Source organism: Ruegeria sp. CF1 (assembly GCF_056537445.1).
This window is the reverse complement of record NZ_JBQFRN010000001.1, coordinates 1-225,521: the sequence shown is the minus strand read 5'-3', so window position 1 is coordinate 225,521 and position 225,521 is coordinate 1. Positions and strand designations below refer to the sequence as shown.

At 57.2% G+C, this 225,521-nt stretch carries 217 protein-coding genes, 3 tRNA genes and 2 pseudogenes (1 of these 222 running past the window's edge); 88 read left to right on the top strand and 134 right to left on the bottom strand.

Features of this window, described 5'->3' with window-relative positions; translation table 11 throughout:
• Nucleotides 1-1,323, top strand: the 3' portion of a protein-coding gene (locus tag ACRZ96_RS01110) for a dicarboxylate/amino acid:cation symporter (RefSeq protein WP_480585317.1). 36 nt of this gene lie to the left of the window's left edge; 1,323 of the gene's 1,359 nt are visible here — the last part of the coding sequence; its start codon lies beyond the left edge, outside the window; its stop codon occupies nt 1,321-1,323.
• A 53-nt stretch (nt 1,324-1,376) separates the two neighbouring features.
• Here the strand turns inward: ACRZ96_RS01110 and ACRZ96_RS01105 are convergent, their stop codons facing one another.
• The 3 genes from ACRZ96_RS01105 to ACRZ96_RS01095 all read right to left on the bottom strand — a co-directional run bounded on the left by ACRZ96_RS01105 (nt 1,377) and on the right by ACRZ96_RS01095 (nt 5,875).
• A complete protein-coding gene (locus ACRZ96_RS01105; RefSeq protein ID WP_170396596.1) occupies nt 1,377-3,731 on the bottom strand; it encodes a TRAP transporter large permease subunit in 2,355 nt (784 codons plus the stop codon).
• 17 nt (nt 3,732-3,748) lie between these two features.
• Nucleotides 3,749-4,675: a TRAP transporter small permease subunit gene (locus ACRZ96_RS01100; protein ID WP_170396594.1), complete on the bottom strand. Its 927-nt coding sequence runs from the start codon at nt 4,673-4,675 to the stop codon at nt 3,749-3,751.
• Between the two features lie 117 nt (nt 4,676-4,792).
• The gene (locus tag ACRZ96_RS01095; RefSeq protein ID WP_170396967.1) at nt 4,793-5,875 is read right to left on the bottom strand and encodes a TRAP transporter substrate-binding protein; all 1,083 of its coding nucleotides are present in this window, start codon (nt 5,873-5,875) and stop codon (nt 4,793-4,795) included.
• A 246-nt stretch (nt 5,876-6,121) separates the two neighbouring features.
• Between ACRZ96_RS01095 and ACRZ96_RS01090 the strand changes: the two genes are divergently transcribed.
• Nucleotides 6,122-7,555 carry a cache domain-containing protein gene (locus tag ACRZ96_RS01090; protein WP_170646315.1) on the top strand — a complete coding sequence of 478 codons (1,434 nt, stop codon included), beginning with the start codon at nt 6,122-6,124 and terminating at the stop codon, nt 7,553-7,555.
• Nucleotides 7,555-8,202, top strand: coding sequence for a response regulator transcription factor (locus ACRZ96_RS01085; protein ID WP_480814155.1), 648 nt, complete (start codon nt 7,555-7,557; stop codon nt 8,200-8,202). Before ACRZ96_RS01090 ends, ACRZ96_RS01085 begins: the two co-directional genes overlap by 1 nt.
• 74 nt (nt 8,203-8,276) lie before the next feature.
• On the opposite strand, the gene ACRZ96_RS01080 is transcribed toward ACRZ96_RS01085, so the two are convergent.
• The gene (locus ACRZ96_RS01080) at nt 8,277-8,663 is read right to left on the bottom strand and encodes a bleomycin resistance protein (protein ID WP_480814154.1); all 387 of its coding nucleotides are present in this window, start codon (nt 8,661-8,663) and stop codon (nt 8,277-8,279) included.
• 43 nt (nt 8,664-8,706) lie between these two features.
• Entirely contained in the window at nt 8,707-9,552 is an 846-nt protein-coding gene (locus ACRZ96_RS01075) for a HalD/BesD family halogenase (RefSeq protein WP_480814153.1), read from the bottom strand.
• Nucleotides 9,553-9,977: 425 nt separating this feature from the next.
• On the opposite strand from ACRZ96_RS01075, the gene ACRZ96_RS01070 reads away from it, so the two are divergent.
• From ACRZ96_RS01070 to ACRZ96_RS01055, 4 genes are all read left to right on the top strand, one after another.
• The gene (locus ACRZ96_RS01070) at nt 9,978-11,729 is read left to right on the top strand and encodes an acetolactate synthase 3 large subunit (RefSeq protein WP_170396584.1); all 1,752 of its coding nucleotides are present in this window, start codon (nt 9,978-9,980) and stop codon (nt 11,727-11,729) included.
• 73 nt (nt 11,730-11,802) lie between these two features.
• Nucleotides 11,803-13,074 (top strand): glycosyltransferase family 87 protein, encoded by a 1,272-nt coding sequence (locus ACRZ96_RS01065; RefSeq protein ID WP_480705089.1) that lies wholly within the window; start codon nt 11,803-11,805, stop codon nt 13,072-13,074.
• Nucleotides 13,071-13,631 carry an acetolactate synthase small subunit gene (gene ilvN / locus ACRZ96_RS01060; protein ID WP_170396580.1) on the top strand — a complete coding sequence of 187 codons (561 nt, stop codon included), beginning with the start codon at nt 13,071-13,073 and terminating at the stop codon, nt 13,629-13,631. Before ACRZ96_RS01065 ends, ilvN begins: the two co-directional genes overlap by 4 nt.
• Nucleotides 13,632-13,972: 341 nt before the next feature.
• On the top strand, nt 13,973-14,668 hold the full coding sequence (locus tag ACRZ96_RS01055) for a helix-turn-helix domain-containing protein (RefSeq protein WP_480705738.1): 696 nt from the start codon (nt 13,973-13,975) through the stop codon (nt 14,666-14,668).
• Here ACRZ96_RS01055 and ACRZ96_RS01050 read toward each other — a convergent pair.
• The 7 genes from ACRZ96_RS01050 to ACRZ96_RS01020 all read right to left on the bottom strand — a co-directional run bounded on the left by ACRZ96_RS01050 (nt 14,665) and on the right by ACRZ96_RS01020 (nt 23,964).
• Complete coding sequence (locus ACRZ96_RS01050) at nt 14,665-15,462, bottom strand: DUF2189 domain-containing protein (protein ID WP_480705091.1); 798 nt, start codon at nt 15,460-15,462, stop codon at nt 14,665-14,667. The genes ACRZ96_RS01055 and ACRZ96_RS01050 overlap by 4 nt on opposite strands.
• 28 nt (nt 15,463-15,490) lie before the next feature.
• Nucleotides 15,491-16,888: an amidase gene (locus tag ACRZ96_RS01045; RefSeq protein ID WP_480705093.1), complete on the bottom strand. Its 1,398-nt coding sequence runs from the start codon at nt 16,886-16,888 to the stop codon at nt 15,491-15,493.
• 118 nt (nt 16,889-17,006) lie between these two features.
• Nucleotides 17,007-17,714, bottom strand: coding sequence for a M50 family metallopeptidase (locus ACRZ96_RS01040; RefSeq protein ID WP_480705095.1), 708 nt, complete (start codon nt 17,712-17,714; stop codon nt 17,007-17,009).
• Nucleotides 17,715-18,842 carry a peptide chain release factor 2 gene (gene prfB, locus ACRZ96_RS01035; RefSeq protein ID WP_170403025.1) on the bottom strand — a complete coding sequence of 376 codons (1,128 nt, stop codon included), beginning with the start codon at nt 18,840-18,842 and terminating at the stop codon, nt 17,715-17,717.
• A gap of 89 nt (nt 18,843-18,931) precedes the next feature.
• Nucleotides 18,932-21,418: a PBP1A family penicillin-binding protein gene (locus ACRZ96_RS01030; RefSeq protein ID WP_170396564.1), complete on the bottom strand. Its 2,487-nt coding sequence runs from the start codon at nt 21,416-21,418 to the stop codon at nt 18,932-18,934.
• Nucleotides 21,419-21,513: 95 nt separating this feature from the next.
• On the bottom strand, nt 21,514-22,734 hold the full coding sequence (locus ACRZ96_RS01025; RefSeq protein WP_170512067.1) for an N-acetylmuramoyl-L-alanine amidase: 1,221 nt from the start codon (nt 22,732-22,734) through the stop codon (nt 21,514-21,516).
• Nucleotides 22,735-22,800: 66 nt separating this feature from the next.
• On the bottom strand, nt 22,801-23,964 hold the full coding sequence (locus tag ACRZ96_RS01020; protein WP_480814152.1) for a pyridoxal phosphate-dependent aminotransferase: 1,164 nt from the start codon (nt 23,962-23,964) through the stop codon (nt 22,801-22,803).
• Between ACRZ96_RS01020 and ACRZ96_RS01015 the strand changes: the two genes are divergently transcribed.
• The 3 genes from ACRZ96_RS01015 (at nt 23,963) to ACRZ96_RS01005 (ending at nt 27,196) form a co-directional block, all read left to right on the top strand.
• Nucleotides 23,963-25,348: a M48 family metalloprotease gene (locus ACRZ96_RS01015; protein WP_480814289.1), complete on the top strand. Its 1,386-nt coding sequence runs from the start codon at nt 23,963-23,965 to the stop codon at nt 25,346-25,348. The genes ACRZ96_RS01020 and ACRZ96_RS01015 overlap by 2 nt on opposite strands.
• Complete coding sequence (locus tag ACRZ96_RS01010) at nt 25,345-26,103, top strand: DsbA family protein (protein WP_480814151.1); 759 nt, start codon at nt 25,345-25,347, stop codon at nt 26,101-26,103. Before ACRZ96_RS01015 ends, ACRZ96_RS01010 begins: the two co-directional genes overlap by 4 nt.
• A gap of 67 nt (nt 26,104-26,170) precedes the next feature.
• On the top strand, nt 26,171-27,196 hold the full coding sequence (locus ACRZ96_RS01005; protein ID WP_480814150.1) for an agmatine deiminase family protein: 1,026 nt from the start codon (nt 26,171-26,173) through the stop codon (nt 27,194-27,196).
• A 6-nt stretch (nt 27,197-27,202) separates the two neighbouring features.
• On the opposite strand, the gene ispG is transcribed toward ACRZ96_RS01005, so the two are convergent.
• From ispG to hemA, 3 genes are all read right to left on the bottom strand, one after another.
• Entirely contained in the window at nt 27,203-28,324 is a 1,122-nt protein-coding gene (gene ispG, locus ACRZ96_RS01000; protein WP_170396552.1) for a flavodoxin-dependent (E)-4-hydroxy-3-methylbut-2-enyl-diphosphate synthase, read from the bottom strand.
• Between the two features lie 70 nt (nt 28,325-28,394).
• A complete protein-coding gene (locus ACRZ96_RS00995) occupies nt 28,395-29,609 on the bottom strand; it encodes a helix-turn-helix domain-containing protein (RefSeq protein WP_480561364.1) in 1,215 nt (404 codons plus the stop codon).
• Between the two features lie 130 nt (nt 29,610-29,739).
• Nucleotides 29,740-30,963 carry a 5-aminolevulinate synthase gene (hemA, locus tag ACRZ96_RS00990; RefSeq protein WP_480705104.1) on the bottom strand — a complete coding sequence of 408 codons (1,224 nt, stop codon included), beginning with the start codon at nt 30,961-30,963 and terminating at the stop codon, nt 29,740-29,742.
• A 302-nt stretch (nt 30,964-31,265) separates the two neighbouring features.
• Between hemA and ACRZ96_RS00985 the strand changes: the two genes are divergently transcribed.
• Complete coding sequence (locus ACRZ96_RS00985; protein WP_480705106.1) at nt 31,266-32,651, top strand: dipeptidase; 1,386 nt, start codon at nt 31,266-31,268, stop codon at nt 32,649-32,651.
• A gap of 134 nt (nt 32,652-32,785) precedes the next feature.
• Here the strand turns inward: ACRZ96_RS00985 and lpdA are convergent, their stop codons facing one another.
• On the bottom strand, nt 32,786-34,180 hold the full coding sequence (lpdA, locus tag ACRZ96_RS00980) for a dihydrolipoyl dehydrogenase (protein WP_480771520.1): 1,395 nt from the start codon (nt 34,178-34,180) through the stop codon (nt 32,786-32,788).
• 212 nt (nt 34,181-34,392) lie between these two features.
• Between lpdA and ACRZ96_RS00975 the strand changes: the two genes are divergently transcribed.
• The gene (locus ACRZ96_RS00975; RefSeq protein WP_480814149.1) at nt 34,393-34,827 is read left to right on the top strand and encodes a hypothetical protein; all 435 of its coding nucleotides are present in this window, start codon (nt 34,393-34,395) and stop codon (nt 34,825-34,827) included.
• Here the strand turns inward: ACRZ96_RS00975 and ACRZ96_RS00970 are convergent.
• From ACRZ96_RS00970 to ACRZ96_RS00955, 4 genes are all read right to left on the bottom strand, one after another.
• Nucleotides 34,824-35,402 (bottom strand): DUF924 family protein, encoded by a 579-nt coding sequence (locus ACRZ96_RS00970; protein ID WP_170396541.1) that lies wholly within the window; start codon nt 35,400-35,402, stop codon nt 34,824-34,826. The genes ACRZ96_RS00975 and ACRZ96_RS00970 overlap by 4 nt on opposite strands.
• A gap of 107 nt (nt 35,403-35,509) precedes the next feature.
• Nucleotides 35,510-36,781: an MFS transporter gene (locus ACRZ96_RS00965; RefSeq protein ID WP_170422201.1), complete on the bottom strand. Its 1,272-nt coding sequence runs from the start codon at nt 36,779-36,781 to the stop codon at nt 35,510-35,512.
• A gap of 106 nt (nt 36,782-36,887) precedes the next feature.
• Complete coding sequence (gene queA / locus ACRZ96_RS00960; protein ID WP_480814288.1) at nt 36,888-37,934, bottom strand: tRNA preQ1(34) S-adenosylmethionine ribosyltransferase-isomerase QueA; 1,047 nt, start codon at nt 37,932-37,934, stop codon at nt 36,888-36,890.
• 44 nt (nt 37,935-37,978) lie between these two features.
• Nucleotides 37,979-41,362, bottom strand: a complete 3,384-nt coding sequence (locus tag ACRZ96_RS00955; protein ID WP_480814148.1) for a YhdP family protein — start codon at nt 41,360-41,362, stop codon at nt 37,979-37,981.
• Nucleotides 41,363-41,430: 68 nt separating this feature from the next.
• Here ACRZ96_RS00955 and ACRZ96_RS00950 point away from each other — a divergent pair, with 68 nt between their 5' ends.
• The 4 genes from ACRZ96_RS00950 (at nt 41,431) to ACRZ96_RS00935 (ending at nt 44,790) form a co-directional block, all read left to right on the top strand.
• Nucleotides 41,431-41,892 carry a peroxiredoxin gene (locus ACRZ96_RS00950; RefSeq protein ID WP_480814147.1) on the top strand — a complete coding sequence of 154 codons (462 nt, stop codon included), beginning with the start codon at nt 41,431-41,433 and terminating at the stop codon, nt 41,890-41,892.
• Nucleotides 41,893-41,977: 85 nt separating this feature from the next.
• Nucleotides 41,978-42,796: a ferritin-like domain-containing protein gene (locus tag ACRZ96_RS00945; RefSeq protein ID WP_480814287.1), complete on the top strand. Its 819-nt coding sequence runs from the start codon at nt 41,978-41,980 to the stop codon at nt 42,794-42,796.
• Between the two features lie 178 nt (nt 42,797-42,974).
• A complete protein-coding gene (locus tag ACRZ96_RS00940) occupies nt 42,975-44,300 on the top strand; it encodes a DUF5930 domain-containing protein (RefSeq protein ID WP_170403063.1) in 1,326 nt (441 codons plus the stop codon).
• On the top strand, nt 44,290-44,790 hold the full coding sequence (locus tag ACRZ96_RS00935) for a bactofilin family protein (RefSeq protein ID WP_170396528.1): 501 nt from the start codon (nt 44,290-44,292) through the stop codon (nt 44,788-44,790). Before ACRZ96_RS00940 ends, ACRZ96_RS00935 begins: the two co-directional genes overlap by 11 nt.
• Before the next feature lie 176 nt (nt 44,791-44,966).
• Here the strand turns inward: ACRZ96_RS00935 and ACRZ96_RS00930 are convergent, their stop codons facing one another.
• Nucleotides 44,967-45,332: a cupin domain-containing protein gene (locus ACRZ96_RS00930; protein ID WP_008758336.1), complete on the bottom strand. Its 366-nt coding sequence runs from the start codon at nt 45,330-45,332 to the stop codon at nt 44,967-44,969.
• Nucleotides 45,333-45,571: 239 nt separating this feature from the next.
• On the opposite strand from ACRZ96_RS00930, the gene aqpZ reads away from it, so the two are divergent.
• On the top strand, nt 45,572-46,261 hold the full coding sequence (aqpZ, locus tag ACRZ96_RS00925) for an aquaporin Z (RefSeq protein ID WP_170396526.1): 690 nt from the start codon (nt 45,572-45,574) through the stop codon (nt 46,259-46,261).
• 51 nt (nt 46,262-46,312) lie between these two features.
• Here aqpZ and ACRZ96_RS00920 read toward each other — a convergent pair whose 3' ends face one another.
• Together ACRZ96_RS00920 and ACRZ96_RS00915 are read right to left on the bottom strand one after the other, a co-directional pair.
• Nucleotides 46,313-46,861, bottom strand: a complete 549-nt coding sequence (locus ACRZ96_RS00920; protein WP_170565963.1) for a peptidylprolyl isomerase — start codon at nt 46,859-46,861, stop codon at nt 46,313-46,315.
• On the bottom strand, nt 46,854-47,360 hold the full coding sequence (locus tag ACRZ96_RS00915) for a peptidylprolyl isomerase (RefSeq protein ID WP_170396522.1): 507 nt from the start codon (nt 47,358-47,360) through the stop codon (nt 46,854-46,856). The genes ACRZ96_RS00920 and ACRZ96_RS00915 overlap by 8 nt, the downstream gene beginning before the upstream one ends.
• Before the next feature lie 135 nt (nt 47,361-47,495).
• Here ACRZ96_RS00915 and ACRZ96_RS00910 point away from each other — a divergent pair, with 135 nt between their 5' ends.
• The 6 genes from ACRZ96_RS00910 to ACRZ96_RS00885 all read left to right on the top strand — a co-directional run bounded on the left by ACRZ96_RS00910 (nt 47,496) and on the right by ACRZ96_RS00885 (nt 53,230).
• Nucleotides 47,496-48,686, top strand: coding sequence for a phosphoglycerate kinase (locus ACRZ96_RS00910; protein WP_480705115.1), 1,191 nt, complete (start codon nt 47,496-47,498; stop codon nt 48,684-48,686).
• Nucleotides 48,687-48,816: 130 nt separating this feature from the next.
• On the top strand, nt 48,817-49,116 hold the full coding sequence (locus tag ACRZ96_RS00905; RefSeq protein WP_170626672.1) for an FtsB family cell division protein: 300 nt from the start codon (nt 48,817-48,819) through the stop codon (nt 49,114-49,116).
• 172 nt (nt 49,117-49,288) lie between these two features.
• Nucleotides 49,289-50,278 (top strand): pyruvate dehydrogenase (acetyl-transferring) E1 component subunit alpha, encoded by a 990-nt coding sequence (gene pdhA, locus ACRZ96_RS00900; RefSeq protein ID WP_170396516.1) that lies wholly within the window; start codon nt 49,289-49,291, stop codon nt 50,276-50,278.
• Between the two features lie 15 nt (nt 50,279-50,293).
• Nucleotides 50,294-51,667: a pyruvate dehydrogenase complex E1 component subunit beta gene (locus ACRZ96_RS00895; protein WP_480705117.1), complete on the top strand. Its 1,374-nt coding sequence runs from the start codon at nt 50,294-50,296 to the stop codon at nt 51,665-51,667.
• A complete protein-coding gene (locus ACRZ96_RS00890) occupies nt 51,667-51,927 on the top strand; it encodes a hypothetical protein (RefSeq protein ID WP_480705119.1) in 261 nt (86 codons plus the stop codon). Before ACRZ96_RS00895 ends, ACRZ96_RS00890 begins: the two co-directional genes overlap by 1 nt.
• Before the next feature lies 1 nt (nt 51,928).
• Nucleotides 51,929-53,230 (top strand): pyruvate dehydrogenase complex dihydrolipoamide acetyltransferase, encoded by a 1,302-nt coding sequence (locus ACRZ96_RS00885; RefSeq protein WP_480705121.1) that lies wholly within the window; start codon nt 51,929-51,931, stop codon nt 53,228-53,230.
• Nucleotides 53,231-53,301: 71 nt separating this feature from the next.
• Here ACRZ96_RS00885 and cysE read toward each other — a convergent pair whose 3' ends face one another.
• A complete protein-coding gene (gene cysE / locus ACRZ96_RS00880) occupies nt 53,302-54,111 on the bottom strand; it encodes a serine O-acetyltransferase (protein WP_170396508.1) in 810 nt (269 codons plus the stop codon).
• Nucleotides 54,112-54,197: 86 nt separating this feature from the next.
• Here cysE and ACRZ96_RS00875 point away from each other — a divergent pair, with 86 nt between their 5' ends.
• Nucleotides 54,198-54,536 carry a TraR/DksA C4-type zinc finger protein gene (locus ACRZ96_RS00875; RefSeq protein ID WP_170396506.1) on the top strand — a complete coding sequence of 113 codons (339 nt, stop codon included), beginning with the start codon at nt 54,198-54,200 and terminating at the stop codon, nt 54,534-54,536.
• Here ACRZ96_RS00875 and ACRZ96_RS00870 read toward each other — a convergent pair.
• From ACRZ96_RS00870 to ACRZ96_RS00795, 16 genes are all read right to left on the bottom strand, one after another.
• Complete coding sequence (locus ACRZ96_RS00870) at nt 54,517-54,813, bottom strand: DUF7742 family protein (protein ID WP_170403088.1); 297 nt, start codon at nt 54,811-54,813, stop codon at nt 54,517-54,519. The genes ACRZ96_RS00875 and ACRZ96_RS00870 overlap by 20 nt on opposite strands.
• 2 nt (nt 54,814-54,815) lie before the next feature.
• The gene (locus ACRZ96_RS00865) at nt 54,816-58,796 is read right to left on the bottom strand and encodes a baseplate multidomain protein megatron (protein ID WP_480814146.1); all 3,981 of its coding nucleotides are present in this window, start codon (nt 58,794-58,796) and stop codon (nt 54,816-54,818) included.
• The gene (locus ACRZ96_RS00860; RefSeq protein ID WP_170396502.1) at nt 58,796-59,236 is read right to left on the bottom strand and encodes an NlpC/P60 family protein; all 441 of its coding nucleotides are present in this window, start codon (nt 59,234-59,236) and stop codon (nt 58,796-58,798) included. The genes ACRZ96_RS00865 and ACRZ96_RS00860 overlap by 1 nt, the downstream gene beginning before the upstream one ends.
• Nucleotides 59,236-60,120 carry a DUF2163 domain-containing protein gene (locus ACRZ96_RS00855; protein ID WP_480814145.1) on the bottom strand — a complete coding sequence of 295 codons (885 nt, stop codon included), beginning with the start codon at nt 60,118-60,120 and terminating at the stop codon, nt 59,236-59,238. Before ACRZ96_RS00855 ends, ACRZ96_RS00860 begins: the two co-directional genes overlap by 1 nt.
• Nucleotides 60,120-60,752: a phage distal tail protein, Rcc01695 family gene (locus tag ACRZ96_RS00850; protein ID WP_480759195.1), complete on the bottom strand. Its 633-nt coding sequence runs from the start codon at nt 60,750-60,752 to the stop codon at nt 60,120-60,122. Before ACRZ96_RS00850 ends, ACRZ96_RS00855 begins: the two co-directional genes overlap by 1 nt.
• 12 nt (nt 60,753-60,764) lie before the next feature.
• Nucleotides 60,765-61,427 carry a phage tail tape measure protein gene (locus tag ACRZ96_RS00845; RefSeq protein ID WP_480762595.1) on the bottom strand — a complete coding sequence of 221 codons (663 nt, stop codon included), beginning with the start codon at nt 61,425-61,427 and terminating at the stop codon, nt 60,765-60,767.
• Nucleotides 61,414-61,623 carry a rcc01693 family protein gene (locus ACRZ96_RS00840; protein ID WP_480814144.1) on the bottom strand — a complete coding sequence of 70 codons (210 nt, stop codon included), beginning with the start codon at nt 61,621-61,623 and terminating at the stop codon, nt 61,414-61,416. The genes ACRZ96_RS00845 and ACRZ96_RS00840 overlap by 14 nt, the downstream gene beginning before the upstream one ends.
• Entirely contained in the window at nt 61,620-61,934 is a 315-nt protein-coding gene (locus ACRZ96_RS00835; protein WP_480762597.1) for a gene transfer agent family protein, read from the bottom strand. Before ACRZ96_RS00835 ends, ACRZ96_RS00840 begins: the two co-directional genes overlap by 4 nt.
• Nucleotides 61,934-62,347, bottom strand: coding sequence for a phage major tail protein, TP901-1 family (locus tag ACRZ96_RS00830; RefSeq protein ID WP_170396490.1), 414 nt, complete (start codon nt 62,345-62,347; stop codon nt 61,934-61,936). Before ACRZ96_RS00830 ends, ACRZ96_RS00835 begins: the two co-directional genes overlap by 1 nt.
• A 20-nt stretch (nt 62,348-62,367) precedes the next feature.
• Nucleotides 62,368-62,781 (bottom strand): DUF3168 domain-containing protein, encoded by a 414-nt coding sequence (locus ACRZ96_RS00825; protein WP_480705131.1) that lies wholly within the window; start codon nt 62,779-62,781, stop codon nt 62,368-62,370.
• Entirely contained in the window at nt 62,778-63,116 is a 339-nt protein-coding gene (locus ACRZ96_RS00820) for a phage head closure protein (RefSeq protein ID WP_480705133.1), read from the bottom strand. Before ACRZ96_RS00820 ends, ACRZ96_RS00825 begins: the two co-directional genes overlap by 4 nt.
• The gene (locus ACRZ96_RS00815; protein WP_480561352.1) at nt 63,113-63,712 is read right to left on the bottom strand and encodes a head-tail connector protein; all 600 of its coding nucleotides are present in this window, start codon (nt 63,710-63,712) and stop codon (nt 63,113-63,115) included. Before ACRZ96_RS00815 ends, ACRZ96_RS00820 begins: the two co-directional genes overlap by 4 nt.
• A gap of 171 nt (nt 63,713-63,883) precedes the next feature.
• The gene (locus ACRZ96_RS00810; RefSeq protein WP_480705135.1) at nt 63,884-65,062 is read right to left on the bottom strand and encodes a phage major capsid protein; all 1,179 of its coding nucleotides are present in this window, start codon (nt 65,060-65,062) and stop codon (nt 63,884-63,886) included.
• A gap of 30 nt (nt 65,063-65,092) precedes the next feature.
• Nucleotides 65,093-65,638, bottom strand: coding sequence for an HK97 family phage prohead protease (locus ACRZ96_RS00805; RefSeq protein WP_480705137.1), 546 nt, complete (start codon nt 65,636-65,638; stop codon nt 65,093-65,095).
• A gap of 26 nt (nt 65,639-65,664) precedes the next feature.
• Nucleotides 65,665-65,883, bottom strand: coding sequence for a GTA head formation protein, RCAP_rcc01685 family (locus ACRZ96_RS00800; RefSeq protein ID WP_010442100.1), 219 nt, complete (start codon nt 65,881-65,883; stop codon nt 65,665-65,667).
• Nucleotides 65,876-67,036: a phage portal protein gene (locus tag ACRZ96_RS00795; protein ID WP_480814143.1), complete on the bottom strand. Its 1,161-nt coding sequence runs from the start codon at nt 67,034-67,036 to the stop codon at nt 65,876-65,878. Before ACRZ96_RS00795 ends, ACRZ96_RS00800 begins: the two co-directional genes overlap by 8 nt.
• A gap of 888 nt (nt 67,037-67,924) precedes the next feature.
• On the opposite strand from ACRZ96_RS00795, the gene ACRZ96_RS00790 reads away from it, so the two are divergent.
• On the top strand, nt 67,925-68,179 hold the full coding sequence (locus ACRZ96_RS00790) for a hypothetical protein (protein WP_480705141.1): 255 nt from the start codon (nt 67,925-67,927) through the stop codon (nt 68,177-68,179).
• Between the two features lie 73 nt (nt 68,180-68,252).
• On the opposite strand, the pseudogene ACRZ96_RS00785 reads toward ACRZ96_RS00790, so the two are convergent.
• From ACRZ96_RS00785 to ACRZ96_RS00775, 3 genes and pseudogenes are all read right to left on the bottom strand, one after another.
• Nucleotides 68,253-69,625: pseudogene (locus ACRZ96_RS00785) on the bottom strand (DNA-packaging protein).
• Nucleotides 69,534-69,878: a hypothetical protein gene (locus ACRZ96_RS00780; protein ID WP_039536221.1), complete on the bottom strand. Its 345-nt coding sequence runs from the start codon at nt 69,876-69,878 to the stop codon at nt 69,534-69,536. The pseudogene ACRZ96_RS00785 and the gene ACRZ96_RS00780 overlap by 92 nt, the downstream one beginning before the upstream one ends.
• A gap of 180 nt (nt 69,879-70,058) precedes the next feature.
• On the bottom strand, nt 70,059-70,946 hold the full coding sequence (locus ACRZ96_RS00775; protein WP_170565911.1) for a DMT family transporter: 888 nt from the start codon (nt 70,944-70,946) through the stop codon (nt 70,059-70,061).
• 325 nt (nt 70,947-71,271) lie between these two features.
• Between ACRZ96_RS00775 and ACRZ96_RS00770 the strand changes: the two genes are divergently transcribed.
• Nucleotides 71,272-72,531: a DEAD/DEAH box helicase gene (locus ACRZ96_RS00770; RefSeq protein ID WP_480814142.1), complete on the top strand. Its 1,260-nt coding sequence runs from the start codon at nt 71,272-71,274 to the stop codon at nt 72,529-72,531.
• 113 nt (nt 72,532-72,644) lie between these two features.
• On the opposite strand, the gene mltG is transcribed toward ACRZ96_RS00770, so the two are convergent.
• The 7 genes from mltG to fabD form a co-directional block, all read right to left on the bottom strand.
• The gene (gene mltG, locus ACRZ96_RS00765; protein WP_170817924.1) at nt 72,645-73,802 is read right to left on the bottom strand and encodes an endolytic transglycosylase MltG; all 1,158 of its coding nucleotides are present in this window, start codon (nt 73,800-73,802) and stop codon (nt 72,645-72,647) included.
• Entirely contained in the window at nt 73,803-75,068 is a 1,266-nt protein-coding gene (fabF, locus tag ACRZ96_RS00760) for a beta-ketoacyl-ACP synthase II (protein WP_170396465.1), read from the bottom strand.
• Between the two features lie 203 nt (nt 75,069-75,271).
• A complete protein-coding gene (locus ACRZ96_RS00755; RefSeq protein WP_480705151.1) occupies nt 75,272-76,015 on the bottom strand; it encodes a 1-(5-phosphoribosyl)-5-[(5-phosphoribosylamino)methylideneamino]imidazole-4-carboxamide isomerase in 744 nt (247 codons plus the stop codon).
• A 123-nt stretch (nt 76,016-76,138) separates the two neighbouring features.
• Nucleotides 76,139-76,678, bottom strand: a complete 540-nt coding sequence (locus ACRZ96_RS00750) for a GNAT family N-acetyltransferase (protein ID WP_170403143.1) — start codon at nt 76,676-76,678, stop codon at nt 76,139-76,141.
• 141 nt (nt 76,679-76,819) lie between these two features.
• A complete protein-coding gene (locus ACRZ96_RS00745; RefSeq protein WP_008756330.1) occupies nt 76,820-77,053 on the bottom strand; it encodes an acyl carrier protein in 234 nt (77 codons plus the stop codon).
• A gap of 209 nt (nt 77,054-77,262) precedes the next feature.
• On the bottom strand, nt 77,263-78,000 hold the full coding sequence (gene fabG / locus ACRZ96_RS00740) for a 3-oxoacyl-[acyl-carrier-protein] reductase (protein ID WP_480814141.1): 738 nt from the start codon (nt 77,998-78,000) through the stop codon (nt 77,263-77,265).
• A 44-nt stretch (nt 78,001-78,044) separates the two neighbouring features.
• Nucleotides 78,045-78,983 carry an ACP S-malonyltransferase gene (fabD, locus tag ACRZ96_RS00735; protein WP_170403147.1) on the bottom strand — a complete coding sequence of 313 codons (939 nt, stop codon included), beginning with the start codon at nt 78,981-78,983 and terminating at the stop codon, nt 78,045-78,047.
• A 172-nt stretch (nt 78,984-79,155) separates the two neighbouring features.
• Between fabD and ACRZ96_RS00730 the strand changes: the two genes are divergently transcribed.
• Nucleotides 79,156-80,385: a cytochrome b/b6 domain-containing protein gene (locus tag ACRZ96_RS00730; protein WP_480814140.1), complete on the top strand. Its 1,230-nt coding sequence runs from the start codon at nt 79,156-79,158 to the stop codon at nt 80,383-80,385.
• Nucleotides 80,386-80,440: 55 nt separating this feature from the next.
• Here the strand turns inward: ACRZ96_RS00730 and ACRZ96_RS00725 are convergent, their stop codons facing one another.
• Both ACRZ96_RS00725 and ACRZ96_RS00720 read right to left on the bottom strand, forming a co-directional pair.
• A complete protein-coding gene (locus ACRZ96_RS00725) occupies nt 80,441-81,013 on the bottom strand; it encodes a YceI family protein (RefSeq protein ID WP_170646377.1) in 573 nt (190 codons plus the stop codon).
• Nucleotides 81,014-81,139: 126 nt separating this feature from the next.
• Nucleotides 81,140-81,649, bottom strand: coding sequence for a hypothetical protein (locus ACRZ96_RS00720; RefSeq protein WP_255612061.1), 510 nt, complete (start codon nt 81,647-81,649; stop codon nt 81,140-81,142).
• A gap of 278 nt (nt 81,650-81,927) precedes the next feature.
• Here ACRZ96_RS00720 and rpsF point away from each other — a divergent pair, with 278 nt between their 5' ends.
• From rpsF to ACRZ96_RS00690, 6 genes are all read left to right on the top strand, one after another.
• Nucleotides 81,928-82,281, top strand: a complete 354-nt coding sequence (rpsF, locus tag ACRZ96_RS00715; RefSeq protein ID WP_068332653.1) for a 30S ribosomal protein S6 — start codon at nt 81,928-81,930, stop codon at nt 82,279-82,281.
• A 27-nt stretch (nt 82,282-82,308) separates the two neighbouring features.
• Nucleotides 82,309-82,536: a 30S ribosomal protein S18 gene (gene rpsR, locus ACRZ96_RS00710; protein ID WP_005608650.1), complete on the top strand. Its 228-nt coding sequence runs from the start codon at nt 82,309-82,311 to the stop codon at nt 82,534-82,536.
• Between the two features lie 12 nt (nt 82,537-82,548).
• A complete protein-coding gene (rplI, locus tag ACRZ96_RS00705) occupies nt 82,549-83,169 on the top strand; it encodes a 50S ribosomal protein L9 (RefSeq protein WP_170396450.1) in 621 nt (206 codons plus the stop codon).
• A 153-nt stretch (nt 83,170-83,322) separates the two neighbouring features.
• Nucleotides 83,323-83,808 (top strand): lytic transglycosylase domain-containing protein, encoded by a 486-nt coding sequence (locus tag ACRZ96_RS00700; protein ID WP_170396448.1) that lies wholly within the window; start codon nt 83,323-83,325, stop codon nt 83,806-83,808.
• 278 nt (nt 83,809-84,086) lie between these two features.
• Complete coding sequence (locus ACRZ96_RS00695) at nt 84,087-84,788, top strand: autoinducer binding domain-containing protein (protein WP_170396446.1); 702 nt, start codon at nt 84,087-84,089, stop codon at nt 84,786-84,788.
• Between the two features lie 119 nt (nt 84,789-84,907).
• Nucleotides 84,908-85,762, top strand: a complete 855-nt coding sequence (locus tag ACRZ96_RS00690) for an acyl-homoserine-lactone synthase (RefSeq protein WP_170396444.1) — start codon at nt 84,908-84,910, stop codon at nt 85,760-85,762.
• Between the two features lie 95 nt (nt 85,763-85,857).
• Here ACRZ96_RS00690 and tig read toward each other — a convergent pair whose 3' ends face one another.
• The 3 genes from tig to ACRZ96_RS00675 form a co-directional block, all read right to left on the bottom strand.
• The gene (gene tig / locus ACRZ96_RS00685; RefSeq protein ID WP_170396960.1) at nt 85,858-87,189 is read right to left on the bottom strand and encodes a trigger factor; all 1,332 of its coding nucleotides are present in this window, start codon (nt 87,187-87,189) and stop codon (nt 85,858-85,860) included.
• Between the two features lie 184 nt (nt 87,190-87,373).
• A complete protein-coding gene (locus tag ACRZ96_RS00680) occupies nt 87,374-88,498 on the bottom strand; it encodes a porin (RefSeq protein WP_170422244.1) in 1,125 nt (374 codons plus the stop codon).
• Between the two features lie 300 nt (nt 88,499-88,798).
• On the bottom strand, nt 88,799-90,382 hold the full coding sequence (locus ACRZ96_RS00675; RefSeq protein WP_480814139.1) for an NAD(P)H-hydrate dehydratase: 1,584 nt from the start codon (nt 90,380-90,382) through the stop codon (nt 88,799-88,801).
• A 169-nt stretch (nt 90,383-90,551) separates the two neighbouring features.
• On the opposite strand from ACRZ96_RS00675, the gene ACRZ96_RS00670 reads away from it, so the two are divergent.
• The 5 genes from ACRZ96_RS00670 to ACRZ96_RS00650 all read left to right on the top strand — a co-directional run bounded on the left by ACRZ96_RS00670 (nt 90,552) and on the right by ACRZ96_RS00650 (nt 95,075).
• Nucleotides 90,552-90,890: a P-II family nitrogen regulator gene (locus tag ACRZ96_RS00670; protein ID WP_170396438.1), complete on the top strand. Its 339-nt coding sequence runs from the start codon at nt 90,552-90,554 to the stop codon at nt 90,888-90,890.
• A 33-nt stretch (nt 90,891-90,923) separates the two neighbouring features.
• Complete coding sequence (gene glnA / locus ACRZ96_RS00665; RefSeq protein WP_480814138.1) at nt 90,924-92,330, top strand: type I glutamate--ammonia ligase; 1,407 nt, start codon at nt 90,924-90,926, stop codon at nt 92,328-92,330.
• Between the two features lie 128 nt (nt 92,331-92,458).
• Entirely contained in the window at nt 92,459-93,106 is a 648-nt protein-coding gene (locus tag ACRZ96_RS00660) for an MSMEG_1061 family FMN-dependent PPOX-type flavoprotein (protein WP_480814137.1), read from the top strand.
• Between the two features lie 68 nt (nt 93,107-93,174).
• Nucleotides 93,175-93,969 (top strand): lytic murein transglycosylase, encoded by a 795-nt coding sequence (locus ACRZ96_RS00655; protein WP_170396432.1) that lies wholly within the window; start codon nt 93,175-93,177, stop codon nt 93,967-93,969.
• Between the two features lie 176 nt (nt 93,970-94,145).
• Nucleotides 94,146-95,075: a hypothetical protein gene (locus tag ACRZ96_RS00650; RefSeq protein WP_480705163.1), complete on the top strand. Its 930-nt coding sequence runs from the start codon at nt 94,146-94,148 to the stop codon at nt 95,073-95,075.
• A 36-nt stretch (nt 95,076-95,111) separates the two neighbouring features.
• Here ACRZ96_RS00650 and ACRZ96_RS00645 read toward each other — a convergent pair whose 3' ends face one another.
• The gene (locus ACRZ96_RS00645) at nt 95,112-95,855 is read right to left on the bottom strand and encodes a heme-dependent oxidative N-demethylase family protein (RefSeq protein WP_480705165.1); all 744 of its coding nucleotides are present in this window, start codon (nt 95,853-95,855) and stop codon (nt 95,112-95,114) included.
• A gap of 124 nt (nt 95,856-95,979) precedes the next feature.
• Between ACRZ96_RS00645 and dddP the strand changes: the two genes are divergently transcribed.
• Complete coding sequence (gene dddP / locus ACRZ96_RS00640) at nt 95,980-97,323, top strand: dimethylsulfonioproprionate lyase DddP (protein WP_170817930.1); 1,344 nt, start codon at nt 95,980-95,982, stop codon at nt 97,321-97,323.
• Nucleotides 97,324-97,333: 10 nt separating this feature from the next.
• Here the strand turns inward: dddP and ACRZ96_RS00635 are convergent, their stop codons facing one another.
• Nucleotides 97,334-97,528, bottom strand: coding sequence for a hypothetical protein (locus ACRZ96_RS00635; protein WP_170396424.1), 195 nt, complete (start codon nt 97,526-97,528; stop codon nt 97,334-97,336).
• A 255-nt stretch (nt 97,529-97,783) separates the two neighbouring features.
• Between ACRZ96_RS00635 and ACRZ96_RS00630 the strand changes: the two genes are divergently transcribed.
• Nucleotides 97,784-98,998, top strand: coding sequence for a bifunctional alpha/beta hydrolase/OsmC family protein (locus ACRZ96_RS00630; protein WP_480771537.1), 1,215 nt, complete (start codon nt 97,784-97,786; stop codon nt 98,996-98,998).
• 55 nt (nt 98,999-99,053) lie between these two features.
• Here ACRZ96_RS00630 and ACRZ96_RS00625 read toward each other — a convergent pair whose 3' ends face one another.
• The 5 genes from ACRZ96_RS00625 to ACRZ96_RS00605 form a co-directional block, all read right to left on the bottom strand.
• On the bottom strand, nt 99,054-99,404 hold the full coding sequence (locus ACRZ96_RS00625; protein WP_170403183.1) for a hypothetical protein: 351 nt from the start codon (nt 99,402-99,404) through the stop codon (nt 99,054-99,056).
• Nucleotides 99,405-99,414: 10 nt separating this feature from the next.
• The gene (locus ACRZ96_RS00620) at nt 99,415-99,972 is read right to left on the bottom strand and encodes a hypothetical protein (RefSeq protein WP_170512898.1); all 558 of its coding nucleotides are present in this window, start codon (nt 99,970-99,972) and stop codon (nt 99,415-99,417) included.
• Between the two features lie 139 nt (nt 99,973-100,111).
• On the bottom strand, nt 100,112-100,699 hold the full coding sequence (locus tag ACRZ96_RS00615) for a biotin transporter BioY (RefSeq protein ID WP_010442062.1): 588 nt from the start codon (nt 100,697-100,699) through the stop codon (nt 100,112-100,114).
• Nucleotides 100,700-100,774: 75 nt separating this feature from the next.
• A complete protein-coding gene (locus tag ACRZ96_RS00610) occupies nt 100,775-101,197 on the bottom strand; it encodes a DUF6314 family protein (RefSeq protein WP_170422260.1) in 423 nt (140 codons plus the stop codon).
• Nucleotides 101,194-101,526 (bottom strand): hypothetical protein, encoded by a 333-nt coding sequence (locus ACRZ96_RS00605; protein WP_170396412.1) that lies wholly within the window; start codon nt 101,524-101,526, stop codon nt 101,194-101,196. Before ACRZ96_RS00605 ends, ACRZ96_RS00610 begins: the two co-directional genes overlap by 4 nt.
• Nucleotides 101,527-101,614: 88 nt before the next feature.
• On the opposite strand from ACRZ96_RS00605, the gene purB reads away from it, so the two are divergent.
• The 4 genes from purB to ACRZ96_RS00585 all read left to right on the top strand — a co-directional run bounded on the left by purB (nt 101,615) and on the right by ACRZ96_RS00585 (nt 106,012).
• Nucleotides 101,615-102,919 (top strand): adenylosuccinate lyase, encoded by a 1,305-nt coding sequence (purB, locus tag ACRZ96_RS00600; RefSeq protein ID WP_170396410.1) that lies wholly within the window; start codon nt 101,615-101,617, stop codon nt 102,917-102,919.
• A gap of 380 nt (nt 102,920-103,299) precedes the next feature.
• Nucleotides 103,300-103,842 (top strand): tetratricopeptide repeat protein, encoded by a 543-nt coding sequence (locus ACRZ96_RS00595; protein ID WP_170396408.1) that lies wholly within the window; start codon nt 103,300-103,302, stop codon nt 103,840-103,842.
• An 84-nt stretch (nt 103,843-103,926) separates the two neighbouring features.
• Entirely contained in the window at nt 103,927-105,003 is a 1,077-nt protein-coding gene (locus ACRZ96_RS00590) for a flagellar motor switch protein FliG (protein ID WP_480814286.1), read from the top strand.
• 85 nt (nt 105,004-105,088) lie between these two features.
• Entirely contained in the window at nt 105,089-106,012 is a 924-nt protein-coding gene (locus ACRZ96_RS00585) for a lysophospholipid acyltransferase family protein (RefSeq protein ID WP_170396406.1), read from the top strand.
• Here ACRZ96_RS00585 and ACRZ96_RS00580 read toward each other — a convergent pair whose 3' ends face one another.
• On the bottom strand, nt 106,013-106,714 hold the full coding sequence (locus ACRZ96_RS00580) for a DUF1223 domain-containing protein (RefSeq protein ID WP_170663707.1): 702 nt from the start codon (nt 106,712-106,714) through the stop codon (nt 106,013-106,015). It abuts the gene before it with no gap.
• A 226-nt stretch (nt 106,715-106,940) separates the two neighbouring features.
• Between ACRZ96_RS00580 and acnA the strand changes: the two genes are divergently transcribed.
• The 3 genes from acnA to ACRZ96_RS00565 all read left to right on the top strand — a co-directional run bounded on the left by acnA (nt 106,941) and on the right by ACRZ96_RS00565 (nt 112,068).
• Nucleotides 106,941-109,631: an aconitate hydratase AcnA gene (acnA, locus tag ACRZ96_RS00575; RefSeq protein WP_170396402.1), complete on the top strand. Its 2,691-nt coding sequence runs from the start codon at nt 106,941-106,943 to the stop codon at nt 109,629-109,631.
• A gap of 117 nt (nt 109,632-109,748) precedes the next feature.
• Complete coding sequence (locus ACRZ96_RS00570) at nt 109,749-111,251, top strand: BCCT family transporter (RefSeq protein ID WP_480814136.1); 1,503 nt, start codon at nt 109,749-109,751, stop codon at nt 111,249-111,251.
• 115 nt (nt 111,252-111,366) lie between these two features.
• A complete protein-coding gene (locus ACRZ96_RS00565; RefSeq protein WP_480705177.1) occupies nt 111,367-112,068 on the top strand; it encodes an SDR family NAD(P)-dependent oxidoreductase in 702 nt (233 codons plus the stop codon).
• Here the strand turns inward: ACRZ96_RS00565 and ACRZ96_RS00560 are convergent.
• The 10 genes from ACRZ96_RS00560 to yajC all read right to left on the bottom strand — a co-directional run bounded on the left by ACRZ96_RS00560 (nt 112,063) and on the right by yajC (nt 119,041).
• Nucleotides 112,063-112,605, bottom strand: a complete 543-nt coding sequence (locus ACRZ96_RS00560) for a DsbE family thiol:disulfide interchange protein (protein ID WP_170396396.1) — start codon at nt 112,603-112,605, stop codon at nt 112,063-112,065. The two genes, ACRZ96_RS00565 and ACRZ96_RS00560, sit on opposite strands and share 6 nt — an antisense overlap.
• Nucleotides 112,598-112,756 (bottom strand): heme exporter protein CcmD, encoded by a 159-nt coding sequence (gene ccmD, locus ACRZ96_RS00555; RefSeq protein WP_010442050.1) that lies wholly within the window; start codon nt 112,754-112,756, stop codon nt 112,598-112,600. Before ccmD ends, ACRZ96_RS00560 begins: the two co-directional genes overlap by 8 nt.
• Complete coding sequence (locus tag ACRZ96_RS00550) at nt 112,753-113,526, bottom strand: heme ABC transporter permease (RefSeq protein WP_170396395.1); 774 nt, start codon at nt 113,524-113,526, stop codon at nt 112,753-112,755. Before ACRZ96_RS00550 ends, ccmD begins: the two co-directional genes overlap by 4 nt.
• A gap of 61 nt (nt 113,527-113,587) precedes the next feature.
• Entirely contained in the window at nt 113,588-114,244 is a 657-nt protein-coding gene (gene ccmB, locus ACRZ96_RS00545) for a heme exporter protein CcmB (protein ID WP_170396393.1), read from the bottom strand.
• On the bottom strand, nt 114,241-114,855 hold the full coding sequence (gene ccmA / locus ACRZ96_RS00540; RefSeq protein WP_480705179.1) for a heme ABC exporter ATP-binding protein CcmA: 615 nt from the start codon (nt 114,853-114,855) through the stop codon (nt 114,241-114,243). Before ccmA ends, ccmB begins: the two co-directional genes overlap by 4 nt.
• Before the next feature lie 130 nt (nt 114,856-114,985).
• Nucleotides 114,986-115,339, bottom strand: coding sequence for an Mth938-like domain-containing protein (locus ACRZ96_RS00535; RefSeq protein ID WP_480705181.1), 354 nt, complete (start codon nt 115,337-115,339; stop codon nt 114,986-114,988).
• A 10-nt stretch (nt 115,340-115,349) separates the two neighbouring features.
• On the bottom strand, nt 115,350-116,096 hold the full coding sequence (locus ACRZ96_RS00530) for a TSUP family transporter (RefSeq protein ID WP_480705183.1): 747 nt from the start codon (nt 116,094-116,096) through the stop codon (nt 115,350-115,352).
• Entirely contained in the window at nt 116,089-117,057 is a 969-nt protein-coding gene (secF, locus tag ACRZ96_RS00525; RefSeq protein ID WP_170396385.1) for a protein translocase subunit SecF, read from the bottom strand. Before secF ends, ACRZ96_RS00530 begins: the two co-directional genes overlap by 8 nt.
• Before the next feature lies 1 nt (nt 117,058).
• The gene (secD, locus tag ACRZ96_RS00520; protein WP_170403231.1) at nt 117,059-118,720 is read right to left on the bottom strand and encodes a protein translocase subunit SecD; all 1,662 of its coding nucleotides are present in this window, start codon (nt 118,718-118,720) and stop codon (nt 117,059-117,061) included.
• A gap of 33 nt (nt 118,721-118,753) precedes the next feature.
• Nucleotides 118,754-119,041 carry a preprotein translocase subunit YajC gene (yajC, locus tag ACRZ96_RS00515; RefSeq protein ID WP_155151194.1) on the bottom strand — a complete coding sequence of 96 codons (288 nt, stop codon included), beginning with the start codon at nt 119,039-119,041 and terminating at the stop codon, nt 118,754-118,756.
• Nucleotides 119,042-119,233: 192 nt separating this feature from the next.
• On the opposite strand from yajC, the gene ACRZ96_RS00510 reads away from it, so the two are divergent.
• Nucleotides 119,234-120,898, top strand: a complete 1,665-nt coding sequence (locus tag ACRZ96_RS00510; protein ID WP_170512878.1) for a mechanosensitive ion channel domain-containing protein — start codon at nt 119,234-119,236, stop codon at nt 120,896-120,898.
• A gap of 72 nt (nt 120,899-120,970) precedes the next feature.
• Nucleotides 120,971-122,263 (top strand): serine--tRNA ligase, encoded by a 1,293-nt coding sequence (gene serS, locus ACRZ96_RS00505; protein WP_170422274.1) that lies wholly within the window; start codon nt 120,971-120,973, stop codon nt 122,261-122,263.
• A 52-nt stretch (nt 122,264-122,315) separates the two neighbouring features.
• Here serS and ACRZ96_RS00500 read toward each other — a convergent pair whose 3' ends face one another.
• The 5 genes from ACRZ96_RS00500 to ACRZ96_RS00480 form a co-directional block, all read right to left on the bottom strand.
• A complete protein-coding gene (locus tag ACRZ96_RS00500) occupies nt 122,316-122,900 on the bottom strand; it encodes a helix-hairpin-helix domain-containing protein (protein WP_480705185.1) in 585 nt (194 codons plus the stop codon).
• An 88-nt stretch (nt 122,901-122,988) separates the two neighbouring features.
• Nucleotides 122,989-123,975, bottom strand: a complete 987-nt coding sequence (locus tag ACRZ96_RS00495; RefSeq protein WP_170396376.1) for a fatty acid desaturase — start codon at nt 123,973-123,975, stop codon at nt 122,989-122,991.
• Nucleotides 123,976-124,138: 163 nt separating this feature from the next.
• Nucleotides 124,139-125,602 carry a ribosome biogenesis GTPase Der gene (gene der, locus ACRZ96_RS00490; RefSeq protein ID WP_480814135.1) on the bottom strand — a complete coding sequence of 488 codons (1,464 nt, stop codon included), beginning with the start codon at nt 125,600-125,602 and terminating at the stop codon, nt 124,139-124,141.
• Between the two features lie 49 nt (nt 125,603-125,651).
• Nucleotides 125,652-126,974 carry a PQQ-like beta-propeller repeat protein gene (locus ACRZ96_RS00485; protein WP_480814134.1) on the bottom strand — a complete coding sequence of 441 codons (1,323 nt, stop codon included), beginning with the start codon at nt 126,972-126,974 and terminating at the stop codon, nt 125,652-125,654.
• Between the two features lie 40 nt (nt 126,975-127,014).
• Complete coding sequence (locus ACRZ96_RS00480; protein WP_170396370.1) at nt 127,015-127,686, bottom strand: hypothetical protein; 672 nt, start codon at nt 127,684-127,686, stop codon at nt 127,015-127,017.
• 226 nt (nt 127,687-127,912) lie between these two features.
• Here ACRZ96_RS00480 and ACRZ96_RS00475 point away from each other — a divergent pair, with 226 nt between their 5' ends.
• Both ACRZ96_RS00475 and ACRZ96_RS00470 read left to right on the top strand, forming a co-directional pair.
• A complete protein-coding gene (locus ACRZ96_RS00475) occupies nt 127,913-129,136 on the top strand; it encodes an efflux RND transporter periplasmic adaptor subunit (RefSeq protein WP_170403249.1) in 1,224 nt (407 codons plus the stop codon).
• A complete protein-coding gene (locus tag ACRZ96_RS00470) occupies nt 129,133-132,948 on the top strand; it encodes an efflux RND transporter permease subunit (RefSeq protein WP_480814133.1) in 3,816 nt (1,271 codons plus the stop codon). Before ACRZ96_RS00475 ends, ACRZ96_RS00470 begins: the two co-directional genes overlap by 4 nt.
• A 46-nt stretch (nt 132,949-132,994) precedes the next feature.
• Here ACRZ96_RS00470 and ACRZ96_RS00465 read toward each other — a convergent pair whose 3' ends face one another.
• From ACRZ96_RS00465 to ACRZ96_RS00455, 3 genes are all read right to left on the bottom strand, one after another.
• Nucleotides 132,995-133,318 (bottom strand): hypothetical protein, encoded by a 324-nt coding sequence (locus tag ACRZ96_RS00465; RefSeq protein WP_480705189.1) that lies wholly within the window; start codon nt 133,316-133,318, stop codon nt 132,995-132,997.
• A gap of 136 nt (nt 133,319-133,454) precedes the next feature.
• On the bottom strand, nt 133,455-135,266 hold the full coding sequence (locus tag ACRZ96_RS00460; protein ID WP_170565844.1) for an ABCB family ABC transporter ATP-binding protein/permease: 1,812 nt from the start codon (nt 135,264-135,266) through the stop codon (nt 133,455-133,457).
• A gap of 58 nt (nt 135,267-135,324) precedes the next feature.
• The gene (locus ACRZ96_RS00455) at nt 135,325-136,665 is read right to left on the bottom strand and encodes a LysM peptidoglycan-binding domain-containing protein (protein ID WP_480814132.1); all 1,341 of its coding nucleotides are present in this window, start codon (nt 136,663-136,665) and stop codon (nt 135,325-135,327) included.
• Nucleotides 136,666-136,791: 126 nt separating this feature from the next.
• Here ACRZ96_RS00455 and ACRZ96_RS00450 point away from each other — a divergent pair, with 126 nt between their 5' ends.
• Nucleotides 136,792-137,343: an LOG family protein gene (locus ACRZ96_RS00450; RefSeq protein WP_480705195.1), complete on the top strand. Its 552-nt coding sequence runs from the start codon at nt 136,792-136,794 to the stop codon at nt 137,341-137,343.
• A gap of 47 nt (nt 137,344-137,390) precedes the next feature.
• Here the strand turns inward: ACRZ96_RS00450 and ACRZ96_RS00445 are convergent, their stop codons facing one another.
• Together ACRZ96_RS00445 and ACRZ96_RS00440 are read right to left on the bottom strand one after the other, a co-directional pair.
• The gene (locus ACRZ96_RS00445; protein WP_170396355.1) at nt 137,391-137,843 is read right to left on the bottom strand and encodes a baeRF12 domain-containing protein; all 453 of its coding nucleotides are present in this window, start codon (nt 137,841-137,843) and stop codon (nt 137,391-137,393) included.
• Nucleotides 137,844-138,127: 284 nt separating this feature from the next.
• Nucleotides 138,128-138,727: a superoxide dismutase gene (locus tag ACRZ96_RS00440; protein WP_480814131.1), complete on the bottom strand. Its 600-nt coding sequence runs from the start codon at nt 138,725-138,727 to the stop codon at nt 138,128-138,130.
• A 101-nt stretch (nt 138,728-138,828) separates the two neighbouring features.
• Here ACRZ96_RS00440 and ACRZ96_RS00435 point away from each other — a divergent pair, with 101 nt between their 5' ends.
• Nucleotides 138,829-139,596, top strand: a complete 768-nt coding sequence (locus tag ACRZ96_RS00435; RefSeq protein WP_480814130.1) for an FkbM family methyltransferase — start codon at nt 138,829-138,831, stop codon at nt 139,594-139,596.
• A 109-nt stretch (nt 139,597-139,705) separates the two neighbouring features.
• Here ACRZ96_RS00435 and ACRZ96_RS00430 read toward each other — a convergent pair whose 3' ends face one another.
• The 4 genes from ACRZ96_RS00430 to ACRZ96_RS00415 form a co-directional block, all read right to left on the bottom strand.
• Nucleotides 139,706-140,272, bottom strand: coding sequence for a sarcosine oxidase subunit gamma family protein (locus ACRZ96_RS00430; protein ID WP_170422292.1), 567 nt, complete (start codon nt 140,270-140,272; stop codon nt 139,706-139,708).
• Nucleotides 140,265-143,279: a sarcosine oxidase subunit alpha family protein gene (locus ACRZ96_RS00425; RefSeq protein ID WP_480814129.1), complete on the bottom strand. Its 3,015-nt coding sequence runs from the start codon at nt 143,277-143,279 to the stop codon at nt 140,265-140,267. The genes ACRZ96_RS00430 and ACRZ96_RS00425 overlap by 8 nt, the downstream gene beginning before the upstream one ends.
• Before the next feature lie 43 nt (nt 143,280-143,322).
• Nucleotides 143,323-143,652 carry a sarcosine oxidase subunit delta gene (locus ACRZ96_RS00420; RefSeq protein ID WP_170396347.1) on the bottom strand — a complete coding sequence of 110 codons (330 nt, stop codon included), beginning with the start codon at nt 143,650-143,652 and terminating at the stop codon, nt 143,323-143,325.
• Between the two features lie 88 nt (nt 143,653-143,740).
• Complete coding sequence (locus ACRZ96_RS00415; protein ID WP_170512850.1) at nt 143,741-144,985, bottom strand: sarcosine oxidase subunit beta family protein; 1,245 nt, start codon at nt 144,983-144,985, stop codon at nt 143,741-143,743.
• Nucleotides 144,986-145,163: 178 nt separating this feature from the next.
• Between ACRZ96_RS00415 and ccmI the strand changes: the two genes are divergently transcribed.
• Genes ccmI through ACRZ96_RS00400 form a run of 3 tightly spaced genes read left to right on the top strand, consistent with a single transcriptional unit; the run spans nt 145,164 to nt 147,096 of the window.
• Nucleotides 145,164-146,384, top strand: a complete 1,221-nt coding sequence (gene ccmI / locus ACRZ96_RS00410; RefSeq protein ID WP_170512848.1) for a c-type cytochrome biogenesis protein CcmI — start codon at nt 145,164-145,166, stop codon at nt 146,382-146,384.
• Nucleotides 146,381-146,845: a Holliday junction resolvase RuvX gene (gene ruvX / locus ACRZ96_RS00405; RefSeq protein ID WP_170403288.1), complete on the top strand. Its 465-nt coding sequence runs from the start codon at nt 146,381-146,383 to the stop codon at nt 146,843-146,845. The genes ccmI and ruvX overlap by 4 nt, the downstream gene beginning before the upstream one ends.
• Before the next feature lie 17 nt (nt 146,846-146,862).
• Entirely contained in the window at nt 146,863-147,096 is a 234-nt protein-coding gene (locus ACRZ96_RS00400) for a DUF1289 domain-containing protein (RefSeq protein ID WP_170396339.1), read from the top strand.
• Between the two features lie 491 nt (nt 147,097-147,587).
• Here ACRZ96_RS00400 and ACRZ96_RS00395 read toward each other — a convergent pair whose 3' ends face one another.
• From ACRZ96_RS00395 to ACRZ96_RS00370, 6 genes are all read right to left on the bottom strand, one after another.
• Nucleotides 147,588-148,316, bottom strand: coding sequence for a SpoIIAA family protein (locus ACRZ96_RS00395; protein ID WP_170466341.1), 729 nt, complete (start codon nt 148,314-148,316; stop codon nt 147,588-147,590).
• Between the two features lie 36 nt (nt 148,317-148,352).
• Nucleotides 148,353-149,138, bottom strand: coding sequence for a hypothetical protein (locus tag ACRZ96_RS00390; protein ID WP_170612435.1), 786 nt, complete (start codon nt 149,136-149,138; stop codon nt 148,353-148,355).
• The gene (locus ACRZ96_RS00385; protein WP_480814128.1) at nt 149,132-149,956 is read right to left on the bottom strand and encodes a sulfite exporter TauE/SafE family protein; all 825 of its coding nucleotides are present in this window, start codon (nt 149,954-149,956) and stop codon (nt 149,132-149,134) included. The genes ACRZ96_RS00390 and ACRZ96_RS00385 overlap by 7 nt, the downstream gene beginning before the upstream one ends.
• A 28-nt stretch (nt 149,957-149,984) precedes the next feature.
• On the bottom strand, nt 149,985-151,004 hold the full coding sequence (gene dusA / locus ACRZ96_RS00380; RefSeq protein WP_480814127.1) for a tRNA dihydrouridine(20/20a) synthase DusA: 1,020 nt from the start codon (nt 151,002-151,004) through the stop codon (nt 149,985-149,987).
• A 92-nt stretch (nt 151,005-151,096) separates the two neighbouring features.
• Nucleotides 151,097-151,173 (bottom strand) — tRNA-His (locus ACRZ96_RS00375).
• Nucleotides 151,174-151,220: 47 nt separating this feature from the next.
• Complete coding sequence (locus ACRZ96_RS00370) at nt 151,221-151,703, bottom strand: N-acetyltransferase family protein (protein ID WP_480570329.1); 483 nt, start codon at nt 151,701-151,703, stop codon at nt 151,221-151,223.
• Nucleotides 151,704-151,781: 78 nt separating this feature from the next.
• Here ACRZ96_RS00370 and ACRZ96_RS00365 point away from each other — a divergent pair, with 78 nt between their 5' ends.
• Nucleotides 151,782-151,970 (top strand): DUF6324 family protein, encoded by a 189-nt coding sequence (locus tag ACRZ96_RS00365; protein WP_170396325.1) that lies wholly within the window; start codon nt 151,782-151,784, stop codon nt 151,968-151,970.
• Here ACRZ96_RS00365 and ACRZ96_RS00360 read toward each other — a convergent pair.
• On the bottom strand, nt 151,967-152,398 hold the full coding sequence (locus tag ACRZ96_RS00360) for an MmcB family DNA repair protein (protein ID WP_480752738.1): 432 nt from the start codon (nt 152,396-152,398) through the stop codon (nt 151,967-151,969). The two genes, ACRZ96_RS00365 and ACRZ96_RS00360, sit on opposite strands and share 4 nt — an antisense overlap.
• A gap of 105 nt (nt 152,399-152,503) precedes the next feature.
• Between ACRZ96_RS00360 and ACRZ96_RS00355 the strand changes: the two genes are divergently transcribed.
• Nucleotides 152,504-152,824 (top strand): metalloregulator ArsR/SmtB family transcription factor, encoded by a 321-nt coding sequence (locus tag ACRZ96_RS00355; protein WP_170396321.1) that lies wholly within the window; start codon nt 152,504-152,506, stop codon nt 152,822-152,824.
• Complete coding sequence (locus ACRZ96_RS00350; protein WP_170396319.1) at nt 152,821-153,246, top strand: SRPBCC family protein; 426 nt, start codon at nt 152,821-152,823, stop codon at nt 153,244-153,246. The genes ACRZ96_RS00355 and ACRZ96_RS00350 overlap by 4 nt, the downstream gene beginning before the upstream one ends.
• A gap of 215 nt (nt 153,247-153,461) precedes the next feature.
• On the opposite strand, the gene ACRZ96_RS00345 is transcribed toward ACRZ96_RS00350, so the two are convergent.
• The 4 genes from ACRZ96_RS00345 to ribB are packed head-to-tail and all read right to left on the bottom strand — an operon-like array spanning nt 153,462 to nt 155,981.
• On the bottom strand, nt 153,462-153,767 hold the full coding sequence (locus ACRZ96_RS00345) for a hypothetical protein (RefSeq protein WP_480771546.1): 306 nt from the start codon (nt 153,765-153,767) through the stop codon (nt 153,462-153,464).
• 59 nt (nt 153,768-153,826) lie between these two features.
• Nucleotides 153,827-154,309: a transcription antitermination factor NusB gene (gene nusB, locus ACRZ96_RS00340; protein ID WP_170396315.1), complete on the bottom strand. Its 483-nt coding sequence runs from the start codon at nt 154,307-154,309 to the stop codon at nt 153,827-153,829.
• Nucleotides 154,306-154,857 (bottom strand): 6,7-dimethyl-8-ribityllumazine synthase, encoded by a 552-nt coding sequence (locus ACRZ96_RS00335; protein WP_170396313.1) that lies wholly within the window; start codon nt 154,855-154,857, stop codon nt 154,306-154,308. Before ACRZ96_RS00335 ends, nusB begins: the two co-directional genes overlap by 4 nt.
• A gap of 2 nt (nt 154,858-154,859) precedes the next feature.
• Nucleotides 154,860-155,981, bottom strand: a complete 1,122-nt coding sequence (gene ribB / locus ACRZ96_RS00330) for a 3,4-dihydroxy-2-butanone-4-phosphate synthase (protein WP_170800266.1) — start codon at nt 155,979-155,981, stop codon at nt 154,860-154,862.
• Nucleotides 155,982-156,300: 319 nt separating this feature from the next.
• On the opposite strand from ribB, the gene ACRZ96_RS00325 reads away from it, so the two are divergent.
• The gene (locus tag ACRZ96_RS00325; RefSeq protein WP_480814126.1) at nt 156,301-157,356 is read left to right on the top strand and encodes a phosphatase PAP2 family protein; all 1,056 of its coding nucleotides are present in this window, start codon (nt 156,301-156,303) and stop codon (nt 157,354-157,356) included.
• 3 nt (nt 157,357-157,359) lie between these two features.
• Here the strand turns inward: ACRZ96_RS00325 and ACRZ96_RS00320 are convergent, their stop codons facing one another.
• Nucleotides 157,360-157,947: a riboflavin synthase gene (locus ACRZ96_RS00320; RefSeq protein WP_170396310.1), complete on the bottom strand. Its 588-nt coding sequence runs from the start codon at nt 157,945-157,947 to the stop codon at nt 157,360-157,362.
• Nucleotides 157,948-158,088: 141 nt separating this feature from the next.
• Here ACRZ96_RS00320 and ACRZ96_RS00315 point away from each other — a divergent pair, with 141 nt between their 5' ends.
• From ACRZ96_RS00315 to ACRZ96_RS00305, 3 genes are all read left to right on the top strand, one after another.
• Nucleotides 158,089-159,387 (top strand): capsule biosynthesis protein, encoded by a 1,299-nt coding sequence (locus ACRZ96_RS00315; RefSeq protein WP_480814125.1) that lies wholly within the window; start codon nt 158,089-158,091, stop codon nt 159,385-159,387.
• A gap of 80 nt (nt 159,388-159,467) precedes the next feature.
• Complete coding sequence (locus tag ACRZ96_RS00310; RefSeq protein WP_480814124.1) at nt 159,468-160,601, top strand: polysaccharide biosynthesis/export family protein; 1,134 nt, start codon at nt 159,468-159,470, stop codon at nt 160,599-160,601.
• A gap of 3 nt (nt 160,602-160,604) precedes the next feature.
• Complete coding sequence (locus tag ACRZ96_RS00305) at nt 160,605-162,602, top strand: capsular polysaccharide biosynthesis protein (RefSeq protein WP_480814123.1); 1,998 nt, start codon at nt 160,605-160,607, stop codon at nt 162,600-162,602.
• A 3-nt stretch (nt 162,603-162,605) separates the two neighbouring features.
• On the opposite strand, the gene ribD is transcribed toward ACRZ96_RS00305, so the two are convergent.
• From ribD to ACRZ96_RS00275, 6 genes are all read right to left on the bottom strand, one after another.
• Nucleotides 162,606-163,706 (bottom strand): bifunctional diaminohydroxyphosphoribosylaminopyrimidine deaminase/5-amino-6-(5-phosphoribosylamino)uracil reductase RibD, encoded by a 1,101-nt coding sequence (ribD, locus tag ACRZ96_RS00300; RefSeq protein WP_480771550.1) that lies wholly within the window; start codon nt 163,704-163,706, stop codon nt 162,606-162,608.
• The gene (gene nrdR / locus ACRZ96_RS00295) at nt 163,703-164,173 is read right to left on the bottom strand and encodes a transcriptional regulator NrdR (protein ID WP_039534475.1); all 471 of its coding nucleotides are present in this window, start codon (nt 164,171-164,173) and stop codon (nt 163,703-163,705) included. The genes ribD and nrdR overlap by 4 nt, the downstream gene beginning before the upstream one ends.
• 119 nt (nt 164,174-164,292) lie before the next feature.
• The gene (locus ACRZ96_RS00290; protein ID WP_170466332.1) at nt 164,293-164,703 is read right to left on the bottom strand and encodes a secondary thiamine-phosphate synthase enzyme YjbQ; all 411 of its coding nucleotides are present in this window, start codon (nt 164,701-164,703) and stop codon (nt 164,293-164,295) included.
• 6 nt (nt 164,704-164,709) lie between these two features.
• Nucleotides 164,710-165,111, bottom strand: a complete 402-nt coding sequence (locus tag ACRZ96_RS00285; RefSeq protein ID WP_255612048.1) for a hypothetical protein — start codon at nt 165,109-165,111, stop codon at nt 164,710-164,712.
• A 77-nt stretch (nt 165,112-165,188) separates the two neighbouring features.
• Complete coding sequence (locus ACRZ96_RS00280; protein ID WP_223117855.1) at nt 165,189-165,743, bottom strand: DUF4166 domain-containing protein; 555 nt, start codon at nt 165,741-165,743, stop codon at nt 165,189-165,191.
• Complete coding sequence (locus tag ACRZ96_RS00275; protein ID WP_223117854.1) at nt 165,733-166,158, bottom strand: thiol-disulfide oxidoreductase DCC family protein; 426 nt, start codon at nt 166,156-166,158, stop codon at nt 165,733-165,735. Before ACRZ96_RS00275 ends, ACRZ96_RS00280 begins: the two co-directional genes overlap by 11 nt.
• Nucleotides 166,159-166,226: 68 nt before the next feature.
• On the opposite strand from ACRZ96_RS00275, the gene ACRZ96_RS00270 reads away from it, so the two are divergent.
• On the top strand, nt 166,227-166,349 hold the full coding sequence (locus ACRZ96_RS00270) for a hypothetical protein (RefSeq protein WP_255612047.1): 123 nt from the start codon (nt 166,227-166,229) through the stop codon (nt 166,347-166,349).
• Nucleotides 166,350-166,497: 148 nt separating this feature from the next.
• Nucleotides 166,498-167,511: a helix-turn-helix domain-containing protein gene (locus ACRZ96_RS00265; protein WP_170396293.1), complete on the top strand. Its 1,014-nt coding sequence runs from the start codon at nt 166,498-166,500 to the stop codon at nt 167,509-167,511.
• A 183-nt stretch (nt 167,512-167,694) separates the two neighbouring features.
• Here ACRZ96_RS00265 and rpoD read toward each other — a convergent pair whose 3' ends face one another.
• From rpoD to ACRZ96_RS00220, 9 genes are all read right to left on the bottom strand, one after another.
• Nucleotides 167,695-169,683, bottom strand: a complete 1,989-nt coding sequence (rpoD, locus tag ACRZ96_RS00260; RefSeq protein WP_170396291.1) for an RNA polymerase sigma factor RpoD — start codon at nt 169,681-169,683, stop codon at nt 167,695-167,697.
• Nucleotides 169,684-169,797: 114 nt separating this feature from the next.
• Nucleotides 169,798-171,750, bottom strand: coding sequence for a DNA primase (dnaG, locus tag ACRZ96_RS00255; protein ID WP_480589934.1), 1,953 nt, complete (start codon nt 171,748-171,750; stop codon nt 169,798-169,800).
• Nucleotides 171,751-171,830: 80 nt separating this feature from the next.
• Complete coding sequence (locus ACRZ96_RS00250; RefSeq protein WP_170396287.1) at nt 171,831-172,127, bottom strand: hypothetical protein; 297 nt, start codon at nt 172,125-172,127, stop codon at nt 171,831-171,833.
• Nucleotides 172,128-172,162: 35 nt separating this feature from the next.
• On the bottom strand, nt 172,163-172,708 hold the full coding sequence (locus ACRZ96_RS00245) for a sarcosine oxidase subunit gamma family protein (RefSeq protein WP_170800246.1): 546 nt from the start codon (nt 172,706-172,708) through the stop codon (nt 172,163-172,165).
• A complete protein-coding gene (locus ACRZ96_RS00240; protein WP_480814122.1) occupies nt 172,701-175,634 on the bottom strand; it encodes a sarcosine oxidase subunit alpha family protein in 2,934 nt (977 codons plus the stop codon). Before ACRZ96_RS00240 ends, ACRZ96_RS00245 begins: the two co-directional genes overlap by 8 nt.
• The gene (locus ACRZ96_RS00235) at nt 175,631-175,894 is read right to left on the bottom strand and encodes a sarcosine oxidase subunit delta (protein ID WP_480705233.1); all 264 of its coding nucleotides are present in this window, start codon (nt 175,892-175,894) and stop codon (nt 175,631-175,633) included. The genes ACRZ96_RS00240 and ACRZ96_RS00235 overlap by 4 nt, the downstream gene beginning before the upstream one ends.
• Nucleotides 175,895-175,949: 55 nt before the next feature.
• Nucleotides 175,950-177,203, bottom strand: a complete 1,254-nt coding sequence (locus tag ACRZ96_RS00230; protein ID WP_480561317.1) for a sarcosine oxidase subunit beta family protein — start codon at nt 177,201-177,203, stop codon at nt 175,950-175,952.
• Nucleotides 177,204-177,399: 196 nt separating this feature from the next.
• Nucleotides 177,400-178,830, bottom strand: a complete 1,431-nt coding sequence (locus ACRZ96_RS00225) for a Glu/Leu/Phe/Val family dehydrogenase (protein WP_170396277.1) — start codon at nt 178,828-178,830, stop codon at nt 177,400-177,402.
• On the bottom strand, nt 178,817-179,125 hold the full coding sequence (locus ACRZ96_RS00220) for a hypothetical protein (RefSeq protein ID WP_170396276.1): 309 nt from the start codon (nt 179,123-179,125) through the stop codon (nt 178,817-178,819). The genes ACRZ96_RS00225 and ACRZ96_RS00220 overlap by 14 nt, the downstream gene beginning before the upstream one ends.
• A 129-nt stretch (nt 179,126-179,254) precedes the next feature.
• Here ACRZ96_RS00220 and ACRZ96_RS00215 point away from each other — a divergent pair, with 129 nt between their 5' ends.
• From ACRZ96_RS00215 to ACRZ96_RS00205, 3 genes are read left to right on the top strand one after another with little or no spacing between them, the layout of a single operon-like run.
• A complete protein-coding gene (locus ACRZ96_RS00215) occupies nt 179,255-180,982 on the top strand; it encodes a pilus assembly protein TadG-related protein (RefSeq protein WP_255612046.1) in 1,728 nt (575 codons plus the stop codon).
• On the top strand, nt 180,979-181,596 hold the full coding sequence (locus tag ACRZ96_RS00210; protein ID WP_170396272.1) for a TadE/TadG family type IV pilus assembly protein: 618 nt from the start codon (nt 180,979-180,981) through the stop codon (nt 181,594-181,596). The genes ACRZ96_RS00215 and ACRZ96_RS00210 overlap by 4 nt, the downstream gene beginning before the upstream one ends.
• The gene (locus ACRZ96_RS00205; RefSeq protein WP_170396270.1) at nt 181,583-182,179 is read left to right on the top strand and encodes a hypothetical protein; all 597 of its coding nucleotides are present in this window, start codon (nt 181,583-181,585) and stop codon (nt 182,177-182,179) included. The genes ACRZ96_RS00210 and ACRZ96_RS00205 overlap by 14 nt, the downstream gene beginning before the upstream one ends.
• Here ACRZ96_RS00205 and ACRZ96_RS00200 read toward each other — a convergent pair.
• Complete coding sequence (locus ACRZ96_RS00200) at nt 182,176-182,646, bottom strand: hypothetical protein (protein ID WP_170565779.1); 471 nt, start codon at nt 182,644-182,646, stop codon at nt 182,176-182,178. The two genes, ACRZ96_RS00205 and ACRZ96_RS00200, sit on opposite strands and share 4 nt — an antisense overlap.
• A 159-nt stretch (nt 182,647-182,805) precedes the next feature.
• Here ACRZ96_RS00200 and ACRZ96_RS00195 point away from each other — a divergent pair, with 159 nt between their 5' ends.
• Nucleotides 182,806-183,717 carry a pirin family protein gene (locus ACRZ96_RS00195; RefSeq protein WP_170734763.1) on the top strand — a complete coding sequence of 304 codons (912 nt, stop codon included), beginning with the start codon at nt 182,806-182,808 and terminating at the stop codon, nt 183,715-183,717.
• A 7-nt stretch (nt 183,718-183,724) separates the two neighbouring features.
• On the opposite strand, the gene ACRZ96_RS00190 is transcribed toward ACRZ96_RS00195, so the two are convergent.
• Nucleotides 183,725-184,312, bottom strand: a complete 588-nt coding sequence (locus tag ACRZ96_RS00190) for a TetR/AcrR family transcriptional regulator (protein WP_170512799.1) — start codon at nt 184,310-184,312, stop codon at nt 183,725-183,727.
• Nucleotides 184,313-184,412: 100 nt separating this feature from the next.
• On the opposite strand from ACRZ96_RS00190, the gene ACRZ96_RS00185 reads away from it, so the two are divergent.
• The 7 genes from ACRZ96_RS00185 to ACRZ96_RS00155 all read left to right on the top strand — a co-directional run bounded on the left by ACRZ96_RS00185 (nt 184,413) and on the right by ACRZ96_RS00155 (nt 190,251).
• Nucleotides 184,413-184,661, top strand: a complete 249-nt coding sequence (locus tag ACRZ96_RS00185; RefSeq protein WP_170422347.1) for a hypothetical protein — start codon at nt 184,413-184,415, stop codon at nt 184,659-184,661.
• Nucleotides 184,662-184,789: 128 nt separating this feature from the next.
• Nucleotides 184,790-186,076, top strand: coding sequence for a homoserine dehydrogenase (locus tag ACRZ96_RS00180; protein ID WP_170734741.1), 1,287 nt, complete (start codon nt 184,790-184,792; stop codon nt 186,074-186,076).
• A 71-nt stretch (nt 186,077-186,147) separates the two neighbouring features.
• Nucleotides 186,148-187,131 (top strand): class II fructose-bisphosphatase, encoded by a 984-nt coding sequence (glpX, locus tag ACRZ96_RS00175; protein WP_170422349.1) that lies wholly within the window; start codon nt 186,148-186,150, stop codon nt 187,129-187,131.
• 90 nt (nt 187,132-187,221) lie between these two features.
• Nucleotides 187,222-188,964, top strand: coding sequence for a single-stranded-DNA-specific exonuclease RecJ (recJ, locus tag ACRZ96_RS00170; protein WP_480814121.1), 1,743 nt, complete (start codon nt 187,222-187,224; stop codon nt 188,962-188,964).
• A gap of 109 nt (nt 188,965-189,073) precedes the next feature.
• Nucleotides 189,074-189,148 (top strand) — tRNA-Glu (locus ACRZ96_RS00165).
• Nucleotides 189,149-189,170: 22 nt separating this feature from the next.
• Nucleotides 189,171-189,245: transfer RNA gene (locus tag ACRZ96_RS00160), tRNA-Glu, on the top strand.
• 214 nt (nt 189,246-189,459) lie between these two features.
• The gene (locus ACRZ96_RS00155) at nt 189,460-190,251 is read left to right on the top strand and encodes an inositol monophosphatase family protein (RefSeq protein ID WP_480705239.1); all 792 of its coding nucleotides are present in this window, start codon (nt 189,460-189,462) and stop codon (nt 190,249-190,251) included.
• 4 nt (nt 190,252-190,255) lie between these two features.
• Here the strand turns inward: ACRZ96_RS00155 and ACRZ96_RS00150 are convergent, their stop codons facing one another.
• Genes ACRZ96_RS00150 through ACRZ96_RS00130 form a run of 5 tightly spaced genes read right to left on the bottom strand, consistent with a single transcriptional unit; the run spans nt 190,256 to nt 195,659 of the window.
• Complete coding sequence (locus tag ACRZ96_RS00150) at nt 190,256-190,822, bottom strand: histidine phosphatase family protein (RefSeq protein WP_170612483.1); 567 nt, start codon at nt 190,820-190,822, stop codon at nt 190,256-190,258.
• On the bottom strand, nt 190,823-191,884 hold the full coding sequence (locus ACRZ96_RS00145; protein ID WP_480762627.1) for an ABC transporter ATP-binding protein: 1,062 nt from the start codon (nt 191,882-191,884) through the stop codon (nt 190,823-190,825).
• An 11-nt stretch (nt 191,885-191,895) separates the two neighbouring features.
• Nucleotides 191,896-194,109, bottom strand: coding sequence for an ABC transporter permease (locus ACRZ96_RS00140; protein ID WP_480705243.1), 2,214 nt, complete (start codon nt 194,107-194,109; stop codon nt 191,896-191,898).
• Complete coding sequence (locus tag ACRZ96_RS00135; RefSeq protein ID WP_170422361.1) at nt 194,110-195,135, bottom strand: ABC transporter substrate-binding protein; 1,026 nt, start codon at nt 195,133-195,135, stop codon at nt 194,110-194,112.
• Nucleotides 195,136-195,194: 59 nt separating this feature from the next.
• On the bottom strand, nt 195,195-195,659 hold the full coding sequence (locus ACRZ96_RS00130; RefSeq protein ID WP_170396245.1) for an NUDIX hydrolase: 465 nt from the start codon (nt 195,657-195,659) through the stop codon (nt 195,195-195,197).
• 224 nt (nt 195,660-195,883) lie between these two features.
• Between ACRZ96_RS00130 and ACRZ96_RS00125 the strand changes: the two genes are divergently transcribed.
• The 6 genes from ACRZ96_RS00125 to ACRZ96_RS00100 are packed head-to-tail and all read left to right on the top strand — an operon-like array spanning nt 195,884 to nt 201,108.
• Nucleotides 195,884-196,738, top strand: a complete 855-nt coding sequence (locus ACRZ96_RS00125) for a DeoR/GlpR family DNA-binding transcription regulator (RefSeq protein ID WP_170422365.1) — start codon at nt 195,884-195,886, stop codon at nt 196,736-196,738.
• 13 nt (nt 196,739-196,751) lie between these two features.
• Nucleotides 196,752-197,726 carry a phosphate/phosphite/phosphonate ABC transporter substrate-binding protein gene (phnD, locus tag ACRZ96_RS00120; RefSeq protein ID WP_170396240.1) on the top strand — a complete coding sequence of 325 codons (975 nt, stop codon included), beginning with the start codon at nt 196,752-196,754 and terminating at the stop codon, nt 197,724-197,726.
• 58 nt (nt 197,727-197,784) lie between these two features.
• Nucleotides 197,785-198,579 carry a phosphonate ABC transporter ATP-binding protein gene (gene phnC / locus ACRZ96_RS00115; protein ID WP_480705245.1) on the top strand — a complete coding sequence of 265 codons (795 nt, stop codon included), beginning with the start codon at nt 197,785-197,787 and terminating at the stop codon, nt 198,577-198,579.
• Nucleotides 198,576-199,391, top strand: a complete 816-nt coding sequence (gene phnE, locus ACRZ96_RS00110) for a phosphonate ABC transporter, permease protein PhnE (protein WP_170403405.1) — start codon at nt 198,576-198,578, stop codon at nt 199,389-199,391. The genes phnC and phnE (ACRZ96_RS00110) overlap by 4 nt, the downstream gene beginning before the upstream one ends.
• Entirely contained in the window at nt 199,391-200,206 is an 816-nt protein-coding gene (gene phnE, locus ACRZ96_RS00105; RefSeq protein WP_170396234.1) for a phosphonate ABC transporter, permease protein PhnE, read from the top strand. Before phnE (ACRZ96_RS00110) ends, phnE (ACRZ96_RS00105) begins: the two co-directional genes overlap by 1 nt.
• Nucleotides 200,170-201,108 (top strand): HAD-IIA family hydrolase, encoded by a 939-nt coding sequence (locus ACRZ96_RS00100; RefSeq protein WP_480814120.1) that lies wholly within the window; start codon nt 200,170-200,172, stop codon nt 201,106-201,108. The genes phnE (ACRZ96_RS00105) and ACRZ96_RS00100 overlap by 37 nt, the downstream gene beginning before the upstream one ends.
• Before the next feature lie 71 nt (nt 201,109-201,179).
• Here the strand turns inward: ACRZ96_RS00100 and ACRZ96_RS00095 are convergent, their stop codons facing one another.
• The 5 genes from ACRZ96_RS00095 to ACRZ96_RS00075 form a co-directional block, all read right to left on the bottom strand.
• Nucleotides 201,180-205,598, bottom strand: a complete 4,419-nt coding sequence (locus ACRZ96_RS00095; RefSeq protein ID WP_480814119.1) for a WD40 repeat domain-containing serine/threonine protein kinase — start codon at nt 205,596-205,598, stop codon at nt 201,180-201,182.
• A gap of 15 nt (nt 205,599-205,613) precedes the next feature.
• A complete protein-coding gene (locus ACRZ96_RS00090; RefSeq protein WP_170396227.1) occupies nt 205,614-206,078 on the bottom strand; it encodes a hypothetical protein in 465 nt (154 codons plus the stop codon).
• 113 nt (nt 206,079-206,191) lie between these two features.
• Nucleotides 206,192-207,082 (bottom strand): adenylate/guanylate cyclase domain-containing protein, encoded by an 891-nt coding sequence (locus ACRZ96_RS00085; RefSeq protein ID WP_170403417.1) that lies wholly within the window; start codon nt 207,080-207,082, stop codon nt 206,192-206,194.
• Nucleotides 207,083-207,120: 38 nt separating this feature from the next.
• Nucleotides 207,121-207,834 (bottom strand): response regulator, encoded by a 714-nt coding sequence (locus ACRZ96_RS00080; RefSeq protein ID WP_170396223.1) that lies wholly within the window; start codon nt 207,832-207,834, stop codon nt 207,121-207,123.
• The gene (locus tag ACRZ96_RS00075; protein WP_480771555.1) at nt 207,827-210,058 is read right to left on the bottom strand and encodes an ATP-binding protein; all 2,232 of its coding nucleotides are present in this window, start codon (nt 210,056-210,058) and stop codon (nt 207,827-207,829) included. Before ACRZ96_RS00075 ends, ACRZ96_RS00080 begins: the two co-directional genes overlap by 8 nt.
• Before the next feature lie 287 nt (nt 210,059-210,345).
• On the opposite strand from ACRZ96_RS00075, the gene ACRZ96_RS00070 reads away from it, so the two are divergent.
• The 4 genes from ACRZ96_RS00070 (at nt 210,346) to ACRZ96_RS00055 (ending at nt 213,556) form a co-directional block, all read left to right on the top strand.
• Entirely contained in the window at nt 210,346-211,158 is an 813-nt protein-coding gene (locus tag ACRZ96_RS00070; protein WP_480814118.1) for an alpha/beta fold hydrolase, read from the top strand.
• A 64-nt stretch (nt 211,159-211,222) separates the two neighbouring features.
• Nucleotides 211,223-212,053: a class I SAM-dependent methyltransferase gene (locus ACRZ96_RS00065; RefSeq protein ID WP_480771557.1), complete on the top strand. Its 831-nt coding sequence runs from the start codon at nt 211,223-211,225 to the stop codon at nt 212,051-212,053.
• A gap of 117 nt (nt 212,054-212,170) precedes the next feature.
• Complete coding sequence (locus ACRZ96_RS00060) at nt 212,171-212,530, top strand: group I truncated hemoglobin (protein ID WP_170396214.1); 360 nt, start codon at nt 212,171-212,173, stop codon at nt 212,528-212,530.
• A 3-nt stretch (nt 212,531-212,533) separates the two neighbouring features.
• A complete protein-coding gene (locus ACRZ96_RS00055) occupies nt 212,534-213,556 on the top strand; it encodes an adenylate/guanylate cyclase domain-containing protein (protein WP_170396212.1) in 1,023 nt (340 codons plus the stop codon).
• A gap of 123 nt (nt 213,557-213,679) precedes the next feature.
• Here the strand turns inward: ACRZ96_RS00055 and ACRZ96_RS00050 are convergent.
• From ACRZ96_RS00050 to xylF, 5 genes and pseudogenes are all read right to left on the bottom strand, one after another.
• A pseudogene (locus ACRZ96_RS00050) lies at nt 213,680-214,020 on the bottom strand (DDE-type integrase/transposase/recombinase); the annotation flags it as partial.
• Between the two features lie 101 nt (nt 214,021-214,121).
• On the bottom strand, nt 214,122-215,429 hold the full coding sequence (gene xylA, locus ACRZ96_RS00045; protein ID WP_480771558.1) for a xylose isomerase: 1,308 nt from the start codon (nt 215,427-215,429) through the stop codon (nt 214,122-214,124).
• Nucleotides 215,430-215,438: 9 nt separating this feature from the next.
• A complete protein-coding gene (locus ACRZ96_RS00040) occupies nt 215,439-216,242 on the bottom strand; it encodes an ATP-binding cassette domain-containing protein (RefSeq protein ID WP_480814117.1) in 804 nt (267 codons plus the stop codon).
• The gene (locus ACRZ96_RS00035; RefSeq protein WP_170396208.1) at nt 216,242-217,540 is read right to left on the bottom strand and encodes a sugar ABC transporter permease; all 1,299 of its coding nucleotides are present in this window, start codon (nt 217,538-217,540) and stop codon (nt 216,242-216,244) included. Before ACRZ96_RS00035 ends, ACRZ96_RS00040 begins: the two co-directional genes overlap by 1 nt.
• A 60-nt stretch (nt 217,541-217,600) precedes the next feature.
• Nucleotides 217,601-218,620 carry a D-xylose ABC transporter substrate-binding protein gene (xylF, locus tag ACRZ96_RS00030; protein WP_170512769.1) on the bottom strand — a complete coding sequence of 340 codons (1,020 nt, stop codon included), beginning with the start codon at nt 218,618-218,620 and terminating at the stop codon, nt 217,601-217,603.
• Between the two features lie 151 nt (nt 218,621-218,771).
• Here xylF and ACRZ96_RS00025 point away from each other — a divergent pair, with 151 nt between their 5' ends.
• Complete coding sequence (locus ACRZ96_RS00025; protein ID WP_480705261.1) at nt 218,772-219,989, top strand: ROK family protein; 1,218 nt, start codon at nt 218,772-218,774, stop codon at nt 219,987-219,989.
• The gene (locus ACRZ96_RS00020) at nt 219,979-221,487 is read left to right on the top strand and encodes a CRTAC1 family protein (protein ID WP_480771559.1); all 1,509 of its coding nucleotides are present in this window, start codon (nt 219,979-219,981) and stop codon (nt 221,485-221,487) included. Before ACRZ96_RS00025 ends, ACRZ96_RS00020 begins: the two co-directional genes overlap by 11 nt.
• Here ACRZ96_RS00020 and ACRZ96_RS00015 read toward each other — a convergent pair whose 3' ends face one another.
• Genes ACRZ96_RS00015 through xylB form a run of 3 tightly spaced genes read right to left on the bottom strand, consistent with a single transcriptional unit; the run spans nt 221,488 to nt 225,189 of the window.
• Entirely contained in the window at nt 221,488-222,786 is a 1,299-nt protein-coding gene (locus tag ACRZ96_RS00015) for a cytochrome-c peroxidase (protein WP_480771560.1), read from the bottom strand.
• Entirely contained in the window at nt 222,776-223,723 is a 948-nt protein-coding gene (locus ACRZ96_RS00010) for an aldose epimerase family protein (protein ID WP_170511823.1), read from the bottom strand. The genes ACRZ96_RS00015 and ACRZ96_RS00010 overlap by 11 nt, the downstream gene beginning before the upstream one ends.
• Before the next feature lie 8 nt (nt 223,724-223,731).
• Nucleotides 223,732-225,189: a xylulokinase gene (gene xylB / locus ACRZ96_RS00005; RefSeq protein WP_480771561.1), complete on the bottom strand. Its 1,458-nt coding sequence runs from the start codon at nt 225,187-225,189 to the stop codon at nt 223,732-223,734.
• Nucleotides 225,190-225,521: the final 332 nt, after the last annotated feature.

Here is a 225,521-nt window from a genome sequence, read left to right as displayed (position 1 = left end):
CTGACGACCCAGATTCTGGTCGCGCTCGCCTTGGGCTCGATCTTTGGTCTGGTCTTGAACTATCTCGATATCGCTGCGCTCAACGCAACACTTGTGCAGGGTGTGCTGTCCATGTTTGGGCAAATGTTCCTTAATGCACTTCAAATGCTTGTTGTGCCGCTGGTTGTGTTCTCATTGCTGTGCGGCGTTGTCGGCATTGGCGATGTCAAATTGCTGGGCCGTGTCGGAGGGCTGACCTTCGTCACCTATCTGGCCACCACGGCCTTGGCCGTGACAACTGCCTTGATCTTTGCGGGCCTCATTGGGCCGGGCACCGGATTCACGAGCCTGCATCTGGCCGGTGATAGCGTAAGCGTCGCCGACCCGCAGACCACTTGGGAAATACTGGCGAACATCATCCCAAAGAACCCGATCAACGCTCTGGCCAATGGTGAGATGCTGCAGATCATCTTCTACGTGATGGTCGTTGGTATTGCAGTGCTAATGATGGGCAGCCGCGCCAAGGCCTTTGTGGAAGGCTGCGAGTTCATGAATGAACTGGCGATGAAGATCGTCAATATCGTCATGGCCTTCGCCCCCATCGGCGTCTTCAGCCTGATTGCCAAAACCTTTGCGATGGAGGGCTTTGGCCTGTTCGGACCGGTGATCGGCTATCTGACCACGATCAGCCTGACGCTGGTATTCCATCTGTGTGTCACGTTGATGGCGCTGCTGTATTTTACGACCGGGCTGAGCCCTCGGGTATTCCTGCGCAAGATGCGCTCGGCGCAGGTGTTTGCGTTCTCGACCTCAAGCTCGAACGCGACAATTCCGGCCAGCTTACAATGCGTGACTCAGAGAGTCGGCGTTGACCGTTCCGTGGCGTCATTCGGTATTCCCCTAGGGGCGACGATTAACATGGATGGCACCGCAATCATGCATGGAGTGGCGACCGTTTTTCTGGCTAATGCCTATGGCATTGATCTGGGGCTAAGCGGTTATCTGACCGTGATTTCAATCTCGGTTCTGGCCTCAATCGGCACGGCAGGTGTGCCCGGTGTGGGGATAGTGATGCTGGCGATGGTTCTGAACCAGTTGGGTATGCCGCTGGAAGGCATCGGCATCATTCTGGCCGTCGACCGGATCCTCGATATGATGCGGACGGTTGTGAATGTCACTGGCGATGCGGTGGTGACCACCATTGTCGGGCAAAAGGTCGGCAAGCTGGACAAGGCCACGTTCGACAATCCCAATGCCGGACTTGTCGAGACCACAGACCTTGCAATCGATCATGCCACTGAAGCGGAGTTCGAAAGGCTGACACACCCACAGCCGAATTCCTGAAAAACAAACGGAGGCCCTAATGGGCCTCCGTATTCGTCAGTCTAAGCGACAGATCAGTTCGGGATCAGGTCAGGAACGATGGTTACAATCGACGGGAAGAACCACAGGATTGCGATGCCCACAACCTGAATGATCACGAACGGTATGATGCCGCGATAGATGTGGCCAGTGGTGACCTCTTTCGGTGCAACGCCCCTGAGGTAGAACAGCGCAAACCCGAACGGCGGCGTCAGGAACGAGGTCTGCAGGTTCACCGCCACCATGATCGTCACCCATTTCGGATCAAACGATCCGCCATAGATCACCGGCCCAACGATCGGGATCACGATGTAGATGATCTCAAGGAAATCCAGCACAAAGCCAAGAATGAACAGCACCAGCATCACGATCAGGAAGACCGTGAATTCATTATCAAAGCTGCGCAGGAACTGCTGTATATAGTGCTCTCCACCAAAGGAAATCACCACCAGGTTCAGCAGTTGCGATCCGATCAGGATGGTGAAGACCATCGACGTCACCTTCGCTGTCTCACGCACCACCGGTGTCAGAACCCCGCTTGAGAACAGCACCCAGCAGCCGTAGATCAAGCCGAACAGCGCATAGAGGTAGGCCGAATAGGCGATGATGAACGCGATCCAGCTTTCAACCGAAACATTGCCCTGATTGATGCGCAGATCAAAGTTCACTCCCATCACCAGTGCGATGATCACTGCGAAGGTTGACCAGATGATCACTTTGCCCGACCGGTTCTGATCCTGAAGTTTCCGATAGGCCGCTAGCATGATCGCTCCACCCGCCCCCAGTGCCGCAGCCGGCGTAGGGTTGGTGACACCGCCAAGGATCGAACCCAACACCGCGATGATCAGCACCAGCGGTGGGAAGACCACACGGATCAGATCATTGGTCGCGCAACGGGCGGCAGCTTCTTTGCACCCATGCATTGCGAGCGCAAAAGGTATGGCGAGTATCAGGAACGTAGCCCCGGACGAAGTCGTTGGCGCGATCAGCAACACGTCGACCAACAGCATCAGCAACAGGCCAATCGCTCCGACGATCAGAGGCTGCGGCGCTTGCGACGGTGCGATTCCGCGACCCAGTACCAGTGTCAGACCCAGCAGTACCACAATCACGGCGACACCGTTGCCAATTGGCGCTGCAGCGGCGATCTTGGCCTCTTGCGCAGCAGCCAGTTCCTCTTCGCTCAGACGCTGCGCTTCGGACGAACCACCTGCTTCGTCAATCGCTTCCTGCTCGGCCACGGCCTGATCCCAGGCTGATTGCCCATGCAGTTCGATCATCGAAGCCTTACATTCTTCGGACACGTTCGTGCGCAGCGAGGCGCCCTGCCCGATATCCGTAAATGCCGAGACCGAGATGTTCTGGCTGCCAATCACTCCCGCGCTTCCCAGAAGCACCGCGCCAACAATCAGAGCAACCGGAGCGCCCAGCAGCCAGGTCAGCCCTTCCGAGCGCGTGATGGTTTCACCCGAGCCTCCCGACAATTCAACAGCCGGGGCCTTTTCCGGGTTCAACAGCGCATAGCCAAAGGCATAGAGCGCATAGAGCAGCGCCAACATGATCCCTGGCAGCAGCGCCGCCTGGAACAGTGTACCCACCGAAACAACTGCAGGCTCGCCCAGATAGGTCAGCGCGTCGGTGCACCCGGCCTCAACCGCGCGCGTTTCCTGCGCGGTCGAATAGAGGTCACCAGCCAGTGTACCTAGCAGAACGATCACGATGGAGGGTGGAATGATCTGCCCCAACGTACCCGAGGCCGCGATCACACCTGTCGCCAATTCCGGCGAATAGTTGTTCCGCAGCATGGTCGGCAGGGCCAACAGTCCCATGGTAACAACGGTCGCGCCGACGATTCCGGTCGAGGCAGCAAGGAACGCGCCCACGACCACAATCGAGACCGCAAGGCCACCGGGCAGCGGGCCAAAGACGCGCGCCATCGTGGTCAGCAGGTCGTTTGCAATTTTTGAACGCTCCAGCGTGATGCCCATCAGAACGAACATCAGCACCGCCAGCAGCGTCTCGATCGACTGCCCGGCCAGAACACGTTCGTTCATGCGGTTCACGATGAAGGAAACATTCCGGTCCAGCGCGGTTTCCCAGCCTTGTACAAAGACCGGCTCGGCGATCCTTGGCAAATCCGGGTATCGGAACACGGATATCACATCAGGTTTGACGCCAGAATTCACCACGTCGCGGTAGGCTTGCGAGCCGGTGTCGATCGCCTGGTGGATCAACAGTCCGGCACTATCCAATGCAGCGATAATCCCGAACGAAATCACCCCGGCCCCACCGATGGCAAAGGCCACGGGGAAACCCGAAAGAATGCCTCCGAAGAGGCAGAAAAATACGATAATGAGGCCTATCTCGACGCCATCAAGTCCGAATAGCATTGTCTGGTTCTCCGTCCCTAATGCGCGCCTTCGTAGGCTTCTTCACCCTCGCCAAGGCTGTCCTTGTCGAGGTATTTTCCTTCACTTTCCGGCCCTTCCACGTATTCCAGATACGAGCGATACAGGAACGCAATCGCGTGCAGGAACACCATGGCGGCAAAGGCCACCAGCAGGATTTTGAACAGGAAGTAGGCGTTGAACCCGTTAGGACTAAACCCGATGGTTTCCACGTTCCAACGCAGCGCTCGGGACTTGGCCACAAGCCTATCCAGCGTGTCACTGGCCGAGGGTTTCGGCACGATCAGGTGCCGCCACATGAAGTACCATCCATACATCCAGGTCAGAACGGCCATGGGCATCATGAACAGAACCGCCCCGCACATATCAACGACGCGTTTGGCCTTGTGACTGATGCCCGCATAAATCAGGTCAACGCGCACATGGCCGCCCTGCACGAATGTGTAGGTGCAGCAAAGGCACACAACCATGGCGTTGTAGAGTTTAAGTTCTTCGGCGAACCAACTGATATCCATTTGAAAAGGGATACCCAGCCCAAAGGACATATCCGGCCGTGTGAACACCCGCTGCATGAATACGATAACGATCTGCTGAATTACCATCAGCAATCCCGCCCACGCAAAGAAGCGGCCAGTGGTATTGGCGAAGCCTTCGAGCCCGCGCACCATTCCCCACATGAAGTTCCGATAGTAAAGACCAATGGCCGTCAGCACCAGAAACAGCGCGAAGATCACGAAGAAGAACTCGACAGACCCGCCATAATAAACAAAGCGCATGATTGCTTCTTTGTTCGACCAGTCCAGCCAGAGCTGCGGATGCGTGATGGCGTATCCGAAATTATAGAAGGCTTCGGCAATGTTCTGAATGAACCAGACCAGTCCATTCCACAGGGCGCCGAAGAACGAGATACCGTTTTCGTCCTGCATGTTGTCCCCAGGTCGCATCGGTTGCACGTTTGGTTATGACGGCATGTCCGGGCCGCTTATGTGCAACAGGAAAGGCTCCCCCGCTGACGGGGGAACCGATTGCATTGAGCGGATTGCTTAGCCGCGTACGCGGTCACGCTGCGAGGTGTAGACACCCGACGACAGGTTGTTCCATGCCGACGATGCTGCCATCGACTCCATGGCACTGTCGTGAATGCGCTTGAACAGCTCATCACCCATGTTTTCATCCAGAACTTCTTGGCTTGCTGCACCAAACGCATCCCAAACGCTGTCCGGGAATTCCATGACCTTGACACCACCGGCCTGCAGACGCTGCAGCGCTGCACCGTTATTGGCCAGGAATTGTGCCAGGTTCCACTGGTGGCACTCGGCCGCTGCGATCTCGATGATCTTCTGCTGCGCGGCGGACAGGCTGTCATAAACCTCGCGGTTGGTAGCCAGCGACAGACCCGCACCCGGCTCGTGGAAGCCCGCAGTGTAGTAGGTCTTGGTGATTTCCTGGAAGCCTGCTTTTTCGTCAGCCCAGGGACCGATCCACTCGGTTCCGTCAATCGCACCGGACGAAAGCGCCTGATACACCTCTGAGCCCGGAATGTTTTGAACGGATGCGCCTAGTTTACCCAGCGCCTTGCCACCCAGACCCGGCATACGGAACTTCAGGCCGTTAAAGTCTTCGGGGCTGTTGATCTCTTTCGAGTACCAGCCACCCGCCTGCGCGCCAGTGTTACCGGCCAGGAAGGATTTCAGGCCGAAGATTTCGCCCAGCTCATCATGCAGCTCCATCCCGCCGGCATGGTAGTACCAGTTCACCAATTCCTGCGCGGTCATGCCGAACGGAACAGCGGTGAAGAACGCATAGCCCGGGTGCTGACCCACAAAGTAGTAGTCTGCCGCGTGGTACATATCGGCCTGACCGGACGATACCGCGTCAAACACTTCGAACGCACCAACCAGTTCACCGGCTGCTTTGATTTCAACGTTCAGGTCGCCATCCGACATGGTGGTGATGCTGTCGGCGCAGCGCTGCGCGCTGTCGAACACACCCGCAAGGCCACGGCCCCACGAGGTGACCATAGTCAGCGTGCGCTTGCCTTGCGCATAGGCGGGCGCTGCCAGCGTGGTGGCTGCAGCGGCCGAGCCGCCCAGTGCTGATGTTTTCAGAAACTTACGACGATCCATATGAGTGATCCTCCCCTTCATATTCATTCCCCGGGTGATGCCGGGTCGATCGTTTCTAGTGCGCGTTAGCCTAGTTCCACACACATGAATGTGAATACCTACTACTACGTAGCCAGTCGGGTTTTTCCACATTCAAAAGCACAAATCCGGTTGATTTTACCCGCTCACGCCCAAATCGCTGTGGCCGAACGCTGTGTTCTTCCAAATTTTTTGCAATTTCCCGGCAGCTTGCGTATCGATTCGAACATGGGAGGAATCCGGAACCTAATCTCGCTAACCTATGCGCAAAAACTGTCGCTGGTTGCCGCAATCCCGCTGATCGCAGCGGTTGCGGCCATTGCAATGGTGGTCGCTTATGAATCGCGCGCGACCGCCGAGAGTGAGATACAGGCCCTCGAGCGCCGCCTGATCGAAGCCAAAAAAGAAGAGCTGCGTAATTACGTGACCCAGGCGCGGAACGGGTTTGCCTATATTTACGGTCGCGCCTCCCCGGATGACGAAATCGCAAAAAACCTCGTGACCCAGATTCTGTCGGCGATGATTTACGGCAAGGACGGGTTCTTCTTTGTCTATGACTATGACGGCAACAACCTCGTCAGCCCGCGCCAGACCGAATTCATCAATCGCAACTGGGCCGATCTGACCGACAGCGATGGCACCCCGATTGTGGATGAGTTTATCACGCTCGCCCGACAGGGTGCAGGCTGGCACAGCTTTATGTGGCAAAAACCATCGACCGGTGAAGAGGCTCAGATGATCGCCTATGTTGTTGGCCTGCAGGACTGGCGCTGGGTGGTGGGCACGGGTGTGTTCATCGATGACATCGTCGCCACCGTCGCCAATGCCCGGGCTGAGGTTGAGGCGCGCGTGCAGCGAACCTTCCTTTATATCGGAGGCATTGTTCTGGCCGCTGTTCTGATCGTCTTTGCCTCGGGCATGTTGCTGAACTTCCGCGAACGGCGGCTGGCTGATGCCAAGCTTAAGGAACTGACACAGCGGGTACTGGACGCTCAGGAAGAAGAGCGCGGGCGCGTCGCCCGCGAATTGCATGACGGCATCAGCCAGATTCTGGTTGGCGTACGCTATGCACTGGACAACGCCCGACGACGTCTGATCCGCGGGGACGACGTGTCGGCGCAGGAACCATTGCAAACAGGTATCGACAATCTGGCAACCGCCATCACCGAGGTTCGCCGCATCAGCCGCGACCTGCGTCCGGGTGTTCTGGATGATCTGGGGCTTGGGCCAGCGCTCAAGGCTTTGACCGACGATTTCAGTGAACGCACGGGTATTGAAACCGATTTCTCAACCGTGGTGTTCCGAAACCGATTGGATCAAGACAGCAAGATTGCCCTCTACCGTATTGCGCAGGAAGCCCTGACCAATATCGAGCGCCACTCGGGAGCAACCCGTGTTACCATTGACCTGCGGGGTCATAAGAAAGGCGCCACGATGCGGATTACAGACAATGGTCGCGGGTTGCGAAATGAACCGGGCCATGTCAGCACCGGGATCGGGCTACGCAACATGCAAGAACGGATCGAACAGCTTGACGGTACTCTGCGCATCCTTTCATCGCGTGGCGGGCGCAGCGGCACCGTGATTGAGGTCAGCCTGCCGCTCAGTCATATGCTGCCACCACAGGAAGACCCAACGCCAAAACGAAAGGCCGGTATCTGATGTCCGACACAATCATCCGGGTCCTTATTGTCGACGATCACCCCATGGTCGCCGAAGGCATTCAGTCTCTGCTGGAAAGCTATGATGAGATCGAAGTTGTCGGCACACTTTCCAACGGACAAGAAGCTGTCGATCGAGCAACCCACCTGCAGCCGGACGTGATCCTGATGGATCTCAATATGCCCGGCCTGAGCGGGTTGAACGCCACCGAGATCATTTTAGAGCGCCTGCCCAAAACCCGCGTTCTGATCCTGTCGATGCATGACAGTCCCGAATACATCTCAACCGCGCTCAGCCACGGCGCCAAAGGCTATATCCTCAAGGACGTTCCCACCGAAGAGATCAAGCAAGCCATCGATGCCGTGATGCGGGGCGAGCGGTATCTATGTACCGGGGCCAGCGGCTCGCTGGAGCCCAAGGACGGCAACACGCGCGAGGCGCTGACCGGCCGGGAACAGACAATCCTGCTCGAATTGGCGCAGGGTAAATCCAACAAAGAGGTGGCACTGGCGCTGGATATTTCGGTGCGCACGGTTGAGACGCATCGCAAGAACATCAAGCGCAAACTCGGCATCTCCTCCACCGCCGGCTTGACCCGCTATGCCCTGGAGCATGGCGTCCTGCAGGGCACCAGCCCCGGGCTATGACCGCAGCGCGAAACGCGCTGCCCGGCCCAACCGAAGGAGATGTGCCAACGGCACATTGAAGTCGGGCGGGAGCACTACCCGCTGCCGCGTTCACTGATATCTTCACCAAAGAACACCAAAGTCCCGTCTTCATCGAGGACATGAAATTCGCGCTGCTGATAGGGCTGATCGAATGGCGGGCGCACCCGCCCTTCAGGCAGCTCCTCCAACCCGGGGCGCAGGCTTTCGAACAGGCTGTCGATTCCTTTGACGTCAACATAAAACGACTGCTCATCCCCCAATGCGCGCCCATCCTGACGCGGTGGACATTCCAATAATCGGATCGCCACAGGATCACGGCGCAAAAAGGCATAATTGTCCTGCCTGAATGTGCAGGAAAACCCAAGCCGCTGAATGTAGAACTCAATCTGCGCGTCCAAAGAGGAACAAAGGACAAATGGTGTAAGTTGTAATATCTGCATCAAAACAGCCCTCTTCCAACCTCGGGTCCGAGACTAGCACATATCAGTCAAGCAGTTGATCACCCCGCAACCCTTCACGCTCATAATGATGCGGCAGCACACGGCCATAGAGTTGACGGGTCCGCTCCACCCCACCACACATGCCTTCGGTTTCGACAAACGAAAAGATACCAACATAGCGTTTCTGTTGTCCTTCAACCGGCGCTACCCGGTGCAAGGCATAGCGCCCCTTGAAAATCTGCAGGTCGCCCGGTTGCAGTTCCAGTTGGTGTACGCCCCTCCTGCTGCCATCCAAAATCGCAGCGACGCCCTTGAAATTCTCGTCTTCACTGGTCCGCAGATTGGGTGCGTATTCGAATGCACCGCCCTCCTCGCCATTCTGGATTGCCAGCGTCACGGTGTAATTATTGGTGTCAAAATGCCACGGAAAGCCGCCTCCCTTCTCGACCACATTGATGATCACATCCGCCAACGGGTCATCATATCGGAAGAACCGATCCTCCGGCTCGTTCAAAGCCATGCGGATGAAAGGCATGAAACCTTCATACTGATAAATACGCCGCAGCGGGCTTGTGACAGGGAAGTTGTCAGCCGGAACAAAGGCGTTTGATCGGTCATAAAAACGTCGGATTGGATGACCGACCCCGTAACTGGGATCATCCTGCGTAAAATAGGCATTCGTGCGATTGAACGATCGATGGGCTTTGGGAGCGACGTGATCGGCCTCAGCGATCAGTTTCCCAAGGCCATCTTCGTGCACAAAGCCGGGGAGGACCGCGCATCCATCAGCTTCCAGGTCCCGCCTCAGGTCCGCGATCAGCTGCCTGTACCCGTATGAATCAGGCCGATCGATCGGATAGCGCCCCAGATCCACAAGATCGTGCAGCATGTCTGACCTCCCGATTTAGCGCTGTTTTCACCAGCCTGCCTCAGCATCGGGCGCTGCTCTGGTCTGTTTCAGACATGGGCCTGACGCAATCAGACCACTGTTGATCACCCGATCGCCCACCAATTTGCGGCGAATTTTCGCGGATATTTCTCGACCTGCGTCATTTTGCGCAACAAAATATCAAATCCCACAAGCCCAGACTTACAATATTTTTGTATTTGCCTGTTGACGCCCCTTCCCCTCAACCATAATGTCCCTGCACGCAAAGAAGGAGCCTCTGGCGATGAAAGCGCTAGTCGTAATCGTAGGAAACACGCGCATGGGCCGGTAACGGTAAACCATAATCGAACCCATGCGCCTCCGAAAATCTCGGGGGCTTTTTTTTGGCAACACGCAAGACACATGTCGCGAACGGAGCAAAGCAGATGACACGTGAGATGACCGGCGCAAAGATGGTTGTTCAGGCCCTCAAGGATCAGGGCGTGGACACGGTATTCGGATACCCAGGTGGCGCCGTCCTACCGATCTATGACGAGATCTTTCTGCAAAATGACATCCGTCACATTCTGGTACGGCATGAGCAAGGTGCGGTACATGCTGCCGAAGGCTATGCCCGCTCGACCGGCAAGCCGGGCGTTGCTTTGGTCACATCCGGTCCTGGCGCGACCAATGCCGTGACCGGCTTGACCGATGCGTTGTTGGACTCGATCCCGATTGTCGTTCTGACCGGGCAGGTTCCGACCTTCATGATTGGATCTGACGCCTTTCAGGAAGCCGACACCGTAGGCATCACCCGCCCCTGCACCAAGCACAACTGGCTGGTGAAGGATACGGACTCGTTGGCCGCAACGATGCACGAAGCCTTCCACGTGGCCACTTCCGGCCGCCCCGGCCCCGTGCTGGTCGACATTCCGAAGGACGTTCAGTTCGCTTCGGGTGAGTATACGACGCCAAAACCGTCGACCTCTCACTATCAGCCGGTATTGAAGGGCGATCTGGAAGAAATCACGGAACTCGTCGCGGCAATCGAGACCGCGAAAAAGCCAGTGTTCTACACCGGCGGCGGCGTCATCAACTCCGGCCCAGCTGCCAGCCAGCTGTTGCGCGAGCTTGTGGACGCAACCGGCTTCCCGATCACCTCGACCCTGATGGGGCTTGGGGCTTATCCGGCCTCGGGTGAAAACTGGATCGGTATGCTGGGGATGCATGGACTCTACGAGGCCAACATGGCGATGCATGATTGCGACCTGATGATCAACATCGGCGCGCGATTTGACGACCGTATCACCGGCCGTATCGATGCGTTCTCGCCAAATTCGATCAAGGCCCATGTGGATATCGACCCGTCGTCGATCAACAAGGTCATCCGCGTAGATATCCCTATCGTTGGCGACGTTGCCCATGTGCTTGAGGATATTCTGAAAGTCTGGAAAGCCCGTGGCCGCAAGACCGACGCAGCTAACATCAAACAGTGGCAGGACCAGATCAATGAATGGCGTAAGGTCAACTGCCTTGCCTTCACAAACAGCGAGAAGACCATCAAGCCGCAATACGCGCTGCAACGGCTTGAAGAGCTGACGAAGAAATACGACCGCTATGTCACAACCGAGGTTGGACAGCACCAGATGTGGGCGGCGCAATACCTGGGTTTTGAAGACCCCAACCGCTGGATGACCTCGGGCGGTCTGGGCACCATGGGCTATGGTTTCCCCGCCTCGATCGGTGTGCAAATGGCACATCCCGATGCGCTGGTCATCAACGTGGCCGGTGAGGCCTCGTGGCTGATGAACATGCAGGAAATGGGCACGGCCGCGCAGTACCGCCTGCCCGTGAAGCAGTTCATCCTAAATAACGAGCGGCTGGGAATGGTGCGCCAATGGCAAGAGCTGCTGCACGGCGAACGCTATTCGCATTCGTGGTCAGAGGCCCTGCCCGATTTCGTTAAACTCGCAGAAGCTTTCGGCGCAAAGGGTATTCTTTGTTCCGACCCAGCTGATCTGGACGACGCGATCATGGAGATGATCAATTACGACGGTCCGGTCATCTTCGACTGCGTGGTCGAAAAGCACGAGAATTGCTTCCCGATGATCCCATCGGGCAAGGCCCACAATGAGATGCTGCTGGGCGAAGCCGAAACGCAAGGTGTTATCCAAGCTGGTGGAGCTGTGCTTGTTTGAGCACCGCTTTGCCACATCTAGGTCAAATGCCGGAGCTAAGGTCACCGCACGTGACATGAAAAAGGGTTAGATCATGCGTGATCTCAGCAGTCAGTTCTCAGCCAGAGCTTCGAGCCCGGAAGAGAATTTGTCGATATTCGCCGGCCGTCGCGGTTGGCAAGTGGGGCTCATGGTTCCACTCTTCGTTCTAGCGTTGATATTGTTCTGGGTCGGCACAGGCTGGTATGCCGTTGTTGATCAAGGAAAAATGGCGTTATCCGTTGATTTCAAGGTGTTCTGGGCTGCAGGTCACCTCGCGCATTTAGGCGAACCGCTTGCGGCATTTGATATCGACAGATTGTCGGAAATACACGAAGCGTCCAAGGAAGACGATTGGATGCCTTGGTCTTATCCTCCCTCGTTCCTTGTCGCACTCCAACCACTCGGGGCATTGTCGTTTTCTCCGGCTTGGGCAATTTTCACGGCGATCTCAATTGTCGCAATGCTTCTTGCTGTGCGACCGTTTTCCTGCGGAATTGTACCGGTTTGGTTTGCTTTTGCACTCTCCCCCGCCATGTTGCCAAACTTGTATATGGGGCAGACCACAACCCTTTGGGCAGCAGGCCTTCTGGCCGCACTAGCGGCGCTAAAGAACGACCGCTTCGTGCTGGCAGGGTTCTTTATTGGATTGCTGACGCTTAAACCCCAACTCGGCCTGCTCATACCGCTTGCGCTTTTGGCAAGCGGTGCGTGGAAAACGATCATATCAGCAACGGTCACGACGGTGGTCTTGTCCGTTCTGGCCACCCTGGTCGTTGGCGTCGAATATTGGACCGAAATGCGCAACATGATGGGCGTCCACTTTGAAGAGATACGAGAATCCATCCATCTCAATACGCTGATGCTTAGCCCTTATTCCTTGTTGGCCAGCATCGGTGTGCCAGAAACGCTCGCGCTTGCGATGCAATGGACTCTGACAGTGTTGTCTGGAATTGCAGTCTTCGTTGCATGGCGCAGCCCAAGAGTAGGTTTTGACTTGCGGGTAGCGGTGCTCTTTCTAGGTATTTCCATGTCTACACCGTACTTCTGGTTCTATGAATCTGGGCTGCTTGCAATCGTTGCACTGTTCCTGCTTCGAGCTGGCGTCCTGACAACTTCTCCATGGCGTCTGGTACTGGCCGCCGCAATGTGGATCGGTATCGGACCAGCAACACATATGGTGCTTTTCAAGATGACCGAGATATTGTCTTTGCGCCTCGTGTTTGCCCCGATCCTAATACTGGCTTGCGTAGTTTGCCTCCAAGCGCTGATCTCTGCGCTACGAAAGCCCGAAGAAACTTATGTCCAAGATGAGGTCTATCAATGACTCCGCTAAACATCGTCAAAGGCTCCACCCGCCATTCTGCATATAACCTACGCCCGACATTCTCGGACGTGCAGGAACAACACACGATCGCGGTGCTGGTTGAAAACGAACCGGGGGTTCTGGCGCGCGTAATTGGTCTGTTCTCGGGTCGTGGCTATAATATTGAAAGTCTAACGGTTGCTGAGGTTGACCATACCGGGCATCTCAGCCGAATTACCATCGTCACCACCGGCACCCCGCAAGTGATCGAGCAGATCAAGGCGCAGCTTGGACGCATCGTGTCAGTCCGTGACGTGCATGATCTGACCGTCGAAGGTGCTTCGGTCGAGCGCGAGCTGGCGATCATAAAGGTTGTGGGTGAAGGCGATAAACGGGTCGAAGCCCTGCGACTGGCCGACATTTTCCGGGCCAATGTCGTCGATAGTACGCTGAATTCGTTCATCTTCGAGATCACCGGTGCACCGGACAAGATCGATGCCTTTGCCGATCTGATGCGCCCTCTTGGCTTGATTGAAATCGCCCGTACCGGAGTTGCAGCCCTGTTGCGCGGTGACTAAGCCCCCATTTCCGCCCCGGGACTGAATTCATTCTCGGGGCGGCGGCCTGCTTGGCCATGGTGCCCTGCTAACCTCAAAAAGGCTTTATGCGTTCATCAAATATGAGCAACAGCATGAAAAAGATCATGCAAATAGGCTGAAAGCCTATTGATTTTGCTTATCATCAGACTAGCCTGTGACGCGTAGCGAGGCGCTTTGCAGCGCCCGTTGGGGTCAACTTTACGATTTCTGAATACTGCGCGGCCGCTGTGCCGCCGCAAACCTGTTTTTGCTGAAGATACAAACGGAAATCTGGGACAGAAGTGACCGACATCAATCGCAGCCCCGCAGAATTGCGCAGCATGTTCGGAGCCAACCTCAGGCAGCTCGCAAACAGTTATCGGTCGGTTTCAGAGCTTTGCCGCCAATTGGGTATCAATCGAACTCAGTTTAATCGCTATCTGTCAGGTGAAAGTTTTCCCAGGCCGGATGTGCTGGACCGGATGTGTCGATTCTTCGATATCGACGCGCGTATCCTGCTGAAACCTTTGGATGAAATAGAACCGGTCGCCGCTCATCCCGCATCAGAAATCATCGATCGATTTCTCGTCACCGGGTCAGAAAAAACTATGGCGACCGGATTTTATCACGCCGCTGAGGCCCCGCCAAACCGACGCGAACCAACACTGCACCGGCTGCTGTTTATCCGCCGCATTCGGCATTGCACCTTGTTACGCAGCTATGAGCCCTTGTCGCAGATGCCCGGATGCTCCGCCCCCACGCGTGAGGTTCAGGGCATCGTTTCTCACATCGGCAGACAAGTCTGCGCATTGATGTCCCGGCCCGGCGCACAGGATTGCAGAATGATGGTTCTAAACGTTCCGCCTGAATGGGCACCTCAGGAATGGTCGGGTTATGTGTATCGGTTGGCCGTTGGCAGTGGATCCGATATAAGACGGCTTACGCTGCATCACCTTGGGCATGATTTGTCCGCAGCACTTCAATCGGCCCGAAAGGCGCACAATTCATCAGGGCCTGACTTAAACGGACAGATTTAAGAGGGTTTCGGCTGAGCAGCCCCGGACGCATCGTTTTCCAAGATCAAGCGATAAAGATGCCAGCTGGCATGCCCCAGCAAAGGCAGGACGATAAACAGGCCCAGGAACCAAGGGATCATCGCCAAAAAAGTGATGATCGCGATGAAGGCCCCCCACGCCAGCATCACACCCATGTTCGCTTTTACATAGGCAAAGCTGGTGATCATCGCGGTCACAAAATCCAGCTCACGATCCAGCAGCATAGGAATCGACAGCACGGTGATCATGTACAGAATGATTGCAAATACGGCCCCGACCAGTGTGCCCAGTACCAACATGCTCAGCCCATTGGGAGTCAGGAACACCTCAAATGATGTTGAAATATTGGTCATCGTCGACAGCCCCATGAACAGCGCAAAGATCATGTGGCCCAGAAAGAACCAGAACAGAAAGATCACCACGATAATGGCGCAGATCGACGGCAGTTGCCTTCGGCTTTGCTGTATGACCACGCCGAATATCGCACCGGGATTCAACGGCTCGCCCTGTTCCAGCCGGTGCGAGACCTCATACAATCCCACGGCAGCAAACGGCCCGATCAGGGGAAAGCCGATCGCGGCCAAAACCAGCCAGAACGACGTTCCCGTCTGCAGCGTGACCCACGCCATCAGCCACCCGGCCAGCACGTAGAAGCCCGCAAACAGAAGCCCAAAAAGCGGCGCGCGGCGATAATCCTGCCACGCTCGGCGCAGTGCCTCTTTCAGTATCGCGGAATCGACGGGTTTCAGCGTCGGCACACCAAAGGGTTTATCCATTCTTGTTTTCTCCTCCCGGGCGGTTGTTCTAAATGGCGGGTCGTTTCTGAGGCCAAAGCGTTGCAGAATGATATGCCGCCCCAATCGACAAGATCCGCGCATCTGCACCACGCGGACCGAACAGCTGCATTCCCATCGGCAGCCCTTGTGGTCCGAAACCGACAGGCGCACCCAGACAGGGCAACCCTAAAAGGCTGACGGGTGTCACGACCTGCATCCAGCGATGGTAGGTATCCATCCCCTGCCCCTTGATTTCGGTTGGGTACGGCGTTTCAAGCTCGAACGGCCAGACCTGCGCTGCGGGCAACACCAAAGCGTCATAGTCTTCGAAAAGCTCCACCGCCCGCTTGTGCCAGTCAGACCGGTTCACACTGGCCCGGTGCACATCCATCGCGCTGAGCGCCAGGCCTCGCTCCAATTCCCATTGAGCGGTGTCTTTGAGTGATGATTTCTTCTTCGCCAAAGGCTCCAACCCTGCGGCCACTGACCAGGAGCGCAGAGTAATCCAACTGTCCCAGATCAGGTCCGCGTCAAACGGGGGTGCAAGCGCCTCAACTCGCGCACCGCGTTCTTCGAAAACGTGCAACGCATCGCGGCATAGCGCGAGGATACCCTCTTCGCATGGAAACGCCCCGCCCCAGTCGCCCAACCAGCCTATGCGCATCCCTGTCAGATCAGCCGCTTGAACGGGCGACACGCGCTCGACCTCTGTGCTTAATGGCATCCTTGGATCGGGGCCGGATATGACGTCAAGCAATAGCCCGATGTCTTCGGGGCTGCGCGCCATGGGCCCCAGTGTTGAAAGCTGATGCAGATAACTGTCCCCAACTGGCTCAGACGGAACGCGCCCCCAACTTGGCCTGAACCCGTAGACGTTGTTCCATGCGGCCGGGTTGCGCAGGCTGCCCATCATGTCCGAGCCGTCTGCCAGCGCCAGCATTCCAGTCGCCAACGCCACTGCTGCACCGCCCGACGAACCTCCACAGGTTTTCGTGGGATCATAAGGGTTGCGGGTTGCACCATAGACAGGATTGAACGTATGCGAACCCAGTCCGAATTCCGGCGTGTTGGTCTTACCGATCAGAATTGCCCCAGCAGCCCTTAGCCGGGCGGCCAGCAGATCGTCAGTTTGCGGCACATGATCCTTGAACAATGGCGAACCCTGTGTCGAAGTGATCCCTGCCACATTTACCAGATCTTTCACCGCTATCGGCAACCCGTGCAGCGCGCCGCGAGATGACGCGGCATCCGCCGCCCGCGCCTCGGCCATCAAAGCGTCTTCATCCCGCAGCGCGACAATCGCGTTTACCTCACCGTTCACCTGGGCGATCCGATCCAGCGTCGCGCGCATCAGTTCTGCAGCTGAAAGCTGTCGGCGGGACAAGGCGTCAAGGATGTCCGTCGCGGATGCTCTGGTCAAATCCATGCGGGTTGGTCCTTTGGCTGCTCGTCATCAGCCTAGCGACGTGCTCGGACCATTTAAAGCCACTGTTTAAATGTATCTTTTTAGAATTTCGCGAAGAAGAGCGGCGCAAGAGCGCGCATCATCTGATACTGAGGTCGATCCGCACATTGCTATCGCGGCCCAGCACATTCTTCAGACCAAAGACGATCATCACCAGACTAAGCACCAGCCACAACCCGCCCCACATCATGGTGGTTCCGCCGAATTCTTCAGCCAGCATATATGCATCTGATCGCAATCCCGCGCGTCGGATCGTGTCATCGAAAATGTCAAACGGAACGTAGATCATGCTGGTCAGCCCGATGACCCGTAGAATCAGATCACACAGGTTGCGGTTCAGGAACCACGCGGTGGCCAGCATCACCGCTCCACAGCCCGCGCTGAACGCCATGGCAAACGGTTCCCGGATATACAGGAGCGCAATAATCAGCATGACTCCCCCAAAGAGACCAAGCGCAGCCCGATCGGCATTGGTGCGCAGGGCGATCATCAGCAGGCCCATCCCAAGCATCAAGGACCCAAGATATCCCGCTGACAGACTGACAAACCGATTGCCTCCTCGGCCAATAACCAGACCACCTTGTTGTGGAGAGACCGAGAAACTTTCAACCGAACCACCGGTCAGGATAATGGCACCGGCATGTGAAAGCTCATGCAGGAACACAACCAGGATTTTCAACGGAAGCACCAGCATCGTGTTCCAGAACACAAACACCAACGCGACAATTGCGATCAATTGCCAGTGGCCCTTGATCAGGTTCACAGCCGAGGTCAGGGACTGCCGCAATTAGCCCTCGCCCTGCGCCTCGGACCGGCTTTTGCCCGAGACATTCAGGGCCAGTGTCGCCGCCATGAAACCATCCAGATCGCCATCCAGCACACCTTTGGTGTCGGATGTTTCATGATTGGTCCGCAAGTCTTTGACCATCTGATAGGGCTGCAGCACGTAAGACCGGATCTGGTTGCCCCAACCCGCATCGCCCTTGGCTTCGTGGGCGGCGTTGATCTCGGCGTTTCTGCGATCCAGCTCTTGCTGGTACAGCCGGGACTTGAGCGCCTTCATGGCAATATCTCGGTTCTGGTGCTGCGATTTCTCGGAACTGGTCACCACAATTCCGGTTGGAATATGCGTAATCCGAACCGCCGAGTCGGTGGTGTTCACGTGCTGACCACCGGCACCGGACGACCGATAGGTATCTACGCGGATATCGGCCGGGTTCACCTCAATCTCAATATTGTCATCCACCACAGGATAAACCCAGACCGAACTGAACGAGGTATGACGCTTGGCCGCCGAGTCGAACGGAGAGATACGCACCAGACGGTGCACGCCACTTTCCGATTTCAACCAGCCATAGGCGTTGTGGCCAGTGATCTTGTAGGCGGCGGACTTGATCCCCGCCTCTTCCCCCGCTGTCTCGGATTGCAGTTCGACCGTATAGCCCTTTTTCTCGGCCCAGCGGACATACATCCGCGCCAGCATCGAGGCCCAGTCGCAGCTTTCCGTACCGCCCGCGCCCGAGTTGATCTCAAGGAAGGTATCATTGCCGTCCGCTTCGCCATCAAGCAGCGCCTCAAGCTCTTTCTTTGCGGCCTTGGTCTGCAGCTTTTTGATCGCTTCTTCGGCGTCGGTTACGACCTCTTCGTCCTCTTCCATCTCGCCCAGTTCGATCAGCTCGATATTGTCGCTGAGATCGGTCTTGATGGATTCGTAGGTCTCGATGGCGTCGACCAGCAACTGCCGTTCGCGCATCAATTTCTGCGCGTTCTCAGGATTGTCCCACAGGTTCGGATCTTCAACACGCGCGTTGAATTCCTCCAACCGGTGCGGCGCTGTTTCATAGTCCATGCGCTGCGCCAGCAGCTCTAGCGACTTTTCGATTTCCGCCACAATATTCTGGGTTTCGGCGCGCATGGTCAGGTCCCAACTTGCTCAATCAGGTGTGCGTGATAGCAAGAGGTGCGAGGCACCACAAGACGACTGAGCCGGGAAACTTGGGCGGATCAGTAAAGCCCGCCGCCCTGCAGATCGCCCTGGCTGGCATTGGGGCCAACCGTGATCGTATCCCCGGTTGAGGTGGTCACCTGACGGCCCGAACTTGCCTCTTCAAACAACGGCAGGTCAGATCCCATCGCGAAGCCACCGTCATAGACGCGATCGATAAAACCATCCACGCCATCACGGAAATACTCGGCGACCACATATTCTCCACTCGCGTCTTCTGGCAGGCGCGCGCCGCTGAACCGGTCAATCTTGATGAAATGGCCACCCGGAGGCACCTCGAACGGGCCACCGCCGTATTTCTCGACTGCTTTTTCCATAAAGCTTTGGAACACAGGACCGCACAAGGTGCCGCCGTAGGCTCCTCGGCCCATAGGGCGCGGGCGGTCATAACCGATGTAGCAACCGGCCACGATATTTGAGGTGAAACCGATGAACCACGCATCCTTGGATTCGTTCGTGGTGCCGGTCTTGCCCGCTGTGGGCACGGGCAGGTTCACAACACGTGATGCAGTGCCGCGATCAACCACGCCCTTCATCATCGACGTCAATTGGTAGGCGGTGATGGCATCCATGACCTGGCTGCGATCGGTGAGGATCGTGGGCGATTCATCAGGCTCAAGCCAGCTAGAGTTACAATCGACGCACTGGCGATCGTCATGGCGATAGATGGTCTTGCCAAACCGGTCCTGAATACGGTCGACCAGTGTGGGTTCAACCCGCTCGCCACCATTGGCGAACATCGCATAGGCAGCGACCATTTTGTACAGCGTAGTCTCTTCAGACCCTAGCGAGTTCGCAAGGAACGCACCCATCCGGTCATAAACGCCAAACCGCTCGGCATAGCCTGCGACCACGGGCATTGTGACTTCTTGCGCCAGACGGATGGTCATCAGGTTCCGCGACTGTTCGATCCCGGTACGCAAGGGCGTTGGACCGTAAAACTTGTTCGTCGAGTTCTTGGGTCGCCACAGTCCCTGCGGTGTATTCACTTCAATCGGCGCATCCACAACGATCGTTGCGGGGCTGTATCCGCTGTCTAGCGCCGCTGCATAAACGAACGGTTTGAAGCTCGACCCGGGTTGGCGCTGTGCCTGAGTGGCGCGGTTAAACACGGTATCCTGATACGAGAACCCGCCCTGCATCGCCAGAACACGGCCCGAATTCACGTCCATCGCGACAAAGCCGCCCTGCACTTCTGGCACCTGACGGGCAGACCACTGCCCCTCTTCGCCAGCCATTACCAGAATGACATCGCCGCGTTTGAAATTGTCCTGGAAATTGCCCTGCATCCACTTGATGTCTTCGCGCGGGACGGTGCCATCTGCTGGGCCATCTTCGATCCCGACGGTCAGGGATTGGTCGGCCACGTTCAGAACAACGGCAGGATACCACTGCGTCGGCAGCACCACGTCGCGGGGGATTTCCATGATCGCCAGCGCCTCGCGCCACTGTGCTTCATCCGCCAGCTTCTCCTCGGCGATGACCTCGCCTGTGCCGCGCCACCGCCCACGAGAGCGGTCGTATTTCTGCAGCGCCGTGCGCAGGGCTTTCGCCGCTTCGACCTGCATTTCCTCATCCACCGAGGCGCGTACGGTGAAACCGCCAGTGAAAAACTCACCCTCGCCAAAATCCTCGCTCAACTGGCGACGGATTTCGTCGGTGAAATAGTCACGCGGCGGCAGTGCAGTGCGGAAGCTCTCAAAATCGCCGTTCTGAACCGAACGCAAAGGCATCTCGACTTCGGTCTCATAGGTGGCCTGATCGATATAGCCGTTCTGTTGCATCTCGCGCAGCACATAGTTGCGGCGGTTCAGCAAACGTTCTTTCTGCCGCACAGGATGGTAGTCCGATGGTGCCTTGGGCATCGCCGCCAGCATCGCGGCCTCATGCGGGGCCAGTTCCTGCAGAGTTTTGTTGAAATAGGTCTGCGCAGCAGCGGTCACACCATAAGAGTTCTGACCCAGAAAGATCTCGTTCATATACAGCTCGAGGATCTGTTCCTTGTCCAAGGTATCCTCAAGCCGGGTGGCGAGGATAATTTCCTTGATCTTGCGCTCGGCCCGGCGGTCGCCGGACAGCAGGAAGTTCTTCATCACCTGCTGTGTAATCGTTGATGCACCACGTACGGTTTCGCCCTTGGTGCGCACGGCCTCGACCCCGGCAGCAATGATACCCCGCGGGTCATAGCCCTGATGGGTATAGAAATTCTTGTCTTCCGCCGAGATAAACGCTTGTTTTACCAGATCGGGAATTTCCTCGGACGGCGTGAACAGGCGGCGCTCCTGTGCAAATTCGTCGATCAGCTGGCCCTCACCCGAGTAAATCCGGCTGATCGTCGGTGGTTTGTATTGCGCCAATGACTCGTGGCTGGGCAGGTCTCGGCCATACATCCAGAACACCGCGCCAACGACCAGCGCGGCCATAAAAATACCTAAGGTCACGAGACTGAAAATTGCCCCGAAGAACGAAAGAATGAACCGGATCACGTTACTGCCTTTTACTCGCGATGACGCCTATATAGTGTCGCCCCCGCGCAGGGTCAAAACACGAAAGGCTACAATGGCTGTTTTGCGCCGCTGCGTCATTGTCCGATCAGAGATCGCTTCACCAGATCGTCCCGACGCCAGTTCTCAAGCCCCTGCACAAGCCCATGCGCCATGGATGCGCGCCAGTTCGGATCAGAGATGTTCTTGAAATCGCGCGGGCTGGACAAAAAACCCAACTCAACCAGAACCGATGGGATATCTGCTGCCTTCAACACCGAAAACGACGAAGAACGTAGCGGACGACGATTCATCGGGCCTCCCTGCTGCGTCATTCCATCCACCAGCGAGCGCGCCAGTGCGCTACTGCGTGGCACGGTCTCTTGCCGAGCCAGATCCAGCAACACATCAGCGACCTGATCGTCCGCACCGCTGAGATCAATGCCTGCGATCAAATCACTCCGGTCATGCCGTTCGGCCAGCTTTTGACTGGCAACGTCTGAAGCTTCCTCTGAAAGAGTGTAGACGACCGACCCATGCGCCAGCCCTTCGGAAAGCGAATCCGCGTGCAGTGAGATAAACACGTCGGCCCCGGCCTGATGTGCCAGCGAGATACGGCGTTCGAGCGAGACGAATTGATCGTCAACACGCGTCATCACCACTTCGAAACCGCCGGTACGCAGCAGCGCCTCTCGCAGCTCTCGCGCGAACGTTAGCATCAGTGTTTTCTCATTTGTATCAGCGAATTCTGCCCCGGGATCAATGCCGCCATGCCCGGGATCCAGCATGACCCGTACCGCCCGCACACCGTCGCGCCGTGGCAGTGCCGGTGTCACTGCGGGTTCCGGCAAATCCCAGCCGGGCTGACGGGGGGCACCTGCGCTGGCTGCAAAACTGTCAAAATCAGTGCCTTTTAGGTGCAGCGATAGTTGAGCAGTGCCCGTCGCCTGATCAACCCGCAGATCAGCTGTTTCCACCGCCAGCGGAGCGCCCAGCTCCAACACCAGACGCGACCAACCGGGCACGTATGCGCCGAATTGAACACCGCTGATCCGGCTGGTTTGCAGAAAGGTCTCGCGGTTCAGGCCAGACCAGTCGACCTCTTGGAAATCCAGCACCACGCGGTATGGATCGCGCAGTGTGAACACGCGGTATGGCACGCCTTGAGTCAACCCAAGTTCGACCCTTACGCCGGTATTGCCATCATCGACGATTCCGCTCTGGTCCGGAAGGACGCGTGCAAGCGCGCTAAAGTCCTGCGCGACAGCAGCACCAGTCAGCGCCCATATCAGGGCGATTGCGTAGAAAATCCTGCTCATGGCCTCAAGTTATCCCGAGATCGTTTGAGGCAGAGCCTATCGCATGACGCCGCCTTTGTGAACGCTTTAGGCCGATTGCGGGATCGCACCCCGCTTGGCCATAAAACGTTGCAGCCGATCCAGCCCATCCTGAATGTCTTCGGTCGATCGCGCATAGGAAAATCGCAGCGTCGTGTGCCCGCGTACTGGGTCGAAATCCAGCCCCGGCGTCACGGCAACCCCGGCTTTGTCGAGAATCTCGGCTGCAAATGCCCGGCTGTCATCGGTCAAGTCTGAGACATCCGCGTAAACATAAAACGCCCCATCCGGCGGTGCGATATTGGTAAAACCGGCCTTGGGCAACCCGTCCAGCATCAACAGACGATTGCGGCGGTATACATCCAGATTTGCCTGCAATTCGTCGTTACAATCCATAGCTGCCAATGCGGCCACCTGACTGGCGTGAGGCGCGCAGATGAACATGTTCTGGGCAATCCGCTCAACCACCCGTACCTGATCTTCGGGCACAACCATCCAGCCAACGCGCCAACCGGTCATCGAGAAATATTTGGAGAATGAGTTGATCACATAGCACTCATCCGTCAGCTCCAGCGCAGTGACGGCTTTGGCCTCGTATTCCAGCCCGTGATAAATCTCATCACTGATGAATGATGCGCCCTGCCCCTGTGCGCCTTCGATCAGCGCCTGCATCGCCGCATGATCCAGCATTGTCCCAGTCGGGTTGGCAGGCGAGGCAACCATCAATCCCTGCAAATCAAGCCCCGTGAAATCGGCGGGCACCGGCTGCAGCCGGTTTTCCGGTGCTGTCGGCAAGTCTACCGGCACCAAACCCAATGCTTTCAGGATTTGCCTATATGAGGGATATCCCGGGGCACCAATCCCCACCCGATCACCGCTGTCGAACAGAGCGGTAAAGGCGAGCAAAAACCCGCCCGATGATCCCGGTGTGATGACCACCCGTTCTGGATTGAGATCAACGCCATACCATTCACCATACATCTGCGCGATCCGCTGACGAAGAGCGGGCAAACCCAAAGCCACCGTATACCCAAGCGGCCCTTGTTCCATGGCCATCGCCAATGCTTCGGTTGCCCCTTTGGGTGCGCCGGTCCCCGGTTGACCTACTTCCATGTGAACGACATGCCGCCCGGCTTCTTCCGCCTTGCGCGCGGCCTCCATCACGTCCATCACGATGAAGGGATCGACCCCGGAACGGGTTGAGTTTCTCATGGCCATCTCCCATGTTGCAGCCATGGCTTTTGAACGCTTATCCCGGCTGGCGTCAATCCCGGCCGTGTTGCTGCTGGCAGTGACATGGTCGATCAGCGCCATGCAGGCCAGCGCGCAAAGCCTTATCCGCGATCCCGACATTGAACACGGGCTGCAAGAGCTCGCCTTTCCGATCCTGCGGGCCGCTGGCCTGAACACCAACCGGGTGCGCGTACTGATCGTCAATGATGGTACGTTCAATGCCTTCGTGATCGATTACAACACGATCTATATCAACTATGGCTTGATCCTAAGCGTCGATACGCCCGAGATGCTGCAAGCGGTGATCGCACACGAGGCCGCGCACATCGCCAACGGCCACCTGGCCAGACGCTCAGAGAACCTGCGCGCGGCGCAACGTAACGCGCAGCTTGGGACGCTTTTAGCGCTTGCAGCCGCGGCCGCAGGTGGCGGAGAAGCTGCAGCAGGAATTGCAGCGGGCACACAAGCCTCGGCGCTGCGAAGCTTTCTGGGCCATACGCGGGCCGAAGAAGCCTCGGCGGATCGAAGTGCTGCCAGCTATTTGCGTTGGGCGGGAGTATCTCCGCACGGGATGGTCAACCTGCACCGTAAGTTCGCGGGGCAAGAGCTGTTGAACCCCGTCAATCAAGACCCCTACATGCGCTCACACCCTACCAGCCGCGAACGTTTGCGCGCCGCCGAGGTCTTTCTGAACGAATTCGGCGACAAGGCAGAGCAAAACGCAAATGCCGATTACTGGTTCGCGCGGATCAAAGGTAAGTTGTCAGCCTTTCTTCGATCCCCGACCTGGACCATGCGTCGCGCGGGCGAAGAAAAAGATCGTGACATACGCCTGATGCGCGAGGCATCGGCCCATCATCAAAATCGCGATCTCGCCCGTGCCCGCGCCGCAATCGATGGTGCGCTGGAGATTCGCCCTGACGATCCGTTTTTTTATGAATTGAAGGGCCAGATTCTATTGGAGAACCGGCGCGTGCCCGAAGCTGTGGATGCCTACGGTGCAGCCGTTGATATGGCGCCCAACAATGCCCTGATCCTCGCCGGTTACGGACGTGCTTTGCTGGCGGATGGCAAGACGAAGAAAGCCCTGCAAGTGCTTGAAAAGGCGCGCGCACGCGACTACCGCAATGCCCGGCTGATGCGGGATCTGGGTTCTGCCTATTCGCAGGTGGGCAACAACGGAATGGCGTCTGCGGTGACTGCAGAACGCTATGCGCTGCAGGGCCGACTTGATGATGCGGGCATACATGCTAAACGGGCTGTTGCACAGCTCCCCGAAGGCTCTCCGGGTTGGCAAAGGGCACAGGATGTGTTGATTGCCTCGGAGCGCGCAAAGAAGAAGAAAAAGAGGAAACGGAAATGATCCTGAGACATGCTGCACCGGCCCTATTGGGTCTTTCCCTGATCACTGGTCCTGCGCAGGCGCTGGAACTGAACGCGATGAGCGACGCCGAGAAGGCCGAGTTTGGCGCACAAGTGCGCGAATACCTTCTGGAAAACCCCGAAGTGATCTTCGAGGCGATCAACATCCTTGAGGAACGCAATGCCGTTGCCGAGGCTCAGGCTGACAAGGAGCTTGTCGCGGCCAACGCTGACGAGCTTTTTAATGACGGTTACAGCTGGGTCGGTGGCAATCCGGACGGCGATATTACTCTGGTCGAGTTCATGGACTACCGTTGCGGTTACTGCCGGCGCGCCGTGCCCGAAGTGGCCACCCTGCTGGCCGAGGACGGCAATATCCGTCTTGTGATTAAGGAATTGCCGATCCTGGGCGATGCCTCTGTCGCGTCATCCCGCTTTGCCATCGCAACAAAACAGGTGGCGGGAGACGATGCCTATAAGCAGGTCCATGACGCTCTGCTGGAATTCAGCGGCGAGCCCTCCGAGGTGACCCTGCGCCGGATTTCAGATGGGCTGGGTCTGGACAGCGACGCGATCATCGCAGCAATGAACAGCGATGAGGTCACCGAAGAAATCGCAAAAACCCGCGATCTGGCGCAAAAGCTGCGGATTTCAGGCACACCGTCCTTTGTTCTGGGCACCGAAATGATGCGCGGGTACCTGCCCGCAGACCAAATGCTCCAGATCGCAAATGGTGTTCGGGCAGAACAGGGTTAAGTCATCACTGTGGGTTTCCAGCATGGATCGACGGAACCTCTTACTCACTGGAGGTGCGCTGAGTTTTATGGGCCTGTCTAAGCAAACCCTCGCTCAGCGCACCTCAAACTTCTTTGTACCGGCGGAAGAAGCGCCCCACGAACGCACATTTATGCAATGGCCGGTCAGCCGCAAAGTTTACCGTGACCAGATCTTTCTGGATATGGTGCAACAAACCATCGCGGAAATCGCGAACGCCATTTCCGCCTTTGAACCCGTGACGATGCTTGCGGCGGGAAAGCACCATGCGGATGCGCGTCAAAAACTCTCCTCATCAGTCGAGCTCTGGGATGTTCCAACCGAAGATTTGTGGTGCCGCGACGCAGGTCCAATCTTCGTGATCGACAATCGAGGCGGGATTGCGGTCAGTCATATCCAGTTCAACGGCTGGGGCCGGAAACAGGTGCACAAACACGATGCGCAAATCGCCAGTAAGGTTGCCGATCACCTCGGCCTACCCCTGCTTCCGTCCGGCTTGAGGGGCGAGGCCGGTGGTGTAGAACAAGACGGGCATGGGTTGATCATGGCCCATGAAAGCTCGTGGGTGAATGAGAACCGCAATCCAGACCTGTCACGCAACGAAATTGAATCCCGATTACTGGCAGCCTATGGGGCTGACCGCATGGTCTGGTCTGATGGGGTCTGGGGCGAGGATATCACCGATTACCACATCGACAGTCTGGCGCGCTTCACCGGCCCTGGGCGCGTTTTGATCAACCTGCCAGACGAGCCGGATATGGATGATCCGTTTCATGTCGCGGCCCTTGATACTCATGACCGTCTCGTCGCCGAAGGATTGCAGGTTGTGGTGATCTCTGAACCCAATAGGCGCCGAGTTAACGATCCCGAATTCGTGGCGTCTTATGCGAATTACTATGTTTGTAATGGCGGCATCGTGATGGCCCAGTTCGGAGACCGCGAAACCGATGAGATTGCACAGATGGCCCTAGCTCGTCACTACCCCGGGCGCGAGATCATTGCATTGAATGTCGACGTATTGGGCGAGCTGGGCGGCGGCATTCACTGCGCAACACAGCAAATGCCTGTTGCATAGGCCTTGTTACTCAGCAGCTTCAGCTGCCGCATCCAGCTCTGCTGCCTTCTTTTCGACCTCTTCAACGATGTGATCAATCATCTGGTCGTTTGACATCTTGTGGCTGGCTTTGCCTGCCAGATAGACCATGCCCGAGCCTGCCCCGCCACCGGTGAAACCGACATCGGTCATCAGCGCCTCACCCGGACCGTTCACGACACAGCCGATGATCGACAGGCTCATGGGTGTCTTGATGTGTTCCAAGCGATGCTCCAACGCCTCAACCGTTTTGATTACGTCAAAACCCTGTCGCGCGCAGGAGGGGCATGAGATGATGTTCACGCCGCGATGGCGCAGGCCCAGTGATTTCAGGATCTCATAGCCGACCTTGACCTCTTCCACCGGATCAGCAGACAGGCTGACGCGGATCGTGTCGCCAATGCCCATCCACAGCAGATTGCCCAGACCGATGGCCGATTTGATGGTGCCGCTGACCAGCCCTCCGGCCTCGGTGATGCCCAGATGGATGGGCGCATCCGTCGCCTCGGCAATGCCCTGATAAGCCGCCGCTGACAGGAATACGTCGCTGGCCTTCACACTGATCTTGAAATTGTGAAAGTCGTTGTCTTCGAGAATACGGATATGCTCCAACCCGCTCTCGACCATCGCTTCGGGGCACGGCTCGCCGTATTTCTCAAGCAGGTGCTTTTCCAGGCTCCCTGCGTTCACCCCGATCCGGATCGAGCAATTGTGGTCTCGCGCGGCTTTGATGACCTCTTTCACCCGTTTTTCATCGCCGATATTGCCCGGATTGATCCGTAGACAGGCCGCACCGGCCTCGGCGGATTCGATTCCGCGACGGTAGTGGAAATGAATATCAGCCACGATAGGAACAGGGCTTTCGCGCACGATCTCTTTCAGCGCTTTTGACGAGGCCTCATCCGGGACCGAGACCCGCACGATATCCGCCCCCGCCTCTGCTGCCGCCTGCACCTGTGCCACGGTCGCAGCCACGTCGGTGGTCAGCGTGTTGGTCATGGTCTGCACGGCAATCGGTGCGTCACCTCCGACGGGCACATTGCCAACCATGATCTGGCGGGATTTGCGGCGATAGATATTGCGCCAGGGGCGCACGTGATTGAGCGACATGAGGATCGATCCGGATCAGCCTGAATTGACCCTTAGATAGTTCGCCATCCCTTGGGGAGCAATGCCAAGATCACTCGGCGGGCGCTTCTGCCGCCTCGGTCTGCAACTCGGCCACCAGTTGCTTGAGTGCGCTGTTCTGATCGGCCTCAAGATCGGCAACTGCGAAGGTTTCTGCAACGGCATCTTTTGACAGAACAACACCTTTGGCCACCGTACCCGGCGCGCCCACAGGACCAAAATGTTCGCCATTCATCGAGAAATAGACCGACCCCGCAGCTCCTGCTCGCAGTTGCGGGGGTTCCTCGGTGAGCGGCACTTCAAACGTGCTGCCCTGCTCAACGGTGCCCAGAGTTCCTTCGAAAATCACGCTGCCATCGGCTGCCGTGACACGCATCCAAGCAGGGTTCACGGCCACGATCTTCAGCGTCGTTTCCAGCTTTTCAACCACTTGAGGCAAGGCCGGGCGTTCAACCGTATGAACTTCGGTCACTTTGATTTGCGGAGGTTCAGGCGCGCGGAACGTTCCGACATTGCGCGGATCAAGGGTGGAAATCGGCGCATCCCGCGCCACCAGCACCGGCACATCAAGCGCCTGCGGACGATACAGACGATCCAGCGCTTCAGAGCTTGGCACCTCGGCGCTGGCCAGTTCGGTTCCCTCGGGCCGGGCCTGTGCGGCATCCAGCGGGTCAAGGTCTGTAAGCACAACGGGGGCCTGCTCAACCGGGCTGACCTGCACCTGCTGAATGCGGTTCAAAACCGACCAGCCCCCATAACCGATGCCGCCAATGACGGCCAACAGCACCAGCGTCGATCCAATAGCACGCGGTTCAATCTGGCTGACTACGGATTCGCGGCCCGGTATATAAGGCGTACTGGGCGAGACAAACGGATCACGTCCCATCGGCCCGCGTGAGGGCACTCCACCTTGCGCCTTTTTGACCACCGACGCCTCAGCCGACATGCCATGCGCAACCTCGAAACCGCTTTCCTGACAGAAGGTCGCAAAAGTCTCATCGGGGTTCATGCCCAGATAGCGGGCATATGAACGCACATACCCGGCGATGAAGCCGGGTGTGTCAAAGGCATCGGGATCTGCATTTTCGATGGCGGCGATGTAGTTGGCTTTGATTCGCAGTTCACGCTGCACATCCAGAAGCGACTTGCCCATCGTTGCACGTTCGCCGCGCATGACATCGCCAAGCCGTACCTCATAGTCATCAAAACCCTTGGGTCTGACGTCCATGTCTTCTTCGGAATCGCGCTGTGATCTGCGCCCAATCATTCCTGCTGCCCCATCTATGCCTGTCGCGTGTTACGCGCAAACGTCGAATCGCCCCTATAACGATTCGTCCGCTTCTTTTGTTAGCGTAAGCTTAACACGCAGCAAACTCGTTGCACACTTTAGCGTGAGGTTATCCAGCAAGTTCGGCGCGATTTAGCGCACAATGTGACCAAAGTTCGTCCATCGCCTGCACCAGACGGTTCATTTCGTCGGGTCCATGCACCGGAGATGGCGTAAACCGCAGACGTTCGGTGCCGCGCGGAACGGTCGGGAAATTGATTGGCTGCACATAGATACCATAGTCATCCAGCAGCATATCGCTCAACTTCTTGGTGTGGACTGGGTTGCCAACGATCACCGGCACAATGTGGCTGCCGTGATCAATCAGAGGCATGCCAAGCCCTTTCAGCCTCAGCTTAAGAATGCTGGCCTGGGTCTGGTGCTGCTCGCGCAGTTCAGGCGCGCGCTTGAGATAGGCCACCGAGGCTGCCGCCCCTGCCGCAACCGCAGGTGGCAGCGAGGTAGTGAAGATGAAGCCCGGCGCATAGGACCGGATGGCGTCACACATCTTGGCACTAGCCGCGATGTAGCCGCCCATGACACCATAGGCTTTGGCAAGCGTTCCGTTGATGATGTCAATGCGATGCGCCAACCGATCACGCTCGGTTACACCCCCGCCGCGGGGGCCGTACATGCCAACCGCGTGAACCTCATCAATATAGGTCAAAGCACCGAATTCATCGGCCAGATCGCAAATCTCTTCAATGGGTCCGAAATCGCCATCCATCGAATAGACCGACTCAAACGCGATCAGCTTGGGGGCTGCAGGGTCATCAGCCTCCAGCAACTCACGCAGATGTGCCACGTCATTGTGGCGGAAGATGCGTTTGGCACCCCCGTTGCGGCGCACGCCTTCGATCATCGACGCATGGTTCAGTGCATCGGAATATATAATCAGGCCGGGGAACAGTTTTGGCAGAGTGCTGAGTGTCGCGTCATTGGCGATATAGGCACTCGTGAATAGCAGTGCGGCTTCTTTGCCGTGCAAGTCCGCCAATTCAGCTTCCAGCCGTTTGTGATAGACTGTCGTGCCTGAAATGTTGCGCGTCCCGCCCGAGCCTGCGCCTGCGGCCTCCACCGCCTCGTGCATGGCCTCCAAAACAACAGGATTCTGACCCATGCCCAAATAATCATTGCCACACCACACGGTGATGTTCTGCTGCGAACCATCGGGACAAGTCCGTACCGCATACGGAAAATGACCGTTCCGACGTTCAATATCGATAAAGGTTCGATAACGTCCTTCGTCATGCAGCCTGGCAATCGCTGTATCGAGCTGAGCAGTATAGTCCAACGGACCCTCCTTGGATGCCCGGTTATTGTAGCCCCGGGCGACTTTTTTCGCCCCTTCACAAGCCGGGCTGGAAGTATGGCGTCGCGTTCATCTGTCCAACTGGCCTACAGCCGAACAGCCGAACCCAACTTTGATTTGCATCAAATAACGCCAAACGCCTAAACCGACAAGCAAAGTTACGACCACAAGACGCGAGGAAACGCCGCAGGCCTTTCCCCCAGATCCAGCACAGAAACCTGCTGGACGGTACCGCCCATGCTGATAGGCTCTGCCCAATTTCAAGACCTTCCCAGGAGACCCCTATGTCGCTTGACGCTGTACTGAGCCGGATCGACGCCGATCTGACCACCTCCATCGACCGCCTGATGGAGTTTCTGCGCATTCCCTCCATCTCGACTGACCCGGCCTTCAAGGACCAAGTCGACCTGGCTGCCGATTGGCTGGTGGCGGATCTGAAAAGTATCGGTATTGCAGCCGAAAAGCGCGAAACTCCGGGACATCCCATGGTCGTTGGCCATGTCGGTGAGGACAGCGGTGGGCCGCATGTTCTGTTCTATGGGCACTATGATGTGCAACCTGTCGATCCGCTGGAGCTGTGGACACGCGATCCTTTCGATCCGGCTTTGGAAGACACTCCACACGGACAGGTGATACGCGGGCGCGGCGCTTCTGACGACAAAGGCCAACTGATGACCTTCGTCGAGGCCTGCCGCGCCTGGAAAGCAGTGCATGGCACCCTGCCCTGCCGCATCACGTTTTTCTTCGAAGGTGAGGAAGAATCCGGGTCGCCCTCGCTCGTGCCATTTCTCAAAGCAAACAAATCCGAGCTTCAGGCGGATCTCGCGCTGGTCTGTGATACTTCGATGGTGTCGCGGGGGGTGCCTTCGATAGCGTCGCAATTGCGCGGCATGCTCAAGGATGAATTCACAATCATCGGTCCCCGCATCGACCTGCATTCGGGCCACTATGGCGGGCCGGGTCTGAACCCGCTGCGGGAACTGTCGCGCATCGTCGCATCCTTCTATGATGAAGAAACCGGCCGCGTCGCAGTCGAAGGTTTTTACGAAGGCGTACACGAAGTCCCGGCCGAGCAGTTGCGCCAATGGGAGAATTGCGGGTTCGATGAAGCGGAATACCTGAATTCGGTTGGCTATACCGAGCCGCACGGTGAAACAGGCTATTCCACGCTGGAACAACAATGGGCGCGACCCACGCTCGAAGTGAATGGCCTTTGGGGAGGTTACAACGGCGCGGGATCCAAAACCGTTATCCCGTCCGAGGCACATTGCAAGATCACCTGCCGCCTGGTCGGCGACATGGACCCGGACGCGCTCCGCAAAAGGATCCGCAAACATGTCGAAGAGCGCCTGTCTACGGATGCAAAAGTGGTCTGGGACAGTGATCTCGAAGGCTCTCCTGCTTCGGTGATGAACCTTAGCCGCCCAGAATTCGAAGCGGCCCGCAGAGCACTTTCGGACGAGTGGAATCGCGAGGCCGTTTTCACCGGGATGGGCGGATCAATCCCGGTGGTTGGATATTTCAATACAGTGTTGGGGCTGGATTCGATGCTGGTTGGGTATGCCAATGACGATGATGCCATCCACTCGCCGAACGAGAAATACGACGTCAAAAGCTTCCACAAAGGCATCCGCTCGTGGGCCCGTATATTGGAAGCAATAAATAAATGAGGATCCTTTGCGAGGCTCTGCCTCGCGCTCCGAGGTATTTTCGGCCAGATGAAGTACGGATCCCCTGCTTCATCTGGCTATAAATATCTCGGGGGAGTCGCGGCTTGCCGCGGCGGGGGCAGAGCCCCCTGTCCTTACATGTGGATCACGCGTCCATAGGCATCCAGCACGCTTTCATGCATCATTTCAGACAGCGTCGGATGCGGGAAGACGGTGTTCATCAGGTCTTCTTCAGTGGTTTCCAACTGGCGACCGACCACATAGCCCTGAATAAGCTCTGTGACTTCGGCACCGATCATGTGTGCACCTAGCAGTTCCCCAGTCTTGGCATCGAAGACGGTCTTGATCAGTCCCTCGGGCTCACCAAGCGCGATGGCCTTGCCGTTGCCGATGAACGGGAAGCGTCCGACCTTGATCTCATAGCCCAGCTCTTTGGCCTTGGCTTCGCTATACCCAACCGAAGCGACCTGAGGCTGGCAATAAGTGCAGCCCGCGATGCTTTCAGGCTTGACCGGATGTGCGTGTTTGCCCGCGATCAGCTCAGCTACCATCACGCCTTCGTGGCTGGCTTTGTGTGCCAGCCAGGGCGCCCCGGCGATATCACCTATTGCGTAAAGCCCGTCTACCCCAGTGCGGCAGTATTCATCGGTGACCACGTGCGTGCGGTCGATCTTCACACCCAAGGCTTCAAGCCCGAGGTTTTCCACATTGCCGACGATGCCCACGGCCGAGATCACCGTGTCAAAATCGTGTTTCTCAACCTTGCCTTTCAGCTCGATATGCGCAGTCACCTTGCCCTTGGCGCGGTCCAATTGTTTAACCATCGCCTTTTCCATGATGGTCATGCCCTGCTTGGTGAAAGCTTTCTTGGCAAATGCACTGATCTCGGCATCTTCTACAGGCAGCACTCGATCCATCACCTCGACCACGGTCGTGTCCGCGCCCAACGTGTTATAGAAGCTGGCGAATTCGATCCCGATCGCACCCGAGCCGATGACCAGCAGTTTCTTGGGCATCCGCGGCGGTTGCAGCGCGTGTTTGTACGTCCAGACCAGATCGCCATCCGCTTCAAGGCCCGGCAGTTCGCGCGCCCGGGCACCGGTGGCCAGAACGATATTCTTCGCGGTTAGGTCTTCCGTGCCTTTGTCTGTTTTGACGCTGACCTTGCCCTTGGCGGGGATCGATGCCTCGCCCATGACAACAGCGACTTTGTTCTTTTTCAGCAGATGACCTATACCGCCGGACAACTGCGCGGCAACACCGCGCGAGCGCTTCACAACCGCATCCAGATCGTAGCCGACCTTGTCGGCTTTCAAGCCAAAATCCTTGGCACGCTCCATCAGGTGAAACACTTCCGATGACCGCAGTAGTGCCTTTGTCGGGATACAACCCCAGTTCAGGCAGATACCACCCAGATGCTCGCGCTCGACAACAGCGGTCTTCAGGCCCAGTTGCGCCGCGCGAATAGCGGCTACATAGCCACCGGGGCCAGCCCCGATTACGATCAGATCATAAGATTGTGCAGCCATGTTTCCCTCTCGGCACAGGTCAGTTCAAAAACTAGTTTACCGTTAAACTATTTTTTACAACGCATCAACATCAGAGCCCGCGACATATGTGACGCGGGGTCAAATCAGGTATTTGGGGCTGAATTCAGCCTATACCCACGTTACCGCAAAGGCTAGAACTGACGAATATGCACTACCAGTTTTTGACCTTCCCGATTTTCGAAAGGCGTATCATGGCTAAAACGCTCAAAGATTTACTGCTCGCTCTTTTGAACGCGACATTGATATTGTTGGCTTTATGCCTGTTTCTGGGGTGGAAACTTGCGCAGTCTGTCGATCAGATCCGGGTCGGGTTTGCTGAGAACCTGCAGGTCGTGGCGCCGCTACGAGATCAGGCGCAGGGAATTCGTGGGGAACTGGCCGCGTTGCGCAGAGATCTTGCAACCCTTAGCAGTCAGGGCACGCAACTCGATGCGGTCACGCGCCAACAGCTGAATGCGGCATTGCGACGTTTGGGTGATCTGGAGGGGAAGCTGGAAGACACTCAGACCCGATTGGCGGGCCTGGTCGAAAAACCAGAAGACTTGATCGACTATGCCATCACGACATCCGCCGACACTGTCACCGACCGCCTTCTGATCCTAAAAGGCTGTGAGCCCACGACCTAGGTCGCGGCCTGCAACTCGCGCACAGTCGAACCATATCCGCCATTACTGACATATGCGGCTTCGTGTTCAGTGGTCGCGCGTTCCAGCGCATCGTTTCGATACGGGAAACGACCGAACTTGCGGATCACTTCACGATGAGCGCGCGCATGAAGCAGATTGCTCTCGCCGCCTTCCGGCATCCGTTCGATCATAAGGCGCACACAGCGCTCCTGATCGCACAGATTTTCCGAATGCATCATCGGCAAATAAAAGAACTGCCGCGCCGGTTCGTCGATCTTAAGATCCCAGCCTTTGTCGACCGCGCATTTCGCTGCAGCCAGTGCTGCCCGATCCGATGCAAAGGCCTGTTTGCTTCCTCGGAACATGTTGCGAGGCAACTGATCCATAAGAATAATATAGGCCAGCGAACCGCTAGGATAGGTCAGCCAAAGCGAGAATTTACCCTCACACGCGGCTTCCCATGTTGAAAGAAATTTATCCCGGATCCGCGCATCCAGCGCTTCATCCTGCAGGTACCACCCCTCGGGGCCAACCTCATCTAACCAAAAACTCAATACTTCTTCAGGACCTACCATTGCCCTAGACTCCGTAATTGCCCTCCCCAGGACGTAACGTCATTAAAATCACTTTTACAGATTTGTGACAGTAACATATTGCAACACAAAAGTCACATTTCCGGCGCTCAGGCGGGTTCTTGCGTATCCTGCTCGTCCTGGGCTGCCTCAATGGCGACCTCTTGCGCAACTTCCAGAGCAACGGGCGAAGATGTCGGGTAAATCGGGGCAATCGATCCGGTTTCATCCACGGGTTTGTAGACGCGCTGGGTCATACGATAGGCCGCATAGGCGGCCATGATGAACATCAGCGCCGCGATGAACAGGAAAAAGCCTTGTGGGCCGAGCACGCCAGCCCCCATTAGCCAACCGGTGATAATTGGACCTGCGATAGCGCCCAAGCCGTTAATAAAAACCAGGCCGCCCGAAGCCGCCGACATATCGTCATACTCCAAGTAGTCATTGGTATACGCGATCAACAGAGAATAGAGCGGGCTTGTCATGCCGCCGATGATAAAGGCAGCTACGAGAAGCATGGTGAAAGTGACGCCCAGTATCATGCCTATCACGGCGCCTACCCCACCAACAGCGGCCACCAGCATGATCAGCAGACGGCGGTCCATTCTGTCGGACATCCAGCCCAACGGATATTGCAGGACTACGGCGCCGATATAAAACACCGCTACGAAGGTCGAAATCTCGACCAGACTCAATCCAACCTGGGCGCCATAAACGGCGCTCATCCCGAATTGCGCTGAAAATATCCCGCCAAGCAAGAACATGCCGACGCAGCCCAGCGGCGATGTTTCCATCAGCTGGCGCAATGTCATCGGTTTGGTGGTATCGAACGCCGGGGTCGGAGAAATGGACAGCAGGATAGGCGCAAATGAGATCGAAACCAGTATAGAAGCGATGACAAAGGTCTCATATCCTGCCGGGTCGCCGACCAGCAACAAGGCCTGGGCACTCACCACACCTGTCATCTGCACCATCATATAAAGCGACAGCGCCTGCCCTCGGTTCTCGTTGTTTGCGGCATTGTTCAGCCAGCTTTCCGCGGTCACATACACGCCCGAAAAACAGAACCCGATAATCACGCGGCCAATCGACCATGCAATTGGATCGGTCAGCATCGGATACATGATCATGACCGCCGAGATAAACGAGGCCAGCGCCGCAAACACGCGCACGTGCCCGACGCGGCGGATCATTTCAGGTGCCAGACGCGAGCCGCCAAGGAACCCAAGGAAATAGGCCGACATCACAAAGGACATCTCTAGAGTCGAGAATCCCTCGATTTCTCCACGCACCCCCAGCAACGTGCCCTGCAGGCCGTTGCCGACCATCAGCAACCCCATTCCCAGAAGAAGCGCCCAAGCGCTGGAAAGAACCTGAAGCATTCTGCCTATCCAAAATTGCCGGTGTGTTTTGTCCGCTTTGCCGTCAATGACGAAGCACGTCGCGCTTGTCTACGACATTGTAAGGGCGCAGATGGCCAAGATACGACTATGGTATCAGCAGAGACGCGTCGCCGTATGAGAAAAAGCGATATTCTTCTGCGATAGCGTGGTCATAGACCGACTTGATCCGATCCTGCCCAATCAACGCCGAAACCAGCATCAGCAATGTGGATTTCGGCAGGTGGAAGTTGGTCATCAGCGCATCAGTGACGTGAAATTCAAAACCTGGGTATATGAAGATATCGGTCTCGCCTTCCCACGGCGCGATCCGGCCGCAGCGTGCCGCGCTTTCGATCAGTCGAAGGGCGGTTGTGCCCACCGGGATAACGCGCCCGCCCGCTTCTTTGGTCGCCGCAATCTCGGCAGCGGCCTGCGCGCTGACCCGTCCCCATTCGGCGTGCATCTTGTGGGAGGTCACGTCTTCCACTTTGACCGGCAGAAATGTGCCTGCCCCCACATGCAGCGTGACATGCGTGAACTCGACACCGCGCTCCGATAGCGCCTGCAAAAGCGCATCATCAAAATGCAAGGACGCGGTTGGGGCCGCTACGGCTCCGGAGTTTCGCGCCCACACAGTTTGGTAGTCGGTCTTGTCCTGTTCATCCGCTGCACGTTTCGCTGCGATGTAGGGAGGCAACGGCATCGCGCCGGCCTGCTCCAACGCTTGATCGAAATCCTCTCCGGTCAGGTTAAAGCGCAGATAGGCTTGGCCATCGGCAACTCGGTCCAGGGTTGCGCTCAGATCGTCTGAGAATACGATCTCTTCGCCCGGTTTGATCTTCTTAAGCGGCTTGATCAGCGCGGCCCAACAACCATCAGATTGTGGGTCCAGCAACGTTGCCTCAATCGCGGCAGATACCGGCCCTTGCGCGCTGTCACGGTGGCGGCGACCGCTGAGGCGAGCGGGAATGACGCGGGTGTCGTTCAGCACCAGACGGTCCCCGGGCTGCAATATGTCCGGCAGATCGAACACGTGCCGGTCCTGAACAGCATCACCCTGCGCAAGCAGCAGTCGCGCGGACGAGCGCGGGCTGACGGGACGCGTGGCAATCAGGTGTTCGGGCAGGTGGAAGTCAAAGTCGCTGAGTTTCATGGCCGCGCCATACATCGGCCCGACAGATTCGGCCACAGCTCAGATCAGCGATCCTCACCACGTGTCTGGAAGGCGGGATTGGGTTCGCCAGATCGATCCGGTGTGGCATTCGGGCCATCCGAGACCGTTGGCGCAGGCTCGCGCAACAGGTTGCGCAGAAACAGAGGTGCGAGACCAGACAGAGGATTGACCGAAACTTGCGGGTCGGACAGCGGTCCGGACAGAGTGTAGTTGAAGGCAAAGATACCTTCCCCCTTTTTGGTCAGAACGCTGCCAATAGCATTGACCAGATAGATCGGTGAAATCGCGCCGCGCAGGTTCAGCATCCCGGCTACAGTGTCGACCGTACCATCAAAGGACAGCCCTATTGATGGACCTACGGCACTACCGCTCAGCACTTTCACCTCGGTCGGAGTGATACGCATTTTGCTGTCGATGGCTGCGAAGAAAATACCTTGCCCCGCCATTTCATCCAGCAACCCCACCAGACTGATCGCGTTCAATATCGCTGCCATGGCCGGGGCGTCCGTGATCCGCGTATTTTTGATTTTCAGGTCGACGTCATAATTTCCAGGCTCTGCGATCGGATCCAGTTGCAATTGCATTGTTCCACCGCGTGCCTGCGTCAGAACCCCCGCTGATCTCAGAACCGCCCCAGCATCGTTCGAGGTTAGACCAACCGCAGATCGGGACGCGCGCGGGGTGACCTGACCGCGGATCGCTGCACCGCCATTGACTTGCGACGCAAAGCTGCCGGTCAATCCGCCAGTGGTTTGAAACGAGCCAGTCAACCCGGTCAACGCAACGGATTCAGTGACTTGTAGTCGGTCCAGCTTCACATCCAGCTTTGGCCCGGGCCCGGCAGCACCACCGCTGCTACCTCCCTCACCGATGGTGGATTTTCCCAGATCAAGCACGCCGCCCAACACACGGATATCTGGCAGCGCGGCACCACGCCCAATCAATTCAGCCGGAACTGCAAGCCAGTCGCCCAGTTCGAACGTGCTGAACCGTACCCTTTCGAACCCGCCATCCCGGAACGAGATCGCTGCAGTTGTCCGCAAACCAGCAGCGTTGATCCGAAGGGAATCGACACTTAGCTGAGCGCCCAGCGTGGCCTCGGCAGTCAGAGAGCCGCCAGTGCTGGCTGATTTGCGCCATCCAAGCTCAGGGATCGCCAACGCCACGCCAACCAAATCGGACTGTGCCGACAAGCGCGGGGGCTCACCCGCACCAAGACTCAGGCTGAAATCGGCGATCCCCTCTCCGGTCAACATGCCACGCGGCAGTCCGGCATTGATTTGTTCCATCAAACGCGGGGAGAGTTCGATTTGACCTGTCAGTTCGCTTTGCTGCGGGGTTTCGCCTCCGATCGGCTGCCGCCAAAGCGCTTCAACCGGTACAACACCAAACAGCCCCTCGCCCTGGATGGCCACTTGCGTCTGGTCGCCGCTCAGGTCCAATCGGTCTGCGCTGACTTCAAATCCGGGTACCAGCTTGCTGCTGTCCAAATTCGACAACTCGCCAACAAAATGGAACCTGGTATCTTCCAGCTTCAGGCCCTTAATCAACGGCAAGGAAAGCGTTCCACTCAGACTGACCTGACCGTCGGCCAGATCCACCGGCAGATTGGCCTTGGTCAGCAGTTGCAGCGGCGGCCGGTCCAGCAATGACATGGCTGCGGTTACACTGCCGCTGGCCTTAATCCGCGCAATGGCCGGGGTGGTTTTTTTGATGCCGGTATCGGGGATGATGAACGAGGTGCCCGAGGTATCAACGGTACCTCCTTCATCCGCGATCACAATCCCCTTTTGCGCCGAGACGGTAAAGCGCCGGTTGAGCAGGCTGGCCTGCCCCTGCGCGTCTTGGATAGTTGGCAACGTCTTGGCGAACCGAATCTCGGTCTCGTCAAATTCGAAATCCGCATAGATGTCCGGCTTTTCGCCGGGCCGTAGACGCAGGGCGAAATCCAGATCGGACATTTCTCCGTGATAGAGGTTATCGGTGACCCAAAGGCGCGGTTTCGGGGCAAGTCGTTCGGGCCAGTAGTTCAACAGCTGATCAGAGCTCATCCGATCAATCTGCGCGTCAATGGCTGCGACCCAGCCGTCGGTCAAACCAGCCAGAGACCCGCTGAGCCGTGCGCGATGTGCACCGTCTTCAACCGTCATTTGCCCCAGCTGTATACGGAACGGCGCAAGTTTCATCTGGAAATCAACATCGGCCCGCGTCAGATTCAGTGCTTCGGGGAACAGATTGGCCGGGTTGATCTCAATCCCGCTGAGGCGGAACTGCCCCGACATACTGTCCAACCCGCCAGCTTTGACCCCATGTAGAAAGGCCTTGCCATCTGCCTGCACCGTACCCCAGGCAGACTGGATCGAGACTTCATTGAAATCCAGCGCCTGTTGTTTCGGGTCGTAGGTAAAATACGTCCGCGCCGCGTCGAATTTGATCGGTGTTGTTTCAGGCGTGGGCTGCACGGCGCCTGCACCCAGATTCAACGTGGCAAAGACCGGCCCCAGCGCGCCCTCAGTATCAATGCCCCCCCTCAAAGCACCTGAGATCGGTGTGCGAAGTACCTGCATCCATGCCAGCGCCGGGCTGTGGCCTGCGATATCCTCGGCGGGAAGATCGGTGATCGAGATGCCGAACTGCGCAGCGGGACTGCCCAGCAAACTGGTATAGTTGGCCTCGATCGTGCTGACATAATCGCGACCGGCCAGCACCGAGAAATTGGTGGCCAGACGAACCTCACCCGCGCTGCGGTTGGCCTGAATACGCCCGCCGTCCAGCACCCAGGACCGGCCCAACCGCAGGTCCTGATAGTCCAGCGTAATTGCATCCAGTTCGACCGAGGTCAGGGCTGACAAAATAGGCGCCTGGAACACCTCGTCCGATGATTCAATCAGCTGCGCCAGGTTCCGGGCCTGACCGACCGGCGCACTTCCGGCACCGACGGTCAGCGACAGCGCTCCATCGACACCCCGTGTCAGTGCAATCTGCGCGCCTTGCAATATGATCCGCTTCGGGCGCACATGCCCGCGCAGCAGCGGGCGCATCGACAGGCTGGCCCGCAGGTCGGACACTTCGGCAATCTGCCGTCCGTCCGCATCGCTGATACGAACATCAGTCAGTCGCAGTCGCGGACGCCAGCCTTCATGAATGATGAAACTGACATCGCCGAACCGAACTTTGACGCCACCCAATGTCTGATCAAGGCGCGCCTCGACCCGGTCGCGCAACCAATCCGGCGCGTGCATGCGCTGGCCGACAACCATAAAGCCGGTGACCAGTGCCAGAAATCCAAGGATGAAGACACCGCGCAATGTCCACAGCCCGGCGGTCCGACGCCGCGACCGACGGCGGGGTTTCTTATCCGCCTTCGTGTCATCCTGCTGTTCTTGCTGGACCAATTTGCGTCTCACGCCTTTCAACCTGTCAACGGAGCCCTATGATATGCGGCAACCGTTAATTTCTCAGCCGGAGTTTGAATATGCCCGAAGTCTCAGACATCGCACCCGACTTTACACTGCCTCGCGACGGCGGCGGCGAGGTGACCCTGTCGGAACAGCGTGGCCGCGCGGTCGTTCTGTTTTTCTATCCCCGCGATGATACGCCGGGCTGCACCAAGGAATCCATCGGTTTCTCGGAACAACTACAAGCCTTTGCGGATGCGGGTGCTAACGTTTTCGGCATCTCGCGCGATACCGTGGCAAAGCATGACAAATTTGTCGCCAAGCACGGCCTTACGACGCCGCTTTTGTCCGATGAGGGTCAGAGCGTGTGCGAAGATTATGGCGTCTGGGTCGAAAAGAACATGTACGGACGCAAATCCATGGGGATCGAACGCTCGACCTTTCTGATTGATGCGGATGGAAAAATCGCCCGTGTCTGGCGCAATGTGAAAGTGCCGGGTCATGTGGACGAAGTGTTGGAGGCCGCACGCGCGCTCTAGCCCTCTCGACCCGCGCGGGCATCAAGGGTATGACCCGCGCGGAGTGCAGCGTAAGGGGGCAAGCGTGTCAAAAACACTGACCGAAATGGCGACCGAGGTTTTGACCACATCAGTCGGTCGCGAGAAAACCGCCCTGTCCAAACGATACGCCGCTGCCTGGTTCGCAGCCCGGCAAGGCGACGCGCCCAAGATCGAAGTGGGCACCGCAAAGCCACCGCTATACCCTGCGCGACCTGAAAAGCCCGAACTGTTGTCGCCTCGTGATGTACCGCGCCGAAGGGCGGGGTCCGAGGCCGGCCGCATCGCACTGTTGCACGCTGTCGCTCATATAGAGTTGAACGCCGTGGATCTGCATTGGGATATCATTGCCCGGTTTGGCCATGTGCCCATGCCCATCGGCTTCTATGACGATTGGGTGAAATGCGCCGAAGAAGAATCGCGCCATTTTGAGATGGTCTGCGACTGCCTCGAACAGATGGGGAGCCACTATGGCGCCCTGCCCGCCCATGCAGGCATGTGGCGCGCCGCCGAGGACACCGCACAGGATCTTATGGGTCGTCTTGCCGTCGTCCCAATGGTGCTTGAGGCACGTGGGCTGGACGTGACCCCCGGAATGATCGACATTTTCCGCAAGGCCAAGGCTGGCGACGCAGTCGCTGCACTGGAAGTGATTTATGCCGAGGAAGTTGGTCACGTCGCCTATGGCTCGAAATGGTTCCACTTCTTGTGCGGGCGCGAGAATGCCGACCCCAAGGATGTATTCCACGCCCTCGTCCGCCGCTATTTCCACGGCGCGCTGAAACCACCATTTAACGAAGAGAAACGGGCCGAGGCCGGACTGCCGCCAGATTTCTATTGGCCCCTGACCGAAGACCTGCCACCACCCGGAGTTGTGTCGGACTGACAGCAAATGCTCGCTATCGGCAAGTTCTCGCCGATCACGTGCGGTAAATCTCCGTTCATAGCTCTTGATTGGTTAACAAACTTGCCCGAATGCCTCGACCGCTTTATGCAATCGCGTCAAGGAGCGGCTACTCACTCACGACCGGCTCCGAGATATGGGGACAATTGAGGTAGGACGCGTGCGGACACGTCTGGCAATTAAACTACACTCACTGCTCGAGCGGCACTTTCCAGAGCGCCGTGTTTTTCTGAAATCTGACAACGACACGCGGTTCATCCGACTGAGTTCTGAAACTCAGATCGCTGCAGTCGCCGGTGTGTCGGTGATGGTCGCCTGGACCGCGATTGCCACGTCAGTTCTGTTGATGGACAGCATCGGATCGGGCAATTTCCGGGAACAGGCCAAGCGCGATCAGGCTACGTATCAAGAACGTCTGAACATTCTGTCGGAAGAGCGCGATGCGCGTGCGGCCGAAGCGCTGGCTGCACATGACAGGTTCAACGCAGCTCTGGAACAGATTTCGGTCATGCAGTCCGAATTGCTGGAATCCGAGAACCGCCGGCGCGAGTTGGAAACCGGCATCGAGGTGATCCAAACCACGCTGCGTGCCACTATGAAGCAACGCGAAGACGCGCGGACAAAACTGGCCGAACTGCAACCCAGCAATGATGCGGACGCGGCTTATGCGATGGCATCGGCAAACCCGGAACAGATGGCATTTATGACCGATGCCCTGGCCCGGACCGCGGCGCAGCGCGACCAGATCGCTGCCGATGCGCAAGGCGCGTTGGACCAGCGTGACGAGCTCGAGCTTGAAATCCGCCTGATGCAGGAGCGCAGCGACGAGATTTTCCGCCAGTTGGAAGAGGCGATGCTGATCTCGGTCGAACCTCTCGACAAGATGTTCCGCAGCGCGGGCATGCCAACAGATCGTATCCTCGACGAAGTTCGGCGCGGATATAGCGGTATGGGCGGTCCGCTGACCCCTTTATCCTTCAGCACCCGCGGTGAGGAACTGAGCCCCGACCAGATCCGCGCCAATATCCTGCTGGAACAGATGGACCAGCTGAACCTCTATCGCATCGCTGCGGAAAAGGCCCCCTTCGCCAGCCCGGTGCGTGCAGCGGTTCGTTTCACCAGCGGCTACGGTACGCGGCGCGACCCAAAGACCGGCGGTCGCCGCATGCATAATGGCGCTGATTTCGCCGGCCCCTCGGGCACCGATATCTTCGCGACTGCTGATGGTGTTGTCACTCATGCAGGCTGGCAATCGGGTTTCGGACGGCTGGTAAAGATCAAGCACGCCTTTGGGATTGAGACACTTTACGCTCATAACACCAAGGTACGCGTAAAGGTTGGTCAAAGGGTCTCGCGCGGGGATCATATTGCTGATATGGGTAGCACCGGACGGTCGACCGGCACACACCTGCACTACGAGGTCCGTGTGAACGGAAAACCTGTTAACCCAATGACTTACATCAAGGCTGCGAGAAATGTTTTCTAAGAGCAAAATCAACGAACCCGGATCGAAAGAGACTGAGGCAGCAAAACCAGCCGCTCCGGCCACTCCGGCAACACCTGCACCGGCTGAAACAAAGGCCAGCACCCCTCCCAAGCCCAAGCCACCCGCATCGGTGCTGTCCTCGGATTTGCACATCACCGGTAACATCAAGACCTCGGGCGATATCCAGGTCGAGGGCACCGTCGAAGGAGACATCCGCGCTCATCTGCTGACCATCGGCGAGACTGCCACCATCAAGGGCGAAGTCACTGCAGATGACGTAGTGGTCAACGGCCGTATCGTGGGCCGCGTCCGTGGCCTGAAGGTCCGCCTGACCTCGACCGCCCGCGTCGAAGGCGACATCATTCACAAGACCATCGCCATTGAAAGCGGCGCGCATTTCGAAGGTTCGGTGCAGCGTCAGGACGACCCGCTGAACCCGGGCCGCAGCGGCAAATCGGGTGCCAACCCGGCGGCGGAAGTGAAGCAGTAAACACTTATCGGCAAGACCAATCAGCAACGCCGCAGGATACCCTGCGGCGTTTTTTTCATTTTGGAGTGTTCGTATAAATCTGACAATGACCTCAATGCGGGACGAAGCGGCCTTACACCGCGCAAGTGCCGCAATGCGCTTGGTTGATCAGGAGGGCTTGGTCTGCGCTTCCCCCGCTACTCGTACTGCACGATCATCGAAAGAAAATCATCATCGCTTGTTACAACTGTGTGGTGGCCTTTGCCGTGTTTGTCTTCCATATGCCAGACGTCACCCGGACCAATATCTCTGAATTCCCCGTCGCTCGCGGTCACGCGCACTGAGCCAGAAAGACAAATGAGCTTTTGAGCGACAGGTGTGGGATGAATTGGCTCATCCCAACCCTTCTTGAGTCTCAAGAACATGGTTTGCTTGACAGCTTCTGGCTTTGAAATCTCGATTGCTTTCGCAGGTGGTGCAAAGCTTTGCTCTTCAAGTTCGACTTCGATGTCTTTCCAATGGCTTTCGCCTTGAGCATCCGAATACAGTTTTTTGAACTTCACTTTGATACCCCCGCCACATCACAAGCCCAAAACCGATACCGGACATTGGGGCGCAAAGGAGAAAAACGCAAGTTGGGCCGAGTGTGTCGTTCTTAATCGCCAACACACCGGAATAAGCATATTCCCTAACAGCCCCCCTATCTGACGTGTCTTGAAGGAAAATTCCCCGCATTCTCACAGTTTCACAAAAAGCGTTTTTTGAATTAACCTTAAAGTCATTGATTTCTGGAGGGCTTTTCATGTCATCAAAACTCATGGCCGAATTCTTCGGTACATTCTGGCTGGTACTCGGCGGCTGCGGCAGCGCGGTACTGGCTGCAGGTGTGGCCGATGTGGGTATCGGCTGGCTGGGCGTTTCGTTCGCTTTCGGCCTAACGGTGCTGACCATGGCCTACGCGGTCGGTCATATCTCGGGCGGGCATTTCAACCCGGCGGTCAGCCTTGGGCTGATGATCGGCGGGCGGTTCGATGCCAAGGATCTGATCCCCTACTGGATCGCGCAGGTGATCGGAGCGATCGCCGCAGCAGCGGTGCTGTACCTGATCGTCAGTGGCGCGCCCGGATTCGAAGGTGTCGGAGGATTTGCTTCGAACGGGTATGGCGAGGCGTCACCCGAAGGCTATTCGATGATGTCGGCCTTGGTGATCGAAATCGTCATGACGGCGTTCTTCATCGTGATCATTCTCGGTGCGACCTCCAGCGGCGCGCCTGCCGGGTTCGCCCCGATCGCGATTGGTTTGGGATTGACGCTGATCCACCTGATTTCGATCCCGGTGACGAACACCTCCGTAAATCCTGCCCGGTCAACCGGCGTGGCGTTGTTTGCTGATGGTCCGGCACTGGCGCAGCTGTGGCTGTTCTGGGTGGCACCTTTGATCGGCGGTGCGATTGGCGCACTGATCTGGCGGGCGATGTCGGACGACGATTGACCCGGCCGCATCAAGAACCCCCGGCCCGCAGAAGCGCGCCGGGGCTTTCTTTTATTCGGTCACAGTGACCTTTTTCATCGCATCCGGTTGTCCGATCACTGCGCCATTAGGGCCATCGCCCCGCTTGATCGCATCGACCACGTCCATCCCTTCTGTCACCTGACCGACAACCGTGTACTGACCATTCAGGAACGGGCCGGGCTCGAACATAATGAAGAATTGCGAGTTCGCGCTGTCTGGGTCCTGCGCCCGCGCCATACCCACGACGCCCCGGTCATAATTGAAATCCGAGAATTCAGCAGGCAGATCAGGGCGATCCGATCCACCCGTACCCGCACGACGCATGTCGCCACCGACACGGCCAAACTCAACATCGCCGGTCTGCGCCATGAACCCATCGATCACACGATGGAACACAACCCCATCGTACTGACCAGCAGCGGCCAGAGCGGTGATCTGCTCCACATGCTTGGGCGCAATATCTTCGAACAGGTCGACGGTGACGGTGCCATTGGCGCCCTCGCCCTCGATCTCAATCTCAAGCCCGGTTGCCAGCGCAGGGCTGGCCAGCAAGGTAAAAACTGCGGCCAGCTTATGCATCAGCAGCCACCTTAACGCTGATCATGCGGTCGGGGCTCGCTGGCGGCTCACCACGCACAATCGCGTCTACATGCTCCATCCCGTCGATGACGCGGCCATACACGGTGTACTGGCCGTTCAGGAAATGGTTGTCCTTGAAGTTGATGAAGAACTGAGAGTTGGCCGAATCCGGGTTGGCCGAGCGTGCCGCACCCAATGTTCCGCGATCATGGGGCAGTTTCGAAAACTCTGCCGGAACGTTCGGCAGCGACGATCCACCGGTGCCCGCCATACGAATGTTGAACCCGTCTTCCATGTCGCCATGCTGCACATCGCCGGTTTGCGCCATGAACCCGTCGATCACACGGTGGAAGGCGACGTTGTCATATTCACCACCACGCGCCAGCTCTTTCATGCGGGCCGAGTGCTGAGGGGCCACGTCGGGCAGCAGTTCGATAACGACATTGCCGTCTTTCAGCTCAATGATGATCGTGTTTTCGGGGTCTTTGATCTCGGCCATCTGGCCCTCCTGTCTTTGAAACTTGCGCAAATACCTATGACGCGGGCGCGCGAATGCCAAGTGACGCATTGACCTGAACGCAAAATGCAGGAAAAGAACCGCTGAAACTGGATGCAATGGGCAAGGATGAGCGCGATGGGCTGGAAATCTCTGGACGATATGGATCTTGGCGGTAAGCGGGTTCTGGTGCGCGTGGATATCAACGTACCGGTCGCGGATGGCGTGGTGACCGACGACACCCGCATTCAACGGATCGTGCCAACCGTGCGCGATATCCTCGCCGCAGGCGGTAAACCCATCCTGCTGGCCCATTTCGGACGCCCCGGTGGTCAGCATGTACCCGAGCTGTCATTGAAGCAGCTTGTGCCAGCACTTGAATCCGCTTTTGGGGCTCCCGTGCGCTTTGCCGATGATTGCGTGGGCTATGAGGCTGAAACCGCCGCCTCCGCCCTGACGGAAGGTGAGGTTCTGCTGCTGGAAAACACCCGCTTCCATGCCGAGGAGACCAAGAACAGCGTCCCACTTGCCCAAGGCATGGCAAAGCTGGGCGACATCTATTGCAACGATGCCTTCTCGGCAGCGCACCGCGCCCACAGCTCGACCGAGGCGCTGGCCCGTCTGCTGCCCGCCTGTGCCGGACGCCTGATGCAGCAGGAACTGAGCGCACTTGAGGCCGCCCTGGGCGCGCCCAAGCGGCCTGTCACAGCGGTTGTCGGGGGCGCCAAAGTGTCGACCAAGCTGGACCTGCTGGGCAACCTGATCGAGAAGGTTGACTATCTGGTCATCGGTGGCGGCATGGCGAATACATTCCTACTGGCGCAGGGGATCGATGTCGGCAAATCACTGGCCGAGCACGCCATGACCGATACCGCCGCCGAAATCCTCGGCAAGGCCGAAGCCGCTGGCTGTACGATCGTCCTGCCGCGCGACATCGTCGTGGCCGAAGTGTTCGAGGCCAACGCGCCGCATCAGGTGCTGCCCGCTGATCAGTGCCCTTCTGACTCGATGATCCTAGACGCCGGTCCCGAAAGCGTCGCAGCCGTGTCCGAAGTGCTGGAAAAAAGCCAGACCCTGATTTGGAACGGCCCACTGGGGGCGTTTGAGCTGACCCCGTTCGATGCCGCAACCAATGCGGCGGCGCTGAAGGCCGCAGCACTAACCCGCGATGGCAAGCTGACCTCGGTCGCGGGCGGGGGCGACACGGTGGCCGCGCTGAACGCCTCGGGCGCGGCAACGGATTTCTCATATATCTCTACTGCTGGTGGTGCCTTCCTTGAATGGATGGAAGGCAAGACCTTGCCGGGTGTGGCCGCGCTGGACCCGTAAGCGCTCAAACCTCAGGTCTCAGCTTTTTCTACTCAGGGGATTCACAAGCCGAATCACCTGTGACATAGTGCGTCGAGACATCCAAAAAGGGTGCGTTTCTGAGGCAGTATTTCACACGGCGGTTAACACAGTGTCCCGTTCCAATCGGCCCGGTTTAGGGGCCTTCATTTTCTTCACGATCGCCTTCATGCTGGGGGTGTATTTCACCTTTGCCGCCGTTCAAGGGGATTACGGTCTGTTTCGCCGGGTCGAGATTGCCGCCGAGCGCGATGTTTTGTCTCGCGATCTGGCGCAGCTGAACGCCGAGATCGAGCAGATGGAGAACCTGACTCGCCGACTGTCAGACACCTATCTGGATCTCGATCTGCTGGATCAACAGGCCCGCTCAGTGCTCGGCATGATCCGCGCGGATGAGATCGTCATCCGCTAACGAAATTTTTGACTAAGAATCTCTGCACCTTAACGCCCGGAAGATAAGCTGTGGCAGGCCGCAACTCGCGTATCCTGCCCTCGCGTAACATTAGTACTCGCCAGAACGTGTGAAATGCTCTATGAGATAGTTTAACGCTAAACTATCTTGCCGAAAGGGGGAGATCGCCACTATGGCTGCGCGAAAAACCACAAAGAAACCAAATGTTTCTGCGGAAGAACTGACCACATATTACCGCGAGATGCTGCTGATCCGCCGATTCGAGGAAAAGGCAGGTCAACTCTACGGCATGGGTCTGATCGGGGGTTTCTGCCACCTCTACATCGGTCAGGAAGCGGTTGTTGTCGGCCTTGAGGCCGCGGCCAAGGAAGGCGACAAGCGCATCACGTCCTATCGCGATCACGGCCACATGCTGGCCTGTGGTATGGACCCGGGCGGCGTAATGGCTGAATTGACCGGTCGCGAAGGCGGGCTGTCCAAAGGCAAAGGCGGCTCGATGCACATGTTCTCGAAAGAGAAGAATTTCTATGGCGGCCATGGCATCGTTGGCGCACAGGTTCCGCTGGGTGCGGGTCTGGCCTTTGCTGACAAGTACAAAGAAAACGGCGGCGTCACCTTCACCTATTTCGGTGATGGCGCGGCCAATCAGGGTCAGGTCTACGAGACCTTCAATATGGCTGCTCTTTGGGAGCTTCCGGTGGTATTCGTGATCGAAAACAACCAGTATGCCATGGGCACCGCGCAAGCACGCTCGACCTCTTCGGCCGACATCTACCACCGCGGTCAAGCCTTCGGAATACCGGGCGAAATGGTGAACGGCATGGACGTTCTGGCCGTCAAAGCCGCAGGTGAAAAAGCGGTCGCCCACTGCCGTGCGGGCAAAGGTCCCTACATCCTCGAGGTAAAAACCTACCGCTATCGCGGCCACTCGATGTCTGACCCGGCCAAGTACCGTACACGCGAAGAGGTTCAAAAGGTCCGCGAACAAAGCGACCCGATCGAGCACGTGCGCGAGCTGCTGCTGACCGGCAAACACGCGACCGAGGATGACCTGAAGGCGATCGACAAAGAGATCAAAGAGGTCGTCAATCAGGCCGCCGAATTCTCGAAAGAAAGCCCCGAGCCGTCGCTGGACGAGCTCTGGACTGATATCTACGCCTGAGAGGACGAATAAGACATGGCAACCGAAATTCTCATGCCCGCCCTTTCGCCCACGATGGAAGAGGGCACATTGGCCAAGTGGCTGGTCAAGGAAGGCGACACCGTATCCTCGGGCGACATCATGGCCGAGATCGAAACCGACAAGGCGACGATGGAGTTCGAAGCCGTCGATGAAGGCATCGTCGGTAAGATTCTGATCAGCGAGGGCACCGAAGGGGTCAAAGTAAACACCCCTATCGCGATCCTGGTCGAAGATGGTGAAGACGCCTCCGCCCTGCCCGTGGCTGCGCCCGCAGCCGCAGCGGAGGCCGAAGCCGCCCCTGCGGCGGTTGAGGCCCCCGCTCCTGCCGCAGCAGCCCCCGCTGCTCCGGTTGTGGACCTGTCGCCCGATTGGCCTGCCGACGCCGAGATGGCGCAGCAAACCGTCCGCGAAGCCTTGCGCGACGCGATGGCCGAAGAAATGCGCGGCGACGAAGATGTCTATCTGATGGGCGAAGAAGTCGCTGAATATCAGGGCGCCTATAAAATCTCTCAAGGCCTGCTCGATGAATTCGGTGCCAAACGTGTCATCGACACCCCGATCACTGAACACGGCTTCACCGGCATTGCCGTCGGCTCGGCCTTTGGCGGGCTGAAACCGATTGTCGAGTTCATGACCTTCAACTTCGCCATGCAGGCGATTGACCAGATCATCAACTCTGCCGCCAAAACGCTTTATATGTCTGGCGGTCAGATGGGCTGTCCGATCGTATTCCGTGGCCCTAACGGTGCCGCTGCCCGCGTGGCCGCGCAACACTCGCAGGACTACGCCGCATGGTACATGCAGGTGCCCGGTCTCAAAGTGGTGATGCCCTATTCCGCAGCCGATGCCAAAGGTCTGCTGAAATCAGCCATCCGCGACCCGAACCCGGTGGTCTTCCTGGAAAACGAAATCCTCTACGGCCGGTCCTTCGACGTGCCGCAAGTGGATGACCTGACCATCCCGCTGGGCAAGGCCCGCATCTGGCGCGAAGGCTCGGATGTGACCGTCGTCAGCTTCGGCATCGGCATGCAATATGCGCTGGAAGCCGCAGACAAACTGGCCGAAGACGGCATCAGCGCCGAAGTGATCGACCTGCGTACTATCCGTCCGATGGATACTGGCGCGATCATCAACTCGGTGATGAAAACCAACCGTCTTGTGACCGTCGAAGAAGGCTGGCCGCAAGGTTCCGTTGGTAGCTACATCAGCTCGGTCGTCATGCAGGAAGCGTTCGATTATCTCGACGCCCCGGTCATCACCCTCACCGGCAAAGATGTTCCGATGCCATATGCGGCGAACCTCGAAAAGCTGGCGCTGATCACCACTGATGAGGTGATCGCTGCGGTGAAACAGGTGACCTACCGGTAATGGAGATCAGGGGCCGCGATCCAGCAACCGAATGCTACCGTGTCGAGATTGACATCGACAACCGCATCGTGCGGGCGCTTGTACCCGAGCGATTGGCGGCGGATATGCGGTTGATCGGCGCGCGCCCCTCACACCAGACCGCCTATCTCTGGATGGCGGAGAACAAAGACAAAATCGAGGCTGCGATTGCGACACTCGCACGCGGCACCGGGCGCCCCAAGGCGCCCTTTGACCAAATTACTCTGATTGAGGAGCGCTGAAATGCCCACCGAAATCCTGATGCCTGCCCTGTCCCCGACGATGGAGGAAGGCACACTTGCAAAATGGCTCGTCAAGGAAGGCGACACCGTCTCCTCGGGCGATCTGCTGGCCGAAATTGAAACCGACAAGGCAACAATGGAGTTCGAGGCCGTTGACGAAGGCACCGTCGGCAAGATCCTTATTGCTGAGGGAACCGAAGGCGTTAAAGTCAACACCGCCATCGCAGTCCTGCTGGAAGATGGGGAAAGCGCTGATGATATCGGTGCAACGCCAACCGCTGCTCCCGCGGCTGCGCCAGCTGCCGCAGCGGGCAACGAGGCTGCCGCACCGGCGGCACCCGAGGCGCCCGCCCCTGCCCCAGCGGCACCGGCCAAAGCGGATGGCGGTCGTATTTTTGCCTCCCCCCTTGCTCGTCGGATTGCCGCGCAAAAGGGTCTAGATCTGGCTCAAATCTCAGGTTCTGGCCCTCATGGCCGTATCGTCAAAGCCGATGTGGAAAGCGCCACAGCCACACCTGCAGCGGCACCTGCGCCTGCTGCTGCAGCCGCCCCAACCGCCGCCGCTCCCGCAGGTCCATCGGCGGACGCCGTGGCCAAGATGTACGGAGGCCGCGAATACGAAGAGATCAAACTCGATGGCATGCGCAAGACCATCGCCGCGCGTCTGTCTGAGGCCAAACAGACCATCCCGCATTTCTACCTGCGTCGCGACATTAAGCTGGATGCGCTACTCAAGTTCCGCAGCCAGTTGAACAAGCAGCTCGAAGGCCGGGGTGTGAAGCTCAGCGTCAACGACTTCATCATCAAGGCCGTCGCCAACGCGCTGCAGCAGGTGCCCGAGTGCAATGCAGTCTGGGCGGGTGACCGGGTTCTGCAACTGAAACCTTCGGATGTAGCTGTTGCCGTCGCCATCGAGGGCGGTCTGTTCACTCCGGTCCTGCAAGATGCCGACACCAAATCGCTGTCGGCGCTGTCGACCGAGATGAAAGACCTCGCCGGACGCGCCCGCGAGCGCAAGCTGGCCCCGCACGAGTACCAAGGCGGTACTTTCGCAGTCTCGAACCTCGGCATGTTCGGCATCGACAATTTCGATGCCATCGTGAACCCGCCGCATGCAGGTATCCTCGCAGTTGGTACCGGCCTCAAGAAACCCATCGTGGGCGATGACGGAGAACTGACGGTCGCAACCGTCATGTCCGTCACCATGTCGGTCGATCACCGGGTCATCGACGGCGCGCTTGGCGCTCAGCTGCTGCAAGCCATCGTCGACAACCTGGAAAATCCGATGGTCATGTTGGCCTAAGCCCAGAAGATCATGCACAAAAAAGGCCGCCTCGAACCCCGAGGCGGCCTTTTTCGTCTATTCACTCCGAATTACTGGTCTTTCCCCAGCATATGATCCATCGAGATTGACGGCTGATCGCACCCGGCCTCGCCCACGATCTTGGCGGGTATGCCAGCGACCGTCGTGCACGGTGGCACTTCCTGCAGCACCACTGATCCGGCGGCGATACGGCTGCAATGGCCAACCTCAATATTGCCCAGAACCTTGGCACCCGCGCCGATCAGAACGCCGTCACCGATGGTTGGATGGCGCTGTTCTTCTTCCTTACCGGTTCCGCCCAGCGTCACCGAATGCAGCATCGAAACATTGTCCCCAACCACAGCGGTTTCACCGATCACGATAGAATGGGCATGGTCGATCATGATGCCTTTACCGATGCGGGCAGCTGGATGGATATCAATGCCGAATATCTCGGAAGATCGCATCTGGAAGAAATACGCCAGATCATGGCGCCCCTTGTTCCAAAGCCAGTGGGCTACGCGATAAGCCTGCATCGCCTGATACCCCTTGAAATAAAGGATCGGTTGCAGCAGGCGGTGGCAGGCCGGATCGCGTTCATAAACAGCCATCAGGTCCGCGCGCGCGGCTTCAATCAACGCTTTGTCGTCAGCATAGGCCTCATCCACGATCTCACGCAGTACCATCATCGACATCTCATTCGAGCATAGCTTGGCCGAGATGCGATAGGACAATGCCCTCTCAAGACTGCGGTGATGTAAGATACAGGCGTGTACCAACCCGCCCATCAGCGGCTCTTTCTCGACGGCTGCATGGGCTTCCGAGGTGATGCGGTCCCAAACCGGGTCCACGGGTGTCACTTGGCTGCGCGTTTCGAACATGGCTTTTCATCCTTTGCTGCGCTTAGAATAGCCATCTAGTCGTAAAATTACCAAACGCAAACCCTTGATATGCACTACAACAAAAAATGAACTCAGCCGATCTGGACCATTTTCGGAAGCTTATTCACCAGCGCCTTCGCGATCTCGCCGCGCAATCCGCCGCCGGTCAGGATGCGCAATCAGTTGTGGAGCTGGATCAACAGGCAGTGGGTCGGCTCAGCCGGATGGATGCGTTGCAAAATCAAGCAATGGCCAAGGCGCAACAGGCCCGGCGCGACACCGAAACGCATCGGCTTCGGGCCGCGCTGAACCGGATGGACGAAGACGAATTCGGCTATTGCGAAGATTGCGGCGAGGAAATAGCGCACGGAAGGCTAGAGCTGGACCTTGCCGCCTCAAAATGTGTCAGCTGCGCATCTGGCTGATTTGGAACCGGATCAGTTTTCGCAGAACCATCTCGAAACATTGGCAATATTGCAGATCGTCGAAATTTGGCTCGTCTGCCAAGGGCCGGCAGCGCGCGGCTGCCATCAACGAGCCATTTCCATAAACAGGATGCAACCGCCCTGTTCTGGCGACATGTCGATCCGCCAGTTCGGCCTCAGCAATCAGGAGGGTGCTTATCCTATCGCGGTCGGTTCGCGGCGCGGCCAGCAAAGCCCGCGCCGCCGCGCTGAGATCTCCGTGCAGGACTGGCCGCACGGCTAGCCGACCGAAAGGCGCGCAAACGCCCCGGGTCCGTAGGTAGCCGAAACCTGCGCGACTGCGATATCGTAGGGTCCGGCCAGCCCGTCATCGGCTTTCATCGCGGCAGAATACTGCCAAACCGGATCACTGGTGACAGTTTCGCGCAACAAAGCACCCTCAATGAAGACGCGGATCAGATAGGATTCGCTTTCTTCGCCCAGAGGCACATCCAATGCGCTCCAGTCATCGCCATCAATCCGGGTGCGGCGCACCCACGAGATCTTGTCCCCGGTAGCCGACGCAGAAGCCTGCAAATGCACTGGCGCATAAGGTCTCAGCCCATTGCCATCGAACGCTTCAACCAGATGCACATATGCCGGGTCCTCGTAGCCGCGCGTTGCAGGGCCGATACGGTAATGCTTGGCCACGCGGCGTTCGGTGCGCAGCAACCCGGTCTGATAAACACGTTCATCCAGTAGGACAAAGGTAGACGCTTCAGGCCATACATCCGGCATCAGGGCATCCGTACCCAACTGACCACGCAAGCGGCCTGACAAATTGTAAACGCCAGTCTCCTGCAAGACCGCATCCGAGAACTGAAACACTTCCCAATTGCCCGGTGTTCCGTCACCGATGGCAGCCAGATTGGCACCACTCAGCAACGCCGAGCGTGGACGCGACTCCAAAACGCCATCGATCAGGTTGACACGCAACGCGGCCCCTTCGTCCCAGATCCCAGCGCCTGCGCGTCGCAGGGGTGTTTCGGTGAAGCCAATCACCGCCTGCCCCGCGATCACTTGATGCAAGGTATAGTCCTCATCCTGTGCAGCCGAATAGACAGCCACGTTACCGGGCCAGGGCTCGGCCGATATCGCCAGATACGGCGCATGGGGCGCTTCGGATCCAGTGATCAGCGGCAGATCCATGAACACCGGCAGAACTGGCACCGGAGCAATGAATGGCTTGGCTGTCGCTACATCATCCAAAACATCGGACGGGGTATAAACTCCGGGTTCAATCCGCACTGCATCCGCCAATTGCATCTCGGCCTGTTCCAGCCGGTCGATCCGATATAGCGTTCCGTCCCCGCCATCCGGCAAACGCACCACATCGCCGGCTCCGACATGCAGCAGCGAGGGCGGCAGAGCAAATCGTACAGTCTCGCGCGAGATGCGGGATTCGCTTAGCCAGCGCTCGACCGTCTGACGCCCTTCGGCGCGAGTCATCGACAATGGCATTTCGTTGACGGCGACCGAATGGGTTCTGTCATCAGGCAAGACGGCCTCTTCCGCGACAACATCATAGTCCGCATCCGATTGGACAAACCGCAGACGCACACGCCCGGTCATCTCGGCGTCTGCCTCGCGGCGATGTTCCACTGGCCCGTCGATATCCGCGCTGATGGCGATCTGCTCGGGGTCAATGTCAACGGCCCGACGCCCGTCGCGGGTTCTGAACTTCAGCACCCCGTCCCGCTCGATCGCGTCGAACCCATAGCGCAGCATCAGCGGCTGCAAGGCCTGCCGAGCATTCATTACGTCCTCAACCGCGTAACCGCGTACCACGCCGTAGAGCTCGGACACATCAATCGCCGTCACCCCTGCCTCAAGGCAGATTTCTGTCACGACCGAGGCCAGAGTCCGCGACCCGGATCGCCCGTTCAGCCAATGCCCACGTGCATAGTTATCGCCGTCCGACCACTGCGACCGCAGGTTCGGGAAAGTCGGGAACGGACGCGCATCCCAAGCCCAGACAAAGGCGTTCGACAGGTCCACCATCGGACCGTCATAGATATCTGAAACCGGGTTGATCTCAGCATCACCCCAATAGCCAAGGACGGCCCGAAGGTACTGAACCATGATAAAATCATCCCGTACCCCGTTGGAATACCGCGGCAAATTTGATTCAGACGACTTTGGGTCCAAGAATTTGTTCGGCTGGTTCGTGCCCTTGTCGATGGCCGCGCAGCCCAGTTCGGTGAACCAGATTGGCTTGGACCCCGGCACCCAACCCGTTGGCGTTTCCTGCCGCACACCCCCGATCCGCTCATGATGTCGGTTTGCCCACCAGTTGCGCAGGTCCTTGTACCGCCAGACCCACGGCTCGCCATGATCGTCATCAGTGATCGGGCTTCGGATCTGCGCCTCAGCTTCCTCCGGTGAGGCATAGTACCAATCATACCCCTCGCCACCTTCGATATTGCCGCGCAGATAGTCCAGATCGTAGATCGACCCATTCGACACCTCAGCGTCCAGATGCGAGCCCCCATCCCGCCAGTCGGACAGCGGCATATAGTTGTCGATGCCGACAAAATCTATGTTCTCATCGGCCCAAAGCGGGTCGAGGTGGAAATACCGGTCTCCGGTGCCGTCTTGCGGCTGATACCCGAAATACTCGGTCCAGTCTGCGGCATAGCCGATCTTAGTTTCCGGCCCCAATATCGCGCGCACTTCCGCGGCCAGAGACCGCAGCCCCGCAACTGCAGCGAAGCCAGACGCGCCGCGGATTTGCGTTAGCCCGCGCATCTCGGACCCGATGCAGAAGGACTCCACGCCGCCCGCCGCCTTGCAAAGGGCCGCATAGTGCAGAATGAACCGCCGTAATCCCCATTCGCTAGGGCCGCGATAGGTCACTTTGCTGCCGCTGGCCGAGAAATGTGACGCGCGCGCCGTACCAAAGAACGCCGCCACCTGCGCATCCGCATCGGCAGTTTGATCCGGCGAGCCTGGCCGCCCCGGAGCAACATCCAAAGTGATCCGCCCACGCCAGGGTAAATGTGGCTGATCCGGCGCATCGGACCACGGATCAGGCAGGCCGTTGCCCTCTGATTGCTCCATCAAAATAAACGGATAAAACATAACCCGTTTGCCCGAGTTCTTCAGGTGCCGGATCGCCTGCACTACGGCCGCATCAGCCGGTGTGCCGCCATAAACCGGACGCCCATCCTGCCATTTCACCTGCCCCGCCGCAGTTCGGGACAGACCTGAAACACTCCAGGGCATGTTTGCGCCCTCGATATTCTTGCGTTCAACCTTGGGGCGGATCTGGCATTCTCCGCAGCGCAAATCATCGCCGAACCACGACACGATCAACGAAGCCACCTCGCAGCCCGGCAATTCCTGGCCGAGCGCCCGCGTCGAGGTCACCAGATCGGACTTGCCCGATGGTGAATTGACATTCGCCGCCCAACTGCGCCCACGGCCCTTGGTGTAATTAACCTGAGATGAAGCCAGCGCGTATTCCCCCGTACCCGGCATCAAGGCCACCCCCTTGATGATCCGAGTCAGCGCGTCCTCGGCATCCGGCATCTCGTCTTGTTCCTGCCGCACCACCTCGAACGAAAACTGCGGCACTCGGTTGCCAAAGGGGCCCAGCGCCAGATCTTCGATCACGACATAAGCCGTGCCGCGATAGGCGGGCACCGTGCCTGCCCCTTCGACCGCTTCAATGAGCGGGTCGGGCAATTGCTCGTGATCGCCGCGATATATCCGCATGTTCAGCGTTCGGCGCTCGACCTCTTCACCATCGGCCCAGACACGCGTGATATCCGCAACCTGTCCCGCGCCCATCGCAATCGCCAGAGACACCGAATAGCTGTAGCTATGCGTGGTTGTTGTTGTCGTCACTTCAACGGGCTTGGGTTTCCCCTTGCCTCCACCGCCACCGCCTGATGTTTGCGTCGTCGTCGAGGTCGATCGGGTTTCCAGAAAGTCCGAGGCCCAGATGACCTGTCCTCCAACTCGCATCCGGCCGTAGACCGTCGCGACGGTCGCACCCTCACCGGTTTCGGTGAGACGGAAACGATCCAGACGCCCGGTCTCGACCACCTCGCTGCCGCCGCCCATTACGGATTGGCTGGCCATCAACCGGTTGTCGATCACCCGCCCCAGCGTCGCCCCGACCGCGCGGCCAATCACCGCCGTTGACAGGCCCGCAACCGAGCCCCCGATCGAACCACCTATTGCCGCACCTGCAGCAGACAGAACTATTGTGGCCATCAGAAATCCTCCAGCGGGAATTCGAAACAAGCGACCACGCGGCGACGCCAAGGCTCGCTCAGCGTGTTTTCAACAACACCATGCCCGGTATAGGCGTGGATGAATCGCATCGGGTCTTGGGCGCTGACGATGCCCAGATGCTTTGCCACTGCCGCATCCCGCATCCGAAACAGCAATACATCCCCCGGGGCCAAATCATCGGGCGATTTCTCGACTAGATGGCGACGGGCTGCGGCCCACATGCGTTCCTCACCCTGCGGCTCGGACCAATCCATGCTGTAGACCGGCACCGCCTCGGGCTCATGCCCCATCACCGCGCGCCAAACGCCCCGCAGTAAGCCGAGACAATCGGCGCCTGCACCCCGAACAGAGGCCTGATGAACATAAGGTGTGCCCAGCCATCCGCGCGCTTCGTCCACGATATCTTGTTTTGTCCGCATCACCGCCTGCTTCCCCCTTTGTGTTGACTACTGCGCTTGGGTACGGCCATGACCCAATCCTCGTGCGGCAGGTCAGGGAAGCCCTGAAAATTCAGCATGTTGTTGAACTTCAGTCGGCAAGTGGTCATACGCTTGTCACACCCGGCGGTCAGCTGGACCCGATCCCCAACCGCCAGCCCGCCGCCAATCGCCGACCACAGCGTGACATCGCGGCCATCTCTGACCTGTTCATCCAGCTTGATCGAGGCCCACAGGCCCTGCGTAGCCCCGTCCAGCACATCCAGCCTGCCGCGTTCAAACCAACCCGCATCAGAACTCTCCGCGCCCTGCAAACGCAAAGCCGCGCCGTCCAGCGCGACAATTTCAGCCTCAGCGCGATAACCCGACGTCTCCAGGGCAAAGCGGCACGCCTTATCCCCCAACACTGCCATACAGGGCTTCTGATAAATCCGCCCTAAAGGCCGGTTCAGCAGATCGGTCAACCCGCGCAATTCCGCATGAAACGCCCCGCCAGCGCGACGCAACTCACCAATCGAACCACGAAACTGCAGCATCCGCTGCTCAGGATCGGCCCAATTGACCAGCCAGGCCCGCACCTCGGCCCCATCAAAGCGCCCCGCCTCGATATCCTCTTCCCGGACCGAGGCATCAGACAGCGCGCCCATCGCCTCGGTATTATCGATCGACAGGCCGGTTGCCTGCTCGATCGCCGCAGCGGTCAGACCGGTGCTGGCTTTGAACACCAGCCCGTCAAAGCGCAACTCCATATCGTGATCCGTGAAACCATAGACCTGTGCGTCGCTGCGCGTGATCGCCCAGCAACGACAGGTGGTGGTCAGCCCGCTTTGCAAATGCGCCTGCAGCGCCTGCTTGTCCCCGCTCATCAGACCCGCACCTCGACCACCGGTACGTTCGGGACGTCACCGGCCTGAAAGCTGGCCACGCTGGTCTGGATCTTGTCGGTGTCGAACCGTACCGGAACGTCGAACTCAAACCCGGCCGTAATCTCGACCTGCTCAGGCGGCGGGGCCGAGAACATCACGCGTCCGGTCGCCAGATCGACTTCAAAGTCCACGCCTTCGCGTTGCGCGTCCTGATCCAGCCCCAGCGTCACGGTCCCCAGTACCGGCTTCAAAATCGGCCTTACATAACTGAATCCACCCGAGCTGTAGCTCTTGATCAGCTGAAAATCGGTCGTCTCGCCATCCCCGCGCGCAATCACCTGATCGCCCTTGTCGACCTCAGCCGTCGCCGCGCCCGATTTGAAATCCGACCAGTCCTTCCAGCGGAATCCAAACATCTGGCCTTGCCGCGCCTCGAAGAAGGAAATCAATGTCTCGATATCGTCTAGCGACCGCATCCCCAACCCGGCATCATAGCGCCTGCGCGAATGCGCCCAGGGCGTGTTGCGTTCTTCGAACCCGTTGGCCAGCGTCACGATATCCGTGCGCCGTTCCGGCCCACCGACCGAGCCAAAGCTCAGGCTGGCGGGAAATCTCACCTCGTGGAAATTCATCGCCTGCTCCCCTTATCTGTTGCGATTGCCGCGGCCCAATGCGCGGCTCATCTGCGCCGCAATCTGCCCCTGAGAGCGGCGGAACCCCTGCACGTCCGGTGTTGAGATATTCATCACCACGTTGACCGCTCGCCCGCCGCCCTGTGACCGCACACCCAGCTTGCCATCGGCCCCGCGCGCCAGTGGCATGATCGCCTCGGGACCCGCCTCACCCATCAACCCGGTGCCGCCTCGCATCGGAAACATCGTCGGGCTGCTAACGACCCCACCATTGGCAAACGGCATCACACGGCCCTGAGAAAAACTGCCTCCATCCGCAAAGGGCAGTATCCCCTGCACCAAGCCACCAACCCCGTTGGCCAGCATGCCGCCAAAATGATCCGTCACAGGTTTGATGGCCGCCGAATAGGCCGTGCGGATCATCGAGTTCTTCAGCACATCCAGCGCTCCCGACAGGTTCATCCCATCCAGCACCACGCCATCAAAAGCCTTGCGCAACCCGCCCGACATGCCACGCTCCAGCGTGGCCACATCTTTTCCAGTCTCTTCAAACGCAGCCCTGATCCGCCGCATCTGACCATCAAACGCTGATGCCATTGTCGCGGCGTCGCCCAACGCATCGCCCAGCGCCTCTCCCCGCTCCTGCAGGTCGTCAAAACCATCACGATCCGTCATCACGCTCTCCTTGTGTCTTGTCCGGATAGGCCGCCAGCAAGGCATCCAGGCCCGCCCGCTTCATCGAAGGCATTCCCGCGCCTTGCCCCAGCATCAGCCGCAGCTCGGCGGGGGTCAGATGCCAGAACTGATCCGGCATCAGACGCAGGCCGAGGAACCCGGCCCGCATCAATACGGGCCAGTCGAACCCGCTCACTCGGGCACCATGAAGGCCCGCGCCAGCAACTCAGCCGCTGCCTTGGCCCCCGCCATCGGCCCGCCCGCAATCTCGGCATGCATCAGATCCTCGCGTGAGACCTGCGCACCGCCGCCCCGCAACCCGGCGACAAGCAGCGCCAGCACATCCCCGCTGGAATAAGCCCCGCCTTCAAACCGCTGCACCAGCTCGACCAGAGACCCGGCCTGCAGCTCCTGTTCCAGTTCCGCCAAAGCACCCAATGTCAGCTTGAGCACCCGCTGCTCCCCATCGATGGCCAGCGCCACCTCGCCCGTCCACGGATTGGCCATCAGAGCGCCGTAAAGCTCAGCGCACCGGCGCTTGCCATGCTCATCTCATAGGTCGCCTCACCGTTGTGCGAGCCCGCATATTCGATGCTGCTGACCTGAAACGGGCCTTCGACAATACCGAAATCGGGGATGATCACCTGAAAGCCGGGCGTCTCACCGTCAAAGAACAGCTGGCGCGCACGCTCATCTGTGCCCGCATCCTTGAACACGCCCGAGCCCGAGATCGCGGCCGATTTGACCCCGGCCCCCGACAGCAGCTCGCGCCACCCGCCTTGGCTTTCCAGACTGGTCACATCCACACTTTCCGCGTTGAAACTGATCCGCGTGGCGCGCAGCCCCGCGATGGTCTCGAACAGGCCGGTGCCGTTCATATCCACTTTGACCAACAGGTCTTTTCCGTTCTGGGCAGCCATATGCTCACTCCGTTGATTGCTTAGTCGTCTTCCACGCGGGCGCGGAATCTCAGATCGATCTGGCGGATCGCGCCGCCAGTTCCCGTGCGTCGGGCGCTAGCGCGTTCGAACCACAGCCCCACCAGATGGCCCCGGTCGAATGTCAACGCCGCGCCTTCCAGTGCGTCACACACTGCGCCCGCCAATGTCTTGGCCGCGCCAAAGCCCGCCGCTTCGGACACCACTGAGACCGTGAACCGATGCACCGCGCCTGCGCCCGTCCGGTCCGACGCGTCGCGCACCTCTTCCGGGCCAAGTGTCACGTAAGTTTGCGGCAACACTCCCGACGGCACCGCGTCATAGATCGCACCACCCGAAAGGGTGCTGACCTGCGCATCCCCCGCCAATTGTTGAAACACCGCCGCCTGCAAAGCGGCTGCAACGCCATAGCTCATGCGGCCACCTCTTCATCCGCGAAACAAGTCAGGTACTGGCCGCGTGGATCGCGCTCGGCCACTGCACGAATGACAAACCGGCGCGCCCCCTCAACAAATCGCTGATCAGGCGTAGGCCGCATCGAGGACCCCTCAGGTGCGCCCCGGACTACGATCCGATAGCCAACCCGCGACACCGAGGCGCCACCGACCGCGCGTTCCGCCCCGCTACGTGCCGTCACCTCGGCCCAAAGCGAACCCAGCGCAGTCCAGGTCTCGGTATACCCCCCCGCGCCGTCCGCGCTGCGCACCGGAGCCTCCAGCACCAGCTTGCGGTTCAATCGCGGCGCGCTCATTGAGTCACCCCTGCACTGAAGCGCACCGTGCGATAGCGCTGGATCAAACTTGTCACGCCAAAGGGCATGCACCCCGCGCCCAGCGCCGTCTCATCGCGGTATTCGTAGTAATGCGCCGCCAGCAGCAGCACCGCCTGCCCAAGGTCAGCGGGCAGCCCGCCCCAATCCGTGGCCATCCCGACAGTGAAGGCAATCTTCACCGAGCCGCCGGTCTGCACCCTTGGCAAGCAAGTGCCAACCGGACGCAACCGAGGGCGCTGCATGTCGCGCTCCAAACGGTAAGCTTCGGCATCCACAACCATGTCGGTCCCCGCCGCATCCGTCAGCGTGATCGCAGCAACCGAGACCACCGGGGCCACCGGCAGCACTTCACCTGCTGGATCGCGCCAACCGTTCAGGCTCCACGAGAAATCCCGTTCGATCAGCACCTTACCGGTGCGCGCCTCAATCGCCGCAATGGCCGCACGCAGAAAGCCATTCAACACCTCGTCCTGCACATTGCCCTCGGCAAACCCCGTGCCCAGCCGCAGATGCGCCTTGAACTGATCCACCGGCAGCGCCGCATCCGCGATGGCGGTTTCTTCGATCAACATCATCCATTTACTCCGCAATCTCGGACCCCTCCGGGGCCGTATCCTTGGAAAATGACGGGCACGCGCCGCCCCACGTTGCTCGGACGGAGGGGAGCAGCTAGACAACGCGGGGGATCTCACCCCGGCCCGCGCCCGCCGCCCGAGGGGCTTGCAGCCCCCCGGATCCGCCACCGCTTAGGCGATGCCGAATTTCAGCAGTTTGATTGCAGCAAAATCGCTTATGTCGCCGCCCACGCGCTTGGTCGCGTAGAACAGGACATGCGGCTTAGCGCTGAACGGGTCGCGCAGCACGCGCAGATCGGGACGTTCGGCTATGGTGTAGCCCGACTGGAAGTCACCAAAGGCGATCGAGTAGCTGTCTGTCGCCGCATCCGGCATGTCCTCGGCAATCAGCACCGGATAGCCCATCAGACGCGCAGGCTCACCCGCCGCCAGACCATCCGACCACAGGAAGCGGCCATCGCTGTCCTTCAGCTTGCGGATCAGACCCGCGGTTTTCGAGTTCATCACGAATGTGCCGTTCACCCGGTACTGCGCGCCCAGCGCGTAGACCACGTCCACAATGGCATCCGCATCAACGCCGCCATCAATGCCCGACGCGACATAACCCAGGCTGTCCCAGCCCCAGCTGCCGTTTTCCATCGTGCGGTGGGTCAGGATACCCTTGGGCTTATCCACACCATCACCATTGATGAACGCCGCCGCCTCGGCCCGTGCAAACTTGTCGGCGATGCGACCGGCCAGCCAGCCTTCGACATCAAACGCACTGTCATCCAACAGACGCTGCGACGCTTTGGGCAGCGCGCTCAGCTCGTGCAGCGGGATCGAAATCCGATCAATCGATGGGGTCGAGGTCTCAGCCGTAGCCGAGTTTTCATCCGCCCAACCCGCGCCCACATCGGTGTGGTCGATCAGCACGTCGAACGAGTTCGCCTCGACATTCACAACTGACGCAATCGAACGGATCGAAGCGGTTGAATTCAACACCGACTTGATCATCTCAGCCGTCTGCGGATCGACCAGATAGCCACCGTCGCTGTTCACCGCCGTCGAAAGCGACTTGGCCTCAATCTCCAGCCCGCGCAGCCCGTCATCCTCGCCCGAACGCACATAGGCGTCAAAAGCCTTCTGATGCGGGGCGCCTTCTTCGATCGATGCCGCAAGGTGCGGACGCGCCGCGATGGTTGATTTACGATCCAGCATGGTCAGTCGCTCTTCTGTCTGTTGCAGTTGGGTTTTAACTTCGGCCTTGAGGCCGTTGAATTCATTCACGAAGCCAGCCATCGCCTGCTTCACCTCCTGAACCAGGGGCGCACCCTCTCCGGTCAAGGCCGGGGTCTCGGTCTTGCTCATCAGCACTTCCTTATTGGGGGGTTAGAGGCGCTAGATTCGCGCCAGCTCCTGCCGGGCGTCGTTGAACACCTCAGCAATACTGCGCCAGGTGTTTTCAACGTCAGGCTCCACGCCTTTCGCCGCCACCCGCGCACTGGGCAGCATCGGGAACGTCACCAAAGACACCTCCCACAGCTCCAGTTCGGTCAGGACCCGCTGGCCCTTGTCATTTTTCACGGCCCGTTTAGTGCGATAGCCAATCGACAGGCCGTCCATTGCCCCCGCCCGGATCAATTCGGCCGCCTCACGGCCCTTTTGTGTGGACTCCAGCAGACGTCCCTTGACCCACAGGCCCTTGTCATCCTCGCGTACCTCATCCCAGACACCGATAGGCTGCGCGGGATCGTGTTGCCACAGCATCTTGACCCGCTGACCCGCCTTGGACAGCCCGTCAAGCGAGCCCCTATACGCCCCGCGCTGCACCACATCGCTGCCCTGATCGACCTGCCCAAACAGGCTGGCATACCCTTCGATCACCGCATCGTCGGTCACCGACAAGCTGTCTCCGAACTGTGCGAATTTATGCTCCAAATCCATGAACTTCTCCATGTAACCCACTGACATTATGGCGTTACCACAAGGAATGACTGAAACGCCTGCGCCAAAATCACCGCCGCCACGCCGTAAACCGTCAGCCACAACCGCTTCTCCAGCCGCTCCATCATCTCTTCGATCTGATCCAACCGCCGACACAGGTGGGCGTGCTGGATCTCGGCCACCCGTTCATGCGCGGCCAGGCGCAGGCCCGGCGCGCAGTCGAACGGAGGATACCCATCACCCATCCCCACGCTCCGGCAGCCCCAGCAACGCGCGTTTCTCGGAATCGCTCAGGAATTCGGCCCCGCTAACCCGCGCCCATTGCGCATCGCGTTCCGCAGACAGCGCGGGCACCTGATCCAGATCCGGCTTCAGCACCAAATCCTCACCCGAGATCCCCGCCAGCCACTCCGACACCGCCGCCGCCACCCGCGTCACCAGGGGCAGCACGGTCAGGCGATAAAACGCCCGGTTGGCCTCCTGATAGTTCGAATAGGTCGCATCGCCTTGGATCCCCAGCAGCATCGGCGGGACCCCAAAGGCCAGCGCGATCTCACGGGCGGCGGCTTCCTTGGTCTTTTGAAACTCCATGTCCGAGGGCGAGAAGCCCATCGGCTTCCAATCCAGCCCCCCTTCCAGAACCATCGGACGCCCAGCATTCCGCGCCCCGCGATAGTTCTGCTCGATCTCGTCCGACAGACGCCGAAACTGATCTTCGGCCATCACCCCGTGGCCATCACCCTTCCACACCAGCGCCCCCGAAGGCCGCGCCGCATTATCCAGCAGCGATTTCGACCACCGAGACGCGCTGTTATGCACATCTATCGCCATCGCGGCCGCCTGCATCGGCGAGAACCCGTAATGATCATCCTGCGGATGGAATGACTTGATATGACAGATGTTTTCCGCCGCAAACCGGTGCTTCTTGCCGCCCACAGCGTAGTCATACGCCTTGGGCCACCCATCCGCCCCCGGCACCACGCTCATCCGGTCCGAGCGCAAGACATGCAGCTCTATCGGCAAACCTTCATCGGCCTGAACCGCCTCAACATAAGCATTGCCCGACAGCAGCAACTGTCCAAACAGCGCTTCCATCAATTCCGCCCGCCCCTGCGCCGCATTCGGACGGCGCATGAGGCTCAGGATCGGATGCACATCAAACCGCTGCGCCTGATCCTGCAGCACCAGAGGCAAAGCCGCCGCCGCCTCGGCAATCAGCTTTACCGAGCGAAACCCCACCGGGTTCCCCGAAAACCCCGTCCGCGTCAGCGACACCGCGTCCCGAGGGCTCCACGCCACGCGCCCGCCCGTCTGCCACGCCACCACAGGCCCCGCTGCGCTCGCCTTCGCCTCGGGCGCTTCCCCAGCCGATCCACGACGCAAGAAATCGAATACCATCTGTGCTCCTTTCTGCCGCCGCTCTGCCCGGCTTGTTGAAAGGAGTTATGACGGAAAGAAGTTTAAGTCTCGGGAATGGGGCGTACGGGGGTTGGGCAACGGATACATGACGTGAAATAGAACTAGAGCGAATTCAGAGAGTTCACCGTAAAACCACTGCTCGCACGCATTCAATCTAGACGCGAAGATTCTGTTCGAATACTCCTGAAATATAACTTTATGGTTTTCAAGAATGTAGTGAGGTTTCATGAATTTAACCAAAGCAATCGTACCGGTCTTGCTTTTAGCAGTGTCGGGATGTTTCGGACCAAATTTGGATTACAGCGCAGAACCAACGACCTTCAAGTATACCGAAGCCGGAACCTCAGGCTTAAATCCAGTCAGACCCTACCCGACACCCGAAGACGTTTGCCAAATCATCAGTGAAAATCGAGAGATCCGCGAACCCGTCAACGATGGATCTTTTTTGATTGCTTGCCCAAAGCACGAACGCGGCGCAATCAGCGACAGGCAAAGCGAAGGCGCGCAAGTGATAGCTCACGCGCGACACTGGACAATACTGTCTGTACCTGCTCGCTAGTGCCACATTTTGCTACTTAACAGCACTTAAACTGGGCAGTGAAACTGCTATAGCGCCCGCACCCAAGGCCGCCGATAGACCCCCGCAGGCTCCACAACCAACTCATGCAACGCAGAGACTAACGGGTCGACCGGGTCGGGCGAGCCCTGACCCAGACTCTAGCTTGGCTGATTGCAAGATTCAGAAGTTTGTTCAACCGATAGCCTAAATCCTTTGCAATCACCGCCAAGTTTTTGTGATTTCATGCCACGGCAATTGTCTGCGTTTCACATGCCCCCACGTGTGCTTCAAATTGAAGAGGCCACCCGATGACTGAAAACGAACCTGTGCCGTCTGGACACTCCGATACGCACAAATACTGGACCAATGAACCTACTGCTGCCGACAAACACGTCTATGAGGTGTTTGCCTCCAACGTAGTCGTTCTTGTGCAGCTACTTGATGACTACAAAACAATGATGTCGCCGGATGTCCACGCAAGGCTGTTTTCTTCGCTGCTGACGTTGTCCCGGTTGCTCGGCGAATACGAGGACAGTTGGAATCAAGAATACCCAACGCCCTGAACCTGAATGCGCCCAGCGAAAGATCAGCCCTTTAGGAGAAATATGATTGTTTGTAGAGCACCCCTCAGAGTGCTCACAAACTCCGCACCCTCGGCCTTCTAAACGCCCCCGCAGGCCCCACAACTAACTCATGCAGCGCCCAGACCAGCGCGTCGACCCGGTCGGGTGAGCCCCGCCCTTCGAACCCGCGCGCGGTCATCTGGCACATCTGCTCCTCCAGCGAGTCCAACCCGGCCAAATGGGCCACACGCCCCTGATCGTATAGCGCCGCTACAGGCTCGGCCCGCGCGACCTTGCCGCGTGACGCCCGCACCGCGCGATAAGGCACCAGAGGGTCCACCTGCCGCACGACCTCTTCCACCAGTTGCCCGCCCTGATTGACCTCGGCCACCAGCCGTTCGGCCCCGAACTCATCCATCGCGTCAATCGCCGCCTGCGCCCAGCCAGCCGGGCCAACGCCCTGCACCGTCCGGTCAGCCAGTACATAGGCCCGCCAGTCCTCGGGTGGCCCCTGTAGCTGAGCACCAACGACCACGATCCCGCAGGCATCCGCATCCGACCCCGCCGTCACCGCCGGGTCCAGCGCCACGACAACCCGGTCCAATGCGGGCACCTGCGCACAGCGCGCCGCCTCCAGCATCGAACCCGTCCACAACGCGCCCTCGGCATCCGACAGCAACACCCCGTCTAATTCTTGCCGCCCCAGCCGCGTGCCGGCATAGCGCGCGCGTACCTCTTCCAAAAAGGAACCCGCCAGATTGGCCCGGTTCGCCTCGGTCGGCGCGTGGGTCTGTACCGTGGACGGAGACGCCAGCAACTCCTTCAAAACCTTCACATTGCGCGGCGTCGTGGTCACACAGACCCGCGGCCGTTCCCCCCCAGCCGCAGCGCAAATTGCAACATATCCAAGGTCTCGCCCGCCTTCTTCCACTTGGCCAGCTCATCCACCCAGGCCGCATCGAATTGCGGCCCGCGCAACCCCTCGGGATCATGTGCCGAAAACGCCTGCGCCTCGGCCCCGTTAGGCCAAACCAGCTTGCGTTCGGACGCCTTCCAAACAGGCCGCCGATCCGGCGGTGAACACTGCAAGATCCCACTATCACCAAAGATCATCACATCGCGCACCTGATCGAAGGTCTCACCGACCAGAGCCACGCGACTGGCCTCACCCTTCTCCAACGGCAAAGACCCCTCGACCACCGACCGCACCCATTCGGCCCCCGCCCGCGTCTTACCGGCCCCACGCCCGCCCATGATCACCCATGACCGCCAGTCCCCCTCAGGCGGCAGCTGATGCGGCAGCGCCCAGAACTCGAACAGGAAAGGGAGGGCACACAGCCCCCCCTCCCCGATCTCACTCAGAAATCTGTCCTGCACCGCAGCAGGCGCGGAGGCGAGCCAGCCTGCACCCGATCTCAGATCGTGCCCGATCAAGGTCGAGCGCATAGCCCCCTTGGGCAATTCCGGCTTGTCTGTGATGTTGTTCGACAAAGCTTGTCTCCACTTTCTGGCAACTGCGGATCAGCCCCTCTAGCTGACCCAGTTGCTTGCCTGTTCCGGCAAGGTCTGCATCCTCCCCGGCACCGATCTGTTTTCGCAGTTCTTCCGCTGCTTGGCGCAGATCGCGAATGGATCGTTCAAGCGACTGCAACAAATCAGCCGTCTGAGAAATCCGCTCTTCCGGGGTAATCAAAGTCATGTTTGCCTGTGACCTCATGCGTGAGTTTTTCCGCACGAGAGAAACGAAAAACGACCGCCGGGTCGCCCCGGGGCCGTTGCCCACCTCTTCTAGCCTGACATAATTTCTACCAAGAAAAGTGCGCAAAGTCAATGCGTTACGCAACGCAGATGCAACACCCGGCGTCCGATCGGTTAACGATCAGCCCCGCATGACCTCAAGAAACGCAGCGCTTACGATCAACGCCGCACCCAATGCTTCTCTCATCCCAAACGGCTCGCCCGAGAAGACCGCCGCCGAGATCAGGCCCACCACAACTTCGCTCATCAGCAGTAGACCAACGCGTGCCGGGGTCAGCTTGGTTGCGGGCCAAATCGTCAGAAAAAACATCGGCAAGGTGTACAGGACCGACAGCAACGCGACCGGGCCGATACGTATAACCATCTCGCCGACTGCCTCTGATGACGCCAAACCGCCGCCGAATGGAACGCTCAGCAGAGACAACACCAAAGCGCCTGAAACAAAGGCAAAAACCTGCCCCGGAACAGAGATACCGGACGTCCGATAAAGCCCCAGCGATCCCATCGCCCAAGTGATCCCCGAGATCAGGGCCAGCCAGTCTCCAGTATTGCGCGGCCAGGGAAACCCCTGTTCTCCGCCAAGCACGATGAACATGCCACCCAGACCGCAGAGCAAGCCCAGCACGCGCGCCGGGCCAAGACGTTCACCCAGAAACACCATTCCAAGGATCGTTCCCCAGACCGGTGTCAGATAGAACAGCAGGATTGACCGGACGACATCTGTGTAAACCAGACTGATGGTAAACAAGCTGAACGCAGCACCGGTAAACATCCCGCTCAAGATCAGCCCGCGCCAGTCTTTCAAAAGCGCTTGCCGCTCGCGCATCAGGAAAGGCGTCAGTACGATCAACGCCGAGGTGTACATCACAATACCGGGCCATGGGCCATCCAGTCCTTGGTCGACAAAGTAGCGAACCGGAATCCAGTACAGCCCCCACATCATCCCGCCGATGACAAGGGCGACGCTGGCGGTCCTCAAATCCGCTCCGTGTAAAGCTCTGAATGTCATGACCCGCCTCATAAAACCTTCCGAACCGTATCTGGCAAACGCGCAACCCGCGCAAGCTTATGGCCGACACGGCGCTTGACAATCGCGACCGCAAGGCGCATGTGCCCCTCAAACAGCGCTACCGCGTGAGCACGTGGGCGACACCGCCCCCAACAGCGCCCGATTCACCCATAGTTCCCCATCACGCAGGGTTCTTGACGCGACAACCAGATGCTGCAGGGAACGCCTGCACGTCCTGAGGTTTCGCACAACCCCTGCCGGTCGCGGATGCGGCCCATCACGACTTGCCCGTGGACCTTTGCCTCGGGCTGTAAAGGATAGATATTTGTTCGACTTCGATATGCTGGGCCTTGCGCCCGCTCTAAATGATGCGCTCAAACGCGCCAACTTCACTCAACCGACCCCGATCCAGAACCAGGCGATCCCGCTGGCCCTGAATGGTCACGATATCCTTGGCCTCGCCCAGACCGGTACAGGTAAGACATTGGCCTTTGGCCTGCCGCTGATCGACCATCTGCTGGCCCAGCCCGGCAAGCCCGATCCCAAAACCGCCAAAGCGCTGATCCTCGCGCCCACCCGCGAGTTGGTCAACCAGATCGCCGACAGCCTTCGCAACTTGACCAAGAAAACCAAGATCCGCGTCGCGACCGTGGTTGGCGGTCAGTCGATCAACAAGCAGATCATGTTTCTGGCGCGCGGCACCGACATTCTTGTCGCCACCCCCGGTCGCCTGATCGACCTGATGGATCGCGGTGCGGTTAATCTGGGTTCAGTCAAGCACCTCGTACTGGACGAGGCTGACCAGATGCTCGATATGGGCTTCATCCATGCCCTGCGTCGGATCGCGCCGGAACTGGGCACGCCGCGCCAAACCATGCTGTTCTCAGCCACCATGCCGAAGCAAATGGAAGAGCTCAGCCGCGCTTACCTGACCAACCCGCAACGGGTGCAGGTCTCGCCCCCCGGCAAAGCAGCCGACAAGATCACGCAGTCGATCCACTTTGTTGAAAAGCCTGCAAAACCCGCCAAACTGCGCGAGATCCTCTCGGCTGACATGGACGCGCTGACGTTGGTCTTCTCCCGCACCAAACACGGGGCCGAAAAGCTGATGAAGGGGCTTGTCGCCGATGGCTACAATGCAGCCTCGATCCACGGCAACAAAAGTCAGGGCCAACGCGACCGCGCCATCAAGGCGTTCCGCGCCGGTGAGGTCAATGTTCTGGTCGCTACCGACGTCGCCGCGCGCGGCATCGATATTCCGGGCGTGGCCTATGTGATCAACTACGACCTGCCCGAGGTACCGGACAACTATGTCCACCGCATCGGCCGCACCGCTCGTGCAGGCCGCGAGGGCGAGGCCATTGCCTTCTGCTCGGCGGAAGAGGTCGACCTGCTGCGTCAGATTCAGAAACTGATGAAGATCGAAATCCCGGTCGCCAGCGGTGAGATGCCTGAAGCAATCTCACCAAAGAAAACCCCGCGCCGCCCAAGCAACCGCCGTCGCAGCCCGAAACCTCAGCACTCTGGTGCGCCCAAACCGGGCGGTCAGAAACGCCGCCGAACGCGTCGCGCGAAAGCGGCCTGAATAAGAAACGGCCCGGTCGATTGACCGAGCCGTTGCTTTATCGGGGTAAGAGATTCGTGTTGTACAAGTCGGACAAAGTGCCGTTTCAAACCTGTACAACACGGACGATTGAATCAGTTCCCGGAATTCCGCTCAGCCTCGATCTCACGCCACTTTGCGACGTTGCGATTGTGCTCTTGCAGGGTCTCGGCAAAGGCATGACCACCGGTTCCGTCCGCAACAAAGAAGATGAAATCCGTGTTGTCAGGTGCCACCGCAGCCTCAAGGCTCGCAAGACCCGGATTGGCAATCGGGGTGGGTGGCAGCCCTTCGATGACATAGGTGTTCCAAGGCGTCGCACGGCGCAGTTCGCTTTGCCGCAAACCGCGACCCAAAGTACCCTGCCCTTTGGTTACACCATAGATCACCGTCGGGTCTGTCTGCAGCCTCATACCTTGGTTCAGACGGTTAACGAAAACGCTGGCTACCTGGCCACGCTCTTCCGGCTGACCTGTTTCTTTTTCGATGATCGAAGCCAAAATCAGCATCTCTTCGGGGCTGTTCAGAGGTAAATCATCCTGACGCCCCTCCCACGCCGCGTTGATTCTAAGCTGCTGTTTTTCCTGCATTTCAGCAAGAATTGCATTCCGATCTTCACCGGGTCTGACCTCATAACTGTCAGGGGCCAACATCCCTTCAGCGGGCAATTCGGCTACTTCGCCGGTTAGCAAATCCATCGCCTTCAGCGACTCGACAATCTGCCAACTGGTGACGCCTTCAGCTAACGAGATGCGATAACGCGTATCCGCCTCACCGCGTTTTTCTGCATAAACTTCCGGGGCGTCCTCTTCGCCGATCACAAAGGAAGCCACCTCATCAAAATCCAGAGTCGCCGGGTTCAGTTCCCGCACGCGGGTCTGCATACGGGTCACGCCAATGCGGTATTCGATCTCGGTACCGCAAGTGCTGGCGCCGCTATGAGTTATGTCGTCGACGATTTGCTCCATCGACGCGCCTTCGCGAACCAGAAAGCTACCCGCTTTCAGCTGCTGAGATTTGTCTGTGTAATCAGCAGCTAAGCGGAAAATCAACCCGCTGCTGATCGCACCTTGGTCCTCGAGGTCACGGCTGACCCGTGTCATGTTGGAGCCTGGCTTTACCTGCAGGCAGATCGCGGTTTCCAGCGGTCCTTCGGACTTGTATTGCGACTGCCCCCACAGGACGACACCGCCCATCAGGAACAGCCCAACGATCAGTATTGTCAACGCGTTCGAAGCGAGCGCTCGCCACATTTAGCTGACCTTTCCGAAGATCACACTTGCATTGGTGCCGCCAAACCCGAACGAGTTCGACAAAGCCACGTTGATCTCACGCTCTCGTTTTGCATTCGGTGCCAAGTCGATCGGAGTCTCCACCGCAGGGTTGTCCAGGTTGATGGTCGGCGGTGCAACCTGATCGCGGATCGCAAGGATCGAAAAGATCGCCTCAATCGCGCCAGCGGCGCCCAGCAGGTGACCAGTGGCTGATTTGGTCGAAGTCATCGTCGCGTTGCTGGCGTGATCCCCCAGCAGGCGTTCTACCGCGCCCAGCTCAATCGTATCCGCCATGGTCGAGGTCCCATGCGCGTTAATATAATCCAGATCCTTCGGCTCAAGCCCCGCACTACGCAGCGCTGCTTTCATCGAGCGTTCGGCCCCGTCGCCATCCTCGGACGGCGCGGTTATGTGATAAGCGTCACCCGACATCCCATAGCCCAGAACCTCGGCATAAATCTTGGCACCGCGCGCTTTGGCGTGTTCGTAATCCTCAAGAACTACAATGCCTGCACCTTCGCCCATGACGAAACCGTCGCGGTCGATGTCATAGGGGCGGCTCGCTTTCTTTGGATCATCGGCGTATTTGGTCGACAGCGCCTTGCAGGCGTTGAAGCCGGCGATACCGATTTCGCAAATACAGCCCTCGCCTCCACCTGCGATCATCACGTCTGCATCCCCGGCGCGGATGATGCGGCTGGCATCACCGATCGCATGAGCACCGGTCGAGCAAGCAGTCACGACCGAGTGGTTCGGCCCCTTGAACCCATGACGGATCGAAACCTGCCCCGAGGCCAGATTGATCAGCGCGCCCGGGATAAAGAACGGAGAAACCCTGCGCGGACCTTTGTCGCGGATCAGGTTGGCCGTGTTGGCAATTGATCCCAGCCCACCGATACCGGACCCAATCAGAACGCCCGTGCGCAGGCGGTCTTCTTCGTCTTCGGGCAGCCAATTGGCATCCTTGCAAGCCATCTCGGCTGCAGCGATGGAATATAGGATGAAATCTTCAATCTTGCGCTGTTCTTTCGGCGGCATCCAATCGTCAGGATTAAACGTCCCGTTGGTGCCATCTCCGCGCGGCACTTCGCAGGCATAGGTCGTGGTGACCCCGCTTGCCTCGGCATCAAACTGCGTGATTGGTCCTGCGCCGGATTCTCCATCCAGCAGCCGTGACCATGTTTCCTCAACCCCACTGGCCAAAGGAGTGACCAATCCAAGACCGGTTACAACGACTCTGCGCATGAAGTGCCTCTTGCCTGCTTCCTGTTATGAGAACCGCTCATACCCCGGCCCGGGGTGCGGGGGCAAGAGCAACGGCATATTCTGAACCGGCATCCTTGTGCCGTAACCTGTTCAAATCCTCTGTCAATTGAGTTGAACGATGCCTGAAAAGCAAAAACCCGCCCTTCCTTCAACGGGAAAGGCGGGTCGTCTGGTACTGAAGTTTACTGGAACTCGGCGACTGGCTCGTGTGCCGATTGGGCGACTTCCAGTGCTTCGGACAGATCGACGGACTTGCGGAACAGTGCCCGGCCAACGATCGCACCCGAAATATTCGAGATATAGGCGAGACGAGAGATATCGTCGCTGGTACGCACGACACCGCTGGCTATGATCGGTGTACGCGATTTTTCGGCCAGTCCTGAAATCAGACCCAGCTGCGCCTCGACATCTTCCATATCACTATCGATATCGGTCACCAAAATTGCTGCAAGAGGCGTATCCGCGAAAGCTTCGATGAAGGCTTCCGGGGTAAACGCACTTTGGCTACGCCAACCTTCGGTCATCACTTGCCCTTGCCAAACATCGACCGCCAACACGATCTGATCGGGATAAAGCTTAGCCAATTCCTTAACCAACTGTGGGTCCCAAGCCGCAAGTGTGCCAATCACGATTCGGCCAGCCCCTTTGTTGATCCAATGTTCAACATGCTCGCGGGTCCGCATCCCCCCTGCCAACTGCACTGACATTTCAGAGGAGCGAATAATTTCTTCGATCAGTACTGAATTGGTATCCCGGCCTTCGATCGCGTCAAAATCCGTAAGCTGCATCCATTCCGCTCCAGCCGCAGACCAGCCGCGCGCGGTCTCGACCGGATCGACATGCCAGATCATCGCTTCATTCAGACGCCCCTTGTCCAGCGTAACGCACCGACCGTTCTGCAACTCCATCGTGGGGTAAATCATCATGATTCATATCCTCCGCTGAATCATTCCGTAATTCCACGATAGCATAGAGTCTCAGTTTGCCGCTTTGTTTCACAAGATCGGCAAAGCTCGTCCATTTTGCGGCATCGCACTGCCTAATGCGTTTCACACCCGTGTAGGAGGTCCGTCACGGCGAAACAGATGAACGGGGGTGTCGCGGTATTCAGCTTCGCGCAACAGCTTGTAGCCCAGCTTTTCAGCCAATCGCTGTGAGGCTGCATGGTCCGCGTCGATCAGCGCAACCAACGGGCCCGGAATGATCCGGTCGAACCAGTCGTGCGCCGCCTGCGCGGCCTCACACCCGTATCCTTGCCCCTGCATGTCCGGGGCCAGAACCCAGCCGGCTTCGGGAAAACCATCGAAATCATCGCCCAGAGACCGGTTGCCATAGAAGAACCCGGCTTGCCCGATCAGAGTACGATTCGACTGCAGCATCACACCCCATTGACCGAACCCGGTCATCTGCCAATGTCCAGCGTTGCGCAGGAAAGAATCCCACGCCTCGCCGCGCGTTTTCGGGGTGCCTCCGATATGGCGTACAACTTCGGGGTCGCGCCAGATTTCGGCGAACCGGTTGAAATCCTCGGGGCGCATAGCACACAAGGTCAGACGCGCCGTATTGATCATCGGGGTGGATCTTATCATGCCCTTGCCCGCTCAGAAACTTGCCTCAGGTGTCAGAGTGCGGAGCCTCAACGCCTCAAAGCAAGCGCGAAATGTGGCAGAGCATAAAAAAACGGCGCTTCCGTTGCCCGGAAGCGCCGTTTTTGTCTCAGTCAGGTCAGCTTAGGAAGCTTCGCTGATGAACTTGACCGCGTCGCCAAACGTCTGGATGGTTTCGGCGGCGTCGTCCGGGATCTCTATGCCGAACTCTTCTTCGAATGCCATTACCAGCTCAACGGTGTCCAGGCTGTCTGCGCCCAGATCGTCGATGAACGAGGCGTTTTCAGCAACCTTGTCCTCTTCAACACCCAGGTGCTCAACAACGATCTTCTTTACGCGATCTGCGACGTCGCTCATGTCTATTCCTCATTTCATTTCAGGGCTGTCCGCCCGGTTCTGCCCTTGCCCGTTCGGGATGGACTTGTTTTGCCCTTTCCGGGCGGTTTGGGTCCCGGGTCCCCGGGAAATCAGAGAACCGGCCCTTGGACCGGTTCCTGCGCATATGCGCCGCCTATAACACAGACAACGCACAAGGCAAACGCTTTCGCATCCGCCCCGAATTGCGATTACAACATGGCCATACCGCCATTCACATGCAAGGTGCTTCCGGTCACATAACCCGCCTCGGGGCTGGCAAGGTACAGAACGGCTGCGGCGATTTCATGCGGATCGCCCATGCGACCGGCCGGAACCTTGAGCAACAGACCCTTCTTTTGCTCATCCGTCAGCTTTTCGGTCATGGCGGTGGTGATGAAACCCGGTGCCACCGCGTTGACCGTAATTCCACGGGTTGCAACCTCATGCGCCAGCGCCTTGGAAAAGCCGATCATACCCGCTTTGGAAGCAGCATAGTTCGCCTGCCCTGGGTTTCCGATCGCAGCCACAACGGACGAGACATTGACGATCCGACCCCAGCGCGCCTTCATCATGCCCCGGATCACGCCTTTGCACAGCTTCATCGTTGCGGTCATGTTCACGTCGATCACGCTCTGCCATTCTTCATCCGACATGCGCATGAACAGGTTGTCGCGTGTGATGCCTGCGTTGTTCACCAGAATATCAACCGAGCCCATCGCCTCAGCCGCTTGTTTCGGCAGGGCCTCGACGGCTTCGGGATCGCTCAGGTTACACGGCAAGACATGCGCACGATCGCCAAGGCTGTCGGCCAGAGCTTGCAGAGGCTCCACGCGCGTTCCGGAAAGGCCAACAGTTGCACCAGCGTCGTAAAGCGCGCGGGCGATATCGCCGCCAATACCACCCGAAGCACCGGTGATTAGCGCATTCTTACCTGTCAAATCAAACATCTATGTTTCCTCTCTGGCCGCCGAATCCGGCGGCTGTCCCTTGTTCATGCGCCGGGGTTAACGGCTTTTTGTACATCTTCAGGCGTCCCGACCGCTGTGCACGCCAATGCTCGATCGATCTTGCGGATCATGCCCGACAAAGCTTTGCCCGCGCCGATCTCCCACGCTTCGGTCACACCCTGCGCGACCATGTACTGTACGCTCTCTCGCCACCGAACCGAGCCGGTGACCTGTTCCACCAGCAACTGACGGATCATATCTGGATCAGCCACAGCTTCGGCGCGAACATTCGCAACCAAAGGCACGGCAGGCGCTTTGATTTCAACCGAGGCCAAAGCCTCTGCCATTACATCTGCCGCAGGCTGCATCAGCGCACAGTGAAATGGAGCACTTACCGGCAACATAATTGCACGCTTGGCACCTTTTTCCTTGGCGATCTCGGCTGCGCGCTCAACAGCGGCTTTTGAACCAGAAACGACTACCTGGGTTGGGTCATTGTCATTGGCAGCCTGACAGACCTCATCTTGCGCGGCCTCTTCCGCAACGGCGCGCACCGCTTCAAGATCGAGCCCCAGAATGGCGGCCATTGCGCCCTCGCCCACCGGCACTGCACTTTGCATCGCCTGCCCGCGCGTCCGCAGCAGGCGGGCAGTATCGGCAACCGTCAAGGCTCCGGCCGCAGCCAGCGCCGAGTATTCACCCAGCGAGTGACCCGCCACATAAGATGCCATTGAAATCGAAACGCCTTCGGCCTCAAGTGCGCGCATTGCGGCCATCGAGGTTGCCATCAGCGCGGGCTGTGCATTCTGAGTCAGGGTCAGCTCTGCGATATCGCCGTCCCAGATCAGATCGCTCAGTTTTTCGCCCAAGGCCTCATCGACCTCATCGAAAACGGCGCGGGCGGCTGGATATGCCTCAGCCAAGGCCTTGCCCATTCCGATGGTCTGGGCGCCCTGCCCGGGGAAAACAAACGCGCGTGTCATTGGTGCCTCTTGCGTGACGTCAGATTTCGGCGGGGTTTAAACTGACAATCGGCGCGGCACAAGCATTGCCTGCGTTCTGCATCAGGACACCTTTACTGTGCATTTCTCTGTCTTGTGTCCACACGGCATCCATTTAACTTACCCTCAATTCAGAAACTCGGAGAGCCAATCGATGCCCCTTACCAACACCCGGTCCAGCTATGGTGGTGTAACCAAAGCATTTCACTGGCTGACCGCGCTACTGATCCTGACGGCTCTGCCGCTGGGCTGGTTCGCGAACCAATTGGCCCATGCGATTTACGATCCGAGCATTCCCACGACCGAGGATGACATCGCCCGCGCCGCCCTGCTGTTTTCACTGCACAAAACCATTGGTGTTACCGTGTTCTTCGTCGCATTGGCCCGAATCCTTTGGGCTGTTACCCAGACGAAGCCGGGCTTGCTGAACGCTGAAAACAAACCCGAGGCCTTCGCCGCCGAAACTGTGCACTGGCTGCTGTACGGCTCGCTTGTACTGGCTCCACTCAGCGGCTGGATCCACCACGCCGCCACCGACGGCTTCGCGCCGATCCTATGGCCCCTTGGTCAGAACCTGCCGCTTATTCCGAAGTCAGCTTTCCTTGCCGACATCGGCGCCAGCCTGCATTGGCTTTTCGTCTGGGCCCTGGGTGTGGCACTCGTGCTGCACATAGCGGGCGCGCTGAAACACCATGTCGTGGACAAAGACAGCACCCTGCGCCGTATGCTGCCCGGCCAATCGGACGCGCCGGAACCCCCGGCACAGCACCATTCCATTGTTCCCGCCTTCGCCGCCTTGGCAATCTGGGGCGCGGTGCTGGTTGGAGGTTGGTCCAACGGTGTCTTTGACGACCAGTCCAAAGCATCCGAAGACACGGCCGAACTTGCGCAAGTTCAATCGGAATGGGAGGTCGAAGACGGATCCCTGTCGATTACTATCTCGCAACTGGGCAGTCCCGTAAGCGGCGAGTTTGCAGACTGGACTGCAGCGATAGCGTTTGAGGATCCCGCCGAGCCGGGGTTGGCCGGTTCCGTCGATGTAACGATTGCCATTGGTTCACTCAGCATCGGCACAGTCACCGACCAAGCGATGGGTGCGGATTTTTTTGACAGTGCGCAGTTTCCTACGGCTCAATTTAAGGCCGACCTGTTCAAAACGGATGCGGGTTATGAGGCGCGAGGACCTCTGACAATCCGGGACAAATCTATCGATGTCGTCCTGCCATTTACGCTGGAACTGGCCGACGATGCAGCGACGATGTCGGGGAATCTGGAACTCAACCGAATGGATTTCGACGTTGGAACATCGCAACCCACCGAAGATTCGTTGGGGTTCACGGTTATCGTTGCAGTTGAATTGACGGCAGAACGCGACGACAAATGAAAAACCGCCGGGGCGCATAACCCCGACGGTTTCTTTTTTTGGGATCATGAAGGGATTAGTCGGCCTTCTGCGCCTCGATCGAAATATTGACCTCGACCTCGTCACCCACGAATGGAGCGAATTGGCCCAAATCAAAATCGCTGCGCACCAGCGTTGTGGTGGCGTCAAATCCGGCCCATGGCTTGCCCGCCATCGGGTGCTCACCCACCTGGTTAAGCTTGGCATCCAGAACCACGGATTTGGTGACACCATTCATGGTCAGATCACCGGTGATGTTGGCTGTGTTTTCGCCAGTGACCTCAATACCAGTTGAAGTGAAGGTCACCAGATCACCTTCGGCTGCGCCAAAGAAATCTTCGGTCATGAAGTGATCTTCGCGCGGTTTCCAACCGGTGATCATCTCAACGACCGGCATCGAAACAGTCACGCTCGATGCTGCCGGGTCTTCCTGATCAAACATGATTTCGCCCTCAAAGCCCGAAAACATGCCCGTGGTGGTCGAAAAGCCAAGGTGGTTATAGCTGAAGATGACCTGGCTGTGGCTGGGGTCCAGAACGTATTTCTCGGCGCTGGCAAACGCCGAGGTCGCTGATACGGCCAAAGCAGCAGCAAGAAGGGTGGATTTCATGACAATCTCCGCAAATTTGTGAATGCAAACCGAATGGGTTGCTCGATAACAAAAATGTGCTGCCCAAGGGCAGCACACAAGTTTTTTTGATTCACAACTTCTGTTCCTTTTTGAACAGAATAAAAGTCAGGCGAAAATTGTTACGTTTTGGCTGAGTTGACCTTTGAGCGCTGAGCCAACATCCGCCGATTCCAGTGGCAGCTTCATCAGCAGGCTTCCGTCTACATCGTACAGTTCGACCTGGTCGTCAGCGAAACGCGCGCCACCCAGCGAGTCGTAGCTGCGGCGCAATACCGTTTGCGGCCGACCGTTTTCGTTTTTCTGAAGAATGCGAACCTCGCGGCGGATTGGGTCAAAGTAGGCGTCTGGGCGCGCATCCATCACCTCGATGGTCAGCAGGCTGACGCCAACAATCAAGAACATCAGCGAAGCGACTAACTTGATAGGCCAAACCTCGGCCCCCATAACCGAACCCGGCATCAACCACATCGAAAAGGCCGACACAATCAGAAAGACACCAACGGCACGCAGAAGAAACATCCGAGCCCGCCAATTCGGCGCAAACGTAATCAGCACGGGGACGGATTTATCAAATACCGCGGCAGGTGCCGATTGTTCAAAAGTGTTTGTGTTCATGACGGCCATTGTCTTGCCCTGTCTATGTTTTCCAATCTACCGGGTTCTCCCGGCTTCATGAACAACCTCGGGGCGAAAAGCGTCAGGAATTGGGCGCACCAGTGGAAATAGGGCGACTTCACAAAGGCATATGTGGCAGGGCTTGCCCCGCCCGCTCAAACGTGTATACGGGGCCATCCTTCGCAGGAGTTATGAATCGCGCAGCCTCTCGTGGCAGGGTCGCGAAGGACCATATGGCCCCGCCTTTGAAATGCGCCTTGATATAAACAGGAGTGCACATGCCACTGTATGAGCATGTAATGATCGCGCGTCAGGATTTGTCCAACGCGCAGGCAGAAAGCCTTGTCGAACATTTCGGCACCGTTCTGGCTGACAACGGCGGCAACGTCGTCGAAAGCGAGTACTGGGGCGTCAAGACGATGGCTTACAAGATCAACAAGAACCGCAAAGGCCACTATGCCTTCCTGAAAACCGATGCCCCTTCGGGTGCGGTTCAGGAAATGGAACGCCTGATGCGCCTGCATGATGACGTGATGCGAGTTCTGACCATCAAGGTCGACGAGCATGCCGAGGGCCCTTCGGTCCAGATGCAGAAGCGCGATGAGCGCGAAGGCCGCCGCGAGCGCCGCTGATCAACGCCTGACGAAAGGACATAAACCATGGCCGCAAAACCATTTTTCCGCCGCCGCAAGGTCTGCCCGTTCTCGGGTGAGAACGCGCCGAAAATCGACTATAAAGACACCCGTCTGCTGCAGCGCTACATCTCTGAGCGTGGCAAGATCGTACCTTCGCGCATCACCGCCGTTTCGGCGAAAAAGCAGCGTGAACTGGCCCGTGCTATCAAGCGCGCCCGCTTCCTCGCCCTGCTGCCCTACGCCGTGAAGTAAGGAGAGACTGACATGCAAGTTATCCTTCTGGAACGCGTTGCGAAACTGGGTCAGATGGGCGACGTCGTTGACGTCAAGCCCGGCTACGCCCGCAACTTCCTGCTGCCCCAAGGCAAAGCGCTGAGCGCATCGAACGCCAACATCGCGTCGTTCGAAGCCCAGAAAGCCCAGCTTGAGGCACGCAACCTGGAAACCAAGAAAGAAGCTGAAGCGCTGGCTGAAAAGCTGGACGGTCAGCAGTTCATCGTGATTCGTTCGGCATCGGATGCCGGCGCACTGTACGGTTCGGTCACCCCGCGTGATGCCGCAGACGCCGCAACCGAAGCTGGCTTCACCGTCGACAAGAAACAGATTGCCCTGATCGCTCCGATTAAGGAACTGGGTCTGCACTCGGTCGCAGTCAACCTGCACCCCGAGGTAGAAGTCGAGATCAAGATGAACGTCGCACGTTCGGAAGAAGAAGCCGAACTGCAGGCATCGGGCAAATCGATCCAGGAACTGGCTGCTGAAGAAGAAGCCGCTGCCGAATTCGAAATCGCCGAACTTTTCGACGACATAGGCTCTGCCGCTTCGGAAGACGAAGATCTGGTTGCCGAAGAAGCTCCGGTCGAAGAAGACGAAGCAAAAGCCTGATCTGGCTGCATATCCAATTTCAAAGGGCCGCGCTTTTACGCGGCCCTTTTTCTTTTTGTTACATCGCAAGCAAAATTCAGCCCGATTGTTCGCCTGGCCTTGCAGACCGGCGAAGGTTTCATATCATCGCCATTCGCAATCAGGAGTATTTTGATGACCCCCCTCCTTCGTCGCCGCGTCTTAACCTTGTTGCTTATGGCGCCGCTTGCAGCTTGTGGCAGTCCTGGCAGCTCGGGTTCCGGCGATACCTTCGATCCCCCCCTCTACCCCAATGAAACACCCGAGCTTCGCGCCTCGATCAATAAATGGGCTGACCACTACGAGCTCCCGCGGGAGCTGGTGCACAAGCTGGCCATCCGTGAAAGCACACATCGACCGTGGGCGGTGAACCGGCCCTATTATGGGCTTCTGCAAATCCTCCCGGCCACTGCGCGATCAATGGGTTACACTGGAAATGCCAAAGGCCTGCTGGACGCCGATACCAATCTGGAGTTTGCCGGAAAATACCTGCGAGGCGCCTGGCTTTTGTCTGATGGAGATCAACAACGTGCCATCTTTCTTTATGCCAAAGGATATTGGCCCGAAGCAAAGGCCAGGGGCATGCTCGTCGAGACGGGTCTGGTTTCTGCCACAGAATAGGCATGTTTTATTCGCATTTCGATTGTAATGCACATACATAACCTTCGAAATGCCACGGCGAATCCCATGACCTACTGCACAACTCTGACGTTAAATCTTTTAAAGGTGCGTAATTGTGTGCCCGAAAGGCACATTTACCTATAAAAGGCAGACATTTCCCACATCTTCTTGTCTTGACAAGCGAAATGTGGTGTCCTGCTTGACGTCAGGGAAGACAGTATCATTTTCCTGGCCAAGGGGATCCGCCCGCTCACTCGGGTCTAACTGGTCGTTACCGTATGGATATTGTTGATCTCAGCACTCTTCCCGAACAGGATACTCGGTATGACGAGTTCCTGCGTCAGGTCTGTGACAAATATGAAATGGACCACGCAGCCTATGCGGGTATGAATCCTGCTGCAGGTACGATTCACGGCCATGTGACTTATGGGGACGACTGGAAAACCCACTATCAAGAGCAAGGCCTGCACCTGATCGATCCGACGCTGCACATGAGCCAGCGCAGTATCGCTCCGGTCGACTGGAGCCGTCTGGAACGCGGTAAAGATTTCCAGCGCGTTTTTCGCGATGCACATGATTTTGGCATTCCAGATCAAGGCATTACGATTCCGGTTCGCGGGCCGTACGGAGATATCGGCTTGCTTAGCGCAGTGCGCGAGTGCAGCCGGGATGAGTGGAAGAAACTGGTGCCCAACGTGATAAGTGACCTGCAATCATTGGCCGTACACATCCATGACAATGTCATGACATCGGATACGATCAGCCGGATGCTGTACCACCCGACCCTCTCCAGCCGAGAATTGGAGATTTTGCAATGGGCCGCAGCGGGTAAATCGCAACAAGATATCGGCGATATCCTGTCGATTTCGCACCGCACGGTTGAGGTGCACTTGCGCTCTTCTCGCGAAAAGCTTAATGCACTGACGACTCCGCAGGCTGTCGGTCGGGCCATCGGAATCGGCTTAATCTACCCAGGATAAAGCCAAATTTTGCCGAAATTGGGCTAAAAAAAGCCAATATTACGGGAAACCCCCAATAGATTCGCTGTGGAAACCGGGTAACGTCTTATCCACAGACAGATCACTCGAAGGGGGTTAACATGATTTTGGTAGTTGATGGGCTGAACAGACATCTGTTCACCGAAGTTCTTGACGATATGTTCGAACTGCGCGCTCGGGTTTTTGGTGGACGACTTGGATGGGATGTCCACATCGAAGACGGCAAAGAAATCGATCAGTTCGATCACCTGGATCCTGCATACGTAATTGGTCTCGACGATGAGGGGAACGTCGTAGCCGCAGTACGTGCACTCCAGACAACCGGCCCGCACATGCTTTCAGATGTGTTCTCGGATATCTTATGCGGCGAAGCGCCAATGCGCAGCGCGACCATGTGGGAATCCACCCGCTTCTGCGTCGACACGCAGCGACTGACCCGAGGAAAAGAGAAGAACTCGGTTTCTTACGCGACCTGTGAGCTGATGATCGGATCTCTGGAATACTGCCGTAGTGCGGGTATCCAGGACATCATCACCGTGATTGACCCGGTTATGAACCGCGTTCTCAAACGCTCGAACTGTGCGCCTTACGACTATGTGGGCGAAACCGTTCCGATGGGCAAGGTACCGGCAATGGCGGCGTTGCTGGATTGCACAGAAGAAAGGATTTCGGGTCTTCGCGAATTCGCAGACATTCACCACGATGTCTTTATCGAAGAAGAAAAGGCGTTGGAGTTCTTCGAGGCCAAAAAGGCCGCCAAACTCAGCCCGGCAAATCGTGACCACAAGCCGCTCACCGATCTTGAGAAGTACTTTGTCGAACAGATGAGTGCGGCCAAGACGGAAGAAGAAAGGCAGGCAGTGCTGAAACTGATCGAAGCGCTGTCCGACACATTCACCCCAGAGCAGAAGACCGCTCTGTTACAGACCCCCCGTGCTTTTGCTCATGAGGCCTGACCCCCTCACCTCATAGTACAAAGCCACCCATGCGGAGCCGTCTAATTCGAGACGGCTCCGCTTTTTTTTGACCCCTAATGGGGGAAGGAAGAGGATTATTCCTCTTCCAGTGCCTCAACGGCTTTTTGCAGATCGTCCTTGCTGACTTCTTTGTCCGCAACCTGAGCCAGTTCGAAGACGTAGTCGACAACCTTGTCTTCAAAGATAGGCGCACGCAGCTGCTGCTGCATTTGGGCGTTCTGCTGCACAAATTCAAAGAACTGGCGCTCCTGGCCCGGGTACTGACGCGCCTGGTTCATGATCGCTTGTGTCATTTCCGAGTCGGTCACTTCAACCTCGGCCTTCTGGCCCAGTTCGGCAAGCAGCAGGCCCAGACGCACTCGGCGTTCGGCAAGCTTGTTATGCTCGTCGGTTGGTTCGATCGGATCGTGATCGTGACCTTCAACGTCAGGGTTTTCCTCGTGCCACAGCTGATGCGCGATCTGCTTGGCTTCGGCTTCTACCAGTGACGGCGGCAGGTCGAACGAGACTTTCTCGTCCAGCACGTCCAACAAAGCGCGCTTCATTACTGCACGGGACGCACCAGCATATTCGGCTTCCAGACGCTCGGCGATCTGTGCCTTCAACCCAGCCAGATCTTCGGCACCAAATTTCTTGGCCAACTCGTCGTCGACCTCAGCCGCGACCGGCTCTTTCACCTCTTTGATGGTGCAGGTGAAAACGGCGTCTTTGCCGGCCAGATGCTCAGCACCGTATTCTTCGGGGAAGGTGACGTTGACGTCTTTTTCTTCCTCGGCCTTCACACCGACCAACTGCTCTTCAAAGCCGGGGATGAAGCTGTTCGAGCCCAGAACCAGCGGGTAATCTTCAGCCGAACCGCCTTCGAACTCTTCGCCGTCAACTTTACCAACAAAGTCGAACACGATCTGGTCACCGTCCTTGGCTTTCGAACCCTTACGACGCGCTTTGAAGTTCTGCGCGGTCTCGGCCAGGTTGTTCAGCGCTTCTTCCACGGCTGCGTCGTCCGCTTTGACAACCAGCTTCTCCAGTTCAACCGATTTCAGGTCAACTTCTGGAATCTCGGGCAGCGCTTCGTAGGACATCGCAACTTCTACGTCGTCGCCTTCTTTCCAGTCCTCGTTGGTCATCTTGACCTCGGGCTGCAAAGCAGGACGTTCGCCGCTGTCCTCAAAGTGCTTGTTCATCGCACCGTCGATGGTTTCTTGCATCGCTTCGCCAAGCAGGCGCTGGCCGAACTGCTTTTTCAGCAGAGCCATCGGCACCTTGCCTTTGCGGAAACCCTTCATTTCAACCTCGGGCTGCGCTTCGGTCAGTTTCTCGTTGACCTTGTCGTCCAGCTCGGCTGCGGTCACAACGATGTTGTAGCCGCGCTTCAGACCTTCGTTCAGCGTCTCGGTAACCTGCATTTTGGTAGTCCCCATAGGATTCGGGGCGCGCAAAACGGGCGCGCCGGGCAAATTTGACGCCTTCTATTTGCACAGCCGCCTGCGTGCAAGAGGCAAAGGCCCTTTCAGGCTGGTTTTACCCCTATTACAGACGAAAAAACGCCCCGGCACAGGCCGGAGCGTTCGATCATCGAAAGCTGAGAAATCAGAACCTCCAGCGGGCCCCCAGCACCCACGCCTCGTTGTTGTCGAACGAAGCGCCATCTTCGAAATCGTGATTGCGGTATTTCAGATATGCATCTGTATTGATGCTGTCGATACGCTGAACAACAGCGATGCCCCAAGCATCAGTGCTGGAGCCGTCATTTACGAAGTCCGAACCCGAGTAATAGTCGATCCCGATACCGGTTTTACCCCAGGATACCCACTGATCCTCATAGGCAATCTTGCCGTAGAAGTAGTTCGGGTCAGACGCACCATCCGCGTCATTGTCCCGCGTACCGGCGGCTACGGTGAAACTCAGGCCGTTTTGCAGCATAACCGAGGCCGACCCGATCGTATCCTTGCGGTCCCCCGATCCATCGTCAGCCGAACGCACCGAGTATGCAACCGCCGCTGCAAATTCAACCCCGCCGCCGAAGGTGTTGTTATAGCGAAGGCCGATATCGTAATAGTCATCGTCATCGCTGCTGGACAGAATGTTCTGACCATAGGCGATGCCGGCCTTAAAACCGCTGAACTCCGGCGTGTCATACCGAACGCGGCCACGGCGCGCACCGTCAAAGTTGCTGCTGGAATCGCCAACGGTGATGTCGCTCAGCAAACCGTCAGTACCGCGATAGAAGAACCCGCCATTTTCATCGTTGGTAAAGGAATACAGCGCAGTTCCAACGTAAGACAGATCCACTTCGGCAGCGCCATCGGCCACCATGCTGCCCTGACCGGCCGAGAATTTACCCCAGTCACCGGCAAGTGCGAAATCCACGTGACGGATATCTTCACGGGTCCAGCCGCTGAAATCTGTGCCCAGCTGGTTCCACTCGCTCGAGCTCGGCAGACCAAGCCCGGTTTCAAAACGGAAGGTGAAATCGTTGTTGCCGAAGGGCTGCAACAGTTCCAAACCGACGCGGCTGTTTGACAGGTCATTGTCCAGAACGCGCGTTTCGGTCTCTTCACCGTCGTCAACCGAGATTAAGGCCGGGTGCAACTGACCATAAAGCAGGACATAACCGCCCGTGTTGTTTTCGTATTTCAGTTCGGCGGCGGCGGGGATTGCCGTTGTTGCGACAAGCGCCGCGGCTATCGAAGTCAGCTTAAAATTCACTGTCATGTCATTCACCATAGATGGGTCAGTTTTTTAGATATTGCCGATATGCGCACCTGGATTAACGGTTCCAATGATTGCTAAAGCTTATTAGCCCGGCATTGCATTTCTGCCACAGGCGGAAGCGGGGACCTTCAGGGAAAGCGTTTTATAATCAATATTTTGACCTAGTTCGAAAGCAGCACCCAGCTAACCTGCAAGACAATTCTTGCGCTGCGTGTTGCAGCTTGCAAACACCCGTTATGCGCACAGGTAAATCATAAGGCGAAACATTGCCGCTTTGACCCGCGATCGGCCAATATTTGCCTATGACCCATTGATTTCAAGCCGTGCGAATACCGCTGGCAATTGTTCCGGCAGATCTTCAGCAATCAACCCCGGCCCAAATTGCCTGGCGCATTCCACATGTAACCAAGCTGCGGTCTTGGCTGCAGCCATCGGGTTGAAGCTCCGCGCCAGTAGTCCCGTTATGAACCCGGCAAGCACATCGCCCGACCCTGCTGTCGCCAGCCAGGGCGCCGCCCGGTCAAACAGCGCCGCATTGATCGCACATTGCCCATCCGGTGCAGCAATCACCGTGTCAGGGCCCTTGTATAGTACCACACAGCCAGCCTGCTTGGCCGCCTCACGCACGGCATCCACTTTGGAATAAGCCGGCCCTCTGCCCGGCTTGATCGAGAGCTTTTCGGAGATCTCCGGGAACAATCGCGCAAACTCGCCCCCGTGCGGTGTCAGAACACATCTGTCATGGAGCATGTCCAACAGCACCTCTGGCGCATCAGCAAAAGCCGTCAAAGCATCCGCGTCCAGCAACGCGGGACGCCCCGAGGCCAGCGCCACAGGAACCAGCTCCTGCGCACGCGCCAGCCCCAAACCAGGACCGAGGCATAGTGCATTCAACCGCGCATCCATCAGGACTTCCAACAGATCATCGCCGCTCTGGACCCGCTGCAGCATCAGCGCAGTGATGTGACTGGCAACCTCCATCTGAGCCGAGGGTGGAACACCCAGCGTCACCAATCCGGCCCCGATGCGTAATGCACCACGTGCCGCCAGCCTTGCTGCGCCGGTTGCCCCCGCGCCTCCGCTAATAATCAAGGCATGCCCATACGCATATTTGTGTAAGGCAGTTGCCTTCGAAAAATCAGCATCCGGGGCGGTCACCAGTTTGACCGCACCCTGAACTCCCTCCTCCAAACCAATGTCCTTGACGACCAATCGGCCACTTCTGACCGGCCCCAGCCCCAGATAATGCCCCAGCTTTGCAGTATGAAACGATACCGTGAGCCTGGCCTGAACCGTCGCGGTCCCCGGGGCCAGCTCACGCCCACTATCGGAACACAGGCCAGACGGCATATCAACGGATACTGTCTTTTCGGCGATGGCTGGATCCGAGGCAGTCATTTCTGCCCATTTTAGAACATCACCCTCAAGCGGTCGCTGTAAGCCCGTCCCGAATAACGCATCGACATAAAGGTCAGCCCCTTGATGCGCGGCAAACACTTCGGAAAATGGGTGAACCTCCCCCAATTCGCCCCACCTGTCATGATTCACACGCGCATCTGGTGGCAGCTTCGCCGGATCACCAAGAAGAAATGCCGCCACCTCCCAGCCGCGCTCCCGCAGCAAGCGTGCAACAACAAATCCATCCCCCCCGTTATTTCCTGGCCCGCAAAGAATTACCGCACGCAGCGGATCCTTTTCACCTGGCCCCAAATACCTCGGGGGTGCGGGGGCTGGCCCCCGCTGCAGCTCTGGCCATTCTTCGAATACGGCTTGAAGAACACCGCGCCCCGCCCGCTCCATCAGCTCCAGCCCGCTCACGTCATCAGACTCAATCGCGGACTTTTCAATCGTCCGCATCTGTGCCGCTGTCAGCAACTCTGCCATATTGCGCCCTCACGCGATTCAATTCCGATTACATTTTGTGCATATCGATCAAAATTTAACCCGTTGCACGATTTCGCAGCACCACAAGGCGACCAAATTCGCGGTTCCATTGCCGCCCGATCTTAGACGTGATCATTGCCATCAAGACAACCATACAAGGTGAACCGGAATGAAAAAGATCGAAGCGATCATCAAGCCGTTCAAACTGGACGAAGTGAAAGAGGCGCTGCAGGACGTGGGAGTCCAGGGCCTCAGCGTGGTCGAGGTGAAAGGCTTTGGTCGCCAGAAAGGTCACACCGAACTTTATCGCGGCGCAGAATATGTTGTCGACTTTCTACCCAAGGTAAAGGTCGAGGTCGTCCTGGATGATGATCAGGTTGACGCAGCGATCGAAGCCATCGTTAGCGCTGCAAAGACCGACAAGATCGGGGACGGAAAAATCTTTGTCTCACCTATCGAACAAGCCATTCGTATCCGCACCGGCGAAACCGGTTCGGAAGCCCTGTAACACAGCAATCTTCAAATCAGAGGAACAAATAGTATGAGCAAGGACGCAGTTCTTCAGCTGATCCGTGATGAAGACGCCGAATACGTCGACATCCGCTTTACCGACCCGCGCGGCAAACTTCAGCACGTCACCATCATGTCCGATCAGGTCGATGAGGACTTCCTGGAAGAGGGCTTTATGTTCGACGGTTCGTCCATCGCGGGCTGGAAGTCGATTGAAGCTTCCGACATGAAACTGATGCCCGACACCTACAGCGCCTATGTCGATCCGTTCTATGCGGAAAAGACCATCTGCCTGCACTGCTCGGTTGTGGAGCCTGACACTGGTGAAGCCTATGAACGTGACCCGCGAGGCACCGCTCAGAAAGCCGAAGCGTACCTGAAGGCTTCCGGTATTGGTGATGTGGCCTACATGGGTCCTGAGGCCGAATTTTTCCTCTTTGATGATGTTCGTTTCTCGAACAGTATCAACAAGGTATCCTACGAAGTTGATGCGACTGATGCATCGTGGAACACCGACACCGAATACGAGATGGGCAACATGGGCCATCGTCCGGGCGTCAAAGGTGGTTACTTCCCCGTAAACCCCGTTGACGAAGCGCAGGACCTGCGCTCGGAAATGCTGTCGACCATGAAGCGTCTGGGCATGAAGGTCGACAAGCACCACCATGAGGTTGCATCGTGTCAGCACGAACTGGGCCTGATCTTCGACAGCCTGACCAAGCAGGCCGACGAGCTTCAGAAATACAAGTACGTGATCCACAACGTTGCACATGCCTATGGCAAATCGGCGACCTTTATGCCGAAGCCAATCGCAGGTGACAACGGCACCGGCATGCACGTGAACATGTCGATCTGGAAAGACGGCAAGCCGCTGTTCGCGGGCGACAAATACGCCGACCTGTCTGATGAGGCGCTGTACTTCATCGGCGGCATCCTGAAGCACGCCAAAACGCTGAACGCCTTCACCAACCCGGCGACCAACAGCTACAAGCGTCTGATCCCAGGTTTCGAAGCCCCCGTCTTGCGCGCCTATTCGGCCCGCAACCGTTCAGGCTGCGTGCGTATTCCGTGGACCGAAAGCCCGAAAGCCAAGCGCGTCGAGGCCCGCTTCCCCGATCCGGCCGCAAACCCCTATCTGGCGTTCGCCGCGCTGCTGATGGCCGGTCTGGACGGCATCAAGAACAAGATCGATCCGGGCGAAGCCATGGACAAGAACCTGTACGATCTTCCTGCCGAAGAACTGGCCGACATCCCGACCGTATGCGGCTCGCTGCGCGAAGCTCTGGAAGCGCTGGCATCTGATCACGACTTCCTGCTGCAAGGCGATGTGTTCACCAAAGACCAGATCGACGGCTACATCGCGCTGAAGATGGAAGAGGTAGAAACCTACGAGCACACACCTCACCCGGTTGAGTACGGCATGTACTACAGCTGCTGATTAAGAATTTTCGACGAAAATTCTCAGGGGGCGCCCATCGGGCGCCCCTTTTTCTGTATCTCCGCGAGATTTGACGGATCGATGATGATCTTTCAAAATTTAAGCTCAACATCAGGCAGAGAGAGCACATGCCCGCAAGCGACAAACCCTTTTCTGAGTATTCAGGACTTGTAACCTCGGAAAAAGATCTGGAACGCATTTGCGGGCAACCCTTGCCGCAGATCATTGCAAAGGAATTGCCTGCACTTGATGAGATGTGTCGAGACTTCATTGGCATGTCCTCGTTCTGCCTGATCGCTTCGGCCAATCCCGATGGGCATCTCGATATTTCGCCTCGTGGCGATCCTGCGGGGTTTGTGCAGGTGCTCTCGAACTCGATGATTGCGATCCCGGACCGGCCTGGGAACAAGCGCGTGGATACGTTTCATAATGTGCTGAAAGATCAGCGCGTCAGCGTGATATTCTTTGTCCCCGGAAAATTGGAAACTCTGCGCCTGCGGGGATCCGCGAGAATTAGCGCAGATCCCGAACTTCTTTCAAACATGGCCGTTGGTGGACGCGTGCCCAAGGTGGCCCTGTTGATCCATGTCGAAACCGTCTTTGCGCACTGTCCCAAATGCATCATTCGATCAAACCTGTGGCAACCCGATGAATGGCCGGACTCATCCAGTCTGCCAAATATGAACGCGATGATGGTCAAACATGCCAAGATCGACAAAACCCCGGATGAATGGTTCGAATCCCTGAAAGGCACAGACGAGCTTGATCTCTATTAAACCACTTTGCGGTAGGTCGAACTCGGCTTAGGCTGAGCATGGTTTTTTTTTGCACTCGGATTTCCTCTATGCCTCGTCTTCGCCTTTACGCTGCACTCGCGTTCCTTCTGCCCTCAGTGGCACTGTCCGCCCCTTGTGGGAATACCAGCAGCGGGTTTGAGGCCTGGAAAGCCGACTTTGCCAAAACCGCCAAACGGGCGGGTGTGAAAAAGAAGGGTCTGCAAGCGCTCGCACAAACGCAATATGCAACACGTACGATTGCCGCGGATCGCAATCAGAAGAGCTTTAAATACTCATTAGACAAATTCATGCAGGTGCGCGGGGCAAACACCATCGTTGCGCAAGGGCGCAAGCGCAAAGCTCGCAATCCGCAGTTTTACGCCGCGCTCGAGCGTCAATATGGCGTACCGGCGGGTGTGCTAATTGCCATTCACGGCATGGAAACCGGCTTTGGAGGTTTCATGGGAGATAGTCAGGTTGTTTCCGCAATCACGACATTAGCCTATGATTGTCGCCGATCCGAATTCTTCATCCCGCACGCTATCGGCGCCTTAAAACTGGTTGACCAAGGTACCCTTACGATGGCGACAAAAGGGGCAAAACATGGCGAGCTGGGGCATACACAGTTCCTGCCCGGCAACGCCCTGACCTATGGTGTGGACGCCACCGGTGACGGTCGGGTCGATTTTTATAACATGACCGACGCGCTCGCCTCGACCGCGAATTTTCTACGTAAGAAAGGGTGGAAGCCCGGTCGCGGCTATCAACCCGGAGAGCCGAATTTTGCGGTCATACAGCAATGGAATGCGGCCTCGGTCTACCAGCAATCCATTGCAATCATGGCGGCGCGAATCGACAACTAGGGCGGTCATAGGCTTGACGTCAGAGCACCTGAATTCGGCCACATTGTTGCCACATAGATTTAAGGAAACCCCGATTTTCTTGGTTTCCAAAGCGTAATCAATCTTGGAATATTTCGACTTTTTTCCATTTTGGTCAAAATTTGCGCCATTTCGCCTGTTAATTTGTTGTGAAGATTATGACAGCAAAGGAACATGCTGTGACTGCAAAGCATAGTTACCACGGTGGCCTCCAGTTTGACGGGTCGGCAGATGGCGCGCTTGAGCGTCTGTGCGAGGTCGTCTCGACGACGCTGGGTGACTATGGCCATCTGGTCGAGCGCAAGACGCTTCTTAGCGCATCAGAGGCCAGTATCGTCAGCAGCCAATATCTCGTGCGTCTGACATTGGACTCGGAACCAACCCAAGTAGATCACAACCACCATGAGCGGATGGATCGAACCGCTGGTCTCAAAACTATGCCGCGTGCTGCGGTAACCCTGCCGGGAAACCGGCTGACGATCTCGATTTGTCCGGTGTCAAAACTGCTCGATGACAGTGAAATATCCGAGTTGATGCTTGTGGTGATCCTGTACCGAATGGTCGACATCTGCACGACCCGTCGTGTCGAATGGTTGTCGCCCAAAACCGTTCTGACCATCGAACAATTCATGAGTGCCTTTGATTCAATTGCGCCGCGCAACGCCCGGAACCGAAAGCAGATATTCGAAGCAGTCAGCGGCCCATTTGCGGGGCTCGATCTGCCTGATCCTGATGCGGAAGATGCACAGACCAAACACGCCAAGCCGCGTCCGATCAAGCTAAGTGACGACCAACTGCTCAGTATCGCCTTCCGGACCGAGGCTGATGCTCCCCTGCCCGCCGGCAACATTCACCAGTCCGAGGACGAAACGGAACGCCCAAGCGATATTCTGCGACTGACCAGCTGGGGCATGACTGGTGCTGTGGCAAGCATATCGACACCGATTGCCATATCCCTGGCAGCAGTCAATCTGATCCGGGGTGAGGATTTCCGCCTCAACACTCAGGTTCTGGCTTTTACCACAGCGATTTTTGGCCTGAACGCTACGAATGCTTTTGCCGAGGTCGCCAGCGCGATTGGCATGTAATCAAATTACCCAAGACCCTCCTTGGAGGCCCCGCCGTCAGGCGGGGTTTTCCATTTTAAGGACCTGATCAGCGGCCATTACATAAGTGTGGATCGCGAACACCACTGCGTTTGTCTCAGGTAAACGCAAGAGAGTCTGACGTTCACTACGCAGATATCGGGCCGAATTTTCGTCCTGCGGCGTGCGTCGCTGCATGAGACTACGCGGTTGGAACAATTCGGCATCATTGTACCAAAGCGCATTGAACCGCCAAAGTGGCCGGTTGGGCTGAATGCCGTCAAACAAACGTTGAACTCTGCGGGCAATATTGGCGTCGTAGGCATCAACCGGTTCATGGATCCCAATCAAAGGGCGCATGAACTTTTCTGACAGCATCCAGCTTGCGGGAAAGCACAGGATCGCGCCAGTCAAAACATGCTCGTCATCGTGTTTCTGCAGAATGCAGAAATCCTCTTGCACCAAATGGCATAGCGTTTCCAACGGGCGTTCCCGGTCAACCTCAACCCGTACACCGTCGGGCCGCACAACGTTATCGGAGACATTCGGATAAACTTGCTGAATGACCAGTTCCAGCAACTCCTGCGCAGGTGCCAACGCCTCGGGGCTTTGCGCCAAGACGTCCGGTTTTTGCTGCGCCAACAGCGCGGCGCGTCGTTGCATCTGGGCAGAAAACGCATCGTCGCGATGCAACCAGGCCCTGGGGTCCGCAGGCTTAATGCCAGGCAGCGGGTTTTGGGCGAGTGGATCATAGGGAATGGCTTGCTGTAATATCACGGTCATAGTCGAGGCATAGCACCCTGCTCTGGTGCTGTCGGTCAAAAAGCGACCAGAAGACGGTCGCAAACCTAGAAGACGCAGCGCATCTGGATTTGCAGGTTGGGCAGGCAAGCAGAAAGGTCCAACCGTGAACACACCATATCGTGACACCCGTAAGATTGACCCGACCCGGGGCGCCACCCTCGGGGACGGGACACCGAACGACAATGACAGGATCGAGATCGGACCGACACAGCTTGCCTTCGACGAATGGGCCGCTGCCGGGCTTAGCCTGCCCAATCTAGAACAGATGCGTAAATACCGCTGGAAACGCCTCACTCAGGCCATCGTGCAGCGCGATTGGGGCGGGATCCTGCTGTTTGACCCCCTGAATATCCGCTATGCGACTGACAGCACCAACATGCAGCTCTGGAATACCCATAACCCGTTCCGGGCCGTTCTAGTTTGCGCTGACGGATATATGGTGATCTGGGACTACAAGAACTCTCCGTTCTTGTCGAAATTCAACCCGCTGGTGCGCGAGCAGCGCTCGGGCGCCGATCTGTTCTATTTCGACCGGGGCGACAAGATTGACGTTGCCGCAGATGTGTTTTCAAACGAGGTGCGCGCCCTGATCGAAGAACACGGCGGCGGCAACATGCGGCTGGGTGTCGACAAGATCATGCTGCACGGCCTGCGCGCGCTTGAGGCTCAGGGGTTCGAGGTGATGGAGGGCGAAGAGCTTACCGAGAAAACCCGTGCTATCAAAGGCCCAGACGAAATCCTCGCCATGCGCTGCGCCAGCCACGCCTGCGAGACCGCTGTGGCCGAAATGGAGCGCTTCGCACGTGTCAATGTCGGAGACGGGAAGACATCCGAGGATGACATTTGGGCAGTGCTACATGCTGAAAACATCCGGCGCGGTGGTGAATGGATCGAGACCCGCTTGCTTGCCTCGGGCCAGCGCACCAATCCCTGGTTTCAGGAATGCGGCCCGCGCATCACGCGGCAAAATGAAATCATCGCGTTCGATACCGACCTGATCGGGTCTTACGGCATTTGCGTCGACATCTCACGAACCTGGTGGATCGGCGATCAAAAGCCACGTGCGGATATGATTTATGCCATGCAGCACGCGCATGAGCACATCATGACCAACATGGAAATGCTGAAACCAGGCGTCATGATCCCGGAACTAACCGCGAATGCCCATCGGCTGGATGACAAGTTTCAGGCACAGAAATACGGCTGCCTGATGCATGGAGTTGGATTGTGCGATGAATGGCCCTTGGTGGCCTATCCCGACAAGGCGGTCGAGGGATCCTATGATTATCCACTTGAACCCGGAATGGTGTTGTGCGTCGAAGCGGCAGTTGGCGAGGTTGGCGGCGATTTCTCGATCAAGCTGGAAGATCAGGTACTGATCACCGAAGACGGCTATGAAAACCTCACGAAGTATCCGTTCGACGCACAGTTGATGGGGTCTGGCTAAGCGCTATGGCCTAGTTCGACCAGTGGGACCGTCTGACATTACCGTGCCAATCTTCAGGCGCGGTGAGAGTTGGCGTGTCCTCAGACGTATTGGTCAGCGGCCAGCTTTGTCCCAGTGCAAAACCAATTGCGCCAGTCACGAGAATTGCCAACAGAACTCCGGCGTGGAGTGTCGGGCTTAGCGGTGCAGATGTTGTATGTGCCATTTTGACCTCTGCTTTGGATAAGAAGGATGATTGCAAGTTGGGGTCCAAGTATAAATAAGTAAAATGAATGTTTATCCGAATTATCATCACATTTTTTGATTGTTCAAATACCAACCCCAACAATGCATTGATGCGACGCGCCAAGGGCTACGTGGTCCCACCCCCTCACCTTCCTGTTACGCCACTGACACAGGGGTTGAGAGAACCGCACACAGCACACAGTATTGTCGAAACCTGGACCACCAAGGATTCATCATGCCCACCGAACGCATTACTTTCGCCGGTCACGACGGCAGCCAATTGGCCGCGCGCCTTGATCTGCCGGACGGGCCGGTACTGGCAACGGCTTTGTTTGCGCATTGCTTTACCTGCTCTAAGGACATACCTGCCGCACGGCGCATTTCGGCGCGTTTGGCGGCGATGGGCATCGCCGTGCTCAGGTTTGATTTTACAGGCCTTGGCCACTCGGATGGAGAGTTTGCGAATACGACATTCACCTCAAATGTCGAAGATCTGATCGCTGCAGCGCACTACCTGTCCGGCCGCAACATGGCCCCCGCCCTGCTGATTGGCCATTCACTTGGCGGCGCTGCGGTACTGCGCGCACGCGCTGGCATACCGTCGGTTAAGGCGGTCGTCACATTGGGTGCGCCTGCTGACCCGGGCCACGTATCACACCATTTCGAGGCCGCCCTGCCCGAGATTCAGGCGCAAGGCAGCGCAGAGGTTTCGCTTGGCGGTCGCCCGTTTCGCATTGGCAGAGCTTTTGTCGATGACATTTCAGAGGCCGCGCTTAGCCCTGCCGTTTCAGATTTGAAAGCAGCGCTTCTGATCCTGCACGCACCGCGCGATGACACGGTCAGCATTGACAACGCCAGCACCATCTTTCTGGCTGCGAAGCATCCAAAAAGTTTTGTCACGCTGGACGATGCCGACCATCTGATCACACGCGCCGCTGATGCGGATTACGCGGCGGATGTCATTGCGGCTTGGGTGTCGCGATACGTCAAACTGTGCCCGCCCGCCCCACCACCCGGCGCCCCGGAAGGTGTTGTTCGCGTGACCGAGGCAGACCCGGCAGGGTTCCTGCAAGACATCCAGTCCGGCCCGCGCCACCATGCGGTCGCTGACGAGCCCGCTTCGTACGGAGGAACGGACCGAGGCATGTCCCCTTATGGATTTGTGTCCTCGGGATTGGGCGCCTGTACCTCGATGACCATTCGCATGTATGCGCGGCGCAAGAAATGGCCGCTGACAGGTATCACCGTCGATGTCTGCCACGACAAGGTACACGCGCAGGACGCCGGACTGGCCAGCGATGGCAAGGTCGATCAGTTCCGCCGCAAGATACGGCTACAAGGGCCGCTGGATGCCGCGCAACGTGCTAAGCTATTGGAGATCGCAGATAAATGTCCCGTGCACCGAACCCTTGAAGGCTCGGCCCATATCACGACTGAGCTGCTGGACTGAAAACCACCTTTGTCAGCTTATGATAATGATTGAAGGGGGCTTTTGCCCCCTTTTTCTAACGGCGCCTCGGTGAGGGTCGGTGAATTGGTGGCCGTGCCGTCGGAGGACGCGCCACCGGGGGATGCGGGCGCGACGGCGGTTTGGCGATCGGTGGCTTTGGCCGCGGTGGAGGGTTCGGACGAACCGGTCGATCGGGGCGGTCGGGCCGGTCTGGGCGGTTTATGTCAACATCTACATTCACGTTACGGTCGTGGTAGTAATCATTCCACAGCATCGAGTCGTAGAACGGGTCATACCCAACGCCATACCCTACCCCGACGGACACGCCATCGCAGGCGGACAGTGTAAACGTTGCAGTACCCAACCCCAGCGCCAGAACAGACCGTTTTAACAGTTTGCGAGTCATCCGAGCCTCCTTACTGCAAAGACCGGAACGACGCGAAAACGGCGTTCAAGGCATCAACATAAGACGGGTCGGCCCCGTCACGCAGGATCGCAACCCCTATCGCAACACGGTCACGCGGCAGGTCAATCACGGTGGCGGTAAAGTTTACGCCTCGCCCATCCCGATTGCCGGTGCCTCGAATAACGTGGGCTGGCCGCCCACCAATCCTTGTATTGCTGGTGCTGGTCACGGTCGGGTCTTTGACGAGGAATTTGTCGATATCCTCAAGATAGCTCAGCCCGCCCTGAATGCTGGAAACCCGTGATGGTGAGACGAAGCCCATCCAGACATTATCGTCGGTCACCGGTCTGATCCCCATGACGCGCGAAACCGCACGGGCATCGCCCAGATTGGTATCCTCGATTTCACGCGGGCCACCGGTACGCAATGCCCAAAAGTCGGGAACCTCAAAGCGGAACAGGGCGCGCCCTTCATCGGTGTAGGTCACCGGTGTGTCAGCTTGCACAGGCGTTACAGCCAACCAAGTCACGGCACTTGCAGCAAGCGCCAAGCTTAACAAAATACGCATATCTCAATAACCTGATCAATTTTCTGATGTCAGGTTGCCCATGCAGTTTGACTTTGTCCAGTATCCTGTTCTGCAGACAATAAAAAACCCGCGTCCGGAAAGCTCCGAACGCGGGTGTGTCTTGCGCAAGAGCGCGCTATCAGGTGCGTGCGTCGCCCAGCAGCTTCCACAGGCCAGGGATCAGCAGAGCGGCCAGCGCCAGCTTGATTGCGTCACCCAGCAGGAACGGTGTCAGACCCCATTCCAGGATCGGCTTGTCCCAGCCATACAGCTGACCCAGCCACAGCAGGCCCGGCACATAGATCAGGACATTGGCCAGCACCAGCGCCAGCGCCAGCTTGCCGACCGAACGATCCCAGCCGCGCGCGGCTAGTGCGCCCAGCAGAATGGTCGCCATCAGGTAACCGACCAGATAGCCACCGGTGCCACCCATCATGTAGGTCAGGCCGAATTTTTCGGCCGAGGAACCCGCAAACACGTCAAAGCCCAGAGCACCAACCAGCAGGTAACCCAGCATCGTGATCAGGCCAAGGCGCGCGCCATAGGCGGTGCCGATGGTCAGAACGGCGAATGTGCCCATGGTGATCGGAACCGGCCACATCGGCACTTTGATTTTGGCTGCAACAGCCAGAGCAACGATACCCAGGGCAACCAGAGCCACCTGCTTGACGCGCAGCGCCGTCCCCTCACGCGGGCCAAAAGCATTGGCCAGTACGTTTGCGTTCATCTCATTTCTCCACATTCGGACTTATTTGCACATGCAGCAATGCCCGTTCCGGGCCGTTGCTGCAAGATGATTACGCTATCGCAGCGCGTATTTGGTCTCCATTTCATAGGATTTTCGCGGTCCTGATACAGTCCAGCGGACTGTCCAGCGCGGCCATCCCGAGAAATCATAGTCTGCATCATAGCTGTCCGGCGGGCAATCGTGATGATCCTTGACGCGGGTTTGGCCAAGTTTAAGTGCGTGAAAAAACCGATCATCATCAAAGTGAATGGCGATCCGATCACCGGCGTCGCGCCAAAGGTATCGACGCGTTCCCGTCATTGCAGGCTGCCCCGGAACACGCAGCGTGACCGTCTCATCATAGACCAACCCTTGGGTATCTTGCCGTAGCTCTGCCTTACCCTCGGCCTGAATGATCTGGCCTGCACGCTCGTCCCGGATGAGGCGGCTCAGGTCCCAAACCCCCTGGAAATCATAAATATTTCTGGGCAGGCTCACTTCAAATAGATTCCGTCAGTTGTATTACCTGAATCATCCACAAACCGGATGGTTTCACCGCTTTGCTCAACATCATAACAAGCCCAGAAATCCGAAGGCGGCCAGACCGAGCAATAGCGATCATCACGAACGGCCCATCGTCCCGAACTTGGGCGGCCTGAAAAGTACTGCGTTTGCATATTGCTATCGAAGGTCTGGGTGATCCCCTCGCCATAGTCGAGCTTCTTGCCAGCAAGCGCCATCAGAATCTCATCACCCGTCAGTTGCTGAAACTCGTCGGCGGCCACAAATCCGGGCCAAAGCAATAAAATCAGGGCAAACCGTCTCATCCCAGCACTCGCGCCTTGTTCCTTGGTCAATGCGCGGCTAAACCCCGCGCCAACGCCTCATCCCAATCATAAAAAGGTGCTGCCGCCAATGATTCCCCGCTATTCACGCCCCGACATGGTCGCCATCTGGTCACCCGAGAGCAAGTTCCGCATTTGGTACGAGATCGAGGCGCACGCCTGCGACGCCATGGCCGATCTAGGCGTGATCCCGCGTGAAAACGCCGAGGCCGTGTGGAAAGCCAAGGATGTGGAGTTTGATGTCGCCCGTATCGACGAGATCGAAGCCGTCACCAAACACGACGTCATCGCCTTCCTGACCCATCTGGCCGAACATGTGGGTAGCGAGGAAGCCCGCTTCGTGCATCAGGGCATGACCTCCTCGGACGTGCTGGACACTTGCTTCAATGTGCAACTGACCCGCGCCGCCGACCTGCTGATTGCAGACCTCGAAGGTCTGTTGGCTGCCCTGAAACGCCGCGCGATCGAGCACAAAGACACCGTTCGCATCGGTCGCAGCCACGGTATCCATGCCGAACCCACCACGATGGGCCTGACCTTTGCCCGCTTCTATGCCGAGATGGACCGCAACTTGTCCCGGATGCGCGATGCCCGCGCGGAAATCGCCACCGGAGCGATCAGCGGCGCGGTCGGGACGTTTGCGAATATCGACCCGCAGGTTGAAGAGCATGTCTGCGACAAGCTGGGTCTGGTGCCTGAACCGATCAGCACACAGGTCATTCCCCGCGACCGTCACGCAGCATTCTTCGCCACACTGGGTGTTATCGCCAGCAGCATCGAAAACATCGCTATCGAAATCCGCCACATGCAGCGTACCGAAGTGCTGGAGGGGGCCGAGTTCTTCTCGATGGGGCAGAAAGGCTCATCCGCGATGCCGCACAAGAAGAACCCGGTGCTGACCGAGAACCTGACCGGTCTTGCGCGCATGGTGCGTGCTGCCGTGATCCCGGCGATGGAGAACGTGGCGCTGTGGCACGAGCGCGATATCTCGCATTCCTCGGTCGAACGCATGATCGGGCCGGATGCCACTATCACGCTGGACTTTGCACTCGCGCGATTGACCGGTGTAATCGACAAGATGCTGATCTTCCCCGAGAACATGATCGAGAACATGAACAAGTTCCCTGGTCTTGTCATGAGCCAACGAGTGCTGTTGGCGTTGACCCAAGCCGGTGTAAGCCGCGAGGATGCCTATGCCATGGTTCAGCGCAACGCGCTGAAAGTCTGGGAGCATCGCACCGACTTCAAAGAGGAACTGTTGGCCGACGCCGATGTCACCGCCGCGCTGAGCCCGAAAGAAATCGAAGAGAAATTCGATCTCGGCTACCATACCAAACATGTAGATACGATTTTCGCCCGCGTATTCGGCGAATAATTCAAACTCAAACAGTGCTAAAAACTTGGCCCGGCTTGCTCAATGCAGCCGGGCCTTGTGTCTTTGCCAGATTGGCAAAAATCGGTTAATCTGTTGGCACAGTTTCCGCGAAAGGAAAACTCGATGCTACGAACTGCTCTATGCGCAATTGCTCTTATCTGTGCGGGCACCGCCGGATTTGCCTGTAACGGTAACACCAAGCAAACCCAATCCTGTGCTGAAGGCACAATTTGGGACAGCGAAAGCCAAAGCTGCATGAAAATCGTCAATAGCTGACATTTTTATTTCCTGCTTGTGAATAAAAGCGATCAGTCAATCGTTAGCTTTTTTGAAGATCAAGCTATGATTGTAACAAGTCTCTTTGACAACGGAGTAGGAAAATGCGTCTTGTACTAGCCTCGGCCATCGCTCTTCAGGCCTTTACCTTCGCGCCCATGGCCATTGCTGCGGGTGGTGGGGACAGCAGCCCGCCCAAGCCCACCAACACCACCAAGAAATGCCTGTTTGGCCGCGTTTATGACGAGGCAGCCGGGCGCTGCGTCAAACCCAACAAGACAAATTTCACCGAAGACCAACTGTATGATGCCGTGCGCGAGTTGGCTTACAACGGGCAGTACGAAAATGCTCAGGGCATTCTGCGTATCATGGATCAAGATGATGATCGGGTGCAGACCTATTGGGGGTTCACCTATCGCAAGATGGGTGAGCTGAAACTGGCTGACGCATTTTACCAGAAAGCAATTGAATCCAACCCCGACAACATCCTCGCCCGCAGCTACATGGGTCAGGGATTTGTTACCCAGGGCAAGACCGAGTTGGCCATCGCACAATGGCGCGAGATCAAGGCGCGTGGTGGCGAAGGCACATGGGCTGAGACATCGCTGCGCGAAGCGATCAGAACAGGGCTGACATATAGCTACTGAGTTTCAGGGTTTCTTTACCCGACTCTCTATATTCTGCCTGCAACGCGAATGAGGCATTGCAGGCAGATGCAGGACACGAACCTAATGGTGCAGATGACGCCGGGCACGCAAACCCCGGTCGTTGAACAAGACGATGATGCGCCACGTGTTGTGCCGCGCGCCCTCAGCAACCGAGAGAAAGCCGCGGTTGTGGTTCGGCTGCTGCTGAACGAGGGGGCGGATATCCCGTTGGAAGAGCTTCCCGATTCACTGCAGGAACAACTTACCCACCAACTTGGACAGATGGGGTTGGTTGACCGGGTAACGTTGGCCGCCGTCGCACAGGAATTTGCCGATGCGCTGGATGGCGTAGGGCTTGCATTTCCCCATGGGCTAGCCGGTGCTCTGGACGCGGTGAACGGCAAGATCGCCCCAGCCACCGCCGCCCGGCTGCGCAAGGTAGCTGGCGTGAGGCAGATCGGTGACCCATGGCAGCGTTTGCGCGAAGTACCCTCAGAAGATCTGGCCGAAATGGCCAAAGCTGAAAGCACAGAAGTCGCCGCCGTTATGCTTTCGAAACTCGAAACCGCCAAGGCTGCCCAGTTGTTGGGCCACCTGCCCGGCCCCACAGCGCGACGGATAACTTATGCAGTCTCGAAAACGGCCAACGTGACGCCCGAGGCGGTTGAGCGGATCGGATGGTCCTTGGCCGCTCAGCTGGATCAACGCCCCAAGCCCGCCTTTCGGGATGGGCCGGGTGAGCGTGTGGGCGCGATCCTCAACCAGTCAGCCGCGGCGACGCGTAATGGTTTGCTGACTGCGTTGGACGAAGAAGACGCCGATTTTGCGGATACCGTCCGGCAATCGATCTTCATCTTTTCGCATGTGCCCTCGCGCATCCAACCCCGCGATGTTCCAGCGATTCTGCGCGGTGTGGATCAACCCGTTCTCATCACGGCGTTGGCCGGAGCCAATAGCGACGAAGACCTTGCCACGGTCGAGTTCTTCCTAGCCAACATGTCCTCTCGCATGGCGGACAACTTACGGGAAGAAATGGCCGAACGTGGCAAGGTCAAACAATCCGACAGTGAAGAAGCGATGTCGCAGATCGTTGCAGCCATCCGCGCGCTTTTGGACGAGGGCGCGATCGCACTGGTCGAGGCTGAGGAGAATGCAGAATAGTCCGGCAAGGCGCGACCACTTGTGATCGCACGATGGGGCCTGTATGTCTCGTCGCGCAGTTCACAACGCTCAGGTGTCTCTCCCCATGCCCGTCGAAAAGTCGGAACTAAGCCGATTTGAGCTTGGAAAATACTACGTCGCCAACCTGTTTCTGACCGGCGTAATCCGCGGCATGCGCCTGCTGCCATATGAGCGCCGCATCGGAGCGATGGGCGCGATTGTGCGCTGGCTTGCCCCCATTGTCGGCTTTCGAACCCGCGTGCGCCGCAACCTGAAACTCACCTGCCCAGACCTGCCCGAGGCCGAGGTCAAACGCATCTGCCGCGCCGTGCCTGACAATGCCGGGCGCGCGATCATGGAGCATTTTTCAGCCGACGGTTTCATCGAGCGACAAAGCAAGGCCAAAGTATCGGGCTCGGGTGTCGAAGCATTTGATGCCGCCGTGGCGGAAGGGCGTCCAGTGATGATGATCACTGCGCATTTCGGGCACTATCTGGCCGCGCGGGTCGCGCTGCAGGCGCGTAGCGGTAAACCCATCGGCAGCCTCTATCGCCGCATGGCAAATCCATATTTCAACGACATGTATGTCGAGGCATTCTATCAGACCGGGTCGCCCATGTTCGAACAGGGCCGCCGAGGTATGGTCGAAATGGTCCGTTCACTGAAAAGCGGAGGCATCATTGCCATTGTATCCGACCTGCATGCGCATGGTGGTGAGGAGCTGACCTTTTTCGGCAAACCCGCCGTCACCTCGGTGCTGAACGCGGAACTTGCGATCAAATACAAGGCTGTGCTGATCCCCTGCTATGCAGTGCGCCAACCCAACGGGATCGATTTTGAGATCGTCCTGCACGACCCGGTCCCGCATACTGATGCCAAAACCATGACCCAGTTCACCAATGACGACCTGGAAGCGATGGTGCGTCAGCACATGGGACAATGGTTCTGGATTCATCGGCGCTGGAAGTCCTGGAGGGGACTGGGGGTCCAGCCAAAGGATATGCCCTGATCACTTAACCCGCGCTGCGGCCACGATCGGACCATGGCCACTGCGCTGGATCAGAACAACGGCAGGCAATTCCGATGACAATGTTGCGGTGAAACTCTGCGGTGTTTGGCCATCCCAGCGACCGGCAATCTGCCAATTCTCGACCACGTTTGCATAATCCAGATCATGTCCGGCCAATTCGCCACGCCGGATCGAGGTGCGACGCATCGGCGAATACTGCACAATCCGAACATCATAGGTTTCGTCGTCTGGTAACTCGATCGGAACGACATTCATGGATACTTCGTTCGCGGTACGCGTGGCACTGACCTCGGCCTCCGGCGGCGCAGTCAGGTGTGCATCGACTAGCCGGTTCAGTTCAATTGACTTGGCCCCAACCACATCCTGCTGCCCATTCACAACCATCTGCGGCGTGTAGATCATCGTCCTCCCGCCTTCACGTGCATAGGCGCGCTGACGATCGGTGTGGTCGGGATTGGCGTATTCATCTTTCCAGCCAATGTAGTCCCAATAATCCACATGCAACGCCAGACCGATTACATCATCCCGCTTGGCCAATTCATGCATGATCCGGTCTGCTGGCGGGCAGGACGAGCACCCCTGCGAGGTGAACAGTTCGACCACCACCGGGTCATCCTGCGCCTGAGCCGGGGCAGCAAGAAAGAGTGAAACAAACGCGGTCGCAGCGACTGATCTGAGCATGTTTTCTCTCGATAGAGGATGATTGCCTGAAAGGTTTAAGTCGGAACCGAATAAACTGCCAATCAAGGTTTCTTGAGACCTCAGACACAAGCTTTCGACAAAATGTGTGCAATGGTATACAAAAAACCACCCAAACTGCCCGTTGCACCTTGAAACAACTGGTGTGGTAATGCAGATAACCCTTAGCGAAGCCCGTATTCCAAGTCATTTGAGAGGGAGGCCACAGATGCCCATCAAGGTCGGACAGGACACCGCCAAGACACGCCGCAGCCTGAACGTGAATGGCAAATCCATTTCCTATTATTCGATTCCAGCCGCGCAAGAAGCAGGCTTAGGCGATTTTTCGAATCTGCCTGCCGCGTTGAAAGTGGTTCTGGAAAACATGCTGCGGTTCGAAGATGACGGGTTCTCGGTTTCCGTCGATGACATCAAAGCCTTTGCCGAATGGGGTGCCAACGGTGGCAAGAACCCACGTGAGATCGCCTATCGCCCTGCCCGGGTTCTGATGCAAGACTTTACCGGAGTTCCGGCCGTGGTGGATCTGGCAGCGATGCGCGACGGCATCAAGGGCCTTGGTGGGGACGCGCAAAAGATCAACCCGCTGAACCCGGTCGATCTGGTCATCGACCACTCGGTCATGATTGATGAGTTCGGCAACCCACGCGCGTTTCAGATGAACGTGGACCGCGAATATGAGCGCAACATGGAACGCTATCAGTTCCTGAAATGGGGTCAGAACGCGTTCAACAATTTCCGCGTCGTGCCTCCCGGCACCGGTATCTGCCACCAAGTAAACCTGGAATATCTGGCGCAGACCGTCTGGACAGACACGGACCAAAGCGGCGAAGAAGTCGCTTATCCCGATACACTTGTTGGTACTGACAGCCACACCACCATGGTCAACGGCATGGCCGTCCTGGGTTGGGGCGTTGGCGGAATCGAGGCCGAAGCCGCGATGCTGGGTCAACCGATCTCGATGCTGATCCCCGAGGTTGTGGGTTTTGAACTGACCGGTTCGATGGTCGAAGGCACAACGGGAACCGACCTTGTCCTGAAAGTCGTCGAGATGCTGCGCGAGAAAGGCGTGGTTGGTAAATTCGTTGAGTTCTTCGGCGAAGGTCTGGACCGCTTGCCCTTGGCCGATCGCGCAACCATCGCCAACATGGCCCCCGAATACGGCGCGACCTGTGGTTTCTTCCCGATTGACGGCGAGACCTTGCGCTATATGCGCAATACTGGACGCGACGAAGACCGCATCGCATTGGTCGAGGCCTACGCCAAGGAAAACGGCTTCTGGCGCGATGCCGATTACGCGCCGATCTACACCGACACTCTGTCGCTGGATATGGGCACAATTGTTCCTGCGATCTCGGGCCCGAAACGGCCGCAGGATTATGTCGCACTAACCGACGCCAAGGCCGCATTCACCAAGGAAATGGCCGAGACCTTCAAACGCCCGATGGGCAAACAAATAGAGGTCAAAGGCGAAAACTACGGCATGGAATCGGGCAAAGTCGTGATCGCCTCGATCACCTCCTGCACCAACACGTCGAACCCGTATGTGATGATCGGCGCGGGCCTCGTCGCACGTAAAGCCGCCGCGCTGGGATTGGATCGCAAACCGTGGGTAAAGACCTCATTGGCGCCCGGCTCGCAGGTTGTGTCCGCCTACTTGGAGGCTGCGGGTCTGCAGGAAGATCTGGACAAGATCGGCTTCAACCTAGTTGGCTATGGCTGCACCACCTGTATTGGCAACTCGGGTCCGATCCAAAGGGAAATCAGCGAAGCGATTGCCGAAGGCGATCTTGTTGCCACTTCGGTGCTGTCAGGCAACCGCAACTTTGAAGGCCGCATCTCGCCCGACGTGCGCGCCAACTATCTGGCTTCACCGCCGCTGGTGGTGGTTTATGCTTTGGCTGGTACGTTGGACATCGACCTGACCTCGGAACCGATTGGACAGGATCAGGCCGGCAACGATGTCTACATGAAAGACATCTGGCCGACCCAAAGCGAAATCGCCGAATTGGTTGAGGCAACCGTGACCCGCGAGGCGTTCCAGTCGAAATATGCCGATGTCTTCAAAGGCGACGAGAAATGGCAGGAGGTCGAGGTTCCACAACAGGAAACCTATGATTGGCCACCGACGTCAACCTACATTCAAAACCCTCCCTATTTCCAAGGCATGGGGCCTGAGCCGGGCACAATCTCGAATATCGATGGTGCAAAGGTTCTGCTGATCCTGGGTGACATGATCACCACCGACCATATCTCGCCCGCCGGTTCGTTTGCGACAACGACACCTGCCGGGAAGTATCTGACCGATCGTCAGGTTCAGCCGCGCGAATTCAACTCGTATGGCTCACGCCGTGGCAACCACGAGATCATGATGCGCGGCACCTTCGCCAATATCCGCGTCAAGAACGAGATGCTGGATGGCGTCGAAGGCGGTTATACAAAAGGCCCGGATGGTGAACAAACCTCGGTCTACGAAGCATCGATGGCCTATCAGGAGCAAGGCACCCCGCTGGTCGTCTTTGGCGGCGAACAGTACGGTGCAGGTTCGTCACGTGACTGGGCGGCCAAGGGCACAGCTCTGCTTGGCGTCAAGGCAGTGATCGCCGAGAGTTTTGAGCGCATCCACCGTTCAAACTTGGTGGGCATGGGCGTCATACCGTTCGAATTCACCGATGGTGATACCCGCAAGACACTGGGTCTGAAAGGTGATGAGACCGTATCGATCCACGGGTTGGATTCAGTTGAGCCCTTGCAGGAAGTGCCCTGCACCATCATTTACGGAGATGGTACCGAAAAGACGATCACCCTGAAGTGCCGCATCGATACCGCGCCCGAGATCGAATACATCGAAAACGGCGGTGTGCTGCAATACGTGCTGCGCAATCTCGCAAAAGCGTCATAAATCAGCAGGTTGATATCCAACCTCAGCCCCCGGCCCTGCGCCGGGGGTTTTGTTTTCTGGCCATTTATTCAAAAATCTGAAACTGTTGAGCAAGACAGTCTTCGGAATTTCATCACCATGAAAAAGCCCAACGCCCTATTGGTTTGCTCGCTTAGCGTCATCGCCGTGATCGGGATCTGGGGCGTCGTCGATATCAAAAGCTTGGTGACTTGGGCCAATATCATCGTGCAACAAACCTTCCACAGTCGCGGTTGGTTCGTGATGCTCGCGGCCTCAGGCATGTTGATCGGGTGTTTAGTTCTGGCCTTTTCGCCATATGGCAAAATCCGTCTGGGCCGGGATGATGAAGAGCCCGAGTTCTCGACCGCCACCTGGATCTCAATGCTGTTCTCCGCAGGAATGGGCGTTGGACTGCTGTTCTGGGCGGTCGCCGAGCCCTTGACCCATTTCAACTTCATCTCGGGCATGGCACCCGACTATGTCGCCGCGCAGCAGGCCATGCTGGCAACAAACTTCCATTGGGGCCTGCACGCATGGGCGATTTACGGTTCGACCGCGCTGACCATTGCTTATTTCAGCTTTCGGCGCGGGACAGGCATGATGGTCAGTGCACCGATCAAAAGCCTATTCCCAGGAGAACGCTGGGCCGAGCGGGTCGGGTGGCTGTCGGATTTCATGGCCATTGTTGCAATCTCTATCGGTGTTGGCGGTTCAATGGCCATGGGCGTGTTCCAGGTTGCGGACGGGATTGCGGTTCTGGGTGGCCGGGAAACGGTTGGTGCCCTTCTGATCGGCGTTGTTTTCCTGGCGATGGTCGCAGCCTACATCCCTGCTCTGTTGATCGACCTTGGCCAAGGCATGGCGCGCTTGTCAAATGCGGCAATGCTGATCGCGATCTGCCTTGTGGCCTATACAGTGGTCCTCGGCCCCACCGAGTATCTATTGAATACCGTGGTTCAAGGGTTCGGCGATTACGTCACCAATGTCATCCCTCGGGGCTTTCAGACCTTCACCTTCTTCGGCGATGACGTCACCAAATGGTTCAGCGACTGGACCCTCACCTATATGGTCTGGTGGATCGCCTGGGGACCTTTTGTTGGTGTGTTTGTCGCGCGTATCTCTCGCGGTCGCACGATCCGGGAATTCGTGATCGGAGTACTCTTTGCGCCCACACTGTTCTCGATCCTTTGGTTCGGTGCCTTCGGCGGCATCGGTCTGTTCGAGGCGCTCAACGGTGCCGGAGAACTGCTGGCCTATACGCAAACAAACATCGAGCGTGTGACCTTCGCCCTGCTCGACCGTTTGCCCTTATCGCAGATCACAATACTTGCAACCGTAGCGGCGGCGTTTCTGTTCATCGTAACCAGCGTTGTAAGCGCGGCCTTTGTGCTGGGTACATTCTCGTCCCAGGGGGATGAAAACCCGCCCCCGCGCGTGCGGCTGATCTGGGGTGCATTGCTGGGCTTGTTGAGTGTCGCGATGATCCTGTCGGGTTCGGTGGAATCGGTCAAAGTCCTGATCTCACTCGGGGCGCTGCCCTTTGTGTTCATCTCGGTTCTGCTGATGGTCTGCCTGTTCCGAGGGCTACGAGAAGAGGGGCTGAGCCATGCTGATCGGTGATCTGACGGATACGCTTATGAATCTGACCACTTTTGCATTCATCGGCGCGCTGATCTGGATTTTGGTCCGTAAGTAACGGCTTGAATCCCAGCCGTTTTACCGATTTCCTACGATTATGGACAAAGTCGCATTGATAACCGGCGGTGCACGCGGAATTGGGCGTGCAATCGTCGAAGACCTCAGCCGTGATCACCGCGTCGCGTTTACTTGGTTGTCGAGTAAACCCACGCCCGAGCTACTGGGTGGGGATGTTCTGGCCATACGCTCTGATCTATCTGCGCCCGACCAGCCGGCTAGCGTGATTTCGCAGGTGATCGAGAGGTTTGGACGGCTGGATGTGATCGTCAACAATGCCGGCCTTGTGAAATCTACCCCCAAAGAGGAATTTCGGGCCGAGGACCACCGCGCCATTCTGGATTTGAACCTGCTGGCCCCCGCCGCATTGTTGGCTGCTGCGCTACCACATCTGAAACGCGACGCCTCAATCGTCAGTATCTCATCCATGAACGCGGTCTTACCGCCTCGAGATGCGGTGACCTATGGGGCAAGCAAGGCCGCCCTGAATCTATGGACCCATGCCATGGCAAAGGAGCTTGGGCCAAAGGGGATACGCGTTAATGCAGTCGCGCCGGGTGCGATCAACATCCCCGAAGCGCCCCGGTCTGAGGAGTTGACCGCGCTGTTTATCAAAGAAACCGCTTTAGGTCGCGCGGGAAAGCCCGAGGATATCGCCAAAGTCGTCAGGTTTCTGGCGTCCGATGCCGCATCCTTCATCACTGGTGAGGTTCTGGGCGTCACCGGTGGCTATCGCTTATGAGCCACCTGCGGCTTTCTCAAGCGCTGGGCGGATCGTGCTTTCGATCACCCGCTGAGTGACCGGACCAGCCCAGCGCAGGATGATCGTGCCCTCACCGTCGATCACATAGGTTTCGGGCACACCGTAGACGCCCCAGTCCAGCCCCATTCGGCCCTGTTCATCCCGACCGATACCGGCATAGGGATCGCCCAGTTCAGCAAGAAATCCTTCGGCGTTGTCCAGTTGATCTTTGTAGTTGATACCATAGACGGGGATACCCTCGTCAGACAGAGCCTGCAGATTGGGGTGTTCGACGCGGCATGGTGCACACCAACTGGCCCAGTAGTTGACCAGCTTGACCTCGCCATCACGCAATGTGGCATCATCGAAGCCCGGTTTGCCCGCGAACTCGGTCAGTACAACCGGCGGCGCTGGCTGACCCTCGCGCGCTGAGGGCAAGGCGTTGGGGTCGTCACGGAACATGCCGATGCCCGCGAGCACAGCGAAGGCGCCGAAAATCAGCGGAGGCGCGATCATCAGGGGCGAAATCTTAGCCATTGCGTGACATCCTTTGTTCAACCTTCTCCATCTCGGCCCGTACCTTACGGCCCCGGATCACGCTGAAACCCACCAATGCGATCAGAAGTCCGATTGATACGACATAGGACCACAAGACGGTATCGGCATATTTTCCAAGATCAGGGATCATCCGCTCACCCTTTCACGCGCCATAAGCGCCTTGGTCCGGCGGGCGCGAATTTCTGTGCCCGTACGATAGAAGACCAGCGCAATGAACAGCAGTACAAAGCCGATGATGCAGAGCAGCAGTGGATAGAAGTAGATATTGCTTACCTTCTCCTCAGTATCCGTGCCTGTGATCGCCCCGGCGCGCATCACCGAAGCCCCCTGATGCAGCCCCTGATTCCAGAAGTTCACCGCATACCGGCTGAGGAACGCAAAGACAGAACCCACAAGGCAAAGGACCGAGGTCAGGTCCGCCGCTGTATCCGGATCTTCGATCGCTTCCCAAAGCGCGACATAACCTAGATAGAACAGGAACAGGATCAGGAACGATGTCAGGCGCGGGTCCCAGGCCCACCATGTCCCCCACATGGGCTGCCCCCAGATCGCTCCGGTGGCCAATGCGATCAGCGTCATCACGATGCCAATGGGCGCAGCGGCACGGGCAGCCAGCGCACTGACATGGTGGCGACGCACCAACCAGACCAGCGAAGTTGCCAGCATCATCAGCCAGCAATTGATCGCCATCAACGCGGCGGGCACATGCAAATAGATGATCTTTACGGTCGAGCCTTGCTTGTAGTCATCCGGGGTGAAGAAAAAGCCCCAGATCAATCCGACGACCAGACAAAGACCTGAGCTGATCCAGAAGAACGGAAGGACCCGTTCGCTGGTCGCGAGGAACTTACGCGGGTTGGCGTATTCCCAAAGGGCATTGGCTTTGGCTGCGATTGTCATGGGCTCTATCTAGTCCGAGTCGGCGTGGTTCTCAATTGACCTCAGTCAAGCTTTGTGGCCATCACCTAAGATTGATGCGCAGTACCGCTGCGCTGGCAAAGGGTAAAAGTGCGACCGTTGCGGCGGTAATCCCTGCCAGCATTAGCAGGGGCGTTTGCGTCTCCATGCCTGTCGCACCGCGTCGGGCGACCTCGGCTCCGAAGATCAAAGTCGGCACGTAGAGCGGCAAAACCAGAAGCGACAGTAGCAGACCGCCCCGTTTTAGACCAACAGTAAGGGCCGCGCCAAAGGTGCCGATAACGCTCATCGCCGGAGTACCGAGGAGCAGTGAGATCACTAGCCACGAAAACCCGGGTACAGGCAGGTTTAGCAACACGCCTAGGAACGGCGCGGCCAGAACCAGCGGCAATCCGGTGGTTAGCCAATGGGCTAGCGCTTTGACGGTAACAACCGATTCCAACGGAAGCGGCGCGGTCGCGAGCAGATCAAGCGAGCCGTCTTCCCAATCCAGCGCCAGAAGGCGATCAAGTGACAGCAGACACGCCAAAAGCGCGCCAAGCCAAAGAACGCCCGGAGCGATGGTCGAAAGCAGCGAAGATTGCGGGCCAACCGAGAATGGCACCAGAACGGTGACGATCAGGAAGAAAGCAAGACCGAGACCAAAGCCACCCCCCGCACGGAAGGCCAATTTCAGATCACGCAGCAATAAGGCGATCACAAGAAACCTCCGTCGAAATCGTCGATGGGCTTGGGCTTGGCCTTGTTGGGGCCAACGTCCAGAACCTCTCCGTCCAAGCCAAGATCAATATGGGTCGCGATCAGGGCCGAACCACCCTGCCCCAGATGCGCGCGCACCGCATCCGCAAACATCTGCACGGCGTGACGATCCAGCGAGACCGTCGGCTCGTCCAGCATCCAGATCGGGCGGCCAGTAACCAACATACGCGCCAATCCCAGACGCCGTTTCTGCCCCGCCGAAAGGTTGCCCGCATGGCGGTCAGCCAACTCGTTCAGCTCAAACGCATCAAGGGCGTGCTGGATATCACGGGTGCCAAAGACCGACGCCCAGAAGTTGAGGTTTTCGACAACGGTCAGGGTCGGTTTTAACCCGTCGGAATGGGACGCGTATGCGATCTGTTCTTCTGCCCCGTCGATTTGCCCTGCCAGCGGCGGTTGCAGGCCCGCAAGCGTACGCAGTAATGTTGTCTTTCCGATTCCATTCGGCCCCCGCAGGATCAGCGCCCTTCCTGCCTCAAGCGAGAAGCTCAGCCCTTCGAGCACGGGAACTCCGCCGCGTGCGATGGCCAGATCGGTTACCTTTAAAGTCATGAAGCCCGCTTAGCGGATTGTGCGTGTGGGCAAAAGGTCGGAATTGCCGCAGAGCGGCTGGTCGGGTCGCAGTGAGGGGCCAGCCCCTCACACTCCCCAGGATATTTTTAGCCAGAGCAAGAACAGATCCTCAGACCGGGATCAGCGCAAGCGCAACGCGGCGGCCTTCGGAAAGCAGCACGTTGTAGGTGCGGCAGGCCGCCGGAGAGTTCATGATTTCGACACCCAGACCTGCCTCTTCCAATGTGGTGCGCAAGTCGGCTGGGATGTGGGTCAGTTCTTTGCCCGTACCGATGAACAGAACATCGACATGTTCGGACAAGGCCAGCAGGGTCTGGGCGTCGGGGTAACCCGCCCAAGCCGATGTACCGGTGGGGCCGGTCAGGACTGCCCCATCATGAACCTCCCCGCCTATCCGAAAGAACCCGGGGCCATAGCCATCAACCGGCTGAGCATTTGTATATGTGATCTCGTTCAGGCGCATGTGCAGGGTTCTAGCCCCAAAGCGGCAGGCCGGACAAGGCCGCTGTTGCAATCACCAGATAGGCTGCGGCGCGGTAGAGGTTCTCGTACTCGGGTCGGAACATCCAGCCCCCCAGCCAGTTGCCCGCGATGTTGGGAACCGCAAGCGCAAGGCCCAATCCGATGCTCGCGATCGAAAGACGCCCCATCCCACCGAGATATCCAAGGATCAGCAAATCGAAAGCAAACAGGAACAGTAGGATCGTCGCGCGGATGATCTCAACCGGTAAGGGCCGTGACATATAAAACAGGATGACAGCAGGCCCCGGTATCCCGGCTACCCCGCCCAGTAGCCCTGCAGCCCCGCCGATCGCAGCAACCATGCCACGCGATACCGCTCCCCGGTAGCGCAGACCAAAAACCAGAACGGCCAGCATCGACAATGAAATCAGGCTGACGATATAGCGAAACACTTCGGGATCGGTCCGGGTTAGCAGCCATAAGCCAACCGGTAGAAGTAGCGCGCACCCGACCAAAAGGCGCATCAGATCTGCCTTGTCAACAACCGTCCCTGCGCGGCGCAGGTTCGGGATCGGGCCAAATATGTCCATGACCGTCAGCGCGATGATGGCACCGAAGGGGCCAAGATACGGGCTGGCGATGGGCAGGAAGATCAGGGCAGTCCCAAAGCCGGAGAACCCGCGCACGATGCCCCCAACAAAGGCGGCGAAAATAATAACGGCCAGACCGGTTGGGGTCTGGCCGAAATACTCAGGCATCAATGTTGGCAAACTGGTTGCCCGCCGTATTCGACGGCTTCGACCAGTCGCGCTTGACCCCCAGCCACAGCAGGATGGTCGAGGCCACGAAGACCGACGAATAGGTCCCGACGATCACGCCCCAGATCATCGCGAAGACAAAGCCTCGGATCACGTCTCCGCCCAGTACATAGAGCGAGATCAGCGCCAGCAGCGTGGTCACAGAGGTCATCACCGTCCGGCTGAGCGTTTCGTTGATCGAGATGTTCAGCACCTCTTTGAGGTCTTTCTTCTTGTACTTCCGCAGGTTTTCGCGAACCCGGTCGAAGACGACCACGGTGTCGTTCAGCGAATAGCCGACGATAGTCAGTAGAGCGGCGATGATCGCCAGGTCAAAACGGATTTGTAGTTCCGAGAAGATGCCGATTGTCAGGATCACGTCATGCACCAACGCGGCGACCGCCCCGAGTGCGAACTGCCATTCGAACCTGAGCCAGATATAGACAAGCACTGCGCCAATCGCCAAGGCGACCGCAATGACCGCGGTCTGGATCAACTCACCCGAAACCTTGGGGCCAACCGATTCTACCGAGACGAACTGGATATCCGGCGCGGCAACGGTCAGCGCTTCTTCGACGGCTGTGACGGTTGCGGCCGCCACCGCTTCGGCCCCGTCCTGTGCCTGAATGCGGATCATCGCGACGTTTTCATCCTCGCCAAAGGTGGGATCAAAAATCTCGGTGATAGTCACATCGCCAAGCTCTAGCGGCGCGATGGCGTCGCGATAGGCGCCGACGTCGATCTCTTGCGCGCTTTGGGTCCGGATCGTGGTGCCGCCGCGAAAGTCGATGCCGAAGTTCAGCCCTTGCAGCAGGAATGACGTGAATGCGATCACCATCATCAAACCCGAGATGCCCAGCCAGACCTTCCAACGGCTAAAGAAATCGAACGAGGTGTTTTGGGGTACGAGTTTCAGTCTCATGTCAAACCTCGATCGTTTTCGGACGGCGGCGTTCGAACCACATCACGATCATCAGACGCGTCACAAAGATCGCGGTGAAGACCGAGGTCAGAATACCCAGACCAAGCGTAATGGAGAAGCCGCGCACGGGACCACTGCCCATGGCAAACAGGATGGTTGCGGTAATGAATGTGGTCACGTTTGCGTCCAGAATGGCCGAAAGCGCTTTTTCGTATCCCAGCTCGATGGCACGCGCCGGACCTTTGGCAGATTTCAGTTCCTCGCGGATACGCTCGAAGATCAGCACGTTGGCGTCAACTGCCATGCCGACGGTCAGCACGATACCCGCGATCCCGGGCAAGGTCAGCGTGGCGCCGATCAGTGAGAGCAGGCCAAACAAAAGCCCCACGTTCAGGATCAGCGCAATATTGGCGAAGATGCCGAACAGGCCGTAGCTTAGAGCCATGAATACCAACACGGCGACAAAGGCCACGATTGTCGCGACTTTGCCTGCGTCGATACTGTCCTGACCCAGCTCAGGGCCGATGGTGCGCTCTTCGAGGAAGTCCAGACCTGCAGGCAAGGCACCTGCGCGCAGCAGAACGGCCAAATTGGTGCTTTCTTCAACTGTGAAGTTGCCAGTGATGATGCCCGAACCACCTGGGATATGGCTTTGGATTACAGGGGCCGAGATCACCTCGTCATCCAGGACGATAGCAAAGGGTGCGCCAATGTTTTCTAGCGTGTAATCGCCGAATTTGCGCGCGCCAGAGGTGTTGAACCGGAAGCTGACCGCAGGGCGGCCGTTCTGGTCGAAGGATGGCTGCGCGTCGACCAATTCTTCACCGGTCACGACGGGTGCGGCGTCCAGAGTGTAGTACACACCATCTTCATCGATCGATGGCACAAGCTTCTCACCAACGCCCGGAATGGCATCCGGGTCAGTCCCGCGCCCAACGACAGGATTGAACGTCAACTGTGCCGTCGTGCCGATAATCTCTTTGAGCTCCCCGGCGCTGCCGATGCCGGGCACCTGTATCAGGATACGATCAGCGCCCTGACGCTGGATCGTTGGTTCGCGTGTGCCAACCTCGTCGATCCGACGGCGGATGATCTCAAGGGACTGGCGCACGGTGCGGTCATCCGAAGCAAGCTTTTCGGCCTCGGACAGTTGGACAACGATAGTGTCCCCCTCAGCGCGGGCCTCTATATCTGTTGCCCCTGCCCCGGTCAGCGTCTGCACCTGTCGGGCTAGACCGCGCACAACCTCTAATGCGCGGGACATGCCCTCGGGTTGGCTGATGCGCACGCGAATCTCGTCAGGCGCCGAATCCTGACGGCGGATCGTGCCGACCGTCGCGCGTTCATCACGCAGCGCGTCGCGGATTTCGGGCCACATCGCCTCCATCCGGGATTCGTAGACATCATCAACCTTGACCTCGGCAAGCAAATGCGCGCCGCCGCGCAAGTCGAGCCCGAGATTGACCAGAGACGACGGCAGCCAGTTCGGCCATTGCGCGGCCTCGGCCTGCATTTCAGGTGTATCAATGCCCAGCTCAATCGCAGCCTTGGCATCGTTAGATTGTTCTACGCGCGTATAAAACGCATTCGGCAGGGCAAGGAACAGACCGATCACACAGACCGACCAGATCAGAACCCGCTTCCAGGAATCAATTTGCAGCATTACCCTGCCTTTTCAAGGAATTGTCGCGCGAAGTTACTTCGCAGGTTCGGTCTTGTTCAGAACCTGAGCGATGGTCGATTTCACCACGCGAACCTTAACGCCCTCGGCGATCTCGACTTCGATCTCGTTATCGCCTTCCTTGACCTTCGACACCTTGCCGATCAGCCCGCCTTGGGTGACAACCTGATCGCCCCGGCGCACGGCTTCGACCATGGCCTGATGTTCCTTCATCTTTTTCTGCTGCGGACGGATCAGCAGAAAATACATAATCGCGAAGATCAGGATCAGCGGGAGAAACTGGGCGATTGCGCCACCTTCCATGGGATATTCCTTTGTTCTGATGATGCAGAGAGCTCTCTGCAAAGTTTGCGGGAACCTATGCTTTGAAACATGGGTTTGCAAGCAAACCTGGCCCCATTTCGACCATCGGGTTCAAAGGTTTGCTGCCGGACGTTGCAGATATGTTCTAGGCAGACCCTTCCAGTCAGATATAGTCCTGTGGCAGGAGGCCTAATGATTCAATCAATCCAGACCCTTGGCGCGTTTGTTCGCCTGATGCTCGTGACAGCCTGTTTAGGTCTTCTGGCGTCGCCCGTATGGGCACAGAACGCCACTAGCGAAGAGCCTGCTATAGAAGACACTGAGTCAGAGATTTTTCAGGCTCCGGTTATCGTTGACGGCGACACCTTGTTTCACCTGCGCGGCTCCAGCGCACTGCCCGCACCGGAACGGGCCGCGGGTGTACAGAACAAGATAATCGAAATCGCCGAGGCCTCAGACGCCGAGCAGGTCTCTATAACCTTCGAGGACTCAGAGTTCGGCATTCGAATCTTTGCCGATGGTGTTCAAGTTTCGATCGTGACCGATGCCGATTCCGAGCTTGAGCAGATGGACTTGAACGTTCTCAGTTTGTTGCACGGCGACGCTATTAAACAATCCATTGAAAGCTATCGCGCAAACCGCACCGAACAGGCGCGTGTTTCGGGTGCCATCGAAGCCTTAGCATGGACAGCTGGATTCGCGCTTTTTGTCGTCGTTATCCTGTGGCTGCACCGGCGCATTCGCCGCCGTACGCTGAAACTGGTCAAGCGTTACCTCAAGGATGTCGAAACCGCGACCGCCAAAAGTGTTCAGGCCGAGGCCATCGCCGCGTTGATCCGGTATGCTCTGAATTTTGTCCTGCTGGTGATCTTTTTCCTCGGCTTCTACTACTACCTCTCCTTCGTTCTGCTTGCCTTTGCCGAGACGCGCTATTTCGCGCAACTCCTGCTGACCTACTTGACCGAGCCGGTCCTGCTGATCTTCAAAGGAATCCTCAGCTACATCCCAAACCTGATCATGTTGATACTGATCGCATGGATAACGCTGTATATTATCCGGGGCATGCGTGTGTTCTTTGACGCCGTCGAGGCGGGAACCTTTGACATGGGCGATTTTGAAAGCCACTGGGTGAACCCGACCTTCAACATCGCCCGCGTCGTCGTTATCCTGATCGCTCTGGTCTTTGCTGTCCCTTACATCCCCGGATCAGATTCGGCGGCGTTTCAGGGGCTGACGATTCTGGTTGGTGCCATGCTGTCGCTGGGCGCAAACTCGGTCGTGTCGAACATGCTGGCGGGGCTCTTCGTGATCTATCGCCGCTCAACCTCGATTGGGGATCGGATCCAGATCGGGGACCATATTGGCGATGTGGTGCAGATCAAGTTGATGGAGACGCATCTGAAGTCCATCAAGAATGAACTGATCTCGATCCCGAACGCCCAATTGATGAATTCGGACGTGGTGAATTTCTCAAAAAGAACAGACGGTAGCGGGTTGCTGCTGCATACGACCGTCGGGATTGGCTATGAAGAGCCGCCCGAAAAGATCGAAGCGATGCTGATCGAGGCAGCCCATCGCACCAAGGGAATCAAGGCCAAGCCCGAACCCTTTGTTTTATGGACCGCATTGGCCGATTACGCGATCAACTATCAGATCAATGGTTATACCACTCGGGGCAGTATCATCCCGAAAATCCGCTCGGACTTACATCGCAACATCGTGGCCGTGTTCAATGAGAATAACGTGCAGATCATGACACCTTCGTACATGGCCGACCCGCCCGAGCCGAAGATCCCAGCCGAAGAGTGGGATGGCCATCTGGCACATGAAACACATGAGGACGCGGATAAGTCGTAACCGGTGCTACACCCTGCCATTCAGATGGTGCATAAGCGGATTCAGTGATTCACGCAGTTAAGGATCTGAACCATGCACGACATCCGCGCCATACGCGAAAACCCAGCCGCCTTCGACGCCGCCCTTGCGCGCCGTGGGGACGCGCCGGTGTCGTCAGACTTGCTGAGGCTGGACGAAAGCCGCCGCGCCAAGATTCTGGCTGCTGAGACAGCGCAGGCCGAGCAGAACAAGGCCTCCAAAGAGGTTGGCGCTGCCAAAGGGCGCGGGGATGAAGCTGAATTCGAACGCCTGCGCGCTCTGGTCGCCGAGAAAAAGGCCGAAGTGGCCCGGATGCAGACCGAGGCCAAGGATCTGGACGCTCTGCTGGCCGACCAGCTGATCCGCATCGCGAACCTGCCCGCCGAGGATGTGCCCGAAGGCGCGGATGAGAACGACAATGTCGAAATCAACCGCTGGGGCACACCACGCGAATTGGATTTCGCGCCGAAAGAGCATTTTGAAATCGATGCCGTTCAGAATGGCATGGATTTTGAGACGGCTGCCAAACTCTCCGGCTCGCGCTTTGTGCTGCTGTCGGGCGGCGTCGCTCGCATCCACCGCGCTTTGGCGCAGTTCATGCTGGACACGCATATCAATGAGAACGGGCTGACCGAGGTCAACGGCCCGGTTCTGGTTCTCTCGGAAATGATGCAGGGCACCGGCCAGTTGCCGAAGTTTGGCGAGGACAGCTATCAAACCCGCGAAGGCTGGTGGCTGATCCCGACTTCCGAGGTTTCACTGACCAACATCGTCAACGACACGATGATCGAGGAAAGCTATCTTCCCCGCCGCTATACCGCCCATTCCCTGTGCTTCCGGTCCGAGGCTGGATCGGCGGGCAAGGACACACGCGGGATGCTGCGGCAGCACCAGTTCGAAAAGGTCGAGATGGTCTCGGTCACCCATCCGGACAAGTCGGATGATGAACAGAAACGTATGCTGCGCTGCGCCGAAGGCATTCTCGAAAAGCTGGGCATCCCCTATCGCACCGTGATCTTGTGCACCGGCGACATGGGCTTTGGTGCACGACGCACTTACGACATCGAGGCGTGGCTGCCGGGCCAGAACACTTATCGCGAGATCAGCTCGGTCTCGACATGCGGGGATTTTCAGGCGCGCCGCATGAATGCGCGCTTCCGGCCCGAGGCCGGGGGAAAGCCAGAATATGTCCATACCCTGAATGGTTCGGGCCTGGCCGTGGGGCGCTGCCTGATAGCTGTGTTGGAAAATGGTCAGAACACGGATGGGACGGTCACCCTGCCCGAGGTTCTGGCACCCTATCTGGGCGGCAAGCTAACCCTTCAAACCAACGGCACGCTGACTTAAAAAAACCGGCGCATTCAGGCGCCGGTTCCCGATCGGATAAGGCGGAGAAGTATCACTTCTTCGCCTTTTTCTTATCTTTCTTCTTTCCGGGCTTCTTGTCGGACTTCTTCTTATCGTCCTTCTTTTTGGCGTCCTTTTTCTTAACGTCTTTTTTGGGCTTCTTGTTTTTCTTACCCTTCTTGGCCTTTTCCTTGACCTTTTCCTTGGCTTTGGAAAACACCGCCTCCATTTCAGACTTCTTCTTGGCCGCCTTTTCAGCCTTGGCCTTGGCTTTCGCCTTTTTCTTTGCCTTGGCCTCGGCAGCGGCCTGTTCTGCCGCCGCGCGCTCCTTTGCCGCCTTACGCTCGGCCTCGGCCTTGTTCGCAGCCGCATTGCTTTTGGCTGTCGCGCGCTGCACAGCCGATTTCCGCTCTGCAGGCTTGCGGGTAGCAGCGCGACGCGCGGGCTTGGGCTTGGCACCGACGACTTCTTTCGCAGCCGCGATCAGCTTAGCTGCGCGGGTGGAACCGACGCGCGGGGTGCCGGACAGATCTTCCGGTTTGGCCTTGGCAATGGCTTCTGCTGTTTTGTAGCCCTTTGCATTCAATGCCTTAGCAAGCGCTGGCCCTACGCCACGCACCTCAGTAACTGCGGTCATTTCGTTTCCTTTCGTTAACTCCCCCAGATTGTAAATGCACAGCACATACGTTCCTGAGAGAGCGCCAATTCAAGAATTAGATAGGAGGTTACCCGCTTTCGGCCAGGCGATGGCCTGCAGTTCGGCTGGGAAATGGGACAAGTCTTTTGGCGTCTTCATCCCATAGTTTCAGATTCAGCGCTGCCACTGCCTCGGGAAACTTGATCCGTCGCGGTGTATATTCTGGCGGCAGGTTATAGTGGCACGCGCGCAGCCGGTAAGATGGGATGCGGGCATTGAAATGGTGGATGTCATGCAATGTGATGCAGGCCACCGCATTATCGAACCACCAGCCGAAATCCAGCGCCGAGGACCCCTCCAACGCAGCCAGCTTTGGATCCAGCTCGGGGCGGCGATCCCAGTAGGTATCTTCGAAATTGTGCTGCAAATACACCAGGAACACCCCAAGCATCCCGCCCAGCAGCGAAAACACCAGCCAGACCAGAATGCCGGTGGCACCGGCGATCAAATACAGCAGTCCCAAAAACACAACAATCGAGAGGTTGTGCAGCACCACGCCCATCACACCGAACCGCACGGTGTTCTTTGGCCAGCGATAGCGGATGAAGTATGTGAACAGCGCGCCAACCGGCACTAGAATGAAGGGATTCCGATACAGTCGGTAAAACAAACGCTTTTTCCAATCCGCCTCGTTCCATTCGCGCAGCGTCATGGTGTGGATTTCACCGGTCTCGCGATGCTCGAGGTTGCCGATTCCGGCGTGATGCAGATTGTGGTTCTGCTTCATCACCTCGAACGGGGCAAATGTGAAGGGCGATAACCCATGGCCAGCCCATTCGTTCTGCTCGCGCGTCTCGAACAACGAATGGTGCCCGCAATCATGCTGCAGGACATAGAGACGCACGGCAGAGAAGGCAAAAACGATCCCCGCCGGGATCATGATGTACCAGCGGTCGACATAGGTGATCGCCAATGTAAGCGATGCGAAATACACCGCGAATGTTCCGAAATAACTGAGCGCGGCAAGCTTGTTGTCCTGCACCGCGTATTGTCTTGTATATTCTCTCAGATCCATCACGCCCGCTCCCCACGGAGGTCGACCAATCACAAATTCGAAATTAAGTGCGGAAATCCCGCAAACAAGCAGCACGTGCAAAACAAATGCACGCGCTTGAATGCTAGCGCGCAGAAACGGGGCTGTCACGCCCCCTCTCTGAAAATGCTGGAAATTAGCGCAGTTACGCCCGTCCCTTGAGATGCTTGGCCAGTGCGCCTGCGTTTTTCTTGCGCCGCCCTTTGTAGGGGTTCTTGTCCCCTTGCCCGCGCAAAGTCAGGCGGATAGGGGTGCCCGGCATATCAAAATCCTCGCGCAGGCCGTTGACCAGATAACGCGAATAGCTGTCAGGCATCTTGTCAGGGTGCGAGCACATGACCACAAACCCGGGCGGGCGGGTCTTGGCCTGCGTCATATACCGCAGCTTGATCCGGCGCCCCTGCGGGGCTGGCGGCGGGTGCTGTTCCAGCATGGCGGTCAGCCAACGGTTCAGCGCAGCGGTCGGCACGCGGCGGTTCCACACGTCATGGGCACGCAATATCGCGGCGCGCAAACGTTCCAAACCGCGGCCTGTTTTAGCGGAGACTGTGATCAGCGGCGCTCCACGCAACTGCGGCAGCAGACGTTCGAAGGATTCTTTCAGATCGCGCAGCTTTTCCTGTTTGTCTTCTTCGATGTCCCATTTGTTGACGGCGACGACCACAGCACGACCCTCACGTTCGGCCAGATCGGCAATGCGCAGATCCTGTTGCTCGAATGGGATAGCCGCATCCAGCAACACGACGACGACCTCGGCAAACTTGACTGCGCGCAGCCCGTCGGAAACCGAGAGTTTCTCAAGCTTCTCCTGCACCTTGGCCTTTTTGCGCATACCGGCGGTATCAAATATCCGCATCGGGGTGCTGCTGCCATCCGGGTCGGCCCAATCGATCTGCAAGCTAATCGCATCGCGGGTGATCCCTGCCTCGGGGCCGGTCAGCAGACGATCTTCGCCGATGATCTTGTTGATCAGCGTAGATTTCCCGGCATTCGGACGGCCAACTACAGCGACTTGCAGGGGTTTGTCAGCGGTGATGAGCGGGGCTTCGCCTTCCCCGTCTTCGTCCAGCTCGATATCGGTTTGCGGTGTCTCTTCTACGCGCGCCTCTTCAGCTGCGTCAGCCAGTGGCATCAACTGCGCATAGAGGTCCGTCATCCCCTCGCCATGTTCGCCCGACAGACGCACCGGCTCGCCAAGGCCTAGGTTGTATGCTTCAAGCACGCCCGCATCAGCCGCGTTCCCTTCGGCCTTGTTCGCTGCCAGGATCACGTGTTTGGAGCGCTTACGCAGAATCTCGGCGAACATTTCGTCCGTGGGCGTCAAGCCCACCCGCGCGTCAATCATGAACAGGCAGACATCGGCCATGTCCACTGCACGCTCGGTCAGGCGGCGCATCCGACCTTGCAAGCTGTCATCGGTTGCGTCCTCAAGACCCGCCGTGTCGATCACGGTAAAACGCAGATCGCCCAGCCGCCCTTCACCTTCGCGCAGGTCACGCGTCACGCCGGGCTGGTCGTCGACCAAAGCCAGGCGTTTGCCCACAAGGCGATTGAACAGAGTGGATTTGCCCACATTCGGGCGCCCCACGATGGCGAGGGTCAGCGACATGATACTCAACTTTCAAGACTCAAGATGCGCCCTTTAACGCATCTTGTCGTCAACGGAAAGCGTGCAGTTCGCCCTTGGTCGACACAACATACAGCGTCTGACCCGCCACAACCGGTGCCGTGGTCGCGCCACCCGGCACTTCGACCTGATGCACCAGCGCTCCGTCGACGGGATTGAAGAAGCGCAGATAGCCGTCGTTCGAAGCCACTACAAGGCGTCCACCGGCCATGATCGGGCCGTAATGGGCAAAGATCGGACCCCGGCGGCCCGGCTTGTTCTTGACGAAGCCCGGCAGATCGATGGCCCAGACAGTCGAGCCATCGGCTGCATCCAACCGTACTAATTGACTGCGATCACTGATCAGAAAAACACTGTTCCCCGCCGGCCAGACTGTATCAACCGCCCCCTCCGGTGCAGTCCAGTTCCGCTCACCCGAATTCCCGTCGAAGGAAACCGTGCGCCCCGAGTGGTTGCCGATTATGACCGAACCACCCGACACCATGGGCCCGGCGGTCACATCCACGATCTGAGCTGCCGCTCGGCCCCGACGCCCGCCTGCAACGGACGCGTTCCAGCGTAAAATACCGCCCCGGCGGAATGTTGCCGCGACATCACCCGATCCAAAGGCAAAGACTGACAGGTCCGAGGCAATCACGGGAGCAGGTGCACCCAGAACGTTGCCGACGCTCGGCGTGCCTTCGATTTGCCAGATGATCCGCCCATCCTTGGTATTCACCGCCCAACCGGTTTCGTCCCCGGCCACCAGATAGAGTATGCCGCCGCTAACCAAAGGAGCACCGCTGCCAGTTGCATTCAGACGTTTCTGCCACCTTTGCGCCCCGGATTTCGCATCGAGCGCGGTCAACCTACCGAAACCCGACGAGACATAAAGCACACCGTCGGCATAGGCGAGCCCTCCGCCTGTGGCATCCCCGTCCTTTTCATTCGGCGGGATAAGGTTTGTGCTCCAGGCGACCTGCCCTTGGGGCGTAACAGCCGAGACAATTGCCCCGGAATCGAGCGTATATATCAGGCCACCAGCAACAACAGGGTCTGCGGTGATCCGCTGTTTTCGGCTATCGCCGGACCCAATGTTAGCAGACCAAATACGCTGCGGTGTGGCACTCAGCGCTGCGTTTGTAGTGCGGAAGGCGGGTGTTCCCGCGCTTTGCGACCAGTTGGCGTTGCGGCTTTGAGCCGGAATACTGATCGGTTTGGCGCCACGGGTTTCAACGGTTTCGTTGTCGATGGAGGCACGAATATCCTCACGCTCACCCGGCAGAATGACTTCGGGTTCCTGACAGGCGCTGAGAACGGTGAGCGCGGCTGCCGCAACCGGCAATCCGAAGCCTGAGAAATAACGTGATAGCATAATCTACAAACTCGCCTGTGATGTTCCGTTTCGCTGCCGGTTAACCCTGCTGGTTCGCCACGGGCTCGGGTTCGCCCCCAAGCGCGACGATCAGTTGAGCCGCGCGCTGTTGCAGATCGACGCTGGCCTCGGCGTCCTGGCGCAACGCCTGCAAACGGTCCAAAGCGGCTTGCGTATTGCCCTCGGCCACATCGATCAGGGCCAATTGTTCTTCGGCGAGCAGACGCAAAGGAGCACCAGGTATGGCCAGCGCTTCGAACTGTTGACGACGATCCGCCACTGGCATCGTGTCAGTTTGCAGTAGCAATGCCTTGAAACTTGCAATCGCGCGATAGATTTCAGGCAAATCCCCCTGCGTGGCGATCGCGTTCAGACTGTTCACCGCATCTTGCGCCGATCCGGCCTCGGCCTGAGAGGCGGACAGCAACATGTTCAAAACCGCGTCACCGCCGACAGACGCAGCATCGATCGCCTGCAGGCTTTGTGCCCGTTCGGCCGATCCGTTTTCAGCCAGCGCCGACAGAATCGCATCACCCAGAGCCTCGGCCTGGTTGGTATCACGTGCTTTTCGGTATTCGTTGAACGCAGCGCCCCCGACAATGGCCACGACAGCCAGCACACCGACCCAGCCCCAACGGCGCAAAAGAAGGTACATGCGATCGCGGCGCACCTCTTCGGTGACCTCTTCAATAAAACTGTCGGCGTCGCTCATCCCTGCCCCCAGGCTTAAGTGTCCGGTTTTCTAGCGCCATGTCATACCCCGGCGATCAGGCCAAGCCAAGTGCCCGAATTCATACATTTGCCACCATGTGGGTGACCCTTGCGTAAAAAACTAAACCGAACTATTCAGTTCAGTATGGAAAAGACATGGCCACAGCCCCATTTTAAGGGATAGCGGCTAAAGCCGACCGCGCGAACAGATCTGGAGATTCTACCGCATGCGATTGATTTCATTCGTTAACGCCATTTTGGTTATTGTTGCGTTGTATTTTCTTGTTTTCGAGCGCGACGCGCTGTTTGCGTTTGCAGGTCGCGGAGACGAGCCATCCGAGACCGCGACCGAGGCCTCGGAATCGGTGCAATCACCGGACTCGATCGGCGTTGTCGTGCTGCGCTCGACTGCGCGCGAGATCGGCAGCGCCGTTCAATTACGGGGTCAGACCAAGGCAAACCGCCAGGTCGAGGTCCTTGCCGAAACCATTTCGACAGTCCTGTCCGAGCCCAAGCGCAAAGGAGCTTTTGTCGAAGCAGGAGATCTGCTGTGCGAGCTTGACCCCGGAACCCGGCCCGCGAGCCTGGCCGAAGCCATGGCAGCCAAGCTTGAGGCCGAAAGCCGCGTTCCCGAGGCCGAAGCGCGCCTGGAAGAAGCTCACGCCCGTTTGGCTGAAGCCGAAATCAATCTGAAAGCAGCCCGCAAGCTGTCGGAAACCGGGTTTGGATCAGAAACGCGCCGTATCTCAAGCGAAGCCGAAATGAGCACTGCCGAGGCCGGAATCAAATCCGCCGAGGCCGGTCTGGAAGCTACGCAAGCCGGGATTGAAGCCGCCACCGCAGCAGTAGCAGCCGCCCAGCGCGAGATTGATCGCCTGACCATCAGCGCACCGTTCAAGGGTCTGCTTGAAAGTGATACTGCGGAATTGGGCAGCCTGATGCAGCCCGGCTCGCTCTGCGCAACCGTCATCCAGCTCGACCCGATCAAGCTGGTGGGTTTTGTGCCTGAATCAGAAGTGAATCGGATCATTGTCGGATCGATGGCAACTGCGCAGTTGGTTACGGGTCTGCAGGTCGAGGGGCGCGTGACCTTCCTCAGCCGTTCGGCCGATGAAACCACGCGGACATTCGAGGTCGAGATCACAGTGCCAAACCCGGAACTGCTGATCCGTGACGGCCAAACCGCCAACATTCAGATCGCGGCCGAAGGGGTCAAGGCACATCTGCTGCCCCAATCCGCACTGACCTTGAACAATGAAGGTGAGCTTGGTGTTCGCACCGTGGTAGCCGACAATGTCGTTGATTTTGTTCCGATCCGCCTTCTGCGTGACACCGCTGATGGTGTATGGGTTGGTGGCCTGCCGGAAACAGCTGATATCATCGTGATCGGGCAGGAATTCGTCACACGTGGTGTGACGGTCGCGCCGACATACAGGGAAGTATCGCAATGACGGGTATCGTCAGTTGGGCCGCAAGCCGTGCCAGAATGGTGCTGGCTTTCATCGCGATTTCGCTGGTTATCGGCGGGTATGCTTATGTCGGGCTCCCAAAAGAGGGTGAACCCGACATCGATATCCCGATGCTCTTCGTGTCGGTGCAGTTTCCAGGGATTTCAGCCGAGGACAGCGAAAGCCTGCTGATCAGGCCGATGGAAACCGAGATGGCCGATCTCGACGGGTTGGACACGATGACGGCCACCGCCGCCGAGGGCTACGCAGGTATTCTGCTGGAGTTCGAGTTCGGTTGGGACAAATCCGCCACCATCGCGGATGTTCGCGATGCCATGAACACCGCGCAAGCTGATTTCCCTGATGGGGCTGAGCAATACACGATTACCGAGGTCAACTTCTCTGAGTTTCCCATCGTCATCGTTAACCTGACCGGCCCGGTACCAGAGCGTACAATGGCGCGCGTTGCCAAAGATCTGCAGGACGAACTTGAGGCGTTGGACGCAGTGCTGGAAGCTGGCATTGCCGGAAACCGCGATGAAATGCTTGAGGTCGTGATCGACCCGCTGCGGCTTGAGGCCTACAACGTCACGGCCGCCGAACTGATCAACGTTGTGCAAAACAACAACCAACTGATCGCTGCAGGTGAGGTCAAGACCGAACAGGGCACGTTCTCGGTCAAGATCCCGTCGTCATTTAAGACTGCTCAGGACGTCTATGGCCTGCCCGTAAAGGTCAACGGAGACCGCGTAGTCACCTTAGGCGAACTGGCCGAAATCAACTATACGTTTGAAGACCGCGCGGGCACGGCCCGGTTCAACGGCGAACCCACCGTCGCGCTGCAGGTGGTCAAGCGCAAAGGCTTCAATCTGATCGACACCGTTGCGCTGATCAAAGCCACTGTCGCCGAAGAACAGATCAAGTGGCCAGCCGAGCTGCAGGCCGCTGTTGATGTGGGCACCTCGAACGACCAAAGCCGCATCGTCGATTCAATGGTGCGCCAGCTTGAAGGATCGGTTCTGACCGCCGTCGCGCTCGTGATGATCGTGGTGCTGGCTTCGTTGGGAACACGCGCCGCGTTGTTGGTGGGTTTTGCCATTCCAACCTCGTTTCTGTTGTGCTTCGCCTTCCTCGCGATGATCGGGGTCACCATCTCGAATATGGTGATGTTTGGCCTGATCCTTGCCGTGGGCATGCTGGTCGATGGCGCCATCGTTGTTGTGGAATATGCCGACAAGCGCATTAAAGAAGGCGTTGGTCCGATGCACGCCTATGTCGAGGCGGCGCAACGGATGTTCTGGCCGATTGTTTCATCGACGGCCACTACACTGTGTGCATTTCTTCCGATGTTGTTCTGGCCCGGTATCCCCGGCGAGTTCATGAAGATGCTGCCCATCACGCTGATCTTCGTTCTGTCGGCCTCGCTGATTGTGGCACTGATCTACCTGCCGGTCGTGGGCGGTGTCTCGGGCCGTATGAGCCGCAGTTTCGAGCGCAGCTCGAACTGGCTGCGAGCCCGCACGCCTTGGTGGCTGCGAGTGCTTCTGGTACCGCCTTCACTATATATGATCTTCCTCGGCGCGATGCAGGTTTTGAACCCCAACTATCTGCTGCCCGGCGGTTCAATTGCTGGCGTGCTGCTGTTTCTGTTCGGCGCCTTTGCTGGGTCGGTCACGCTGAGTGCTGCCAAGATCGAACGCGCCCCGGATGAACATGTTCATACCGCTAAAGAGCACACGCCCTTCGGTTATGTGATCAAGTTCTTGGTCGGCAATCCGGTCATGCCGGTGGTGTCCATCGCAGTCGTCTTTGCGGCGGTGTTCTGGGTCGCATTCATCATATTCCCGCAAAACTCTCGCGGTGTTGAATTCTTCGTGGAAAGCGAACCGGAACAGGCCACGGCCTATGTCCGGGCACGCGGCAACCTGTCTCTGGCTGAAAAGGACGAAATGGTTCTTGAGGCCGAGCGCGTGATCAGCGAACACCCGGCGGTGATCAACGTATTTGCCTTTGCGGGCGAAGGCGGGCTCAATCAGAACAATGGCGGTGCAGAAGCCCCCGCCGACACAATTGGTCGCGTCCAGTTCGAGCTCATTCCTTGGGAAGATCGCCCAATCAGCTCTGAACAGATTACCGGTTGGTTCTGGGGACCGATTGCAGGTCTACTTGGCTTTGCAAAGGAAGAAGTCGCGGCGGAATATGACGGCAATTTTGTTCTGGACGAACTAACCGCAGAGCTGGCAACCCTTCCTGGCTTTATCGTTGATCTTCAGGCGCTGGAACAAGGTCCCGCTTCCGCCAAGCCCGTTCATCTGCGCATAAAAGGCGATAGCTGGGAGGATCTGACGGCCGCGACCGTCACAGCACGAGAAGCCTTTGACACCACACCCGGCTTGATCAAGATCGAGGACACCCTGCCCCTGCCCGGCATCGACTGGCAGATCGACGTGGACGTGGCCAAGGCGGGTCGATTCGGCGCGGACGTCGCAACCGTTGGCGCGATGGTACAGCTTGTGACGCGTGGCATCTTGCTGGGTGAAATGCGACCGGATTCAACCGATGAAGAGGTAGAAATCCGCGTCCGCCTACCTGATCAGGATCGCGTCCTGTCAACGCTGGATACGCTGAAAGTTCGCACACCGGACGGGTTGGTCCCCCTGTCGAACTTCGTCACCCGCAAACCCGTGGCTAAGCTCGCCGAGATCAATCGCGCGGATCAACAGCGCTACTATGACGTTAAAGCGGATGTCGAGCCTGGGCTGAGCAAGATCGTGACCACCGGTCCTGACGGTGCAGAGCTGCGTTTGGCAACCGTGCGCGCGATTGGTGAAGGTGCCACACCAACTGGCAGCACGATTACCAGCGCGGACGGGGCAGAGTTCGAACTCGTTCAACTAACGGGTGCCGAGAACGTGGGTGAAGTGCGGTCCGCCATCGAAAGCGGTGACGCTCGGTTTGCCCTGATCAATCCGAACGAACGAATTGCCGTGCTGACCGAGTGGCTGGAAACCGATCCTTTTGGTCGCACCATCACTTGGGAATGGACCGGCGATCAGGAGGATCAGGCTGAAAGCCAGGCGTTCCTGTCCAGCGCATTCCTGGCAGCACTGGGTCTGATGTTTGTGATCCTGCTGGCGCAGTTCAACTCGTTCTACAATTCGGTGCTGGTGCTGCTGGCCGTGGTTCTGTCTACGACCGGCGTGTTGCTGGGCATGATGGTAATGCAACAACCGTTCTCAATCATCATGACCGGGACCGGGATCGTGGCGTTGGCCGGTATCGTGGTGAACAACAACATTGTTCTGATCGACACCTATCAGGAATATAGCGGCTACATGTCTCGCATTGATGCAATTGTCCGCACGGCTGAGGCGCGCATCCGTCCGGTTCTGCTGACTACGCTGACAACAATGGCGGGTCTGACCCCGATGATGTTCGGCCTGTCGCTGGATTTCATCGGCGGAGGGTATTCGATCGACAGCCCCACGGCACTGTGGTGGAAACAGCTGGCCACGGCGGTGGTCTTTGGCTTGGGTACCGCCACGGTGTTGACGCTGATCGTCACGCCTTCATTCCTGGCGCTACGGGTGTGGGTCACAACTTACGCGGTATGGCTGGGTAAGGCGCTGGCACGCGCCACGGCGGGCCGATCCAGCCAAATCGCGCAGGACATGGCAATCGGCCAAAGCGCGAGAGATGTGCAAGCAGCCGAAATGATCTGGACCGATGAACAGGACAAAGCTGCCCCTGATCAGAGCGCTCAGGACGACCGCCCTGATCATCCTCCAACAACACCGTTGAAGGCGGCGGAATAAAAAAAGGCGAGCCTTCGGGCTCGCCTTTTCGTTTCTGGCATGGCCGTTACTCGACGAACGCGTATTCGCCCAGATCGCACAGGTTCAGACCATAATCTTCAATCGATTCTCCGTCGCTGAAAATACCACGGATGTCATAGACACAGGTGGTCAGCCCGTCCGCAATAAGGACGTCTACTTCGTAATCCGCGCCCAGATAACCACTCTCAAGCAGGTTGCCTTCCCAGCTACCGGACGAGGCCGGAGACACGTTGAACTCAACCAGGTCATAGCTGGTTTCGTTGATAATCAAGAATTCCAGATCCTCGGCTGCCGCCGAAGTGGCCATCAACAGTGTTGCAGTCAACGCTGCTGCTGCTCGCATTTTCATGAAGTTTTTCCTTGTCTGTGTTTCGGTCTGCAAAGTGTCGCGGTGGCGGGTCCGCGTCAAACGGAAACCGTACCACAGCAGCCGATTTTCTTTTCAAACCGATCCGCACAAACATTGGCAGTCAAGGCTGTCGGGCCTAGGCCGCTTCGCTGTCGGCCTGTTGACGGTTCCATAGCTGGGCATATCGCCCTTCGCGGCTGAGCAGCTCATCATGCGTGCCCTGCTCGATGATCTCACCACGTTCCAGAACGACGATCCGATCGGCCTCTGCAATGGTGCTAAGGCGGTGTGCAATGGTGATCACCGTCCGCCCCTCACCCGCCCGGGCCAAAGCATCTTTGATGTCTTGCTCGGTATCCGTGTCCAAAGCCGAGGTCGCCTCGTCCAGCAACAGGATCGGCGGGTTCTTCAGCAAGGTTCGCGCGATACCGACACGTTGTTTCTCACCACCCGACAGCTTCAAGCCCCGTTCACCGACCTTGGTATCGTATCCTTCTGGAAGGCTGACGATGAAATCATGAATCTGCGCGGATTTAGCGGCGGTCTCTACATCCTGCTGGGTCGCGCCTTCGCGTCCATAAGCGATATTGTATCGAATCGTGTCATTGAACAGGACCGTATCCTGCGGAACGACACCGATCGAGGCATGCAGGCTTGACTGGCTAACATCGCGCACATCCTGCCCGTCGATTTTCAGCGACCCGCCGGTGACATCGTAAAACCGAAACAGCAGCCGTCCGATTGTGGATTTCCCAGACCCGGTGGCGCCGACAATCGCAACGGTCTGACCGGCTGGTACGGCCAAGGAAACGCCCTTGAGGATTTCGCGATCAGGCTCGTATCCAAAGCGGACATCTTCAAGCGTGACCTCCCCACCATTTACCTTCAGGTTCGGGGCGCAGGGTTTGTCCATCACTTCTGCTGGCTGTTCCAACAGATCAAACATCTGCCCCATATCCACAAGTGATTGACGAATTTCGCGGTACACCGTGCCAAGAAAATTCAGCGGTACGGTTATCTGGATCATGTAAGCATTAACCATCACGAAATCGCCGACGGTCAGCGCCCCCTTCTGCACGCCCATTGCAGCCAGAACCATCACGCCAATCAGGCCACATGTGATCAGGAACGACTGACCAAAATTCAGGAATGCCAGCGAATAGGCCGTCTTCAGCGCGGCCTTCGCGTAACCTTTCATCGAAACATCATACCGTTCGGCTTCGCGGGTTTCGGCATTGAAATACTTGACTGTTTCGAAGTTCAGCAGGCTGTCGATGGCGCGCTGGTTGGCCTCGGTATCCTGATCGTTCATCTCGCGCCGCAGCTTCACGCGCCACTCGGTCACCGCAAAGGTGAACCATATGTAAAGCGCAATCGTCACCGCAACGACGACCAGATACCAGACGTCGAATAACCATAGCAGGATGATCGACACCAGAAGCAATTCCAGGATCAGCGGCCCGATTGAAAACAGCAGAAACCGCAACAGAAACTCTACGCCTTTCACGCCCCGCTCGATTATCCGGCTGAGACCACCCGTGCGCCGGGTCACGTGATAGCGCATCGAGAGCTGGTGAATGTGCTGGAACGTCTCAAGCGCCAGCGCTCGCAGCGCGCGTTGCCCAACCGGTGCAAAGAACGCATCCCGCAATTGCTGAAAGCCAACAGTCATCATGCGGGCCACACCATAGGCAACGGTCAATCCGATCGCACCCAACGCAAGCGGCGGCACACCTTCGCCCGCCAAACCATCCACGGCACCTTTGTACAAGATTGGAGTATACACAGCGATGAGCTTGGCCAGCACCAGCATCGCCATCGCCAAAATGACACGCCGTTTCACCCATGGCTCGTCCTCGGGCCAAAGGTAGGGCGAAACCTTGCGGATGGTTCGCCAGCCCGAACGATGCTCGTCCGTATCGGTTTTGATCGCGGATGGTTGTCTCATCACGTACCTTAACTGCGGTCAGAGAATTGCCCTGGCCCAGTTGGGCCAGTGGTCATGTTTATTCAGGAATGGTGAAAATCTGCCCTGGATAGATCAGGTCAGGATCACGGATCGAATCTTTGTTAGCCTCGAAAAGTTTGACATACAGCACACCGTCACCAAACCGGTCGCGCGAGATCGCCCAAAGCGTATCACCCTTTTGAACCGTGACCGAGCGGATCGCCGGAGCGTCGGTTGAGGCCTCACCCGGATTGGTGGTTTCGGTCGCGCGCAGGACCTCGACGGGTTCGCGTTTGAACGGCGTCTCAAGCCTGCTGACCACAGTGCCATCTGGGGCAACCTCATCCACCCTCAGAGTGTAAACTCCGGGGTCAATGCCCTCGACCTCGCCGCGCCATTGCCCGTCAGTCGCTGGTGCAATGTCGGCCACAAGCTGGTTGTCCAGATACAAGCGTACGGCCGATCCATCCTGTGCCCGCCCGGTCAATTCCACATCACCCGCGTCCGAATAGCCAATCGTGTCCAGGGCAATCTGCTCTGGCGGCGTATCCTGAACAGTGGGTGCTTGCAAAAGTTCAACCCCTTCTTCGCCCGAGCGCAGGATCGCAACCTGCTGGTCAGGCGCGTCGCCTGATTCCGGCTGAGTTTCAGTCGCGGGCGCGGTCTCATTCACAGGTGGCGTTGCGGCACCTGCAACTTCTGGTTCATTCTCTTCGGTTTCAGCTTGGTTGGCTGCTTGCTGATCGGTTGTTTCCGTATCCGTCGTCTGTGCCTCGGCAACCTCTTCGACCGGCTCATCGGCAGCGGGCTCTGACACGGTCGGCAGGACCGGTTCAGGCAGCGCCGCGATCAGATAATCATCTGAACGGCTGGTGTCTTCGCCTTTCCGGGTCTCAAGAACAAGCCCGCGAGCGTCGTCTGCAAACGGGATCGATACAAATTCGGCGAACTGGCCGCTGTCATCGACGGTAAAGCTGTGAACGGTCTCACCGTCCAGCAGAACACTGACCTCGGACCCCGGTTCGGCATTGCCGGACAGTACCGCGTTTCCATCGGACTCAACGAATATCTGATCCAGAACCGGCGCGGCCACAACCGGAACATCCGCTTCTTCGCTATCCGGAGTTTGATCGGAAATCTCGGGCGGTGTGTCTTCAGCAACAGATTCGCCGGCTTCCGCCGCCTGGCTTTCGGGCTGCGCCTCCGCTGGCTGGGTTTCCGGCTCGGCGACCTCCGCAATCGGCTCGGATGTTTCGGTCGCTTCCTGCTCAGCCTGCTGTTCCGGCCCGCCGAACAGACCGGACAGGTACAACCCGCCCGCAACGAGCACCACAACGATCCCGGCAACCAGCCCCCATATGAAGGTACCAGAACCTCCGCTTCCCGATTTGGCGTTCATTCTTTTCCTTTCACTCCGCCCAGGAAATGCTCAGTTTGGCGCGCATTTCATGGAGCGGTTGAGCCAACCTATCAATCCCGCTATCAGGGGTCAAAACCCCTAACACAAGAGCAGAAAGCCCTACCTATGTCCCAGAAATCCGTCTGTGTGTATTGCGGGTCACGCAATGGTATGAATCCTGCCTACTCCGCCGCTGCCCACAGCTTTGGAACTTTGTTGGCCAACGAAGGCTGGCGGCTGGTCTACGGGGCCGGAGATGTGGGTCTTATGGGCGAGGTCGCGCGTGCAGCGCAATCGTCCGGCGGCGATACATTTGGGGTGATCCCGGTGCACTTGCTTCAGCGCGAGGTCGGCAAGACCGACCTTACCCGGTTCATCGTGACCGAGACGATGCACGAGCGTAAAAAAGTGATGATCATGAACGCGGATGCCGTAGTTGTCCTGCCCGGCGGCCCCGGATCATTGGACGAACTTTTCGAAGCACTGACATGGCGGCAACTGGGGCTTCATGACAAACCCATTCTGGTGATGAATGTTGACGGGTACTGGGACACGCTGCACACGCTGCTGGATCAACTGATCGGTCAGGGGTTTGCAGATGGTTCTCTGGCAGAATTCATCACCTGGGTCGACACACCGGATGCGACCATGTCCGCGCTTCGCAAATTACTGAACTAAAAAACTGGCAATCGGGCGGCGCAAGCCGCCCGATTGTCGGCATTCGTTTAGGCAGGTTTTGCCAATCGGGTCTTCAGTATCCGTTCGACCTTGTGCAAAGGGTGGTTTGTGAGTGTTTTGTCAACCTCGGCCACCACCTTTGCCAACACTTCACTGTGCAGCCGACGGCGCAACAGGCCCAGAACATGCGGACTGGCAACCAACACCAATCGTTTATAGGCCCCTTTCAGCCCCTTGCGATTCAGAAGGTTCGCCACATCCTGAACGAACAGAGATTTTGCGTGGGACTTCCATGTCTCCTCTTCAACTGCAGATTTCTGGTTCGGTCCCGTATCGGGTCGCCGCCCTGCCCTGTCACTTGGCTTTGTCGGTGCTGCGTCCTGTTCTTCGACCGACACGACGACCAAGTTGGGGTCCTGTGCGTCCGTGATATTCTCCATCACCAGCGCTTTTTCCCCATCGGCGATGATAACCCATGTTCCCTGTTCAAGTGCAGCCATTCGTGATCTCCTGTATCGCTTAGGTTGGCCTTCGCCTGTCCCTTAGACACACCTGTTTAACGATGCGGCGTTGGTGTTTCGCTCGCATTTTGATAGGTTTATGGTTGATTGGCGGTACTCTCCCTCCGCCTACTTTACGTAGGTGCTGAAAGGCCGTGCACAATAGGTGGGATAATGAAAGTTGACGTACCGGCAGGTTTTTACCGGCCACCCATCAATTCATAACAAAAAGCCCGCCAGCATCACTGCCAGCGGGCCATTCATTAAGTTCTACCAAGTGGAAATCACATCCGCGAGGCAACGTTTTCCCAGTTCACCAGGTTGTCGAGGAAGTTCGACAGGTAGGCCGGACGCTTGTTGCGGAAATCGATGTAATACGAGTGCTCCCACACATCACAACCAAGCAGTGCGGTTTGACCGAAGCACAGCGGGTTCACGCCGTTTTCAGTTTTCGTCACTGCCAACGAACCGTCGGCATTCTTGACCAGCCACGCCCAGCCGGAACCAAACTGACCGGCACCGGCAGCGCTGAACTGCGACTTGAATTCGTCAACCGAACCAAAGCTCTCGGTCAGAGCCTTCTCCAGCTCACCGGGCATCGCGTTGCCACCGGGGCCCATCATCTCCCAGAACTGGTTGTGGTTCCACAGCTGGCTGATGTTGTTGAAGATACCGTTCTGCGCGACAGCATTTGCGTCGTATGTGCCAGCGATGATCTCTTCCAGTGACTTGCCGTCCCACTCGGTGCCGGCGATCAGCTTGTTGCCGTTGTCGACATAGGCCTTGTGGTGCAGGTCATGGTGATATTCCAGCGTTTCCGCGGACATACCCTTGGCTGCCAGCGCGTCATGTGCATAAGGAAGATCAGGAAGTTCAAAAGCCATCTCGGCCCCCTGTTGAAAATGAATGTTGCGGTTCCAAAGGTTAAATGCTTTGACAGCCGCCGCAGGTCAAGGGCCGCAACACAAAAACCCGGAGGTCCGCGATGCTGACACAGGCGCACAAAATGTTCTATCGCGCCCGCGGATACTATGCGGGCAACTTGAACGGTGAACCCTTTCGCCTGGACCCCTACCACTCGAAATTCTGGCGCAAGGTATCAGCCGGGGAGTGGGAACCCGAGACATTTTCGGTGCTGGACCAATATCTGTCGCCCGAACAGGACTATCTTGATATCGGTGCATGGATCGGCCCCACGGTCCTCTATGCCGCGCGCCGCGCTCGCCATGTGTGGTGTTTTGAGCCTGACCCAGTGGCTTACCGCCATCTGGTCTGGAACCTAGAGCTGAACGACATCCGAAACGTATCAGCCTTCAGCATCGCCTTGTCAGATGGGTTTGGAGTGACACGAATGGCTTCAGCGCACGGAGAGGCAGGCGATTCAACGTCATCATTGCTCCACGAAGGAAGCCATGGCACCGACGCACTTACCATCGGTTGGGATCAATTTTCTGAATCCGTCGACCTGACTGATGTTTCTTTGGTCAAAATGGATATCGAAGGCGCTGAATTTTCGGTCCTGCCTTCTATGCTGCCTTGGTTAGAAAAAGATAACCCTGCGCTGTTTCTCTCAACGCACGCACCTTATCTGAGCGCAGACAACCGCAGCGCGGCCATGAAAAAACTATCAGAAGACCTGGCTTTCTATCGCCAATGCCACGACCCACACACACGCGAAACCGGCAAGTCAGCCCTCACGGGCCAGCGTGCACTCACTCAGTTCCCGACATTCCTGTTCAGCACGACCCCCTGAGACCCCAACCAGAGATCCGACCTTCATCTAAACAGAAATATCCTGGGAGTGAGGCCGCAGGCCGAGGGGGCAAAGCCCCCTCACCCGCATATCATCAAGCGATCAGGGCTTAATAAACCCCGACCTCGCTGCCGGGCTGCGCCGCAACCTTCAGCAATTTGAACGCATAGTCCGCCGCAGAGCGGAAGCAGACGATGCGGAAAGTCTCAGCGTCGTCCATCCAGAAGGCACCTGCCACCTGCGCCAAACGCGAACGGCGGATCTGGCCGGGTTGGAATGCCTCGGCCGACAGCTCAACCGGAGCCAGCTTGCCCAATACCTCGCGCGCGTTCGCGCCCGAAACGCGGAATACGGCCCGCGCGTCGGAGACGTTGACCGCCAGCGCGTGCGTACCGCTTAGCGCGTTGGTCATCGCGGCCAGTTTGGCCTCGACCTCGGCATAAGGCACAAGCACCAGCAATTCGTCGGTGGACATCCAGCAAACACCGGTGTCGCCATTCACAAACGCTTCACGCTGACCGGGCACTTTCTGCCCGGTGGCGTCTTTGACAGCCTTAGCCAGTACCTTATCCGACAGATCACCGCGCAGTGTGATCATGCCCTGCAGGCCACATTCCTCGATCTTGGCGATGCCATCATATGAGGCGTGGTTCAGTGCGCTGATGGGTTCAGACATTCTGCTTCTCCCCGTCCTTGTCATAGAAGATCGGGTCCACGATCTTGGCCTTGTAGGTTTTGCCGTCAGTGCCCGGGAACTCGACCACTTCGCCCATCCGGTCGGGGCCGTGTTTGATCAGACCCATGGCGATGCCTTTGCCCAGATTGGCCGAGTAGTATGTCGAGGTCACGCGCCCGATCATGTTGCGCTGACCGTTGGCATTGACGCCTTCGCCCACCGCATAGGCACCGTCCGGCAGAACCGAACCATCCACAGTCTCAAGACCGACCAGTTTCCAGCGGTCCGGATCAGCCATATGGGTCCGCGAATGGGCGCGTTTTCCAAGGTAGTCCTCTTTCTTTTTGGACAACGCCCAGTGCAGCCCCAAATCCTGTGGGATCACGGTGCCGTCGGTCTCATCGCCGATCATGATAAAGCCCTTCTCGGCACGCAGAATGTGCAGACATTCGGTGCCGTAAGGCATCACCCCGAACTCCTGCCCTGCCTCGATCAGAGCGTCCCAGAACGCCTGACCTTGGCTTGCAGGGACCGCGATCTCATAGGACAGCTCACCCGAGAACGAGATACGGTAGGCCCGCGCGTCGAATGCGCCGATCTTGCCATCGCGCCATTCCATGAAGGGCAGCGCCTCTTTCGACAGATCCATGCCGCCCAGCTTCTCAAGTACCTTGCGGGCGTTCGGACCTACCACGGCGACCTGCGCATATTGCTCGGTGACGTTCGCGACGTAGACTTTCCAGTCCCACCACTCGGTCTGCAGCCATTCTTCCATGTGGCCATGGATACGCTCGGCCCCGCCGGTGGTGGTGTGGCACAGCCACGTGTCCTCATCGATGCGGGCAACAACGCCGTCGTCGATCAGGAAGCCATTCTCGGAACACATCAGGCCATAGCGGCATTTGCCGACCTTCAGCGTGGACATCATGTTGGTGTACATCATGTCCAGGAACTTGCCTGCGTCGGGGCCTTTGACGATCAGCTTGCCGAGCGTCGAAGCGTCCAACAGCCCGAGGTTATCGCGGGTGTTTTTAACCTCGCGATTCACCGCATCATGCACGGATTCGCCGGGTCGGACATAGGCATAGGTTCGGCGCCAATGGCCGACCGGCTCCCAATCGGCTCCGTTTTTATCGTGCCAGTTGTGCATCGGCGTTTGACGGATCGGCTGGAACACCTCACCACGCGCTTCACCACCAATCGAAGCCATCGAGATTGGAGTATAAGGCGGGCGGAAGGTGGTGGTACCGACCTTCGGGATCTCTGAATCCAGCGCGTCAGCAAGGATCGCCAAACCATTGATATTACTCAACTTACCCTGATCCGTTGCCATGCCCAGCGTGGTGTAACGCTTGGTATGCTCGACACTTTCATAGCCCTCGCGCGCAGCCAGTTGCACGTCCGAGACCTTGACGTCGTTCTGGAAGTCCAGCCACGATTTCATGCGCAGATCAATCTCGGCATTAGAAGGCATCAGCCAGACAGCGGCCATTGGGGCCTCGGCCGTAGTCTCACCAACTGGCGCTTTGGTGCGCTTCGCGGCGAACCCGACCGCCTTCGCTGCCGCTTTGCCGGCAGTATCTGCATCCTTCAGGACATCTCCCAGGGCCAGCGGGCCGTTCGAAGCCCCTGCCGCCAGAACAAAACCTGCACCGTCGGCCCCCAGCGGAGGACGCGAAGGATCGGGGCGGAAATGCGCGTTCGCCTCGTCCCAGATCAGCTTGCCGCCGCAATGCGACCACATATGCACGACCGGAGACCAGCCACCTGACATGGCAATCGCATCGCATTCGACCTCTTCCCGGGCGCCTCCGATACCCTCTTGATTGCAGATCGCAACTTTCTTGACCCGCTTGCCGCCTTTGACCTTTGCGATCGCCTTGCCCGGATCGACGCGGATACCCAGCTGACGCGCCTCTTCGGCCAGAGGTCCGGCGGTGTCGCGCGCATCAACCACGCGCAGGACATCGACACCGGCCTGCTTCAAGGTAATTGCAGTCCGGTAGGCGTCATCATTGTTGGTGGCGACAATCACACGCTCACCCGGCGTCACACCCCAGTTGACCACATAGTCGCGCATGGCCGAGGCCAGCATGACACCAGGCACATCATTGCCTGCGAACGACAACGGACGCTCAATCGCACCGGTCGCGGTCACGACCTGTTTCGCACGAATGCGCCACAGGCGGTGACGCGGGCCCTGAACACCCGGCTTGTGGTCTGTCAGGCGCTCATAACCCAGCACATAACCGTGGTCATAGACACCAGCGCCCATGCAGCGATTGCGCATGGTGACGTTGTCCATTGTTTCGAGTTCGGAAACCAATTGTTCCACGAACTTATCCACAGGCTCACCATTGATGGTACCGCCATCAACCGGAGCGCGACCGCCCCAATGTGCGGTTTGTTCAATCAACATTACCTTGGCACCGGACTGGGCTGCCGTTTTGGCGGCCTGCAGACCTGCAACGCCACCGCCAATCACCAAGACATCGGTGAAGGCGTAAAAGTGCTCGTATGTGTCCGCGTCACGGTTGTCCTTGTCGGGCGCTTTGCCCAAACCCGCCGACTGGCGAATAAACGGCTCGTAAACATGTTTCCAGAACGGTTTCGGATGGATGAACATCTTGTAATAGAAACCGGCGGGCAGAAACCGAGACAGATGCGTGTTGATCGCACCGATGTCGAACTCGAGGTTCGGCCAGTGGTTCTGTGATGCGGATGTCAGACCATTGAACAGCTCTGTCGTGGTGGCGCGCTGGTTCGGCTCGAACCAGTTGCCCTCACCCAGACCGACCAGAGCGTTTGGCTCTTCCGCGCCACTCGCGACCACGCCGCGCGGGCGGTGATACTTGAACGACCTGCCCATCATCATCTGATCATTTGCCAGCAAGGCAGACGCGAGCGTATCGCCCTCGTAGCCCTGCATCGAGGTGCCGTTGAAGGTGAAGTTGACCTTTTTCGACCGATCTATCAAACGGCCATGTTTTGCGAGACGGGTGCTCATGATGCGGACCTTTCGCAGGCGGTATTTTGGATGGCTGTACAGATCATTTGTACTCTCTCCACGTCCAGCCGGGACGCTTGGCGGTGATGGCGTCCTTGATCTCTTGGGGCGGCTCGGTTGTCTGCGCCGGATAGGTGCCAAAGACCTCAAGCGTGTTCGTACAGCGCGCGGCGTGGAACCACTTGCCGCACCCATTGGCATGGCGCCAGCGTTCAAAATGAACGCCCTTGGGGTTTTCGCGCATGAACAGGTAGTCGTGGAACTCATCATCTGACGAGCCCGGGCCATAACGCTTCAAATGCGCCTCGCCACCTGCAGCCAGTTCAGTTTCTTCGGCTTCGACGCCGCAATAGGGGCATTTCAAGATCAGCATGTGATCATCCTCTTGGCAGCAGGCGAGACGTATCTGCCTGCAAATTCTGCGTGACGGGCGTGCGAGATTTTTCGACGAAAAATCTTCATCAGTGCGCCACCCCGGCCGCGACGCTTTCGTCGATGAAGCGGCCTTCTTTGAAACGATCCAGCGAGAAGGCTTCGGTCAGTGGTGAATGCCCCGTGGCCATCAGCTGTGCCATGCCCCAGCCCGATCCCGGAATGGCCTTGAAGCCGCCGGTGCCCCAGCCTGCGTTGATAAAGCAGCCATTAAGCGGTGTTTTCGACAGGATGGGTGAACGGTCGCCGGTCATATCCACAATACCGCCCCACTGGCGCAGCATTTTCAGGCGCGAGATCATCGGGAAAGTTTCGACCAATGCGCGTACCGTTTCCTCGATATGATGGAAGCTGCCGCGCTGGGTATAGTTGTTGAACCCGTCCGTGCCACCACCAATCACCATCTCGCCCTTGTCGGACTGAGACATGTAGCCGTGTACGGTGTTCGCCATCACAACGACATCCATGCAGGGTTTGATCGGCTCGGATACCAGCGCCTGCAGCGCGACGGCTTCCAGTGGCAATCGGAAACCCGACATCTCAGCCAACTGGCCGGAATGCCCCGCAACCACGATCCCCAGCTTGTCACAATCGATTGCCCCTTTTGTGGTATCGACCCCGACAACACGACCGTTTTCGGACCGGACGCCGGTGACTTCGCATTTCTGGATGATGTCCATACCCATGGCCGAGCACGCGCGGGCATAGCCCCATGCCACCGCATCATGGCGCGCGGTCCCACCACGTTCCTGCCAAAGCCCGCCCAGAACCGGATAGCGCGGACCTTCCAGATTAATGATCGGCACCAGTTCTTTCACACGCTCGGGCCCAATCCATTCGGTCTGAACACCCTGCAGCGCATTCGCATGCGCAGTACGCTGATAGCCGCGAATCTCGTGCTGGGTCTGCGCCAGCATGATTACGCCACGCGGGCTGAACATGATGTTATAGTTCAGCTCCTGGCTCAGATCTTCGTAGAGACCGCGCGCCTTTTCGTAAATCGCCGCTGACGGATCCTGCAGATAGTTCGATCGGATGATGGTCGTGTTCCGACCGGTGTTGCCACCGCCCAACCAGCCTTTTTCTATTACGGCAACGTTCTGGATGCCGTAGTTCTTGCCAAGATAGTAGGCTGTTGCCAGGCCGTGACCGCCGGCCCCGACGATAATGACGTCATAGCGCTTCTTAGGCTCCGGCGAACGCCATGCGCGCTCCCATCCGGTGTGATAGCGCAGCGCTTCGCGCGCTACAGCAAAGGCTGAGTAGTGTTTCATGTGCGAATCCGTCCGGTCTTCGATGATTGGGCGCAGGTATGCCGTGCCCGTACATTTTAACCCTGCCGCGCAACGCCGCAATAATGCACTATTGCGACATGAGCGCCCTTCGCGGCTATTTGTCCCTTTTTTCCATGCGCCGACAGGTCTAAGTCAGGGCAACCATTTTGGAGGGACCATGCCGTTCTGGGTTCTCATCTTCTTGATCGCGCTGCTGATCGCGATTTTTCTGGGTTACACGATGCTTCGCGGTCGTCGCGGCACCGGCCCGACAGCTGCTTATGATCTGCGAGTCTATCGTGAACAGCTAGCAGGCGTTGACAAAGACTTGGCGCGCGGCGTGATCGCGAAAGCTGATGCCGAGCGTGTACGCACGGAAATCTCGCGCCGTATCCTGGCCGCAGACGCGCAGATGCGCAATGAAGACAAAGGCACCGGGCCATCACGCTTGGTTACCATAATTGCGTTCCTCGCCATGGCCGCCGTTCTGGTTGGTGGCGGGTTGGCGATGTATCGCCAGTTGGGTGCTGCCGGTTTCCCTGACATGCCCCTTTCAGTTCGTCTGGAAATGGCAGAAGACCTGCGCGAAAATCGACCCAGCCAGGCTGAGGCCGAGGGCATTGCCACACCGGTCCAGACGCCTCCGCTGGACGAAAGCTATGCAACTTTGCTGAACCGGCTGCGCGAAACTGTGGCCGAACGCCCCGATGATCTGCAAGGCCATACCCTGCTGGCACAGCATGAAACCAACGCTGGGAACTTCAAAGCAGGGTATGAGGCACAAACCCGTGTGATCGAACTGTCGGGTGACAACGCGTCGGCTCAGGCCTATTCGGATCAGGCAGAGATGATGATTTTGGCCGCTGGCGGCTACGTCTCACCGGAAGCGGAAGCCGCCTTGCGACAGGCGCTTGAGCGCAATCAGCGCTTGGGTCCTGCCCGGTATTATTGGGGGCAGATGCTGGCACAGACCGGGCGGCCTGATATGGCTTATCGCGTTTGGGTCGAAACTCTGAATGACGCCCCCGCCGGCGCGCCATGGGCGAATGCCATCCGGTCACAGATCGATGAATTGGCATTCCGCGCAGGCGTGTTTAACACACCCGACTTTTCTGCTGCATCCGGCCCCAGCCAGGACGATGTAAATGCTGCCGCCGAGATGTCGCCAGAGGAACGACAAGAAATGATCCGCGGCATGGTCGATGGCCTTTCGGACCGCCTTGCGACCGAGGGCGGGACACCCGAGGAGTGGGCTCGCCTGATTGCCGCCTTGGGCGTGCTGGGCGAAGGCCAACGCGCCATCAAAATCAGGAACGAAGCCAAGGAAGTATTTGCGGGTAACGCCGAAGCGTTGGAGATGATCGACGCTGCCGCGCTGCAGGCCGGAATCGCTCAATGATCCACGACGCGTTCGAAGACTTCGCAGCATCCCTGCCCCCAATGTCAGCCCTGATGGGGCTGGATCTGGGAGAAAAGACCATCGGCGTTTCCGTCTCGGACCGGATGCGCGGCGTGGCCACCCCGCTTGAGACGGTACGACGCAAGAAATTCACACTGGATTCCGCGCGTTTGATCGAGATTGTGACCGAGCGTGAGATCGGCGGCATTATCCTCGGACTGCCGCGCAACATGGATGGCAGCGAAGGGCCGCGCTGCCAGTCAACCCGCGCCTTCGCACGAAACATGACCCGTTTGACCGATCTGCCCATCGGTTTCTGGGACGAACGACTAAGCACCGTTGCGGCAGAAAAAGCACTGCTTGAGGCGGATACGACACGAAAACGTCGCGGACAGGTTATTGATCACGTCGCAGCAGGCTATATTCTGCAAGGCGCGCTGGACAGACTGCGCTTTCTTTGACGGATCGGAAAACGCCCATGACGAATATGGTTTGGAAACGGGACGAGGTCGAAAGCCCTTGCATCCAAATCTGCGTCGTTCACCCGACCGAACGTATCTGCACCGGCTGCTACCGCACCATTGACGAGATCACGCGCTGGTCAAAGATGGACAGCACCGAACGGGCCGAAATCATGCAGGATCTGCCGGAACGCAAACCCCGTCTGGCAAAGCGCCGTGGTGGCCGTGCCGCCCGGCTGCAAGGGTCCTGATCCGCAAGCCTAGTATTTTGGTCTCCGCGTAGGCTTAAGATCACTCAGAGATTCGTGATCCCGCAATTCAGAACCGAACAGTTTAACCAGCTCGTTCTGGGTTGTCGTCTTGGCAGGTCGCGGGCGCAACTCAACTTCCAACTCGTGGCTTTCAACCTGTTCGGGAGTGTCCTTCGAAAGAATGCGTTTTAGTACTGAGCGAAAAATCATTGCTCTTCCAATATGTAATAAACGACGCGCCACTGCGGGACCGTTCCGAACACCGAGGGGGGAAGAGTCCGGAAGCTGTGTTTGAGTGAGTGGTGGCCCACAGCGACGCGAAACAGCTTGTTGCCTCTCCCTCTAAATCCGGGACAGGTAAGGACTTTTTAAGTTATTTGACCAACCAGTCAATAATAGCGCTAACTTAAAGTTGCATTCCGTAACGTCAACGCAAAAAAGAACAATGCCTATGATTACAAGGCATTGTTTCTGAACCGTTTTTAGAGCATTTAGCCAGTCGCAAGCCAGGTTATTGCATTCTCGTATTCCTCCGCCGGGAAATACTGGGTCCGCGTTCCCAGAACATGGCTGGCCATGCGTTGCGCCATTTTTTGCCATGTCTTGTCACCGACAATCGCTGCACGATCCAGCATCCCAATATGACCAGCCGCCAGTCTGAAATGGGCTGCCATTGCAGTCAGACCCTGCCAACCATCGAACTCGCGCAGATCGATCAACAGGCGAAACCCGTCACGTTCGCGCAACAGCGCATCAAGATCGGTTTGAGCCTGACCGTATTCCTGTGAATCCAGTTTGCCCATCAGGCGGATCTGCACGCAAGGTCCGCCCAGATCCGTCACGTGGATCGCCCCGAGAGATTCGCGCATCCAGCGACGCGCTTCCTCCACCTCATCCATTCCAAAAACGTGCACCGGGCAAGGCAGGATCGGGGCAGCCAGGCGGACGCTTGTTTGCACCCATCCCTGGTCCGCCACAACGCCAATCCGGTCGAATCCGCGCCAATGGCTGAGCCCCAACTTGGTATCGGACCATGCGGCACCCAGATCATATCCCTTGAACTCGGACCCAACGATCGCCAGCAGACGTATGGCGTCGTGCTCTTCCAATGCGGCCTCAATAGCGGGAACAAGCGTGCTCGCGTAATCTGCGCTAGTGACCTCGCCCGAAAGCTCGACCTCAATAAGGGCACCATCTGCATTCGTGTGAACCGTAATCATCGAACCAACTCTCCAAAGCCAAACAATGGCAGGAGGTTACGGGGATTCGAGCCATTGCGCTACACCACCAGGCAACTGAGGGCGGAAATAGGCGATCATCCGTCCATCCGGTCCAGCGCTGGCATTCGGACCCCATGGTGCAACACCATGCAGACAGTGGCGGTGCAACAGATAGGCTTCGCCCGGGCGCGCCGGTAGCTCGAGGCGCGGACAGGTCTCGAACACTTCGCGACGCGCAGCCTGATAGACATCTGTGATATCGGCCTCGCTCAATTCATGCCGCGGCACCTTCTTCATCGCGGCCCGAAAAGCATCGCCGAGGATTTTGTGGCTTCCCTCCCACAGCACCATTGGTGCTGCGTCCACACTGGCCTCGGTAAGTGGGATACCCAATATCCAGGCATGAGGTTCATCCACCCGCCGTCGTCGATCAGGGCCAGCTGGCTTGAGCCCGTCCACATGCGCCGCATCTCGCCGCGCACGATACCGCGCCGCAGCCTCGCTTTCGCCACGCCGGGGTTGAGGGTAGCCCGGATATATTACCGACACCTGCCCTTTGTGCAGATCAATCGATCCAAACTGCTGGTGTGCCAGTTCGATGGCCGCGCCCGCCAGTGCAGGCGAACCCGCGACCCTGCCCTGCGCATCATTGTCCAGTGCATCAACGCCAATGAACCACGTGCCATCGCAATCGTGCCAAGCTGCATGAGCCGGATCGCTGACGGACGCACGCGCAGTGGGAAGAGCGTGCGCCACCCAATCCGCCAACGCTCCATCATAAGGAAACTTTACCCAACCTAGCTCGTAAAACGACGCTACCACCCCAACGCCTTTCTCAGCATATTCAGAGCAACCAGGGTAAGGAATACCGCGAAGACCCGCCTGAGCGGCTTCGGATCCATCGCATGCGCCAGCTTAACGCCCCACGGGGCGGTGATCATAGTCATCGCAACGACGATACCGAAAGCCACCAGATTGACCGCGCCAATGGTCAGCGGCGGGCGATGCTCCGGAGCGATGTTGAGAAATAAAAAACCCAGCACCGACGGTACAGCGATGATCACGCCAAAGCCCGCTGCGGTCGCAACCGCCCGGTGGATCGGAGTGTTATAAAGGCTCATCAATGGAACGCCGAAACTGCCCCCGCCAATTCCCATCAGTACCGACAGAAACCCGACCGAAGGGGAAAGCGCGGTGCGGCGCAATCCTTTGGGCATCGCATCCCCCAACCGCCACTCGGATTTACCCAATCCAAGATAGATGCCGATAACCATGCCAAGCATGCCGAACAGCGCCTGCAAAAACTCTGTCCTCAGAGCTGAAGCCACCAGAACACCGATCACCGCACCCACCGCTATGCCTGGCCCCCAGCCGCGCAGGATGCCCCAATCCACCGCGCCTTTCTTGTTATGGCTAAGAACCGATCGGATCGACGTTACAATGATCGTCGCCAGCGAAGTTGCGAGGCATAGCTGCATCAGCTGAGGCCCGCCATATCCAAGTGTCTGAAACGCATAGAAAAACGCGGGCACCAGAACGATTCCACCGCCAACGCCCAAAAGTCCAGCCAATACCCCGGCCAAAGCGCCGATCACAAGCAAAAGGCCCAGCATCTGGGCCAGCAACATCGTCTCGGGCATCATTCCCCCATAGCGGCTCGAAGCCGTCTTAGCCTACCTGTTCCACCTGCGATAGCGCAGCGACAGAGTCCAGAGCCTGCAGGATCACTTCTGGGCCGGCATTCTCGCGCACAGCACCTTCGGAGAGCATCCGCCGCCATCCCCGCGCACCGGGACGCCCCGCGAACAGGCCCAGCATGTGCCGCGTGATCTGGTGCAATCGACCACCGTCGACAAGATGCGCCTCGACATAGGGCAGCATATTTTGCACCACTTCAATGGGATCCGCGACGCTGCCCGTTCCAAAGATCAACGGGTCCGCAGCCGCCAGAATATCTGTCGGTTGGTGATAGGCGGCACGACCGATCATGACACCATCAAGCCCAGCCTCCAGATGCTGTTGCGCCTGAGCAAGCGACGTAATGCCACCATTGATCGAGATGTGCATGTCCGAAAAATCAGCCTTCATCCGATGCACCAGATCATAATCCAGTGGCGGGATATCTCTGTTTTCCTTGGGACTTAACCCCTGCAACCAAGCTTTGCGCGCATGGATCGTGACACGTTGGCATCCGGCCTTGCGAATTTGATCGAGGAATGCAGGTAGCACTTCTGAAGGTTCCTGTTCGTCAACACCGATACGGCATTTCACCGTGACTTCGAGCTTCACCGCCTCGCGCATCGCCGCAACGCATTCCGCGACCTTTTCTGGTGCGCGCATCAATACCGCACCGAATGTCCCTGATTGCACACGGTCAGACGGACACCCACAATTCAAGTTGATCTCGTCATATCCGGCTTCCGCGCCCAGCTTGGCCGCCTGCGCCAATTCCTGCGGGTCAGAACCCCCTAGCTGCAACGCAACCGGGTGCTCCTGAGGATTAAAGTCCAGCAGATGCAGTGCGCCGCCGCGCACCAAAGCAGGCGCTGTGACCATTTCAGTATAAAGCAAGGTCTCAGAACTCAGCAAACGATGCAGAAACCGGCAATTCTTGTCGGTCCAATCCATCATCGGTGCAACAGACAGTCTCGCACTTCTACGGATGTCTACAGGTTTCTTATCCGGCATATCTTGCTCATGTCATCGGAACGCAGCTTTCGCCAAGTACCGGGTATACAGAAAGACCTGCAACCGGCAAACCGTTCTTGGGTTTTGGGAGATGGTACCGCCTCCCTGGCTTGAACAGGGGACCTCTGGATCCACAATCCAGCGCTCTAACCAACTGAGCTAAGGCGGCACTTGTGAGGGGCGATTTAGCGAAGACGTACGGGGATTGCAAGGGAATTAAAGCTGAATTCGCCAGCTTTGTTCGACCAGATCGACACCGAAGGAATGCACCGGCTTGCTGTCGACAAGCTCCCACCCAAACGCACGATACAGCCCGCAAGCGGCGGCGTGACTCTCATGGGTCCACAGCACCATCTGGCGATATCCTGCGTCGCGGGCGAAACCCATGCAGGCGGTCAGTAGCCGCTTGCCCAGCCCCTGTCCACGAGCCTCGGGCAGCAGCAGAAACAACCGCAGCTTGGCGGTTTGATCATCCAGCCTGACACAGAAAATACTACCCAAACGATCCCCGTCGCACTCGGCGATCCAGCCTTGTTCGCAAGTTGGATCATGATCCGCGATGAATCCCGTCAGAATGCGGGCAACCAGCGGGCCGAAACTGTCATCAAACCCCTCGTCGCGGGAATAGAGCACGTCATGCTGTTCTACCAGCCACGGCGCATCCTCGGCGCGGAAAGGTCTGAGCGTTGCCGTCTCCATGCCCTATCTGAACCCATAGTCGGCTTGATTCTCAACCCATCGCGCGTTAGCACCAAAGCGCATTTCCCGGAGGCGAACATGAGCATCAATACCGAACGCGATATCGAAGCGAACCTGCAGATCGGCCCCACCGATCATGGTATGGTGCGGCTGTTCATTGAAGGTGCCGGTATTGAGATTCCTATGGATTTCGACCCCGAAGAGGCCGAAGAAATCGCCGAGGAAATCCGCGCCGCAGCCCAAGCCGCGCGCGCCATCAAAAGCTAAACCCTGGGGTCGCGCAAAGCCTGCAACCGACGTGCAGAATCCATCGCGAATTTCTGAACCATCTTTTTGCGCCGCGCCGGGGCTAGCTTGCTTTCTGGCCCCATACGGATGATTTCGGCATCATAGGCATCAGCGATGATCAAGCCTGTTTCCGCAGGCAGAAGCTCGGTCGGGAAATCCGTATCAACCGCCCAAAAGAATCGGTCACACCAGTCAAGATAGCCCTGCCATTTGGAATCCGACTGATAATCGGCGCGGCTGGATTTACACTCGACCACCCATATCTCACCCTTGGGGCCCAGCCCCATCACATCGACACGCAACCCTCGGGTGGGGACAAATTCTTCAATCGAAACATAGCCGTGGGTCAACAAGTGACGCGAAACACCACGGGCCAGCTTCTGTCCAGGCTGCATAGTTAGTGTCATTCCGAGAATGTGAACAATTCATGAACAAAAATCAAGCAGCTTGACATAGTACCATTTGGTATCGCAATAATATGAAACCAAATGGTATCCAATAAGAGGTGCCCGATGAATACACAGACCCAAAACGCATTTCGCGCTCTGGCGGACCCGACCCGCCGCGACATCGTTCAGATGCTGGCAGCGCAGGATATGACGATCGCTCAACTAACCGAACGTTTCGACATGACTCGCGCGGCCGTCAAAAAGCATCTGACCGTTTTGTCCGACGGAGGATTGATCACCGTCGAAGCTCGTGGACGCGAACGCATCAATCGCCTTGAACCCAAAGGAATGGCTCCGGTTCTGGACTGGCTCAGCTACTTCGACCGGTTCTGGGATGATCGCCTCGCAAATCTGAAGAAAGCTATCGAAGGGAATAAGAAATGACAGACGCAGTTTTGCAGAAAACAATCTTTCTCCGCGCTACACCAGAAATCGTTTGGGACTATTTGACTGATCCCGACCGGCTGGCCGAGTGGTTTCACAAACCCGAACGTCCCCTTGCTGCTGGACAAAAGCTTGAGATGTTCGGGACGACCAGTGGCGACCTTCTGATTTGGGGTGAAGTGCGTGAAGCGAGACGTCCAGAGTATCTTGAATATACATTCACCATTAAACCGATGGGCGGCGCCGAAAGTGTGGTCAAGTGGACGCTGGAACCCGTCGCCGGCGGTACACGCCTTGGACTGCTGCACGAGGGCTTACCTCAAGGGGCTGACGCCTTTGGCCTGATCCTTTCGCTGGATGACGGATGGGATGAACATTTCGGCAAGATGCGCACCGCATTGCACGAAACTGTTGATGCTTAACCCCTTGTGCGAACCTGCTTCAGGCCCTACTTAGGCCCGTGGCGGGTTCTGCCCTTCTTGTGACAGGTAGCATTCTGGTGGCCTTAAGCAATTCCGAGGGGGCTGGCTCTGTTCAGGTCCTGGCCTGATTACCTGGCGCCCACCTGTACATACAGGTCCTCGGGAATCAAACCGCACGGTTGACTGGTGGTCCCGCCACATATTTACCTAATAAATCAGCGCCCTGCGCGCACTTCCTGTTTGATCGGCGCAGGCTTCAAACCATGAGCAATCGGTGTTCCACCACGTGGTTTGTTCGGCTTCTCAGCCATGCTCATGATCGCATAGGCGAACTGCACACCCGCAAAGACGATCCCGTTCATGAACCAGATCATGGCCAACGCGATCAGACCAATTTCCGAACTGGTGATCAGATGCCGTAGATTGGCCACGTTGAGCGCCAGCAGCACCCCGACAAAGACGGCCGAGATCACAAAGCCCCAGACGACTTGCGTAATGTAGAGACGGACCAGTTTGGGCATGGCGAACCTCCTTGCGCTATGATGGTGAGTCTAGCGCATGCAGGGTCGCGGTAAAGGCGTCAGAACGCCTCGGGCTGGGCTTCGCGCGCCATGTGATCCAACACAGCGTTCACGAATTTGGGCTCTTTGCCTTCCGGGAAGAACGCACGTGCGACATCGACGAATTCGGTGATCACGACCTTTGGCGGCGTGTCGCTCTGGGTCAACTCAGCCCCGGCCGCGCGAAACACAGCGCGCAGGGTCGGATCGATGCGCGCAATGGGCCATTTGGCGACCAATGCACGATCGGTCATCTGGTCGATGGTGGCCTGATAGTTCACGGCGTCATCCACCAACTTACGGAAGACACTAATATCGCCATCCAGCATCTCATCCCCCTCGTAGACCGCGCCAAACCGATGATCCAGAAACTCATTCACAACCTGTTCAGTCGTCTGGCCCGACTGCTCCATCTGGAACAGCGCCTGCACGGCATAAAGCCGGGCGGCGGATTTCATAAGGCGTTTCTGGTTGGCCGGTTTCGGCGCGTCTGTCTGGGTCATGCTGTCGTGGGTCCGTTGCTGTCGCCCGCCACAAGGATGGACTCGGACGGTGGCTTGAAGCCCACGCCCTTTTTGGAAGAGCCCCACTTACGGCTGAGCGCGATCAGATGCAAGGCCGCAGCCGCCGCTCCACCGCCTTTATTCATCTTTTCGGGGTTTGCACGTACCTCGGCCTGTTCGTCGTTTTCGACAGTCAGGATGCCATTGCCGATCAGCAGGCCCTGCAGGCCCATCAACTGGATTGCACGGCTAGAGTCGTTGCAGACGGTTTCATAATGCGTCGTCTCGCCCCGAATGACACAGCCCAACGCGACATAGCCGTCGTAGTTGCACTGACGGTCGGCCATGGCGATTGTGGTCGGGATTTCCAGCGCACCGGGCACTTCGACCACGTCGCAGGTGCCGCCTGCGGCCTCGATCTCGGCCTTGGCACCAGCGACCATGTTGTCGGCGATGGCACGGTAGAACGGAGCCACCACCAGCAGCAGTTTCACCGGCTTGTCGAAGCTGGGAGTCGGCAGAATGCCATGTTTGTCTTTTTCAGCCATTATCAGTCTTCCTTGAGGATCGAGCGGGTGCCGACGATTGACAGTCCAAACGCGTCGAGCCCCAGATACACGGTTTCAGGCGAGTCTGTCAGCAACACCAGTTCCTGAATACCCATCTTGGACAGGATCTGCGCACCCAGACCGGTTTGCTTGATCGTGCGCGGGCCTTCGTCGTCTGCGGCATACAGCGAATTTCGCGGCTGACGGAAAAGGCAAACGACGCCGCGCCCCTCTTCGGCGATCTTTTCCATCGCGCGGGGCAGCTCTCGTGACGATTTCGGGCCGAGACCCAGAATATCGGGCGCTTCATGCAGGGCGTGGGTCCGGGTCAGGACCGGCTCGGGCGTTGTGATGTCGCCCTTGATCATGACAACGTGTTCGATACCGTGGGTCTGGTCGGTGAAAATCCGCATCTCCCATTCGCCACCGTATTCGGAATTCACTGTCTCGCGCGAAGTTTCAACCACCAGATTGTCGTTACGCGAGCGATAGGCGATCAGATCACTGATCGTGCCGATCTTCATGTCATGCTCTTTGGCGAAGGCGACCAGATCAGGCAGGCGCGCCATTGTGCCATCGGGCTTCATGATCTCGCAGATCACGCCCGAGGGGTTCAGCCCGGCCAGACGCGAGATATCAACGGCGGCCTCGGTGTGCCCCGCCCGCACCAGTACCCCGCCCCTTTTTGCGCGCAGCGGGAAGATATGGCCAGGTGTCGCGATATGCGCCATTGTGTTCTGCTCATTGATTGCCGTCGCCACAGTCAGCGCGCGATCAGCGGCCGATATTCCCGTCGAAACTCCCTCGCGGGCTTCTATCGACACGGTGAAGGCTGTCTCATGACGCGACGAGTTGTTCACCGCCATCATCGGCAGGCCCAGACTGTCGATCCGTTCCGCTGTCATCGGCAGGCAGATCAACCCGCGCCCATGGGTCGCCATGAAATTGATCGCCTCTGCGTCAGCGAACTCAGCCGCGATCACCAAATCACCCTCATTCTCGCGGTCCTCATGATCCACAAGAATGTACATCCGGCCTTTACGGGCCTCTTCGATGATCTCTTCAATCGGACTGATCGCCTCGCGCAATTGGGCCTCTACCGGTCCGGGGGTTTCAAAACTCATAGGGCAGCCTTTCGCACAACGGGTTTGAATGGCGGGATAGACCAGAGTGGACGCAAACACCAGCCTGTAAGCACTGCGAGATAGATTGATATGCCCAGCGCTATAGGGCCAGCGATGAAATCTGGTGCCAACTCAGTTTACCAATCCTATGCGCCAGTTTTGACTTAGGCCTTTTCTGAGCATTGTTGCCAATAGTTGAACCTTTAGGCCGGTTGCGTGAACTTTGTCCACAAATTGCCCCAATTGGGCCCTTGGATCGCCTGATATCCTGGGCACCAGTCATTGTATAATGTCCTAGCTAGACGAGAATTTGAGCCCAGTGTCTAAGACCGCTGATCTGCCCGCTGCAAATTTCGTGCGTGTAAGCGCCCTTCGGCGAAACAGGCTGCTGCTATCACTCATTGCACTGCAGATGGTCTATGCCATTGCCGTTAGCATCTATGTAGGACGGTCATATTGGGATTTTTCGACCTCTTCCCTGATTGTCATCTCAGTTCGTCTGCTTGGTTTCATGTTCGCAAATATCGTACTTTGGCGACTTGGCGTTGCCATGTTCGTCGTGCGACCCAAAAAGCCAATTCAATGGATGTTGCAAGATCTGCGATCCAAGATGGCAGATGTTGAAAAAGCGACCGATGCGGTTATCTGCTTTCTCAGCATCGTCGCACTTATCCTGACCTATACCTTCCTGAAGAACGAAATACATGCTGTGAACCCGACGCTCTGGGATGAGCAATTTGTGCAATGGGACCGGTTTCTGCACGGCGGCGTCGATCCGTGGACCTTGCTATGGCCCATTTTGGGATCCCCGATCGTAACCACCGCGGTGAATGGCGCCTATCACATCTGGTTTCCCATGATTTACATCGCGGTTTGCGTCGCCTGTCTGGACCGCAGTGACCCGAACCGCAGCACCGTTTTTCTGGTAGCGTTTGCACTGTGCTGGTTTGTAGGCGGCAATGTGATTGCAACCATCTTTGCCTCGGTTGGTCCCGTTTACTACGAACCCTTCAATCTTGGCTCTGACTTCGTTCCGCAGATGGAGCTGTTACGCAAATCACACGAAATCAGCCCGGTCTGGGCGCTGAATGTGCATGAAATGCTGTTGGATGGTTATCGGAATAATGGGCTAGCAGGCGGAATCTCGGCGATGCCCAGCATGCATGTTGCCTCTACCGTGCTGCTGGCGTTCTACGGCTTCACCTATTCGCGTTGGCTCGGCTGGGCGCTGTCGGTGTTTGCCTTCATCATCTTGCTAGGCTCGGTTCACCTCGCCTGGCACTACGCCATCGACGGGTATGTCTCAATCCTGCTGGCTTCATGCTTCTGGTGGCTGTCCATGAGGCTGACGGCCAAATTTGGACCTTCCACCTGAAAGTCAGGACATCTCGGCCAGTCGCGCGACGTATCGGGCCAGAGTATCGATCTCAAGGTTCACGCGATCACCAACCGAGACGTCACCCCATGTGGTGACCTCTTTGGTGTGAGGAATGAAGTTGATACCAAAGTCACACCCGTCCACATCATTAACCGTCAGCGATGTACCGTTCAGCGCGACGGACCCTTTCGGAGCGATAAACCGGGCCAGATTGGCAGGCGCCCGCAATGTCACCCGCGTGCTGTCACCCTCGTCTATCACAGAGACCACCTCTGCCACGCCATCCACGTGGCCCGAGACGATGTGCCCTCCCAATTCATCCCCGACTTTCAAGGCACGTTCCAGATTGACGCGCTTGCCCACCTGCCAACTGTCCAGATTGGTTTTCGAAACCGTCTCAGCGCTGATCTGCACATCATACCAATCATCGCCTAACGCGATGACGGTTAGGCAGACGCCGTCACTTGCGATTGAAGCGCCAATATCAATGCCCGCCGTTTCATAGCTTGTCTTGATCCGTGCCCGCAGGTCTCCCTGCTGGTCCAGTTCGGTAACGGTGCCAATATCGGTGACGATCCCTGTGAACATATCATTAACCCTCTGAACCTAGCTTCAATAGCCGAGGTAAAGGCACGCAGCTCTACCGGCAAGCCCTGCCTTGCCGTGAAAACGACAAAGAGGCATAATTTTATACAAACGCACCACAAGGCCACTAGACGAGCAGATTGCATGGCACCCTTGACCGCTTGCCCCGACCAGCGTGTGTTCCTGTTTCTACAGGGACCGCATGGTCCGTTCTTTAACGCGCTTGGTCGGATGCTGCGGGCTGCGGGTGCTCAGGTCTGGCGGGTCGGCTTCAACGCGGGCGATCAGGCTTTCTGGGGCGACAAATCCAGTTACATTCCATATCGCGGCGCGCCAGATGATTGGCCGGAGACCTTAAGCGAATTGCTCACCCACTATGATGTGACCGATATCGTGCTCTATGGCGACACCCGGCCCGTGCATGCACGAGCAGTTGAGATTGCCAAAGCACACGGGATCACGGTTCATGTGTTTGAAGAAGGCTACCTGCGCCCATGGTGGGTGACGTATGAACGAAACGGGTCGAACGGAAACTCACGCCTGATGGAACTGGATGTGGCGCAGATGCGGACGGCGCTGGAACAGTCCGAAGGGCACGCACCCCCACCGCCTTCCCATTGGGGCGATATGCGCCAGCACATCTTTTACGGTGCCCTCTATCACTGGTTTGTGCTGTTTCTGAACCGCAGATATCAGAAATTCCGACCCCATCGAGAGCTGCCGGTCTCGAAAGAGTTTCGTCTATACTTCAAACGCCTGACACTGATGCCCATTCACAGGCTACAGCGGGGCTGGGCCACAGCTCAGGTCAGGTGGAGCGGTTTTCCCTATCACCTTGTGCTGTTGCAATTGGGGCATGACAGCTCGGTCCAATATCACTCGGATTTTTCCGGTATGTCCGATTTTCTCGAACAAGTGATCGCCGGATTCGCCAAAGGCGCCCCTGCGCATCACCACCTTGTCATCAAGGAACATCCGCTTGAGAACCACCGTGAACCGCTGCGGCTGCGGGCGCGCCAGCTTGCAGCACAGCACGGCATCACAAACCGAATTCACTATGTGCCCGGTGGTAAGCTGGCCAGGTTGCTAGACGATGCAAAATCCGCCGTGACGGTGAATTCCACGGCAGGCCAGCAGGTTCTGTGGCGCGGCATTCCTTTGCGGATTTTTGGGCAGTCGGTTTATGACAAGCCTGAATTCGTATCTCGGCAATCGATTGAGACATTCTTTGCCCAGCCAGATGCCCCGGGCGGCAAGGCCTATCGGGCTTATCGCCAATTTCTTCTGGAAACCTGCCAAGTCCCTGGGGGGTTCTATTCTCGCCGAGGGCGTCGTCAATTGCTGCGGCGAGCGGCTGATATGATGCTATCGGCTCAGGACCCCTATCAAGGGTTGCTCTCCGATAAAGAGGCCACAACGCCACAGTTGCGCGTTGTTGAATGATCGCGGGCAACCTGCTGCTGGATGTTTCGAAGCGATGCGGGTAACCTTCACAAAACAAAGACGATTGAGGTAAATCGGCAGTGCAGCGCTTTCCTACCCGATGGATCCGGGGGGTTTCCCTTGTGGCGACCCTTGGCCTGCTGGCAGCATGCCAGCTTCCCAAATCCGGGCCGAACAAAAACGAAATTCTAGCCGGGTCGGTCGAAAACGGGGGTAACGCCTTTGTGGTTGAGGTCGACGACCGTGTTACGCGGGCCACATCGGTGATTCCGCAATACGGGTTTTCGAAATCCTTCCGCAGCGCGCAAAGCGTCGCATCCGATACCGTACGCCCCGGCGATATTCTGAGCCTCAGCATCTGGGAAAATGTCGAGGATGGGTTGCTAAGTTCCGCAGCCGGTGGCGCAACCGTTCTGGATCAGGTGCAGGTCGACAGCGAAGGTTACATATTTGTTCCTTATGCAGGGCGGCTGCGTGCAGCGGGCAATACGCCCGAACAGCTCCGCACGTTGATTTCCTCGAAGCTGGAAGAACAGACTCCGGATCCGCAGGTCCAAGTGTCGCGTACCCCGGGCGATGGGTCGACCGTTTCTCTGACCGGAACTATCGGCGCGCCGGGAATCTATCCGATTGAGCGACCGACTGGCTCGTTGTCGACCATGCTCGCGCAAGCAGGCGGGGTGGCAGTTGCATCCGATATCGCATTGGTCACTGTGATCAGGGGCAAGCAAAGAGGAACCATCTGGTACGACGATCTGTTCCGCAACCCGGAAACCGATATCGCCCTGCGCGGCGGCGATCGCATTCTGGTCGAACAGGACAGCCGCTCATACATCGCGCTGGGTTCGACCGGCGGGCAATCCCGCGTGGCCTTTGAAAGTCAGGACCTATCCGCCCTTGAGGCGCTGGCACAGGTCGGAGGCCTACAGCCGCTATCTTCAGACCCGACCGGTATTTTTGTTCTGCGTGAGGAACGGCAGGATGTGGCGCGCAATGTCATGGGACGTCCCGAGCTACAGGGTGATCAGCGCATGATCTATTTGCTGAACCTGACCGCGCCCAATGGCCTGTTCATCGCCCGCGATTTCGTGATCCGAGACGATGACACGATATACGTCACCGAGGCCCCATATGCACAGTGGAGCAAATCTGTCTCGCTGATTGCTGGAGGTCTGACGCCATTTGCGAATGTGGCGACGCTTACGGGTAACTGATGAATGCTCTCTGAATCGGAGAACACGGCCGGGGGCGAACGCTCCCGGCTTTTTGTTTACAACGGTGGGTTCCTGTCACAGTCGCGGCTGCGTCGTATATTGTCTCTGGCCGGGTATGACATCCGGCTTGGTCTGCCACAGCCAGACGATCTGGTCGGGGTCTGGGGCAACAGCCCGACAGCCCATCGGGGCATGGGTATCGCGCAGAAACGCGATGTGCCCGTCCTGAGGGTCGAAGACGCGTTCCTGCGGTCTCTGCACCCTGGACGAAGCGGTGAGGCACCCATGGGTCTGTTGTTGGATCGATCGGGTCTGCATTTTGATCCGAGTGTGCCTTCGGATCTGGAAACTCTGTTAGCCACGCATCCGTTGGATGACACCGCCCTGCTGGATCGCGCGCGAGGCGCAATCGCGCGCATCCGAGAGCTGCATCTGAGCAAATACTCGGCCTTTGACCTTGATCTGACGCCTCCCGATCCTGGCTACGTTCTAGTGATCGACCAGACGCAGGGAGATGCTGCCGTCACCGCAAGCAACGGCGACTATGCACGGTTCCGCGAGATTCTGGTAATCGCGCAAGAGGAAAACCCTGGCGCGCGCATCCTCATCAAAAGCCACCCCGAAACCACGGCAGGCCACCGCAAGGGATACTTTTCCGATCAGGATCTGAGTGACAGAATATCGATCCTCGACAGCCCCATAAGTCCATGGTCGCTGCTTGAAGGGGCCATCGGGGTTTACACGCTGTCCTCGCAGATGGGATTTGAGGCGATATTGGCCGGGCACAAACCTCGCGTGTTCGGGCAACCATTCTACGCTGGGTGGGGGCTGTCGCAAGATGATGCACCCCTGCACCGTCGCCAACGGAATCTTACGCGGGCGCAGCTTTTTGCAGCTGCGATGATCTTGTATCCGCGTTGGTATGATCCCTACAATGATCGCCTGTGCGAATTGGAATGCGTGCTCGATACGCTTGAGGCGCAAACCCGGGCCTGGCGGCAGGACCACAAAGGCTGGACCGCCTCCGGGATGCGGGTATGGAAACGCCGCCACCTGCAACGCATTTTCGGCCAGCACCATAAGGTGCGTTTCGTGGCCGAGCAGCCAGAGAACACCAAACAACCCCATATGGTCTGGGCCAGCCGAGCCGGTGAGACGCTGAATGCAACCCGGATTGAGGATGGCTTTTTACGATCCCGCGGGTTGGGCGCGGAGCTGGTTCCACCGCTGTCGCTGGTGACCGATGATATCGGCATCTACTACGATCCAACGCATCCCAGCCGCCTGGAGGAATGGATCACCACGCGCGAAACCTTGCGCCCTGATCAGAGGCTCCGCGCCGAGCGGCTGACAGCCCGGCTGCTGACCGAGGGCCTAAGCAAGTACAACATCGGCCACCCCGCCCCGGACCTACCGAAGGGGCGTCGCGTTCTAGTGCCAGGTCAGGTTGAAGATGACGCCTCGATCCGGCTGGGAACAAGCAATATCCGCACCAATCTCGATCTGCTGCGCGCGGCGCGCGAGGCCAATCCCGACGCTGTGTTGATCTATAAACCTCATCCGGATGTCGAAGCTGGTCTGCGCGACGGCAAAATCGAAACTGATCTGGCCGATGTCATTGTAGAAGGCACCGATCCTGCCACCCTGCTTGGACAGGTGGATGAAGTCTGGACTATGACCTCTCTGCTGGGGTTCGAGGCTTTGCTGCGCGGCGTCCGGGTCACCACACTCGGCGCACCGTTCTACGCCGGTTGGGGGCTGACAACGGATCTGGGGGCAGTGCCTGCGCGACGTGGCGCGCGGCCTTCGTTGATGGGATTGGTGCACGCAACCCTGATCGACTACCCGCGCTATTTCGACCCACAGACGGGGCAGGCCTGCCCTGTAGAAATCGCGGTTGAACGGCTTGCGCAAGGTACGCCATCCCCTACCGGACCCGTAAATCGCATCTTGTCCAAATTTCAGGGCGCACTGGCGACGCATGCGCATTGGTGGCGCTGAAGGCTAGTGCGTCACGCGCGCCCAGCGATGTAGGATATCGCCGCCAACGACCTGTGTTTCGATCAGATCAAATCGGGGGGCAGTATCCAGAGTATCAAGCCTCAGTGCGCCGATCGCGGACAGACCTTCGGCCCCGATGGTCAGCCCCGCTGTAAAACCGACCAACTCATCGACCAGATCGCCCTTTAGCAAAGATGCGGCCAATGCTGATCCGCCTTCGCAAAAGACACGCGTCAATCCGGCCTGCCCAAGCTGCTGCAACAGATCAGCCGCATCCACGTGATGACCATCCAGCGCACAAGGAATCAGACGGGCACCCAACCCCTCCCACGCACGCGCACGCTCGGGGTCTGGATGGGGGCCGTGACAGAGCCAGACAGGGATATCGGACGCGGTTCGCGCAAGTTGCCCCATCAAGGGCAAATCCAGATGTCGCGAGACCACCACGCGCACCGGCTGATGCTGCACGCCCAGATCACGAACCGTCAGCGACGGGTCATCGGCGCGCGCTGTCCCTGCCCCAACCATCACCGCATCGTGGCGCGCACGCATCGCATGCACCGCGCGGCGAGCATTTGGACCTGTGATCCACTGACTGTGCCCGGTTTCCGTTGCAATCCGTCCATCAAAGCTACTGGCCAGTTTCAAAGTCACAAACGGGCGGCCCTGCTCGGTTTTCAGGAAAAACCCTGCGTGGTCGCGTACTGCCTGTTCCGCCAGAACGCCGGTGGTGACCTCAATCCCGGCCTCGCGCAACATGGCAAACCCTTGCCCAGCGACCCGAGGATCGCTGTCTTCGATCGCTGAAACCACACGGGCAACACCGGCCTCAATCAATGCCTCGGCACAGGGCGGCGTCTTTCCGTAGTGTGAACAGGGTTCAAGCGAGACATAGGCGGTGGCACCTCGCGCGGCCTTACCCGCCTGCGTCAGAGCCATAGGTTCTGCATGCGGACGACCCCCGGGCTGCGTCCAGCCGCGACCAACGATGCGTTCATCGCGCACGACGACACACCCGACGGACGGATTCGGCCAGCAGGTGCCTTGGCCGCGCCGCCCCAATGACAGGGCCAGCGCCATATATCGCTTATCTGTATCGCTCACTCATCCGTCGAAGGTTGCGGCGGGCGCAACTCGTGGACAAACTCCTCGAAATCATCGGCCGCCTGGAAATTCTTGTACACACTCGCAAAGCGAACATATGCGACCGTATCAATCCGGGCCAGCGCTTCCATTACAATTTCACCGATTTTATTCGAAGGGATATCGGTTTCCCCCATGCTTTCAAGACGGCGCACGATACCGGAGATCATCTGATCAATCCGATCGGGATCAATGGGCCGCTTCTGCATCGAAATACGGATCGAGCGTTCCAGCTTGTCGCGGTCGAAGTCTTCGCGCTTACCGTTGGTTTTGATGACGACCAGATCACGCAGTTGCACGCGTTCATAGGTGGTGAACCGTCCGCCGCAGGCCGGGCAGAACCGCCGTCTACGGATCGCGACGTGATCCTCTGCCGGGCGTGAATCTTTGACCTGAGTATCGATATTTCCGCAAAACGGGCAGCGCATCCGCCGTCTCCTCGTCCCTAGCTGGCCACTTTTTGTAAGCGCTGCGGCTTACTTATCCACAACTATAGGACAGCCTCTAGGGTTTGGGTAGTCGGAATTTTCCACCCCAATATAAAGCGTCACCCAAAATGCGCAGCGACCTTTCTTTCATGCGGCGCGTTGCGGTGTTCAAACAGATATATCCCTTGCCATGTGCCCAGCGCAGGCACCCCACCTGATACTGGTATCGACAGCGAAACAGGCATCATCGCGGCCTTGATATGGGCGGGCATGTCGTCCGGCCCCTCATAGGTGTGGCGCAGATAAGCCATCGACGGATGATCCGATTGCGGCACCAGCCGTTCAAAGAATGCGCGCAGATCAGTCTGCACCTCGGGGTCGGCGTTTTCCTGAATAAGCAGCGAACAAGAAGTGTGGCGCACAAAGAGCGTCAGCAAACCGTCCGAAACCGGCCTCAGCCAACTGCGCAAAGGGGCGGTAATCTCATAGAGCCCCACGCCCTGTGTCTGAATCGAGAATTCTGTCTGCATCGCAGGTCAATTGATAAACGGACGGACGCCGCACCGTGCATTTGCGCCCTGTACCGACATGCTGTCACCCGGCTGGAACCCGGCTGTGACCGAAAAGCTGCCTTTCTGCGGGACATTGGCGGGTTGTTTCAGTGTGAACTGTACCGCCGTCCGGCGTCCCGTTGTCACGCTGGGGCCGTAGCCGCGCAGAACGTAGATTTGTTGCTGCCACCCAGCACCCAATTTCCGGCGGGCAAAATCAGCAGCGGCGCACCAATATCCATCAGTATCCTGACGTGTCCTTGGAATGACCTCAAAGTCTGTGCCGCTCATCGGTTCCGTTCGATAACCGTTCGGCGCTGCATCGACAACGCCCGCAGAGCTGGTCATAAGCAGTGCTGCAAATGCGCAAAGTATTGTCTGTTTCATCGTGACCATCTTCCTGTTTCCATGTGAAATATAGACTAGTGCGTCGCCATCGTCAGCAAAGCGAACTAACGATCATGTCAGCTTGACCCACGTGGTTCGTGAACAGGCTCTAACCATCCCTGATAGCGGATCAGGTGTCCCAATCCCGGTGCTGTCGCCGAAATGTCAAAGCGAAATCGCGATTGTGTATCCTCGGCCTCGGTCGATCCGGAACGTGGTAAAAGAAACCCCGGGCACGGAATGCCAAACAAAGCGAGGCGGCGGATCTCAATGGTCAGCCCCTTATCGGTTCGCACTGGCTGCAGCCATATCGTCAGCCCGCCGATCTGTTCCCGAACCCAGCCACGAAGCGGATCAAAACTGATCTGCGAGCGCGTTTTGTGGCCTGCGAAATCTCGATCCCATTGCCAATATGCGCCAGGCTTTCGGATCGTGAGGGTAACCGGCAGATCTTCGCCCGCAGGTGGAAATCGCCTGATGCGAAGTGCCAGAGCGACCAAAACGCCTCCGCCACGCTGAATGATGCATCGACCAGAGTAGCGACCTTCCCCGCTGTGCAAATCCCTGACCAATCCAGGCACAGCTTCATCTATACCCAGCGCCTGCAGGAATGGATCACGATCAGAATCCATCTTGGGCAAACCGCGATCTGAGAGAAGGATCAGGAACTAGGCACTCATCCCGCCGCCCAAATAGCGCATATCTGTTACGGGCAATCATCCGGTACAGCGGGTTCTTCAGAAACCTCGGCAGGTATCGACACAAGGACAATACCCGCCACGGACCATATAATGCACGCATCGCAGCGGCAAATGCGTCGAGATTTTGGTGCACCTTTCCTTTGACGATCACCAAATTGGTTTCAAATTCGTCTGTCGGCAGGTTCAGGAGAGTATAAAGCTGCTGCCCAAGCGGTGACTGCGCAGTTGCAAATAGAAATTTCTGATCTCGATCATGGCGCAACATGAAGTGAAAAAACCCTGAACACAGCACGCATTCACCGTCGAAGACGATCAAATCTGTATCGATGGAAAGATAATCAGCCACGAGAGATCAAGAAATAACAAAAGGTTCCCCGTGATGCTGTCACGTCGAATGCGCCGCAGCAATGCGACATGACTGACCAGAAGAATGAGAGGGGCGTGCCGGGGAACCCGTTGAAACGGCTTGGTGGACCGCTCGCTCAGGCTCTGACCTTTTCCCCAAAAGGCGCTGACCCGACAACACCGGTCATGTAGCTATTGGCCAAGGCTACGGACATGGCCATTTCTGCCATATCTTTGTGAGTTGCGGTCAATTCCTGGGTATCAGCACCGAGGCTGGCGCATTGCCACGGTTTGCCGCTAGGGTAACGGTATTACAGTAACGCGTTTTTTGGGCTGGGTGATGGACGTCGACATTTCACGCATTCAATTGCTGACACGGACCCTTGAGGATCACGCAAGCGCGACCGTGGTGGAACAGGTCCTGAGTGACTGCGCATTGACCCGCAGCGATATTGAACCGCCTGCCAAAAGGTACAGCGCCCACAAAGAAGCGCTGTTTGTCCGACACGCCTGCGATGCACTTGGCGATATCACCTTTGGCGCACGGGCGGGTCTGGAATTCAGTTCTTCTTCCAGCATTACGGCCTATATCAGCAAGTACTCTCGTGATCTGAAGCAGGTGATCGAGAATACGGCGCGGTTTCATGGCATTATCGACCCGGCCCTGGCCTTCAATCTGCGCCTTTCAGGTAACGCTGCCTCGCTTGAGGCCGATTGGAAAGACCCGAGCTTTTCCCGCTATCATCGGCGGACCGAGTTCCTGCTGTTTGGCGCGATCGCCCGGATGCGGGCGTTGACTCAGTTGAATCTGAATCCGATTGAGATACGGTTTCAGCACACAGTTGGGCAACACCAAGCCACCTACCAGAAAATCGGAGGTTTCCCAGTTACCTTCGGGGCCGAACGCTTGGAAATCATCCTGTCGCTGCCCTCGCTGGAAACACCGATCCCAACTTACGACCCTAGCCTGCGCGCGCATTTGGTTGAATTTGGCGAACGCCTGCTGGCCGAAAGACAGTCGCCAAGACAGAAAACCCGAGCACAGATCGAAGGGTTGATCACAGATGCGATGCCGGGGGGAATCGTACAGGTGGACGACGCCGCCTCCCAGCTCGGCCTAAGCCCTCGAACATTGGCTCGCCGCCTGGCTGACGAAGGCACTTCATATCGCGAGATTGTTGAAGATTTACGATGTGACCTGGCGCAGACCTTCATCAAGAACGGTATGCATCTGTCCGAAATCTCGTATTCGCTCGGTTATTCCGATCAGGCTGCGTTTTCCACCGCCTTCAAACGTTGGACGGGTCAGGCCCCGACTGCTTTTCGCAAACGTGTCTCTCATCCGCTTTCATGAAGCTAAAAAGTGGCCGGGGGTCATCAGCCCAATCACCTCGCCCCGGCCTGTCCATGAGTGGACAGCGGCGATATAAAGATGGCATCGCCGGACTCCTTGCGAATTCCCGCCAATTTGATTTGAAGTTCAGTCATTGTGAGCGGGCGAAAGAAAAAAGCGCCTCGGGATGAGGCGCCCTTCGATTTACTGATCTAGGAAGGACCGCAATTTACGCGACCTACTCGGGTGTTTCAGCTTACGCAGCGCCTTCGCCTCGATCTGGCGGATACGTTCGCGCGTCACGCTGAACTGCTGACCGACCTCTTCCAGCGTGTGGTCGGTGTTCATGCCGATGCCAAAGCGCATCCGCAGAACCCGCTCTTCACGCGGGGTGAGAGAGGCCAGAACCCGTGTGGTGGTTTCCTTGAGGTTTTCCTGAATGGCGCTGTCCAGTGGCAGCACGGCATTCTTGTCTTCGATGAAATCGCCCAGCTGGCTGTCTTCCTCGTCACCGATTGGTGTCTCAAGGCTGATCGGCTCTTTGGCGATTTTCATCACCTTGCGCACCTTCTCAAGCGGCATTTGCAGCTTTTCGGCCAGTTCTTCCGGCGTTGGCTCGCGGCCGATTTCGTGCAGCATCTGACGACCTGTCCGGACCAGCTTGTTGATCGTTTCGATCATATGCACCGGGATACGGATCGTGCGCGCCTGATCCGCGATCGAACGCGTGATCGCCTGACGGATCCACCAGGTTGCATAGGTCGAGAACTTATAGCCCCGGCGGTATTCGAACTTGTCCACCGCCTTCATCAGGCCGATGTTACCTTCCTGAATAAGATCAAGGAATTGCAGGCCGCGGTTCGTGTACTTTTTGGCAATCGAGATCACCAGACGCAGGTTGGCCTCGACCATTTCCTTCTTGGCTTGCCGCGCCTCTTTCTCACCCTTCTGAACCTGCTGCACGATGCGGCGGAATTCAGGGATGTCCAGACCGACATATTGCCCGACTTGGGCCATGTCGTTGCGCAGTTCCTCGACCTTCTCGGTCGAGCGTTCGATGAACATCTGCCAACCCCGACCCGGCTTTTCAGCCATTTCAGCCAACCAGTTCGGATCCAGCTCGCGCCCACGATAAGCATCAATGAACTCGCGACGGTTGATGCGAGCCTGGTCAGCCAGCTTCACCATCGAGCTGTCCAGTGACATAATCCGGCGATTGATGCCATAAAGCTGGTCGATCAGAGCTTCGATCCGGTTGTTGTGCAGGTGAAGACCATTCACCAGTTCAACAATCTCAGCGCGCAGCTTCTGATAGGTTTCTTCGTCCTTCGCGCTGAAAGTGCCATCCTCATTCAGCGTCGCAGAAATCCGGCTGTCCTGCATTTCGGACAGCATAGCGAAGTCGGTCGAGATGCGTTCCAGCGTGGTCAGCACCTGATCCTTCAGCGCTGCTTCCATCGCGGCCAGGGACATGTTGGCCTGATCGTCGTCATCATCGTCATCATCATTGGCAATCGGGTTGCCGTCAGCGTCAAGCTCCGGCCCCTCATCCTTGGCAGGCTTGGCCGCCTGCACCGATGAGGTATCGACAACCGGCTCTTCAACCTCGCCGTCTTCATCCATCTGGTTGCCGAAAGTGGTTTCCAGATCGATGACGTCCCGCAGCAGAATGTCTTCGGACAAAAGTTCGTCATGCCAGATGGTGATCGCCTGGAAGGTCAGCGGGCTTTCGCACAGACCAGCGATCATGGTGTTCCGGCCGGCTTCAATCCGCTTGGCGATGGCAATCTCGCCCTCGCGGCTCAGCAGTTCGACCGAGCCCATCTCGCGCAGATACATGCGTACGGGGTCATCGGTGCGATCCAGCTTTTCGGTTGCAGCACCAGCCAGCGCGACCTCGCGCGGGCCTTCGGTGGTGACCAGTTCGGTCGAACCTTTGTTTTCTTCTTCTTCGGCTTCTTCATCTTCGATGATGTTGATGCCCATCTCGGACAGCATCGACATAACATCTTCGATCTGTTCCGAGCTGACCTGATCAGGCGGCAGAACCTGATTGAGCTGGTCGTAGGTGATGTAACCTTTCTCGCGAGCCTCGGCGATCATCTTCTTGACCTGGGCCTGGCTCATGTCCAGCGAGATTTCCTGTTCCTGCTCGTCGGATTTGCGGTCTTCGTTCGTATCCTTGGCGGCCATTCAATGCTCCTGCAGGGATGGGTGATTCGTTTGAACCGAATCATTAGCGCGTAGAAGTGATTCGGCCACCCGTTTACCCGTTTTTCTTTTCCAGTGCCTTACGAAAACACCACTTCATCGATGTTTCCGTTCGAATTTGATGCCAGACGTGATGGCCTCAAACGCGTCTTTCTCATCGCGGTTGATTCGCGCACCATTGTCGGCGATGTCGAAAACGGCCCTGTCTTCGTTCTGGCTGCGGCTTGTACGGTTGCGCTCTTCGGCGGCTTGCGCCAGCCGATATGTCAGCGCCTCATCGGCCAGATCAGACAATTCCTCCGCCGCTTCGGCAATCTCAGCATCCAACCCCCGGAGCGCTTTGATCTTTGCGAGTTCCTCGGCCAGCGTCATCTCGGCCTTTTCAACGTCGCCCGGTTTGTACACACAGGGGATCACTGCGACATGGCGAAGGGCCAGCAGGTTTTCAAGGGGTTCCGGTCCCAAAGCTGCGACAATATGATCTTTAATGTTGTCCGGATCATCAACCGCATGTCGCAACAAGACATCTCTCATGGCATTTAGTTCGGGATCCAAGCATGTCATTTCGTCGATCTGAATTTCGAACTGCACCACCAAAGCAGGCGTCAATATAGCAACTGCAAGAATGACACTTTCACGGAGCCGAATAGCAGCGCTGTTGTCGTTAGCAGCCAAGAAAGAAGTGCGTGCACCCTGTGTAGGTCCGGCAGTTTTGCGATCCCTATCCCGATTGGATTTCCAATTTTTTGCAGGGAACTTTTTCTGAGAGCGGTAAAAATGAAAAAGTAGATCCCGGATCTCCTGCCGATAGTGATTTCGTATCGACTTATCTCGGATTAACTTGATCTTCTCCCAAAGCGCTTTGTCCAATGCAGATCTGCGTTCTGGGCTATCAAAAACCTTGCCCTCAGTCTCGCGCTGCCACAGCAGCTTCACCATCGGAATGGCACCGTCCAGAACTGACCGAACTGCCCCTGCGCCTTCGGCGCGCAGCAAATCGTCAGGGTCCTTGCCTTCAGGCATTAGCGCAAAGCGCAGTGACTTACCCGCCTCCAGCAACGGCAATGCCAAGTCGACCGCCCGCATCGCCGCGCGCAGCCCTGCCGTATCGCCATCCAAAGCGATGATCGGCTCGTCAGAGATGCGCCAAAGTAGTTGCAACTGATGCTCGGTGATCGCCGTCCCCAATGGCGCAACCGACGCGCCAAACCCGGCCTCTGCCAAAGCGATCACGTCCATATAGCCCTCGGCCACAACCAAAGGCTGCCCCTTGCCTGCCGCCTGTCGTGCGGGGCCATGGTTGTAGAGGCTGCGGCCTTTGTCGAACAGATCGGTCTCGGGCGAGTTCAGGTATTTGGCGTTGTCATTGGGATCCATCGCCCGGCCACCAAACGCAATGCACCGCCCGCGCGGGTCGCGGATCGGGTACATGATGCGGTTGCGGAATGTGTCATAGGGCTTTTTGCCCTTATTCGAAGGTTTCGCCAGCCCGGCCCCAAGGATCAGGTCCTCGGAGACACTCTTACCGGTCAGATGATCCCACAACGCCTGCCAGCCGTCCGGCGCGAACCCGATCTCCCACCGATCCACCGCCTGCGCATCCAGTCCTCGGCGCCCCAGATAGTCGCGCGCCCCCGCCCCTGCGCCGGTCTTGAGTTGCAGGCGGAAAAACTGCACCGCCTGCTCCATCACCTCGGCCAGTTGCGAGCGGCGGTCCTGTTTCTCCTGCGCCCTGGGATCGCGTGCGGGCATCGGCATCCCGGCCTCGCGCGCCAGAATTTCCACGGCTTCTATGAAAGAGACATTCTCGGTCTCTTTCACAAAACTGATCGCGTCCCCTTTGGCGTGGCAGCCAAAGCAATAATAGAATCCCTTTTGGTCATCGACGTGGAACGAGGCGGTCTTTTCGTGATGAAAGGGGCAAGGCGCCCACATATCGCCCTTGCCCTGATTGGATTTGCGCTGGTCCCACATGACCTTACGCCCAACAACCTGAGACAGGCTGAGGCGCGTGCGCAGTTCATCCAGAAATCCGGGGGGCAAAGACATGGGTTAAACCTGCCAGAAATGAAAACGCGCGCCAAGGGGATGGCGCGCGGTTGTCCACAGAGAAATGATCTGACTGTGGATTATTGTTGTAAACACAACTCCAGCCACGCAGCTCCGAGATCCTTCTTACGCACGTCGCGCATCTTTTGCTCATATACCCAAGGCGTGATCAGTGGAACAGCGGCATTGTAGTTCTCGGGCCAGGTAGGACCACTGTCGGCCACCGCCTGCGCCACATCGCGTTCCTTGACCCGGTCAAGTCGCGCTTTCTGTATCGCTGCAACAACGTCGGCCTGATACTTGCAGCTCTGTTCCTTGGTTTCCTGTGCAACCACTGGCGTGGCCAGCACGGCCGCAACGATGGCGATACGCAACATGGGGATCTCCGAAGATTCGTTTCTTTCAGCGCAGCTTACCCGCGCGCGGCGGTGCCTTCCATCGCCCTTTTCAAATCGTGAACCAATGTCTCAGCCATGGAACGGAAGACCATGATCTGAAACGCGTTCTCACCAACGCGCGTGATCGAAGCGGTCATGTGGAACAGCAGGGTACGGGCGGTATGGCCGCGCTTGAAATGCACCTTACGCAGATCAACTGGCACCACACGCGCCAACACGTCCTCGACGTCGGCGCCCTCTAACCGGACCACAGTCCAGGCATCTGACTGGTCCACGATGGCTGCATTCTCGACCAGCGCCACATTTGGTAGAGGCCCGACCAGCATCGCATGCGCCGGGCCGAACCAGATTGCCCGTGCGCCCGCTTTGCCCGTCGCGCGGTTAGCCGACGGATAAGCCATCCCATGCGCTGCTTTCAAAGCTTCGGATAGCGTCTTTTGCTTACCCATGAGGGGAGAGATCGAATGGATCGCCCCCGCATCCTCTTCGCTGAGCGTTACAGAGCCGAAGGTCAAAGGCAGCAACCCGTCGCAGGGTGTTTTGGCGGTCAGATTATCCACGGACGCGCCCTCCTTCGGGGTCAAAGAAAACCGGGTTCACCACTTCACACAGGGTTGTCACGCCGCGCAGATGATCGACCATTTTCACGATTTCTCCATACCTCTCAGGCCCGTCCGCCAGGAAGCCCAAGCCCAACATCGTTTCCAGCGTCGGGGAATAACACACGGAGGTCAGATAGCCCTGATCATTGGTGCGCACCGGCTCGGCCTCTTCCCGATACAGATGCGCGCCCGCCAGCAATTCCTTGCTTTCGCCAATGGGTTTGAGCCCGACCAACCGCTCGCGCCCCGGCTCTTCAAGCCCCGGACGTTGCGACATGGTTTTGCCGATGCAATCCTTCTTCTGCGACACCATTCGGCCCATGCCGATATCATAGGCAGTTGTCCGTCCGTGGATCTCAGAATGCGTAATAAAGCCCTTTTCGATCCGAAGAACGTTCAGCGCTTCCATCCCATAAAGACCTCCGCCCAGCGCTTCAGCCCGCTCGGTCAAAATATCGAAAAGGGTCGCGCCATAGCGCGCAGGCACGGCGATTTCATATGCATGCTCGCCCGAGAACGAGATCCGGAACAAACGCCCCTGCACACCCAGCACCGAGATCGACCCACAAGCCATGAAGGGCCAGCTTTCTTCATCAAGAGGTGTGCCCAGCAAACCATTCAACAATTCACGCGATTTTGGCCCAGCAACGGCAAACTGTGCCCACTGTTCGGTGACCGAGATGAACGAGACATTCAGATCAGGGCGCAGTCCCTGATGAACGAACTCCAGATGCTTCATTACGTCGCCAGCACCTGCTGTGGTGGTGGTCATCAGGTAATGCGTCTCTCCCAGCCGCGCGGTGGTGCCATCATCCATGACGAATCCATCCTCACGCAACATCAGGCCATATCGCGTTCGGCCAACTTTGAGGGTCGAGAACATGTTCGTATAAACGAAGTCCAGAAACGCCCCCGCATCCGGCCCCTGTATGTCAATCTTGCCAAGCGTCGAGACATCGCACACCCCGACGGCCTGACGCACCATGTTGACCTCACGGTCACAGGATTGCCGCCACGTGGTTTCTTCATCCTTTGGGAAATAGCTGGGGCGATACCACAGCCCGGCCTCAACCAACGGAGCTTTCCGCGCTACGGTCGCTTTGTGCGAAGTGATAAAGCGTTGCGGTTTGAAACCCTTGCCTTCAGCCCCAGCGCCCAGCGCGGCAATGGCGATAGGAGAATACGGAGGGCGGAACGTCGTGGTTCCGGTTTCGGGTATCGCGCGCCCGGTGACGTCCGCTAGAATGGCCAACGCCGCCACGTTCGAATTCTTGCCCTGATCCGTCGCCATACCTTGCGTCGTATAGCGCTTCATGTGCTCGACTGACCGGAAATTCTCAGTCGCGGCTTGTTTGACGTCTTTCACTGTAACATCGTTCTGGAAATCCAGCCACGCGCGCCCTTTGCCGGGAACGGCCCAAAGCTGCGTGATCTCGTATGGCGTATCCTCGGCCTGCGGTGGCACAGTCTTCGTGGCCTTGTAGCCAAGATCGCCAAGTACGCCTTTGGCTGCCTCAATCCCTTCACGAAGGCAGGCTGTAGTTGAGAAAGATCCGTTGCACGCACCCGCTGTCACCATGCCCGGCACGGCCCCCGGCGTTGGCACAAAGGCCTCGATCTCACGCTTCCAGATCGGGCGGCTATTCATGTGACACGTTAGATGAACCGAAGGATTCCAGCCCCCTGTCATGGCAAGGCAATCCGTGTGTATCCGTTCTTCTCCACTGGCGCGGCGCACCGTAATCGCCTCCAGCCCTTTACGGCCCGAACTGTTACAAACTTGCGCCCCGCGTAGAACCTCGTAGTCGTCAGACAAGGGCGCGTCATGGCGGCTATCGATCACAGCCGCCACATGGACACCAGCATCCAACAAATCACGAGCAGTGCGATGGATATCGTCAGTATTTCCGAAGATCGTCACATTGCGGCCCGGGCTGACACCCCATCGGTTTAGATACGCCCGCACCGCGCCAGCGGTCATGATCCCCGGGCGATCATTGTTGCGGAATGCGACCGGGCGCTCCAGCGCGCCTGCCGCCAGAACTGACCGCTTGGCCACGATCCGCCAATAGGTTTCCAACGGCGCCCCGTTGGGGCGGTGATCCGTATGGTGAAAAACGCGTTCCAACGCCGCATAGGTACCTTGGTCATAGGCGCCTGCGATAGTGGTCCGGGTCATGATGCGGACATTGTCCATCGCGGCTAACTCGGCCAGCACCTCGTCAACCCAATCGGGACCCGGTTTTCCGTCGATCTCATAGGTCTCGGCCAGCAGACGCCCACCCGCGCGACTGTTTTCGTCGGCCAGAATGACGTCCGCGCCGGCACGACCCGCGACCAGAGCGGCCATCAGCCCCGCAGGCCCTGCCCCGATAATCAGCAGATCGCAAAAGGCATAAGCGCTTTCGTACTTGTCGGCATTGTCTTCGCCCGACAGTGCTCCCAATCCGGCGGCACGTCGAATGATCGGCTCGTATAGCTTTTCCCAGAAGCTTTTCGGCCACATGAAGGTTTTGTAGTAAAAACCCGCGCCCAAGAACGGGGAAGCCAGATCGTTGATCCCCATCAAATCGACACTCAGGCTGGGCCAGCGATTCTGGCTGCGCGCTTCAAGTCCCGGATAGATCTCTTGCATCGTGGCGCGAATATTTGGTTCTTGACCTGCGCCTGCCCCCAAGGTCATCAGCGCATTCGGCTCTTCGCTGCCTGCGCTCAGCACACCCCTAGGCCGGTGGTACTTGAACGAACGCCCCATCAGTCGCACGCCATTCGCCAAAAGCGCTGAGGTCAGGGTGTCGCCTGCATAGCCGCTATAGCTGGCACCATCGAAAACAAACGGAATCGACTGCGTACGATCGATAAGACCCTTTCCATCGATCCTCATGCCCGCTCCTCCGATGCCGGCTGCGCGTCGATCATCTCATGCGTGACCGTGTTTCGTGTGACCACGATCCATGCACCGCACCCGCCTTCGTGATACCAAAGCTCTCGTATCGGCCCTGCCGGGTTTTCCCGTTGGTAGACAAAATCATCCCAAGCCGCCTCACCGGCATCCGGGGCCGGTCGGTCCAGATCCACTGCCGCCCCGCGATAGTAGAATTCGCGCCGATCCCGCTCGCCGCAATATGGACAGGTGATCCTCATAGCCGCGCGCCCTTCTTGATCTTTTCAATAATACCCAAATCCAACATCGCGCCCCTCAATGCAGATTGTGCTGAGAGCCCTTGCCCTCTTCATCGATAATCCCGCGCCCGGTGCGGAAACGATCCAGTCGGAAGCCGGTGGCATTCTCGTGATACCGATCAGTCGCAATCAGATGCGCAAACACATTCCCCGAACCCGGAACCGCCTTGAAGCCACCATAGTTCCAGCCGCAATTGAGATAGAGCCCATCAATATCCGTTCGGTCTATGATCGGAGAGCCATCGGGCGACATATCCATGATCCCGCCCCAGGATCGCAGCACCCGCGCCTTGCCGATCATCGGCATCAGCGCCATCCCGGCCTCCATCACGCTTTCGACGGTGGGCAAGTTACCTCGCGCCGCATAGGAGGCGTAAAAATCCAGATCACCGCCAAAAACCAGCCCGCCCTTATCTGACTGGCTGATATAGAAATGCCCCATGCCAAACGTCACCACATGATCGATGCAGGGCTTCAGACCTTCGGTCACGAAGGCCTGCAAGACATGGCTTTCAATCGGCAGCCTCATTCCAGCCATCGCCGCCACCTGACCTGAACGCCCGGCAGCAACCATCGCCACCTTCTTGGCCCGGATCGGCCCGCGCGAGGTCTGAACACCGCGAACCACGCCATTCTCGATATCAATACCGGTCACTTCGCAGTTCTGGATCAGATCCACGCCGCGCTGGTCCGCTCCGCGCGCATAGCCCCAGGCCACGGCATCGTGTCGCGCTGTACCTCCGCGCGGGTGGTAGAGACCGCCATACAGAGGGAACCTAAGGTCATCGAAATTCAGATAGGGCACCATCCGCCTCAATTCATCGCGATTGAGCAGGATAGCATCGTCACCCTGACTGATCATCATGTTGCCCCGGCGCGCAGCGGCATCACGCTGCCCGTCCGAATGGAACAGGTTGATGATCCCGCGTTGCGAATGCATTACATTGTAGTTCAGATCCTGCTCAAGACCTTCCCACAGCTTCAATGAGTGCGAGTAGAACTCGGAATTGCCCTGCAAAAAATAGTTCGCGCGCACAATGGTGGTGTTGCGCCCGATATTGCCCCCACCGATATAGCCCTTTTCCAGAACAGCGATATTGGTCAGACCATGTTCCTTGGCCAGATAATAGGCCGTGCTCAACCCATGACCTCCGCCGCCGACAATGACGACGTCATATTCGGATTTCGGTTCAGGCTCGCGCCAGTGCGGCGTCCAGCCTTTGTTGCCGGTCAGGCCCTCTTTCAGGACACGTAAGCCGGAGAAACGCATTCAGAACTCCCTACAGGTGTGTCGGCATCAAACCAACTTCACCCAGCAGTAACAACGCCGGAATCCGGTTCCACTCCTGTTTTCGACGAAAACTTGTCGCTGGGCGACTAATCCATTCACTCTGACGACTTCGACCTAAATGAAAAATGGCCAACCCGATGGTTGGCCACTCAAGAATCTTCTGTTGTCTGGGCGCTCAGAGGCCCTTGGCGCGATAGCTTTTTGAGACGCGGTCGATCGCAACGATATAGGCCGCCGTGCGCAGATCGTCGACATCTGCGCGATCATGCCAGACTTCGCTCATCGACTGATAGGCAATGCGCATCGTGTCATCGAGACCAGAACGCACCAGCTCCAACTCGCCAGCGCCCTTTAGGTACTTGGCCTTGAAATCCGGAGACATCGACCAAGCGTCACCCAGATACCGATCCAACCGTTCCAGTTCGCTGACGATCAACTCATGCCGAGCTTCTTCCTGACGCCGCTGCATCCGGCCAAAACGGATGTGGCTGAGGTTTTTGACCCATTCAAAATAGGACACGGTCACACCACCGGCGTTTGCATACATGTCAGGAATGATCACCGTGCCTTTCTTGCGCATGATCTCATCAGCACCCGCCGTGACAGGCCCGTTGGCGGCCTCGATGATCAGTGGTGCCTTAATACGTTCGGCGTTGGATAGGTTTATTACCCCCTCCAGCGCCGCCGGAATCAGGATGTCACACTCGGCTTCAAGTACCGCGCCGCCCTCGGCGGAATGCGTGGCGTCGGGATAGTCCTTCACGCCGCCATGCTTGACGATCCACTGCCGCACGGCTTCTACGTCGATGCCATCGGGATTGTACAGTGCGCCATCCCATTCGATGATGCCGACCACACGCGACCCGTCTTCCTCGCTGAGGAACTTGGCTGCGTGATAGCCCACGTTACCCAATCCCTGCACGACGACGCGCTTTCCGTCCAGCGTGCCTGACAAGTTCGCCTTCTTGACGTCTTCCGGGTTTCGGAAGAATTCGCGCAACGCGTATTGGATGCCGCGCCCGGTTGCTTCGACCCTGCCCGCGATGCCTCCCGCGTTCAGCGGTTTACCTGTCACACAGGCTCGCGCGTTGATATCGGTCGTATTCATCCGCGCATATTGGTCAGCCATCCACGCCATTTCGCGCTCGCCTGTTCCCATATCGGGCGCAGGCACGTTCTGTGAGGGGTTGATCAGATCGCGCTTTGCCAGCTCATAGGCAAAACGACGCGTGATCTGTTCCATCTCATGTTCTTCATACTGGCGAGGATCAATGCAAAGGCCCCCTTTCGAGCCACCAAAGGGCGCTTCGACCAGTGCACACTTGTAAGTCATGAGCGCAGCGAGCGCTTCGACCTCATCCTGGTTCACCGCCAAGGCATAGCGAATGCCACCCTTTACCGGCTCCATATGTTCCGAATGAACCGAACGATATCCGGTAAAGGTGTGGATCTGCCCCCGCAGACGCACCCCGAACCGAACGGTGTAGGTGGCATTACAAACCCGTATCTTCTCTTCTAGCCCGGGCGGCAAATCCATCAGAGACGCCGCTCTGTTGAACATCAAATCAACACTCTCACGAAAGCTGGGTTCTTTAATGCCGGTCATAAAATCCTCCGTGCCGGTAGACGAGATACGTCATGACTTTTTGTCGCACTGCTTGCCAAATACCGCAATCAGTAACTGCACGTATTTTCATCAGTTTGTGAACTTTACTTTTCAGCTCCATTGGTGAGTCGGGCGTTAACGAAAGCCGCGCGATTGTCCAAAGGCGCGAAACAAAACCACCAATAACACCGGGAATAAAGCTGAATCTCGTTAAAAACGAGCAGCATAGTGTCCACTGCGCCCAAATCTCGCCACGATCCGTGGGTAAATTATTAAAGTTGCGAAGTGCTGGCATCAGTGTGTCTGATCGACCGAGGAACCAATTATGCGCAAGTTTGATTTGAAGGCCCAATTCAACCGTCTCTGCCGCGAAAACAGTTGTTCGCGGCACTTGCGGCACTTTGTTTCTTCGACAGAAGGCACGATGACGATCCTTGCCCTTTTCCTGATCGTGATAGTCTTCACCGTGGCCGGGTTCGCGGTCGACGTCATGCGGTATGATCGCGAAAGGGTAAGGCTACAATACGCACTGGACCGCGCGGTCCTTGCCGCAGCTGACCTGGACCAAGAGCTTTGCCCACGGGTCGTGGTGAATGATTACATTCGCAAAGAAGGTTTCGATACGAATATCATCAAAAATATCAAGGTCGAGCCCGAGACATGCACGACAAACGACGACGGAACCGTGACTCAGGTTGCAGAACTTGAAGGAAAGCGGAAAGTCGAAGCCAGCGCCGACATGAGCATTGAGACACACTTCATGAAATGGAGTGGCGTCGATTACATTGATACAACCGCCACCAGCATCGCCGAAGAATCGATTGGTAACGTCGAGATTTCATTGGTTCTGGACGTCTCGGGTTCGATGCGCGGGACAAAGCTGACCAACCTCAAAAGTGCCGCTGAGGACTTTATCGATGAGATGATCCTGAAATCTGAAGATGGTAGATTGTCGATCTCAATCGTGCCCTACTCGGAACAGGTGTCGGTGCCTGACTACCTTATGAATGCTTTGAACACGATCGGGGCTAACGAAAGGGCCAATTGCATCGATTTCCAGGCTTCGGACTACACAACGACCGATTTCAACTATTACGACATCGTGGACGACGAAGGAAACATCATCACAAAAGGGGATTATGTCCCGCAAACTCTTCATTTCAAGGATAATGGCTCCAGCGACAAAAGGTTCAGCGACACGTTGGTAACCAGCAATACGTGCCGTCTTGAAACCACCACAGATCGGCGAGAGATGACGGTAATCCAGAATGATCCTGACATTCTGAAAGGTCAGATCCAGAATCTTGTGGCAAGCGGCTGGACTTCGATCGATGTGGGCCTCAAGTGGGGTCTAACTTTGCTTGACGATAGTATCCAACCGCTGATCGCTCAGATTGCAGACAGTTCAGAAATTCCGGACTCGTTCGCAATTCGGCCAGCCCCTAACAAGACCACGGACACCCTCAAGGTTCTGGTGCTGATGACGGATGGCGAAAACACTTATCAGCACAAAGTGAATCCGCCTTATAATGACGGCCCCTCGGACATCTATTGGAATGAAGATGCCGAAACGTATTCTATCTACGATGAAGAGTATGACCGCTGGGCTTGGCCTAATGTCGCCACAACTGTGCGGGACAGTTCGTACAGGCGCTGGACCCGCGACAAATACCAAGATCATGCCCATGGCAATGGGACTTATATGCGCTACCGCTGTACGGATTACTACAACGGCACCTGCTATTCGATGGATCGATCGCAAACACGCGAAGACTCCGAAGGGCTTTCAACAGATTCCGATCCAGTAGAACTGGAATGGCCTGATGTCTGGGCGCATACTGAAAAATACGCAATTCGGAATATGTTGCGTCACGCTTATGGCTGGGATCGCGGCGAAGAATTTGCAGCTGACTCCACGACCGAAATTGGTCCTTCGACCAAAAATCCAAATGTTGTAGATCTCTGCGAAGAAGCTGAAGAAGATAATGTCATCATCTTCTCGATCGCTTTTGAGGCACCCTACGGTGTTAAGCAGATGCTGAAAGACTGCGCGATCAAACCTGCCCGTTACTATGAAGCGACCGGCAATCAGATTGAACGCGTCTTCGATTCAATCAGCACCTCCATTCAAAACCTGAGGCTGACCCAATGACAAAGACACTGCGGAATCGGCTTCGGAGATTTCGAAAGAATGAGGATGGAAACTCGTCTATCGAGTTTATCTTCTGGTTTCCATTCTTCCTGTATGTCGCTTATTCAGGCATGGATCTGGGATTGCAATCCTTCCACCATGCCGATCTTGAACGATCTCTGGATATGACAATTCGGGAGGTTCGGCTTAATCGCCTTCCTGAAGGGGAAGATGAATGGGATCACGCGCTGCTGAAGAAAATGATCTGTGACGAAGCGCTGATAACCAATTGCTCGGAAAACCTTGCGCTCGAGATGAAGTCCATTGATCCGCGTGTCGGCAATCAGTTGGATCCAACCCCCTATTGCGTCGACACTCCGGAGACAATTCGTAAGCCGGACGAAGTTGTTTTTGAACAAGGGACTTCAAATGAGCTTATGATTATCCGCGCCTGTCTTGAGGTTTCACCTGTTTTTGGGCTTTCGATGCTGAGCGGCATTGCGAAGCAGGACAACGACGGCCAATGGGAACTGCAGGCGACGACCGTATTTGTTCATGAACCATTTGGTGGTTCATCAGCTGATCCTGACGATTCATCTGACACAACAGTGGATGTGGCCGATGCCTCGAATTAACAAAGAGAATCGCAACCTTCCCAAGGCACTGCTGAACCGCTTTCTCAAACGAGAAGACGGCGCCTTATCGGTCGAGGCAATGCTGATATTGCCGCTGCTGTTCTGGTCAATGTTTGCGTCTTACACCTATTATGACAGCTATCGCCAAAGCGCGATCAACATCAAAGGAGCCTACGCAGTTGCGGATGTGCTCTCACGCGAAGCTGAAGATGTTAACGCCGCGTATATCAACACCATGTACGACCTTCTGGAAAACATGGTTGATACCAGAGCACCGGTCTCGATGCGTGTGACCTATCTGACCTATGATGGTGATAACGATCTCCACGATGTTCTATGGTCCTGCGTGCGGGGCACCGGATATCAGAAATGGACCGACGCAGAGATCGTGAAAATCAAACAACGGCTTCCGGTAATGCCTGATAACGGCTCAATGATCCTGGTCGAAACCAACAATACATACAAAGCGCCATTCCAGATGGCATTCAAATTTGCTGACTTTGAAATGGATAATCTGGTCTTCACACACCCGCGTGTTTTCGACCAGATCGTCAATACCGACCCTGCTTGCTTGGGTGTCTAACTCTTTTCAGCAAGCATCGCCGACAGCATTTCCGACATGTATTTGGTCTCGGCGGCGGCTGTCATGCCGCCTATGCCAATCCTTCGTCCGACACGCCACCAAAGACCGGGCGCCCACTGGTTTGAGCTTCGTGCATGAGTGATTACCAAGAAGCCATTTGATGGCTTAAATGCGAACACGCCCCGGTCTACGCCTTCGACATCCTCGATATTGCAGATCACCTGCCCCGAGCCTGTGCGCAATTGGGATTGGGTCAGCTCGATCCTGTCTTCGGTCGCGTACCACATGCGACGGGCTAACCAGAACGCGGCTGCCCCGGAAACCAGTAAGAAGACCTGCCAGCCTAACTCAGGCGGCGATGCCAACGCGACGTAAATGACCAACGCCCCGACCGTGACCAGCATCCCTACCCCAGTCCAGCGCCGCGGTGCCGAGGCCGCGACCGTAGCCAGCACTTCTTCTTGCATATTGTTCTCCTGATTGTCCGCCCGCTTTAACCGCTTTGATACGCAAAGGACAGCGCCGCGTCACCTGTCTGAGCATCTTCGCACAGCTTCAGTGTTCCAGCGCAAATTGACTACCTCAGGCCGACGCATAAGTTCCGGTCAAAGGATCAGGAGGCTTTCATGTCACTCAGACCAACTTTGGAATTCCGCAAGGCGGTCCCGACGATGGAAGGCGCGGGCGTCAAACTGCACCGGGCGTTCGGGTTTCAGGACCCGTCGGAACTGGACCCGTTTCTGCTGTTCGATGATTTCCGGAATGACAACCCATTGGACTATATGGCCGGTTTTCCGTGGCATCCGCATCGGGGCATCGAAACGATCACTTATGTCCTGTCCGGTACAGTCGAACACAGCGACTCGTTGGGCAATAGCGGCACGCTGGGTGCCGGAGATGTCCAGTGGATGACCGCCGGGTCGGGTATCCTACATCAGGAAATGCCCAAGGGGTCGGCCAGCGGTCAGATGCATGGGTTCCAGCTGTGGGGCAATCTGCCATCAGATCAGAAAATGGCCGCCCCGCGCTATCAGGACGTTCAAAGCACTGATATTCCAGAAATCATCGATGATGATGGGACAAAGGTCCGTGTGATTGTCGGTACATTCTGGGGACGTACGGGCCCAGTGGACGGTATCGCTGCCGATCCGCAATACCTGGATATCAGCATACCGGCAGGGGTGAAAAAAACCATTCCGATCGACACATACCGCCGGGCCTTCGCCTATATCTTTGAAGGCAGCGCTGCCTTTGCGGATGCGTCTCGGCCAACTGGAATTCTTCTAGAGAAAGAGGTCGCCGGGCAAGAGGTCAACATCCGCGACATGTCAGGAGACAGGACGTTGGTTCGGTTCGGGACCGGAGACGAAATCACGGTTCAGGCCGGGCCCGAGGGTGTACGGTTTCTTTTGATCTCGGGCGCTCCGATCGATGAACCCGTGGCGTGGCATGGCCCGATCGTGATGAATACGCAGGCAGAATTACAGCAAGCGTTTCGGGAGTTGCGGAACGGAACGTTCATCCGCCCGGCCCACTAAGGGCTGGTCAGGCGGTAACCGCTTTGCGGACCATGTCCCAGTACACCTGCTCGACCTCATCCAGCGACAGGCGGCCACCGCTGCGATACCAAGTGATCACACCATTCAGCATGGCAATCACCGCTAATGTGGCGATCTTGGTATCGGAGACCGAAAATTGACCCGATTGCTGCCCGTTACGCAGAATATGCTCTAACGAGTCCTCGTAGCGGCGGCGCAGGGCCTCGATTTCGGCAAAATTTTCGGGGTTCAGATTGCGCAGCTCCATATAAGCGATGAACACCTCGTCGGGACGCTGCAGGTGAAAACGGATGTGGAACCCGACAAACTGACGCAACGCATCTTGTGGATTATCAAACCGGTCGAGATCGTCATAGGCGGCCATCAGATCCTGCATGTGATCGCGCATCAGCCGAAACAGCAGGCTCTGCTTGTCGGGCGTGTAATTATAGAGTGCCCCAGCCTGCACCCCCACCTCGCCTGCGATCTGCCGCATTGAAACCGCAGCATAGCCATGACGGGCAAACAGCCCCAGTGCGGCCTCGCGAATACGGGGGCCGGTGATATCGGAATGAGAACCTTGTGTACGCGCCATGCTTCGATCGTATCTGAACAGACGTTCAGATAGAACCCCGCTTGAACCATTCCGACAAAACGTGCATCACGGGATACACGCTGCGACCCGAAGGACTGCGATGAAGCTTTTGCTGCCCATTCTCTTTGTGCTGGCCACCGCCGGCTGCGCAAATATCCCTGAGTTGGAAGGCAGCGAAACCGCCGCATTGCGCAAGGCACCCTACCCCAAGCTTGTTGCTTTAGATCCCGCCCTCGGTCCTCCGACCGATCCAATCAGCGAAGCGGAAGAGGTAGAAGAAGACCTGACAGCACGCAGCGAAGCGTTGGCGGAAAAGGCCGAAGCGCTGCAGAATGCCGAGATTAACTAGGATTTCGGCCACGCCACTAGCTCCAAAAGATTAGACGGATTGCACCCCTGCCTCGAACCCGCTAAGGCAGCCCGCAAAGGACACTTCGCCATCGCGGGCGGTATTGCGAGCAGAAAGGACCCAAGGGAATGACACAGGCGCTGAGGCTTGGAATTGCCGGATTGGGAACCGTTGGCGTGGGTGTGGTCAAAATTGTGCGTCGTCATGCCGATTTGTTGCACGCCCGCACCGGGCGTCGCATCGAGATCACCGCAGTTTCGGCCCGTGATGCCAGCAAGGACCGTGGCGTAAACCTGTCGGATTATGCATGGGAAACCGATCCCGTTGCATTGGCCAAACGCGAAGACATCGATGTTTTTGTCGAACTGATGGGCGGCGAGAACGGCCCCGCGAAAGCTTCGGTCGAGGCGGCGCTGACCAGTGGCAAGGATGTCGTCACCGCAAACAAGGCGCTGCTGGCGATTCACGGGCAGGAATTGGCGGAATTGGCTGAGGCCGCAGGGCGTGTAATTCGCTTCGAAGCGGCTGTCGCGGGTGGTATCCCGGTAATCAAATCTCTGACCGAAGGACTGGCGGGTAACGAGATCACGCGTGTCATGGGCGTCATGAACGGTACCTGCAACTATATTCTGACCCGGATGCAATCGCAGGAGTTGGGCTATAACGCCCTGTTCGAGGAATGCGCGCAGCTTGGCTATCTTGAAGCTGATCCCAATCTGGATGTTGGCGGCATCGACGCGGCGCACAAACTGGCGCTGCTGTCTTCGATTGCCTTTGGCACCAAGCCGAATTTCGATGGGATCGAGATCGAGGGCATTCAGCATATTAGCCTCGATGACATCCATCAGGCCCACGACATGGGGTATCGCATCAAGCTGTTGGGTGTAGCACAGCGAACGGCGCGCGGACTGGAACAGCGGATGCAACCCTGTCTAGTGCCGAGCAATTCTCCGCTAGGTCAGTTGGAAGGCGGAACAAACATGGTTGTGCTGGATGGGGACGCAGTTGAACAAATCGTTCTGCGTGGCCCCGGTGCTGGCGAAGGCCCCACCGCCAGCGCAGTGATGGGCGACGTCTGCGATCTGGCGCGAGGCCTGCATATACCGACATTTGGCCGCCCCGCGACGACCCTGCAAGACGCAGCCTCCGCCGTTACTGGCTTACCTGCACCCTACTATCTGCGGCTCGGTCTTCTGGACAAGCCCGGCGCTCTGGCAAAGGTCGCGGCGATTCTGGGCGATGCTGGAGTCTCGATCGACCGGATGCGGCAGTATGGGCACACAGAAAGCACAGCGCCCGTGCTGATCGTGACCCACAAAACCACGCGGGCGACGCTGGACCATGCACTGGATGGCCTGCGCGCCACCGATGTGGTGGCCGGAGAACCCGTCGCCCTGCGTATCGAACAAGTCTGACCCCTTGCGGCCTATGCTGCGCGCAGGCTATGCCGGATAAAACGCCTTAGCTGACCAAAGGATATGCGAAGATGAACGCTGCCAAGATCGATTTCAACGACCGCCTGCTGTCTCTGGGCCTTGCACGGGTGGCAGAACAGGCCGCGCTGGCGTCCGCCTCTCTGGTTGGCCGGGGTGATGAGAAAGCTGCCGATCAGGCTGCCGTCAACGCTATGCGTGAACAACTGAACCTTCTGGACATTGAGGGTGTCGTTGTCATTGGTGAGGGCGAGCGTGATGAAGCACCGATGCTCTATATCGGCGAAGAGGTTGGCACTGGTAACGGCCCGGGCGTAGACATTGCGCTGGACCCGCTTGAAGGCACAACCCTGACCGCCAAGGACATGCCCAACGCGCTGACCGTCATTGCCATGGGCCCGCGCGGCTCAATGCTACACGCTCCGGACGTATACATGGACAAACTGGCCATTGGTCCGGGCTTTCCCGAAGGTGTCGTAAGCTTGGACATGAGCCCGCGCGAGCGAGTTGAAGCGCTGGCCAAGGCCAAAGGCTGCGAGCCTGCGGATATTACCGTATGCATATTGGAGCGTCCTCGCCACGAAGCGATGATTGCTGAAGTCCGCGATACCGGTGCGTCGATCCGCCTGATCACAGATGGCGACGTCGCAGGTGTGATGCATTGCGCCGAAAGCGAAGTGACCGGCATCGACATGTATATGGGTCAAGGTGGCGCGCCCGAGGGTGTGCTTGCCGCAGCCGCGCTGAAATGCATGGGCGGTCAGATCTTTGGCCGCCTGTTGTTCCGTAATGACGACGAACGTGGCCGGGCGGCCAAGGCGGGCATCACAGATCTGGACCGTGTTTATGCGCGCGACGAGATGGTAACGGCGGATGTAATCTTTGCTGCTACTGGGGTCACCGGAGGTTCACTGCTGCCGCGCATCAAGCGGGAACCGGGTTGGGTTGAAACAACGACGCTGCTTATGCGATCAAAAACGGGCTCGGTGCGGCGGATGTCCTACCGCACGCCGATGTGGCCACACAACGAAGCATAGCGGCTTGCGCCAGCGCCTTCAGCAAGAGTATTCATAAAAGACCAAGAGGCCGGATCCCCAGGGGTCCGGCCTTAGTGCATGAGGTGAGATGTGGCATTTCTGGGCGTAGAGCAATCTCTGACGGGGCGACGCTGGATCGGACCGGGGATTGAGGTCGAGCGGTCAGCAGAAATGATGGCGCAGCAGACAGATCTGCCTCGCGCCGTCTGTCAGGTTTTGGCACGGCGCGGTGTACCGGTGATGGAGGCCGCCGGTTTCCTGGAACCCAAGTTGAAGGAACTGCTGCCCGACCCGCGATCGATGAAAGATATGGACGTCGCTGCAGCCCGGTTTCTACAGGCTGTGCGCAAGCGCCAAAAGATCGCAGTGTTTGCTGACTATGATGTGGACGGGGGCAGTTCGGCTGCGTTGTTGTTGGTGTGGCTGCGCCAGATGGGGCTTGCCGCGACGCTTTATGTGCCCGACCGGATTGATGAAGGCTATGGGCCAAATGTACCTGCAATGCAGGAACTGGCGGCTAGCCATGACCTGATCATCTGCGTGGATTGCGGAACGCTGAGCCACGAACCTATCGCGGCGGCGAAGGGTGCGGATGTGATCGTTTTGGATCACCATTTGGGTGCAGAAACCCTGCCGGATTGCGTCGCCGTGGTGAACCCGAACCGACAGGACGAAAGCGGCGATCTAGGCTATCTCTGCGCTGCTGCGGTGGTGTTCCTGATGCTGGTCGAGGCGGGTCGTCAGTTGCGTGAGGCCGGGGCCAAGGGGCCGGATCTGATGGCAATGCTCGATCTGGTGGCGCTGGCCACGGTCGCGGACGTTGCGCCGTTGATCGACGCCAACCGGGCGCTGGTTCGACAGGGCCTGAAAGTGATGACCCAAAGGCAAAGGCCTGGTTTGGTCGCGTTGTCAGACGTGGCGCGCATGGATACCGCGCCCAACAGCAATCATCTGGGGTTTCTGCTGGGGCCGCGCGTCAATGCTGGCGGTCGCATTGGTCAGGCTGATCTTGGCGCGCGGCTGCTGAGCACGGACTCGATCACTGAGGCCGAAGCCTTATCCGAGCGGCTGGATGCCCTGAATTCGGAACGGCGCGAGATCGAAAACGCGGTCCGCGCGGCGGCTTTGGCGCAAGCCGAGGACCGTGGGTTGGATGCGCCGCTGGTCTGGGCCGCAGGCGACGGTTGGCATCCCGGGGTGGTAGGTATCGTTGCTTCGCGGCTGAAAGAGTCGGCAAACCGGCCCGCTATCGTGATCGGGTTCGACGGGGATGAGGGCAAAGGTTCAGGCAGGTCGATCTCGGGCGTTGATCTGGGCGCGTCGATCCAGCGACTGGCTGCCGAAGGGCTGCTGGTCAAGGGTGGTGGCCACAAGATGGCGGCCGGTCTCACGGTGATGCGTGATCAGTTGGAGCCTGCAATGTCGCGCCTGTCCGAGCTTCTGGCCAAGCAGGGTGCAGGCCAAGGCGGTCCCGCCGACTTGAAACTGGACGGGGCGCTGATGCCCGGGGCCGCGACAGTCGATCTGATCGAACAGGTAGAGAAAGCGGGTCCTTTCGGGGCCGGTGCCCCTGCCCCGCGCTATGCGCTGCCTGATCTGCAAGTGCGCTTTGCTAAACGCGTGGGCGAAACACATTTGAAGCTGTCACTTTCGGATGGAATGTCTGGCGGACTGGATGCCATCGCCTTTGGCGCGTTCGACGGCCCGTTGGGGGATCGCCTGTCTAATCACGGCGGCGCGCGGTTCCATTTCGCGGGTCGGCTTGAGGTGAATACCTGGGGCGGACGACAGAGCGTGCAGCTGCGGCTGGAAGACGCGGCAGAAGCTGTCTGACTACCGTTTCAACGCCGCTCAGGAACGGCCAAAAAAGTTTCACAGCCTTGCGTTTTTCGTCTTGCGGGGGGGGAAGGTAAACCGTAAAAGGCCCTCCACAAGCCAGCGTGGCCCGTTCGTCTATCGGTTAGGACGCCAGGTTTTCAACCTGGAAAGAGGGGTTCGATTCCCCTACGGGCTACCACTTGTGCTTGTCTGGTCTAAATGGCCCGTTCGTCTATCGGTTAGGACGCCAGGTTTTCAACCTGGAAAGAGGGGTTCGATTCCCCTACGGGCTACCATTTTTTTCAATGCTATAATCGTTCCCGGCGACGTATTCTTACAGCATCGTGTTTAGCACGAAACCTGCGCGCCCCGTTTTGAAGACGTGAAATGCGGTTGAAGGCACGCCTGTCAATGGCTGCCCCGGACCGAATTCACCAGCATTTGGTATTTGCCATTCCATCACCAAGCCTGCACAGTTTTGGCCAACAACAGATATGATTTGGATTCCCAATGGATTACCTCAAAGAACGCAAAGACTTCGCGATCGCGATCTGCAAGGAAGCTGGCACAATCGCCTTCAGATATTTCTCCGACCGAGGCGGTTTGATCGTCGATCAAAAAGGCGCACAGGATTGGGTCAGCGAGGCAGACCGGAATGTCGAAACCTTCATCCGCCAGAGGATCGCCGAGGCTTGGCCCAACGATGGCATATTTGGCGAAGAGCATGGTGAAACACAAGGTTCAAGCGGATTTGACTGGGTGATCGATCCAATCGATGGCACCACGAATTTCGTCAATGGCATTCCGGCCTGGACCATCGTTCTGGCGGGCGTCGCTGAGGAAAATACCGAGATCGGTGTAATCCATGACCCAAATATCAATGAGACCTTCGTAGCCTCGCGCGGAGGCGGGGCAACACTGAATGATGCGCCAATGAGGGTCGCTTCGGGTGTTGCGCTGCATCAAGGAACGGTGGCAGTGGGTTATTCGAACCGGGTGGATAACCGTAACATTGTTCCAATCGTCGCGAACCTGATCGAGCGTGGGGCCATGTTTCACAGAAACGCCAGTGGCGCGCTGTCACTGGCCTATGTCGCAGCGGGCCGGCTGCTTGGCTATGTCGAAGAACATATGAACGCCTGGGATTGTCTGGCTGGTCAATTGATGATTGCGGAAGCAGGCGGCGTGGTCGAAGATCAGGACGCAGGCGCAATGATCCGCAACGGCGGTCGGGTGATCGCTGGTACTCCGGATGTGTTTGATACTTTGCGTGAAATCTCGGAGAACGCGTGGCAGGCCTGACAATCTAGTCGATTGAGCGCCATCCGCTCAGCGGTTTAAGGTCCGTTAGATCGGCTTGCCAATAATGGCCTTGCCCGGGCTGATCATACCTCCGATCAATGGGGCGGCCCGACAAGGAGCACCACAGAAGGGTCCCGACGGCCCCATGGGTAACGATGGCGAGGTCACTGCCATCATGCGTTTCGATAATTGAAGTTACTGCTTGGTTTATACGCCGCTGGGCGGCAACGGCAGTTTCCCAGCCGCGAAAACTGGTGTTGGGGTGGGCAAAGAATGCGTCAGCGGCAGCTTCGAACCGGTCACGCGGCAGAAAACCGGTGGCGCTTCGATCATTCTCGCCAAGTGCGGCATCTTGTTTTATCCGCAGGCTTCGGGGCGCAGCCAGGATGTCGGCCGTCTCGCGGGCCTTTTGCTCGGTGCTGGCCCATAGGTGGGTAACTTCTGCAAAAATTCCGCTGGTTGCGAAGGCCGCAGCGCGGCGGCGGCCTTCCGCGCTAAGCCCCCAGTCCAGAATGGGGGTGTTCGGGTCAATGATGACCTCGGGGTGCGTGATGATTAGAAGACAGGGCATCTATTCGGGCAAAAGCACCGGACCTTTCTCGGCGAAGGCCATCTGTACTTCTGTACCCGGCTCTAGCGGCGCATCGACATCGTCATGGACTGCAAAGACCTGGCCGAACGCACCGGTCAGAGTGTACTCCATTCGGACACCCACATAGGTGGCTTTGGAGACGGTCGCTGCAACCCCTTGCGCGGCCCCGATCACAAGTCGAGAAGGCCGGATGGCAACGGTCGCAGGCCCTTCGGTCAGGCCGCGGGAAGGCAATGTGTGACGATAGCCTTCGATCTCGATGGTGGCCATGTCGCCGTCGACAGAGTTGATCTGGCAGGCAAGCAGATTTGCCTCACCAATAAAATCAGCAACAAAGCGATCATTTGGGGCGTCGTAAAGCTGGCGGGGCGTGCCAATCTGGGCAATCGCGGCATTCCGCATCACGACGATTTCGTCCGATACTGCCAGAGCCTCTTCCTGATCGTGTGTTACGTAGACGACGGTCAGACCAAGGTCTTGCTGAATGGCCCGGATGTCCTCGCGTACCTGGCGGCGTAGTTTCGCGTCGAGGTTCGAGAGCGGTTCATCAAACAACAGCACCTGTGGTTCCAACACCAAAGCCCGCGCTACAGCGACGCGCTGCTGTTGGCCACCAGACAATTCTGACGGGAGACGGCCGTCAAAACCTTTCAGGCCAACCAGCTCTAAACCGTCCAACGCGCGGCGGCGGGCCTCGTCTTTAGCAAAGCCCGAGAACGTGAGGCCATACATCACGTTCTCAAGCACGCTCATATGAGGAAACAGCGCGTAGGACTGGAACACCATGGATACGTCGCGGTCCGTCGCGGGCAGTTTGGTCACATCGCGATCCCCGATGGTAATCTTTCCCGAGGTGGCCATTTCGAGCCCCGCGATCATCCTCAACGTCGTCGTCTTGCCGCAGCCTGACGGGCCCAACAGCGTGACCAGTTTTCCTGCATCGACATTCAGGTCAATATTGTCGACGGCAACGACATCCTTGCCGAACATCTTTGTCACGGACTCGAACCGAACCGGCGCGGCTTTGGACTGCAGGCTCATGTCAAACTCTCCTAAACATTGGTCCGCGACTGCGTCATTCGTCGCCCGATCTTGGTCCGACCCACGATCAGCTGCATCAGGGCAACCACTGACAGCATCACAAAGATCAGTGTGGTGGAATAGGCGATGGCGAGACCATAGTCGTTATTCTCGACCCGCCCGATGATATAGCTGGTCGCCATGTCATATTCCGCGCTGACCAGAAAGATCACGGCCGAAATCGCCGTCATGGCCCGCACGAAGCTGTACACAAGCGCCGCAAGAATTGCCGGGCGCAGTAGTGGTAGGATGATCCGCCGGAAAGTCTGCCACGAATTTGCCCCGAGGGTCAGAGATGACTCGTCAAGACTGCGATCCAGTTGCGACATGCTGGCGATGCCGGCTCGGACACCGACCGGCATATTGCGGAAGATGAAGCTGACAACAAGGATGACACCGGTTCCCGTGATCTCGATCGGTGGCACGTTGAAGGCGAGAATGTAGCTGACGCCGATCACCGTGCCAGGGATGGCAAAGGACAGCATGGTGCCGAACTCAAAAGCATCTTTGCCTGCGAAACTCTGCCGGGTTAGTAGATAGGCCGTCACGAGCCCAACTGCAGCCGTAAGCGGCGCGGCGATTGCGGCGATTGTTATGGTGGTCCAGAAACTGTCCCATGCGGCCCCTGTCCAGCGAATTCCTTCCGCCTCGAACCGAACCGAGAAGGCAGTTACGTAGTGCTTGAACGTCAGGGAATTGTTGACCCCCCACAGCTCGACCACACTGCCGTAGACGATCATGGCGTAGACGACGATGGTAAACACGGCCCAGCCAAGGGCGACGGTTAGCACCGGGATGGAAAGGCCGGTTGGCATCAATGGATGTACGCCAGCGTCACCTTTGCCCGTGACTGTGGTGTAGCTTTTCTTACCCAGCCAGGCTCGCTGCGCGTAAAAGGCAGAAAGCGTGAAGAACAACAACACCATGGCCAGAACCGCAGCGCGACCCTGATCATATTGCGCACCAACAATTGCAAAGAAAATCTCGGTCGACAGCACATCGAAATTGCCACCTAACACAAGTGGGTTGCCGAAATCGGCCATGCTTTCGATGAAGCCCAGAAGGAAAGCATTGGCAAGGCCAGGGCGCATTAACGGTAGGGACACGGTTTTGAACGTCTGCCATCTATTCGCGCGCAATGTCTGGGCCGCTTCTTCCATCGAGGGAGACACCCCTTCAACGACGCCAATCAGCACAAGGAAGGCGATGGGTGTAAATGCCAAAGTCTGAGCAATCAGAACACCCGGCATGCCATACAGCCAGCGAGTGGGTTGGGTGCCGATTAATTCGGCAAAGAACTGCGTTACTGAACCCGACAATCCAAACAGCAGGATCAGCGCTAGGCCGATCACGAACGGTGGCGTGATAATCGGCAGAACCGTCAGTGCGCGCAACGCGCGCTTGTACCGAAAGCCCGAGCGGGTCACGACAAGCGCAAAGCACAAGCCGAGCGCAGTGGTGATGAAGCCGACGAGGATGGCCAGAAACAGTGAGTTCCATGCCGCCCCGCATCGTGCGCCCCAGAAACATCCCAGCCCCCAAAGCCGGTCGTCAAAGAATTTCGAGAAGAACACTGCGATGGAGTACGCGCCCTCTTCCGTCACAAAGGCAGCGAACAGCATCTTGGCGATAGGAAAGAATACAAACGCGGTGACGATGGTGATCACACCACCGATGGCGCTGACCACGAAGACGTCTCCGTTAATCGCCCCACGTGCGGCGACACCCTGGGTCAGAAGGAACAGAAAACTCGACGCGCAGATCATCGCGCCATAGCCCATGCCGAATTGCCGATCACCGAGCTCTCCGAACAAGGCTTCCAGCCAATCGAAATTGTAGCCTCGGATTCCGATGCTGAACCCTTGTGCGATCAGCCAGCCGAAGCCCAGTGCCCCTGACAGGATCAGAATGCGCGCATGAAGCGGATCTGATTTGGCGCGTCTTAACACCAGAAGTGGCAGCAGGAGTGCAATAAGAAGCGGAGCAAGCCACAGCTTTTCACCCTGCCCGATTAGAAAGGCAGCAGGCGCATAATCTTCGTCGAAAGGGTAGCCGTCCAGCAGCCAATCGAACGACCACAGGCCACCGTCAACCATGTACCACGGCAGCAGGCAGAATCCGACCCACCCGGCGATGACCCAGAAGATCAGAACCGGATGGGTCGTTTTTGTCGTGTCGTCAGTCATTTACTGCGGCAGTACCGAAACCTCTTCGTCCCATTTCTGCAGCAAGCGCTTGCGCTCATCCGACGAGCCGTATTTCTTGAAGTCATAGTCGATCAGCTTGATCTGGCTCATGTCAGGCGCGCTTTCCGAAGTTTCAGCACCTTTGTTTGACGGCACTTGGAAGGCATTTACCTGAAGGGCGAGGTTCTGCGCCTCGGGCGACAATGCCCAGTCATAGAACTTTTTGGCCTCATCTTCGTTGCGCGCGCCTTCGATGATCGACATCGAACCGATCTCGTAACCAGTACCTTCACATGGCGCGACGACTTTGATCGGGAAACCCGATACCGCCTGCTTTACTGCGTCATGCATGAAAACGATACCAATTGTATTCTCGCCTCGACCAGCAGCCTTGATCGGTGCCGAGCCTGACTTGGTGTATTGGTTGATGTTCGAATGCAGCCCCTTCATGAACTCAAATCCTTCGTCCTCGCCGAAGATTTGCACCATCGAGGCCAGGGTCGTGTAGGCCGTACCTGATGAGTTCGGGTTCGCCATCTGAACGTGCCCCTTGTACTCGGGCTTCAGAAGGTCCTTCCAGCAAGCAGGTTCGGGAAGGTTGTTCGCGGCGACAAGATCGGCATTGTAGCCGTAACCAAGCGCACCTGAATAGATGCCGATGGTCTTGTTACCCGCGCTTTCCGCCTGAGAAATCGCCCAATCATGAAGCTGGTCACGCATCGGCGACATGTATTCCATCGTCAGGCCCTCTTCTGCGGCCTGCAGATGCGGATCCCCCGTTCCGCCCCACCAAACGTCACCCTTTGGGTTGGAGCTTTCTGCACGGATCTGAGCAAATGTCTCACCCGAGGATTTACGGGTCATATTAACGTCGATGCCGGTCGCGTCCTCAAAACTGCGCGCCATAAGCTGGCACCAATCCTCTTGCGCAGAACAATAAAGTGTCAACTTGTCAGCCTGTGCCGCTGACATCGATGCGGCAAGGGCAATAAGCGATCCCAACGTTGTGGATGTAAATTTCTTCATTGATTTCTCTCCCTTTAAGTTCACTGCGTCCGGATTTCCCGGCTCTTATATGCCCTTCCTCATGCGGCCTTTCGCAATTTTTCGATAACAGCCAACGTCTCTTGATTATCTGACAGGCTCTTTAACAAACGCGCCAGTTCTTTCTCTTCGACAAGCTTTGCGGCCTTGGCAGGTGAGAACCAGTGGCGCTTGCGTTCGTCGCGTTCCTTCCAACGGCGTTTGAGCCGTTCCACAATCAACGGATAAAGCGTTACGCGGCAAGGCACGCTGCTTTTACCCTCGTATCGCTTGTCATAGTGAAAGCACCCGATCGATTTCTTGGAGATAAAGCCAACCGCTCCGGCCTCTTCCAAAGCTTCGATTTCAGCGGCATGCCAAGGCTTCTTACCATCCATCATCCAACCTTTGGGGATGACCCACCGCCCCCGGTCACGCGAAGTGACCATGAGAACCCGCAGCTTGTCGGACTTGTCCCATCGCACTGGAAGCGCACCGATCTGATCTGTGAATTCGGTCTTGCTCATGCGCGCGCTCTTGGCTCTGGCACTACGCAAAGGGCAATGGCAACACATACGTGCTGTTGAACAAGGTGGCTACATCCAGAACGCCGGTGCACTTCGATTGCTACGCCTCGAAATAGAAACAGTTCTTTGAAGTCTCACAATGAATCGTGGGCTTTGCAACAGAAATTGTTGCAAAACGACTGAAACGCCACAAAAGTGAGATTGAAACCGAGTCGGATTGCCAGATGCCCAAAGCGGAAACGCGCGATAAGAAAACCAACAAGGGCCAGAGTCGGTTCAAGAAATCCGACCGCCGCCGTGAGATATTGTTGGAATTGAAGCTTCGCCCGCACGTCCGGATCAGCGAATTGGCGCAGCGTTTCAATGTTTCGGCGGAAACGGTGCGCAGGGATTTTGATGCCCTAGCTGATGATGGGCTGATCTCGCGGGCGCATGGCGGTGCCTCTGCCCCGATACAAGGACGTTATCCAAGTCTGGATGAGCGCACCCACGCCCGCCTTGATGAGCGTGAAAAGATCGGCAAATGCGCAGCTGACCTGATTCAGGAAGGCGAGACGGTGATGATCGATTCCGGCTCAACCACGATCGAGATGGCCCGTATGTTGGCGTATCGGGGCATTCACTGCACGGCAATTACGAATTCGATACCGGTGGCCATGACCCTTGGTCACGCACCCGTTGAAGTCATTCTATGCCCAGGCGAATATCTGACCGCCGAGTCCGCCACGATCGGGACAGATACACTGGATTTCCTGTCTCGTTTCAACGTCGATCGCTGCATGATTGGCGCGTCCGGCCTGTCAGAAGAAGGGCCGTCAGAGACCGTGCGCGGTTTCGCAACCGTCAAACGGATGATGCTGGCACGCGCCGCGACGCGACATCTTCTGATCGGGTCCGAGAAATTCGACCGCAAAGGTTTGACCCGTGTGGGCGACCTTGACGGGCTGAATTCAATCGTAACTGATACCCAACCAACAGGGGATTTGCTTGGCGCGATCAACGACGCCGGGGTGAAGATTCTTGTCGCTGAGCAGTCCTTACAAAGAACGACAAACCGTGGACAGAAAAGCCACGCATGACTGGGAGGAAGAAATGAAATTTGATATCAAACTACTGATCGGAGCTTCCGCAATCGCGCTCTTGTCACTGTCGGGCACGGCTTCGGCGCAAGACTGCCCGCGCGGTGATCTGGATGCGCGGTTCTGTGATGCCGATGGCGATCTGATCGCGGATATCCCCGCTGATCCTGCCGATCAGATTGATCCTGATACTCTGATCTTTGCCTACACCCCGGTTGAAGACCCTGCCGTATACAAAACTGCTTGGTCAGACTTTCTTGATCATCTGAAAGCGGAAACTGGCAAAGACGTGGTTTTCTTTCCAGTTCAGAACAACGCGGCCCAGATTGAGGCCATGCGTTCGGGGCGTCTGCATATTGCGGGCTTCAATACCGGTTCAAACCCGTTGGCCGTGAACTGCGCCGGATTCAGGCCCTTCACGATCATGGCGTCGAAAGACGGAAACTTCGGATACGAGATGGAGATCATCACCTATCCCGGTTCAGGCATCGAAAAGGTTGAGGATATCAAGGGCAAGCAATTGGCCTTTACTTCTCCTACTTCGAACTCGGGCTTCAAAGCGCCCTCGGCGATCCTGAAAAGCGATTTTGATCTGCTTCCCGAACGCGATTTTGAGCCGGTTTATTCGGGCAAACACGACAACTCGATCCTGGGTGTCGCAAACAAGGACTATCTGGCTGCCTCGATCGCTAATTCGGTCAAATCGCGGATGATCTCGCGCGATGTTATCAACGAAGACGACGTCATCACGATCTACAAGTCGCAGACCTTCCCGACGACAGGCTTTGGAACCGTGTACAACCTGACGCCGGAGCTACAGGAGAAAATCCGCAATGCCTTCTTCAGCTTCGACTGGGAGGGAACGACGCTTGAGGCCGAGTTCTCGAAATCGAATGAAGGTCAGTTCCTTGAGATGACCTATCAGGAGTTCTGGGACGTCATCCGCAAGATCGACGCGGCCAACGGCGTTTCCTACGCCTGCCAGTAGTCGATACTACATCCAACGGGCCCTGCGGGGCCCGTTACCACCCGAACCGGGGGCATAAATGCTGCGGCTTCAAAAGCTTACAAAAACTTATAAAACCGGCGATCAGGCCCTGAAGGCGATCGATCTAGATGTGCCAAAGGGCCAGGTTCTGGCGCTGATCGGGCCTTCTGGTGCTGGCAAATCCACCATGATCCGCTGCATTAACCGTTTGGTTGAACCCACAAGTGGCGAGGTTCTGCTGGACGACATGGACCTGGTCAAACTCGGCTCGGGCGCGCTGCGGAAAGCACGTCGTGAAATGGGGATGATCTTTCAGGAATACGCACTGGTTGAACGCCTGACCGTCATGGAAAATGTACTGTCGGGACGGCTGGGATATGTTGGGTTTTGGCGGAGCTTCCTGCGACGTTACCCCCAGTCTGACGTGGATGAAGCATTCCGCCTGCTGGATCGCGTGGGTCTGTTGCATATGGCCGACAAACGCGCGGACGAACTGTCAGGTGGTCAGCGTCAGCGGGTTGGAATATGCCGGGCGCTAATCCAAAATCCCAAGCTTCTGCTGGTCGATGAACCGACCGCCTCACTGGACCCAAAAACCAGCCGTCAGATCATGCGCTTGATTACCGAGCTGTGTCAGGAACGCGGATTAGCCGCGATAATCAACATTCATGACGTGGCCCTTGCGCAAATGTTCGTACCGCGCGTCGTTGGCCTACGCTTTGGTGAAATCGTATTTGACGGCCTCCCCTCTGGGCTTACGCCTGACAAGTTGACCGAAATCTATGGCGAAGAAGACTGGGAAGCGACCATAGAGAAAGTTGAAGACGACGAAGAGATCGAGGCCGCGGAATGAGCCATCCCGAACTTGATGACCTGCTGGGCAAAGGCTGGCGGAAACCGGCCTTCGTCAAAAACGCCTTACTGCGCTGGACCTTGATCGTTGGATTCGTCGCCTATCTGATTGCGGCATTTATGACCATCGAGGTGGATTGGGGCCGGGTTTATGAAGGCTTGGATCGCGGTTGGGCTTTTGTCCTTGCTTTCACAAGCCCGGATTTCATATCGCGCTGGAGTGATATCTGGAGCGGTCTTCTTGAGAGCATCGTGATGACGGTTGCAGCGTCGGTGGTGGGCATCCTGATATCGATCCCGATCGGACTGGGCGCTGCACGCAATATTGCGCCTCTCCCGGTCTATGTGATCTGCCGAGGCATTGTTGCGATCAGCCGCGCCCTGCAAGAGATCATCGTCGCCATTCTTCTGGTTGCCATCTTTGGGTTCGGACCTTTGGCCGGCTTCCTGACACTGTCCTTCGCCACTATCGGTTTCCTGTCCAAGCTCTTGGCTGAAGACATCGAGGCCATGGACAAAGTGCAGGCCGAGGCGATCAAAGCCTCGGGCGCGCGATGGATGCAATGGATCAACTACGGCGTGCAGCCACAGGTCATGCCGCGACTGGTCGGGCTGTCGATGTACAGGATCGATATCAACTTTCGCGAAAGTGCAATTCTTGGGCTTGTGGGGGCCGGCGGCATTGGGGCAACGCTGAATACGGCGTTTGACCGCTATGAGTATGACACTGCGGCAGCCATTCTGATCCTGATCATCGGGATCGTCATGGCGCTCGAATACCTCTCGGGTATCATCCGCGCGAGGGTCCAGTAATGCCAGTGCTTGAACATGAAGGTACGCAAATCTGGCGCAGGCGCACGACCGGTCAAAGCCTTGTGCGTTGGTTTTGCTGGCTGTTGGGTGTGGCGGTCTTTGTCTACTGCTGGCAGATCATCTCGGCCTCGACGACATGGTTCTTTGTGTGGGACGCACCCCGGATCGCGAACGATATCTGGACCCGCGCGACACCACCAAAGTGGGACTACATCACGCAGTTAGGCCGCCCGATCTGGGACACGCTGAACATCGCCACACTTGGTACGATCATTGCGCTGTTCCTTGCCGTACCGGTCGCCTTTCTGGCCGCCCGCAACACCACGCCATCGGCCGTGTTCATCCGCCCCATCGCGTTACTGATCATCGTCTCAACCCGCTCGATCAACTCGTTGATCTGGGCGCTTTTGTTAATCGCAATCATTGGACCCGGAGTATTCGCAGGTGTTATCGCCATAGCCATTCGTTCGATCGGCTTCTGCGCCAAGCTTCTCTATGAAGCCATCGAGGAAATTGATCACACCCAAGTCGAAGCCATCACCGCCACCGGCGCATCCCGCTGGCAGGTCATGGCATATGGTATCGTCCCGCAAATATTGCCCGCCTTTGCCGGGATCGCCGTATTCCGCTGGGACATCAATATTCGCGAGTCTACGGTTCTTGGCCTCGTAGGCGCAGGCGGCATCGGGCTGCAGTTGTCGGCGTCGCTGAACGTTCTGGCATGGCCGCAGGTCAGCCTTATCCTGATCGTCATTCTGATTGCCGTCATGATCAGCGAATGGGTGTCTGCCAAAGTACGAGGGGCAATTATTTGAGCCGCTTCACGACCCAAGAGGCTTTCGACGCCTACGAGGCCGTTCGGCATCGACTTCCGGCTGCTGAACCGGCTGTTCAATCCTATCAGCATGCGAACACTTTGATGGATATTGCTGAAGGCTTCGATGTATTCCTTCTGGATGCGTTCGGTGTCCTCAATATCGGCGAGACTGCGATTCCCGGTACAGCCGCGCGGATTGATCAGCTCAAATCCATGGGTAAACGTGTTCTGGTCGTCTCGAATGCAGCTGGTCACCCTCATGCGGCGCTCGTCGAGAAATACGCCCGGCTGGGATATGATTTTGCGTCAGAGGATATCATCACCAGCCGCGCAACACTGCTGGCTGAGCTGGGCGGTCAACGCGCGCTGCATTGGGGTTTGATGGCAACACCCAGCACCGGCCTTCGCGATCTGGAAGACTTGAACCTGACTTATCTCGATGACGATCCCGAGCCCTATGACTCGGTTGAGGGGTTTCTGATGATCGGCTCAGCCGTCTGGACCGAGGCACGTCAGGCCCATTTGGAAGCAGCCCTGCTAAAACGCCCGCGTCCGGTATTGGTTGGAAATCCAGACATAGTCGCACCACGCGAGCACGGATTTTCAAACGAACCCGGTCTGTTCGCGCACCGTCTTGCCGATCGAACCGGCGTTGTACCCGAATTCTTCGGCAAACCATTTGAGAATATTTTTGACTTGGCTTTTAAGCGACTTGGCCGGGTCGATAAAACTCGCGTGCTTATGGTTGGTGACAGCTTGCATACCGACATATTGGGGGCCCATGCTGCCGGAATCGCCTCGGCCCTGATTTCGGGGTACGGTTTTTTCGCAGGGCATGACGTCGATGACGCAATCACACAGGCGCAAATCATGCCGGATTTCGTTGTGAACCGACCATAATCTGATCACGCCTGCTTAGTTCCGCTTCAAATCCAAGCGTCCGTCAGTGCTTTTCAATACTCGCCATGTGATCAATCCGCGAAGGCATCACAGGTCGTTGTTGGCTCATCGCTTCCCAAATACTGAACCCTGCGCCCTTCGTCGAAGGTTGGACTGCCCAACGCACATGCGATCTCTAAGCTCAACCTGTCCCAAACCCGAACATCACCAGCTTCGCTGGTTGTCGCAAAAGAATTTCCGTCAGGTGCCAGCGCGATACGCCAGGTCGGGCCTGCATGGATCTTTTCGACAGGCATGAGCCGACGGTGCGTCGCGGTATCCCACCAATGCAGTTCCCCAGATCGGTCGATTGCCACCAAGGTTGCCTCATCCGCCAAAAAGGCAACATCCGTCGCCCCACCCCTATGGCCACCATAAGCGGCAAGCTCTTCGCCGGTTTCAACATCCCAGACCTTGACCACCTCATCGCTGGAAGCAGTTGCAGTCTGTGTGCCATCACGACTGAAAGCAACACTCCAAAGCGTATTGTCATCAGCTTCGATCACTCTGATCAACTGACCGTCGCCAATCGACCAAATATAGACCTTACCATCCACTGAGGCCGCTGCCAGCATGCCGCCATCTTCAGAGACGGCGATACGATTTGCCTGAATGTCAGCTGGCGCAAAGCTCTTGACCAAATCAGCGTCTGAGATATCGATTTGCAGCACTCCATCTCCTGTCGCCACAAAGACCTCGGGACCTGACCCCGGCATGATCGACCAGACGGGAGCCTGCCCCAGATCGAGTTGATTTTTCAGCCGCATTGCAGCCGTGTCCCAGATTTTCAAGCCGCCTTCGCGATCACCAGTCACCATGGTTTTGCCATCCAGCGAGAAAGAGATCGCCCACACCTGGCTTTCATGCCCCTTCAGCTGCATGGGTTTCATGGAAGCCCCCATCTTCCAGACCCAGATGTTCCCCTCACTGTCACCGATGGCTATAGACTTTGCATCCGGCGTATAAGCGATGCCCAGCGCCTTTGCCCCGTTCTGCAAAACAAGCGTGTCTTTGCTGCCGGGGTCGGTTCCAATCCGCCAGAGACGTACCTGCTGATCCCGGCCCAAAGTCGCCAGCAACGGGGCATTTTGGGCGACTTCAAGGTCCACAACCCTCTGACTGTGCGCTTGCACCACGTCGCCAACACGTTCCATGTTTGAATTTTCCAATCGCAGCGTTCCGTCTGCCCCTGCCCCTACCAGCAGATTGTCCGGCGCGGTAAATGCTGCTGCTACGATGTCGGTACTATCTGAAAAACGATCAACAATCGGAGAACCATCCGGAAAACCAATCGTCGTGACCTTCCCGTTCGTATGGGCTACCGCGAATGTTCTCCCGTCGCGGCTGAAGGACAGGTGATCGGGGTCAGGCCCCAGCGGACCGCCCGGTATCGGCGGAAATGCAGGCGTAGCCTTTGCGTCGACCCAGCCGAATATGCCACCATCGACATTTCCGGCAACAAGTCCTTCTGAAACGGGCGAAAACGCGACCTTTTTGAAGCCCAGCGGCATTTTCGCCAATGGCTCTCCAATTTGCATTCCATTGGAAACGTTCCAGAGGCGAACGGTCCCGTCACCGGTCGCCGACGCGATACGCTTGCCGGTGGAATCAAAGGCCACGCCAAATGCGACGTCATTGCCAGAAAACAGTGTCGTGATCGGGCCGTATCTGGCCGAACCAACATTCCAAAGGCGGACATCCCCATCCGTTGCCGCTGAAACCAGCAACTCTCCATCGGGAGAGAATGCAACATCCCTTATCCCGCCGGAATGCCCCACCAGTTCAGCAATAACCGCTCCGCCGGATTCAGCCCTATGAACCACGATGCGCCCATCACGCAATCCAACCGCAACACGCGTACCGGATGCATCAATAGCCATCGTCTGCGCGTCACCAACCGTAAACGGGCTGCCCAATGGGACAAGCCCACCCTCACCCAAATTTTGCCGAGCCATCAGCATCGCCGCCCGCGCTTCTGATGTCGAACCGGCAGTTTCGGCTCGGACAATCGCTTCGGCGCTGAGTGACAGGGCAAGCAAGGGATCTGTATCCGATAACCCGTTCGCCGCAGCGCCTAGCGCCCTTGCGAACCTTTCATTGGCTTCAGCTGTTGCGGCAACTGCCATCTGTCTGTTGCTTTCGGCAAGGTTGGACGCGCGGATAGCCAAGAAAGACGAAACCGTTGCGCCAATGGCCAGCAAGGCAAGGGCAGCAACGGCAATTTGATTGATACGTCGACGCCGACGCCGGCGCATCTTGGATGCAGCCTGCGCTTGGTCACGCGCGTCTCGTGCAGCGCCCAGAAATTCCCGCTCTAACGCACCGAGGATATTCTGGTTCTTCACCGACCATTCTTCAGCCGACAACAACCTTGTGCCGCGATAAAGTAAATCGGGCTCGCGATTTTCAACATCCCACTCTGCAGCATCATGCTGAATACGCTGACGCATGCGCAGATCATCGCGGCTTTCTTCGATCCATGAATTAAGTCGCGGCCATGTACGCAGCAGCGCCTCATGCGCAATCTGAACATTTTTGTCATCCAGCGTCAGCAACCGCGCATCTGTCAAAGCTTCAACGACCCGCCGCGTTGTGTCCGGGTCCGAGTCGCGCTCGATCTCATCGATCGGCAACAACCGCCGTGTGTCCGGTGTCCCCTCGCCGGGCGTAACCAGACGCAAGAATAGCCGCCGGGTTGCCTCTTGCTGAACTTTGTCAAAAACGTCTGTAAAAAGTGTCTCTGCTGTCTGGCTGATTGCCCCTGTGACACCACCGGACTGACGGTAGCCGTCCAGAGACATGACCGCACCTTTACGTCGGCTCCATGTTTCATACAGAGAATGCGCCACCAGCGGGAGCGAACCCGCTTCGCGCCCGGCCTCATCAACGATCGCATCAATAAGGGACCTGTCCATGTGCAAACCAGCTGCATGTGCCGGTTCGCTGATTGCGCGGCGCAGCTCGGGCCGTGTCATCGGCCCAACCAAAAACTGGTTTTCCGAGATTCGATCCGCAAGCCACGGTATCTCTGCACAGGATGCATAAAAGTCCGCACGGATTGTCAGCACGATACGAACACGGCTATCTGCGGGGTCTGTCATAGCTGACAAGGCTTCGATGAACTTGCTTCTGCGTTCATGTTTGACCAGCGTGAACAGTTCTTCGAACTGATCAATGCAGATCAACAACTCTCCTTCATTCGCGGTGGCCAAACGGCGCGCCGCACTCGGATAGGCGATGAAGTCGTTGAGCGAGACCTGAGCCGTAAGGTGAGAATTGTCGCCGATGAGTTGAAAGTACAAATCGGTCATTGGATCGCGCCCGGGGGTAAAAACACAAACGCGCCAGTTTTCGCTACCGGATATCGCGTTGGCAGCGATCGCTGGCAGCAGCCCTGCTCGCAGAACGGATGATTTACCACTGCCGGATGAGCCACCCAGAACCAATATCCGGCTCTGTTGAAGCCGGGTCACAAGTTCCTCAACAAGATCCTCGCGTCCAAAGAAATAGTCGGAATCCTCTGGCTGGAACGCGGCGAGCCCTTTGTAGGGGCATTCCACCCTACTTTCCGATATCTGCGTCACCGCTTCGGATGCGGCCTCTCGCCGGTCACGATCCAACGCCTCATTCATTGCACTGCGCCAGGACACCATATCCAGAAAACGCGCCTGCGGGTCCATTGCCATCCCGTGCTCAATGCAATCGCGCCACATTTCCGGCAGGCTGGAAAGATACTCGGTAACGCGATGGAATGGCGGCGGCGCCTTTCCCGTCAGGACATGCCACATCAGCGCGCTAGCCGAATAGATGTCGGTCATCGGCGTCACGGGTTGCCCGTGCTCAGCTTGTTCTGGCGCTTGGTAGAGCGGTGTCCCAGCCATCATGGTCGCGCCGGTCACACCGATCGCTAAATCCTTCGCAATACCGAGATCCGCCAGGAAAACCCTCTCGTCTAGGCCGACCAAAGCATCAGAAACCGTCGTGCTGTTATCGTCTTTGGACCGCTTCACTCGTTGCAGAAGGACATTTGCGGGTTTGACGTCCCGATGCACGACATTCGCGTCGTGAACCGCAGACAAGCCATCTGCCATTGCATCAATCAGTATTTCCACACCTTCGCGTTTGGCCAAAGCAGCGGGGCTTAGACGCTTTAGTCGGTCGGCCAATGTGCCGCGATCCGCGTAGTCCATGACAAAATAGGGCCGCCCGTCCTCCAAACGCCCCACGTCATGCACGGAGACAACGCGCGGAGATCGAATGCGCCGCAACAGACGGGCTTCTTCGAGAAAATGGGTGATGACTTTGTCATTGGTCGCAAGGTTGGCGTGCAGAATCTTGAGGGTTACCGGAACCTCCAACTCGTCATCCCGCGCAAGGACAACCGCCGCGAACCCACCGCTCGCGATTTCACGGTCAACAGCGTAACGGCCGATGAACGCGGGAAAAGTCATGATATTCTTGGCGCTTCAGAGGTGCTCTTGCACATCCACGCAATGATACTTGGTCGCATCCAATATGTTGTGGTCCCTATCGGCAGCAGTAACGCACAGTGTCGTCCCTCCCTCGCGCGCCGATGTCGAGGCCGCCTCCTTCGTCACATAGCTTGGGTAATCATCGTGCCGATGCCACCTGCCCTGAACGGCATTGAATTCGCTTTGGGCATTTCTGCCGACTTGCTCAACGGAATAGCTTTCGCCCCACCATGTATGGAAATGGTTCTTCGATACGTCCGGAGTGAAATTCGCATCGTAGTTTACAAGCAGTTCGTCGCCCTCTTTGGCGACCGATACAATCTGCACCTCACATCCATCCACAGGGCAGGCATTGGGCATCGCTGACTGGGCAGTTGCATCAGCACCAAACAAGAGTGTAGCTGCACCCAGGATCAGAGCGCCCTGACGAAGCTGGTTTCCTGAAGTATTCAATGACATCATTCCCTCCCAATCTTGGTTGAAATACGCAATTGGTGCCGATTCTAGCACAATCGCGAGTTTCTTTCTGAGACTTTCACCACAGAAGCCAGAATTCAGGCGTGCCACGTCGTTTATCGGCGGACGACCTCAAACTCTAATGGGCGCGCATCAGAGTGCAAAATTGATAGTGCAGGCGATATCAGCCCGCTATCGGCCAGCATTATGTTCTCGCGCTTAAGCTGGATTTCACGCGCATTCTCGAATTGTACGTAAGTTCCCGACGAACTGCGATCCGCCAGCATCAGCTTCCCGCCTTTCATGCTGAGTACCGCATGCAGTCGCGAAACCCACGGCTCAGGCAGGATGACATCGCATTGACTGGATCTGCCGATCGTTAGCTCCCCGCCTTCCCGACACCGCCAGGTATGATCGTCGTGATAAAGAATGAGCGCAAAGCTTTCATTCTGTTGCATGCCCTCAGATCCGCTGGCCGTCTGCGTCGGCAGATGCATCACGGTGCTTAACCCGTCCGTTGAGGCCACGATTGAATAGGCTTTGACCGGTTCACTCACACCTTTCAGGCGAAGCGATCCGATTGGGGTGAGCATCTGGAGACTTTCGGGGCTTAGATCCTTGGCGACGCTTTCGCTGACGCAAGCTTCACCCGGATTGGCCGCCGCCGCCAAACGTGCGGTCAGATTAACTGTTTCGCCAAATATCCCATTATCGCCAATAACAACAGGACCTTGATGAACACCCGCGTGGACCGACAATAATGTTCCGGGCGGTTTCTGAATCATCTCTACAACCGCGTTTACGGCGGCTTCGGGTTCCTTGAAATAGGACAAGACGTCATCGCCTTTCTGCCCCACAGGAACTCCGCCAAACCCTAGTAGAACCTCACGCAATCGATCGATTTCAAACTGAATCAACTGCTGCGCCTGATCGTCCCCCATTTCTTCGTAGAACGGAGTGCTGTCAGAAATGTCAGCAATTATGGTCGTGACGAGCTTGGTTTCCACGGTGCTTCTCGCAATGTGTTCGTCCGGAACGGCAAACCCTATTTGGGATCATAGACATAACCTATACCCCGCACGGTTCTGATGATTTCCGGCTTTTCCGGGTTGGTTTCAAGCTTCCGGCGCAGTCTGGATATTCTGATATCAATGCTGCGATCGAACGGATCCCAGGACCGGTCGTGCGCTTGTTCTAGCAACTGATCACGGTTCAAAACACGCCCTTTGTTTTCAGCAAACACCTTGAGCAGACTATACTCCATCGCCGTTAGCGGGACCTCGGATCCATCCGGCGCAAGAAGTTTGGCTGCCTCTTTATCCAGCGTGTAGTCGCCAAAAAGGGCCAAATTGCCTTCGGAGGCATCTGCGGGCAGACTTTCGTTTATGGCCCCTCGGCGTAATAGGGCCTTGATCCGCGCTTCCAGTTCCCGAAGATCAACCGGCTTTCCAAGATAGTCATCTGCCCCCATCTCAAGCCCGATGATCCGGTCCACTACATCGCCTGCTGCAGTCAACATGATCACGGGCGTCGTGTTTTCAGGACGAAGCGATCTGAGGATCGAAAGACCGTCTTCCTTTGGCATATTGATATCCATGATCATGACATCAACAGCACGAGAGGAGATGACAGACCGGAGCTCTTCTCCGCCAGCGGCTGCAGAAACCTCGTACCCGCGTTTGCTCAGATATTCCTGAAGCATCTCGCGCACGTCGATCTCGTCATCGCAAACCAGGATATGGGTTTTCTGGTCATTCATCAGTTTGATCCTTCTGATCGGCGAGCAGCTTTCCGACAAGTATTCTCAGTTCCGAAGGCGAGACGGGTTTTTCCAGATAGGGCAGACCGGATTCCTTCAGCAGTCCCAATGAGCTTTCACCCATGGTGTCCCCGGTGATGTATGCTGTCCGGGTCAGCATTTTCGGAAAACGCGCCACCAGCGCCTCATAAATCTTGCGTCCGTCAACACCGGGCATGTTCATATCACTTAGGAATACATCGTAGTTGGCGGACTGCAGTTGCCTGAGCGCCTCTTCCCCTGAGGTAACGAAATCAACGTGAAAGCCGTCCTTCCGCAGTATCTCGGCATTGATCTCACCCACTTCGACCTCATCATCCACGACCAATGCACGGTGCTTGGCAAAATTCGCGGCGGGTTCGGGTTTTTCTTCAGCCACATCATTTTGCATCTTTGCGACGGGCAGAGTTATCCGGAAGCAGGTGCCGGACACTGCGGCCTGATCAAGCCTGATCTGACCGCCATGGGACAGAATGATCCGGTGACAGAAAGCAAGCCCAATCCCGGTGCCGTCACCCACTTCTTTTGTGGTGAAGAACGGCTCGAAGATACGTGCGCGTATGGCTTTGGGGATACCGGGGCCATTGTCCTGAACCGTGATCTCAACCATTCCGATGGCAGGCTTGACCTCGGCAGACAGCATGATCTGGTCGCCGATGCCGGATGCGGTCATGGCCTGCTCGGCATTGATGATAAGATTCAAGACGACTTGCGTAAGCTGGTCCGCATCCCCGGCAACTGCAGGCAGGTCTGCTGGCACACTTTGCTCAATGCGAATTTCACCTGATGAGCTACCGTACCCGGCGACATCCGCAGCTGTTTCGATCAGGCTGGGAACATCAACCTGCTCGATCTTGCTGGGCTGCTGACGCGCCATCGCCAGAAAGGTCTTTACAATCTTCGCGCAGCGTTCTGCAGCATTGCCGATTTTTTCAATCCTGACACCGAGATCGGGGTCGGAAATTTCTTCCTTCAACATCAACGAATGACCCACAACAACCGACAATGGATTGTTAAGCTCATGCGCCACACCGGCGAGTAGTTCGCCAAGCGCAGACATCTTTTCGTTCTGGAACAGCAGCTCTCGTTGCTTTTCAAGCTCAGCCTCAATGGCCAATTCATCGGTCAGATCGCGGGTATTGGAAACGATTACTTCTTCACCATTGAACTCGATCAGCCGTGAAGAATCCGCCCCCCAGAACTTTCGTCCGCTTGCATCGACGAACTCCATACGCCGATCCTTAAGCGCCCCCGCTTGCCGGAGGTCTTTCAGGTACCGTTCGCGCTCATTCGGATCCGCATAGTAGGATTTCGAACTTTCTGCATCACCAAACAGCGCCTTTATCTCGGGCGTAGCAAACAGCACCTCGCCGGTGTCGGCATGCGTCATGTTGATGGCTGCTGGATAAGCCTCCATGACCTGACGGATCAAGGCATCAGCCTCTTTCTGGACGGTTAGATCGATCACGCTGGTCACGATGACTTCTTCGCCTTTGTAATCGATCAATTGAGACGAAATCGACGCAGGGAAGGTTTTGCCAGCCGCATTAATCAAGTCGAGCTTGTAGTCATCGACACGACCATCGGCCAAAAGCTGGGTTACAAAATCCGCGCGCTCTTCCGGCTTTTGATAATGCTGTTTTGCAGATTTGGAAGGTCCGAACATCTGCAGCGCAGCAGGCGTGCGATACAGTATCTGACCATCACCAATCCGCGCCATAGTTACGATAGCAGAACTGGCATCCAGCACCTTTCGGATCAATAGATCCCCGTCGCGCTCTTCGACCTCGGCTTGTTTGCGTTCGGTGATATCCTCACGCGTGACGACAAATCCGCCGAACTTGGTGGGATGAACAGAAACCAGATAGGTGCGCCCATCCGTTTCCATCAGCTCAAAGTCTTGGATGAACTCGACCCCATTAGCCAACCGGTCCGAAACCCACTGCTGTTCATTGCCGATGGCTTCGGCGTAAATTCCCCGGCGCGCCGTCTCGCGCATCAGGATTTCCCAGTCCAGTCCGGGTTGCAGCAGGTCGGCAACCCCCTTGTTCATCTCGGCATATCGTTGATTGAACAGGACAAGGCGGCGATCATCATCATAGAGGGCGAACCCTTCTTTGAGAGATTCGATCGCATCACGAAGAAGGTCCCGCGCCTTCTCGATTTCTTCAAATTCGTTCGCCATGCCCATCGTCATCCTGAATTTTTAGGATACCATTGTTTCAATGCCATTTCAAAATCAGCATCGCGTGTTTCAATTGTTTCAATAGGTGCCAACTCAGCCAAGTACAGGCCGATAAACCTGTTTGTTTTTGAGCCAGATAGCAAGTTGTGTGACCTGCTTCACAGAGCAACAACTGAAACACTTGGCACCGCTTCCAGACATCACAATGAAACATAGAAAGGTCAGTTATTGCCCATCTTAAGTGCGATTGGGTAAGAACGATGACTATTTCTTTTAGAACTACTGAAATGATTAACGCACCTATTTTTGCGTTGCATTCTTCGGCGTCCAATAGTGGGCAATGGAACCAACTGGCGGCGGATCTGGAAGGTCGCTTTAATGTTCACGCTGTTGATCTTCCCGGGTACGGTCGCAGCCCGTTGACTGGAGATAACTCTCAAAACGGTGCGGCGTTTTCTGCCATACCGGTAATCCGCGAAATCGAAGCGCTGGGACGCCCCGTGCATCTGGTTGGGCATTCCAACGGCGGAGGCGTCGCCATCAAGGTCGCGTTGATGCGTCCTGATCTTGTCAAAAGCCTGACGGTTTATGAGCCTGCAGCCTTTCATTTTCTGCAGGCTGGCAATGATGCCAGCAAGAAACTGTTCGGGCAAATCCAGCTTCTCGCGGGTGTGGTGAGCGCCGCAGCAGCGGATGGCGATGCCGCTGCTGGTATGCATCACTTTTTGGATTTCTGGAACGAGAAGGGGTTTTGGAACTCGCTGCCCGCGCAGGCCCAGGACCGGTTCATTGGGATGATCCCATCAGTCATGTCTGATTTTGCAAAAGGTTTTGCTGAAACCTGGCAACTGAAGGACCTGTCCAAGCTTGAAATACCGACGTTGGTAATGACTGGTTTGGAGTCACCTGAGATTGCGCAGCACGTCTCGGTCGAGATCGCGAAGGCTTTGCCCAATGCGCGGATCGCGTTGCTGCCCGAGCTGGGCCATATGGCGCCGGTCTTCCAGCCCGAATGGATCAACGCAAGGATTTTCGAACACGTGGCCAATGTGGAGCGGCCCGTTGAAACTGTCAGCTGGCCAGAACGTCAAGCTGCCTGACCGGGGCCGCATTTAGCAATGCGGCCTTCATCAAACCACTGCCACATCAAAAAGGAGCAATATCATGGGTATTCAAACATCGATCAACGCCACCACAGACTTTGCGGCAATCAAAGCAAAGCAAAACGTCGCCTGGGGCTCCGGCGACTACAGCAAAGTGGGTGTCACCCTTCAAATTACGGGTGAAGAACTGGCTGAAAGCATGGATCTGATGCCCGGTTCCAAGGTACTGGATATCGCCGCCGGGAATGGTAATGCCACGCTGGCCTTCGCCCGGCGCTTTTGTGATGTTACATCGACCGACTATGTAGAAGCCCTGCTGGACGCCAGCAGCCAGCGCGCCAAAGCGGAAGGTCTGTTCGTGACCTACAAGGTTGCCGACGCCGAAAACCTGCCTTTCGATGATCAATCCTGCGACGCGGTGGTTTCGACGTTCGGCGTGATGTTCACACCGAACCAACAACAATCAGCAGCAGAGCTGCAACGGGTCGTCAAAAGCGGCGGCAAGATTGGTCTGGCCAACTGGACGCCGGACAGCTTCATCGGCCTTCTGTTCAAAACAATCGGTAAACATGTGCCTCCACCTGCTGGCGTAAGCTCTCCGGCTTTGTGGGGCAGCCGGGACTGGATTGAAGATTCCTTCGGATCGCACAGCACCATCGTTTCGTTCCGACGCAAGAACTTCATGTTCCGCTACCGTTCAGCCGAACACTTCCTAGAGTATTTTCGGACTTTCTATGGTCCGATGCAAAAGGCCTTCGATGCACTGGACGCACCGGGACAAGAGGCGCTGCAGCGCGATATCATGGCCCTGATCGAGAAGTTCGATATCTCAGGCAATGACACACTTTGCATCTCATCCGAGTACGCTGAAATTGTCATGCAGCGTGGCTGAGATCGTGAATCACTGGCTCATCGTTCTTTGACCCAACCGTCAAAGAACGATGAAGATTACCCGGTGTAGTCGATCCACCATTTTCTTGGTATTAGTTTGTTTAAGGGGGATTTTGTTATGGCCGAGCGCACACTTTATGAAAAATACGGTGGGTTTTCACAGATCAGCAAGATCGTGTTCTCGTTCTATGACATCCTGCTGGACAATGACGAGGTTGGACCCTTCTTCGACAACGTGGATATGAGCCGCATGGTCGACCATCAGACCAAGTTCATAGCGTCGCTCCTTGGTGGTCCGGCCTCCTACACCGACAATCAACTGCGCCAGTTACACTCTCATCTCGAAATTACCGATGACCATTTCGACGAATTGGAGGTCGTGCTCCGTGACGCTTTGCAAAGACACGGCGTGGATGCCGAGGACATCGATATCGTTGTCGCGGAATTCAGTAAACGTCGCCCCTTGATTGTTGGATAAATCATGACCATCGAAGCCATCAATGAACAGCTCCTTCGCGCGATTGGTGTGGGCGTTGCCCTACTGGACCGTCAATCGCTGAAGTTTGGGTTCCGCAATGATACGTTTGACGAGTGGTTCAGTGCCGATGGCCCTTCAGACCAATTGCAGCAGCTCTTTCCTGATCTGGATATCGACACAGTGCAAACAAGCCTGTCCGGCACCGGGCGACATACATCAGAAATCACGTTCAAAAAGAAACGCCGCACACTGGTGATCGCACTCGATTTCACGGTCGCGCATGACGATGTGCTGGTTCTGGTATGTCAGAACATCACCCGCATCAAAGAGCTGGAGTCCATGATCGACTCCTATTCGATGATGGTGGAACGGAACACCCGCGAGTTGAAGCGGGAAAAGGAGCAGGTTGAAAAACTGCTGCTAAATCTGATGCCCCGGTCGGTCTACGAAGAGTACAAGACTTTCGGCGTGGTCACGCCACAACTCTATGATCCCGTCTCCGTCCTGATGCTCGATTTCGTGGGGTTCACGGATATGGTCGCCTCGCAGGACCCAAGCGTCACGGTCACCGAACTGAATGATATCTACAGCGCGTTCGATCGCATAGGTGAGCAATTCGGTTGCGAACGGATCAAGACGATTGGAGACGCATATATCACCGTCGCAGGCCTGCCCGATCCGACTCCGGATCACGCCAAGGCAATTGCAAACACAGCCATTCGTTTCGTACGCTATTTGACCCGCCGAAACCTGAGCCATCCGCATCAGTGGCGGTGCAGAATTGGACTGGCCACGGGATCGGTCGTCGGGTCGGTCGTTGGCATCCAGAAGTATGTGTACGATATCTTTGGTCCGGCTGTGAATCTGGCCTCCAGACTTCAGGAATTCTCTGACCCGATGCAGATTTCAGTCCAGGACGAAGTCGCGCAGGTCCTCAAAGATCAGTTTGACCTTGAGAATGTCGGCGCGCGAACAATCCGTGGGTTTGGAGAGCAAGACATCTGGCGCTTGTCCGACGATAGCTGAGCGTCAATGCCCGCTGTAATCCTTTGTTCGCACCAAATGGTGACTGATCACTGCATTGAATACAGTAGGCTGTTTACCCAGTCCCAAAACCACTGATCTTGATCCCGAAATAAGCGGCTACTCGTTTCGGCATTTGGTGACAACGGTTTCCAGCACCTCACCTTCGTGATCAACAACCCGCCAGAGGCAATGTCTCTTACCATTCACCTTCACAAAATCTCGTCGGCGTGCCACTTCCATATCGAGAGTGCGCGCAGTTGTTGCATCCGCTTTCTTCGGATCTCAGAGGCAAACATCGGACCGAACCTGTTCCAACTGTAGCAGTAGGTTTCGTGACTCAGGTCGATGCCTCGCTCGTGCAACAGATCTACGGCATTCCGAAGTGAGATCGGAAATCGGATGTACAGCATCACGGTCAAGCGGATGATCTCAGAACCGGTTATTATAGTATTTGAAAGATGCAGGTCTGGTCATGGGCAAAAGCTACGCAACACCCTTACCCCGCCCAAGCAAAGTTCTTCTGACAAGATTCTTTTGACAGTTCCCCGATTGCAGTTTTCCTTGGTCACACAAACCTGTTCACATAATTCTCCAGAATCTCCTGACGCCCAGATTGTGGTTTCGGGTTGGTATTTTCCTGTAGAACCCGGGCAGAAATCTCTTCCAGACTGCTACCCAACATAGAAACTGCTTCCGGAGTGTTCCAACCGGAATACCGTTCCGTCAGCGCGTCCTCCAAGCCACCGTCTTCAACCATAGCAGCCGCAGCTTTCAAGCCCCGTGCACAAATATCCATTCCGCCGACATGGGCTGCAACAAGATCTTTTGCATCAAGCGATTGCCGACGAATTTTGGCGTCAAAATTTGTGCCCCCAGTTGTAAAGCCACCAGCTTTCAGGATGTAGTAATATGCCAAAGCAACCTCTGGCGTGTTATTCGGGAACTGGTCCGTATCCCATCCGGATTGGTAATCGTTTCGGTTCATGTCGATCGAGCCAAGCATCCCTTCGGCAGCGGCGACCGCAATTTCATGCTCGAAACTGTGTCCGGCCAGGATCGCATGCCCCTGCTCGAGGTTCAACTTGACCTCGTCCTCCAACCCGTACTTCCTGAGAAACCCAATACAAGTCGCGGCGTCGTAGTCGTATTGGTGTTTGGACGGCTCCTGAGGCTTGGGCTCCACGAGAATAGTTCCTTTGAACCCAATCTTGTGTTTGTATTCAACGACCATGTTCAAGAAACGGCCCATGTGGTCCAACTCGGTTTTCAAATCCGTGTTCAACAGGGTTTCATAGCCTTCTCGGCCACCCCATAGAACGTAGTTTTCTCCGCCGAGCTTATGGGTCGCATCCATGCAGGATTTCACTGTCGCAGCTGCAAACGCAAAAACGTCGGGATCAGGATTGGTACTGGCACCAGACATCCAGCGACGATGGCTGAACATATTGGCCGTGCCCCAAAGCAGCTTGGTGCCAGACACCTGCATCTTTTCACCGATATAATCGGTGATATCTTCCAATGTGCGCAGGTTATCGACAAAATTTCCCTGTTCGGGCCGGATGTCAGCGTCGTGCCAGCAAAAGAATGGCTGCCCCAAAAGCTCAAACAATTCGAACGCAATATCTGCCTTCTGACGGGCCCGGTCCATATCGTCCTGAGGATACCATGGGCGTTCGAACGTAGGTCCACCAAAGGGGTCTCCGCCCTCCCACGCGAATGAATGCCACCAGGCCACAGCAAACCGCAGATGGTCCTCCATACGCTTGCCCATAATGATTTCATCCGGGTCGTAGTGACGAAAGGCCAACGGGTTCTTGCTGTCCACGCCTTCAAACTGGACCTTCTCGATCCCTTCAAAAAATCCACTTGGCATTTCTGCCCCCTACTCTGCTTTTTGTGCTGGCTGCTTGCCGAGAATGATCATCGACAAAAGATCGTCGTCAGTCACGTCTGAGATATCGACCGTCCCAACCAGTTTTCCGTTCTTCATGACCGATGCGCGGTCGCACAGTTCCATGACGGCATGCACGTCGTGATCGATCAGAAATATCCCGATGCCTTGCGCCTTTAGCTGGTGGATCAGATCCGCCACCATCTGAGTTTCATGCGGCCCAAGCGCTGCTGTGGGTTCATCCATGATCAGGATACGGGCGTTGAAATAGACCGCGCGCGCGATCGCCACTGACTGTCTTTGCCCACCCGATAAGGCGGAGACCGGGTCATTGAACTTCTGAAAGTTTGGGTTGAGCTGCGCCATGATCTTTCGGCACTCGGCTTCCATGGCTGCGTCGTTGACCAAGCCAAAAGGCGTCGTCATCTCGCGCCCCAGGAACAGGTTTGATGTCGCGTCCAGATTGTCGGCCAAGGCGAGCGTCTGATATATCGTTTCGATATTGTTCGCCCGGGCGTCACGGGGATTGCCAATCTCGACCGGCTTGCCATCGATCAGAATCTCGCCGTGGTCCATCTGATAGGCGCCGGACAATACCTTGATCAACGTGGACTTTCCGGCCCCGTTGTGGCCAAGCAGGCCAACGACTTCACCCGGATAGAGATCGACCGACACATGGTCGACGGCCTTGATCCCACCGAAGGAAATCGAGATGTCGTGCATCTGGACCAATGGCGGCGCGCCTGAACCGCGCCCAGTGCCAGAAGGTTTTTTCTGCGTATCCTGAACTTGCATCACTTTGCCCCCAGTCGCTTGCGGTAAACGATGTCGATATAGACGGCCAACACGAGGACGCTGCCGACGACGATGTTCTGAAACGGCGCGTCAACGCCAACCATTGCCATGCCCGATTGCAGCGCCTGCATGATCAATGCACCCAGGATCGCGCCATAGATAGTGCCGATGCCGCCCGACAATGCGGTTCCTCCGATCACTGCAGCTGCTATGACCCGAAGTTCGTCGAGCGTACCAATGTCGTTCGAATGGTTCGCCAAGCGGGCCGAGGCGACCACCGCGGACACGGCGCACAAGAAACCCATCAAAGCAAAGATTTTCACGGTTAGCAGTCGAGTGTTGATACCCGAAAGCTCTGCCGCATCCGGGTTGCCGCCAGTGGCAAAGATGTACCGACCAAACCGGGTTTTTCGCGCCACAATTGTCAGCGTGACAGCCACGATGATTAGGATGAGTACAGAAATCGGTATGCCGTATCCGACGACCAGCCCCTCTGGCATTGTCTCTCCGCGCGCTTCGAACATACGTTGCAGCCGACGCGTTGGTATGGCGTAGCTGTTTACGATGTAAACGTACCCGAGGATGGCGATCGCGATTATCCCGGCCAAAGTGGCCTCGGCCCAGACAGGTTTGACGGGGAACCCATGTGCCGCCTTTGCGCGACGACTGCTCCACAAAGCCCAGATCGCGATTGCGGTAGCAAACAAGCCGAACAGCCAGCTTGTCGTCGTTCCCAATGTCCCGTTGGTCCCGCCAAACATCAGGAATGTACTATCCAGAGGACCAATCGTCTGACCGCTAGTCAAATACCACGCCACGTTTCGCCAAACCAGAAACCCACCAAGCGTAACGATGAAGGCTGGTATCGTCAGGTATCCGACCATCCAGCCATGAAACGCACCAATCAGCGTGCCGACAAACAACCCGACGACAATGGTGATCGCCCAGGTTGCAGGATTGTTCAGACCCATACCAAGTACTTGCGGCAAAAGCTCGGTTTGCGTCATCGCCATCACGGCCGAGGTTGTTGCCAGCAGTGCACCAACCGACAAGTCGATGTGCCGCGTGACGATAATAAATACCATCCCGCATGCCATAATGGCGACCGAAACCGTCTGGATGGACAGGTTGAATAGATTGCGCGGCGTCAGGAACCTTCCATCTGTGAAGATGTTGAACCCGATGCACAGGATGACAAACGCGCCGATCATTCCCAAAAGCCGCATATCCAGTTCCAGTTGCTGGAACAGGCTGGGTTTCGCTTTTTCAGGTACCGGCTGAGACGAAGTTTCGGTCATTTCCGATCTTTCATATTCAGCAATAGTCCCCGGCCCAGACGGGGCCAGGGACTTTGAAGTTTAGTTGCAGGGAGCAGGTCCGTTTTCAACGCCCTGACACAGATCTTCCAATGGGATCCATCCAGCGTCCACAACAACGGATAGGTTGTCCTTGGTGATCGGAACGGGTGCGAGGAAGACCGAGTTCATCTCGGTGCCACCAGGTGATGTCCAACTAACTGCACCTTCGACATCAGCAGGGCTTGTCCCACCGCTCAATGCGACTGCGATTTCGCCAGCGGCCTTTCCGAGTTCACGAGCGTCCTTCCATACCGAAACGGTTTGAGTGCCCAGCGCAACGCGGTTCAACGCTGCGTGGTCGCCATCCTGACCTGACACCGGAATGCCTTCCATACCCTGTGCGGTCAGCGCAGCAACAACACCGCCTGCAGTACCGTCATTCGACGCAACGACTGCATCCACGTTGTTTTCGTTCGCGGTCAGGATTTGTTCCATGTTCCGCTGCGCGTTCGCGGGCAACCAACCATCTGTGTAGGCTTCACCAACAATTACAATGTCACCGCTGTCGACGGCTGCTCCGATGATCTCTTGCTGACCACCGCGCAGGAAATCTGCGTTCGGATCAGTAGGAGAGCCTTTGATCATCACGTAGTTGCCTTTGGGCATGGCCTCAAAGACAGCCCGAGCCTGCATTCTGCCGACTTCCACGTTGTCGAAGGTCAGATAAAATGCTCGGTCGTCCTCGATCAGACGGTCATAGGCAATCACAGGAATACCTTCGTCCGCCGCGGCCTGAACCGCGGGACCAATGGCCTGCGCGTCCTGCGCTAGGATGATAAGCGCGTCCACGCCTTGCGCAATCAGGCTTTCGATATCCGAAAGCTGTTTGGCCGAGGATGATTGCGCATCGGCCGAGATATACTCGGCACCGCCGGCTTCTAGCGCCGATTTGATCGCGGCTTCGTCTGTCTTCCAGCGCTCTTCCTGAAAGTTGGACCAGCTTACGCCGACTACCGGCTCTGCGAACGCAGTCGAGGCCAGCAGCGTGGCTACAGCTGAGAAGCTGAGAATTTTTTTCATGATTTCCTCCCATATGCAGAGCCATCTCAACTCGATTCGCGGCTCTCACAATTTTAAATAACACATTTATTTCAGTCGGTAAAATATTTAGTCTATAAGACACATCAAAATTCAAATAGATTGAACCAAAGGTAAGATTCGCGAGGGCAAGATGCTGAAAAGCAAAGCGTCTGTAGTTTCTTTGGACCAACGAAACGCGACCCGCCTACGGGTGTTGGAACAGATCAGAAGCAATGGATCCGTATCGCGGATTGATATCGCATCCGCCTTGGAGACCAGTCCTGCCACGATCACTTCAGCGACGGCTGATCTGATCTCGGCAGGGCTGATCAAGGAAACCGAAGGCGAAGCTCAGTCAAAGTCTGGAAAAAGAGGGCGGCCCAGAGTTTTGCTGCAATTGGATGGCCAATCCATCCTTGTTGCGGGCCTGAAGATTGCTCGTCAGGTGATCTCGGTCATTTTAGTGGATTTTGAAGGCAACGAGGTGACGTCGCACAACGTCCCGCTTGAAGACGCCCGAATGTCGCCGACGAAGCTTATATCGACTATTCGCGAAGCCCTTGAAGATACGTGCCAACGGGTCGGTCTTTCAATCGGACACTTGGCTGGCGTTTCAATCGGATTGGCCGGGCAGATTGATGCGGCAAAGAACTTTGTCCACTGGTCATCCTCGGTAACTGAAAGAAACATTGACTTCAGCCCTTTACTTGCGAAAGAACTACCCTGCCCTGCATTCGTGGAAAACGACGCGAACCTTGTCGCAAAGGCTGAACAGCTTTCTGGGCTAGGCAACGGGTTGAAGAATTTCCTTGTCGTCACGATTGAACATGGTGTTGGGCTTGGCATCGTTCTGGACGGCCGACTTTATCGCGGGGAAAGAGGGTGCGGGGCCGAATTTGGGCATACCAAGGTGCAACTCGATGGCGCATTATGCCAATGTGGACAACGGGGGTGTCTGGAAGCCTATGTGGGGGACTACGCCCTGATCCGGGAAATGACTGTCACAGGTCACGCCGATAATATGCAAACGGTCTCGGATATCCACGCTCGCGCCAATTCCGGTGATGATAGAGCCGCCTCGGTTCTAGCGCGTGCAGGACAGATGTTCGGGCTTGGAGTATCCAATCTGATTAATCTGTTCGATCCCCAGTGCATTATTGTATCGGGCGCGCAAATGAGTTTTGAACACCTTTGCTCAGCCGATGTTATGACGCGCATTCGAAATGGTGTTGTGAATGTCGACGCACCCTTGCCTGAAATCAAAGTGCATCACTGGGGTGATCTGATGTGGGCCAAAGGTGCGGCCGCCTATGGGATCGAACAAGTCTCGATCCTGAAGGTGAAGGAGCTTGCGGCGAATGCGTCCTGAACTTGCGGCATTACTCTTTCTTGCCACGGCTGCCGAAGCGGGCACTCAACCGCAATTCAAAGTAATAGATGTACCTGCACATATCTACGACGGCGGTTGGGAGCATTTTGTGGGTGGTGGCGTAGCAGTTTTCGACTGTGACGGCGACACGTTTCCCGAATTGTTCGTCGCGGGCGGATCCAATCGATCTCAGCTGTTCAAAAACACCTCTCAGGGCGAGATTTCTTTTCGGATTGAAACGCCGGATCCACTGTTCTTGACGGGAGTAACCGGTGCTTACCCATTAGACATTAACGGCGATGGCTTGACTGACCTGGCCATTTTGCGCGTTGGCGAAGATGTGCTGCTTCAAGGGCAGTCGGATTGTCAGTTCCGTCCCTTCGATAACATCGAGTTCCAATCCGAAGATCACTGGACCACAGGGTTTTCAGCCACTTGGGAAGAAGGCCAGTCTATGCCGACTCTGGCGTTTGGAACTTACGTGGATCGCTTCGATCCAGAAGGTCCGTTTGAATCCTGCGGGCCAACCCTGCTCTATCGCCCGAACGGGAACAGTTATGGCCAACCCCAGCATCTGAAACCGGGATATTGCTCGCTTTCCATTTTGTTTTCAGACTGGGCGCGAACCGGACGTGCTGACCTCCGTATCAGCAACGACCGCCACTATTATGTTCGCGGTGGGCAAGAGCAACTATGGGCCATGGAGCCAGAGCCCCGATTGTATTCGCCCGAAGACGGATGGCTGCCCTATTCGATCTGGGGCATGGGAATTGCCTCTCGCGATCTGACCGGAGACGGCTTTCCTGAGGTTTACTTGACTTCGATGGGTGACCAAAAACTCCAAATTTTTGACCCCGATACCGGCGGCCCGACGTGGCGCGATGCAACTTATGAAAAAGGCACGACTGCCCACAGGCCGCATGTCGGCAATGACGGAAGGCCGTCGACCGGTTGGCACGCGCAGTTTGGAGACGTCAACAATGACGGCAGAGACGACATCTTCGTCGCCAAAGGCAATGTCGAGCAAATGCCCGATGCAGCACTGAACGACCCGAACAACCTTTTGGTTCAGGATTCGGAAGGTCAGTTTATCGAAGCTTCGGCAGAGGCTGGTGTTGCGTCGATAGCGAAGTCTCGCGGCGCAGCGCTTGCGGATCTGAACAACGATGGGCGGCTCGATCTGGTGGTCGTAAACCGTGGATCAAAACTTGAGGTCAACCAGAATATATCAGCAGGTGGCAATTGGCTGTTGGTAGAAGTTACTCAGGACAAATTCAATTGGGCAGCGGTAGGCGGATTTGTCGAGGTTCGAACCAGGCGGGGCTTACAGACCCGCGAAATAACCATTGGCGGCGGACATTTAGGAGGCACGGCTGGCTATCACCATTTCGGCTTGGGGGCTGAAACTCAAGTACAGTTACGGGTAATATGGCCGGACGGAGAAGTCGGTGCGTGGCAGGAGGTCGTGCCGAACCAGATCGTTGAAATGCATAGGTGACTATTGATCTACCGGCAGACCGCTTGGAACATAGGCAGGAACGCCCAACCTCTGCGCAGGGTCTTCAAGACTTGCCAGAAAGCTCAATAACGCGTCGACCTCATTATCTGTTAGAACAACCTTCGGTAAACTATTGCTTTTGGCTATGGCATCTAGATGTTGCTGATCCAGCAGCGGAGTTTTGTCTTCAGAACCCGGAAAATCTGGCAAATAAGCCATTTCAGTAGTGTAGCTTCGCAAAGAAGAAACCGAGTCCAGATGGTGGCGTACGATATCCTCAAGCCGTGCAAATGCTCCATTGTGCCCGTAAGGAGCGGTCAGCGTCACATTGCGAAGCGATGGCGTACGAAAGGCAAACGCGTCCTCGGGGTTACCCGTGACGCGAAGACGACCATCATCTCTGACATGGTTCTCAAATCGAGCGGCCTTTCCGGGCCCGATTTGCGGAAGGGCGATCGAATGAAACTTGTGATCTGTTTGGAACCATCCCACGTGGCATGCGCTACACCCCGCCTCTCCATAAAACAGGTTCATGCCACGTTCGGCGTCTTCGGATAGTGTGCCCTCGCCTCGCATCGCGCGATCAAAAGGACTGTTATCTGCGCGCCATTCGAACGCGATGAAATCTGCGATCACATTTGCTATGGCCGTGAAAGATATCTCACCACCCGGCGTAATGGCTTCAAACCGCTGCTTGTATTCTGGGATAGCGGCAACACGTGCTGCAATCAGATCCCACGCGCCGCCTTGCTGTGTCAAAAGCCCGAGTCGAACTGCCTTGCTAACGTCATTTTCCGAGTAATGACCAGCCATTTCGTCTGGTGAAAGAACCGGGAACATCGCCTGCGCCGCTAATGCCGATTGGAAACCGGACCGCATATGTGTCCCCAAAGGTGTTCTAATCCCGTTGGGTTGTGATGGATCGGCCTCAAGGCGCCCATCATGAAAAAACGTCGTAAACTCTGTCGCACCAAGATTCCAAAGCGCCGGTGAATTACGGGGGATGCGTTGCTCCGGCGTATTCTGGGGATCCAGCCTGCGTTCAGCAGCCAGGCCAATCCCGCCTTCCCCGATTCCTAACGAAAGGCCGTCCGAAGTGCCAAACCTCGGGTGATGGCAGGTCGCGCAACTGATGTTCTTGTTGCCGGACAAAATCGGGTCGTAGAATAGCAACTGTCCTAGTTCAACGCGGTCGAAATCAGGTTCTAGGAAAGTTGGAGGTGGCCCAAGCTCCTGAGCGTTGGCGCCATTGCCGGCAATCAAAAAGCCAATGGTGGAAATGACTAACCTAGCTCTCATTGCCATCTTCCGAAATCTCGAGCGTGAGCACCTGCCTGTACGGTTTCTCGTAGGTGCATATGATCGAAGGAAACGAGGATATGTTGGGCGCATTCGGATATCCGGAGGGTTCGATGCACAAACCAGCCGAACCGCTTAGCGGCTTCGCCAATTGGGCACCCGAATAGACCTGTACTCCGGGTTGGTCAGAATAAGCAGTCAGAGAAAGACCGGACGGTGCGGTGAACTTCGCGACCGGACCAGTTGGATCGCGATTCAGGTCAAAGCAGAAATAGTGGTCGATGGCCTTTGGAACATGCCCGATCGATCTGGGCGCAGAGAAATCAAGTTCGCCGTTCTTGGTCGAACACATCGCACCGGACGGAACTCCTTGTTCGTCTAGTTCCAAGTAGCGGACAGAAGCCAGTTCCAGCTTGTGTGCGTCGACACCTTTAGAGCTGCCCAACGAATAATAGTTATGCTGCGTTAGGCTGATCGGCGTAGGACGGTCAGGATAACCTTTTAATATATAGGTCAACCGTGGGTACCGCAGCGTGACGCTGACCTCGAACCGGACATTCGCAGGAAAACCGCTTTCCCCGTCGTGTGAAAGGTAGTGCAATACCACTTCGTTCGGTGCGGTCTGTCTAAGGTTCCAGAATTGTTTGGAAAGCCCCTCAGCCCCGCCATGCAGAGTATTCTTACCCTCATTGGCGCTAAGCCCAAAACGTGTGCCTGCCAACTCGAACCGCGCGCCGCCGATCCGGTTCGCAACACGACCTACAACTGCGCCCACATAACTTGTATCGAGTAAGTACTTGATTGGATCATCAAACCCCAAAATAAGCGGTATATCCTTGAACCACCAACTTTGAGTGATTGCCCCGTAGTTCAGTACCGATGCCCGCATATCGCCATCGGTCAGCATAACCGTCTCGACCCGAGAAGAATATTCCATTGCAGGCGTCATCCTGCCGCCAAGGGCGCCAGCGCCATGTAATACTGTCGATATCGCCCATATTCCCTTTCATAGTGTTCGGCCAGATCGTTACGTGGATCGATAACTTCCTGAATTTTGGGTGGTGTCATGATGTCCCCAAGGTTTGCGTTGTTGGCCGCGCAGATAGCGAGGCGCGCTGCGCCCATCGCCGCTCCGAAATCACTGCCTTTTGGCAAGCCCAACGGCACTTGCAAAACGGTCGCCATTGTTTCCAACCAGAACCTGGATCGTGCGCCTCCTCCAACAGCCATCAAGTTGGTCGGTACGGTTCCTGTGCTTTTTAAGGCTTCAAGACAGTCACGCATCGCGAAGGCAACGCCTTCCATCACAGATTGTGTCAGTTCAGCGGGGCCCGACGCGACATCTACGCCTAAGAAAGCTGCTCGGATACGGCTGTTGTTATGCGGCGTTCGCTCGCCTGAAAGATACGGTAGGAACGCAATCGAGGAGGGTCCGGTTATACTGTCGGGTACCATCGACGCCAGTTTTTCCACAGATTGACTTAGATTGCGAGACAACCAATTCATACTGTTTGTTGCCGAGAGTATGACCCCCATTTGTATCCACATTTCGGGAACAGCGTGGCAAAAGCAGTGTACTGCAGTTTCAGGTGCCGGAGCATATGCATCCCGAGCAACAAGAAGAACTCCGGACGTTCCCAAAGATACAAAACCCGCGCCGTCCCGAATGCTCCCGATGCCACACGCGGCGGCCGCATTGTCACCTGCGCCACCTGCCACAACGACAGGATTGGAAAGCCCCCACGCCCGCCGCAGCTCAGTTTTCAACTCACCAGCCGGTTCGTTCCCTTCGACAAGACGCGGCATCTGCGAGGCATGCATGTGACCCAAACCCAAAGCCGTTTCCGACCATTGACGATTGTCTACGTCCAACCATGATGTGCCGGCACTGTCTGACATGTCCGATATGTACTCACCCGTCAGCCAAAACCGCAGATAGTCTTTAGGCAATAGAACCTTGGCTGTTTTTGAGAACACCTCGGGCTCGTGCGATCGCACCCATTCCAGTTTCGGGGCCGTGAAGCCAGGAAAAACGATGTTTCCTGATATGGTGCGCATCTGTGGAATCTGGTCGAGTGTACTTGCCTCGTCCGCCGAGCGTGTATCATTCCATAGAATGCAGGGCCTAAGAACCCTTCCACTGGCATCCAATAAAGTGGCACCATGCATGTGTCCGCTCAGACCAATGCCGCGAAGTTTTGCGAATGCCGGTTCGTTGTCCGCACGGAGATTCGCGACGACTTCTAAGCAAGCGCTAATCCAATCTGACGGATTTTGCTCGGACCAGCCGGGTTTTGGCGTCGATGTAGAAATGCCAGCTTCTGCGTCGCTGACGACGAGACCGGATTCATCGATCAGAATGCCTCTGAGACCCGACGTTCCCAAATCCAATCCAAGATACATTCGGCGCCATCCTTTGAGTTTTATTTTAGTTGATAAAATTAATCATGGAAGACGCAGTGTCAAGGTGACTGTCGCGCTACTCCAACTTTACCCAAGCCGCATTTCTTGCAGAACTTTGCACGCAAGCTGCAACGAACCTGACACCATTCAATCCATCCTGAACAGTGGGATAGATCACCGATGGATCAGCTGAATTGCCACTTCGAAACGCTGTTATGGCGTCCGCAGCTTCACTATAGACTGTCAATGAGCGTTCAAAACTGACCCGGTTTCAGCATTTAAATTTGACCCACCCTATGTGGCGCAAAGCCCCCAGGCGGGCCGCCCTCATA

What these genes read in the sequence shown, in the direction of transcription:
- ACRZ96_RS01105 (WP_170396596.1), bottom strand. Translation starts at nt 3,731, where the DNA reads ATGCTATTCGGACTTGATGGCGTCGAGATAGGCCTCATTATCGTATTT.
- ACRZ96_RS01100 (WP_170396594.1), bottom strand. Translation starts at nt 4,675, where the DNA reads ATGCAGGACGAAAACGGTATCTCGTTCTTCGGCGCCCTGTGGAATGGA.
- ACRZ96_RS01095 (WP_170396967.1), bottom strand. Translation starts at nt 5,875, where the DNA reads ATGGATCGTCGTAAGTTTCTGAAAACATCAGCACTGGGCGGCTCGGCC.
- ACRZ96_RS01090 (WP_170646315.1), top strand. Translation starts at nt 6,122, where the DNA reads ATGGGAGGAATCCGGAACCTAATCTCGCTAACCTATGCGCAAAAACTG.
- ACRZ96_RS01085 (WP_480814155.1), top strand. Translation starts at nt 7,555, where the DNA reads ATGTCCGACACAATCATCCGGGTCCTTATTGTCGACGATCACCCCATG.
- ACRZ96_RS01080 (WP_480814154.1), bottom strand. Translation starts at nt 8,663, where the DNA reads ATGCAGATATTACAACTTACACCATTTGTCCTTTGTTCCTCTTTGGAC.
- ACRZ96_RS01075 (WP_480814153.1), bottom strand. Translation starts at nt 9,552, where the DNA reads ATGCTGCACGATCTTGTGGATCTGGGGCGCTATCCGATCGATCGGCCT.
- ACRZ96_RS01070 (WP_170396584.1), top strand. Translation starts at nt 9,978, where the DNA reads ATGACACGTGAGATGACCGGCGCAAAGATGGTTGTTCAGGCCCTCAAG.
- ACRZ96_RS01065 (WP_480705089.1), top strand. Translation starts at nt 11,803, where the DNA reads ATGCGTGATCTCAGCAGTCAGTTCTCAGCCAGAGCTTCGAGCCCGGAA.
- ilvN (WP_170396580.1), top strand. Translation starts at nt 13,071, where the DNA reads ATGACTCCGCTAAACATCGTCAAAGGCTCCACCCGCCATTCTGCATAT.
- ACRZ96_RS01055 (WP_480705738.1), top strand. Translation starts at nt 13,973, where the DNA reads ATGTTCGGAGCCAACCTCAGGCAGCTCGCAAACAGTTATCGGTCGGTT.
- ACRZ96_RS01050 (WP_480705091.1), bottom strand. Translation starts at nt 15,462, where the DNA reads ATGGATAAACCCTTTGGTGTGCCGACGCTGAAACCCGTCGATTCCGCG.
- ACRZ96_RS01045 (WP_480705093.1), bottom strand. Translation starts at nt 16,888, where the DNA reads ATGGATTTGACCAGAGCATCCGCGACGGACATCCTTGACGCCTTGTCC.
- prfB (WP_170403025.1), bottom strand. Translation starts at nt 18,842, where the DNA reads ATGCGCGCCGAAACCCAGAATATTGTGGCGGAAATCGAAAAGTCGCTA.
- ACRZ96_RS01025 (WP_170512067.1), bottom strand. Translation starts at nt 22,734, where the DNA reads ATGAGCAGGATTTTCTACGCAATCGCCCTGATATGGGCGCTGACTGGT.
- ACRZ96_RS01015 (WP_480814289.1), top strand. Translation starts at nt 23,963, where the DNA reads ATGGCCATCTCCCATGTTGCAGCCATGGCTTTTGAACGCTTATCCCGG.
- ACRZ96_RS01020 (WP_480814152.1), bottom strand. Translation starts at nt 23,964, where the DNA reads ATGAGAAACTCAACCCGTTCCGGGGTCGATCCCTTCATCGTGATGGAC.
- ACRZ96_RS01010 (WP_480814151.1), top strand. Translation starts at nt 25,345, where the DNA reads ATGATCCTGAGACATGCTGCACCGGCCCTATTGGGTCTTTCCCTGATC.
- ACRZ96_RS01005 (WP_480814150.1), top strand. Translation starts at nt 26,171, where the DNA reads ATGGGCCTGTCTAAGCAAACCCTCGCTCAGCGCACCTCAAACTTCTTT.
- ispG (WP_170396552.1), bottom strand. Translation starts at nt 28,324, where the DNA reads ATGTCGCTCAATCACGTGCGCCCCTGGCGCAATATCTATCGCCGCAAA.
- ACRZ96_RS00995 (WP_480561364.1), bottom strand. Translation starts at nt 29,609, where the DNA reads ATGATTGGGCGCAGATCACAGCGCGATTCCGAAGAAGACATGGACGTC.
- ACRZ96_RS00985 (WP_480705106.1), top strand. Translation starts at nt 31,266, where the DNA reads ATGTCGCTTGACGCTGTACTGAGCCGGATCGACGCCGATCTGACCACC.
- lpdA (WP_480771520.1), bottom strand. Translation starts at nt 34,180, where the DNA reads ATGGCTGCACAATCTTATGATCTGATCGTAATCGGGGCTGGCCCCGGT.
- ACRZ96_RS00975 (WP_480814149.1), top strand. Translation starts at nt 34,393, where the DNA reads ATGGCTAAAACGCTCAAAGATTTACTGCTCGCTCTTTTGAACGCGACA.
- ACRZ96_RS00970 (WP_170396541.1), bottom strand. Translation starts at nt 35,402, where the DNA reads ATGGTAGGTCCTGAAGAAGTATTGAGTTTTTGGTTAGATGAGGTTGGC.
- ACRZ96_RS00965 (WP_170422201.1), bottom strand. Translation starts at nt 36,781, where the DNA reads ATGCTTCAGGTTCTTTCCAGCGCTTGGGCGCTTCTTCTGGGAATGGGG.
- queA (WP_480814288.1), bottom strand. Translation starts at nt 37,934, where the DNA reads ATGAAACTCAGCGACTTTGACTTCCACCTGCCCGAACACCTGATTGCC.
- ACRZ96_RS00950 (WP_480814147.1), top strand. Translation starts at nt 41,431, where the DNA reads ATGCCCGAAGTCTCAGACATCGCACCCGACTTTACACTGCCTCGCGAC.
- ACRZ96_RS00945 (WP_480814287.1), top strand. Translation starts at nt 41,978, where the DNA reads ATGGCGACCGAGGTTTTGACCACATCAGTCGGTCGCGAGAAAACCGCC.
- ACRZ96_RS00935 (WP_170396528.1), top strand. Translation starts at nt 44,290, where the DNA reads ATGTTTTCTAAGAGCAAAATCAACGAACCCGGATCGAAAGAGACTGAG.
- aqpZ (WP_170396526.1), top strand. Translation starts at nt 45,572, where the DNA reads ATGTCATCAAAACTCATGGCCGAATTCTTCGGTACATTCTGGCTGGTA.
- ACRZ96_RS00920 (WP_170565963.1), bottom strand. Translation starts at nt 46,861, where the DNA reads ATGCATAAGCTGGCCGCAGTTTTTACCTTGCTGGCCAGCCCTGCGCTG.
- ACRZ96_RS00915 (WP_170396522.1), bottom strand. Translation starts at nt 47,360, where the DNA reads ATGGCCGAGATCAAAGACCCCGAAAACACGATCATCATTGAGCTGAAA.
- ACRZ96_RS00910 (WP_480705115.1), top strand. Translation starts at nt 47,496, where the DNA reads ATGGGCTGGAAATCTCTGGACGATATGGATCTTGGCGGTAAGCGGGTT.
- pdhA (WP_170396516.1), top strand. Translation starts at nt 49,289, where the DNA reads ATGGCTGCGCGAAAAACCACAAAGAAACCAAATGTTTCTGCGGAAGAA.
- ACRZ96_RS00895 (WP_480705117.1), top strand. Translation starts at nt 50,294, where the DNA reads ATGGCAACCGAAATTCTCATGCCCGCCCTTTCGCCCACGATGGAAGAG.
- ACRZ96_RS00890 (WP_480705119.1), top strand. Translation starts at nt 51,667, where the DNA reads ATGGAGATCAGGGGCCGCGATCCAGCAACCGAATGCTACCGTGTCGAG.
- ACRZ96_RS00885 (WP_480705121.1), top strand. Translation starts at nt 51,929, where the DNA reads ATGCCCACCGAAATCCTGATGCCTGCCCTGTCCCCGACGATGGAGGAA.
- cysE (WP_170396508.1), bottom strand. Translation starts at nt 54,111, where the DNA reads ATGTTCGAAACGCGCAGCCAAGTGACACCCGTGGACCCGGTTTGGGAC.
- ACRZ96_RS00875 (WP_170396506.1), top strand. Translation starts at nt 54,198, where the DNA reads ATGAACTCAGCCGATCTGGACCATTTTCGGAAGCTTATTCACCAGCGC.
- ACRZ96_RS00865 (WP_480814146.1), bottom strand. Translation starts at nt 58,796, where the DNA reads ATGGCCACAATAGTTCTGTCTGCTGCAGGTGCGGCAATAGGTGGTTCG.
- ACRZ96_RS00860 (WP_170396502.1), bottom strand. Translation starts at nt 59,236, where the DNA reads ATGCGGACAAAACAAGATATCGTGGACGAAGCGCGCGGATGGCTGGGC.
- ACRZ96_RS00855 (WP_480814145.1), bottom strand. Translation starts at nt 60,120, where the DNA reads ATGAGCGGGGACAAGCAGGCGCTGCAGGCGCATTTGCAAAGCGGGCTG.
- ACRZ96_RS00850 (WP_480759195.1), bottom strand. Translation starts at nt 60,752, where the DNA reads ATGAATTTCCACGAGGTGAGATTTCCCGCCAGCCTGAGCTTTGGCTCG.
- ACRZ96_RS00845 (WP_480762595.1), bottom strand. Translation starts at nt 61,427, where the DNA reads ATGACGGATCGTGATGGTTTTGACGACCTGCAGGAGCGGGGAGAGGCG.
- ACRZ96_RS00835 (WP_480762597.1), bottom strand. Translation starts at nt 61,934, where the DNA reads ATGGCCAATCCGTGGACGGGCGAGGTGGCGCTGGCCATCGATGGGGAG.
- ACRZ96_RS00830 (WP_170396490.1), bottom strand. Translation starts at nt 62,347, where the DNA reads ATGGCTGCCCAGAACGGAAAAGACCTGTTGGTCAAAGTGGATATGAAC.
- ACRZ96_RS00825 (WP_480705131.1), bottom strand. Translation starts at nt 62,781, where the DNA reads ATGAGCTATGGCGTTGCAGCCGCTTTGCAGGCGGCGGTGTTTCAACAA.
- ACRZ96_RS00820 (WP_480705133.1), bottom strand. Translation starts at nt 63,116, where the DNA reads ATGAGCGCGCCGCGATTGAACCGCAAGCTGGTGCTGGAGGCTCCGGTG.
- ACRZ96_RS00815 (WP_480561352.1), bottom strand. Translation starts at nt 63,712, where the DNA reads ATGATGTTGATCGAAGAAACCGCCATCGCGGATGCGGCGCTGCCGGTG.
- ACRZ96_RS00810 (WP_480705135.1), bottom strand. Translation starts at nt 65,062, where the DNA reads ATGAGCAAGACCGAGACCCCGGCCTTGACCGGAGAGGGTGCGCCCCTG.
- ACRZ96_RS00805 (WP_480705137.1), bottom strand. Translation starts at nt 65,638, where the DNA reads ATGGATTTGGAGCATAAATTCGCACAGTTCGGAGACAGCTTGTCGGTG.
- ACRZ96_RS00800 (WP_010442100.1), bottom strand. Translation starts at nt 65,883, where the DNA reads ATGGGTGATGGGTATCCTCCGTTCGACTGCGCGCCGGGCCTGCGCCTG.
- ACRZ96_RS00795 (WP_480814143.1), bottom strand. Translation starts at nt 67,036, where the DNA reads ATGGTATTCGATTTCTTGCGTCGTGGATCGGCTGGGGAAGCGCCCGAG.
- ACRZ96_RS00790 (WP_480705141.1), top strand. Translation starts at nt 67,925, where the DNA reads ATGACTGAAAACGAACCTGTGCCGTCTGGACACTCCGATACGCACAAA.
- ACRZ96_RS00780 (WP_039536221.1), bottom strand. Translation starts at nt 69,878, where the DNA reads ATGACTTTGATTACCCCGGAAGAGCGGATTTCTCAGACGGCTGATTTG.
- ACRZ96_RS00775 (WP_170565911.1), bottom strand. Translation starts at nt 70,946, where the DNA reads ATGACATTCAGAGCTTTACACGGAGCGGATTTGAGGACCGCCAGCGTC.
- mltG (WP_170817924.1), bottom strand. Translation starts at nt 73,802, where the DNA reads ATGTGGCGAGCGCTCGCTTCGAACGCGTTGACAATACTGATCGTTGGG.
- fabF (WP_170396465.1), bottom strand. Translation starts at nt 75,068, where the DNA reads ATGCGCAGAGTCGTTGTAACCGGTCTTGGATTGGTCACTCCTTTGGCC.
- ACRZ96_RS00755 (WP_480705151.1), bottom strand. Translation starts at nt 76,015, where the DNA reads ATGATGATTTACCCCACGATGGAGTTGCAGAACGGTCGGTGCGTTACG.
- ACRZ96_RS00750 (WP_170403143.1), bottom strand. Translation starts at nt 76,678, where the DNA reads ATGATAAGATCCACCCCGATGATCAATACGGCGCGTCTGACCTTGTGT.
- ACRZ96_RS00745 (WP_008756330.1), bottom strand. Translation starts at nt 77,053, where the DNA reads ATGAGCGACGTCGCAGATCGCGTAAAGAAGATCGTTGTTGAGCACCTG.
- fabG (WP_480814141.1), bottom strand. Translation starts at nt 78,000, where the DNA reads ATGTTTGATTTGACAGGTAAGAATGCGCTAATCACCGGTGCTTCGGGT.
- fabD (WP_170403147.1), bottom strand. Translation starts at nt 78,983, where the DNA reads ATGACACGCGCGTTTGTTTTCCCCGGGCAGGGCGCCCAGACCATCGGA.
- ACRZ96_RS00730 (WP_480814140.1), top strand. Translation starts at nt 79,156, where the DNA reads ATGCCCCTTACCAACACCCGGTCCAGCTATGGTGGTGTAACCAAAGCA.
- ACRZ96_RS00725 (WP_170646377.1), bottom strand. Translation starts at nt 81,013, where the DNA reads ATGAAATCCACCCTTCTTGCTGCTGCTTTGGCCGTATCAGCGACCTCG.
- ACRZ96_RS00720 (WP_255612061.1), bottom strand. Translation starts at nt 81,649, where the DNA reads ATGAACACAAACACTTTTGAACAATCGGCACCTGCCGCGGTATTTGAT.
- rpsF (WP_068332653.1), top strand. Translation starts at nt 81,928, where the DNA reads ATGCCACTGTATGAGCATGTAATGATCGCGCGTCAGGATTTGTCCAAC.
- rpsR (WP_005608650.1), top strand. Translation starts at nt 82,309, where the DNA reads ATGGCCGCAAAACCATTTTTCCGCCGCCGCAAGGTCTGCCCGTTCTCG.
- rplI (WP_170396450.1), top strand. Translation starts at nt 82,549, where the DNA reads ATGCAAGTTATCCTTCTGGAACGCGTTGCGAAACTGGGTCAGATGGGC.
- ACRZ96_RS00700 (WP_170396448.1), top strand. Translation starts at nt 83,323, where the DNA reads ATGACCCCCCTCCTTCGTCGCCGCGTCTTAACCTTGTTGCTTATGGCG.
- ACRZ96_RS00695 (WP_170396446.1), top strand. Translation starts at nt 84,087, where the DNA reads ATGGATATTGTTGATCTCAGCACTCTTCCCGAACAGGATACTCGGTAT.
- ACRZ96_RS00690 (WP_170396444.1), top strand. Translation starts at nt 84,908, where the DNA reads ATGATTTTGGTAGTTGATGGGCTGAACAGACATCTGTTCACCGAAGTT.
- tig (WP_170396960.1), bottom strand. Translation starts at nt 87,189, where the DNA reads ATGCAGGTTACCGAGACGCTGAACGAAGGTCTGAAGCGCGGCTACAAC.
- ACRZ96_RS00680 (WP_170422244.1), bottom strand. Translation starts at nt 88,498, where the DNA reads ATGACAGTGAATTTTAAGCTGACTTCGATAGCCGCGGCGCTTGTCGCA.
- ACRZ96_RS00675 (WP_480814139.1), bottom strand. Translation starts at nt 90,382, where the DNA reads ATGGCAGAGTTGCTGACAGCGGCACAGATGCGGACGATTGAAAAGTCC.
- ACRZ96_RS00670 (WP_170396438.1), top strand. Translation starts at nt 90,552, where the DNA reads ATGAAAAAGATCGAAGCGATCATCAAGCCGTTCAAACTGGACGAAGTG.
- glnA (WP_480814138.1), top strand. Translation starts at nt 90,924, where the DNA reads ATGAGCAAGGACGCAGTTCTTCAGCTGATCCGTGATGAAGACGCCGAA.
- ACRZ96_RS00660 (WP_480814137.1), top strand. Translation starts at nt 92,459, where the DNA reads ATGCCCGCAAGCGACAAACCCTTTTCTGAGTATTCAGGACTTGTAACC.
- ACRZ96_RS00655 (WP_170396432.1), top strand. Translation starts at nt 93,175, where the DNA reads ATGCCTCGTCTTCGCCTTTACGCTGCACTCGCGTTCCTTCTGCCCTCA.
- ACRZ96_RS00650 (WP_480705163.1), top strand. Translation starts at nt 94,146, where the DNA reads ATGACAGCAAAGGAACATGCTGTGACTGCAAAGCATAGTTACCACGGT.
- ACRZ96_RS00645 (WP_480705165.1), bottom strand. Translation starts at nt 95,855, where the DNA reads ATGACCGTGATATTACAGCAAGCCATTCCCTATGATCCACTCGCCCAA.
- ACRZ96_RS00635 (WP_170396424.1), bottom strand. Translation starts at nt 97,528, where the DNA reads ATGGCACATACAACATCTGCACCGCTAAGCCCGACACTCCACGCCGGA.
- ACRZ96_RS00630 (WP_480771537.1), top strand. Translation starts at nt 97,784, where the DNA reads ATGCCCACCGAACGCATTACTTTCGCCGGTCACGACGGCAGCCAATTG.
- ACRZ96_RS00625 (WP_170403183.1), bottom strand. Translation starts at nt 99,404, where the DNA reads ATGACTCGCAAACTGTTAAAACGGTCTGTTCTGGCGCTGGGGTTGGGT.
- ACRZ96_RS00620 (WP_170512898.1), bottom strand. Translation starts at nt 99,972, where the DNA reads ATGCGTATTTTGTTAAGCTTGGCGCTTGCTGCAAGTGCCGTGACTTGG.
- ACRZ96_RS00615 (WP_010442062.1), bottom strand. Translation starts at nt 100,699, where the DNA reads ATGAACGCAAACGTACTGGCCAATGCTTTTGGCCCGCGTGAGGGGACG.
- ACRZ96_RS00605 (WP_170396412.1), bottom strand. Translation starts at nt 101,526, where the DNA reads ATGAGACGGTTTGCCCTGATTTTATTGCTTTGGCCCGGATTTGTGGCC.
- purB (WP_170396410.1), top strand. Translation starts at nt 101,615, where the DNA reads ATGATTCCCCGCTATTCACGCCCCGACATGGTCGCCATCTGGTCACCC.
- ACRZ96_RS00595 (WP_170396408.1), top strand. Translation starts at nt 103,300, where the DNA reads ATGCGTCTTGTACTAGCCTCGGCCATCGCTCTTCAGGCCTTTACCTTC.
- ACRZ96_RS00590 (WP_480814286.1), top strand. Translation starts at nt 103,927, where the DNA reads ATGGTGCAGATGACGCCGGGCACGCAAACCCCGGTCGTTGAACAAGAC.
- ACRZ96_RS00585 (WP_170396406.1), top strand. Translation starts at nt 105,089, where the DNA reads ATGCCCGTCGAAAAGTCGGAACTAAGCCGATTTGAGCTTGGAAAATAC.
- ACRZ96_RS00580 (WP_170663707.1), bottom strand. Translation starts at nt 106,714, where the DNA reads ATGCTCAGATCAGTCGCTGCGACCGCGTTTGTTTCACTCTTTCTTGCT.
- acnA (WP_170396402.1), top strand. Translation starts at nt 106,941, where the DNA reads ATGCCCATCAAGGTCGGACAGGACACCGCCAAGACACGCCGCAGCCTG.
- ACRZ96_RS00570 (WP_480814136.1), top strand. Translation starts at nt 109,749, where the DNA reads ATGAAAAAGCCCAACGCCCTATTGGTTTGCTCGCTTAGCGTCATCGCC.
- ACRZ96_RS00565 (WP_480705177.1), top strand. Translation starts at nt 111,367, where the DNA reads ATGGACAAAGTCGCATTGATAACCGGCGGTGCACGCGGAATTGGGCGT.
- ACRZ96_RS00560 (WP_170396396.1), bottom strand. Translation starts at nt 112,605, where the DNA reads ATGGCTAAGATTTCGCCCCTGATGATCGCGCCTCCGCTGATTTTCGGC.
- ccmD (WP_010442050.1), bottom strand. Translation starts at nt 112,756, where the DNA reads ATGATCCCTGATCTTGGAAAATATGCCGATACCGTCTTGTGGTCCTAT.
- ACRZ96_RS00550 (WP_170396395.1), bottom strand. Translation starts at nt 113,526, where the DNA reads ATGACAATCGCAGCCAAAGCCAATGCCCTTTGGGAATACGCCAACCCG.
- ccmA (WP_480705179.1), bottom strand. Translation starts at nt 114,855, where the DNA reads ATGACTTTAAAGGTAACCGATCTGGCCATCGCACGCGGCGGAGTTCCC.
- ACRZ96_RS00535 (WP_480705181.1), bottom strand. Translation starts at nt 115,339, where the DNA reads ATGCGCCTGAACGAGATCACATATACAAATGCTCAGCCGGTTGATGGC.
- ACRZ96_RS00530 (WP_480705183.1), bottom strand. Translation starts at nt 116,096, where the DNA reads ATGCCTGAGTATTTCGGCCAGACCCCAACCGGTCTGGCCGTTATTATT.
- secF (WP_170396385.1), bottom strand. Translation starts at nt 117,057, where the DNA reads ATGAGACTGAAACTCGTACCCCAAAACACCTCGTTCGATTTCTTTAGC.
- secD (WP_170403231.1), bottom strand. Translation starts at nt 118,720, where the DNA reads ATGCTGCAAATTGATTCCTGGAAGCGGGTTCTGATCTGGTCGGTCTGT.
- yajC (WP_155151194.1), bottom strand. Translation starts at nt 119,041, where the DNA reads ATGGAAGGTGGCGCAATCGCCCAGTTTCTCCCGCTGATCCTGATCTTC.
- ACRZ96_RS00510 (WP_170512878.1), top strand. Translation starts at nt 119,234, where the DNA reads ATGATTCAATCAATCCAGACCCTTGGCGCGTTTGTTCGCCTGATGCTC.
- serS (WP_170422274.1), top strand. Translation starts at nt 120,971, where the DNA reads ATGCACGACATCCGCGCCATACGCGAAAACCCAGCCGCCTTCGACGCC.
- ACRZ96_RS00500 (WP_480705185.1), bottom strand. Translation starts at nt 122,900, where the DNA reads ATGACCGCAGTTACTGAGGTGCGTGGCGTAGGGCCAGCGCTTGCTAAG.
- ACRZ96_RS00495 (WP_170396376.1), bottom strand. Translation starts at nt 123,975, where the DNA reads ATGGATCTGAGAGAATATACAAGACAATACGCGGTGCAGGACAACAAG.
- der (WP_480814135.1), bottom strand. Translation starts at nt 125,602, where the DNA reads ATGTCGCTGACCCTCGCCATCGTGGGGCGCCCGAATGTGGGCAAATCC.
- ACRZ96_RS00485 (WP_480814134.1), bottom strand. Translation starts at nt 126,974, where the DNA reads ATGCTATCACGTTATTTCTCAGGCTTCGGATTGCCGGTTGCGGCAGCC.
- ACRZ96_RS00480 (WP_170396370.1), bottom strand. Translation starts at nt 127,686, where the DNA reads ATGAGCGACGCCGACAGTTTTATTGAAGAGGTCACCGAAGAGGTGCGC.
- ACRZ96_RS00475 (WP_170403249.1), top strand. Translation starts at nt 127,913, where the DNA reads ATGCGATTGATTTCATTCGTTAACGCCATTTTGGTTATTGTTGCGTTG.
- ACRZ96_RS00470 (WP_480814133.1), top strand. Translation starts at nt 129,133, where the DNA reads ATGACGGGTATCGTCAGTTGGGCCGCAAGCCGTGCCAGAATGGTGCTG.
- ACRZ96_RS00465 (WP_480705189.1), bottom strand. Translation starts at nt 133,318, where the DNA reads ATGAAAATGCGAGCAGCAGCAGCGTTGACTGCAACACTGTTGATGGCC.
- ACRZ96_RS00460 (WP_170565844.1), bottom strand. Translation starts at nt 135,266, where the DNA reads ATGAGACAACCATCCGCGATCAAAACCGATACGGACGAGCATCGTTCG.
- ACRZ96_RS00455 (WP_480814132.1), bottom strand. Translation starts at nt 136,665, where the DNA reads ATGAACGCCAAATCGGGAAGCGGAGGTTCTGGTACCTTCATATGGGGG.
- ACRZ96_RS00450 (WP_480705195.1), top strand. Translation starts at nt 136,792, where the DNA reads ATGTCCCAGAAATCCGTCTGTGTGTATTGCGGGTCACGCAATGGTATG.
- ACRZ96_RS00445 (WP_170396355.1), bottom strand. Translation starts at nt 137,843, where the DNA reads ATGGCTGCACTTGAACAGGGAACATGGGTTATCATCGCCGATGGGGAA.
- ACRZ96_RS00440 (WP_480814131.1), bottom strand. Translation starts at nt 138,727, where the DNA reads ATGGCTTTTGAACTTCCTGATCTTCCTTATGCACATGACGCGCTGGCA.
- ACRZ96_RS00435 (WP_480814130.1), top strand. Translation starts at nt 138,829, where the DNA reads ATGCTGACACAGGCGCACAAAATGTTCTATCGCGCCCGCGGATACTAT.
- ACRZ96_RS00430 (WP_170422292.1), bottom strand. Translation starts at nt 140,272, where the DNA reads ATGTCTGAACCCATCAGCGCACTGAACCACGCCTCATATGATGGCATC.
- ACRZ96_RS00425 (WP_480814129.1), bottom strand. Translation starts at nt 143,279, where the DNA reads ATGAGCACCCGTCTCGCAAAACATGGCCGTTTGATAGATCGGTCGAAA.
- ACRZ96_RS00420 (WP_170396347.1), bottom strand. Translation starts at nt 143,652, where the DNA reads ATGCTGATCTTGAAATGCCCCTATTGCGGCGTCGAAGCCGAAGAAACT.
- ACRZ96_RS00415 (WP_170512850.1), bottom strand. Translation starts at nt 144,985, where the DNA reads ATGAAACACTACTCAGCCTTTGCTGTAGCGCGCGAAGCGCTGCGCTAT.
- ccmI (WP_170512848.1), top strand. Translation starts at nt 145,164, where the DNA reads ATGCCGTTCTGGGTTCTCATCTTCTTGATCGCGCTGCTGATCGCGATT.
- ruvX (WP_170403288.1), top strand. Translation starts at nt 146,381, where the DNA reads ATGATCCACGACGCGTTCGAAGACTTCGCAGCATCCCTGCCCCCAATG.
- ACRZ96_RS00400 (WP_170396339.1), top strand. Translation starts at nt 146,863, where the DNA reads ATGACGAATATGGTTTGGAAACGGGACGAGGTCGAAAGCCCTTGCATC.
- ACRZ96_RS00395 (WP_170466341.1), bottom strand. Translation starts at nt 148,316, where the DNA reads ATGATTACGGTTCACACGAATGCAGATGGTGCCCTTATTGAGGTCGAG.
- ACRZ96_RS00385 (WP_480814128.1), bottom strand. Translation starts at nt 149,956, where the DNA reads ATGCCCGAGACGATGTTGCTGGCCCAGATGCTGGGCCTTTTGCTTGTG.
- dusA (WP_480814127.1), bottom strand. Translation starts at nt 151,004, where the DNA reads ATGCCGGATAAGAAACCTGTAGACATCCGTAGAAGTGCGAGACTGTCT.
- ACRZ96_RS00370 (WP_480570329.1), bottom strand. Translation starts at nt 151,703, where the DNA reads ATGGAGACGGCAACGCTCAGACCTTTCCGCGCCGAGGATGCGCCGTGG.
- ACRZ96_RS00365 (WP_170396325.1), top strand. Translation starts at nt 151,782, where the DNA reads ATGAGCATCAATACCGAACGCGATATCGAAGCGAACCTGCAGATCGGC.
- ACRZ96_RS00360 (WP_480752738.1), bottom strand. Translation starts at nt 152,398, where the DNA reads ATGACACTAACTATGCAGCCTGGACAGAAGCTGGCCCGTGGTGTTTCG.
- ACRZ96_RS00355 (WP_170396321.1), top strand. Translation starts at nt 152,504, where the DNA reads ATGAATACACAGACCCAAAACGCATTTCGCGCTCTGGCGGACCCGACC.
- ACRZ96_RS00350 (WP_170396319.1), top strand. Translation starts at nt 152,821, where the DNA reads ATGACAGACGCAGTTTTGCAGAAAACAATCTTTCTCCGCGCTACACCA.
- ACRZ96_RS00345 (WP_480771546.1), bottom strand. Translation starts at nt 153,767, where the DNA reads ATGCCCAAACTGGTCCGTCTCTACATTACGCAAGTCGTCTGGGGCTTT.
- nusB (WP_170396315.1), bottom strand. Translation starts at nt 154,309, where the DNA reads ATGACCCAGACAGACGCGCCGAAACCGGCCAACCAGAAACGCCTTATG.
- ACRZ96_RS00335 (WP_170396313.1), bottom strand. Translation starts at nt 154,857, where the DNA reads ATGGCTGAAAAAGACAAACATGGCATTCTGCCGACTCCCAGCTTCGAC.
- ribB (WP_170800266.1), bottom strand. Translation starts at nt 155,981, where the DNA reads ATGAGTTTTGAAACCCCCGGACCGGTAGAGGCCCAATTGCGCGAGGCG.
- ACRZ96_RS00320 (WP_170396310.1), bottom strand. Translation starts at nt 157,947, where the DNA reads ATGTTCACAGGGATCGTCACCGATATTGGCACCGTTACCGAACTGGAC.
- ACRZ96_RS00315 (WP_480814125.1), top strand. Translation starts at nt 158,089, where the DNA reads ATGGCACCCTTGACCGCTTGCCCCGACCAGCGTGTGTTCCTGTTTCTA.
- ACRZ96_RS00305 (WP_480814123.1), top strand. Translation starts at nt 160,605, where the DNA reads ATGCTCTCTGAATCGGAGAACACGGCCGGGGGCGAACGCTCCCGGCTT.
- nrdR (WP_039534475.1), bottom strand. Translation starts at nt 164,173, where the DNA reads ATGCGCTGCCCGTTTTGCGGAAATATCGATACTCAGGTCAAAGATTCA.
- ACRZ96_RS00290 (WP_170466332.1), bottom strand. Translation starts at nt 164,703, where the DNA reads ATGCAGACAGAATTCTCGATTCAGACACAGGGCGTGGGGCTCTATGAG.
- ACRZ96_RS00285 (WP_255612048.1), bottom strand. Translation starts at nt 165,111, where the DNA reads ATGAAACAGACAATACTTTGCGCATTTGCAGCACTGCTTATGACCAGC.
- ACRZ96_RS00280 (WP_223117855.1), bottom strand. Translation starts at nt 165,743, where the DNA reads ATGGATTCTGATCGTGATCCATTCCTGCAGGCGCTGGGTATAGATGAA.
- ACRZ96_RS00270 (WP_255612047.1), top strand. Translation starts at nt 166,227, where the DNA reads ATGACTGACCAGAAGAATGAGAGGGGCGTGCCGGGGAACCCGTTGAAA.
- ACRZ96_RS00265 (WP_170396293.1), top strand. Translation starts at nt 166,498, where the DNA reads ATGGACGTCGACATTTCACGCATTCAATTGCTGACACGGACCCTTGAG.
- rpoD (WP_170396291.1), bottom strand. Translation starts at nt 169,683, where the DNA reads ATGGCCGCCAAGGATACGAACGAAGACCGCAAATCCGACGAGCAGGAA.
- dnaG (WP_480589934.1), bottom strand. Translation starts at nt 171,750, where the DNA reads ATGTCTTTGCCCCCCGGATTTCTGGATGAACTGCGCACGCGCCTCAGC.
- ACRZ96_RS00250 (WP_170396287.1), bottom strand. Translation starts at nt 172,127, where the DNA reads ATGTTGCGTATCGCCATCGTTGCGGCCGTGCTGGCCACGCCAGTGGTT.
- ACRZ96_RS00240 (WP_480814122.1), bottom strand. Translation starts at nt 175,634, where the DNA reads ATGAGGATCGATGGAAAGGGTCTTATCGATCGTACGCAGTCGATTCCG.
- ACRZ96_RS00235 (WP_480705233.1), bottom strand. Translation starts at nt 175,894, where the DNA reads ATGAGGATCACCTGTCCATATTGCGGCGAGCGGGATCGGCGCGAATTC.
- ACRZ96_RS00230 (WP_480561317.1), bottom strand. Translation starts at nt 177,203, where the DNA reads ATGCGTTTCTCCGGCTTACGTGTCCTGAAAGAGGGCCTGACCGGCAAC.
- ACRZ96_RS00225 (WP_170396277.1), bottom strand. Translation starts at nt 178,830, where the DNA reads ATGACCGGCATTAAAGAACCCAGCTTTCGTGAGAGTGTTGATTTGATG.
- ACRZ96_RS00220 (WP_170396276.1), bottom strand. Translation starts at nt 179,125, where the DNA reads ATGCCAGCACTTCGCAACTTTAATAATTTACCCACGGATCGTGGCGAG.
- ACRZ96_RS00215 (WP_255612046.1), top strand. Translation starts at nt 179,255, where the DNA reads ATGACGATCCTTGCCCTTTTCCTGATCGTGATAGTCTTCACCGTGGCC.
- ACRZ96_RS00210 (WP_170396272.1), top strand. Translation starts at nt 180,979, where the DNA reads ATGACAAAGACACTGCGGAATCGGCTTCGGAGATTTCGAAAGAATGAG.
- ACRZ96_RS00205 (WP_170396270.1), top strand. Translation starts at nt 181,583, where the DNA reads ATGCCTCGAATTAACAAAGAGAATCGCAACCTTCCCAAGGCACTGCTG.
- ACRZ96_RS00200 (WP_170565779.1), bottom strand. Translation starts at nt 182,646, where the DNA reads ATGCAAGAAGAAGTGCTGGCTACGGTCGCGGCCTCGGCACCGCGGCGC.
- ACRZ96_RS00195 (WP_170734763.1), top strand. Translation starts at nt 182,806, where the DNA reads ATGTCACTCAGACCAACTTTGGAATTCCGCAAGGCGGTCCCGACGATG.
- ACRZ96_RS00190 (WP_170512799.1), bottom strand. Translation starts at nt 184,312, where the DNA reads ATGGCGCGTACACAAGGTTCTCATTCCGATATCACCGGCCCCCGTATT.
- ACRZ96_RS00185 (WP_170422347.1), top strand. Translation starts at nt 184,413, where the DNA reads ATGAAGCTTTTGCTGCCCATTCTCTTTGTGCTGGCCACCGCCGGCTGC.
- ACRZ96_RS00180 (WP_170734741.1), top strand. Translation starts at nt 184,790, where the DNA reads ATGACACAGGCGCTGAGGCTTGGAATTGCCGGATTGGGAACCGTTGGC.
- glpX (WP_170422349.1), top strand. Translation starts at nt 186,148, where the DNA reads ATGAACGCTGCCAAGATCGATTTCAACGACCGCCTGCTGTCTCTGGGC.
- ACRZ96_RS00155 (WP_480705239.1), top strand. Translation starts at nt 189,460, where the DNA reads ATGGATTACCTCAAAGAACGCAAAGACTTCGCGATCGCGATCTGCAAG.
- ACRZ96_RS00150 (WP_170612483.1), bottom strand. Translation starts at nt 190,822, where the DNA reads ATGCCCTGTCTTCTAATCATCACGCACCCCGAGGTCATCATTGACCCG.
- ACRZ96_RS00145 (WP_480762627.1), bottom strand. Translation starts at nt 191,884, where the DNA reads ATGAGCCTGCAGTCCAAAGCCGCGCCGGTTCGGTTCGAGTCCGTGACA.
- ACRZ96_RS00140 (WP_480705243.1), bottom strand. Translation starts at nt 194,109, where the DNA reads ATGACTGACGACACGACAAAAACGACCCATCCGGTTCTGATCTTCTGG.
- ACRZ96_RS00135 (WP_170422361.1), bottom strand. Translation starts at nt 195,135, where the DNA reads ATGAAGAAATTTACATCCACAACGTTGGGATCGCTTATTGCCCTTGCC.
- ACRZ96_RS00130 (WP_170396245.1), bottom strand. Translation starts at nt 195,659, where the DNA reads ATGAGCAAGACCGAATTCACAGATCAGATCGGTGCGCTTCCAGTGCGA.
- ACRZ96_RS00125 (WP_170422365.1), top strand. Translation starts at nt 195,884, where the DNA reads ATGCCCAAAGCGGAAACGCGCGATAAGAAAACCAACAAGGGCCAGAGT.
- phnD (WP_170396240.1), top strand. Translation starts at nt 196,752, where the DNA reads ATGAAATTTGATATCAAACTACTGATCGGAGCTTCCGCAATCGCGCTC.
- phnC (WP_480705245.1), top strand. Translation starts at nt 197,785, where the DNA reads ATGCTGCGGCTTCAAAAGCTTACAAAAACTTATAAAACCGGCGATCAG.
- phnE (WP_170403405.1), top strand. Translation starts at nt 198,576, where the DNA reads ATGAGCCATCCCGAACTTGATGACCTGCTGGGCAAAGGCTGGCGGAAA.
- phnE (WP_170396234.1), top strand. Translation starts at nt 199,391, where the DNA reads ATGCCAGTGCTTGAACATGAAGGTACGCAAATCTGGCGCAGGCGCACG.
- ACRZ96_RS00100 (WP_480814120.1), top strand. Translation starts at nt 200,170, where the DNA reads ATGGGTGTCTGCCAAAGTACGAGGGGCAATTATTTGAGCCGCTTCACG.
- ACRZ96_RS00095 (WP_480814119.1), bottom strand. Translation starts at nt 205,598, where the DNA reads ATGACTTTTCCCGCGTTCATCGGCCGTTACGCTGTTGACCGTGAAATC.
- ACRZ96_RS00090 (WP_170396227.1), bottom strand. Translation starts at nt 206,078, where the DNA reads ATGTCATTGAATACTTCAGGAAACCAGCTTCGTCAGGGCGCTCTGATC.
- ACRZ96_RS00080 (WP_170396223.1), bottom strand. Translation starts at nt 207,834, where the DNA reads ATGAATGACCAGAAAACCCATATCCTGGTTTGCGATGACGAGATCGAC.
- ACRZ96_RS00075 (WP_480771555.1), bottom strand. Translation starts at nt 210,058, where the DNA reads ATGGCGAACGAATTTGAAGAAATCGAGAAGGCGCGGGACCTTCTTCGT.
- ACRZ96_RS00070 (WP_480814118.1), top strand. Translation starts at nt 210,346, where the DNA reads ATGATTAACGCACCTATTTTTGCGTTGCATTCTTCGGCGTCCAATAGT.
- ACRZ96_RS00065 (WP_480771557.1), top strand. Translation starts at nt 211,223, where the DNA reads ATGGGTATTCAAACATCGATCAACGCCACCACAGACTTTGCGGCAATC.
- ACRZ96_RS00060 (WP_170396214.1), top strand. Translation starts at nt 212,171, where the DNA reads ATGGCCGAGCGCACACTTTATGAAAAATACGGTGGGTTTTCACAGATC.
- ACRZ96_RS00055 (WP_170396212.1), top strand. Translation starts at nt 212,534, where the DNA reads ATGACCATCGAAGCCATCAATGAACAGCTCCTTCGCGCGATTGGTGTG.
- xylA (WP_480771558.1), bottom strand. Translation starts at nt 215,429, where the DNA reads ATGCCAAGTGGATTTTTTGAAGGGATCGAGAAGGTCCAGTTTGAAGGC.
- ACRZ96_RS00040 (WP_480814117.1), bottom strand. Translation starts at nt 216,242, where the DNA reads ATGCAAGTTCAGGATACGCAGAAAAAACCTTCTGGCACTGGGCGCGGT.
- ACRZ96_RS00035 (WP_170396208.1), bottom strand. Translation starts at nt 217,540, where the DNA reads ATGACCGAAACTTCGTCTCAGCCGGTACCTGAAAAAGCGAAACCCAGC.
- xylF (WP_170512769.1), bottom strand. Translation starts at nt 218,620, where the DNA reads ATGAAAAAAATTCTCAGCTTCTCAGCTGTAGCCACGCTGCTGGCCTCG.
- ACRZ96_RS00025 (WP_480705261.1), top strand. Translation starts at nt 218,772, where the DNA reads ATGCTGAAAAGCAAAGCGTCTGTAGTTTCTTTGGACCAACGAAACGCG.
- ACRZ96_RS00020 (WP_480771559.1), top strand. Translation starts at nt 219,979, where the DNA reads ATGCGTCCTGAACTTGCGGCATTACTCTTTCTTGCCACGGCTGCCGAA.
- ACRZ96_RS00015 (WP_480771560.1), bottom strand. Translation starts at nt 222,786, where the DNA reads ATGAGAGCTAGGTTAGTCATTTCCACCATTGGCTTTTTGATTGCCGGC.
- ACRZ96_RS00010 (WP_170511823.1), bottom strand. Translation starts at nt 223,723, where the DNA reads ATGGAATATTCTTCTCGGGTCGAGACGGTTATGCTGACCGATGGCGAT.
- xylB (WP_480771561.1), bottom strand. Translation starts at nt 225,189, where the DNA reads ATGTATCTTGGATTGGATTTGGGAACGTCGGGTCTCAGAGGCATTCTG.